Origin of the sequence: Pseudovibrio sp. Alg231-02 (assembly GCF_900143565.1) — a bacterium.
GTDB lineage: Bacteria > Pseudomonadota > Alphaproteobacteria > Rhizobiales > Stappiaceae > Pseudovibrio.
Window position 1 is genome coordinate 57,672 of record NZ_FREX01000008.1, and the last position, 230,686, is coordinate 288,357.

Consider the following 230,686-nt stretch of genomic DNA (forward strand, 5'->3'; position numbering starts at 1 on the left):
CAAGCGCCTGAATCATGCTTCCAAGAACAACGATGTTGAACTTGCTAAGTCCAACATCCTTCTGGTTGGTCCTACCGGATGTGGTAAAACCCATCTGGCACAAACGCTCGCCCGAATTCTGGATGTTCCGTTTACGATGGCTGACGCAACCACGCTGACTGAAGCGGGTTACGTTGGTGAAGACGTTGAAAATATTATTCTGAAGCTGCTTCAGTCCGCAGACTACAATGTTGAGCGTGCGCAGCGCGGTATTGTCTACATCGATGAGGTGGACAAAATTACCCGCAAGGCAGAAAACCCATCCATCACCCGTGACGTTTCTGGTGAAGGTGTTCAGCAGGCACTGCTGAAGATCATGGAAGGGACTGTTGCCTCTGTTCCGCCGCAAGGTGGTCGTAAGCATCCGCAGCAGGAATTCCTGCAGGTAGATACAACAAACATTTTGTTTATCTGCGGTGGTGCATTTGCTGGTCTGGACAAGATCATTTCTGACCGTGGTCGCAAAACCTCTATCGGCTTTGCTGCTTCTGTGCTTGCACCTGAAGATCGCAAGACCGGTGAGTTGTTCTCTGAGCTTGAGCCTGAAGATCTGCTGAAGTTTGGTCTTATTCCTGAGTTTGTTGGCCGTTTGCCGGTTATTGCAACTCTTGAAGATCTGGATGAAGACGCTTTGGTGTCCATCTTGAGTGAACCTAAGAATGCGCTTGTTGCGCAGTATCAGCGTTTGTTCGAAATGGAAAACGTAGAGCTGACCTTCCATGAAGACGCTCTGAAGGCAGTTGCCCGACGTGCGATTGAACGAAAGACCGGTGCTCGCGGACTGCGTTCTATTCTGGAAGCAATTCTGCTGGAAACCATGTACGAGCTTCCTGGCCTTAAGGGTGTGAAGGAAGTTGTGATTTCCGGTGAGGTGGTCGACGGCGATGCGCGTCCTTTGTACATTTACGAGGATCGTGCGGAGAATTCAGCAACCAGCGCGTAAGGCGATGGGGACTGATGAGCCAGTAGGCTTCGCTCACGGGTATTGAGTTTAATTTGGGCGGTAACTTCTTGAAAAAAGTGCCGCCCATTTTTTGTCTCATGTGTCTAGCATGATGATGCGTATGAGTGTTCTGCGTAAACGCGAACCAAGACCGGGAAGGATGGTGTTCCAGCTTAAGTGTGAGGACGATCAAACGGTGTTATACGCTCCTGATAACAGGAAAAAAGCTTATAATATCAACAGATCGCTGAAAGACTTGGAAGCGGAGTGCTTGACACTTGGAGGCGGTGTCTCCACCTAATAGGTCTAGTTCGCAGCTTGGCGAATTTGTTTGTGCCCGTTTTGGGGCGAGTGAATTCGGCCCTCGAAATTCTACGAGTGCCCTAAGGGCCTTAGTCGATTTTTATGTTGCGCTTTTTCGTAGCTTTCGTTGGAAAGCTGCAATTTGAAAGGAATAGAGATGGCTGACAATGAAATGCGCCCGGAAGAAGAGACAGAAAACTCTGTTTTTCCTGTTCTCCCACTGCGCAACATCGTCGTATTCCCTCATATGATCGTGCCGCTGTTTGTAGGGCGCGAGAAATCGATCCGTGCTCTGGAAGAGGTGATGGAGTCTGACAAGCAGATTTTGCTTGCGACCCAGATGAACGAGGCGGATGACGATCCGGATACCGATCAGATTTACAAAGTCGGTACCCTTGCAACAGTTTTGCAGCTGCTGAAGCTGCCAGATAACACCGTAAAAGTTTTGGTTGAAGGTGGAGCACGTGCCGAAATCGGCAAGTTCACTGATCGCGAAGACCTTTATGAAGCAGAAGCCGTTATTCTTGATGAAGCTGGCGGTGACGAGGTTGAGGTCGAGGCTCTTGGCCGTTCAGTGATTTCCGAGTTCGAGAACTACGTGAAGCTGAACAAAAAGGTGTCTCCTGAGGTTCTCGGCGCTGTTAATCAGATTGACGACTTCTCGAAGCTTGCTGATACCATTGCATCCCACCTTGCTGTGAAGATCCAGGACAAGCAGGAACTGCTTGGCACTGTGGCTGTCACCGACCGCCTTGAGAAGGTGCTGGGCATGATGGAGAGCGAGATCTCCGTTCTGCAGGTGGAAAAGCGCATCCGCTCCCGCGTGAAGCGCCAGATGGAGAAAACCCAGCGCGAGTACTATTTGAATGAGCAGATGAAGGCCATTCAGAAAGAACTCGGCGATGGTGAAGATGGCCGTGATGAACTTGCTGAGCTGGAAGAGCGCGTTGCGAAGACGAAGCTGTCCAAGGAAGCTCGCGAGAAGGCGAATGCTGAGCTGAAGAAGCTCAAGCAGATGAGCCCGATGTCTGCGGAAGCGACTGTGGTTCGCAACTACCTTGACTGGCTGATCGGCATTCCGTGGAGCAGGAAGTCCAAGGTTAAGCATGACCTGACGCTTGCCGAGAAGGTTCTGGATACCGATCACTTTGGCCTTGAGAAGGTCAAGGAACGCATTGTGGAGTACCTTGCAGTGCAGAAGCGCGCGAATAAGCTGCGCGGCCCTATCCTGTGTCTTGTTGGCCCTCCAGGCGTTGGTAAAACGTCTCTTGGTAAATCTATCGCGAAAGCAACCGGACGTGAATTTGTACGCATGTCTCTTGGTGGCGTGCGTGATGAGGCTGAAATTCGCGGTCACCGCCGCACTTACATCGGCTCCATGCCGGGTAAAGTCATTCAGTCCATGAAGAAAGCGAAGAAGTCTAACCCGCTGTTCCTGCTCGATGAGATCGACAAGATGGGTATGGATTTCCGTGGCGATCCGTCTTCCGCTCTGCTTGAGGTTCTTGACCCTGAGCAGAACGGTAGCTTCATGGATCACTACCTCGAAGTGGAATACGACCTGTCCGACGTCATGTTTGTGACCACAGCCAATACGCTGAACATTCCGGGTCCACTGATGGACCGTATGGAGGTCATCCGTATTGCTGGTTACACTGAAGATGAGAAGATCGAGATCTGCCGTCGTCACCTGTTGCCAAAGGCTGTGAAGAACCACGGTCTGAAGGATGGTGAGTTCGAAGTGTCTGACGGCGCTTTGCAGAAGACCATCCGTCTTTACACCCGTGAAGCTGGTGTGCGTAACCTTGAGCGTGAGATGAGCACTCTGGCCCGTAAGGCTGTGAAGGACATTCTGGTCAACGACAAGAAGACCATCAAAGTGGATGAAGAGCTGATTGAGGAATACCTCGGTGTGCCTCGCTTCCGCTTCGGTCAGGTTGAAGATGAAGATCAGGTTGGTGTTGTCACCGGTCTGGCATGGACTGAAGTGGGCGGCGAGTTGCTGACCATTGAAGGTGTCATGATGCCAGGTAAGGGCAAGATGACCGTAACCGGCAACCTGCGCGATGTGATGAAAGAGTCCATCTCGGCTGCTGCCTCTTACGTTCGTTCCCGTTCAGAAGACTTCGGCATTGAGCCTCCGCTCTTCGAAAAGCGCGAACTGCATGTTCACGTTCCAGAAGGAGCTACTCCAAAGGATGGTCCATCTGCTGGTATCGCCATGGCGACAACTGTTATCTCCGTGATGACCGGTATTCCGGTTCGTCGTGATGTGGCGATGACAGGTGAGATCACACTGCGTGGCCGCGTGCTGCCAATCGGTGGTCTGAAAGAGAAGCTTCTGGCTGCTCTTCGTGGTGGCATCAAGAAGGTTCTGATCCCAGCGGATAACGCGAAGGATCTGGCTGATATTCCTGACAATGTGAAGAATGAATTGGAAATTATTCCAGTCGCTCGCATGGACGAAGTGCTTGAACATGCTCTTGTTCGTATGCCTGAAGCCATCGAATGGAGCGAAGAGGAAGAAAAGTCCAGCTCTGAAGCACTGGTCAAAGATGACAAGGGTTCAGGGGTCGTCGCACACTGAACCAGAGCGTCTGCTTGTGGATACAAAAGCCTCGGACAAGTTCCGGGGCTTTTTTTGGTTGATACTACACAGAAAATGGCCGTTTTCTGCGGTTCGCGGCTTGATTTGAACGCAATTTCGCACGAATGTCCGATTCAGGAGTGCAGCGCGAATCTAAAGCATTCCCCACGTTATTTTAGAAAGGGACTGTCATGAACAAGAATGATCTGATCGGGGCCGTTGCGGAAAAAACTGGCTTGACCAAAGCACAGGCAGGCGAAGCAGTAGAAGCATCTTTCGAAGCAATCACTGAAACCCTGAAGAGCGGCGATGAAGTTCGGATCATCGGATTTGGCAACTTTTCCGTTTCCGCTCGTGCGGCAACTGAAGGCCGTAATCCACGCACAGGCGAAACCATTCAGATTCCGGCTTCCAAGACGCCGAAATTTAAAGCTGGTAAAGGCCTGAAGGACGCGGTCAACGCCTAATTGGGCTTGTTCGTTTTGGGTTTAAAAGCCCCTGTTGTTCATTGGAGCGGCAGGGGCTTTTTTTATGCGCTCATTTCTTATGGGTTGCCGGTTTTTTACTGTGACGACAAGCCTTTGTTTAATCAGGTAATTCACAGGATGGATGGCAGCTCCAAGTTTTTTGCTGGTAATGTCGTTTTTTTCAATCTCAGGCCTTGCCAAGGGTAGGGAGGGCGGCTAAACAGCTCCCCACGCCACACGGCGTACCACCCTGCGGGGGCGATTAGCTCAGTTGGTAGAGCGCTTCGTTTACACCGAAGATGTCGGGAGTTCGAGTCTCTCATCGCCCACCATTCTCTTTTTGAGGATGTTCAACGCTCCAGGATGGGCGATTAGCTCAGTTGGTAGAGCGCTTCGTTTACACCGAAGATGTCGGGAGTTCGAGTCTCTCATCGCCCACCATTCCTCTTTGAGGATTTCAAGTCTCCCGGAGATCCGCGGAGGCTTTTTTGTTGTTTAATCTCCTGAAAATTACCGAGGATGGCGCTGTTAAGCTTAAGGCGGCGTTTCGGCAATTGGTTTCTCAAGGCTGTAGGGCAGGGTGCTAATCTGAGCGAAAACCAAAGGGCGATCTCAGGATCTTATAGCTAAGCTTGCTGTAATAGCCTGTGGAGCTTATTCGCTTAGCGTGCTCTCGTTTCGTCAACTTTTTGAGAGCTGCTTTGCACTTAAATGAGTGAAATCCTGGTGTTCGGTTGGAAACAATCGTGTAGGACCTGCTCAAGAGCCGTTATTGCGCTGCTAAGTGTGCCGTAGATAACAGCTTGCATGACTGAGATCGTTTTTAACTCCGCGTGGCAATCAAGTATAACTACGTGGAGGCATGCGCCGTATGAGTGGTTCAAGTCATAAGCACCCTATCTGTCCGCCACTTGTGTGGCACACTCTGGTCACCATCCTTCTGGCAGGCATCGTTGCAGATGTAAGCTGGGAGATCTGGGCGCGCTATATCACGCCGTTCTGGGTTGGTGGTCCACTACAGCCAGCTGCACTTGTGCAGTCGGTCTTTGGTTTCAGAAGCCTTTTCTGGGCTGAAGTCATCCACGCCGTCGTTGGCGTCGTCTTTTATCCTATCGGATACCTCTATATTGCTCGTCCGCTGGCACGTGTGATCATTCCGCCGCTGCCATGGTGGGTTGTTGGTCTTTGCTATGGCGTTGGTCTTTGGGTGTTCGCGCTTTACATCATGGCGCACATCTTTGCTGGTCTTCCTCCGTTCCTCGGCTTCATTCAGCTGACATGGGCGTCTCTGGTTGGTCACATGATCTTTGGCTTCATGACCGCCCTGATCGTGCGCATTCGCCACGGTTGGTAACGGCAGTTTTAAGCTGAACTAAGAAAAGGCTCTGATGTGAAATATCAGAGCCTTTTTTGTGTCTAAGCCAGTTTTAGCTTCAAGGATGTTGTCAGAAGGTCAAGTCTTTGGTTTTCTCGGTCGTTGCACCGAAGATATCTGTCTTCTTATGGAGGGCGGACTGGATTGGTTTGGCTGAATAAAGCACAATATCCAATCTACTCGCCGGATCTTTATCGTCAATCTCGATTGCATAGAGGTAAGAGCATGACTTCGCTGCGGCTAAAAGTTGCTGCACTTCCCGTGGTGTCTTCAGTGTTGACAGAGCCAGAGATGAAGGGCTTTGCTGATAGTTTGTGAGACAGTGCGCTGAGCTTGCCTGGATCATGTTGTTTTGATTGATGAGGTTTGGATAAGCAGAGGCTATTCTATGTTCAATTTCTTTCCGCGGAACAGGTTCAATAAAATGAACGGAACGCTGGATTGCATAGACAGATCCGTCAATTGAACCGACGGTGATCTGATCTTTCAAACTTTTTGTTGTGCGGGTACAGCTCACAGTGCCAGTTTTAATCTGGCAGTTGGAATAGCCTTTCTTTGTCAGATTTTCTGCTGTTCCGGCAAATGGAGCGCCTGTGGTCATCCCGTGAATGCTTGGCATTTTTCCAGCGGTCTTCACTGAATCCTTTTTTCTTGCTTCTTTCGCAGACTGTTCAGTTTTCTGGGGCTGTTTTTTCGAGTTGAGGTTCGAAGTTTTTTCAACCAGAGCAGCAATCTCTACGTTAGTTAGTTTTCCTGTGGCGGGATGATTGAGGGAGGTTTGGAAGCGGGAGATCGCATTGCGTGTTTTTTTGCCAGGAATGCCATCGGGTTTCCCTGCGTTATATCCAAGACTATTCAAACGAACCTGAATACCACGAGTTTGAGGTGAACCGACCTTGCGTTGGTTTTGGGATGGCTTGCGTGTTTGGGTCTGTGCGGGTTGGTGACGGGGAGTGACCTGAGGGATTACAACGTGCGGCACTTCTATATAAACGTCCTCTACATAGATTTCGTCTACGTAGATATCCTCCTCATAGAAGTCATCGTAGTCGTCGACATAGATATCTCCGTTGTCATCAACATAGAGGTCTGGTTCGTCTATATAGACCTCCTCTATATAGACCTCCTCCACGTAGACGTCATCGCTGATCGCTTCATCTGCCACAATTGCGCCCGCAACGCCGAGGCCAAGACCGAGCAGAAAATCTTCCTCACTAGCGCTTGACTGCGTGGTCAGCAGGCACAAGCTTGTTGTCGTAGCCAGTAGAAATTTTGTGGCAGTTTTCATCGCAGAATCCCTCATTGTTCTTGGTAAGGCATGCTTTGCTTTGCAGCTGCATGATTTGGTTTTCAGTTTTTGTCTTAAGTGTTTGTGATCGCGTTGGGTGTGCCGCAAGTGACTCGAATATTGGCAGAGCAGTGAATGCGTAGTGAGTGCTGCAGGAGGAGGGTCAATCCAAACGCAAGAAACTCCCCGATGGGCTGATTTGACACGCAATTGTGAAATCAGATCTTGAGGAGTTTCTAATGCTGTTGCGCAGAGGGCCGACTTTTCCTGTTTGTGGAACTTTTGAAAGGCCTACAAAAGGAGGCGCTTGCTGGCTGCTTCTGGTTTGGTTTGGAACATGCTGGTCTTCCACCGTTCTTTGGCCTTATGACCGCCCTGATCGTACGCAATCGCCATGACTGGTGAGCTTCTTAAAGCTTTGACGCAAAATAAAAGGCAGCTTCCCTGAGGAGGCTGCCTTTTATTTTTAGCTTGTGCTGTGTCTATTAGAAAGTCAGGTCTTGTGCTGGCTTTGAGGAAATCTGGAACGCGCCCTTACGGTTTTCAATCGCATCCTTAATTGGCTTGCTGCTGTAAAACACGAGGCGTATGCCACTCACAGTGTCTTCTCCAAAGACCTCCAGGCTGTGGTAGTCATTGCAGTTGTCTGACAGCTGGCGCAGCGCTTCTGCGTTGGATGGTTTCTCCAGAGCCTGCTTCAGGAGCTCGCCGCTGTTGTTGACATAAGTAATGCGACAGGTTTTATCCTGTGTGGCAGTCATATTCTCAAAATGCGTGAGCACCGGGTAGGCATCCAGCAGCTTGCCCATGATTGCAGCGCGGGGAGCCGGGTTTTTGAAGCTGACTTCACGTTGCAGGCCGTAGATGTTTTCATCTTGAGTAAGCACACTTACGGTTTCAGAGAGTGTGTCTTTCTCCAGTGAACACACAGTCTTCGTTTCATCCACTACGCACCCCTGGTATCCGACTTTTTCCAGCAGGCCTTGCACGTCATGCTCAAAGCGCTCAACGGTCAGACCGTGAATTGACGGAAGGTTGGCTGGGTCAAGAGCGAGGCGTTTGGAGGAGGTCACTGCGACTTGTGTTTCGTTCTTTGATGACACGTTCGGAGTGACATTCACGACCTGGGCGTTGTTGGTTGTGTTTGCGCCGGGCGTAACAGGTATTGTGATGTTGATTTGCTGTGATGGAGCGGCTGTTGCAACTGGTGCTGCTATCACCGGCGCTGGGGCAACGACCGCCACAGGTGCTGGTGTGGAGGCTGCGACAGGTGTTGGTGCTGCTGGCTGTTGTGGTGTTGTCAGTTCATAGAGCTTGGCAATTTGTCTGTTATCGAGCTTACCATTTGCATAAGCACCGATGGAAATTTGGAATTGGCGTATGGCGTTGCGTGTGCGGCGGCCTGATACGCCGTCTGGTGTGCCCACATCAAAGCCCAGCATGCTCAGGCGTAACTGGATGTCCTGTGTCTCAGCTGAAAAACTACTTCTTTTCCGTGTTGTTCGTTTCTGCGTCTGAGCTGGCGCGTTCTTTTTGGCACCGTTTACAATAGCGCTACCAATAATGCCTGCACCGAGGCCGAAGATGAAATCCTCGGAGCCTGCACGGGCGGTGGTGGTGCTGATTGCTAAAGAGAGGCAGAGAGCAGAAGTAAGCTTAGTCATTTTGCGCATTTTGTTGCCTTGCACACTTATAAAATCAAAAGAAAGACGGGAAAGATCCGCTTGCAGCAAATTTATCTCAAACTCTAAAAAATGTAAGTTGAAATAAATTAATTATTTCACCCCTAGGTTGAGATTTTTAAATGCTGATATTTTTGAGTATGCGGGTAAATTCGATGCCTATCTGATGTTTCTTGTAAGCCTTCCATGAATGTACTTCATGCGAGAAGGTTTGTTTCAGGCAATGATTTAAGGTGTTGGCACTCTGAAGAGGCACTGAAGCAAACCCCTGGAGACTTGTTGATGCACAAAAAAAGCAGCTTCCCTGAAGAGGCTGCCTTCTTTGTCTGGTAGCTCTTGAATTGCCTTGATGGTTCAGGATTGAGCTACTTCACACCCCAGATGGTCAGTTTGACCTGTTGGTTTTCGCCGATGAGGGCTACGACGAAGTTTGCGTTGTAGTTCTGAATGGGGCGAAACTCAGCGATGGCGACGTCGTAGTATTTGCCGTTGATGCGGCCTGAGGTGTCTTTGTCATAGGTGGTGCCAGCGTGATCCCATAGGTGGACCTCCATTCGCTGTTTGCCGCGGTTTTTCGGGTTTCTTTTGCAGAAGGTGTCAAAGCCCAGGTGGCTGCTGACCAGATAGTTGCCATTGCCGATCACTTCTACGGCGACTTCCTTTGCGACGCCTCCGCTGCCCTGAAACTCACGCTCAGCCCTTCGGCGGAGGTACTGGGTGCCGTCGGTTCCAATATCCCATTCGATTAGCTTGCCACGCCCATGGGGTTCTTTATGAATGGTCTGGCCCAAACATTTATGCCCTGTTTTGAACTCACTGGGGCCTTTGCTTGTTGATAGGGTGATCCATCGGCCATTCGGAGTGCCATCGGCAGCAGTAATTGCGGCTTTCTGAATTTGGCCCATGCTTACAAGTGTTGGTCCGCGTTCGATCACAGATGCGTTCTGGCGTTTGCGCAGTCGAGTAACTCGCAGTTTTCCATCACCATCGCGGAAGGCGAGGAGATTTGCGGTTCCGTCACTCATGGTGAGTTGGTCGGCGGAGCCGGCAAAATTATATATGCCGCGACGGTCGAGTGCTTTTTCAGTCGGGATGTCTTCTGCTTGCTTCACTTTGAAGGCTTGTGCAAACAAGGTGCCGTTCTTTCGTTGAGCGACGACCATGGCAGCTGAGCCAGAGCTTGCAGAGGTTACTTCTGTAACTTCCGGGCCGGAGCGAAAACCACGATATGTGATTTCCCCGTTTCCTGTGATCTTCCAGAGAATGACCCTGAGCTTGTTGCCTCCATCAATGACGGGCGTGATGAAATGGGTGTCGTCGATCTTTGCGACGGAAACACTGCGCGCTTTGCCTCGATTGACCAGATCTACTGGTGTTGTGACATTGGACTGCCATGTAGAGATAACGAGATTATCTGCTGAGTCTGATGCGACGAGGATGTATCCAAGAGATCCGTTAGCATCATAGCTTGCCGCCTCAATTTCTTTGGCGAGAAACGGAAAGGTATAGGATGTCTTTTCATACGAGACGTGAGGTTTGAATTCTTCGAGTTTATGCAGTGAGGCTGAAGTGGCTGATGTTGCGCACAGACACAGTGCAGCCAGCAGAGCCAGCGCTTTTACTTTGAACATTCTGGAGCTCCCAAAAGGACAAATTTGCGGGTGAGCAGAAATGAATTTTTGAGGCTACTTTAACTGTGTATGTAGCAGGAATAATCTCTCACTTGTGGGGAGTTAATCCTGACGAGGGAGATTGGGGGGCATTTGCTGTATTGGCCCCAAATGGTCTGAGGCCAATACAAAGGCATAGGCTGATCAGAACTTTAGCTCATCCGCGGCTTCGGATTTGGTTTGGAAAATGCCGGTTTGCTCTTCCTCTGCGAGTTGGATGGGGTGACCGTCGTAGAGGGTGATGCGCATGGACTTGAGGTTGCGGGTGCCTTCTAGCTCAATGGCGTAGAAGTTGCGGCAGTTTTCGGTAAGTGTCAGAAGCGTTTCAGGGTCGGATGGATTGGCCTCTGCAGGTGCTAATAAACTAGCCCCATCGCCACTGTGGTGCTCCAGGCAGGTTTTGGAGCTGGACGTTGCCATCTTTTTGAAGCGGGTGAGGTTGGGGTAGGCCTCTGCCAGTTTGGTTAGGACTGCAGATCTTGGGGCGGCAGTCTTGAAGCTCACAGTGCGGCTCAGTCCGTAGATGATGTTTCCAACCTTACTGACGCTGACGGTTTCCTCAAGGTTCTTGGTTGCTTTCTTGCAGATGGTCAGTCCGGTTGTCTCCACGCACTCCTCATAGCCTTCTGTCTTTAGAAAGCCCGCAGTTTCGTCACTGCGCATGCCAGTGATCAGACCGTAAATGTTGGGTGGATTTTTGGGGTCCAGCGCAAGCTTGTTTTCTTTTGGGATTCTGACTGTTGCTTTTTCCGCCTCCGAATACCCGCCAGGATTAGATTGGGGCAGAGGTGGTTGAGCTGGTGTTGGTTGCGCCTGATCGATCTGGGTTTTCTGATAGCGTTTCTTTTGCGTGCGGGTGTAAAGCTCTTCCAGTTGAGACTGTGTAAGCCGCCCGGTTGCCACGTAACCAAGGGTGCTTTGAAATCTGCCTATTGCGCGCAAGGTGCGTTTACCAGCTACACCATCTGGAAAACCGGCGTTGTAGCCAAGCAGATTGAGGCGATACTGGACGTCTTTCAGCTGAATGCGACTGAGAGCCACTGTTTGCTGGGTTGCGATGCGGGGAATGCTGCGCGCCTGCTGGGATTGAGCGGTGACGACATGTGGGGTTGGTTGTTGAGTTGCATCGATGATCGTGTTTCCGATCGCTCTTACACCGAGCCCGATGATGAAGTCCCCTGTATCAGCCTGAGTGGGTGAGGGGATTGCGACAGCTGTTGTTGCTACGAGAGCAAGCGCTTTGAAAAATGTGCCCATAAAACCGGTCCTTGAAATGAATTGGACTGTCGACTTTTTTGTATTTTGATTGAGATGATTGTTCCTGACTTTATCGCAGGAGCCGCCCCGCGCTAAGTAGAATTACGAGATTTGACTTTTTTGAGGCGGTTTTCGAATTTTCATTGATGGCGAATAAGATTTTTTTCAGGGCTAGCCAAAAAGTCCTTGAGTCCAGAAGGGGATAAAATGGGTGATATGCAGTCTTGTTTTCCACATCTGAACGCATTTCGAGGCCAATTTTCACAGTGAAAACAAGTTATTCAGGAAAAACTCGCAAAGTCGATCCAACTTCGCTTGACTTGGACCCGCCCCCGCCGTAAATCAGCGCCACCAACAACGACACAACGTTGCTGACCCAAGCGGGTGTAGCTCAGTTGGTTAGAGTGCCGGCCTGTCACGCCGGAGGTCGCGGGTTCGAGTCCCGTCACTCGCGCCACTTTTCCTTAGGAGAAGCGGCGCAGGAAAGCAAAGTGTTGTTGAAGGTAGTTTGGATTGAGCGGGTGTAGCTCAGTTGGTTAGAGTGCCGGCCTGTCACGCCGGAGGTCGCGGGTTCGAGTCCCGTCACTCGCGCCACTTCCCTTGGGAAGAGGTGTTCAGTCCAAGCAAACTGTTATAGCTGCGGGTGTAGCTCAGTTGGTTAGAGTGCCGGCCTGTCACGCCGGAGGTCGCGGGTTCGAGTCCCGTCACTCGCGCCACTTCTCTTTGAGAAGTAGCTGCTATAACAAACACATAAATGAGAGTTGCGGGTGTAGCTCAGTTGGTTAGAGTGCCGGCCTGTCACGCCGGAGGTCGCGGGTTCGAGTCCCGTCACTCGCGCCACTTTCATTTACTACGAAAAGCACGGTGTTCGCTTTAAATAGCGCACCGTGCTTTCGTGTATTCTGGCTCATCTTCTCTGAGCTTTATTGCATTATCTGCCCATGTCTTTTGCCAAAGCTTTGCTGTCTTATAATTAGGGTAGGGGAGCTGTCTTAAATCGCGGATTTAGCGGACAAGTTTTTGCGGGCAGGGACTTAAAGTGTAGCAAGTAGTGCAGGCCCATGGGTATTGCCCCGCGACTCTTCAATTGAGACATTTTGACTATTTACGCAGAACTACGCAGGAAAATGCACCAATTTTATTGTCCGATTTTAAGTCTTGAGTAGTTTTCCCAAGCAATTGTTAGAAAACGTCATTTTTCTATTTTAATATGAGTATTGTACTCATAATATATATCTCTAGGTTTTTAGCGGCTTTTTAGTGCCCGCCTCTCGAGAATGTGATCTTCTCGCGGCGTAAGGCACTCTTTCCGACCCGATTTACTCCGTTGTAAGGTCTTGCGCAGATGGTGGGGCTAAGCTAATCGTGCGTTGCGGTGCGACTAGATACACCGGATCCTAGGGTGTCCTTCCAAATCTTACGCCCTACTTTCTGCCGTGTGTGCAGTGCACCAAGAGTTTTATTGGTCGCATGACCTGTTACGTCCAGGGACGGATATACAAATGGAAGACCTCCTCAGGGAGTACATCCCGATTGTCGTCTTTATCGGTGTTGCCCTCGTTATTGGCCTCGCGCTTCTCATTGCCCCGTTTATCGTAGCTTTCAAGAATCCAGATTCTGAGAAGCTCTCCGCTTACGAGTGCGGCTTTAATGCCTTTGATGACGCGCGTATGAAATTCGACATCCGGTTTTATCTGGTATCGATCCTCTTCATCATCTTTGATCTCGAAGTTGCTTTCCTCTTCCCATGGGCTGTTGCTTATGGCGGACTGGGCTGGTTTGGCTTCGTTTCCATGATGATCTTCCTGGGCGTGCTCACGATTGGGTTCATCTATGAATGGAAGAAGGGAGCGCTGGAATGGGATTGATCTCTGACGGCTCCAAGCCTCTTGTCTCTGAAGCTCCAAAAGGGATCATTGATCCCAACACAGGCCGCCCGGTGGGCGAAAATGATCCGTTCTTCATGAATGTGAACAACGAGCTTTCTGACAAAGGTTTTCTGGTTACTTCCAGTGAAAGTCTGATTCAGTGGGCACGTACCGGTTCGCTCATGTGGATGACGTTTGGTCTTGCTTGTTGTGCAGTGGAAATGATGCAGATGTCGATGCCGCGTTATGACGCAGAGCGTTTCGGCTTTGCTCCTCGTGGCTCCCCACGTCAGTCTGACGTGATGATTGTTGCAGGAACACTGACCAACAAAATGGCACCTGCGCTGCGTAAGGTTTACGACCAGATGCCAGAGCCTCGCTATGTGATCTCCATGGGATCATGTGCAAATGGCGGCGGTTACTACCACTATTCCTATTCTGTTGTACGCGGATGTGACCGGGTTGTTCCGGTTGATATCTATGTGCCGGGTTGTCCTCCAACTGCTGAAGCGCTGCTTTATGGTGTGCTGCTGCTGCAGAAGAAGATCCGCCGTACGGGTACGATTGAAAGATAAATTACAGGTCGTGCACTTTCGTGGTGCGCGGCCTTATCGACATTGCTGGCATGGGGTTCCTTGCCATTTGTGAGATGTCCAACCTATAGGAAACAAGGTAATGGACGAGACGCTTAGCGAACTCGGTGAATTTATCGAGCTAACGCTTGGAGACAAAGTTAAGGGCTGGTCGGTTGCTTATGGCGATCTGGCCCTTAATGTGTCCCATGATCAGATTATCAATGTTTTGCGTTTCCTGCGCGATGACGCGCGGTGCGGCTTTGTAGCATTGGTTGATATTTGCGGTGTGGACTGGCCAGCTCGGGAAAAACGTTTCGACGTTGTGTACCACCTGCTTTCCCCCGTTCAGAACTTGCGCGTTCGCGTGAAGGTTCAGACAGATGAGGCCACTCCGGTTCCTTCTGTTATCTCCATTTTCAAGGGTGCTGAATGGTTTGAACGTGAAGCCTACGATATGTACGGCATTCTGTTCACCGGTAACCCGGATCTGCGGCGCTTGCTGACTGACTACGGTTTTGACGGTTTCCCGCTTCGCAAGGATTTTCCTCTGACAGGTTATGTAGAGGTTCGTTATGACGACACCAAGAAGCGTGTTGTTTATGAGCCTGTGCAGCTTACTCAGGAATTCCGTAGTTTTGATTTCCTCTCACCATGGGAAGGTACTGACTATGTGCTTCCTGGTGATGAAAAAGCATCGAACTGAGGCACGGGTAGAGAATGGCTGAGGCTCAGGTACGAAACTTTAATATTAACTTTGGTCCGCAGCACCCTGCGGCGCACGGTGTGCTTCGTCTGGTTCTTGAACTGGACGGTGAGGTGGTCACTCGCGTTGATCCGCACATCGGTCTGCTGCACCGGGGTACTGAAAAACTGATCGAGCACAAGACCTATCTTCAGGCTGTGCCTTACTTCGACCGGTTGGACTATGTAGCACCAATGAATCAGGAGCATGCTTTTGCTCTTGCAGTTGAACGCTTGCTGGGCATTGAAGTGCCAAAGCGCGGTCAGCTGATCCGTGTGCTTTACTCTGAAATTGGACGTTTGCTGTCACACCTTTTGAACGTGACCACGCAGGCGATGGATGTTGGTGCATTGACACCGCCGCTGTGGGGCTTTGAGCCTCGCGAAGAGCTTATGGCGTTTTATGAGCGCGGTTGTGGTGCTCGTATGCACGCGGCTTATGTGCGTCCGGGCGGCGTGCATCAGGATCTTCCTGCTCAGTTGCTTGAGGATATGTGGAACTGGTGTGATCCGTTCCTCAAAACCCTTGACGACATTGAAGGCCTTCTGACTGACAACCGTATCTTCAAACAGCGTAACGTTGATATCGGCGTTGTTGATCTTGATGAAGCCTGGGCTATGGGCTTCTCCGGTGTGATGGTTCGTGGTTCCGGTGCGAAGTGGGATTTGCGCAAGTCGCAGCCTTACGAGTGCTACGATGAGATGGAATTCGACATTGCAATCGGTAAGAACGGTGACTGTTACGACCGTTACCTGATCCGCATGTTTGAGATGCACCAGTCTGTTCGCATCATTAAGCAGTGTCTGGAGATGCTGGGTAAGGAAACTGGCCCTGTTTCTTCTGCCGATGGTAAAGTGGTTCCACCAAAGCGTGGTGAAATGAAGCGCTCCATGGAAGCTCTGATCCATCACTTCAAGCTTTACACCGAGGGTTATAAAGTCCCTGAAGGCGAGATTTATGCAGCCGTTGAGGCGCCAAAAGGCGAATTCGGCGTGTATCTCGTTTCTGATGGAACCAATAAGCCTTACCGCTGCAAGATCAAGGCTCCTGGCTTTGCTCACCTGCAGGCGTTGGATTACCTGTGCCGCGGCCATATGTTGGCTGACGTTGCCGCTGTCATCGGTTCCATCGATATCGTATTTGGGGAGATTGACCGGTAATGTCAGTGCGTCGTCTTCATCACGAACAGCCAGAGTCTTTTGAGTTCTCTCCAGAAAATCTGGAATGGGCGAATAAGGTTATCGCGCGTTACCCAGAAGGGCGTCAGGCTTCTGCTGTCGTACCAATTCTGTGGCGTGCGCAAGAGCAGGTTGGTTGGGTGACCGAGCCAGCGATCCGTGCGATCTCTGAAATGCTCGATATGCCTCGCATCCGTGTTCTGGAAGTGGCTACCTTCTACACCATGTTCCAGCTGCAGCCGGTCGGTAAAAAAGCACACATTCAGGTGTGTGGTACGACCCCTTGTCAGCTGCGTGGTTCTGAAGAGCTTATCAAAGTTTGTAAAAGCAAGATCTCTGAGACCCCTCATACCCTTTCCGAAGATGGAAACTTCTCCTGGGAAGAGGTTGAGTGCCTTGGTGCTTGTGTAAACGCGCCGATGGTGCAGATCTTCAAAGACTTCTATGAGGATCTGGATGTTGAGAAGTTTGAAAAGCTTCTTGATGACATTGCAGGCGGAAAGCCGGTTCTGCCGGGCCCTCAGGGTGTTGACCGTATATTCGCGGCGCCAGAGGGTGGTCCAACCACATTGCTGAACATTGAGGACACCACAAAGGGTGCACCTCAGGAAGCTATCGTTGTTGACGGTTCCGATGCAGCGTCACGGCACCATGCAGGTGCTGCTCTGAATACTGGCGGTGCTGGTTATACTGGTGTTCCTCGTCCAGCTGAGGCTGGTGTTGCGGAGTTCTTGGAGAGCCACCGCAAAGCTCAGGAAGCCAAAGCGAAAGGTGAGGGGTAAGCGATGCTGAACGATTCCGATCGTATCTTCACCAATATCTATGGTCTGCATGACTGGGGGCTCGAAGGAGCTCGTCAGCGCGGGTCATGGTCTGGTACCAAAGACATTATTGACAAAGGTCGCAGCTGGATCATTGACGAAATGAAGACTTCCGGTCTTCGTGGTCGTGGTGGTGCGGGCTTTCCGACTGGCCTGAAGTGGTCCTTCATGCCGAAGGAAAGCGATGGTCGTCCAGCCTATCTCGTGGTCAATGCAGATGAGTCCGAGCCGGGCACCTGTAAAGACCGTGAAATCATGCGTCACGATCCTCACCATCTGGTTGAGGGTTGCTTGCTTGCTGGTTTCGCGATGGGTGCTATTGCGGCGTACATTTACGTGCGCGGCGAGTTCATTCGTGAACGTGAGCGCCTGCAGGCTGCGATTGATCAGGCATATGATGCTGGCCTGATCGGCAAGAACAACAAGAACGGCTACGACTTTGATATCTACGTGCACCACGGTGCAGGGGCTTACATCTGCGGTGAAGAAACTGCACTGCTGGAAAGTCTTGAAGGTAAAAAAGGTCAGCCGCGTCTGAAGCCTCCGTTCCCTGCGAACATGGGTATCTATGGCTGCCCAACCACAGTGAACAACGTGGAATCCATTGCTGTTGCTCCGACCATCTTGCGTCGCGGTGGTGCATGGTTCTCCGGTATTGGCCGCGAAAACAACGCTGGTACAAAGCTGTTCTGTGTTTCCGGACACGTGAACAAACCTTGTACTGTTGAAGAGTCCATGGGGATTCCGTTCAAAGAGCTGATTGAAAAGCACTGCGGTGGCATCCGCGGCGGCTGGGACAATCTGCTGGCGGTTATTCCGGGTGGTTCCTCTGTTCCTTGTGTGAAGGGCGAAGAGATCCGCGACGCCAAGATGGACTTTGACGGTCTGCGCGAAGTTGGCTCTTCTCTGGGTACAGCTGCTGTGATCGTGATGGACAACTCCACGGACATCATCAAAGCGATTGCCCGTCTGTCCTACTTCTACAAACATGAGAGCTGCGGTCAGTGTACGCCGTGCCGTGAAGGTACGGGCTGGATGTGGCGCGTGATGGAGCGGATGGTCAAGGGCGAGAGCTCTTATGAAGAAATCGACATGCTGTTCAAAGTAACTAAGCAGGTGGAAGGTCATACGATCTGCGCGCTTGGTGATGCGGCTGCATGGCCTATTCAGGGTTTGATCAAAAACTTCCGCCCTGTGATTGAAGATCGGATCGATCAATACGTTGCTACGCAGCGCACACCGACCGACAAGATTGCAGCGGAGTAGGGGATATGAAGATCAGCAATGAGAAAAAACGTCTGAATGTGAGCGAAAGCGACCTTTCCGGTTCTTTGTTTGTGGATTGCAATCTGTCTGGTTGTTCTTTCACGAATGTGAACCTGTCCGGTGGCCGCATCAAGGACGTTAATCTCTCAGGTTGGTCTATCCTTGATGCAAACCTTTCTGGTTGGTCAGTCGAGAAAGTCAATCTTTCTGGGCTGATCCTTGAAAATGCCAATCTGGCTGGCGCTAAACTCAAAAGCTGCCGGCTGGAGGGCATGACCATCGATGGAATTGAAGTGACTGAGCTTCTTAAAGCTTATCGGGCTAAAGAAGCTAAGGGTGAGGATGCCAACGCATGACCAAGCTTGTCGTCGACGGCAAAGAAATTGAAGTTCCTGCGGAATATACCGTTATGCAGGCCTGTGAAGAGGCCGGCGCGGAAATTCCTCGGTTCTGTTTTCATGACCGGCTTTCAGTAGCCGGCAACTGCCGCATGTGCCTTGTAGAAGTAAAAGGCGGACCGCCAAAGCCGGTTGCCTCTTGTGCAATGGGCGTGCGCGATCTGCGTCCGGGACCAGAAGGCCAGCCACCAGAGATTTTTACAAAATCTCCTATGGTGAAAAAAGCGCGAGAAGGTGTGATGGAGTTTCTCCTGATCAACCACCCGCTGGACTGCCCTATCTGTGACCAAGGCGGTGAGTGTGATCTTCAGGATCAGGCCATGGCTTACGGTGTAGATAGTTCCCGTTATGCGGAAAACAAGCGCGCAGTTGAAAATAAATATGTCGGTCCGCTTGTGAAGACGATCATGACACGCTGCATTCACTGCACGCGCTGTGTTCGCTTTACGACCGAGGTTGCCGGTGTTTCTGAGCTGGGCCTGATTGGCCGAGGTGAAGATGCCGAGATTACCACTTATCTTGAAGAAGCGCTTTCCTCCGAGCTGCAGGGCAACGTGATTGACCTTTGCCCGGTTGGTGCTCTGACTTCCCGTCCATACGAGTTCAATGCTCGTCCATGGGAACTGGTGAAGACAGAAAGCGTCGACGTGATGGACGCTCTTGGCTCTGCTATCCGTGTGGATACACGCGGTAAAGAAGTCATGCGCATCATGCCTCGCCTCAATGAAGAGGTGAACGAGGAATGGATCTCCGATAAAACCCGCTTCATCTGGGACGGTCTGAAGACACAACGTCTGGATCGCCCGTATGTGAAGCAGGGGGGCAAGCTGGCTCCTGCGAGCTGGACTGACGCTCTGAATGCGGTTGCGGCCAAGGTGAAAGCGGTTGGTGGTTCTAAAACTGCTGCAATTGCTGGTGACCTTGCAACTGTTGAAGAGATGTTCGCTCTGAAGGCTTTGATGGAGAGTGTTGGTTCCGCCAACATGGATTGCCGTCAGGATGGTGCACAGCTTGATCCATCGCTTGGCCGGACAACCTATCTGTTTAACTCTTCCGTGGAAGGTATTGAAGACGCTGATGTAATTCTTCTCGTGGGTGCTAATCCACGTGTTGAAGCGCCTGTTCTCAATGCTCGCATCCGCAAGGTGTGGCGTCATAGCGGTGCAAAAGTTGGTCTGATTGGCCAGCCTGCAGACCTGACTTATGATGTGGATTACCTCGGTGCTGGTCCGGACACTCTGGCGGATCTTGCTTCTGGCAAGAATGCATTTGCAGAGGTCCTGAAGAACGCGAAGAATCCAATGATTATCGTTGGTGAAGGCGCGATTGCCCGTGAAGACGGTGCAGCTGTGCTGGCTGCTGCTGCCAAGCTTGCTGAAAGCGTTGGTGCTGTGAGCGATGAGTGGAACGGCTTTAACGTTCTGCACACTGCTGCCAGCCGCGTTGGTGGTTTGGATATCGGACTTGTTCCGGGTGAGGGCGGTCTGGATACTGGCGGTATTCAAGACGCAGCTGCCAAAGGCGACCTTGATGTTGTGTTCCTGCTTGGCGCAGATGAACTGGACATGTCTTCCTTTGGTGATGCGTTTGTTGTTTACATCGGTACCCACGGTGACCGTGGTGCACACCGCGCTGACGTTATTCTGCCAGGCGCTGCTTACACCGAAAAACCAGGGACCTTTGTGAACCTGGAAGGCCGTGTACAGCTGGCAAACCGTGCTGCATTCCCTCCTGGTGATGCACGTGAGGACTGGGCAATCATTCGTGCGCTTTCCGGTGCACTTGGTAAGCCACTTTCCTTCAACAGCTTTGCGCAGTTGCGCGGTGCTGTTGTTGAGGCAGTTCCTCATATGGCGAATGTAAATTGCATCGCGACCGGTGTTGCTTCGGATGTTTCCAAGCTTGCCGCACGCGGTGGTGACATGAATGGTGCCGGTTTCGCACAGGCATTCAATGATTTTTATCTAACCAACCCGATTGCCCGAGCTTCAGCGGTGATGGCCGAGTGTTCCGCACTTGCCATGCAGCGCCGAGCTGAGGCGGCGGAATAAGGGGACGGTGAGCATGGAAGCTTTTTTCTGGGATTATGGCTGGCCGCTGATCATCATGCTCTTCCAGAGCGTGTTGTTGATGGTCGTGCTGCTGCTGATCGTTGCTTACATTCTATACGCTGACCGTAAGATCTGGGCTGCTGTCCAGATCCGTCGTGGTCCTAACGTTGTTGGCCCCTGGGGCTTGCTGCAGAGTTTTGCGGATCTTTTGAAATTCGTTTTGAAAGAGCCAGTGATCCCATCGGGATCTGATAAGTTCCTGTTTTTGTTTGCGCCGCTGATTACAGTGGTTCTGTCACTCGCTGCATGGGTGGTTATGCCTGTTGCAGATGGCTGGGTGATTGCAAACATCAACGTGGGTATTTTGTATGTGTTCGCGATCAGCTCCCTTGGAGTTTACGGCGTGATCATCGGTGGTTGGGCTTCCAACTCCAAATACCCGTTCCTGTCAGCTCTACGTTCTGCGGCTCAGATGGTTTCTTACGAAGTGTCTATCGGCTTCGTGATCGTGACTGTTCTGCTTTGCGTTGGTTCGTTGAACCTGACCGAGATCGTTTATGCGCAGCAGGCTCGCGGGCTTGCTCACGTGCTGGGCGTTCCATGGTTGTCTATTTTGAACTGGTACTGGTTGCCGCTGTTCCCGATGTTCGTGGTGTTCTTTGTTTCCGCACTTGCTGAAACAAACCGTCCGCCATTCGATCTGGCAGAGGCGGAATCTGAACTGGTTGCAGGCTTCATGGTTGAATACGGCTCTACCCCTTACATGATGTTCATGTTGGGTGAGTATGTGGCGATCTCCTTGATGTGTGGTCTGATGACCATCCTGTTCATGGGTGGCTGGTTGCCTCCATTGGATATCGCACCATTCACATGGGTGCCTGGTATCGTCTGGTTCCTGCTCAAGTGTCTGTTGGTGTTCTTCTTCATCTCCATGGCCAAAGCAATGGTCCCTCGGTACCGCTATGACCAGCTGATGCGCCTGGGTTGGAAAGTCTTCCTGCCGCTGTCACTGGCAATGGTGTTCATCGTGGCCTTCGTGCTGATGTTCATGGGCTGGACCCCGCCAGTGGGTGGGTTCGGAGCATGATTTCCATCGCCGGGTTAATCGGCGGTGTCATGGGAATTTACCTTGGATGGCTGAACTACCGTCTCCTTCTTGGATTTATGGAGGCAGCCATCAACAAAGGAAAAGAGCGCAACCCAGCTGAAAAAGGTTGGGTTGAGCTGGCGGAACCGACGATCCGCAAAGTCATTTTTACCCTGACGATAATCGGGATTCCGATTATCGGATATCTCGCCGGAGCTAGTATTGCTCCTTAATTCGAGAGGAAAGGGTAACGAGAACCTAGTATGACTTCTTGGAAGTGCCCCTAGGTTCTCTTGGATTGTAATCGATCTTCCATGCCGGTGGCATGTTCGATCAAGAAAGGGCTGTAAAGGCTATGGGACTGGGACAGGCCGCAAAGTCGTTGCTTTTGAAGGAGTTCGTATCGGCGTTTTTTCTTGCCATGCGTTATTTCTTCAAGCCAAAGCCGACGATTAACTATCCCTTTGAGAAGGGTGCTGTAAGCCCGCGTTTTCGCGGTGAACACGCCTTGCGCCGGTATCCGAATGGAGAAGAGCGCTGCATTGCTTGTAAGCTGTGTGAAGCGATCTGCCCTGCGCAGGCCATTACGATTGAAGCTGGACCTCGTCGTAATGACGGGACACGCCGTACCACTCGCTACGATATTGACATGACCAAGTGCATTTACTGCGGGTTCTGTCAGGAAGCGTGTCCGGTGGATGCGATCGTGGAAGGCCCGAACTTTGAATTTGCGACCGAGACGCGGGAAGAGCTGTTCTACGACAAGGACAAGCTGCTTGCGAATGGGGAGCGTTGGGAGCGTGAGATCGCTCGCAATATCGAATTGGATGCTCCGTACCGTTAAGGTAACGGGAGTGGATTGTGTCCGGTTGGGGCTTTGCACTGACCGGGCGAGACAATAGGACAAAGGCAACCTAAAAATGGTTTTGCAGGCCCTGTTTTTCTATCTGTTTGCCGCACTTGCGGTGGCCTCTGCCTTCATGGTGATTGCTTCTCGCAATCCGGTTCACTCAGTGCTGTTCCTCATCCTGTGCTTCTTTAATGCAGCCGGGTTGTTTGTACTGATTGGTGCCGAGTATCTGGCGATGCTTCTGGTTGTTGTCTACGTGGGTGCGGTCATGGTGCTGTTCCTGTTCGTGGTCATGATGCTGGATGTTGACTTTGCCGAAATGCGTCAGGGGTTCTTGCAGTACTTGCCAATCGGCGCGCTGATTGGTGCAATTCTGCTGGCTGAACTTTTGATGGTTGCCAGTGGCTGGTACATCGCTCCTGGCATGTTAGGTGAAGGGTCCGCCCCGACACCTCCTGTTGAGCAGACACAAAATATCGCCGCTATCGGTGAGTTGCTTTACACCCGCTACATTTACTGGTTCCAGGTTTCTGGTCTGGTGCTGCTGGTTGCAATGATCGGTGCGATTGTATTGACCCTCCGCCATAAGCCGGGCGTACGCCGTCAGAACATCTCTGAGCAGGTTGCCCGTCGTCCTGAAACTTCGATCGAAGTGGTCAAAGTTGAAAGAGGCAAGGGGTTGTAAGACGCGTTTGTAACGGGTCTTCATCATTAATTCGTGCCGGAGAAAAGGCCTTCCTCTTGAGGGTTCCTTCTCCGGAATTTGAATAGAACACGGGGAGCACTGAGAGGCGCCCATGGAAATTGGCATAGCGCACTATCTCGGGGTCGCAGCGATCCTATTCACCATCGGGATCTTTGGCATCTTTCTCAACCGAAAGAACGTCATCGTGATCCTGATGTCTATCGAGCTCTTATTGCTCGCAGTTAATATCAACCTGGTGGCATTTTCCTACTTCATGCAGGACATGGTTGGTCAGATCTTTGCGCTCCTGGTTCTTACCGTTGCAGCAGCAGAGGCGGCCATTGGTCTTGCTATTCTGGTTGTTTACTTCCGTAACCGCGGCTCTATTGCCGTGGAAGACATCAATATGATGAAAGGCTGAGGGGCGGATGTTTTCAGCAATCGTTTTTCTGCCGTTGCTTGGCTTCCTGATTGTCGGAATGTTCGGCAATCGGCTTGGGGTCAAAGCCAGCGAGTACATCACCAGCGGCTTCATGATTGTCGCAGCCCTTTTGTCATGGGTGGTGTTTTTTCAATACGGCCTTGGGTCGGAGAGCACGCAGATTGTGACAATTTTCCGCTGGATCACCTCTGGGGATCTATCGGTTAACTGGACAATTCGTGTTGATACACTCACCGCAGTGATGCTGGTGGTTGTGAACTCCGTTTCCTGTCTGGTTCACATTTACTCTATCGGGTACATGCACCACGATCCGCATCGTCCGCGGTTCTTTGCATACTTGTCCTTCTTTACCTTCTCAATGTTGGCACTGGTCACCTCTGATGACTTGCTGCAAATGTTCTTTGGTTGGGAAGGCGTTGGTCTGGCATCCTATCTGTTGATCGGGTTCTGGTACAAGAAACCTTCTGCCAATGCGGCTGCGATGAAAGCATTCATCGTCAACCGTGTGGGTGACTTTGGTTTCGCTCTGGGTATCTTCGGTGTTTTCTACCTGTACGGTTCCATCGACTTCGCAACGATTTTCAGCAGCGGTCCTTCTCTTCTTGAGAATAAAGAGCCTGTTCTGAACTTCCTTGGTTATGAGTTGATGCCTGAAGCGGCGCTGACAGTTGTCTGTCTGCTGCTCTTCATGGGTGCCATGGGTAAATCAGCTCAGTTTCTGCTTCACACCTGGTTGCCGGATGCGATGGAAGGCCCAACGCCTGTTTCCGCGCTGATCCACGCAGCGACCATGGTGACGGCTGGTGTGTTCATGGTTGCGCGTCTTGCGCCAATCTTTGAACTTGCGCCAACGGCTCTGACTGTTGTGACCTTCTTTGGTGCGACGACTGCCTTCTTTGCAGCGACCATTGGCTGTGTGCAGAACGATATCAAGCGCGTGATTGCCTATTCCACCTGTTCTCAGTTGGGTTATATGTTCGTGGCGCTGGGTGTTGGTGCGTTCGGTGTTGGTATCTTCCACCTGTTCACACACGCGTTCTTTAAAGCGCTGCTGTTCTTATGCGCTGGCTCCGTCATTCACTCTGTGTCTGACGAGCAGGACATGCGTAAGATGGGTGGTCTGCGTAAGCACATTCCATGGACCTACTGGACCATGATGATTGGTACGCTGGCACTGACTGGTTTCGGTATTCCGTTTACCTACATCGGTACAGCTGGCTTCATCTCCAAAGATGCGATCATTGAAGCTGCTTATGTTGGTCACAACATGTTTGCGTCCTATGCCTTCTGGGCAACGGTACTTGCAGCTGCGCTGACCAGTTTCTACAGCTGGCGTCTGGTGTTCATGACCTTCCACGGCAAGACCCGCGCTTCTGTTGATGTGATGAAACACATCCATGAGAGCCCATGGGTTATGCTTGTACCGCTGCTGTTGCTTGCACTTGGTGCTGCTTTTGCCGGTATGGTGTTCAAGGATGCCTTTATTGGTGCTGACTATCTCAGCTTCTGGAAGAATGTTTTTGGCGGTACGAACAGTGAGCTCGCAGTCATTGAAGAAATGCATCACGTCCATTGGCTCGTGAAGCTTTCCCCATGGCTTGCAATGGCTGGCGGTTTCATCATCGCTTACCTCTTCTACATCGCTAAACCAGATATGCCGAAGGCTCTGGCAGAGCGTCATAAGCCTCTGTACCTGTTCCTCCTGAACAAGTGGTACTTCGATGAGCTTTATGACTTCCTGTTCGTAAAACCTTCCCTGGCTCTTGGCCGCTTCCTGTGGAAGCGCGGTGACGGCACTGTGATTGACGGACTTGGTCCTGACGGTGTTGCCTCACGCGTTCAGCAGGTTACCGGTTGGGTTGTTCGCCTGCAGTCTGGCTACATCTATCACTACGCATTCGCCATGTTGATCGGGGTTGCCTTCTTCGTGACCCTGGCCATGTTCTCCGGTGGGGGAGTTCATTAATGAACGACTGGTCCATCCTTTCCATCACAACATTTCTCCCACTGGTCGGTGTGTTCTTCATCCTGCTGGTGCGGGGAGATGACCCAGATGCGAAAACGAATATTCGGCGTGTTGCGCTGATTACGACGAGTTTCACATTTATCGTCTCTTTGTTCATCTGGGGCGGGTTCACCAACGAGAACCCTGGCTTCCAGATGGTGGAGAAGCACAACTGGTTTGGTGATACCTTCACCTACCACATGGGCGTTGACGGCATTTCCATGCTGTTCGTGATCCTGACTACTTTCCTTATGCCGCTGTGTATTCTGGCGAGCTGGGAAAGCATTCAGACCCGCGTCAAGGAATACATGATCGCTTTCCTTGTACTGGAAACACTGATGATCGGTGTGTTCTGTTCGCTGGATCTGGTTCTGTTCTACGTGTTCTTTGAAGCTGGCCTTATTCCGATGTTCCTGATCATCGGTGTTTGGGGTGGTCCGCGCCGCGTTTATGCAAGCTACAAGTTCTTCCTGTACACCTTGCTCGGCTCCGTGCTGATGCTGGCGGCTATCATGGCCATGTACTGGCAGGCTGGTACACTGGATATTCCAACTCTTCTTAACGAGAGCGAATTCCCGGCAGCGATGCAGACGTGGTTGTGGCTGGCCTTCTTCGCAAGCTTTGCAGTGAAGATGCCAATGTGGCCTGTTCACACCTGGTTGCCAGATGCTCACGTGGAAGCACCGACGGCTGGTTCTGTTGTTCTGGCTGCGATCCTGCTGAAGATGGGTGGCTATGGGTTCCTTCGGTTCTCACTACCAATGTTCCCAATCGCCAGTGATATGTTCGCACCGTTCATCTTTACACTGTCTGTCGTTGCGATCATCTACACCTCTCTGGTGGCGCTGGCTCAGGAAGACATCAAGAAGCTGATTGCCTACTCATCCGTTGCTCACATGGGCTTCGTGACCATGGGTATCTTCTCTGCCAACGCGCAGGGTATTGAAGGCGCGATCTTCATGATGCTGGCTCACGGTCTGATCTCTGGCGCACTGTTCCTGTGTGTTGGTGTGATTTATGACCGGATGCACACCCGTCAGATTACGGCTTATGGTGGTCTCGTGAACAACATGCCTCGTTATGCGGTGGCGTTCATGATCTTCACCATGGCAAACGTTGGTCTGCCAGGTACCGCCGGCTTTGTGGGTGAGTTCCTGACTATGATTGGTGTGTTCCAGGTAAATACGTGGGTGGCGTTCTTCGCTGCGACTGGTGTGATCCTGTCTGCTGCTTACGCTTTGTTCCTTTACCGCCGCGTCGTGTTTGGTGCGTTGGAGAAGGAAAGCCTCAAGTCCATGCTGGACCTGACAGGCCGTGAGAAGCTGATCCTCGCTCCGCTGATCATTTTAACTATCTTCTTCGGGTTCTACCCAGCAGCAGTGCTGGATGTGACGTCTGCGTCCGTTGGTGCCCTTATCGAAAACTACAATGCCGCGCTTGATGCAGGGGGTCTTGCCCATGCAGCCGCTGCAGTGTCTAGCCATTAACAGGGGACCGTGCACTCATGAATGCTGAGCTTCTAGCTATTCCTGATCTAATGCCGGTATTGCCCGAGATCCTTCTGGTTCTCGGCGCAATGGTCCTGCTGATGGTTGGAGCTTTTGGTGGAGAGAAATCCACTCCGCTGGTAACTGGTATCTGCGTTGCGTTGCTCACTGTTGCGGGTCTGATCCTGCTGGTGAGCCCGCATTACGGCACAACATTTGACGGCGCATTCGTACAGGACGCGTTCTCCCAGTATATGAAAATACTGGTGCTGATCGGGTCCGGCTTTGCGATTGCGATGTCCGTTGCTTACGCACGTTCTCAGAACTTTGACCGCTTTGAATACCCGATCCTTATCGTGATCGCGACCGTTGGTATGATGCTGATGCTTTCAGCCAACGATCTGATCTCCATGTATCTGGGTGTTGAGCTGCAGTCTCTGGCGCTTTACGTGGTGGCTGCGATTAACCGTGACTCTGTTCGTTCAACAGAGGCTGGCCTGAAGTACTTCGTCCTTGGCGCGTTGTCTTCCGGTATGCTGCTTTACGGTATGTCCTTCATCTACGGCTTTACTGGCCACACTGACTTTACTGGCATCGCGGCGGCTCTGACAGACGATCGTGCATCCCTTGGTCTGGTGTTCGGTATCGTGTTCATGCTGGCAGGTATTGCCTTCAAGATCTCTGCGGTTCCATTCCATATGTGGACCCCGGACGTTTATGAGGGTGCACCAACACCGGTTACTGCGTTCTTTGCTGCAGCACCTAAGATTGCTGCGTTCGGTATGCTGATCCGTGTGCTGGTTGAGCCTTTGGGCAATGTGACTACGGACTGGCAGCAGATCGTTGTGTTCATCGCTATCGCGTCCATGGGTCTTGGTGCCTTTGCTGCGATTGGTCAGAAGAACATCAAACGTCTGATGGCATACTCTTCCATTGGTAACATGGGTTACGCTCTGGTTGGTCTGGCAGCTGGTACTGAAGCTGGTGTCCACGGTCTGATCGTGTTCATGACTGCCTATCTTGCGATGACACTGGGTGCGTTTGCTTGCATCCTGTCCATGCGCCGCAAGGAAGGCATGGTTGAAGAGATCTCCGATCTTGCAGGTCTTTCCAAGACCAACCTGCCAATGGCAGTGTTGCTTGCAGTGATCATGTTCTCTCTGACCGGTCTGCCACCACTTATCGGCTTCTTTGGTAAGTTCTACGTGTTCATCGCTGCGATGGATGCAGGTCTTGCTCCATTGGTCGTGATTGGTCTGGTGACCAGCGTTGTGGCTGCTTACTATTACCTGCGTGTGATCAAGGTCATGTTCTTTGATGATGCGACTGGCGAGTTCCTGCCAATGTCCGGTGAAATGAAAATTGTGCTTGGTCTTTCCAGCGCAGTTGTCGGACTGTTCTTCATCATGCCGGAACCAATTATGAATGCGGCTGCCAATGCGGCTGGCGTTCTGTTCTAGTTTCCTATGATGAACCTTGGACAATTAAAAGACGAAGGCCCGGTGCGATCTGCACCGGGCTTTTGTTTTGAGTACTACGACCAGATCGGATCCACCAATACTCACGGCCTGCACAAGGCACGGGAAGGGCATCCAGGTAATCTGTGGGTCCGCTCCGATATTCAACTGAGCGGGCGCGGACGTCGTGGACGGGCGTGGACTTCGGAGACCGGCAATCTGTTTGCCTCAGTGTTGCTGCGGGTGGGTGTACAGAACGAGAAGATCGTTCAGCTGCCCTTTGTGGCTGCTCTTGCTCTTGGAGAGGCTATTGAACGGGCAACAGGTGCGCACAATCTGGTGCAGCTGAAGTGGCCGAATGATGTGCTCATCGACGGACAAAAAGTCTCTGGCATATTGCTTGAGAGCGAAAGTGGGCCTAATGGTGAGCTGTGCCTTGTGTGCGGTTTTGGCGTCAACGTGTCTCATCACCCAGATTTGGGTGATTATGCTGTTACAGATTTACGCAGCATGGGATACATGTGTGAGCCGCAACAGGTCTTTGACGCACTTGCGCAAAGTTTTGCACGATGGCTGGAAACGTGGAAAGCTGCCAGTGGGTTTGAAGAGATCAGATCTGCATGGCTGCGACGCGCCGTGGGGCGCGGGAAACCGATCCGTGTCCGCCTGAGCAATGAAGAGTTTTCCGGTGTCTTTATGGACATCGACCAAATGGGTCGCCTGATCGTCAAGATGGATCATGGTGGCGAGCGGCTGGTGACAGCCGGAGATGTTTTCTTTTCCTGAAGACGTGCAAAGCGTGTTCTGCTGGCTTTTTGAATACCAAGGCCACACGTCTGTCAGGACATAGAGCAAGTTGCGTTCATTAGCATTCACGCATCTCGCTCTTAGTTCTTTTGTTTGAGCGAATTCCTGTTGCTTGATTGGTCCCAATCAAACGGAACGCGCTCTAGAGTTTATACGCATATTCTCATTCCGAGAACCGGAACCATTTATTGGGGATATGCTTTGAAGGAGTCTTAGATGTCGAGCACTCAAGAGCTCGTATTCCTGCCTTTGGGCGGTGTTGGTGAAATTGGAATGAACCTTGGTCTTTATGGATATGGACCTGAGGACGACCGTCGCTGGCTGATTGTTGATTTTGGTGTCTCATTTGCCGGACCGGAATTGCCGGGTGTCGACCTTGTTCTGCCAGATATTCGTTTTCTGGAAGAAGAGCGGTCTCGCATTGATGGCATCGTCATTACGCATGCTCATGAAGACCATTACGGCGCATTGTCCTACCTCTGGAAGCGCTTGGAACTGCCGGTCTACGCGACCGAGTTCACTGCTCGCCTTCTGGAAGCCAAGCTGATTGGCGATGGTGCGGATTATGAAATTCCGGTGACCGTTGTTAATCAGGGAGATCGTTTCAAAGCCGGTATCTTTGATATTGAGATGGTGACCATGACCCACTCGATCCCGGAGCCGTGTGCTCTGGCTATTCGTGTTGGCGGTCAGCTGGTGTTGCATTCCGGTGACTGGAAGATCGATCTGACACCGGGCATTGGCAAGGCGATCGACCTTCAGCGTTTGCGTGAACTGGGAGATGAAGGCGTTGATGTCTTTGTCTGTGACAGCACCAATGCAGTCCGTGACGGGGTCAGCCCGAGTGAAGCGGATGTTAAGGAAGAGCTGACACGGATTATCAAAGAGGCACCGAACCGCGTTGCTGTGACCACGTTTGCCTCCAACGTTGCGCGTATGCGCGCGGTTGCAGAAGCGGCAATGGCGGCAGAGCGTGAGATTGTTGTGATTGGCAGGAGTATGCAGCGCACCGTCGAGATCGCGCGTGATCTGGGCTATCTTGATGGATTGGCGCCATTCCGTGATGAAGAGACCTATGGATCTTTGCCGCGTGATAAGGTTGTTGCTCTTTGCACTGGTTCGCAAGGCGAAGCGCGCGCTGCGATGGCCCGTATTGCAGGTGATCAGCACCGCCAGGTCGCGCTGTCTGCTGGTGATATGGTTATCTTCTCCAGTCGGACCATTCCAGGCAATGAGAAGGCTGTTTCCAATATCATCAACCAGCTGACCCACGAAGGGTTGAAGGTGGTGACAGATCGTGATGCGCTGGTGCACGTGTCTGGTCATCCGCGTCGTGGTGAGCTGGATCAGGTTTACAATCTTGTGCGCCCGAAGAAAGTTTTGCCGGTTCACGGTGAGCCGCTGCACCTGCAGTGTCATAAGGACTTTGCGATCAGTAAAGGCGTGAAGGACGTTAAGATCATCCGTGATGGCGACATGGTGCGCCTACATCCGGGTGGGCTTGAGGTCATTGATGAAGCACCTGCCGGTATTCTGGTTCGCGATGGTCATTTGATTGCAGCTCCTGAGGAAACTGGTGTTCAGGAACGGCGCAAGCTTTCTTATGGTGGCTGCGTGACGGTTTCGCTGATCGTGGATGGCCGTGGTGAGTTGCTTGGCGATATCGATGTGGTTCTGTTCGGGATGCCGGATGAGACTGAGAACGGGACACCGTTTGAGGATGCCGTTCGTGATGCTGTTTATGGAGCTGTGATTTCCATTCCAAAGAGCCGCCGCCGTGATGTGGAACTGGTGCGTGAAGCTGCCAGACGGGCGGGGCGTTATGCAGTTGTAGAGCATTGGGGCAAGAAGCCTCTTTGTAAAGCATTGGTGCAACGCGTCTGATCCTCAGACACATTTTTCGAGATAATCAAAGACCGCAAATGAGCATATCATCTGCGGCCTTTGACTTTTGATCCAATGGACTTTGTGAATGAAATCTGTTCCTTAGAACTCATAGGCGTTCATCTGCAGATAGGTGCTGTGCTCTGACATTTTGTTTGGGCAGCTTCTTGTCATTTGATTGTGTGCAATCGAATGGAACGCGCTCTAGAACAAAGAGTTATTGGGAGGACCGTCATGATTGGACGATTGAACCACGTCGCGATTGCCGTGTTGGATATGGAAGAAGGCCTGAAGGTGTATCGTGATGCACTCGGCGGCATTGCCTCAGAAAAAGTGGCACAGCCGGATCATGGTGTTTCGACCGTGTTTATCGAGCTTCCAAACACGAAGATCGAACTGCTGGAGCCGCTTGGCGAGAATTCTCCGATCTCCAAGTTTCTGGAGCGTAACACGCAAGGTGGTATCCATCACATCTGTTATGAAGTTGATGACATTCTTGCAGCGCGCGATCAGCTGGTTGCTAACGGAGCCCGGATTCTGGGTGATGGTGAGCCGAAGATTGGTGCACATGGCAAGCCGGTGTTGTTCTTGCACCCAAAAGACTTCCTTGGAACATTGACCGAGTTGGAACAGGCTTAAGTTTGCCTTGAAAGACTTGTGGTTTGAGGAAACTGGAAGGCTTTCGGTTCGGGCCTAATTCTTGTAGGTAAAAACCTGTAGTGCGCTGGTTGCTTTGTGATACAACAGTAAGGTGACCAGCTGCAGAAGAAACAAGAACGTTCCAGGAGCACATTTATGGCTACGCCGCTACTCGTTGCACTCTACTTTATGATGTGGTGGATTTTGTTCCTAGCCATTTTACCGTTTGGTGTTCGCACTCAGGCGGAAGAGGGCGAAGTTGTTCCGGGAACGACTGAAAGCGCGCCCAAAAATCCTCAGATGCTGAAGAAGGTGATCATCAACACGATTGTAACGACAATTGTGTTCGTTGCCTTCTATTGGTTCCTTGAGTCCGGCCTTGGCGCGCATCTGTTTCCACTTGTTGATCAATTAATGGGCAATGCTCCTTCCTGATTTTGGTTTTACACATCAATTGTGTGGCGTAAAATCAGCGAGTTACAGAGCAAATCCATCAAGTGTCAAAAAAAGCGATTCTCTGGAATCGCTTTTTTTGCGTTTAGAGGGGTGTTGTTAGAGAGACACTTGTCCCTGCTGTATTCAGACTCTGGTGAGTATGCTGATATGAGTAAACTGAATGCGGTATTCATAGAATATCATGGAGTGAAACGGCAGAAATTGGCGAAAAAAAAGCAAGGCCGAAGCCTTGCTGTTAGAACGAGTTCCGCGTCTAAATGTTCTCTTTGCACTTGCGTAGAGTGCCGGCTGCAACCAAACGGGCGCCCGAGAACCTTCCTCCCAAGACTAAAGATCGCGATACCTTGCAACACCGCTTAAGGGTGTTGTTTTTGTTGTTGAACAGACACTAACGTAATCACATTAGTTTGTCATCATTTTGTATCAATTCGCCGCAATTTTTTGCTTGCCTAAAATTTTAGCTATAATTTTTCGGAGATTCCGTGAGTTGAACCCAAAGGTGTAGGCAAAAAGCTGCGTGTATGGGGAAATATGTCTTAGAAAATTGGCATATAACCATGTTGGCAGTTACAACAGGCGTTCTGCTTGCTAAGAAGACATAGAAATGATGTTTGGTGGTGAGCCAGAGCTTGCGTGCCTTTAAACCTGAAGAGTTAAACTAATGCGTTTGTCCCGATATTTCCTGCCTATTTTGAAGGAAACTCCGAAAGAAGCCGAGATCGTATCGCACCGCCTGATGTTGCGTGCGGGTATGGTCCGTCAGCAGTCAGCCGGGATTTATGCATGGCTGCCGCTTGGCCACCGTGTGCTCAACAAGATTCAGCGTATTGTTGAAGAAGAGCAGAACCGCTCCGGTGCTGTCCAGCTGCTTATGCCAACCATTCAGCCTGCTGACCTGTGGCGCGAAAGTGGCCGCTATGATGCGTACGGCAAAGAAATGCTGCGCATTGAAGACCGTCATGAACGGGAAATGCTCTTTGGCCCAACCAATGAAGAGATGATCACTGACATCTTCCGCAGCTATGTGCGCTCCTACAAGGACCTGCCGCTGAACCTTTATCACATACAGTGGAAGTTCCGCGATGAAGTGCGTCCTCGTTTCGGCGTGATGCGCGGTCGTGAGTTCCTGATGAAGGATGCTTATTCCTTCGACCTGGACAAAGAGCGGGCAACAGAAGCCTACCGCCGCATGTTTGTCGCTTATTTGCGCACCTTTGCCCGCATGGGTCTGACTGCAATTCCTATGAAGGCGGACACTGGCCCAATCGGCGGCGACCTGTCTCACGAGTTCATCGTGCTGGCGTCTACCGGTGAGAGCGAAGTGTTCCTTGATAAGGATATTCTTGGCCTGCCAACTCCGGCGGAAGATATTGATTTCAATGGTGACCTTTCCGGCATTATTGAGCAGTGGACCACGCCTTACGCTGCAACTGATGAGATGCATGACGAAGCTGCCTTTGAGGCTGTTGCAGAAGACAAAAAGGTTTCTGCACGCGGTATTGAAGTTGGCCACATCTTCTACTTCGGCACCAAATACTCCGAGCCTATGGGCGCGAAAGTGATGACTGCTGAAGGCAAGGAACAGCCTGTTCACATGGGTTCCTACGGCATTGGTGTGTCCCGCCTGCTGGGCGCGATCATTGAAGCATGCCATGATGATGATGGCATTGTCTGGCCAAAAGAAGTTGCGCCGTTCCATGTTGGTTTGATCAACATGAAGGTTGGTTCTGAGTGCGATGAAGTTTGTGAGAGCGTTTACGCGGAGCTGGAAAAGGCGGGCGTTGAGGTTCTTTATGATGACCGCAAGACCAGTGCAGGCCAGAAATTTGCAAGCATGGATCTGATTGGTCTGCCATATCAGCTGGTTGTTGGCCCACGTGGTCTGAAGACTGGTGAAGTGGAAGTCAAAGACCGTGCAACTGGTGATCGCGAAATGTTGACCCCGGAAGCGGCTGTCAACAAACTGATTTCTGCCTTAAAAGGCTGATATCAGCGAAGCTTGGGGTAACTCAGCAGCTTCAATGGTATGCTAGGTGCCGGCGGCCTTTCTGCTGCCGGGCCTTTTTGCCAGAGCTTATGGCACTTGCTCTTCATGCTCCCTATATTCCACGGGGTAGTTGAACAGGCGGAAACGGAGAATAGTCTAGTATGACGGCAGAGATTCAGGCGGCTCATCCCGGAAAGAACCGGTGGTTTGCACCCTTTGAGTGGATGCTGGCAGGGCGTTATCTGCGCTCCAGACGCAAAGAAACTTTCATTTCAATTATTGCCGGTCTGTCCTTTTTGGGCATCACTTTGGGCGTTGCAACTCTGATTATCGTTATGGCGGTGATGAACGGGTTCCGTACGGAGCTGCTGACCAAAATTCTTGGCATCAACGGACACGTGCTCGTGCAGCCCATCGATAGCCCGCTCAATGACTATGAGGCGACCTCGGTCAAGCTGGCTGGCATCGACGGTGTTGATTTTGCTATGCCGTTTGTTGAAGGGCAGGCGATGATCTCCGGACCAAGCGCTGATCTGGGCGCTTTGTTCCGCGGTGTTCATAAGGCTGATCTTGATAAACTGGATCTGGTGTCCGGGAACGTTCTGCTTGGAACGCTGGATGGGTTTGATGATGGTGAAGGTGTTGCCATTGGCTCTCGTCTTGCGCGTCAGCTGGGTGTGACTGTTGGTGATACGGTTCGCGTGATTACGCCGCGTGGCAGCATCACGCCGATGGGGATGACCCCGCGCGTGAAGGGCTATCCGGTCTCTGCGATCTTCCAGATTGGCATGAGCGAATATGATGGTACGATTGCCTTCATGCCGTTTAATGAAGCACAGCTGTACTTCAATAAAGAAGGTCTGGCGACGGGCATTGAGGTCTATGCTGATGACCCGGATGCTGTTGGTCCGCTGCGACCTGTCATTGAAGAAGAGGCTGGACGGCCTGTGTTCGTTTCTGACTGGCGCCAGCGCAATATGACGTTCTTCTCAGCGCTTGAGGTTGAGCGTAACGTGATGTTCCTGATCCTCACGCTGATTGTTCTTGTTGCGGCTTTGAATATCATTTCCGGCATGACCATGCTTGTGAAAGATAAGGGCCGTGATATCGCCGTGCTGCGTACGATGGGTGCAACTCGCGGCGCGGTGATGCGGATCTTCATCATCACGGGGGCCAGCATTGGAACCATTGGTACGTTTGCCGGGTTTATTTTGGGTACTGTGGTGTGCTGGAACATTGAGAGCATTCGCCAGGGGATTTCCTGGTTGACCTCGACCGAGCTGTTCTCGCCTGAGCTTTACTTCCTTTCAAAGCTGCCGGCTGAAATGAATCCAAGTGAGACGACCAGTGTTGTTATTATGGCTTTGGTCTTGAGCCTGCTTGCTACGATTTACCCTGCCTGGCGCGCAGCCCGGCTCGATCCTGTTGAGGCTTTGCGCTACGAATGATGAATAAACCAACAAAACCGGTTTCTGGTGTTTCGCTTAAGGGTGAGGAACGCGTTCCTGTTCTGAGTTTGAAGAATGTTGTCCGCGGTTATGTTGAGGGCAACAGCAAACTGGAAATTCTGAAGGGCGCTGACCTTAACCTCTATGAAGGGGAAATGGTTGCGCTCGTGGCGCCCTCCGGCGCAGGTAAGTCTACGCTGATGCATCTGGCTGGCCTTTTGGAAATGCCGCAGAGCGGTGAGGTGCTGATTGGCGGGCGGGAATGTTCCAAGCTCAATGATGATGCGCGCACAGCCATTCGGCGGACTGAGGTGGGCTTTGTCTACCAGTTCCATCAGTTGCTGCCTGAATTTACTGCGCTGGAAAACATTGCGTTGCCGCAGATGATTTGCGGACTGAAACGTCAGGATGCAGAAGAGCGCGCGCGCCAGCTGCTCTCTTATATGCGTTTATCTGAGCGGGAAACTCATCGTCCGGCTGAGCTTTCCGGTGGTGAGCAGCAGCGTGTTGCGATTGCGCGTGCGGTTGCCAATGCACCGCGTGTTCTGTTGGCGGATGAGCCAACGGGGAACCTTGATCCGAACACCTCGCAGTATGTGTTTGAGGCACTGACTGCGCTGGTTCGTGCCTCCGGTGTGGCGGCCTTGCTGGCAACCCACAATCTGGAAATTGCAAAACAGATGGACCGACGGATTACACTGCGCGAAGGCAAGGTGGTCGAGCTTCCTTAAATTGGAAACGAGAGTGCGTTCCATTGAGAATCAAATGCCAGCGACCTGTTCGCTGGCATTTTTGTTTTTGGGAGATGTTCTTGTTTTGATGCCTGTTGTTCTCTCTGTCTGAGTGCTCAAGCAAGGCTGGTGTTCCGCGATACTTACCTGCGGCGTTAACGCTGATTGATTCAGCAACTTGTTGAGTTGCTGAGGGAAATACCTTGCTGTGTTTGAGTGGTGATGTTGGAGGAGGAATGCGTATACCACTCATTAACTATGAGTTTGACCCAGCCAAATTAAGGGTTGAAAGAATGAGAACATTGATAGAACATAACGAATACAAATAGGGTTCAAAATAAGGGTGTTTGTTATGTCATTTGTACTTCGTGAAGCAGCAGCATTCGGTTCTATCGTTCTTTTTGCAAGCAGTTGCCTGATGTGGGGTGATGCGCTGACCCGGATGCTTCCTTAGAAAATACTGAGGAAGAGAGGTTGGGAAACTCGGGATAACCGGTGGTGCGATTTGCCAGGCAATTGCATTTTGCTTTTGGGTCCTCCAAATGAGGTGCTACTGTCGCACATACCTTGCGAACCAAAAGGCTCCAGATGTCATCTCCAGGTTTCGTCCATCTCCGTGTTCACTCGGCTTATTCATTGCTGGAAGGAGCTCTCCCAATTGGAAAGCTGCTTGATCTGGCTTCCAAGGATGAACAACCGGCGCTGGCCATTACTGACAGCGGGAACTTGTTTGGTGCGCTTGAGTTTTCTGAAAAAGCTTTTGGCGCGGGTATACAGCCTGTCATTGGTTGTCAGATATCGGTGACCTTTGACGATCAGCCTGACGCGGTGGGAGATGAAGCCGTCAGTGATCTGGTTTTTCTTGCCGTGAATGAAGGGGGCTATGAGAACCTCATGGATCTTGTATCAAGAGCCTTTCTTGATACAGAGCCGGGGCTCAAAGCCAATGTTCCTCTTTCACGTGTGTTGGGTAAATCCGATGGCTTGATTGTTCTGAGCGGTGCGAGTGATGGCCCGATTAACTCGCAACTGCGAGAGGGGCATGTTGATCTTGCCAAGTCTCGCCTAGAGGTTTTGCAGTCCACATTTGGCGATCGTCTTTATGTGGAACTGCAGCGCCACAATATGAAAGGCGAGGAAGATGTTGAGCCTGCGCTCCTGAACCTTGCCTATGATCTGAATATTCCAATTGTTGCGACCAACGAGGCTTATTTCCCTAATCCGGATGATTATGAAGCGCATGATGCCCTGATCGCGATTTCCGAAGGTCGTGTTCTTGTCGAGACGGATCGCCGTCAGCTGACGCCGGATCATTGCTTCAAAACCCGTGAGCAGATGATGGAGCTGTTCTCCGATCTTCCGGAGGCGCTTGAGAACTCCGTGGCGATTGCGCGGCGCTGCCATTACCGGCCTTTGAAGCGAGATCCTATTCTGCCACGCTTTGCTGGTGCGGATGCTGATGCTGGCGAAGCGGAGCGTGCCGAGGCGGAAGAGCTGACGCGGCAGGCGAAGGAAGGCTTGCAGGCGCGTCTCGATCTGCATGGGCTGGCACCTGACCTTGAAGAGAAAGATTACTGGGACCGTCTGGATTATGAGCTTGGCATCATTATCCGTATGAAGTTTCCTGGATACTTCCTGATCGTTGCGGACTTTATCAAGTGGGCGAAGAATGAGGACATTCCTGTGGGACCGGGGCGTGGTTCCGGTGCGGGGTCGCTTGTTGCCTGGTCACTGACCATCACCGATCTTGACCCAATGCGGTTCTCGTTGCTGTTCGAGCGCTTCCTGAATCCGGACCGCGTGTCCATGCCGGATTTCGACATCGACTTTTGTCAGAACCGTCGTGAAGAAGTGATCCGTTATGTGCAGCGCAAGTATGGCCGCGAGCAGGTGGCACAGATCATCACCTATGGAACGCTGCAGGCCAAGGCGGTGCTGCGCGACGTGGGCCGTGTTCTGCAAATGCCATATGGTCAGGTGGACCGCCTAAGTAAACTGGTGCCCGGCAACCCGGCCAATCCGTGCACATTGCCAGAGGCCTTGGAGCAGGAGCCGCGGCTGCGTGAAGCAGCCAAGCAGGAAGAGGTTGTCGATCGCCTTTTGAAGATGGCGCAGAAGCTGGAAGGACTTTATCGTCACGCGTCTACCCACGCGGCGGGTGTGGTGATTGGGGACCGTCCGCTGGAGCAGCTGGTACCGCTTTACCGAGATCCTCGTTCTGACATGCCTGTTGCTCAGTTCAACATGAAATGGGTTGAAGCGGCCGGTCTGGTCAAGTTTGACTTTTTGGGTCTGAAAACGCTGACAGTGATTGATACTGCGGTTTCGCACATCAAGAAGCGCGGTATTGAAGTTAAGATCGATGAAATACCGATTGATGACCCCGCGACCTATAAGCTTCTGGCTGCTGGTGAGACGGTTGGTGTGTTCCAGCTGGAAAGTCAGGGCATGCGCCGCGCCATTGCTGGTATGCGGCCTGACCGGTTTGAGGATATCATTGCTCTGGTGGCGCTCTATCGCCCGGGCCCAATGGACAATATCCCGATCTACAACGCGGTAAAACATGGCGAGCAGGAGCCTGATTATCTCCACCCGTTGCTGGAGCCAATCCTGACCGAGACAAACGGCATTATCGTTTATCAGGAACAGGTGATGCAGATTGCTCAGGTGCTGTCTGGTTACTCTCTTGGTGAAGCGGATTTGCTGCGCCGTGCGATGGGTAAGAAGATCGCGGCTGAAATGGAGATCCAGCGCGCCCGCTTTGTTGAGGGGGCGGTTGAGCAGAAGGTCGATAAAAATCAGGCCGGGATGATCTACGATCTGGTGGCCAAGTTCGCGAACTACGGTTTTAACAAATCCCACGCGGCTGCTTATGCGCTTGTGGCCTATCAAACTGCATGGCTGAAAGCGAATTATCCGGTTGAGTTCCTCGCCGGCATCATGACGCTTGATCTGGGTAATACGGACAAGTTGAGTGACTTCCGTCAGGAAGCGGTGCGTATGGGTATCGAGGTCGTGCCACCCTCCGTCAATAAATCCGGTGTGCATTTTGGCGTGCTTGACGGCAAGATCGTTTACGCTATGGGTGCGATCAAAGGTGTGGGCGAGCAGGCGGTTGAACACATTGTTGATGTGCGTGGAGATGAACCGTTTAAGGATCTGGGTGACTTTGCAACGCGTATCAGTCCGAAGGTTCTTAATAAGCGCACGATCGAGAATCTCATCGCTGCTGGCGCATTTGACGAACTTAATCCAAACCGTGCGCAGTTGCTTGACGGTCTGGATCGCATCATCGGGATGGCACAGCGGACGGAAGAGAATAAGACATCTGGTCAAAATGATTTCTTTGGCGGAGACAATGCGCCAGAGCCTTTGATCCTCAATCCGACAGACCCTTGGCTGCCATCCGAGCGGCTGCAAAAAGAATATGCGGCGGTCGGCTTTTACATTTCAGCCCATCCGCTCGATGAGTATCGCGAGCTGTTCACCAAGTTGCGTGTGCAGCTTTGGAAAGATTTTGAGCGCTCTGTGAAGGCTGGGTCTTCCGCAGGGCGTCTTGCAGGCACTGTGACAGCAAAGCAGGAGCGCAAGACCCGTACCGGCAACCAGATGGGCATCGTTCGTATTTCTGATCCGACCGGGCAGTATGAAGCGGTGATGTTCTCTGAGACGCTGAACCAATGCCGCGATTTGCTGGAGCCGGGGCAATCTGTTGTGCTGCTGGTGCAGGCAGATATGCGTGATGAGGAAGTCAGTGTTCGCATTTCACAGGTAGAGCCGCTGGAGAAAGTGGCGGGCAGGGTGCATCGAACCCTGCGAATTTTCCTCGGATCCAGTGAACCGATCCAGAGTTTGCAGCGCCAACTCCGCCGCGGCGGTGATGGTGAAGTGAGCTGCGTTGTGCTGCTGGATAACGGTCAGCGCGAAGTGGAGGTCAAACTCCCCGGAAACTATCAGCTTTCACCGCAACTGTCTGGTGCGTTGAAAACCCTACCGGGCGTGATGGACGTCCAGATGTCCTAGGATGCTTCGGTATATGCAAAAAAAGAACCCCGCGGAAGATGTTCGGCGGGGTTTTCTATTTTAGAGCATGTTGCGTTTATTGGTGTTCATGCCAGTTGCTCCGATACTAAAAGATTTTCTGTATGACCTGTTCAGCGCAGGAGTAACCGAGGTTTCTGGCGAAGCGGTCTACACTCTTTTGTCCTTTCTCAGCCAGATCAGTTAAATCGGCATGATCAGTAACGTTGCAGGTTGAGGCAGCGAGGATTTTGCCATCCTTGGCGGAAACCAGGAGTGCGCGTCCGCGGTAGCGGTAAGCGAGATTTGCGAACCAGCCTGCGCCCTGCATTTCTGACTGATAGGTGACAGTTGATACATCCAAGTAATAACCAGAGTAACCGGTTTCTCTGGCGAGCTTTGTGAGAGCTTTTGCGCGTTTCTCCTCGCTGATGGTCGGTTTGCTATATGGGCCCTTGATCGTGCCCTTAAAGCGGAACTTGTGGGTGCTCTGCAGATATTTGGTCAACCGGTCGCGCATGGCGGTTTGTGGATCGTGCTTCGCTGCGGGAATGGAGGCCATCTCGCCATAGGCGCCAGAGGCTGCATTCATGGCTGTGGTCACAACAATACCCAGCAGACCATGCTGGATGCCATGGGTGTTGATGTGACCTTCTCTCACATGTCGGTTTTTGATGGGCTTTACTGAGGATTTGGAGATCGTCTTTGCATCAATGTCCGAGAGCTTGACGGTTTTGGCGCAGCCACTCAATGTCAAAGCCACAAGTGCTGCTACTATCAGTTTGTTTGGTGCCATTTTAAAATGTGTCCGAATTGAGTCGTTTTGTTGATGTTTTGTTAACTATAACTTTTCGGAATTACTAATATGTAATGCGCATACCCACAGTTTGGTTTGGTGTCTGGTTGCTGTGGTGGAGATGATAAAATTTGTAGTTGTGCAAACAGGGCTGGAGAGTATCTGTTTTACTAATTCGGGCCTATGTGTTGATCTTAATCCTTGAGTGCTTGATCTTCTTGAAAAGGGGTTCTATAAGCGCCCCATCCCGCACGCAGGGCGGGGTTTGTCCTTGTGGCGAGCTCCATCCGGTTAGAGAGTTGCACGGTTGTGCTGCCCTGCGGAGGATTAAACCGGAAAACTAAGGAGAATAAAGGCATGGCTTTGCCTGATTTTACTATGCGTCAGCTTCTTGAAGCAGGCGTCCACTTTGGTCACCAGAAGCACCGCTGGAACCCAAAGATGAACAACTACATCTTCGGTGTTCGCAACAACATTCACATTCTTGATCTTGGTCAGACAGTTCCGCTTCTGCACCAGGCTCTTAAAGCTGTGTCTGACACTGTTGCTGCTGGTGGTCGCGTGCTTTTGGTTGGTACCAAGCGCCAGGCTCAGGAAGCTGTTGCAGAAGCTGCTCGCAACTCTGCTCAGTACTACGTAAACGCTCGTTGGCTCGGCGGCATGCTGACCAACTGGAAGACGATCTCTCAGTCCATCCAGCGTCTGCGTAAAGTTGAAGAACTGCTCGACGGTGGTGATGCAAACCGCATGACCAAAAAAGAGCGTCTGTTCCTTGACCGTGAGCGTCAGAAGCTTGAGCGCAACCTTGGTGGTATTAAAGACATGGGCGGTATTCCCGACCTGATCTTTGTTATCGACACCAACCGCGAAGCTAACGCAATTCAGGAAGCTCGTCGTCTGGGCATTCCGGTTGCTGCGATCCTGGATTCCAACTGTGATCCAGATGGCATTACTTACCCTGTACCGGGTAACGATGATGCTGGTCGTGCAATTACTCTTTACACAGACCTGATCGCACGCGCTGCTATTGACGGCATCGCACGCGCATCCGGTTCTATGGGTATCGATCTCGGCGAATCTGAAGAACTCCTTGAAGAGCCTGTTCTTGCTGAAGAAGCTGCTCCTGCAGCTGAAGCTGACAAGAGCGAAGGCTAAGGTTTTCTCTCGGGAAGCGCATTTATGCGCTTCCCCTCCAGTTTTTATGTGATTTTTCGTCTGTTTTACTGCGAAGGGTCACGGTCGCTATGCGATAAATCGGATGAATCCGCAGGGAAGTCGGCTTCCTCTGATTTTTTTATGACACACTCCCGTCCATGAGGCGTACGATGAGCATTACCGCTGCTATGGTAAAAGAGCTCCGCGAAACAAGCGGTGCTGGCATGATGGATTGTAAAGCTGCCCTGAAAGAAACAGGCGGTGATATGGAAGCAGCTGTTGACTGGCTGCGTACCAAAGGCCTTGCAAAGGCTGCTAAGAAGGCTGGCCGTGTTGCGGCTGAAGGTCTTGTCGCAGTTGCTGCAGATGGCAACAAAGCTGTTGTTGTTGAGGTTAACTCCGAAACAGACTTCGTTGCTCGTAACGAAAACTTCCAGAAGCTGGTTCGCGATATCGCTGCAACCGCGCTTACTGTTGATGGTGACGTTGAGAAGCTTGCTGCAGCACCTTACCCAGGTTCTGATAAGAGCGTTGAAGGCGAGCTGAAGGAAGCTGTTGGCACCATCGGTGAAAACATGACCCTTCGTCGTTCTGCTGGTCTGTCTGTTTCTGAAGGTGTTGTTGCTTCTTACATGCACAACGCTGCTGGCGACGGCCTTGGCAAAATCGGTGTTCTGGTTGCTCTTGAATCTGCAGGTGATGCAGACAAGCTGGCAGCTTTGGGTAAACAGATTGCAATGCACGTTGCAGCGACCAACCCAATGGCACTGAACACTGACGAGCTGGACGCGGACGCTGTTGAGCGTGAGCGCACTGTTTACATGGAACAGGCTCGTGAGTCTGGTAAGCCTGAAAGCATCATCGAGAAGATGGTTGAAGGTCGCCTGCGTAAGTTCTATGAAGAAGTTACACTGGTTAAGCAGTCTTTCGTTATCAACCCTGATCTGACTGTAGAGAAGGCCGTTGAAGAAACAGCTAAAGAAATCGGTTCTCCAATCAAACTCACCGGCTTTGTTCGCATCGCCCTTGGTGAAGGTATTGAAAAAGAAGAATCAGACTTCGCAGCTGAAGTTGCTGCTGCTGCTGGTAACTAATTTATTGAGGGCGTCGACTCAGTCGACGCCCTCTTTGTATCTGGATGCATGAAAAGAGGTTTACTATGTCTGAGGGTGTTCGCTGGAAACGAGTTCTTCTGAAACTTTCAGGGGAAGCGCTGATGGGCGACCAGGACTTTGGTATCGATCCAAAGGTGGTTGAACGGGTAGCAGCGGAAATTTCAGAGGCTGTAAATCTGGGTGCCCAGTTCGGCATTGTTGTTGGTGGCGGTAACATCTTCCGCGGTGTGGCTCTGGCAGCCAAAGGCGCAAACCGTGTTACCGGCGACCATATGGGTATGCTGGCAACCATTATGAATTCGCTCACGCTTGCCGATGCGCTTCGTCAGCGCGGTATTCAGGCGCGTGTGCTTTCCGCTGTTCCGGTGCCGTCGATTTGTGAGAGCTTTACTCAGCGCGGCGCAGAGCGTTACATGGAAGACGGGGACGTTATTCTGTTTGCCGGTGGTACGGGCAATCCGTTCTTTACCACTGATTCTGGTGCGGCACTGCGTGCGGCAGAGATGCAGTGTGATGTGTTCCTCAAGGGTACCAGTGTTGATGGCGTTTATGACGCTGATCCTAAGCTTAAGCCTGATGCAAAGCGTTTTGACACGCTTACACCGGGGGAAGTTCTTGAAAAGAACCTTAAAGTCATGGATGCGACCGCGATTGCACTTGCCCGGGACAACTCTATTCCTGTAGTTGTCTTTTCCATCAAGACCTCCAGCGCGCTTGTTAATGTGCTGCGCGGGCAGGGGCTGTTTACGGTCATTGAAGACTAACAGACACCAGCTGGTGTCTTAACTGTCGGATTTTGACCCGGGCCGGTTTTTAGTTTTGGAATGCCGGTCCGTTAAAATGATAGGTGAAAGAGGAAATTATGTCAGAGCTGGACTATGACGATCTTGACCGCCGCATGAATGGTGCGATCACAGCTTTGAAGCATGAATTTGCTGGTCTTCGTACTGGTCGTGCTTCTGCAAGTATGCTGGACACAATCACTGTGGAGGCTTATGGCGCTCCAATGCCGATCAACCAGGTCGCGACAGTCAGTGTTCCAGAGCCGCGCATGATTTCTGTTCAGGTCTGGGATCGTTCCATGATGCAGGCCACTGAAAAAGCTATCCGTGAATCCAGCCTTGGTCTGAACCCGGTTGTGGATGGCATGGTGCTGCGTTTGCCAATTCCTGAGCTTAATGAAGAGCGTCGTCAAGAACTTGTCAAAGTTGCGCATAAATTTGCCGAGCAAGCGAAGATCGCTGCACGTCATGTTCGCCGCGATGGCATGGAAACCATCAAAAAGCTCGAAAAAGCTGGTGAGATGGGGGAAGACGATGCGCGGTCAGCTTCTGACAGGGTTCAGAAGATGACTGACGACATTATTGGTGAAGTTGATTCTGTACTTGCCAAAAAAGAACAGGAAATCAAGCAGGTTTAATCCTGTTTGCAAGCGGGGGCTATATGGCGGCGAGCGTTGAATTTGAGGCGGTTGATGCAAATTCCGAAATCGGACTTTTGAGTGTGCCTCGTCACGTCGCCATCATTATGGATGGTAATGGCCGTTGGGCAACTCGCCGGGGCCTTCCGCGCACTGAAGGGCATCGGCGCGGTGTGAAAACACTGCGCGAAGCCGTTAAACACGCACAAAAGCGCGGGATCTCCTACCTGACGCTTTTTAGCTTTTCTTCTGAGAACTGGGCGCGCCCGCAACAGGAAGTTTCTTTCCTGCTGGCCTTGCTGCGCCGGTTTGTACGCGATGACATTAAGGAACTCACCAAGACTAATGTGAGGGTTCGTGTCATCGGGTCCAAAGAAAATCTCGATAAATCTATGCTGACCCTGCTTAATGATGCGGAACGAGAGACCGCTCATTGTACCGGGCTGGTGCTGGTTATTGCTTTTAACTACGGAGCGCGGGACGAGTTTGTCCGAGCTGCACGGCAACTGGCGCAGCGCGTGGAAGCTGGTGAGTTGAGAGCTGCTGACATTGGGGAGGATGATGTCAGCACTTGTCTGGATACCCGTGATATTCCGGATCCAGACCTCATAGTCCGCACAGGGGGAGAGCAGAGACTTTCCAACTTCCTGTTGTGGCAGGCTGCTTATGCCGAATTTTATTTTGCTCCGACGCCCTGGCCTGAGTTTAACTCTGATGCTTTTGATGATGCTTTGCTGGCGTTCTCTAACCGTGACCGGCGGTATGGGGGTTTGAGCTCTGACGCGACTGGGACGTAATGCCTGACAAAAACAATCAGAACAATTCTGAAGGCGCTTCCGGAGGAATTATCCGGCGCGTGCTAAATGCAAATCCTGATTTGCTGGTACGCGCTCTTTCTGCAGTTATTCTTGCTCCTGTCGCGCTGGCGCTGACATGGGCAGGTGGCTTCTGGTTTGCTGGCCTCGTGCTTGTTGGCATGCTGATTGTTTACTGGGAATGGTACAAGATCATTTTGCAAAACACTCAGCGACCTGTTGTGCTGCTGGGCTATCTGTTTCTCCTCTTCATTGGCTTTAGTTACTTTCAGGCGCAACCGCTCTGGATTGCCGGAGCGCTGATTGCTGGCGCCGCGGTACTTTACGGTGCTGGCGGTTTTGACCGGACGGCGCGCTGGGTGAGTGAGGGCTACGTTTACGCTGGCCTGACCTTTGTCTCATTGCTTGCGCTGCGGGAAGGGGATGAAGGGCTTTTCTTCATCATCTATCTCTTCCTTGTGGTCTGGGGAACCGATATTGCGGCCTATGTGTGTGGTCGCAGCTTTGGCGGACCTAAGCTTTGGCCTGCTGTTTCTCCAAACAAAACCTGGAGCGGTGCTATTGGTGGCGTGGTTTTTTCTTCGCTTTTAGGAATGGGCTTTGTTGCTGTTGCAGGTGGTTCTCAGCTGGTCTGGGCTTTGGGGCTTGCTGTTGTTCTTTCTGCAGTCTCTCAGCTTGGAGACCTGTTTGAAAGCTCCATGAAGCGCCGCTTTAAGGTGAAAGACTCCAGTCGCCTTATTCCCGGGCATGGTGGGCTGCTTGATCGCGTTGATGGCCTTGTCGCTGCCGCTGTGTTTGCTTATGTGGTTGGTGTAGTGTTTGGCGGTCAGCTGTTCGATCCAAATGCAGGGTTGATGCTGTTTGCATCCTGATACTGCTGATTTTTGTGCTTCGCCCACGGTTCTGTTGATTTGCAAGGGTTGTTGATATGACAAAATCTCTCAGTGTGTTGGGAGCAACCGGATCGGTTGGAGCCAGTACGCTCAAAGTTATTGCGCACAGCCCTGAGCGTTATGACGTCAATGCACTTGTTGCAGGCCGCAATGTTGATGCGCTTGCGAAGGCGTGCCGGGAGACTGGCGCAAAGCGTGCGGTCATTGGTGATGCCTCCAAATACGAAGATCTTAAAGCGGCACTCGCCGGTACTGGCGTTGAGGTTTCTGCTGGTCGTGAGGCTGTGCTGGAGGCGGCTAGCCAGAAGGTGGATGTGCTGGTTTCTGCTATGGTGGGAGCCGCAGGGCTGGAGCCGACCATTGAGGGGATCAAGGCAGGCAGCAATATCGCTCTTGCCAACAAAGAAACCATGGTGTGTGCAGGCACGATTGTGTGTGAGCTGGCTGAAAAGCATGGCTCCAAACTGCTGCCGATGGATTCAGAGCATAATGCTATTTTTCAGGTGTTTGATCAGGATGACCCCAAAGCTGTCGACAAAGTGATTGTCACAGCTTCCGGTGGACCATTCCGAACATCGACACTGGATGAGATGCGTGTTGCGACGCCTGAGGTGGCGCTGAAGCATCCAAACTGGTCCATGGGGCGGCGGATTACCATTGATAGTGCTTCGATGGTGAACAAAGGTCTTGAGCTGATTGAAGCCTATCATCTGTTCCCTATTACCGCTGATCAGCTGGATGTGGTTGTCCATCCACAATCAATTGTCCATGGCATGGTTAGATATTGTGATGGGTCATTATTGGCCCATATGGCGGTTCCGGACATGTGCGGGCCAATTGCTCATTGTCTGGCATACCCAACCCGAAAGACGGCTCCGGTTGCGGATCTTGATCTGGGGATGATTGGGCGTCTGGACTTTGAAAAGCCTGATTTTGAGCGTTTTCCTGCGCTGTCACTTGCACGTAAAGTGATGGAACTTGGCGATGGGGCAGGGACGATTTTTAACGCAGCTGACGAAGTGGCGGTGGAAGCCTTCCTTGGACGGAAGATCGGCTTCCTCCAGATCCCAGAGCTTCTTGAGGATGTTCTGAATCGGCTTCATACGCAAAATATGCTAGATTGTTCAGATCAGCTGGAGGAGATTCTTCAGTTGGATCAGGTAGCGCGTCGAGTTGCAAACGAAGTTATTGGGAAGATGGCCGCCTAATCCGGCGCTTCCTTTAAAAAATAAGGTAAGGCTGTTCGCATGGACGTTCTGAGTTCAGTTCTTGGTGGTTCGCTCGGAGTCATCATTCCCTTCTTGGCTGTGCTTACTGTGGTTGTTTTCTTCCATGAGCTAGGGCATTTCCTCGTCGCGCGTTGGTGCGGGGTGAAGGTTCTTGCATTCTCAGTCGGGTTTGGACCGGAACTGTTGGGTCGCAATGACAAGCATGGGACGCGCTGGAAGGTCTGTGCCATTCCGCTGGGTGGCTATGTGAAGTTCTCAGGTGATGAGAATGCTGCAAGCGTGCCAGACCGTGATGAGCAAGCCAAAATGGATGAGGAGATGCGCCGGACTGCGTTCTTCGCGAAGAACCCGTGGCAGCGCTCCGCAATTGTGGCCGCAGGGCCTATTGCCAATTTTATCCTCGCTATTCTTATCTTTGCAGGAATGTTTGGATTTTTAGGAAAATTTGAAACATTGCCACGTGTGGATCAGGTGCGACCTGGTAGTGCGGCTGAAATGGCCGGCATTTTGCCAGGGGATTTGATCCTCTCGATTGATGGCAATCCAGTAGAAAGTTTCAATGATGTGCAGCGGGTCGTGACGGCGAGTGCGGGCGTTCCGATGCAGATCGATGTGGAGCGCGGGGATGCTGTCGAGCGCCTTACTGCAACGCCAGAACTACAGGAAATCAGTGATGGTTTTGGGAATACGCAGAAGGTTGGAATTCTTGGAATTCAGCGAAATACTTCTCAGGAAGATATCATAGTCAAGCGTTTTGGCCCGGTGGAAGCCGTGGGTGAAGGGGTAAAAGAGACATGGTACATTCTTGATAGGACATTAGGTTATATTGGCGGTCTTTTCCTCGGTAAAGAAGATCCGGACCAACTAGGTGGTCCGATTCGCGTAGCGCAAATTTCCGGGCAAGTTGCGACCCATGGTATTTTACCGCTAATTAACCTTACCGCAGTTTTGTCAATTTCTATTGGTTTACTCAACCTTATGCCTGTTCCCATGCTGGATGGCGGGCATCTGCTGTACTACATCATCGAGATCGTAAGGGGTAAGCCGTTGAGTGAAAAACTGCAGGATTTCGGGTTCCGGATAGGAATCACTCTGGTTCTGCTTCTAATGGTTTTTGCGACCTGGAATGATCTGCGGTCGATAATCGGCTCTTAGGTAAGTTGCGTAACCAAAGGTTGGGCAAAGGATTGGGCAAATTGCATTAAATCCAGTTGTGTCGCCTTGCTTTACTCTGAAAACCTTGTACAAAGTTCCTAGGTGTTTCAGATTCTATCCATTACCCTGAGGCGCATTAGTGATCTGAGGATCAGGGGACTAATGCAACTTTAGGCTGAAAATAAAAGGCATAGCAGTTCTATGCAGTCATTTAAGAACCTGTCACGTGTGTCGCTTTTGGCAATGGCCGTCGCAGCTACTAGTACAGTTGCTCCGGTTGGGGTTCCGTTTATCGGAACAGGGGTTGCTGAGGCCGCGGTGGTTAACAAGATTGTCGTTAACGGTGCAACGCGCATCGAAAGCGAAACAGTTCGCAACTACCTGACTATCCGTCCAGGGAAATCGTTTTCTGCAATTGATATCGACGAGAGCCTGACCACGCTTTATGCGACCGGTCTGTTTGCTGATGTTTCCATCGAGCAACGCGGCGGCACTCTTGTTGTTGATGTTAAAGAAAATCCAGTTATCGGCAAAATCTCCTTTGAGGGTAACAAGCGACTGAAAGACGAAGCTCTGCAATCAGTCGTTCGTTCTTCTGAGCGGTCCATGCTGACACGTGCGCGTGTTCAGTCTGATGCTCAGAACCTTCTGGAAGCTTATCGTCGCTCCGGTCGCTATCGTGCGTCTGTTGAGCCGAAGATTATTGAGCGCGCTAATAACCGTGTGGATCTGGTTTTTGAAATCGAAGAAGGGGATAAGACGGGTGTTGCCCGTATTTCCTTCATCGGTAACCAAGCCTTCTCCGACGGCTACCTGCGTGAGCAGATCCAGACCCGCGAAAGTGGCTTCCTCGGCTGGTTGCGTACAACTGATGTTTATGATCCTGATCGTCTCGATGTAGATGAAGAATCTTTGCGTCAGTTCTACTACCAGAAGGGTTACGCTGACTTCCGCGTTGTTTCTGCTGTTGCAGATCTGGACCGTGAGCAAAACATCTTCTACGTGACGTTCACTGTTGATGAAGGTGAGCAGTACGAGTTCGGTGATATCGAAATCGATACCTCCTTGTCTGCTGTTGACCCAGAGGCGATGCGCCAGTATCTGCGCACTCAGTCTGGTGATACCTACAACTCTTTAGAAGTTGAAAAGACGCTTGAAGCTCTGACGCTGGAAGTTTCCAAGGCAGGCTATGCGTTTGCTCAGGTTCGCCCTCGTGGTGAGCGTGATTATGAGAACAAGACAGTCTCGATCACTTATTTGATCGAAGAAGGTCCACGCGTTTATGTTGAGCGTATCAACGTTCGTGGTAACGACCGTACACGTGAGTACGTGATCCGCCGCGAATTCGATCTCGCTGAAGGTGATGCTTACAACCGTATCCTTCTGGATAAGGCTGAGCGTCGTCTGCGCAACACGCGTTACTTCCAGAATGTGCGTATTACGCGTCAGCAGGGTAGTGCTCCTGACCGTGTGATCATCAACGTGGATGTTGAAGAGCAGCCAACCGGTGAAGTTTCATTCGGTGTGGGTTACTCCACCTCTGACGGTGTGATTGGTGATATCTCCATCACCGAGCGCAACTTCCTTGGTCGCGGTCAGTACGTTAAAGCTGCTGTTGGTGGTGGTACCGATAACCAGAAGTATGAGTTCAAATTCGTTGAGCCGTTCTTCATGGGGCGTCGTATCTCCGCAGGTCTGGATGTATACCGCCGCGTATACGATCAGAACAGCTCCCGTGCTTATGAAGAGCAGACAACTGGTGGTGCGATTAACTTCGGCCTTCCGCTTCGCGAAGACGAACTGACGCTTAACCTGTTCTACAAGCTCTACCAGCGCGATCTGACACGTAGTGACTCTACTGGCATTAGCGATTGTGAGCCTGGTGTGTCTTTGGGTGTCTGTGACTCCCTTGGGCAGTACACGACTTCACTTGCGGGCTTCTCGCTCGTCTACAATACTCTGGACAACAACCTGAACCCACGTGACGGTTATGTTGCTTCCTACGAGCAGGAAGTTGCGGGTCTCGGCGGAGAGTCTCAGTATGTTCGTGGTCAGTTTAAGGGTAGCGCATTTGAAGAGCTCTACGCTGAATGGGGTCTTGTTGGTTTTGTGAAGGGTTCTGCCGGTTACATCGAATCTATCGGTAACCGTCTGCGCGTGACTGATCAGTTCCAGGGTTCACCTGACAGAATTCGTGGTTTTGCAACCAACGGTTATGGTCCTCGTGATGAAAACGGTGGCGATGCCTTGGGTGGTAAATACTACGTTGCAGGTACCGTTGAAGGTCAGTTCCCATTCCCAGTCTTCCCTGAAGAACTTGGATTGTCGGGCGCAGTCTTCGCTGATGCGGGTTCTCTCTGGGGTGTGGATAGCGAACTGTCTTCTGTAATCGGAAGCGGTATCCAGTCTGAAGACTTCGATCTTCGTGCTTCTGTTGGTGTTGGGGTGTTGTGGCAGTCGCCGTTTGGGCCGCTGCGTGCTGACTTTGCTTGGCCTGTGCTCAAAAACGATGTTGATGAAACGCAGGTATTCAAGCTCAGTGGTGGTACACGCTTCTGATCTAGTGAAAATTTGATTATAATCGGTCGCCGATACCCTCGGCGGCCGTTTTTTTGTAGGATCCTATGACAGAACCATCAAATCAATCTGAAGTTAGCCCGGTTTTCTTCCCTGAAGCTCGATCAATAACAGTGAAACAAGTAGCTGAATGGGCTGGGGCGGAGATTGTTCGTGGTGATAGTGAGCTTGCCATTACTGGTGTTGCTCCTCTGGATGAAGGCGTACCCGGAACGCTTGTGTTCATCGATAATCCGAAATATCTGGATCAGCTTGAGAGCACGAAGGCAACAGCTTGTCTCGTGAGCAAAAAGCATGTCGACAAGGTGCCTGACGGCGTTGTGCCTTTGCTCGCCAAGGAACCGTACCGCTCACTGGCGAAAGTTCTGGCAGAGCTTTACCCAACCGCAATGCGGCCACTTCCGGTAACCAGCGAGACGTCTGTCAGTCCGCGGGCTTTTGTTGATGAGAGCGCGCAGCTGGGTGAAGGTGTTGTTGTTGAGGTTGGTGCTGTCATTGGCGCGCATGTGGTGATTGGGGCTGGATCTCGTGTTGGTCCCAATGCAGTGATCGCTGCCAATTGTCAGCTGGGCGAGAACTGCTCCATTGGAGCAAATTCCAGTTTGCAGCACGCAGTGCTTGGTGATCGTGTCATTATTCACCCAAACGTTAGCATAGGGCAGGATGGCTTTGGGTTTGCGATGGGGCCAGGTGGACATATCAAGGTTCCCCAGCTGGGCCGAGTTGTGCTAGGAAATGATGTTGAAATTGGCGCTGGCTCCTGTATAGACCGCGGTGCAAACCGTGATACGACTGTGGGTGATGGAACCAAGATTGATAATCAGGTTCAGGTTGGTCACAACGTTAATATCGGAAAGCATTGCGTCATTGTTTCTCAGGTAGGGATTTCTGGAAGTTCCAGCCTTGAGGATTATGTGGTTCTTGGCGGGCAGACCGGTGTTTCCGGGCACGTTCGCATTGGAATGGGCGCGCAAGTTGCTGGCGTAAGTGCTGTACACGACGATCTGGCGCCAGGTGGGCGTTATGGTGGTGTACCGGCACGGCCGATCCGTGAGTGGTTCAAGGAAATGACGGCGCTTCGCCGCCTGACCGCTCAAGGCGGCAAGAAATAACAGATTAGACCCGGGATCTGATCCCGATAGTTAACTAGATTGGCTGGTGAATGAGGAGGGCGTGTCCTCAGATGCTCCAAGTGAGACATATGCCAGTCAAACCGATATTGCTGAGGCATTATTATGAGTGATGTAGAGACCAGAACACTTGAAAGCGCTGATATCATGCGGGTTATGGAGCTTTTGCCCCATCGTTATCCGTTTTTGATGATTGACCGTATCGTTGATATGGACGGCGACAACTCAGGTGTTGGTATTAAGAATGTAACCATCAATGAGCCACATTTTCAGGGGCATTTTCCAAGCCAGCCTGTAATGCCAGGTGTGTTGCTTATCGAAGCGATGGCTCAGACTGCTGGTGCGCTTTGCGTCCATGGTCGTGAAAAGAAAGATGTGCCTTCTCTGGTTTACTTCATGACCATTGATAAGTGTAAGTTCCGCAAGCCTGTGGTTCCTGGTGATCAGGTGCACTTTCATGTGAAAAAAGTTCGTAACCGCGCGACCATCTGGAAGTTTGAAGGTGTTGCAATGGTAGACGGGCAGAAGGTTGCTGAAGCGGAAATCAGCGCAATGCTTGTCGATTCTGACGAGGCGAATTGAGGTCATTGATGCAACAGATTCATCCCACCGCGATTATCGAGGATGGGGCCGTACTTGGAGAGAATGTCAAGATCGGTCCTTACTGCATGGTGGGTCCCAAGGTAACCCTTGGCGATGATGTAGAGCTTGTTTCCCATGTGGTGATCGCTGGACGGACAACGATCGGCGCCCGGTCGAAGGTCTACCCGTTTGCCAGCTTGGGGCATCAGCCGCAGGATCTGAAGTTTTCCGGCGAAGATACGCTACTGGAAATCGGCGAAGACAATCAGATCCGCGAGCACTCCACTATGAACCCTGGCACTGCCGGCGGTGGTGGTGTGACGCGTGTTGGGAATGGCGGCCTGTTCATGATGGGTACTCATGTCGGGCATGACTGCATTGTGGGCAATAACGTTATTTTGGCCAACAACGCGACGCTTGCCGGGCATGTTGAGGTTGAAGATCATGTGATCTTTGGCGGACTGTCTGCTGTGCGTCAGTGGTGCCGTGTGGGTGCTCACTCCATCATTGGCGGTCTGACTGGTGTTGAGTTTGATGTGATCCCTTATGGGTCTGTGATTGGTGATCGTGCACGTCTTGCAGGGCTGAACCTGATTGGTTTGAAGCGCCGCAACTTTTCTCGCGAAGAAATCCACGCCCTGCGCGGTGCGTATAAGGAGGTCTTCAACAGTGAAGAGGGTACGTTGCGTGCTCGTGCAGACATTGCGCGGACAAAGTACGCTGAATTTGAAGGTGTGCAGACGATGACGTCGTTCATGCTTGAAGATGAAAAGCGCCGCTTCTGTACGCCGCGCAACACCGGTGAATAAGGGTCTGTTTTGAATTCATGGTGAAACAGGCACCTATTGCTGTGATTGCTGGCGGTGGCGATTTGCCCGGTCTGGTCATTCGGTCTGCTATGGAACAAGGTCGCGATGTGGTGACCATCGCAATCAAGGGGGAGGCAGATGCCTCCCTTTCTGCGTTTAATCCCGTTGAACTTGGCTGGGGGCAGATCGGCAAACTGTTCTCAACGCTGAAATCTAACGGCGTTCAGGATGTGGTGTTGATCGGTGCTGTGCGGAAGCGGCCTGATTTCACATCAATCCTTGGTGATTTTGGGACGATTTGGCGTTTGCCGCGTATCATCAAGGCTGTTGTTGGCGGTGATGATCATTTGCTGGTGAAGGTAGCCGGAATATTTGAACGAGAGGGATTGCACGTGGTTGGTGCTCATGAAGTTGCTCCGGGGCTGGTTGCTAGCCCAGGCCACGTGGCAGGGCCGAAGCCGGATGCTAAGGCTCTGAGTGATATGAAGCTTGCCATTGAGGCGGTGGATGCTGTGGGCCGATTGGATATCGGGCAGGGTGCTGTTGCTGTGGGTGCACGTGTTGTTGCTGTTGAGGGCGCTGAAGGCACTGACGCCATGCTTGAGCGTGTTGCTGGGTTGCGTGCCAATGGCCGTGTCCGGTCCAAAGGGGCTGCAGGTGTGCTTGTAAAGTGTTCTAAGCCTCAGCAGGACCTTCGTCTCGATATGCCGGGGATTGGGCCGCAAACCATCAAGAAGGCGGCTGAGGCGCAGCTGAAAGGCGTGTGTGTTGAGGCTGGGCGTGTGCTGGTTGCGCATCGTGATGAGGTTGAGCGCCTTTGCGATGAGCTGGGTGTTTTCCTTTATGGCTGCGCACGTGATGAAGATTTTGAATCTGGTGAGCGCTAAGGTATGAGCGATTTGGAAGCTGTCAAACCCTTCAAGGTTTTCTTTGTTGTTGGTGAAGAGTCTGGTGATCAGCTCGGCGCGGAAGTCATAAAAGCTCTGCGGGCTTCGATTGGTGATCGTCTACAAGCCTGTGGTCTGGGCGGTGAGCGCATGGCGACTCAAGGTGTGCAGTCGATCTTTCCGCTGCATGATATTGCTGTGATGGGCATTACGGCGGTGCTGGAACGTTTGCCGACAATTATTCGCCGTGTACATCAAACCGTTGATGCGGTTATTGCCGAGCAACCTGATTTGCTGCTGATCATCGACTCTCCGGATTTCACTCACAATGTGGCAAAGCGCGTGCGCAAAAAAGCGCCTCATATCCGAGTGGTGGACTATGTGAGCCCGTCTGTGTGGGCGTGGCGTCCGGGACGTGCGAAGAAGATGGCGGCATATGTGGATCAGCTGCTTGCTCTGTTGCCGTTTGAGCCTGAGGCTCACAAGCGCCTTGGTGGACCGCCCTGTGATTATGTGGGGCATCCGTTGATTGAGCGGCTTGCTGATTTGCGGCCGGCTCCGGGGGAGCGCGCAGAACTCGGTGCAGGCAGAAAGCAGTTGGTGGTGCTTCCGGGCTCCCGAACCAGCGAGGTTTCGCGGTTGCTGGAGCCGTTTGGCGAAGCAGTCGCTTTGATTTGTGCGCAAGATCCGAATGTGGATGTGATCATTCCAGCAGTGCCTCATCAGGAGCAGCGCATTCGCGATGGTGTGGCTTCCTGGAAGGTGCAGCCGCGTATTGTGACGGGTGAAGCGGAAAAGTTTGCGGCTTTGCGACAGGCAAATGCAGCGCTTGCGGCCAGCGGTACTGTGTCTTTGGAGCTGGCGATTGCTGGTGTGCCTATGGTTATAGCTTACAAGCTGGACTGGTTCTTCCGCCGCCTGAAGCAGATCAACCGGTTCGTCAAGATTGTTGCGGTGGACACCATTGTGCTGCCCAACCTTGTGCTTGGGGATCACAGCATCAAGGAATATATTGAGGACGAAGCGGACCCTGAAGTGCTCAGTCAGGCCGTACTTGCGCTGCTGTCTGATAGTCCAGAGCGGCGGGCGCAGCTGGACGCGTTCTCTCGTATTGATGAAAAGATGCGTTTGCCTGAAGGCGAAAGTCAGGCAGGCAAGGCTGCCCGGATTATTCTGGAAACGGCTGGAGTTTCAGCTTAGGTGCTTTTGAAAGTGATTCACTAAATGGGTGTAGCTCTTTGAAAACCAAGAGTCATTTGGTGTTATGCTTAAAGTGACGCTTTAAGCTGTAAGTTTAAAGGCCTGAAGAGATCTTCAGGCCTTTTTGTATGATGTTAGTTGTCCAATACCTTGATGTGCAGTGTTCCGCGGCAGGTGCCGTCGGAGAAAACGCCGGACGCTTCCTGAGTGCCGACCAGACCTGTTGCAGCGAGTTCCACGTCAACAGGTGTTTTGGTTTCATCTCCCGGGAAAATGATCTCGTACTCGTTCTCGATTGAGAAGATGCCCCCGCTGACGCTGCCACCAATGGCGATGACCAGAATGTCGTGGCCTTTGTCCGTGCCGCGTTTAAGCGTGTCATTGGTGGAGTCCGGGTGATCCTTGGTTGTGAAACCTTCACCGTAGCGCTTTTCGCAGGTTCCATCATCTGGACTGCCGTCTGTCATGGAGAGATTGGAGAAGGTGATTGTTTTATCGCCGGGCCCCAGCCTTTGTGCGACGGCCAGAGCAGCGGTGCTGGTGATGGCTAGTGCCGTGAAGGCGATTGTGGTCAGGAGCAGTGTTTTCATTGTTCTATCCGTCCCGTATCGTTGGGTGGTATGACGCGGTGTTGTATCATTTAAGTTGTGTTTTCTTCAGCAGTGTCATCACTGTTGAGCCGCGACACGTCCCGTCAGAGAAGACCCCAGTCGCTTGCGTTTCGCCTGTGATCCCTGTTGCCATCAGCTGAAAGTTGACAGGTTTGCTTTGTATGTCCTGCGGGAAGGTGATGATGTATTCATTCTCCACTGAGTACAGGCCACTTTCCAAGCTGCCGCCTATATGGATCATTTTGATCTCATGCCCCTCATAGGTGATGAAATTGCGGTGCTCTGCGAGGGAGCCTGGATGATTCTTAACCGTGAAGCCATTGGCATATCTTTTCGCGCAGATCCCGTTGTCCGGACTTCCGTCCACCAGTTACAGGTCGGTGAATGCGGAAAACTTGTCGCCGCGCCCCAATCGCAGGCTCATCGCGTCTGCGCTGATGCTTGTGAGCGTCAGGGCTGTCAGGGATATGACTGTGCAAAGGGCGGCTTTCATCGGGCTCGGGTCCTACTGCTGGGCCGATTGAATGGTGACCTTGCCGCGGCACGTGCCATCCGAGAACACGCCTGAGGCTGTTCCGCTGCCAATCAGGCCGGTTGCGAACATCTTCACATCAATTGTTTCTTTGTGCTCGTCATTGGGGAAGATGATCTCGTATTCATTTTCGATGGACAGGATGCCATCCCCAATGGTGCCTCCGGTGGAGGAGATGATGATGTCGTGGCCTTCTGTCGTCGTCTTTTGAGCGTTTGGTGAAGACGTGTCGGGATGGTCTGCGGTTTTGTAACCTGTTCCGTAGCGTTTTGCGCAGGTGCCGTCGTCAGGCGTGCCGTCTGCCAATGTCAGCTCGGAGAATGTGACGGATTCATTGTCACTGCCCAGACTGTGATCGTCTGCCAGGGCCGTGCTGCTGACATAGGCAATTGCGCCAAGGCTTGCTGCTGCACAGAGATATTTCTTCATGGGTGCCACCACTTGTTATTTTTCAGGCTTAAAACCGCTCAAAGAGTAGTCCTGCTGCGTTAACGTAGATGTTTTTGCTGAGCTTCGATTTTCTTTAGGATGAAGAATGAGTTTTGGGGATGCTGCTGGATTTAGCCAGTTTCTAATGCACTACGCATAAACATCCGTGAAAACTGAAGATTTACGCAGTGCAGGGGCTGGAAAATCCAGGGCTTATGATAGGCTATGCTCTTCATTGCATTGATGCATCGTGGGTTTTCGCCTGTCGTGTTTGTTTTGAGAATGAGTGTGCAGGTCAGCTACAGATTTTGAGGTTTTTATGAAAGTCAGAGACGCGGTTCTGGTCGATGCTGAAGAAATCAGCGTTTTTTTGCAGGAACTTGCTGCGTTAGGAAAGCGCAGTTTGCCGAGTGATGAGACCTATGTGATCTCTCAGTACATTGCTCATGCAGATAATATCCGCTGTTCTGTGGTTGAAGATGTGGACGGGACCCTGCTTGGGCTGCAGATCCTGAAACGGGCATCAGAGGGCAACACTTATGGTGTGACGCCGGGTTGGGGCATGATCGGCACCCATGTGCGCCCGAGTGCAGGGCGCCGCGGTGTCGGGCGGGCCTTGTTTGCTGCAACGCTTGATGCTGCCAGACAAGCCGGGCTTGAGAAGATTGATGCCACGATTGGTGCCTCCAACCCGGAGGGGCTGGGTTATTATGAGGCGGTTGGCTTTCGCACCTATAAGACCAACGAGAGTTCTGTCAGTAAATGTTTTGAGCTGACTGAGGCAACTGCGCCTGTCCAGAAATGATCATTTGACGCCGACGACAGAGAACCTCCCGGAGCAGATGCCATCTGAGAAGACGCCGGTGAAGATTTTGGAGTTCACGAAGCCGGTTATGAACTGGGTGTTCTCGACTTCTTCGCCCGGATCATTGGGGAAGGTGATGAGGACTTGCGAGTGTTCGGCATAAATGCCGTCACCGCGCAGTTCACTGCGGGCATAAAGGGAGAATTTGTGCCCTTTGTCGCTGACAAACTGTCCGCGCCGTCCGTTTGGATCGGGGTAGACAGTGTATCCGTTGCCATAGCGCTCTTTACAGAACTCAACACCAACTGCATCTGTCAGGACTGTCAGGTTCTGGATGGCGATCTGCCGTGATACAGACAGGCGTTTCAGGTCTGTGAAGGGATTGCCCCGGTTGTCGCGGTGGGTGATCTGAGCGTTAGCTTGCCCCAGCATCCCAATGGTGAGGATGAGAGCTACACCGGACTGTTTCAGTTTTGTAAGGCGCATGTCTACTCCCATTTCAAACCTGCTGTGCCTGACCTCTCGTCCCGGATCTGTCGAGGACAGGACTGAGGCTTGTTGCTGCACAGAAAATCTTCTTCATGGGGAGCTTCCACTCGTTGCTGTTCAGGCCTCACGACCCGCAAAGAATAGTCCTGCTGCGTTAATGTAAATGCTCTGGGTTCAATTTGATTTTCTTTAGGATGAAGAATGTGTTTCGTGTGACTGTCCGGATTTAGTCAATTTCTCGAAGCAGCGTTTTGCGGGATCATTTGGCGGCTACGACGGAGAAGTGCCCGGTACAGACGCCATCAGAGAAGACGCCGCTGAACATCTTGGAGTTGACGAAGCCGGTGATGAAGGCAGTCACCTCGACCTCTACGTCTGGGGCATTGTGGAAGGTGATCAGCAGTTTTGAGTGTTCTGCATAAATGCCATCCTGACGCCACTCACTGCGATCGTAGAGGGAGACTTTGTCGTTCATCTTGCTGATAAACTGCCCTTGTTTCCCGTTTCGGTCAGGAAAAATGGTGCCGCCTTTGCCATAACGTCCCTCGCAAAACTCAATTCCCACGGCATCAGTCAGGACTGTCAGGTTGTCAATTAAGACTTGCCGTGTTGGAAGCGCGCGCTTCATGTCGGAAAATGGATTGGCCTTATTGACGCGATTGACGATCTGACTGCTGGCTGGCCCCAGCATTCCAAAGGTGATGAGGAGGACAACACCGGACTGCTTCAGCTTTTTAACTCGCATGCTTTCTCTCGTTTTAAACCTGTTGCGTCCCATCTTTTATGCCTGAACGGTCAGGATTGGTGCGGCTGCGAAATGCTGTTGGACGATGAGCCTGATGTGCCCTTTGCTCCGAACCATTTCGGTTTGGGGAACCTCTCAGAATATCTGTCTCTGTCTCTGTCTGTGTCAGTTCAACGGAACGGTGGTGAGCGGGCTTTACTGCAGTTTCAGCGGGCCAACAAAGACCTTGCCGGTGCATGTGCCGTCTGTGAATACGCCGCTGTAATGGTCTCCGCCAATCAGGCCGGTTACGAACTGAGTGACCTCGATCTCTTCCTCTTTATTGCCGGGAAACGTCATCATGAATCTGTCGTGCTCTGCAAAAATGCCGTGTCCCAGGATCTCGTTTGTATCGACCAGCGTTACCGTGTGCCCCTTATCGCTGATGTAGGTGCGCTTGGGGGCTTCCTTGGAGGGGGAGACTGTGTACCCGTCACCATAACGCTCAACGCAGATGGAATTGTCTGATGTGCCGTCCTGCATGCTCAGGTTTGAAAAGACAACGTCCCTGGAGGCTTGTGTCGTGTCGGTGTTTGCTAAGGAATAGCTTGCCAGACCAGCAGAGAGGAGCGTGAAAGCTGCAAAAACAGGGAGGGGGGCAAGACGCATCAATACATCCTTTTCTGATGCCAGTGGCAGTGCTGGGCACTTGGTCAAACATCAAGGATAGGGATGTGGTGAGGCATGAACAGGATTAAGCCGCCTCATGGTTTGCGTGTGTTGAACGCAATGGGCGCTATTCAAATAAAAAAGGAGGCAAAATGCCTCCTTTTTCTAAAGTCTGTCTATCAGCTCAAGCAGCTTTGCTACACTTCCCGAAAACCGGTATCCGTTTTTCGGAGAATGTTTTTAGCGGCGCTGGTCGATTGGCTGATAATCACGCTCGGAATAGCCGGTGTACAGCTGGCGTGGACGACCGATACGCTGGGAAGGATCTTCAATCATTTCCTTCCACTGTGCGATCCAACCTACTGTACGAGCCAGTGCGAAGAGCACGGTGAACATGGTGGTTGGGAAGCCCAGAGCACGCAGGGTGATGCCGGAGTAGAAGTCAATGTTTGGATAAAGCTTCTTCTCAACGAAGTAAGGATCGGTGAGAGCAACTTTTTCCAGTTCCATTGCCACTTCAAGAAGCGGATCGTCCTGGTGGCCCAGCTCTGCAAGCACTTCATGACAGGTTTTCTGCATGATGCGCGCGCGTGGGTCGTAGTTTTTGTAGACGCGGTGACCGAAGCCCATGAGGCGGAACGGATCATTCTTGTCTTTTGCACGTGCTACATACTCAGGAATACGGTCAACAGAACCGATTTCGGAGAGCATGTTCAGAGCTGCCTCATTCGCACCGCCATGAGATGGACCCCACAGACATGCAATACCAGCTGCAATACATGCAAATGGGTTTGCGCCTGAAGAACCAGCAAGACGTACGGTGGATGTGGAAGCATTCTGCTCGTGGTCAGCGTGCAGGATGAAGATACGGTCCATGGCACGTGCCAGAACCGGATTTACTTTATATTCCTCACATGGAACTGCGAAGCACATGTGCAGGAAGTTGGATGCGTAGTCCAGATCGTTTCTTGGGTAAACGAATGGCTGGCCAACGTGGTATTTGTAGGCCATTGCAGCAATGGTCGGCATCTTTGCGATCATGCGCAGGGATGCAACCATGCGCAGGTGTGGATCAGAGATGTCGGTGCTGTCATGATAGAAGGAAGAGAGAGCTCCAACGGTACCGGTCATGACTGCCATTGGGTGGGCGTCACGACGATAACCCTTGAAGAAAGAGCTCATCTGATCATGGATCATGGTGTGGTAGGTTACACGATGAACAAAATCGTCCTTCTCTGCGCGTGTTGGCAGTTCGCCGTACAGCAGCAGATAGCAGCTTTCCAAAAAGTCGCCGTGTTCGGCGAGCTGTTCAATCGGGTAACCGCGGTAAAGCAGAACGCCTGCGTCACCGTCGATGTAAGTGATCTTGGATTCGCATGAGGCAGTTGATGTGAAACCAGGGTCCAGTGTGAAGTGATCAGTTTGCTTATAAAGCGAACCGATGTCCAGAACATCAGGGCCCATGGAGCCAGAGTGGACGTTAAAGTCCCAGCTGTTGTCTCCAATAGTCAGTTTCGCTGTTTTGTCGCTCATATCAGGCAACCCCCATTTTGTATCTCCTCATGCGACTTGCTTCATTTGTGTACAAATGAATACACTGCATGATCTGACGTTTCCGCCCGGAGGAGAGTGTTGTCGTGGAACTGCCTATATCATTTGCCGCGATGGGGCAAGCGCCCGCAACCAATGCTTTTAGCTATAAGTGTAACTACCGCTACGAATGACTAGTATTTGCAGCGGTAGTTTCTTTTAGAATTCAGCGAATTAAGCTGAAAGATCACGAATGCGTGCGCAAGATTCGTCTTTTCCGAGCACTTTGAGCACGTCAAAGATGCCTGGGGATGTGCCACGACCAGTGAGTGCAGCGCGCAATGGCTGAGCAACTTTGCCGAGTTTCAGCTCTTCTGCTTCAGCCACTGCCTTAACGGCAGTCTCGGTGCTTTCCACGGTCCACTCGTCCAGTGCTTCCAGAGCAACCAGAACCTTGCCAAGAACAGCACGTGCCTCGTCAGAGAGGATCTTTTCAGCCTTTGCATCCAGATCCAGCGGACGCTGAACCCAGAGGTAACGTGCAGATTCCTGCAGTTCGACAAGGGTCTTTGCGCGCTCTTTCAGGCCAGGCAGAGCTTCAACCAGTTTGTCCTGGTTTCCGTCGCCTGCAATCCACGCCATGACGTCTGCGCCGCCTTCCACGTCCATCAGATAGGTGAGGAAGTGGCCGAGCAGCTCCTCATCGCTTTCTGAGCGCATGTAGTGAGCGTTCAGGTTTTCCAGCTTCTTGAAGTCGAAACGGGACGGGGATTTGCCTACAGCGTCCAGACCGAACCACTCGATCATCTGATCGGTAGAGAAGATCTCGTCATCGCCGTGGGACCAGCCGAGGCGTGCCAGATAGTTGCGCATGGCGGATGGCAGGTAGCCCATAGCCCGGTACGCTTCTGCACCTACTGCGCCGTGGCGCTTGGAGAGCTTTGCGCCATCTGGTCCATAGATCAGCGGAATGTGCGCCATGACCGGGACATCCCAGTTCAGGGCCTTATAGATCAGGGACTGGCGTGCTGCGTTGGTCAGGTGGTCATCGCCACGAACGATGTGGGTGATGCCCATGTCATGATCGTCTACCACAACAGCCAGCATGTAGGTTGGGTTGCCATCAGAACGCACGAGGATCAGGTCGTCCAGATCCTTGTTGGCGAACTTGACGGTGCCCTGAACCTGATCTTCCACGATGGTGTCACCTTCGAGCGGCGCTTTCAGGCGAATGGCTGGGGCGATGCCTTCTGGTGCTTCAGAAGGGTCACGATCACGCCAGGTGCCGTCATAACGCGGCGGGCGACCTTCTGCGCGGGCCTTCTCGCGCATCTCGTTCACTTCTTCCGGAGAGCAGTAGCAGTAGTACGCAGTGCTGTCCTTGACCATCTGCTCAGCAACTTCGCGGTGGCGGTCAACGCGGCCATACTGGGAGATCGGCTCGCCGTCCCAGTCCATGCCCAGCCAGGACAGACCGTCCAGCAGCGCATCTACGGCTTCCTCGGTGGAGCGGGAGCGATCGGTGTCTTCAATGCGCAGCAGCATTTTACCGCCGCTGTGTTTTGCCAGAAGCCAGTTGAACAGGGCTGTACGGGCGCCGCCAATATGCAGGTAGCCAGTAGGAGAAGGCGCAAAGCGCGTCACAACAGGTTTAGTCATAGGTGTTCCGGAAAAGTTTCAAGTTACTTCGAATAGTTTGGGGTAATTACGGCGGGGCGCCGTACCTCTGCGGGCTGTGTACCATAGCATTGAAAAGTTCCCAAGTGGCAGAAAGGGACTTAAGGGTGCGCGAGGGGCAATCATCCTCAGACAAGACGCAATCTGGTGGCTGTGCTCCCAGAATAGGTGAGCTTTGCCTTGAGGAGGATAAGTTTTCTTCTGCACCGTTTGAGACCGATACGGCGCTTGCTGGGCGAGCCACACAGCAACGCACAAAAACGCAAACCAACGCAAAAAACGCACATAGCAACGCAAGCACGCGTTTTGCTGAAGAAAAACAGCGCCTTAGGCTTTGTGAAGTGGTCCAAAAGACACGTAAGCTGCTGGGTTTCGTGCTGAGGCCGGATTGGTCAGCTGTCATGACTTATGCCCGCTCTGCGCTCGTGCAGGATTGGAACAAGGGGCATGGCATCCTCTGGTATGCGCTTTGCCATCTGGCTGGTGTGCTGGTTTATTTCTCACTCCCCGCGGAGCCTTATAGTGTTTTAAGCGGAACTTCTTTTATCTTATTGGGATTATTTGCTTTTCGCCGTTGGAGAGCTGGGCGATTGACGGTTGGGCTGACTGCGCTTTTGTTCTTTACTGCCGGGTTCTTCCTTGCTGATTTGCGCGTGGAGTATGCGCGCGGTGACCCGCTGGAGCGGCCGGTTACACGCAAAGTAGAGGGTGTGGTTGCTGGGGTAAAGCATTCTGGCAAAGGGGCTTACTCCGTCATTTTTGCAGATGTGACAACACTTTCGCAGAAGGGCGTAACTCCTCTTTCTTATCGCATCCGGATCAGCATCAAGGGGATGAAAGAGGCACCCGTGATGGGGGACAGGATGCAGCTGAAGGCTCGGTTGTTGCCACCGGGAGGTGCGGTGCGCCCCGGTGGGTATGACTTTGCCCGCACTGCGTTTTTCAGTGGGATTGGTGCGGTTGGCTACGCACTTTCCAAGCCGGTTGTTGTGGCACCCGTAGAGGGCGCAAGTTTTCTGCGAGGGATAGAGCGTGTGCGCAGTGGGATAGCGCAGCGGATCCGGCGGGTGTTGGATAACAGCGCGGAAAGTGCGTTTGCTGTTGCGCTTCTGGTGGGCAAGCGAGACTACCTTGCCACTGCTGACAAGGATGCGTTACGCAACGCCGGACTTGCTCATGTGCTTGCTATTTCCGGTATGCATATGGGTCTTGTGACTTCTCTGGTCTTCCTTGGTGCCCGCCTGATCCTATCCCTCAGCCAGTCGCTTGCGCTGAAAGGACATATTCACGTTTATGCCAGCGTGGCAGCACTGATTGCGGCGATTGTTTATCTTGGTTTGTCAGGAGCTTCTGTCGCAACGCAGCGAGCTTTTTTGATGGCGGCGATGATTTTATGCGCGGGTCTGCTTGGTCGGCGGGCCTTCAGTTTGCGTGGTCTGGCGCTGGCTTGCCTTGTTCTTTTAAGCCTGAGGCCGGAGGAGATTCTGGCTCCCGGGTTTCAGATGTCCTTCATTGCAGTGCTCGCCTTGCTCTCAGCCTATATGATTGGGAAGGATTGGTTGCTCGGTGATCGCGATAATTTGCGAAGGAGTAATGCCTCATGGTTTCAAAAGGTTAGTCGTGTAAGTTTAAAGTGGATTCTAGCTTGTGCGTTGACCTCGTTGATTGCAGGTGCTGCTACGGGGCCAGTTGCGGCGATGCATTTTGAGCAGGTTGCGCCTTATGGGGTTCTGGGGAATATCCTTGCTATGCCATTGGTGACTTTTGTGGTTATGCCCCTTGGGTTGTTGAGCCTGCTGGCGATCCCGTTTGGTGCGGATGCGTTCTTTCTGCAAGGGATGGAGGCTGGGTTGGCACTGGTGCTGAAAGCTGCCTACTGGGTGAGCTCACTCAGTGAGGGGCTGACCAGTCTCGGGGTTGCCAGCGCTCCAGGGTATCTGCTTGTGATCTTTGCTATTGTCGTGCTGTGTGTGATGCCGCTGCGCCTGAAATGGCTTTCACTTCCGGCATTTACGGTGAGTGTCCTGATGTTTGCCGGTGGCAAGGCGCCTGATCTGATGATTGCGGATGCGGGCAAGCACATTGCTTATTATGGGCAGGATGGTGCGTTTCGACTGACGTCCTCACGTATGTCGTTTGCTGCTGACAGCCTGTTGCGTGCTGGTGGAGTTTCGGCGGGTTCGTTCAAGCAACACAAGGTGAGGGCTTCAGATCGGTCCTGTGATGAGCGCGGCTGTGTGATTGAGATATTCCCTCAGCAGCCTGCAGAGGGAGGGAGGATAAGCTCTGCGCCGATCCTGTTGGCACAGTCTAAAGTAGCTGAAGTTTTGGAGGCTGACTGCCGTCTTGCCACCATCGTCATCACACAGGCTCAGGCGCCTCCGGCTTGCCGGGCTGAGCTGGTTATTGACCAGAAGATTTTCGGAGAGCGCGGTTCAGCTTACATCTGGCTTTCTGCTGGTGCTGAGGGCGGGGAAAGAATAAAAAAAGTGCGCTGGGCATATGATGCTCAGCGCAGACCTTGGAATCCAAAATTGCCTCAGGCAACCAATGATTTAATAGCGGCGGAAGAGCGCAATCATCTTGCCTTGAACGTGGACGCGGCCCGGGCCGAAGATGCGAGTTTCGTAGGCGGGGTTGGCCGCTTCCAACGCGACTGAGGCGCCTTTTTTGCGCAGGCGCTTCAAGGTTGCTTCTTCTTCATCAATCAGTGCCACAACGATTTCGCCGTTATCAGCCGTGTCACCACGTTTGATCAACACGGTATCCCCATCGAAGATGCCGGCATCGATCATGGAATCGCCTTTGACTTCCAGCGCATAATGCTCGCCACGCCCCATCAGATCAGCAGGCATTGCGATGGTATGGCTTTGTGTCTGGATTGCTTCGATTGGGACGCCTGCAGCAATGCGGCCCATGACCGGGATTTCCAGGGTCGGCACTTCGTCTGGTGATGTGGCGCGTGGTGGGGTTGCGACTTTCTTGCTTAGGGAGCCCTCAATCACCTCTGGCGCAAAGCCTTTTTCCTTGGCGGCAGGCTTCAGGCCCGGAGAAATGGAGTCTGGCAGTTTGAGGATTTCAAGTGCACGAGCTCTGTTCGGCAAGCGGCGAATGAAGCCGCGCTCTTCCAGAGCTGTGATCAGCCGGTGAATGCCGGATTTGGAACGGAGGTCCAGCGCGTCCTTCATCTCATCGAAGGAAGGCGGAACACCGGCTTCCTTCAAGCGTTGATGGATGAACATCAAAAGCTCGTGTTGCTTCTGTGTAAGCATCTTTTATCCCCGTTCGCTCCTAAGGCGCTGATTGAAAGTGAGCGGCCATTCCTGACCAATCGCGGTTTTGTAATTCCAAGAAGCTGAAAGACTTCAACTTCTGCGATTGGAAGGACAAAACACGAACGTACTCTACCTGTTCTCATTGTGTTCTGCAATGGGTTTGTTGAGGTTAAGCCCTGCTAGAACTGGGGGATTTGGTTTCTGGTGGGTGAGTGGGCAGAGGTTGCCCACTCCTGATGACTGGATTTAGCGTAGCTTGAGCAGGTCCACTTTTTCACCTGCCTTTGCAGCTGGTGCGTGTGGTGGGCGAATGATCAGGGCATCTGCTTTTGTCAGCAAGGCAAGCATGGAAGAGTCTTGTTTGCCAAACGGCGTTGCTATCAGATCTCCGTGCTCGTCTGTGTCCAGGCTGGCGCGCAGGTAATCCTGACGCATATCATTTGCAGGCAAATCAGCTGCCAATGTGGCTTTGGTAACGCCTTGATTTGTCACAGAGACCGTGCGGCCTAACATCTTATCCAGAAGCGGGCCAAGGAAGAGGAGTGCACATACAAGGCTGGAGACTGGATTGCCAGGAAGGCCGAGGACTTTCATGGGGCCAAGGGCACCGGCCATGAGGGGCTTGCCCGGGCGCATGGCGATGCGCCAAAAGCCCAGCTCCATGCCTTCAGCGCCCAGCACGTCCTGAATGAGATCGTGGTCGCCAACAGAGGCACCGCCGAGTGTCACCAGTACATCGGCTTTCGCTTCAATGGCCTGCTTCACGCGTGCTGCAATTTCCTCAGGCTGATCTGGGGCAATGCCCAGCATCATTGGCGTTCCGCCACAGTTTCTGACGAATTCTGCGATGCCGACCTGATTGGACGCTATGATTTGATTCGGGCCCGGTACCTGGCCTGGCTCGACGAGTTCGTCACCATTTGCGAGGATCGCAACAACTGGCTTTTTGCGTACTGGCAGGGTTGCGTGGTTCATGGCGCCTGCAAGAGACAATTCACGGAAGCCGAGTGGGGCACCTGCCTTCAGGAGGGTCTGGCCTTCTTTGAAGTCGAGGCCTGCTGGGCGGATGAACTTACCAACAGAAACGGCTTCCTCGCAAAACAGGTTATCCCCGTCACGGCGGGCGTTTTCCTGCATTAAAATCGCGTCAACGCCTGCTGGAACAGGTGCACCTGTAAAGATGCGCAGAGCTTCTCCGGCTTGCAGCGTGCCATCGAAGTTATGCCCGGCAGCAACTTCTCCAATGACCTTCAAAGCAGTCTCTGGATCGACCGTATCAGCAGCTTTGACAGCATATCCATCCATCGCTGAGGCGGAAAATGGAGGCTGCGTTCTCGTTGCAGCAACATCTTCTGCCAGAATGCGTTCTCCGGCTTCAAGTAGTGGAAGCTGCTCGGTGCCGGTCTGCTTCACATCTTTCAGGAGGCGGTCCAGCGCTTCTTCAATACTGATCAAGCTCATTGGGAGTTATCCTCCTCAGCCAAATAGTGACCGGACTTGCCGCCCTTCTTCTCCAGCAACCGGATTTCACCGATCTCCATAGAACGGTCCACGGCTTTTGCCATGTCGTAAATTGTCAGGCAGGCAACGGAGGCGGCTGTAAGTGCTTCCATCTCGATGCCTGTCTGGCCGGATACTTTTGCGAAGACTTCGATCTCAATTCCTGGCAGTTCAGGATTGGGTGTGAAGTCCACCTGAACCTTGGAAAGCGCCAGAGGATGGCACAACGGGATCAGCTCGTGAGTTCTCTTGGCCGCCATGATGCCAGCAATGCGTGCCGTTGCGAGCACGTCGCCTTTCTTGGCGTTGCCTGAAAGGATCATGTCCAGAGTCTCAGGCTGCATTTTTACCTGACCGCCTGCACGGGCAATGCGTGAGGTAACCTCTTTCTCCGAAATGTCGACCATATGAGCCGCACCGCTGTCATCTAAGTGAGTGAGTTTTGGAGAAAGTTCTGACATTGTCTTGCCTCTGGACACAGTTTGTTCAGGTGTCTGCTTTTGCCAAGCAGTTGATTTTTAGCGTTTAAGCAAAGCTTTGGTTGCGGTTTCCACATCTTCCTGACGCATCAGGCTTTCGCCGATGAGGAAGGTGGAGATGCCGGAGTTTTCCATTCGGGAGAGGTCTTCCGGAGTGAACAGGCCGCTCTCGCCAACGATGATCCGATCTTGCGGGATCAGTGGTGCGAGCCGCTCGCTGGTTTCCAGAGATGTCTCGAAGGTTTTTAAATTGCGATTGTTGATGCCAACAAGCGGAGAGGAGAGCTTCAGTGCGCGTTCCAACTCAGCTTCGTCATGAACTTCGATAAGCGCATCCATGCCCAGTTCAAATGCGGCGTCTTCCAACTCTTTGGCCAGTTGGTCGTCAACAGCTGCCATAATGATCAAAATACAGTCAGCGCCCCATGCGCGTGCTTCATGAACCTGATAGGTGTCATAAAGGAAATCTTTGCGCAGAACTGGCAGAGAGACTTCAGCGCGAGCTGCTACAAGAAAATCTGGTTTGCCCTGAAAGGATGGTGTGTCCGTCAATACGGACAAGCATGCTGCCCCACCGTTTTCATAGGCTTTGGCGAGTGCGGGCGGGTTGAAGTCAGCGCGGATCAATCCCTTGGATGGACTTGCTTTTTTAACCTCTGCGATCAGGGCGTATTCACCGTTCGCATGCTTGGCTTTCAAAGCATCTGCAAAGCCGCGTGTTGGTGTTGCTGCTTTAATCGCCTCATTCAGATCAGCCAATGAAGTTTGCGCTTTGGCAGCAGCAATTTCTTCACGTTTGTAAGCTTCGATTTTCTTAAGGATATCTGACATGGGATCCGTGATCTTAGAGTTTCATATTGGCAGCTGTTGCAGCGTCGGAGGCTTCAACAAGTTTGTCCAGTCGGGAAAGGGCTGCACCTTGGTCAATCGCATGCGCAGCCATCTGGACACCCTCAGCGAGGGTGGAGACCTTATCTGCGACGATAAGGGAGGCCGCTGAATTGAGTAGGACGATATCCCTGTAAGCGTTTTTTGCTCCTTGCAGCACTTCGCGCAGTGCCTGAGCATTTTCTTTTGGATCGCCGCCTTTCAGATCTTCTGTCTTTGCAAGCGGCAAGCCCGCATCTTCAGGAGACACTGTGAAGGTGTTGATGTTTCCGTTCTTCAGTTCGGCGACAAAGGTGGTTCCGGTGGTGGTGATTTCGTCCATTCCATCGGAGCCGTTGACGATCCAGGCTTTTTCGGTGCCCATTTCCTGAAGGGTGTTGGCGAGTGGTTCAACCCATTGCTGTGCGAATACGCCTGTCATCTGGCGCTTTGCGCCTGCTGGATTGGCGAGCGGGCCTAGCAGGTTGAAGATTGTTCTGGTGCCCAGCTCAATGCGGGCCGGGCCGACATGGCGCATGGCCTTATGGTGGTTTGGCGCAAACATGAAGCCGATACCGGCCTCATGAATGCAATGGCTGATGCCGTTCGCATCCAGATCCAGATTGATGCCAAGCTCGGCAAGCGCTTCTGCAGAGCCGGATTTGGAGGACAGGGACCGGTTGCCATGTTTAGCAACAGTCACGCCACAGCCTGCCACAACAATGGCTGTGCAGGTTGAAATGTTATAGGAGCCGGATGCGTCGCCACCTGTGCCAACAATGTCGATAGCGTGATCTGGTGCTTTCACCGGGATCATTTTGGCGCGCATGGTTTCTACAGCTGCGGAAATTTCGTCGATGGTTTCGCCGCGCAAGCGCAAGGCCATGAGGAAGCCGCCGATCTGTGCGGGAGTTGCAGCGCCTGACATGATGATCTCGAAGGCCTGGCGGGCCTGAGATCGGTCCAACGTGTTTCCGTCAGCGACAATTCCAATGAGATTTTTCAAATTGCTCACGGCGAAAACCCCCTCAATCTCTCAGGTAATTCCTTAGCATACACAAGGGCTAACTATTAGATAGCTTTCGGAGGGCTGTCTAGGAGATAAACAAAAGCCCGCCACACTTATAAGTGTGGCGGGCTTGTTTTCGACAAGGATTTGTCTACTGACGATCCAGTCCGGTCAGCTGGTTGAAGACTGCCTGATTTACTCGGACACCTTCTGTTTGCTCCAGCTGAGAGATGAACTGGTTGAGCAAGGAGCTTTCCAGCGCACCTGTTAGCTGAGTGTCAATGCGCTGCACGTTTTCAGATTCTGTCATGAAGGCTGGAGACGTCGTGTCGGTGAGGACAAGAAGAATGCGGTCTTCGTTGTTGCCAGGAACCTGAGAGGCGGTGCCTTTTGGTCCGGAAAATGCTGCAGTTACAGCAGAGCCGGAAAGCTCCGCGATGCCGCCGTTGCGGGTGAACGGAGCGGATGTAGCTGTTGTCAGACCTTCGGCCGTTGCGACTTCGGAAAGAGGCTTTCCTGCTTCGACTTCTGCGATCAAGGCTTGAGCTTTTTCTTCCAGTAGCTCTGCCGTGCGGTTGGCAGTCCAGTCAGCAGTCACGGCTTCTTTCACTTCAGAGAGTTCTCTGTCGCGGGAAGGGGTGACATTTTTCACTTCGTACCACAGGTGACCTGTACGGCCGATTTCCAGTGGATCATTTTCAACGCCAACATCGGTAGAAAAGACTGCTGTGGTCAGTGCGCTTGCTTGTGGAAGATCAACAGTTTCGCCCGCTTCGTTTTTGCCGGAAGCGTCAAATGAAGGTGTGTTGATCAGAGCCAGATCAAAGCGCTCAGCGATTTCTTCAAAGGTGCTGCCGCCTGCGCGTGCGTCTTCGACTTCGTTGAAGAGGTCTTCTACTTCATCGGCTGCGTTTGCCTGAGCAACGACACCGCGTAGTTCATCTTTAACGTCTTCCAGAGGCTGTACTGCAGCTGCCTTGACCTCTTTGGCAAAGAGGACCGCGTTGGTGAACTGGCCTTCAACCACGTTGCTTGCCTGACCTTCTTTGAGAGCAAAAGCTGCATCTGCAATTTTTTGGTCAAGGAAGCCGGATTTGTTCATGAGGCCGAGATCGACGTCTTTTTCGGTCAGATCGCGTTCATTCATGAGGTCTTCAAAAGTCTTGCCGGACTCCATCTCAACAACAGCGGCTTCTGCTTCCTGTTTGGTTGGGAAGGAAATCTGGAAGATACGGCGCTGTTCCTGAGACTGATAGCGGTTTTTGGTACGCTCATATTCCTGAGCGAGTTCCGCTTCAGTCACATTTTCCGGCTTTGCAATCTTGTCTGCTGTCAGCTCTATCAAAGTGGCACTGCGGTATTCAGGTGCTTTGTAGTTGCCTTTGTTCTCTTCAAAGAACGTAGCGAGTTCTTCGTCAGTCGGAGCTGGAACATTTGTCAGAGAGCTTTGTGGCAGCACGAGGTACTCAACAGTGCGCTCTTCCATTGCGTATTTGTCGAAGGCTTCGAGTATTGCTTTAGGCACAACGATGCCGCCGATAACAGCTTCTGCAAGCTGCTGACGCTCTGCGACGAGCTGTTGCTGCATCACGAATTCGTCTTCGCTTATGCCCAAGTTATAAAGTACCTGGCTCAGGCGATTACGATCGTAGCCATTTACACCCTGAAATGCTGGGGTTTCCTGAATTGTTTTGACAATAGCTTCATCAGATACACCGATGCGCAGCTGTGATGCTTCATAATCAAGCGCAGCTTCGGCGATGAGGCGGCCCAGAACCTGAGCTGGTACGCCAAATGCAGCGGCCTGTTCCTGAGTGACAGGCTGGCCGACGCGGCGTGACAGCTGGTCGAGCTCGCGTGAATAAGCTCGTTGGAAATCCTGAGCCGAAATTTCTTTGTCGCCAACTGAGGCAACAGATGTGGAGCCGATTCCAGTAAAGACGTCAGCGATCCCCCAAACTGCAAAGCTGAGGACCAGAAGGCCGATCAGGATCTTTGCAAACCAGGAACCTACGCTATTACGCAGCGCGTCGAGCATAATTTTATCCGTTCTCTTGTTGAAGGCGAGGGACAGTCTCCCCGCGCACACATGCAAGGCCGCCGGATAATAGTGTTCCTTTCGCCCTGGGGCAAGTTTACACGCCATAAAGGCTGTGAGATTCGGCAGGAGATACGAAGTTCATCGTACTAGCGGTAATCCGCTATGGGACTTAAGTGTTTTTTCTGCTAGTGAGCACACATTCCATTTGGGAATTTGGAATTCATATTTGGGGAACGGATCAAATGACTAATCGGCCACTTGTTGCTGGTAACTGGAAAATGAATGGCACCAAGGCTTCAGCTGCAGAGCTGGAAGCTATGGGCGCGGGATACGACTCAGCACTTGCCGAAAATGTAGAGCTTCTGATTTGTCCACCTGCATTGCTGGTTGCGCAGTTGGCTTCCCAAGACAAAATTGCGATTGGCGCACAAAACTGCCACGCAAATGAGAGCGGTGCGCATACTGGCGATATTTCTGCGGAAATGATCCGTGATGCTGGCGGCAAGTTTGTGATTGTTGGTCACTCCGAGCGACGCGAAGATCACGGCGAATCTGATGCGGATGTTTGTGAGAAGGCTGAAGCTGCTTACCGCGCTGACCTTATTGCTATTGTTTGTGTTGGTGAAGTTGAGAGCGAGCGCCGCGCAGGCACAACACTTGACGTGGTTACCAAACAGGTTCTGGGTTCAGTGCCAGCAGGCGCAACTGCCGAAAACACTGTAATTGCTTATGAGCCAGTTTGGGCGATTGGCACTGGATTGACGCCAACTCCAGCAGACGTTGCTGAGGTTCACGCTTCTATTCGAGCGACTCTCATCAAGCAGTTTGGTGGTGATGTTGGCGGTAAAATGCGCATCCTTTATGGTGGCTCTGTTAAGCCTACCAATGCAAAAGAGCTGCTTGCGGTTGAAAACGTTGACGGTGCTCTGGTTGGCGGCGCAAGCCTGAAAGCTACGGATTTCCTTGGAATTGCCGAAGCTTATCGCGGCTAATAATAGCCGGTTTTTTATAATATTCTTAGCAGTCCACCAATTTGCTGCGCCTTTAGGGTAGAAAGGCGCAGCAAATTCGGTTAGAAGGCCGACTAACGAATTCATTAAACCTACGGATACCTATGGAAACCGTTCTGATTGTTATCCACCTGATGGTCGTCGTGGCGCTGGTAGCACTGGTTCTACTACAGCGCTCTGAAGGCGGCGCATTGGGTATTGGCGGCGGTGGCGGCGGTGGTGTGATGAGCAGCCGCGGCACAGCTAATGTGCTGACTCGCGGTACTGCGATTCTTGCTGTCTGCTTCTTTGCTACTTCACTCGCTCTTTCTCTGTTGGCTCGTTATGACGAGCGTCCAGGCTCTTTGCTTGATCAGGTTCCTGCCGGTTCAGCAACACAGGGTACAGAAGGGGGCGCTGGCAATGGTCTTCTTGACCAGCTTCAGCAGCAAAGTCAGCCAGCTGGCCCGCAGGTTCCACCTGCTCAGTAATCTGCTGTAAAGCAGAAACAGTTGAAATATACGTCTGACGGCACCGCACGCTTGTGCAGTGTCCGTCATTCGTGCGTTCAGACATAACTCAATTATCCAGGGTATTGGATTATCAGGCACCCACCAAGGCGTGCTTCCCTATTTGATAAATTCCACCCTTTCAAACGTGGTAGCGATCCATGGCACGGTACATATTCATCACCGGTGGTGTTGTTTCTTCTCTTGGGAAGGGACTTGCCTCCGCAGCTCTTGGTGCGGCTTTACAGGCGCGCGGATATAAGGTTCGGCTCCGTAAACTCGATCCTTATTTGAACGTTGATCCGGGTACCATGAGCCCTTACCAGCATGGTGAGTGTTATGTGACCGATGATGGCGCAGAGACCGATCTGGATCTTGGCCACTACGAGCGTTTCACGGGTCGTCCGGCAAATAAGCAGGACAACATTACCACTGGTCGCATTTATCAGGACATTATTGCGAAGGAACGCCGCGGTGATTACCTTGGCGGTACCGTGCAGGTGATTCCTCATGTGACTGACGCGATCAAGAACTTCGTTCTCGATGGCAACGAAGGCTACGACTTCGTGCTTTGTGAGATTGGTGGCACCGTTGGTGACATCGAAGGTCTGCCGTTCTTTGAAGCTATTCGCCAGCTGGGCAATGACTTGCCACGCGGACAAGCCGTTTACATCCACCTGACACTGCTGCCTTACATCGCAAGTGCTGGTGAAATGAAGACCAAGCCGACACAGCACTCTGTTAAAGAGCTGCGTTCTATCGGTATTCAGCCAGACATTCTTATGGTGCGATGTGACCGTCAGATCCCTGAGAATGAGCGCCGTAAGCTTTCTCAGTTCTGTAACGTGCGCGAAGAAGCTGTTATTCCGGCATATGATGCGAAGAGCATTTATGAAGTGCCGCTGGCCTATCACAAGGAAGGTCTTGATGAGCAGGTTCTGGATGCATTTGGCATCACAGGTGCTCCGGCTCCAGATCTTTCCCGTTGGGAGAGCATCGTAAACTCTCTGTTCAATCCAGAGGGTGAAGTCACCATTGCTATTGTTGGCAAGTACACCGTTCTCAAAGACGCATATAAGTCCTTGATTGAAGCGCTTGTGCATGGTGGAATTTCGAATGGTGTGAAGGTCAATCTTGAGTGGATTGAATCTGAAACATTTGAAAAAGAAGACCCAAGCGAGTTCCTTGCCAATGTGAATGGTATTCTCGTTCCTGGTGGTTTTGGTGAGCGCGGTTCTGAAGGCAAGATTGCTGCTGCACATTATGCGCGCGTGAACAACATTCCTTACTTCGGTATCTGTTTTGGTATGCAGATGGCTGTTGTTGAAGCTGCGCGTAACCTTGCGGGTATTGCTGATGCGAGCTCCACCGAGTTTGGCCCAGCCAAAGAGCCAGTTGTTGGCCTGATGACTGAGTGGACACGCGGTAACGAGAAAGAACAGCGTCAGGCAGAAGGTGATCTGGGCGGTACCATGCGTCTTGGTGCGTATGATGCAGTTCTGAAAGCTGACAGTAAGATTGCTGCGATCTACGATTCCACTGAGATCTCCGAGCGTCACCGTCATCGTTATGAAGTGAACATCGGGTACCGTGATAAGCTTGAAGAGGCTGGTCTGATTTTTGCCGGCACCTCTCCAGATGGTGTTTTGCCTGAAACGGTAGAAATTGATAACCATCCTTGGTTCATTGGTGTTCAGTATCACCCAGAGCTGAAATCACGCCCGTTTGAGCCGCATCCGCTGTTCTCCTCCTTTGTAGGTGCTGCGCGCGATAATAGCCGTCTGGTTTAATCTGCTGTTTTGGGGGAAACACTTTGACCAAGGGAATCGACCACATTGTACTTGCTGTAAACTCTTTGCAGGATGCAGCAGGGCTTTGGGAACAGCTCGGATTTAAGGTGACGCCAATTGCGCGTCATCCTTGGGGCACGGAAAATCGCCTCGTTCAGCTGAACGGCAGTTTTCTTGAGGTTTTGGTGATTGGCGAAGGTGCTGAGCTGTCAGAACCAAGTGAAGGTGTTTTCTCCTTTGGCGCGTTCAATCGCGACTTCCTGCTGAAGGGAGAAGGTGCTTCCATGTTCGTCATGGACAGCACGAGTGCGGCGGACGACCGTAAAGCATACGCTGCTGCTGGTCTTCCTGAGTACGCGCCATTTTCCTTCGAGCGGATTGCTGTTTCTCCAGAAGGTGAAGAGCGTCAGGTTGCCTTTGATCTGACGTTCACGACAGATCCACTCAGTGCGGAACTTGGCTTTTTTACCTGCCATAACAAATTTCCGGAAAACTTCTGGAAGGCAGAGTATCAATCCCATCCGAACACTGTACGCGATCTGAGTGAAGTCATTTTTGTTGCAAATGACCCTGCAGACCATCATGAATTCCTGAAGGCGTTTATTGGTGAGCGCACTGCACGGCTCTCCAGTCTTGGTGTTGAGATTGAAACGTCTCGCGGGGTGGTCAAAGTTCTTTCCCCAAGCGCTTATGAGAGCCTTTATGGGGTTCAAGCTCCAGCTAACAGGGCAGGCCTTAAACTGGCGGCCCTAGGCTTTTCTGCTGCGAATCTGGAGAGCTTTGGGGAATATGCTGAAGCACTTGGTGGACGCAAATCCGGTGATTTCTGGGTGATTGAGCCAGAACGAATGGCCGGTGTTGCCGTGATCTGCAGCTGAACCTATTTAAACCCCGAGGCTATCGCTTTCGAGGTTTTTCTTTGTACTGAGCCTAGTGAGTTATGCAGTGACAACGAGTGGTGCCTGATTTTCATCCACGATCAGCTCCAGTTGAGCTGGTGGAGATGAAAACTCCATTACCTGCACCATGTTGTGGTTTGTTCCAGCTCCATCCTGATCAAAACTCAGAACGCCTCCTGATAGCTGGAAGTAGTCTCCCACATTTTGCTGCGTGACTTGTTCTGATCCGATCAATTCTGTCACATCCAGCCGATCAGCATCATCTCCAGATGAATCATAGTCAGTGATGAGATCTGCAATTGTGAGATTGGAGAGATCCAGCACGAATGTATCGCTGTCTGCTCCACCTTCAAGTGTGTCCCTGCCACCCATTCCCGCAATCTTGTCTCGCCCTTCCATGCCGGAGATATGATCGTCACCATCAAGCCCTTTGATGAGCTCGCTGGTTTGAGTTCCCGTTAGCACATCATTCCCGGATGTGCCGAGTATGGGTGGTGCTGCCTGCTTGATGGAAATGAGATGGCTATCCGTATCTGTATCGCCATCCCCATCTTCAACTGAAATGAAAAACTGCAATGTTTGGTTTTGGGGGAAGTCCAGCCCTGTGTTGGCTGTAAACTCCCATGTGCCGTCTGAATGGATGGTGAGTTCACCTTGCTGAGTAAACAGTGTGGTTTGTGTGTTTGGGGCCAGATTGACGATGTGTTGGTCGTTTACGTCTGTGTAGACGGTCACTTGAGCGTATCCATCAGCGCCAGAGCTGAGGGAGAATGTATCGCTGATTGTCTCTCCCTCGGTGACGACGTTCTGTGTGTCTGAGATGTCGATGTCTGGATTGTCATCTTTGATTGAGATGTTGGTGATGCCTAGAGCCGTGCTGCCATCTGTATCCGTTGCGACAATGGGAACACCCAATATTGTGAAATCGCTGGTTCCGTTGGTCACATGCGGAAAATCTGCAAGCAGTGTGGCAGTTACTTGAACTGAACCCGTGGATCCAGCTGCAATGGATGAGCCTGTCAGGGCCAACTGAATAATGTTTTGACCATTGATTGAGCCTGTGAGTGTCTGTTTATCAGCTGAAAGGGCCCAGTTGATGGAATTGACGACTGCGCCACTGTCGTCACGGACCTCAATATTGGATGTGTCTCCAATCGTGAAGCTGACAATATTGTCAGAGCCAGCTGTGAAACTCAGGGTATCGCTTTGTGTTTCTGCCGTGCTTGCTGGGTTTGAGCCAATCACATCGCCCGTCGGCTCATTGTTGCCGATCTGATCTCCCAAAGCGCTCTCATCAAGACTTAATGCGATAATGTCGCCACCGAAGGGATTTGTGCCGTCGGTGATTGTGATGGTCTGTGTGTCAGTTGTTGTGTCTCCATCAGCATCCGTTGCGGTGATGGTGAAGGTTTGTGCTTGTGGATCATCGTTGTCCAGATTGGTCGCAGCTTCAAAGGAGTAGGTGCCATCCGGATTGACGGTGAGCGTACCTTTGGGCAGCATGAACATGGCAGATGTGTTGCCGGAAAGAGAAATAGTCTGGTCTACTTCTCCGGGTACTGAGACGGTGATGTGTGTGACGCCATCGGCACCTGGATTGAGCGACCACGCGCTATTGAGCGTGTTGCCCTCTGCGATCGAGCCTGGCGTGTCTGCGATGTCCAGTTGTGGCGTGTCGTCAATGATGTTGACCTGAATGTCGGCGGTGACTGTGTCTCCGTCATGATCTGAAGCGTTTATGGTGATGCCGTTGATCTTGATGGGATTTCCGCTGGCATCATGGGGAAAGGCATCTGTCAGTGTGGCTGTGACCTGTACGGAGGCTTGCTGACCTGCTGGGATAGCTGAAGCATCCAGTGCCAGAATGATTGCAGGCGTGCCGTTGATTGAGCCGATAAGTTGACCATTTGAGACTGCCCAGCTGACGTTAAGAGCTGCATCCCCATTAGTGATGGTGATGCCTGAAGGATCACCAAATGCGAATGTGGTGAGGTTGTCTGATCCTGCCGTGAAGGTGAGGATACTGGAGATGTCTGTCTCAGTTATGCTGGTTGGATCTGAGCCTGTAATGTTGCCTGTTGCCAGATCATTTTGATCCTGCGTTGTATCAAGAGCTGCTTCGTTGACCACGAGGATCAGATCCACCGCTTCACCGGGCAGATTGTCTGGCGGTGTCGGTGAGGCTCCGTCGGTAATCGTGATGGTCTGTGTGTCAGTTGTTGTATCACCATCAGTATCCGTTGCGGTGATGGTGAAGGATTGCTGCTGCGGATCATCGTTATCTAGATTGGTAGCAGCCTCAAAGGAGTAGGTGCCATCTGGATTGACGGTGAGCGTCCCTTTGGGCAGCGTGAAGGTGGCAGGTGTGTTACCGGAAAGTGAGATGGTCTGGTCGGCTTCTCCGTGCACTGAGACAGTGATCTGTGTGACGCCATCGGCACCGGGGCTAAGCGACCACGTGCCGTTGAGTGTGTTGCCTTCTGCGACTGAGGCTGGCGTGTCTGCTATGTCCAGTTGTGGCGTGTCGTCAATGATGTTGACCTGAATGTCGGCTGTGACTGTGTCTCCGTCATGATCTGAGGCGTTTATGGTGATGCCGTTGATCTTGATGGGATTTCCGCTTGCATCATGGGGAAAGGCATCCGTCAGTGTGGCTGTGATCTGTACGGAGCCTTGCTGCCCTGCTGGGATGGCTGAAGCATCCAGTGCCAGAATGATTGCAGGCGTGCCGTTGATCGAGCCAATAAGTTGACCATTTGAGACTGCCCAGCTGACGTTAAGAGCTGCATCTCCATTGGTGATTATAATGCCTGAGGGATCACCAAATGCGAATGTGGTGAGGTTGTCTGATCCTGCCGTGAAGGTGAGGATACTGGAGATGTCTGTCTCAGTTGTGCTGGTTGGATCAGAGCCTGTGGTGCTGCCAACAGCCAGATCATTTTGATCCTGCGTTGTATCAATGGTTGCTTCGTTGACCGTGAGGATCAGGTCCACCGCTTCACCGGGCAAATTGTCTGGTGGAGTTGGGTTTGTGCCGTCGGTGATTGTGATGGTCTGTGTGTCAGTTGTTGTATCTCCGTCAGTATCTGTTGCGGTGATGGTGAAGGTTTGCAGCTGCGGATCATCGTTGTCGAGATTGGTCGTAGCTTCAAAGGAGTAGGTACCATCCGGATTGACGGTGAGCGTACCTTTGGGCAGCGTGAATATGGCAGATGTGTTGCCGGAAAGAGAAATAGTCTGGTCGACTTCTCCAGGGACTGAGACAGTGATCTGTGTGACGCCATCAGCGCCCGGGTTGAGTGACCACGTGCCGTTTAAAGTGTTGCCCTCTGCGACTGAGGCTGGTGTGTCTGTGATATCAATCAAAGGTGCATCATCGATGATGTTGATGGTGATGTCACCAGTTGCCTGATTGCCTTCTTCATTGGTCACGCGGACTTTCAGGAGATCCTGCGGCGTGTTGTTGCTGTGATCACCTGATGTGTTGAGTGTGTAGGCCCAGCTGTAGGTTCCATCTGGATTAATTGTGATTGTGTAGGTGCCGTGGGGCGTGGTGATCTGACCGCCGCTGGTGACATCTATCCAGATATTTTGTGAGGGATCGCAAACCTCGAGTGTCTGGAGCGGGGAAGAGCCACTCTGGATATTCATCGGTCCGGCTGTTTGCGTGATGGTCTGTCCAGCTTCGGTGCCAGACGCGAGGCCGGATTCGTATACATCATCAGTGTTGCCTGCGAAAAAAGCAGGTGTAACTCGCGGATCGGATAGGTCTGGCGTGGATGTGGTTTGTTGGTCAGGTTCGAATGCGCCATCTCCTAAATCACGTTCTAAAACCTCTTTATCGCGCTCTGAGGGCAACAGGAGCGGTGTGATTGGAAAAGCCGGCTGGACGACGATTGAGATTGGTTCGAAATCATTTCCGCTGCCAATGAGCTCATCGTTGGCAGGTAACGGAGACTGAGGCTCATTGTTGCCGCTTGAGGGTTCAGAGGCGCTTAATGCACCTGATGAGGTCTCTGGACCTGCACTTGGTTCTGCGTTTCGCGCAGCTGCAAATGCTGTTTGAATTTCCTGCGCGGTGAGGAGTTGATTTTCAATCTCTATAGAAGGTGGATTGTTGCTGTGACCTTCAATGATCAGACGTGTGCCATCTGACAAGGTGATTTCGGTGGTGCCATTGGCGGTCTGGATGTCTGCAAGCTCCAGGCCTGATGGCAGCAGCAGAATTTCTCTGACAGGATCCCATTCTATCTCATTAAGAAGCAGGCTCATGCCACGTGGTTGGTCATCTAACGGCGTTTCTGACGTTGTTTCAATGTTATCAGGAAGTTCGATGATAAGCTGGCTGATGTTTGGTGCTGTTGAACCGGCCTCTTGTTGAGACCTATTCTCCAACTCTGGCACCTGTTCAGGTGATGTTTGATTGGTTGGAAGCGCTTGAGGTTCACCGGTTCTGGTATTCGGCATGCAAGGCTCCCTTTGCAAACTGGAACAGGACGTTAGCGCGCCTTTTCTGAGTGAGAAGACAACGTCTCGCTGAAATTGTGCTGCCGAATTCTAAATCAAATGGAGTTCAAATTTATATATACATTATACAATACGCATAACTGACAATATTAGAGGCCGCGTCTGTTGAGTTGATGTTGCTATTACTTTTTGAGTTATTGATATTTATTACACTTAATTGCGTGAGGAATGACATTATATTAAAATAAAGTAAATTAAAGCTTCAGTTGCCCGGTTGTCTCAAGTATTGCGTAGAGGGCGTGTGTATGAAGTTGTTTGCGCCACTTATTCTTGGCGTTGCTGCCGTTGGCTTGTTGAGCGGAGCAGGCCACGCGATGTCTCTCAGAGATGCAGTTAACCTTACTGTCTATAGCAATCCTGAAATTGGAGAAGCGGTTTTTGACCGCAATGCGATTGGCTTTGAGCTGAAACAAGCTAAAGGCGAATGGTTGCCGCGTCTTGATCTTGAGTTTCGCGGGGGGGCGGAATGGGCTGATCGCAGTTTTACCCGTCAGCGGGATCAGTTCTTTTATGGCCCTTATGAAGTGAGAGCGACAGGTCGGCAAAAGCTTTTTGATGGATTTGCGACGACCTATGAGATTGAGCGTCAGAGAGCTCGTCTGGATGCCACGTCTTTCAGAGTTTGGGAGCGGTCTGAGTTCATCGGTCTGAGTGCGGTGCGTGCCTATGTGGAAGTTTCCCGTCTTTTTGAAGTGAAACAGTCTGCTCAACGCAATATTGCTTATCACTCCAAAGTGGCCTCGGATATGCGGGCAGGTTTGTCTCGCGGGGTTGTCTCCGTTGCAGACGTTCAACAGGCAAGTGAACGGGTGTTTGCTGCACGGCTTGCATTACAGGAGGTTGTTGAAGAGCTTGAACTTGCTGAAGCCACGTTTATTGAGGTTGTGGGCAAGCCAGTAGGACGCTTGGGGGGCGTCCCCAGTTTTTCACGACGCATTCCTGGTACGCTTCCTGATGTGTTGAATGTAGCACGGCGGAACAATCCACTGATTGCGTTGCGCAAAGCCGATGTAGATGCGGCGAATGCGCAGATTAAGATAGCAGAGGCAGATTATTATCCAAGATTGGATCTGGAGCTTTCCTCGCGTGTTGGTGAAAACCTGAACGGATTTCCCGGCGTCAACAATCAGGCAACAGCGCTGGTTGTCATGCGTTGGAACCTCTTTAATGGCAACATCACGAAGAACAGGCGTGCTGAGCAGGTTGAGCGGGCAGGTGAGGCACGGATGAGAACGGCGCGGGCTTTTCGTGAAGTTGAGCGGGAAACACGTGCTTCCTGGATCCGGCGTGTTGAGCTTTCCAAGCAACTTGCAATTATCAAAAAACAGCTTTCAGCATCACAACAACTTCTCATTTCATATGAAGGCCAGTTCACTGTTGGACAGCGAACTCTGCTGGATGTTTTGGATACACAAAACACAGTCTTTTTTACTGAAGTCTCCGAGATTTCTGCCCGCTATGCGCAAACCTTTGCCAACTACCGATTGCTGGCAGCAATGGGCGGATTGCTGGAATCGTTTGATGTTCAACCTCCTGCCCAAGCTGAAGCGGGCTATCGCAAAGTACGGGATGATGAGGAAACAGAGGGCTGGCTGCCGGGCAAAGTGTTGCCAGGCGTTTCAGCTCAGTGGGCGCGTGGGACACCTGTTGCCATGCCTAAACCGAAACAATGAGGGAGAAGGCTTTGGGCAGACTTAAATTTGCAACGGGCATGAGCGGTCCTACACTCCTCATCTGGGGGGCTGCCATGTCTCTTTCGGTTTGGGCTGGGGATGCTGTCAGCGCGGACCTTGCCGTTGCGACCTCTGATTATTATCGCGGTGGTGTGTGCTACAACTTCAATCTGCGACACCCTGAGGAGCTGCACAGCGAAATTTCTGTTCGGGTACGTGATTATTTTGAGGAGGCAAATACCGTTGTTGTCTCTGCGCAGCACAGTACAATCGTGCAGTTGCGATTTGATTGGGCGTTGGAAACAAGAGACTGGTGTGGAATTGCCATTGGCTACATGAAAGATGCGGTTTGGGATGATGAAGCCGTCAATCGCTGTCTTTGTTTTCGCGAATACATGAGAGAGTACTAAGTCCTCAGGTCATCCATTTCCTTTTGAAAGGATATGGATGACTTTTTCCTTTGGGCCATCAGCGAGAATACGGCCCTTATCCAGAATAATCAGCCTATCGACCAGAGAAAGTGGTGCTGTGCGGTGTGTGGAAATGATCAGCGTTTGCTGCGGGGTGACAGAGGATGAGAGGGCATTGATGAACTGCTGTTCGGTCTGGCCATCCATCATGCCTGTTGGTTCATCCAGATACAGTAGTTTTGGGGTGCCCATGAATGCTCTGGCCAGGATAAGCTTTTGTCTTTGCCCGGATGATAGATCACGGCCACCTTCCTCAATCAATCTGGCAAATCCGTGCGGATGAGCATCGATAAACTCCAATGCTCCGGAAAGCTCACTTGCTTTGACCAGCTCTGCATCTGAGGCTTCAGGGCGACCTAATTTGATGTTGTCTCTGATGGATCCAGAGAAAAGGCTAGCATCCTGCCCGATGTAACATATGGATCTTCGCAGTTCCGTGGGTGCAAATTGCTGATGATCCAAACTGTCGATGGCGTAACTTCCTGACTCTGGAGAATAAAGACCGCTCAATATTCGGCCCAGAGTGGATTTACCAGAACCGACAGGACCGAGTATGGCGATGCGCTCTCCTGCGGAAATGGATAGGTTCAGGTTTTTCAATGTTGGCTCTGCAGCCTGCGGATAGGTGAAGCTCATATTCTTTAGCGAAACCTGAGCGTGATCAATGGTTTTGCTCAGGTGCCTGGAGGCCCACGGTGTTTCTCGTGGTAACTGATTGATGGCGCCCAGTCTTTTGTAAGCGGCTTTGACCTGTTGGAACCGTGCGAGAAAGCTGGAAAGTGTTGCTAGTGGGGCAACAGCTCGTCCCCCAAGGATCACACAGGCGACAATGCCGCCCATGGAGATAAGCTTTTCTGAGAACAGATATGCGCCTGTGACCAGAAGTGCGACTGTGGTGAGTTGCTGCAAAAAGCCCGTTAGGTTTAAAGCCCATGTAGAAAGCGATCTGACTTTGTTTTGTGCTGAGGCTGCTGCGGCTGTGGCACTCTCCCATTTGCCAAGAAGCTGTCCTTCTGCGCGTTGGAGTTTGATTGTCTCCAAGCCGTAGAGACTTTCTACCAGCAGTGCATTTCGCAGCGTAGCATCAGCAACTGTTGCTTCCACGGCTCGTTTGAGAGGGAACTGCATCAGCAGTCCAATTGTGACCACGCTCATGATTGCTGCAAGAAGCGGATAAACCATGGGACCGCCGATATACCAGATCAGGCCTAGGAACATGCCGAGGAAGGCAAGGTCTGTGATGGCAGCGATTGTTGCTGATGTCATGAACTCGCGAATGGTTTCGAACTCACGCATTTCGTTGAGGAAGCCTGCAGTGCTTGCAGGGCGATGCGCCATTTTCAAGTGCATTGCCTGATCAAACAGTTTGGAGGAAATTATCAGATCAGCTCGTTTGCCTGCAAAATAGATTAAGGAAGCACGCAGTGACTTCAACAGAAGGTCAAATAGTAACGCGCCCGCTACGCCAAGAGTGAGAACCCAAAGTGTAGGGAAGGCCGAGTTGGGTAAGACACGGTCATATACGTTCATGGTGAAGAGTGGTGAAGCCAGCGCTAGCAAGTTGATGAAGGCTGCAGCAAGCGCAACGAAAGCGTAGTCTCGTGCAACGGCTCTAATGCCACTGAAAAACCAATGGGAATTGTCTTCCTTAGCTGTTTGCTCCTGTGAACCTTCTGGTTTGTAGAAGGGCTTTGCAACAATGATTTCTCCGCTGCAGAGTGCCTGAAGCTCATCCACCTTAGCCAGAACGGCGCCGCCATCTGCATGCGGGAGGGCGACTGCATAGGATTTTTCATCGTACTTTTCCAGAATGACCAATGCACCACCGGACTTGAGGAGTAAAACTGCAGGAAACAAAAGTGAGGAGAGATCTGTGACTTTCTGATGGAAAGCCTTGGTCGAAAAGCCAGCGCGTTTGAGAGCTTTTTGTAGCAAGTCAGCAGTGAGTTTGCCCTTCTCCAGGGGAAGACCTGCGATGAGGTTTTCTGAATTTGCTGGCATGTTGTGTTGAACCAGCAGAATTTCGAGACATCCCCGCAGTGGATCAATCTCGATTAAATCTGACAGTTGAGCGTTTGATGTAGTGTCCTCTGCAGGTTTTGTGCTTTCAGGTTCCCGTTTTGCTTCTTGATTTTCATCTGGCGTAACAGTCGAAACTGAGGCTTCGATGACTGGGTCACTCTCTTCATGCGTGGAAGATATTTTAGTCGTCGTTGTGTCTTCTTCGTTTACGGAAGGTGGCGTCTTTTCTTTTCTTGTTTTCGGCTTGGCCGTTTTTGTCAGTTCCAACCTGCAATTCTCCGCAATAGATCCCCGTAGTATTCAGAAAAACCAAGGAGAGTTACCTTTGGTAAGGATAACTTGATTCCGGCTGGTCGCGTGCCTCTGGAACTTGTTGGGGAGTTTCTAGGGGGATTATCTTTGCGCCTATTGCATCTGATGGAACGGGTCACAAATTGGATGAGGCTTGGATCTGAAACCACACGGCTTCCGCGTGGTGCTGCGCAGGTGTCAATTGGTTTGGAAAATGCCGTTTTTGCACGCACACGCTTATTAGTCCTGATGATCGGATTGCTTTTGATTTCGTTTGTCCTTTGGGCCGGTTGGGCGCAGCTGGAAGAAGTTACCCGTGGAGATGGACGTATCATTCCATCTGCGAAGATACAGGTTATTCAAAGCCTTGAAGGTGGGATTGTTAAAGAAGTGCTTGTGAAAACGGGTGACCTCGTCAGTAAGGGAGATGTCCTGATCCGCTTGGATGATACGGGTTTTTCTTCCAACCTGGGTGAACTGGTGGCAAAACAACTGGCACTGGAGATCGCTCGTGAACGGTTGGACTTTCAGTCCGTCTGGCCGGAGCGTGGAGAGGAGCTAGCTTATAGCGACCACTATCACGAGAATGCTCAGCAGATTGTTGCTTCGGAGCTGTCTCTTTTTCAGGCCAATCTGGAAGGATTGAAGGGCCAAGTTGCAATCAATCGTTCGCGCGTTGCACAGCGTATGGCGGAACTTGAAGCCTCTGAGAACCAGCGACGGAAGGTTCTTGATTTATTGCGTCTTGCAAATGAAGAAAAAGAGTTGAAAGCGCCGCTTGCTGAAAAGCAGATCATTCCGCGTACAGATATGCTCAAACTTCAGCGTGAGATTGGTGATCTGGAGGGGCAGGTCAACACGCTTCAGGTTACAGCAGGGCGTTTGCAGGCAGCTGTTGAGGAGGCTGAACAGGAAATTGAAGGTGTTTACACCAAGTTCCGGCAGGCAGCCCGCGCAGAGCTGAGCGAGGTGCAGGCTCAGTTGGATATTATTGCAGAAGCTTCCAAAGGGGCTGGTGATAAAGTCGATCGCGCAGATATTCGCGCCCCCATGGATGGCATCGTCAACACGATTGATGTGAGCACAATTGGCGGCGTGGCTTCACCTTCTCAGCAGCTTATGACCATCGTGCCCGTTGAAGATGTTTTGCTTGTTGAGGCAAAGGTGAAACCTCAGGATATCGCCTTTATTCACCAAGGACAGCAGGCGCTTGTTAAGCTCAGTGCTTATGATTTTTCCATTTATGGCGGACTGGATGGGCAAGTTGAGGGAATTTCTGCAGACACTGTTTACGACGAAAATACTCGTGAACAGTTTTACTCCGTAATTATCAAAACGAAACAAACGGAGTTAGAAAGTCGCAACAAGAGTCTTCCCATCCTTCCGGGGATGGTCGCCTCCGTCGATATACTCACTGGAGAAAAGAGTGTGCTTTCTTACATTCTTAAGCCAGTTAATCGTGCACGTGAGGAGGCGCTAAGAGAACGGTAATGCGTTATGGCTCTTCCGGAATACCGGGGCAAGCACCGTAGAAAACGTGGTTTGTTACGACGAAGCTTTGTAGGGATGGTGGTCAAAGCCGCTTTTCTGACTGGCATTGTGGCCAGCATGTCCACTGCGCAAGCTCATAATCTGCGGTTTAGATATCAGAGCAAAGTGCGCCGCCGCCGTCTGTTTTCCCTAATGAGGTTTACGGGGCCAAACGCTATAAAGAAGAGGGAAAGCTATGGGTTGTTTGGTTCGGTTGAAATTAGTGGTGGCAACAGCCAAGCTTTCAGGAAATGGCAGGCCGTACTGCCTGAATGCGACCAACAACTGGCCTCCTTGAAAGAGTGCTTTGCCGGAAATCTGCGGTGTGCAGGCTCCGTTGATTATTGGTCACGCATTGTCCGGGGTGTCGGGAACAATAAATCACTGCGGCAGCTTTCGCTGCTCAACTCTTACATCAATGAAAGTGCCGGATACGATCCTCAGGCGGTTGCCGCTGGGCAGGCGGACGTCTGGCGCGCGCCTTTGCAGTTTCTGGGCTTGCGAGGTGATTGTGAGGACTACGCGATTGCCAAGTATTTCAGTTTGTTAGCGCTGGGCTATGAAGAAACGGATCTGCGAGTTGTTGTGGTGAAGGATAGCAGAAGACAAGTCATACATGCAGTGACCACGGTTCAGTTTCAAGGCGCGTGTTATGTGCTGGATAGTTTAAGGCCAGTTGCGACCAAGGAGATCGACCTGCTTCATTATCAACCATTGGTGTCGATGCAACGGGATCTGCACTTCACACACTTCAGGACGGCAGAGATGCGGCAACGGTTTTGGGCTCAGCACAGGAATGGATAACCGTGCTGAGCGAGGATTTGTCTATGCGTTTAGCAACTCTTTTGAGTTCTCATAGGCAAGGATTGCTCCTGCCAAGTCCTCTAATGCAGCCCCAACTGATTTGAAGAACGTAATCTCGTTTTCACTTGCTCTGCCAATGTTGCCGCCTCTGGTGAGATCGTAAAGATCAGCTTGAACATCCTCAGGCTTCAACGTGCCATTCGCAAGCGGGATGGTCAGGTCTCCGGCTTCTTTCATCGCACCTGCGCGGGTGTCGACAAAAACTCGTGAGCGGGAGATAGCCGTGTCATCTGCTTCGCGCATGTTTGGAGTGAACCCGCCCACAAGGTCAAGATGACAGCCATCAGACAACCATTCACCTTGTATGAGGGATTCATTAGACAGTGTTGCAACGGAAACGATATCAGCCTGCTCAACAGCTTTGGGAAGGGATTGTTCTGCTACAACCTTGATGCCAAGTTTTGCGCTTAGTTCTTGCGCATTGTCCTTGGCCTTATCGAAGTTCCGGCCCCAGAGGGTTACAGTTTCAATCTGTCTTGTTGTGCAATGCGCCTCAATGAGGTTTGCGGAGAGACGACCCGTGCCGACCATTGTCAGGGTCGTTGCGTTTTTGCGAGCAAGGTAATCAGCAGCAAGGGCGGAGGCTGCCGCTGTGCGACGCGCTGTCAGCTCGCCGCCATCAACCAACGCTAACGGTGCACCAGTCTTGCCGTCAGAGAGCAGATAAGTGGCGGAGACTGCAGGAAGACCGGCGTCTGCATTACTTGGAAACACACTCGCGAGTTTTACACCGAAATAGGCACCTGATTGCCAGGCGGGCATGAGCAGTAAAGTGGCATCTGCTTTATCCGGCACGCCCATGGTGTGATGGTGCCGAACAGGCATTTCGCAGCCTTCTTTGAACATTGATCTCAAAGCCTCGACCAGTGGTCGGAAGGGCAGGGCGTTTTTAGTTTGGGTATCGGATAACTGTAACATACCCGTTTCTCCCTTGTAATTTGCGAAAGGATGCGCTGATATCTCACAGGACTAGCGGGCGACGGATGTGTTTGTCACTTGAGTTTTCGAGAGAAACTGGTTGTATGCACAAAAAAGCCCGCCGTTTGTACGGCGGGCTGTCTTTTGGCTCAGCGTGCTGAGTACACGATGTCTTTGATCACATTCGGCGTGATCTTTCCATGCTCACCGATGGCTTTTAAAAAATCGCGGCTCTCGATGATGTGCATGAGCGTGTCGATGTCGTTTTGATCCGTAATGTTGGCATCTGACAGACGAATTGGCATGGCCAGTTGTTGGTAAAACTCTTCGATCGCATCAATCGTCTTCTCAGCCAGATCTTTAGATAGAGGCAGTGAGAACACTGCTGTTCCCATTTGCTCCAGTTTTGCGCGCTTCAGTTCAATCTGACTGCGCAAGAGGCTTGGTTGAATGATGGACAGTGTTTGGGCGTGGTCAATGCCGAAACACGCTGTCAGCTCATGTCCGATCTGGTGTGTTGCCCAATCTTGCGGCACACCACATGAGATGAGGCCATTTAAGCCCTGGTTTGCTGCGTACATCAGATTTGCGCGCCATTCATCAGTATCGCGCTCGGGATAGCTCTTGCCCAGTTGAACGAGCGTTCGCAGCAATGTCTCCGCATATCCATCCTGTACCAATGCGCCGATCGGGAAGGTCAAATATTGCTCGCAGACATGCACGAAGGCATCGATCAACCCGTTCCTGAGTTGGCGTTCTGGCAGTGTTTTCATGGTGTCTGGATCGAGAACCGAGAACACAGGGAAAACAAGAGGAGAGCCGAAAGCGAGTTTTTCACCTGTCGACTTGCGGGTGATGACTGAGTTGCCGTTGGATTCAGAGCCTGTTGCAGGAAGGGTCAATACAGACGCGAGCGGTGTTGCCTTTTGAATGCGATGTTTACCGCTTGGAATGTCCCAGTGATCTCCGTCATAGTGTGCAGCTGCTGCTACAAACTTACAGCCGTCGACAACAGATCCTCCCCCAACTGCGAGGATGAAGTCCAGATCTTGTTCTTTCACCAGCTCTACGGCTTTTTCTAGGGTTTCGAAGTGTGGGTTGGCTTCGATGCCAGAAAATTCAACCACGGTGAAACCTTCAAGCGCGCTTAACGCTTGCTCGTAAACACCGTTCGCTTTGATCGATCCACCACCATAGGCCAACAAAATGCGGCTTCCAGTCGGGATCTGATCCCTAATTTCCGATATTTTCCCTTGACCAAACAAAAGTTTAGTTGGGTTTTGATAATTGAATTTCATTTGATTGCCCGGACAATTGAATTGTGCATACCGAACTTAATGCACTTTTCTCGGGTTTGAAGGGTCGAAGTGAAACTAATTCACTTAAATGATTTGTTGAGTGATGAAAGAGGTTCGGAATTAAGCAAAGGTGCTGCTAGTTCACTTAGAACTAGGGAAATTGCGGTTCCAACCTTCCATCCTCATTAATGTAATTGAAAATGCTTAGTGACTAATCCGAGCTTTAAATGAAGTTGCTTGTGGCTTGGATTAATGACCAGCACCAGGCGGTTGACACTGTCGCTGTATGAGTTGGAAGTAATACACTACTGATTTACTAACTTCATATGGTCTTTGAAGTTCTAATGGGCAACGCATGGCTCAGATCTATGCGATCAAACAGATCAGTGTGACAGAACAAACCTTTATCGCTGTAAGGAGTACAGCAGAATGAGCCTGGATCAGCTCAAGTAATTGAAACGGTTATAGAAAGAGAATAAGCACCCGCGGCGTTTGGTTTGAGATATTGCGCGGGATACTCTGATTTTTGAAGGAAGCAGTACTGAGAAACTTCGGAACCCTTGATGTACGTTGGACTGCACCGACCATGTGCGTAGTCAATACAAGGTTCAGGTTTGCCGTGTTCTGGCGCAGCATAGATCAACGCTGCGGTAATTGCCACGTTGGCGTGCTGACAAAAAACGGCTCTGGCTCAACGATGGATCGTGTTTCCGCCTACGACCGGAATATTGCAAAAATATCTGGTTGTACGACTTCGTACATCATTGAACTGTCGACGGCTGGCCCCTCAGAACGCTCAACATCTTGGATGGACATAGCTGGGAATGTTTGGCTAAATGGAGGAAGTAAAAGTCGAACTCGACCGAGATCATTAATGCTTCGTCAGACGTGTTCATCTTGCTAGTTGTGCCCGCCTATATCAGGGTAGTCTGTGCCCAAGTTCATAGCAAAGGTCGTCAGGAGCTGTTCAAGGCTATTGAGCCTGAATCATTCTGAGAAAACGAGTACTGTGAAAACTTCAGCGGGAGAATGTTGGAAGAAATGCTGAACGGTGAAATCTTTTACTCACTGAGTCAAGCGTGTCCGTCGTCAAATGAAGTGGAACTGATTAGGCTTTTGAATAATGGAGTGCTTGGCCCGTTGTTGTTTTGATGTTATGCCGCTTTTGCGTGGTAGTTCAAGCTGCGATTGAGCAGAGTTTTACGTTTGATCTCACTGCGATGTTGTAAGATGTTGTCGCCCCGTCCCAGATAAGCATCGGCAGGGGTAATGTTGTTCAGGCTCTCGTGGTAGCGATGGTTGTTGTAATGATCAACGAAGGCCTCAACTTGCCGCTCCAGATCCCCTTGCAGGTAATAATTCTCCAGAAGGATGCGGTTCTTCAAAGTCTGATGCCAACGCTCGATTTTGCCCTGTGTCTGCGGGTGATAGGGAGCGCCACGAACATGGGCCATATCCTTGTCCCGGAGCCATTTGGCCAAGTCTGATGAGACATACGAACTGCCATTGTCAGAAAGCAGTCTGGGCTTGTGAATGACTTTAGCGCTCTCACAGCCGGAGGTGTCCAGTGCCTTTTGCAGCGTGGCGGTGACATCCTTGGCCTTCATGCTGGTACACAGTTCCCAGGCGATGATGTAGCGTGAGAAGTCATCGAGTACGGTGGACAGATAGAACCAGCCCCAGCCGATGACCTTCAGATAGGTAAAATCCGTCTGCCAGAGCTGGTTGGGGGCCGTAGTCTTGTCCTTGAACTCGTCTTCGGCCTTGATCACCACATAAGCTGGCGAAGTGATCAGATCCTTGGATTTGAGTAGGCGGTAAACAGAAGCCTCTGACACAAAATACTCTTTTGTGTCAGTGAAGCGTACGGCAAGCTCGCGAGGTGACAGATCCGGTTCCTCCAGAGCCAGCTCAACAATCTGATCGCGAATGGCATCAGGGATGCGGCTCCAAACCTTCGAGGATCGGTGTACACGGTCTTCCAGCGCCTCGACGCCACCCTCAAGGTAGCGGGCATACCAACGGTAGAATGTGGTACGGGGAATGCCAAGGGTTGTCAGAGAGTGTTTGACCGGCAGGTGGGAATTCTCGACCAGACGAATAATCTCGGCTTTCTCATGGGCGGGATACCTCATATGTCGTCCTCCCCATCGTCCAGCATACTTTTTTTAAGAAGCCGGATCTCCAACGCTTGTTGAGCAACAACCTCTTTTAATTCTCGTGATTGTTTACGCAACTCTTTGACTTCGCCCGTATTGGCCTGGCGGGTGGTGTCTCCGGTGAGACGTTTTTTGCCAGCCTCCAGAAATTCCTTGGATCAGCTGTAGTAAAGCCCTTGCGAGATGCCTTCCTGACGACACAGCTCGGCAATGCGGTCTTCGCCACACAATCCTGCAAGCACAATGCGGATCTTCTCTTCTGCAGCGCTGCTAGTCCTTGTGTTTTGCCCCATTCCTTACTCCTGTCGTCGTGATCATGGGCCAAAACACTCCCTTATTCAAATCCGTAAACCTGTTCCATAGGTGCTGACGACAAACACGCAAGACCTGATCACGTCGCTCGCTTATGTGGTGATCAAGGCCGCCGATGAGTTCAAGGATAAGACAACGGTGCCAAACCAGCAGTAGCAAACCTACTTCACATATTTCAAGGTTATCGGCTGGGGTTGGTTTTACCTGTCCACCGTGCTCGATAATTACTCCCGCTACATCATTGCCTGGAAGCTATGCACCACCAGGCCAAGGATGTCACCGAAACCTTGCAACTAGCGCAGGACGCCTCCGGCTGCGAGCAGCCAAAGGTACTGCATCGTCAACGCCTGCTTTCTGATAATGGCAGCTCTTACCTGTCTTCCGATCTGGCTGATTGGCTTGAGGACAAAGGCATGGACCATGTGCACGGCAAGCCCTACCACCCGCAAACACAAGGCAAGATCGAAAGGTGGCATCAGACCATGAAGAACCGCATCCTGCTGGAGAACTACAGAGATGGCTCGGGAAAATTGAACAGGCGATATAAGTGGATTTTCGGTCTGTAATTTGCTCTTATGGCTTTACAGGAGAACCGACTATGGCGCGCCGTCCCAGACGCAATCACACATCTGCCTTCAAATCCAAAGTAGCCTTGGCGGCCATTCGAGGCGAGCAAACCTTGAGTGAACTTGGTTAACACTATGATGTCCACCCGAACCAGATCAAGCAATGGCGGGATCACCTGCTAGAAGGTGCCAGCGATGTCTTCGAGAAGGAAACCAAAGCCGCTGAACCCGCGGCAGTTGATGTCAAAACTCTTCACGCTAAAATCGGGGAGTTGATGCTTGAGAATGATTTTTTAAGCGGGGCGCTCAGAAAGGCCTGCCTGTTGAGCGCAAAGAAATGATCGATCCTAAGCATAAACTCTCCCTGTCCCGGCAGGCGAAAGCTCTGGGCATCTCTCGAGGTTGTTTGTATTACACTGCGAGGCCGACATCTGACAGTGATTTGAAACTGATGCTGCGACTTGACAAATTGCATCTGGATTATCCCTTTGCGGGCAGCCGAATGCTTCAGGGACTTTTGCTTGGCGAGGGATATGAGGTTGGTCGACTTCATGTCTCAACGCTGATGAAGCGGATGAGTATCGAGGCAATTTACCGCCGTCCCAATACATCAAAGCCAGCGCCGGGGCATAAAATCTATCCTTATTTGCTGAGGAAACTGGCTGTCACACGTCCCAATCAGATCTGGGCAATGGACATAACGTACATTCCCATGGCCAAAGGTTTCGTCTACCTGGCTGCGGTTGTAGATTGGTTCTCAAGGCGCGTGTTGTCCTGGCGACTTTCAATCACCCTTGATACAGCTTTCTGTATTGAAGCGGTTGAAGAAGCTATGGCCAGGTACGGTAAACCGGAAATCTTCAATACCGATCAGGGAAGCCAATTTACGTCGCTGACATTCATAAAAATGCTTAAAGATGCTGATGTTGCCATCTCAATGGATGGCAAGGGCGCTTGGCGGGACAATGTCTTTGTTGAGCGACTGTGGCGATCCATCAAATACGAAGAGGTCTATCTGCATGCTTATGGCAATGTCCCAGAGGCAAGAAACGGTATCAGGAGATATCTGGATTTCTACAATTCCAAGCGCCCTCATTCATCGCTTGACCGCAAGACACCGGATCAGGTCTATTTCAACCACCACCCTCAACTGAATATCGCTGCATGAAAGCAGGCCGGGTCCACTTATAAAACAGCACAGAACTGTTCAAACAAACCGAGCCACCTCTCAATGACTTCAAGGAATTCAACGGTGTTGCCTGATAATGCTGTAATGTGTCGAAAGCTTAAGCTCTCTTTACATCCTTAAGAGAAGGCAGTGAGCGTGTGGATTCGCTGCGTTTGAATTCCTAACTAAGCCAACGACAGGTGGACAAAAAGTGATATTCTTAGTTGGTGCATTGCGCAATGTGATTGATGTCAAGAGAAGTTACCTCAGCTTTGCGTTTGTTTGCGTTAGGCGCACTGAAAATATGTTGCTAGGTGGATTCAACTGGTCGCGGCAACACACTGTGATAACTTCTCAGCTGGAGTTTGATATTGCAAGGTCTTGCGTGGTCGTTCGTTGAGTTGTCTTGCGATTGCATCAAGTTCAGGCTGCGTGTGTACAGATAAGTCAGTGCCTCGGGGCAAATACTGCCGCAGCAAGCGGTTCGTGTTTTCGTTTGATCCGCGTTGCCACGGTGAATGTGGGTCGCAGAAGTATACAGCAACATCCGTTACTAATGTCAGGCTTAGATGATCTGCCATCTCCTTGCATCGATCCCAAGTCAAAGATTTGTAAAGCTCTTTTGGCAATTTGTGGGTATGTTTGATCAACCCGGAAATAACACTGCTCGTGTCTTTGTTGGCAACCTTGATTAACATGACATAGCGTGTTTGCCGCTCAACAAGAGTGGCGATATAGCTATTCTTGGATCCTCCGATCAGATCTCCTTCCCAATGCCCCGGTATTGCACGGTCTTCGACGCAAGCGGGCCTTTTACTGATCGAAACAGCATCCTTAATTTGGCCTAGCCTTTTTCGTTTGAGGCTTGCGTGTTTGGACCGGCGTATCGTGCGTTTAGCACGCAGATGGTCCAGCAGTTCTTTCTTCAATACGCCSCGAGCCTGTATGTAAAGGCTTYGATATATCGTCTCGTGGGACACCTGCTTGTTTACATCTCCTGGAAAGCTACGTTTGAGCCAGCCGGCAATCTGTTCTGGAGACCACTTGCTGCGCAGCTTCACCGATACTGCATGGCTCAAAGAAGGATGGCAAGCCAGTTTGCATGTCTTGGGCCGTAGAGCGCGGTCCCAGGCAGCTTGATCCGCCGCTACCGCGCGATAAGCGACCTGACCACCATTTCGCTGCACCTCGCGACTGATCGTAGACGGAGTGCGGCTCAAYTGGCGGGCTATAGATCGTAAAGATGCGTTGATGCTGAGACCACGCGATATCTCTTCACGCTCTTTCAAACTCAGCGCCAGCTTACCACGATGCCGATCAGAAGGGCGGATGCCTCCGGTCGGAGAAATAACAGAAAACACAGAGGAGGACTGCCGGTCGAACACACGGCCAATCGAACTCATCGTTTCTCCCCGCTGCCATCGATCCCAAATCTGTGCTCATTGTGCGGCAGAATAGTAAATACGGCGGCGATACGTCATGTCGAACACTCCATCTTTATTCAAAGATTAAAGTGTTGCATCCACCTGTTGAGACCTCCCTATGACTGTCCAGCTAGTGAAATTAATGAAGAGTGCTGCGTAGCCTGTCCTATTCCTAATAGAATATGCCAGAGGACGTGCTTGCGTGTGTGTTATGCCTGCGAAATTTCTGGTAGCCAACAGTTTGTGAGATGAGAGTTTTGCCTCATATTGTTCGTTCATGTATGTGCGAATGAGTAAGGGAATTTATGAAAATAATGTTCTTGATATGTTCTCTTTGTTGAGAGATAATCGGGCCGTGATGGCAGAGTTTAAGAGTTTTTTTCCGCTTCAAGTCAGCCGGGTTCATGAAGTATGTGGAGCCGGAGCGACAGCATTTGCAGCGATGGCCTGCGGGCAAGCTGATATGAGAGTGTTGTGGCTTCAGACTGGTTGGCAAATTGAGCAACTCAATCCAGCAGGTTTAGCAGCTTTTATGTCTCCCAAGAATCTCGTTTTGGTTGAGGTTGAGAACCACAATGATTTACTCGCATGTACAGAAGATGGCTTGCGTTCTGGCGCTGTGGATCTAGTAATTTCTGTGGCCACTCAAAAGCTCGATCTGACTGCAGGCAGGCGTTTGCAGTTGGCAGCTGAGCAAGGTGGCTCTACCGGGATTCTCATTATACCTGAAGGGGCTGGGAGCAATGCGACACAAACTCGTTGGCACTGCTCTCCTATATTCAAGGGAAACCATATATCCGATAAGAACTTGACTCTTCAACACTGGCAGCTCATTAAGAACAAAATAGGAACATTGAGTGGTTGGAAGGTGTATTGGGATGCCAAGGCGCATCGTGTCATTGTGGTTTCCGAGGATGGCCAGTGATCGTATTTTACGCTCACATCCCACATCTGCGCCTTTTGCTGTAACCTCTCATGAAGAAAGTACAGAGCGATTATACTGTTTAAACAGCAGAGCGATGCAATTGGGGCTGGCTTCAGGTATGGGGCTTTCAGATGCTAAGGCGTTATGCCCTGATTTGCTGACACGCTCAGCAGACCGGTATGCTGATGACAGGTTCTTAAAGCTGTTGGCGCGATGGGCTGATCGGTATTGCCCATGGGTCGGTTTCGATGGAAACGATGGCTTGTTGCTTGATGTCACTGGCTCAACTCATTTCTTCAGCAGTGAAGCTGAACTTCTCGCGGATATTCATGACCGGCTCCAGAGTTATCAACTCAATGTTCGCTCTGGGTTGGCTGGCACAATTGGTGGGGCTTGGGCTGTTTCTCATTTCGGTAGAGGCGTTGTCCCTAATGGACAACTCAAGGCAGCTTTAGGCCCTTTACCTGCTGCTGCATTAAGGCTGGATGAGGCAACCTGTGCGACACTGCAGCGCCTTGGTCTACGTACTATCGGTGACCTTCTGGTAACACCGCGGGCCACGCTAGGTCGACGCTTTGGTTTGCCATTGATGCGCCGTATCGACCAAGCGTTTGGTGATCAGCCAGAACAAATCAATGCTATGGCTCCAGATACCTCTTATGCTGCCCGGCTAAATTTTCCTGATCCTATCGGTCTTTATGATGATGTGATGGCTGCTCTTGAGCGATTGCTGCAACGCATCTGTGATAAGCTAAAAAGCCAAGAGATGGGCACCCGGGTGTTGCTTATGACCTGTCAGCGTGTTGATCAGGCCAGCGTGCAGGTAGAATTGCGACTTGCTCGGCCCATGCGTGAGGGGACGAGCATTCTGCCGCTGTTTGAGAGAAGTGTGCGAGAGTTAGATGCAGGATTTGGTATCGATCAGATACGGTTGGAAGCTTTGGCTGTTGAGGCTTTGCCATTAAAGCAACTGGAAACCGGCAATGCTCAGTCAAAGAAAAATGATGTGCTGAGTGATCTGATTACGCGGCTCGGGAGTCGCATTGGTCTGGAAAAGATTAAGCGTTTTCAGCCAGCAGATAGCCATATTCCTGAGCGTAGTTTCATTGTATCGCCTGCAGCCTATTGTGAACCTGAGGGGCAGTGGAAAGAACAGAATTTGCGTCCTTTACAACTGTTTTCTCCAGAGCTTGTTGAAGGCCATGAAAAGAAGCCGCCTAACGTATTCAGCTGGCGGCGCATGCGTTTTTCGGTTGCCGCCGCAACAGGACCAGAACGTATTTGCCCAGAGTGGTGGTTGGACGATCCCAATTGGCGATCCGGTGTAAGAGACTATTGGCGTGTGGAAACCGAACAAGGCCGACGCCTCTGGATGTTTTTCACGCCACTAAATCCAGCGTGGTTCGTGCAAGGAGAGTTTGCATGAGCTACGCTGAATTGTGTGTTACCTCCAACTTCACGTTTCTTACCGGAGCCTCCCATCCTGAGGAACTGGTGGTTCGAGCTGCCAGTCTGGGGCTTTCGGCGATTGCTATAACAGATCGAAATTCTCTGGCTGGAGTTGTACGTGCTTATTCAGCGCTTAAGGAACTTGCTCGCAAAAGAGACGAGGCCCTGGCTGTCCGTTCCTGCCATCGTACTGATCCAAACAGTAGACAAGAAATTCTGGAAGGTGCTGACGACCTACGAGAACCTATTATGTCTCTGCCGCGTTTGCTGGTGGGGTGTCGCCTGGTTTTGGAGGACAGCCCTGTTGATTGGATTGCTTTACCGCAAGACCACTCTGCTTATGCTCGCTTGTCCCGGCTTCTTACCAAAGGAAAAAGGCGCACTGAAAAAGGTGAATGCCAGTTATTCTTAAAAGATCTTCTGGAAGGGGCTTGTGGTCTAATGTTGATCGCTTTGCCTCAAGAGGCGATCGATAGGCTTCAAGTTCGAGAGCATATTCAACAGGCGGCGCATACTTATCCTTCTCATGTCTTCTTAGGGGCTGTGCCACAGTATGATGGGAATGATCAAGCTTACTTCGATGCTTGCGCGAAATTGGCTCTGCGTCTTGCAACACCAATGGTAGCTGTTGGTGATGTGCTTATGCATCATGGACGTCGCCGGCAACTGGCTGATGTTCTGACCTGTATTCGTGAGGGGGTGACCATAGACAAGATTGGTCGCCGTGCTCTGCCTAATAGTGAACGCCGCCTCAAGACACCATTGGAGATGGCTCAGCTGTTTCGTGCGTACCCAGCTGCGGTCAAAAGAACGCAGGAGATTGCTAATCGCTGCTCTTTTTGCTTATCCCAACTGTCCTATGAATACCCACAGGAAGGAAGTGAGAGCGAAACGGCTCAACAGCGGTTGGAGCGGCTTACCCTTGAAGGCATTAAACGCAGATATCCCAAGGGAGAGACTGAGCGTGTTCGTTCTCTTGTTGAAAAAGAGTTGGCTCTTGTCTCTAAGCTTAAGTTTGCTGCTTATTTTCTGACGGTGCACGACATTGTCACCTTTGCCCGCTCTCAAGGCATTTTATGTCAAGGTCGAGGGTCTGCCGCCAATTCCATTATCTGCTATGCGCTTGGTGTTACTGATGTGGCTCCAGAAACCATTTCTATGGTGTTTGAACGTTTTATCTCGGAGCATCGCGGAGAGCCACCAGACATTGATGTAGACTTTGAGCATGAGCGCCGTGAAGAAGTTATTCAGCACATTTACCAGAAGTATGGTCGCCATCGCGCAGGTTTGTGCGCGACCGTCATTCATTTCCGATCTCGTGCTGCCATCCGCGAGGTTGGGAAGGTTATGGGCTTGTCGCAGGATCTGCTTGCAAACTTAGCAGGGCAGATGTGGGGTTCTTCTGATCAAGGTGTACCCGAAGAACGACTAAAAGAACTCGGCCTGTCTGGGTCAGATCATCGCCTTGCTCTTACCATTCGCCTCACAAAAGAGATTATTGGTTTTCCTCGTCATTTGTCTCAGCATGTAGGTGGCTTTGTGATTACCCAAGGTCGGCTCGATGAGTTATGCCCTATCGAGAATGCATCTATGGAAGACCGCACAGTCATTGAATGGGATAAGGATGATATTGATGCATTATGCATCCTGAAAGTCGATGTGTTGAGCCTTGGTATGCTCACTTGCATCCGCAAGTGCTTCGCTTTGATTGAAGAAAAAGAAGGGCGCCAACTCACAATTGACAGTGTGCCACAGGAAGATAAGCCAACCTACGATATGCTTTGTGTTGCAGATGCACTGGGTGTTTTTCAGGTTGAAAGTCGTGCTCAGATGAATTTTTTGCCGCGTATGAAGCCACGCACCTTTTATGATCTGGTGATTGAGGTTGCCATTGTGCGTCCCGGCCCGATCCAAGGTGGTATGGTGCACCCCTATATTAAGCGACGACAAGGTCTGGAAAAAGTCTCGTTTCCTTCAACAGAATTAGAAGGCGTTTTGGGGAAAACACTTGGAGTGCCTCTCTTTCAGGAACAAGCTATGCGGATTGCGGAAGTTGCAGCAGGATTTTCTGCTGAAGAAGCAGATCGCTTGCGGCGCTCACTTGCGACTTTCAGGCGTATGGGGACCATCAGTTCTTTCAAGACCCGTTTTGTTAATGGCATGTTGGAGCGTGGCTATGAGTTAGAGTTTGCAGAGCGATGTTTTTCTCAGATTGAAGGGTTCGGTAATTACGGCTTTCCTGAGAGCCATGCTGCTGCTTTTGGTATGCTTGCTTATGTTTCTGCCTGGCTTAAATGCCATTATCCAGCTGCTTTTGCCTGTGCGCTCCTTAATTCTCAACCTATGGGATTCTATGCTCCAGCTCAGATTATAAGAGATGCCCGAGAGCATGATGTGGAGGTGAGGCCTATTTGTGCCAACCGTAGCCAGTGGGATAATACATTGGAGCGGCGTAGTGACGGGCAACTGGCCATTCAACTTGGTTTTCGTCAGATCAAGGGTTTTAATGAAGAAGATGCTCTTTGGCTGGTAGCTGCACGTGGCAATGGCTATCCAGATCCACAAAGCATTTGGCAGCGTGCTCATGTGATCCCGGCAGCACTTGAGAAGCTGGCAGAGGCAGATGCTTTTGTTAGCATGGGGCTCAATCGTCGTGATGCTCTTTGGCAAGTAAAGGCCATTAAAGGTACCACACCGTTACCTCTGTTTAATGACCCCTTTGATGGAGAGGCGATCTTTGAACCAGATGTGAACTTGCCTGTTATGCATTTGGGGGAAGAGGTAGTGGAAGACTATCTTTCAACACGACTGTCATTGCGAGCGCATCCGATGGAACTGCTACGTCCGGAAATACCCGGACTTACAACACATGCTGCCTTGCAGAAAGCTTCTCTGGATCGAACAAGTGTTTGCGGTGTTGTTGTTACACGTCAGCGTCCCGGAACGGCGTCTGGAGTTATTTTTGTGACGCTTGAAGACGAAACTGGGGTTTGTAATGTAGTGGTTTGGCCGAAGGTTTATCAAAAATTCCGAAGAGAAGTCATTTCTGGTCGCTTGCTCTACGTTACAGGTTACCTGCAACGAGAGGGGATTGTCGTGCATCTCATCGCGCAGGAAATCAGTGACTATTCAGACCGCTTATCCTTGCTGGGGCATCCGCTGGACGAAGTTATCGGCCAAACATTACCAGCAGCCGATGACGCCCCACGTCGACCTCTCATCCCAAACAGCGCCACACGAGCTCGCCACCCACGAGAACAAGCAAAGAGACTCTTCCCGAGCCGGGATTTTCATTAGAATGAGAAACAGCCCAAGCTTAGTCTGTGTGTGGAAACTGGAAACTACCCAATTGGTGCTCTGCAAAACTTGGATTGTTTGGTTGATCCAACTTATTCGGAAAAATTCGCGTGCATGGTGAGAATTGATATGAGTTGCGGCGTAAAAATGTGACTTCCAGAACCGGTGGAATTGCATAACCGCCAACAATGCGCAATGCTGTGTTGTTATTCCCGTGAACATGAACAGCTTGATGTGTCTGAAAAATTTTATTCAATGCTTCCAAAGCAGTTCTAAACCAAAATAGCTTATATACTTTATGTAAATCGTGAAACTCAACCAGTATCTGTGAGAACTTCTGTAATTCGTTTGTCTCTAGATCTGCAAAAACCTCCCACTCGTCACCCTCTATGTCTATTTTCAGCAAAATGTCATTTGCATTCTGATGCCCATTTTTCTTTATCTCATCTCGTAAGCAGGTCATGTGCTTGTTGGTCTGAAATGAAGCAGTTATACCTTTCTTAAAATAATTAAACTGCTTATGCTGGCAAGGTAGCCCAGTAATTGTATGGTCATATTGATAAATTTTAAGACCCTTATGCGCCATCTCTAAATCCCAAGAGACATCACGGTTGATACCCAAGGAATACGCAATTTTCTCTTCTGATCGTGGAGGCACCATGACATAGCCTCCATCAAAGGTGCGTCCAACTCGAGCTAACTCATGCCCGGCAACATCCATGGGACTTAGCCGAGAAAAGAGAGTTTCAACCATCTCCTGCGCGGCCTTTGACATCTCAGGCTTTTCAAGTGGTCGTGCTTTCTTTCCTTCAACTGCAGACATTCTTTTTTCTAGTTGAAGTAGCCGTTTACTTAGTTGCGCTATCTCTTGTTGCTTACTGTCTATTTCTGATCGCTCTGTAGTTAAGGTCTCTTTCAATGACATATTATAAGCTTTCATTTGATTTTAAAGTTATCATAAGAGCGTTGCATCGAGATGCACTAAGAACTGTGCCTGCACATTCAGTATAAAAATTAATAAAGGTGTATATTGCTGTGTGCTGGTAGAACGCAATTCTTCACGTAATTTTGTTCCCTTTGAGGGCTATGGCGGTATCTTCCAGTAGCTTCTAGGAGGCTCAGTCCCTCACGGATGATGTGTTTGGATTTGTTAAAGTCAAAACCCACCAAGGATAACTCCTCAAGCTTTGTCTGACGGAGAAACTCAAGCCAAATGATTCCGGAAGTAGGCTCTGCTGAGAGCTTTTTCTGCAATTTCTTTGTATAGAAACTCGGTAATCGTTCTACTTTGTGGTCTAGAATAAATTTTGATGACAGGTGATGTAAACTTGGGTGAGGTGCGACATTGTGAGTATTAAAAATTGGCGCAAAGAATAGTTGTCTTGAACGATCTGCCGTTGAACATGACCAGATGTCTGATTTTGTGCCAATCGCTGAGATTGCGGTATATTCCTCTAAAATATGATTTGGTGTTTTAGGATCTAAGACGGTGTAATCTTCTGATTGACTAGAACGGGCATCAGTAAATATTCCGTAAATGTACTTTTTGCATGTGGAATCAATAGTCATACCTTTCTTAACGATGTAGGGACACCCAAGGTTCATTCTTATAACAATATCGTGACTATCGATAAATTCAGCTGCATTGCTCTCGAGTAACTTTCCAGCATTTCCGACAAGGCACACACGTTTTCCTGTCAACATGTCCGCTTGGAAGTGCGGCATAAACAAACCTTTCGAGCGGTTAACGGCTTCATGGTAATAGTTTTTTTGGATGACTTTCTTTGCTTTTTTTAAAGGCTTATTAGTTTTCCTAACAACATCAGCAAAAGACAATCCCAAAAGCTTGGATTTCTTGAACTCAACTTTTTTTGCTCGCGATGCCGCTAGTTTTTTCTCATCTTGATAGTAGTTGTAGACTGGGTTCTCAACTACTCGAGTAGCTTCGGTGCCCGCAAGTGTATTATAAAGATGAGTTTCATCAAGTTTAAAGCTTGTATGATAGAGGAACCATGAAAGGAAATGATCGTATCGCTTGATACGTGAGACATCATCTTCAGAGATAGCACGTTGATAGGACGGAATGAGGACTTTACTGGATACTGTTGTGACTGCTTGATCGTAGATAGCTCTACCGAAAGCAATAACAGGTTTCCCCAATAACATTGCTTCTAGACCGACACCACTATTAATGACAGCTACACATTTGGATTTTGCCAGTACGTCGTGAATATGTCCGACATTAGAAAAGAGCAGATGCTTGCTTCGCCATTTTTTCCTTGCTGTGTCGTAAAAATCGCTAAGATCCAGAGGGTGCTTTCGAAATAATACTTTAAGGCTCTGACTCTCAGCAAGTTTTGCCATATCTTCAATGAAGTTTTCTAATGTACAACTGGCGTGTAGAGTCAGAGCTTCATCATCAGGAATCTGAAGGACAGCAAGAATATCAAAATCTGGTATTGATTGATGTTTTTGGTTCTTTTGCGGAGCTTTGGTTTTTTTTTCAGCTTTTAGTTCAGCTTTAAATTTCTCTAGTCGTGGTTCAATAGAGAAGTCTAAAAAATCATCTGAACTTGCCCAATCTGCGGAAGGGCCCCAACCAGTAGAAGAACAAGTAAATATCTCTGGTAGATACTCCTGCATATAGAAAGTAGCATTATCAACTGGAAGTTGATTGTGCGTTTTGTGGGGAATGTAAAGCCGATCGACAAAATGGAGTCGGTCCACTAGCTCCTGAGTTATCTCCCATTGAGCTACAGGTAAGATTCTGGCAGAATTTTCAGGTTGTGCCGACAGAGAAATAAGGCGTGCCATTGCGCGCCATCCAATCCGACCCGGACGAGATAATCGGGAAACACGAATTGAAAAACTATTATCGTCTAATGGCTGCTTAGTGCCGATATCCTGTAGTGGAAATAGCACCAGGTTCTTTGGTTTGCTCTTGGTGCACTCGATCTTACTTTTCAGGCCGGTAAGTTGCTTTAGTTCACCTTGGACATGATCAATTGGACGGCGCAAAATATATGAGTTTCTGCGTAATGACTTATCGCGATAATATTCAGGAATACACCCAGTCTTAATTTTGTTGTTTTCTTTAAGGATAGCTTTCTTGATAAGGCCCACTTCAGAAACGTCTGTTTGTATGTTGGCTGGAGCAATGTGATTTTTCATGAACTCCAGAAGGCGGTAAGTTTTAGGAGAGTGTTTTAACCAAAGAGGTTGAGGGTAGGCAATACGATGTCCGTCTTCTTTAAGGCGGATGGTATGCACCGCCAAATCGCAGTTTTGTAGGACAACAGGCAATAATGTCAGATCTTCAACAACAGTAAAATCGACTCTTAAAATCAATAGGGCGTGGTTTGATCGACCAGCCAGCCAGCTTGCAGCCTCATAGAGGGCTGCTGTATTGGTGGTAGAAACATAATCTGAAGTAAATTCAAATTTGTAAATTGTTGTGGCAAAGAGTTGTTGGCTTACCTGTTGTAAAAGCTCAGTAGCTTCTTCATCACCATCTGAAATTCCAATCACAACACGAAGGCCTGGAGAGCATGCCTCGCAACTGAGTAAAAACTGTTCACCAGTTGCGAGAAATTCCTTCCCGCTACAAACAATCAATATCTGCCAAAAGCTATGGTCTGACTTATCGAAACCAAGGCGTTGAATAGAATGAGTCACAGATAGCTCCTGGATGTGTCGTGAGCATTTAAGCCACGTCACTTCTTTTGAAAATTTTATTTAGAAAAACTTTGTTTCAGAAAACGAGGAAGTTTACGTGTAAAGGATAGAGTATCCCGCTCTTTACTGCGTCCCTCAATTTTTCGGCCCCCTTTGAGGTGATCAACATATTTACCTAACGCGCTTTTTATAAAAATATGTCCTGTTTGCCATCTACTTCCGAGCTCCTTAAAAGTTGCTCTCTTAGCCTGCTCCATTTCCTGAACGATTTCCCAAAAAATGTAGCTGTCGTGATTTTCTTTGAATGTAAGGAATTCACCAGAGAGATAAATCTGCTCAAATCTGTTGGCAAAATTCAAGATCTCAGGATGATTTAGATTGTACCCTACCCAACCACATTCTGGATATCCGCGTCGATTGAGGTAGGCGGCGAGTTGCCTCGCGTTGGGTGCCATTTTATCAAGAAACTTTTCTGGTATTACAGTGTGCGTAACAGTGTCAGCATCCAGCCAAATAAGTTGGTCGAAGGTGCCATGGCAGCGACGAATCGCATCTGTCACTGCAAAGACTTTGTTCGAAAAGCGATAAGCATCCCAACGAAAGTTATTCGTTTGCTCTGGAACAATTGGATTGGTGCCGTTGGCAAAAGGGTTATCGTTATAAGAAGATTTAAATTGCTGTAGCTTTGGTAGAGCTACCAAAGGATCTACCAACTGTAATCTTGGCTCTGAGAAGCTAACGGAAGTCTTTTCAGGGTAAACTAGCATTGAGACTGTGTCTGGCCACTTCATTAGGAAGCTTTCGATACACCGTTTTCCATATTGCTGATACCCAGCTTCGTGAAATGTAGTAACGACACAATGTTTCATGATTATCTTTAGGCTGGAACTGGTTTGGACTTTTCAATCTGCTGTGCAGAAAGCATTCGTGATTTATAGCGCTCCCAATCTTGAGAATAATCGCAGTGTTTGAACTCCTCAAAATAAGGGCCTCCAATTGTGTAATGCACAATGGCGGCATTCGGGTCAAAATCATAAACACCAACTAGATGATTCCACTCTAGCGGAAGTGGACCGATCTGATCATCATTTGCAAGCCATTTGAATTGGTGAAGCTCTAAACCACTTCGCGTGTTAACGTATTCAGGAGTAAGTGATTTGCATTGTGCATTGTTGAACAGCATGACGCTGGACCAATTTTTCTTTGCATATTTGCTCTGAAGATTTCCTAAGAATTTGATGCCTTCTTCCGGTTCATAATCATGTTTGCAGCACATAACTGCATACCGATCGTCGCGAAGTGCCCATAGCTCTGCAATGTCTTTACGAAATATCATGTCGCAATCCATAAACAAGCTCCATCCCTCGTAGTCCGAGAGATAAGGTGTAAGAAAACGACTGAATGAAAATTCAGTTGATTGAAGAGGATGTGTTTCGCGATTAAAAATTTCTCTTAATGAGGATTTCTCAATCGGGCATATTTGAACTGGGATTGATGCGGTATCAATTATGCTTTGACAAAGTGTATGGTAGGCAATGATCTCACGGCTATCATAGCCGATGAAGATACGAGGTATAGACATTTTAAAAGCCTCAAAGTGGCGTGCCAGAGATTCTTGGCTTGGTATGAAAATAATATGAATACTTCATCTTAGAAGTTAAATGTCAAGATATAATAGTGTTAATTTGATTTGTTGTCAGTTTGAGAGGGTGGGGTTTGTTTTAGGTTGGTGCAAATTTATGCTCTGCGCAATAGTTATTTATTATATCATTGTTTTTATTGTGAGAATAGTAAATGATATAATTTTTATGTTGTTTGAGGTTGTTGATGATCGCCAAATAATTAAATTTATTTAGGTGGCTATTAAATCTCCAGTCGCTTTTCAAATGTTTAGGATGGCTGGTAATTACCTTGAAGGGGCATGAACATTAACTGCGGTCTAACTTGCCGACCTAATTATGATTGGCCACACTTTGTCGAACTGCGCAAACGAAAGTGCGCCCTTTACTTAGGAAGCTGTGTGTGTCGAGTTGAGGGAAACTAACTTTTGGGTGAGTAGCCAGTTTTTGAAGAGGGTGGTTGCTGGGGTGGCGGGTTTGGATTTGAGGTGGGTGAGCCAGTATTTGCCGGTTGTGACTTCGAAGGGGAATGGTCTGACGAGGCGACCTTCTGAAATTCTGCGCTTGAACATGTCATGGGGCAGAAGGGCGATGCCTAAACCTGCTTCAACCATGTCGGCCATGGCGAGGGATGAATCGAAGACTGGGCCTGTGATTTTCGGGCAGGCTGTCGCTGCGCGTTGGAACCATAACTCCCATTCATCTGAACGGTAGGACCGGAAGAGCGTGTGATTGGTGAGGTCCTGAGGGGTTTTGAGAGAGAGGCCGATATCTGGTGAACACAATGGGGTTAAAGGTGTGGTCAGCAATGGTGTTGCTTGCAGGCCCGGCCAGAGGCCTTCACCAAATCGTATTGCGATATCAAGGCCTTCTTTGGTGATGTCGACGCGGTTGTTGTTGGTGAACAGTCGCAGCTTCACACCGGGATGTTTTTGCTGAAAGTCCGGCAGGCACTCGATGAGGTAACCAGTTGCAAAGGTGGTCACGACGCCGACATTGAGGGTTTCCTGATAGCGACCATCAAGGAAACGGTCGAGGATATTTCCGATCCTGTCGAAGCTTTGGGTGAGGATGGGGTGTAAGGCTGTGCCTTCATCGGTGAGGATCAGACCTTTCGGGGTGCGGTGGAAAAGAGGTGTTCCCAGTAGCTCTTCCAGAGCGATAAGTTGATGACTTACAGCGGCTTGTGTGACTCTCAGCTCGATCGCAGCGCGGGTAAAACTGCCTTGCCGGGCGGCGACTTCGAAGGCGCGGAGGGCGTTGAGGGGGATGTTTGGTCGGTCCATGCCTATTAGTTTTTCTAATATTTGTGTCGAGAATTAGTCGTTTGTGGCTCTATCTAAAAGTGTTTAGGTCTGAGGATGCATCTTATTATACCGGTGCCCACCACATGAAATTTCTAGCTTAAGCGCTGGTTTTAGCGAATTTATGCTGCTGAGTGTTCTGCTTTGCGGCAGGGGATAGGCAGTACCTGTTTCATGAAATTTATTTGTTGATGGGGCCGCTGCTCACCATGAAAGGAATTGGAGAATGTTGCGTTTTTTAGAGGAAAGCTGCGTCCCTATGAGACGGTTTGCATGTGCGTTGGCCTTCACGTTGAGCTTGCCTTTGGTCAGTGAGGCTGGGCCACTGATGGACACAGTCAGTCAGTTGGAGACTGAGGTTGGAGGGCGCATTGGTGTGGTGTTGCGCCATACCGGATCTGACTGGGCCGTTGAGCATCGGGCGGACGAGCGGTTTCCCATGGCCAGCACGTTTAAGGCATTGCTCTGCGGAGCCGTTTTAAGCAGTGTTGATCGCGGTAAAGAGAACCTTGGTGATCTTGTCACTTACAAAGCAACCGAGCTTGTCTCTTATTCTCCTGTTACGGAGAACCATGTGGCTTCAGGAATGAGTGTTGGCCAGCTGTGTGAAGCGACGGTCACCATGAGCGATAACAGTGCTGCAAACTTGCTTTTGAAACGCGTTGATGGGCCGGAAGGGCTGACCAGATTCTTACGTGGGCTTGGTGATCGGGTGACGCGTCTGGACCGGAATGAGCCAGCTATGAACGAAGCCAAGCGCGGAGATCCCCGTGATACTACTTCGCCTTCTGCTGTGCTCAAAACATTAGACAGGCTGCTGTTTGAGGATGTGTTGCTTCCATCTTCCCGTGCACAGCTGCAGCAGTGGATGGTGGATGACAAGGTGGCTGATGAGTTGATCCGAAAGCATCTGCCGAAGGGCTGGCGCATAGCAGACAAGAGCGGTGCTGGTCACAATGGTTCGCGGGGGATTATCGGTGTTATCTGGCCGGAAACGGGGAAGCCATATCTTGCAGCAGCCTATATGACGGGCAGTGATGCGAGTTTTAAGCAGCGCAATGCGGTGATCGCTGAGATTGGGAAGGCGATGATTGAGGAGATTAAACAGCGCTGATCAGCTGTTTGTCTGTCCGTGGTGAAAAACGGGGCATGGTGTGATGCCCCGTTTCCGGGTCAGTGTTTTGGGCCGTCTGTGGTGATCATCCAGTTGGACAGGGTCTTGTCCATGTTCTTCATACGGTGGCGGAGCAGTTCGCGGGTCATACGTGCCAGTGTTTGAGCATGCTCTGGCTTTTGCGCCAGATTTTCCATTTCACCTTTGCCCTTAGCATCAAACAGCATGGGGGGCAGATCAGCTGCAAACTCCACAAGTGTGAAACGCTCATCGCGCAAGATGCTCAAGCAGGAGTTGTCCAGTTTGGTTCCAAGCTGTTGCTGCCAGAGTGTTGGTTCCAAAGGATCAGCGAAGTCCAGCTCTGACATAGAGACCGTGCGCCAGTCCTCAGGGGTTTCACCTTTAAGGAACGGGAGCAGGGACTTGCCATCCACGGAGCCAGGAACATCCTGCCCGACCCATTCCAGAATGGTCGGCATGATATCGATGGACTCGGTGATCTTTGAGACCTGCGTTCCGTGCTCTCCCTCTGGCATGCGGATGATGAGAGGGGTGTGGTAGGCCGCATCATAAACGGTCATTTTCCCCCAGCTGTGATGGTCGCCCAGCATTTCGCCATGGTCAGCTGTGATTATCACCATGGTATCGTCGTACTGTCCTGTGTCTTTGAGGAACTGCACAACACGGCCTACATGGTGATCCACTTCTGTGGCTAGCCCGAGATAGATTGCGCGCAGGGTACGGATGTTCTCGTCTGTTGGTTCCAGATCTGGGAAGCCCTCAACAAAGCTGGCTGCGCTGTTGTTTTGCATGACCGGGGTGAAGAACGGATGTTGGGCTTGCTCGTCTTCCGCGCTTTCCAGTCGCTCTGGGAGCGGCAGGTTTTGCGGATCGTACATGTCGTTATACGGGGCAGGGGCGACGAGCGGAGGGTGCGGACGAATGTAGGTAAGATGCGCGAACCAGCTTTGCTGACTGTAGGCTGGCATTGTCTTGAGGAAGGCATCTGTTAGAAACGCCGTGTCGCTGTCTTCAGCTGCATAAAGCGCGGGATCGTTGAGGCGTGGGGCTTTGCCTTCCGGTGAGATGGGCTTGTAGACGTCCCAGTACTTCTCAAATTTATACCCCTGGTTCATGAGGTGAGACTGCCATGGATAGGACATATCCATGCGCATCTCCGTTATCTCATGGAAGCCGTTCATCGGGTATTCGTAGGTTCTGACTGCCGGGTCGTTCGGATGGAAGGCACGGGGATCCTGTGAGGTGTCCGTGTATCCAAACAGCATGGGCAGATAGCCCGCCTTGCGCATTTGCATTGCGATGTTGGGCGTGTCGTGCCTCAGCGGTGTGCCATTGCGCACGGAGCGATGGTTCATGGCGTATTGCCCTGTCAGCAATGACGCTCTGGACGGGCCGCAGGGATTGGTGACGGAGAAGTGGCGTGTAAAGGTGACGCTGTCTTCCATGAACGCGCGCAGGTTTGGCAGGTTTACGTGTTTGCCAAGTTCACCGAACACACAGTCCGCGCGCAGCTGGTCGATGATGATAAAAAGCACATTGCGTTTGTTTTGCATGTTCCTGATCCCCCAAAGCCACAGGTGTGGCGCAGTCCGACAGACCGTTACTCCGGCAATATGAAAGAGAGATGTAACTGTGGTCGTTTGCCAGCAAATAATCCACAGCTACACACAAATTCCAACATAAATCGACATATGTGTTGGAATTTGACTGTAGTTGTGGAGTAAGGCAGTCACAGAACGTGATTATCAGCGTAAACGTGAGGGGCAGATGTCTCATAGCCACCGCGAACTGGAACTGTTGGAAGTTCTAAATCGACTTGGCGGATCGGCACGCAATGCTGATCTAGCAAAGGCACTGGATGTTTCTGAAGAAACTGTGCGCCGGACGGTGAAGTCTTTGTCGATTACTTCAGACCTTGAGCGAGTGCGCGGCGGGGCCTATCTGGCGAGCTCGCAAAACGACCCAAGCTTCTTTCGCCGTATTTCGCAGCGCACCAATGAAAAACGGCTGATCGCCGCTGTTGTGTGTGATGTGATTGAAGATGGCATGACCGTCTATCTGGATGTTGGCTCCACCACGGCATATGTGGCGGAAGACCTGAGATTGCGCAGGAACCTGACGGTGGTTACAAACTCCATTGGTGTTGCGCAGACACTGGTGAATGTGAATGGCAACCGTGTGCATTTGCTTGGTGGTGAAATGCAGGTCAATGATCGGGGAACCTTTGGTCACGACACCTATTGTCAGGTACAGCGGTTCGCGCTTGATATGGCCATCTTCAGCCTTGATGCGGTCTCTGCCAGCAAGGGGTTTCTCTATCAAAGCAGTGTTGAATCCCAACTGAGTGCTGCCATTGCAGAGAAGGCGGATCGGGTGCTGGTTGCGTTTGATCATGGCAAGCTGAGTGAGACAGCGCCGTATGTGGGACCGGACCCACGACAGGTGGATTATGCGGTGACCGACAGCCCACTTGAAGAACCGTTTGTGACTGCCTTTGCGGACTGGGGCATTCAAAGCTTCATAGCCTCCCGAAAAAGCTGAGTTGAAACACGACTACTCGCCTGTGATTTGCTTAAAGCTGCACGCAGGTAACCAGATGCAGAAATCGAAAACCTTCGAAATTACAGCATTTTAAAAGATAGATAAAACAAGATGGAAGCCGGATTTCTGGTGTTGCGAGGTCAGTCGCAGCTTGGATGATGGAGCTTTGCAAAAGCTGCTGGGCAGGCTTCCGCACTACGAATGGTTTTGATTGATGAGCCTATCCATCATAATGATAATCCTTGCAGCAGCACTGCTGCATGCGATCTGGAATGCGATTGTTAAAACAGCAGGTGACCGCACACTCACCCTCGGACTTGTGGCGTTCGGCCATGTGATCCCAGCGGGTGTGATGATCATGATCCTGCCTTTGCCAGCACCTGAGAGTTTTGGCTACGTGGCGCTCTCCACCTGCATTCACTTTGTCTACTATTACACGCTGGGGCAGGCATACCGTCATGGGGACCTGAGTGTGGTCTATCCCATTGCACGCGGTATTGTCCCGGCGCTGGTCTCCTTATGGGCGATGCTGTTTGTGGGCGAAGTACTGCCGTTTTGGGCGTGGTTTGGCATTGGCTTGATCGGGTTTGGTATTCAGATGTCCAGCTGGTCTGCCTTGCGGCAAGGTGTTGGCGGCGCGGCGCTTGGGTTTGCGGTTGCCACAGGTGTTTGTATCTCCGCTTACTCGCTGGTTGACGGTGTTGGTGTCCGGCTTTCTGGCAACACGCTGAGTTACTGGGCGTGGGGTGCGTTTTTGCAGGTCTTTATCGCAGCCTTCATTGGTGTGCGGCGGTGGTCTGTTTTGCCAAGTCTTTCCAGGAGAACATGGGCGCTGGGCCTGACGGGCGGTCTTGTCTCCATGATTGCTTATGGTCTGGTGCTTTATGCTAAAAACTTTGCACCGCTGGGCGCTGTCTCAGCCTTGCGCGAAACCTCCGTCATCTTTGCCGCCTTAATCGGTTTTGTCGTCCTGGGTGAAGGCAACTGGGTGCGCCGCATGCTGGCCGCCATATTCATGGTCGCTGGTGTAAGCTTCATTGGTATGAACGTCTGATTGCAGAGTTTATCCAAACTGCGCCGTGTTCTTGACGTTCCGCGTTATCGTTCTTGCTCTGAATATGCTAGTTCATTTCAGAGCTAAGAAAAAACATCTAAGGGATTGCTTGTAGGAGGATATGAGCAATCTCGAGCGGTATCTGCCTGACAAGACTGGTGCTTGCTGATGGATGGTGTTGCGGGAACGTTTGCGAGGATAACCCATGATCGACAAGCTGGAGATGTTTATTGCGTTGGCGCGTGAGAAGCATTTTGGGAAGGCGGCGGACGAGTGTGGTGTGACGCAACCGACGCTTTCGGCCAACATCAAGCATCTTGAAGAACAGCTTGACGCTCTTTTGGTTCTGCGTGGCTCGCGTTTTCAGGGGCTGACGCCAGAAGGGGAGCGGGTGCTGGAATGGGCCCGCAAGCTTGTGGCTGATACGCGGACCATGAAGCAGGAGCTGAAGGCGGTCAGTGATGGTCAATCGGGTACACTGCGGATTGCCTCTATTCCCACAGCTCTGACGTATGTTCCTGAACTCACCACATGCTTTAGCGAGGAAAACCCGGGCGTTGATTTTGCGGTGTTCTCGCGTCCGTCCTCTGAGATACTGGCGCAGCTGGAAAATCTGGAAATTGATGTGGGGCTGACCTATCTGGACAACGAGCCTTTGGGGCGGGTTTTGCAAATCCCGCTTTATCGGGAGCGCTACTGTTTTGTGGTGGCTGAAGGTGGGCCACTTTCTGGCCGCGAGCATGCCACGCTGGAGGATGTGAGCAGGGTCCCGTTGTGCTTGCTGACCAGTGACATGCAATGCCGGCGTATCATCAACAATATCCTGCATGATGTTGATGTGGTGGCAAAGCCTGTGCTGCAGTCAGATTCCATCATGTGCCTGCTGGCGCATGTGCGTACCGGGCGGTGGGGGACGATTATCCCGCAGGCCGTGGCGCAGACAATTGCCTCCGATCATCTGGAGATTATCCCGATCTCTGATCCTTATGCCAGTATTATGGTTGGATTGATTGCGACGCAGCGTGAGCCTCGTGCGCCGCTTTTGGACATTTTTTTGAAGAGAATTACTAGAATTTCGCAGGGCAAAGAGCTCTCTACGTGATTTCCTTGATAGGGATGTGCAATCGCCCAACGGATATATCATATTGATTGCCTGCGACATATTGTGCCAACACGAAGCATTGACGTGCGAGGAGGGAGGATTTTATGGCCTTGCAGACGCAATCGCAGGATATAGAAAAAGAAACGGCCGCGATTATTGATGTCCACGAACATCAGGAAGGGCCGCTCCTGCCAATCCTGCACGATGTGCAGGGGAAATTTGGTTATGTTCCCGAGGATGCGCTTTTAAAGATCGCAGATCGGTTGAACCTGAGCCGTGCTGAAGTGCACGGCACAATGAGTTTTTACCCCGACTTTCGTACAGAACCTGCCGGACGCCATGTGTTGAAGGTTTGCCGTGCAGAAGCCTGCCAGTCGATGGGCGGCGAAAAGCTTGCAGATGATATTCAAAGAGACCTTGGCATCAAGTGGCACGAAACCACGCCTGATGGGAAGGTGACACTGGAGCCGGTCTATTGCCTTGGCCTGTGCTCGTGTGCACCAGCTGCCATGATGGATGGCAACCTGCATGGCCGCCTTGATGAAGACGCTGTGCTGAAGCTTGTTGAGGAGGTGAAGTGATGGGGGCTGTCCTTTACGTTCCTTGCGACGCTGCTGCTTTGGCGGTTGGCGCTGACCGTGTTGCTGAGACGCTGGCGGATGAGCTGCGCACGCGCGGTGTGGATGCGACAATCATCCGTAACGGATCTCGCGGTATGCACTGGCTGGAGCCGCTGGTTGAGATTGAAACCGAGCAGGGCCGGATAGCCTATGGTCCGGTGAAGCCATCTGATGTGGCCGGACTGCTGGATGGTGGTGACCATCCTTTGTGTCATGGTTTGACCGAAGAGATACCTTATCTGAAGCGTCAGACGCGTTTGACGTTCTCCCGCTGTGGTATCACTGATCCGCTTTCTCTTGAACATTACGAGATGCATCACGGTTTTCTTGGCCTGAAGCGTGCGCTTGAGATGACGCCTGCGGAGATTGTGCAGGACGTGACAGACAGTGGTCTGCGTGGCCGTGGTGGTGCTGGTTTTCCGACAGGTATCAAATGGAACACTGTGCTGAAGGCGCAAGGTGCGCAGAAGTATATCGTCTGTAATGCAGATGAGGGTGACAGTGGCACGTTCTCTGACCGGATGATCATGGAGGGCGATCCGTTCGTTCTCATCGAAGGCATGGCCATTGCCGGTATCGCGGTGGGAGCGACCAAGGGATACATCTACACCCGCTCTGAATACCCGCATGCGGTTGCTATTATGCAGGACGCGATCAAGATTGCGCGCAAAGCCGGTATTCTCGGAGCTTCCGTGATGGGCTCTGATCATGCATTCGATATGGAAGTGCGCGAAGGGGCTGGTGCTTATGTGTGCGGCGAGGAGACCTCGCTGCTCAACAGCCTTGAAGGCAAACGCGGTATCGTGCGGGCGAAACCTCCGCTTCCTGCGATTGAGGGTCTGTTTGGCTGTCCGACTGTGGTCAACAACGTGATGTCGCTGGCGTCTGTGCCAATCATCATGGATCGCGGCGCACGGTTCTACCGCGATTATGGTGTTGGCTATTCCCACGGGACTATTCCGATCCAGTTGACTGGCAACATCAAGAACAGCGGGTTGTTTGAGACGGCTTTCGGACTGACACTGAATGAGCTGATTTACGATATCGGCGGTGGCACCTTGAGTGGCCGTCCGGTGAAGGCTGTTCAGGTTGGCGGTCCGCTGGGGGCTTATTTCCCGCCGTCTTTGTTTGACACGATCTTTGATTATGAGGCGTTTATTGAGCGTAATGGCATGATTGGCCATGCGGGGATCGTGGTGTTTGATGATACGGTCGATATGCTCAAGCAGGCACGCTTTGCCATGGAGTTCTGCGCCATTGAGAGCTGCGGCAAGTGTACGCCGTGCCGTATTGGGTCTGTGCGCGGTGTGGAAGTGCTGGACCGGATTGCTGAAGGGGATCAGCCGGAGCAGCAAGTGGAGTTGCTCACTGACCTTTGCGATACGATGAAAATGGGCTCGCTGTGTGCTCTTGGCGGGTTTGCACCTTATCCTGTGATGAGTTCTCTGACGCATTTTCCGCAGGATTTTCATGTAAAGCCATTAACAGACGCGGCGGAGTGAACCCATGACCCTGATTAAAGAAACAGACTTTGGTACTCCTCAATCGACCGCTGAAAAGACTGTCACTATCAACGTTGATGGTTTTGATGTGAGCGTGCCTGAAGGAACCTCTGTGATGCGGGCTTCCATGGAAGCTGGTATTCAGGTTCCCAAATTGTGCGCGACGGATATGGTTGATGCCTTTGGCTCCTGCCGCCTGTGTCTGGTGGAAATTGAAGGGCGACGCGGAACGCCTGCCTCCTGTACCACGCTGGTGGAAGAGGGGATGCAGGTTCGCACCCAGACAGATCGTCTTAAAGGCCTGCGCCGTGGTGTGATGGAGCTTTACATCTCTGATCACCCGCTGGACTGTTTAACCTGCGCTGCCAATGGTGACTGTGAGCTGCAGGATATGGCCGGAGCGGTTGGTCTGCGCGATGTGCGCTATGGCGCTGATGCGCAGAACCACTTTAAAATGCGTGATGGCGGCGGTGAGGTGAATGCCTGCTGGAAGCCAAAAGACGAGAGCAATCCTTATTTCACCTATGACCCTGCCAAGTGCATTGTCTGCTCGCGCTGTGTGCGGGCCTGCGAAGAGGTGCAGGGAACTTTTGCGCTGACCATTACCGGTCGTGGCTTTGACTCTCGCGTGACAGCGGGGATGTCTGAAAGTTTCCTCGATTCTGAGTGTGTGTCCTGCGGTGCCTGTGTGCAGGCGTGTCCGACAGGGACGCTTCAGGAAAAGTCTGTTATCGATATCGGACAGCCGGAACGTTCTGTGGTGACGACCTGCGCTTACTGTGGTGTCGGCTGTTCATTTAAGGCAGAGATGCGCGGTGATGAGCTGGTGCGCATGGTGCCGTATAAGGATGGCAAGGCGAACCGTGGTCATTCCTGCGTGAAAGGCCGCTTTGCTTATGGCTATGCGGCGCATCAGGACCGTATCCTCAACCCGATGGTTCGTGAGAGCGTTGATCTGCCATGGCGGGAAGTTTCCTGGGATGAAGCCCTGAGCTTTGCAGCGAACAAGATGAAGGGCATTCAGCAGCAGTACGGCAAAGAGTCTGTTGGAGTGATCACGTCCTCTCGCTGTACCAATGAAGAGACTTTCCTTGTTCAGAAGCTGACACGAGCCGTGTTTGAGAACAACAACACGGACACTTGCGCACGCGTATGTCATTCACCAACCGGTTATGGCCTTGGTCAGACGTTTGGCACCTCTGCGGGGACGCAGGACTTTGACAGTGTTGAGCATTCCGATGTGGTGCTGGTGATCGGGGCAAACCCGACGGACGGGCATCCGGTGTTTGGCTCTCGTTTGAAGAAGCGCTTGCGTCAGGGTGCAAAGCTGATCGTGATTGATCCGCGCCGGACTGATCTGGTGAAGTCTCCGCATATCAAGGCCTCGCACCATCTGGCGCTGCGTCCGGGAACGAACGTTGCCATTGTGACTGCGATGGCGCATGTGATCGTGACTGAAGGCTTGTTCGATGAGGCCTTCATTCGTGAACGCTGTGATATGGATGAGTTTCAGGATTACGTTGAGTTCGTATCCAACCCAGCCAACAGCCCTGAAGCTGCTGAGTTGCTGACGGGTGTTCCTGCTGAGGAAGTGCGCGGTGCAGCACGACTTTATGCGCGCGGCGGGAATGGTGCGATCTATTACGGTCTTGGTGTAACGGAACACAGTCAGGGGTCCACGACTGTTATCGGCATCGCCAACCTTGCTATGCTGACTGGTAACATCGGCAAGAAAGGCGTTGGTGTTAACCCGCTGCGTGGTCAGAACAACGTGCAGGGCTCCTGTGATATGGGGTCGTTTCCGCATGAACTGCCGGGCTATCGCCATGTGAAGAATGCTGATGCGCGTGATATCTATGAGCAGATCTGGGGTGTGACCATCTCTGACGAGCCGGGCTTGCGTATTCCGAACATGCTGGATGCGGCTGTTGAGGGAACGTTCAAAGGCATCTATGTGCAGGGTGAGGACATCTTGCAGTCTGATCCTGATACCAAGCACGTTGCTGCAGGTCTTGCTGCCATGGAATGTGTGATCGTTCATGACCTGTTTTTGAATGAGACCGCGAACTATGCGCATGTGTTCCTGCCTGGTTCCACCTTCCTTGAGAAGGATGGCACCTTCACCAACGCTGAGCGGCGTATCAACCGTGTGCGCAAAGTGATGGCACCGCGCAATGGCTATGCGGATTGGGAAGTGACCCAGTTGCTTGCAAATGCCATGGGGGCGAACTGGACCTATACGCATCCTTCTCAGATTATGGAGGAGATTGCGGCAACCACTCCAAGCTTTGCCAATGTGACTTACGACCTTCTGGAGGAGCAGGGCTCAGTTCAGTGGCCTTGTAATGAGGAAATGCCGGAAGGCACGCCAACCATGCATCTGGATGGGTTTGTTCGTGGCAAAGGCCGTTTCATTCGGACCGATTATGTTGCGACGGATGAGAAAACCGGTCCACGCTTCCCGCTGCTTTTGACTACGGGCCGTATTCTGAGCCAGTACAATGTTGGCGCTCAGACACGGCGTACAGACAATGTGGTCTGGCATGAGGAAGACGTGCTGGAGATCCATCCGCATGATGCAGAAGTGCGCGGCATTAAAGATGGTGACTGGCTCAAGCTAATGAGCCGTTCTGGTGAAACCAGCTTGCGGGCGAATGTGACGGATCGTGTTTCAACGGGTGTTGTTTACACCACGTTCCACCATCCGGCGACACAGGCAAACGTGGTGACGACCGACTATTCTGATTGGGCGACGAACTGTCCGGAATACAAGGTGACGGCTGTTCAGGTTTCTCTTTCCAACGGTCAGACAGACTGGCAGGAAGAGTATCAGGAGCATGCTGTTCGGTCTCGCCGGATTGAAGCTGCGGAATAAGTGTATTTGACGCTGGGCTGCATGAGTATTTTCTGATTTTAGGGATGCTTGTGCAGTCTGCGCGCAATGGAACTGAGAGTTTAAAAGGGAGGAGAGCTCGGGTATGGCACCAGAAAAGCTCACCTACATGGCAAACCAGATCGCTGGTTTCTTCAAGCATAAGCCGCATGAAGAGGCGGTTGCAGGTATTGCCGATCACATTAATGATTTTTGGGAGCCGCGGATGCGGCTGCAACTGTTTGATATTGTGAAGGATGGCGGAGAGGGGCTTAATCCGCTGGTTTTGGAAGCAGAACCTTCCATCCGCAGGCCTGCGAAGTAAGGCATTTCTTGTTTCTTGAATGAGCGCTGTACGCTGCCGGGTATCCGCCAGTATGCAGCGCTCTTCTCGTTTTGGTGCCTATTTCATCTTTTCCATGAAGGCGAGCACAGCTTCCAGATGTTCGGGCTCATTGTGGCTCATACCCTGAAAACACGCGGACAGGTCGAGGAAGTCTTTTAGCTCAGTGCGCTGGGCCATCTTCAGCAGGCGCTTGGTGAGGCGCGTGGCCTTTGGGGGCTGAGAGGCGAACTGCTGAGCCATCTTGCTGGCTTCTGTCATGAGGTCGTCTGGCTCGTACACATCCAACACAAGGCCGTATTCCTTGGCTTGCTGGGCATTGATAACACGTCCTGACAGGGTAAGCTCTGCCGCGCGCTGGTAGCCGATCAAGCGCTGCATGAACCATGCGCCGCCATCGCCGGGGATGATGCCAAGGTTCAGGAAGGTCTCTCCGAACTTGGCTTTGGTGGAAGCCAGGCGGATGTCGCACATGTTGGCAAGGTCAAAGCCCGCTCCGATGGCAGGGCCGTTGACGGCTGCAATGATAGGCACTTCTACATTTTGCAGGGCGAGAGGAATGCGCTGGATGCCGCGCCTGTAGTGGTTCTCCACCTCAGCCACATTGCCAGCGAAGTCACCGCCGCGTTCTGCCATATCTTTGATGTTGCCACCTGAGGAAAAAGCTGAGCCTGCACCCGTCAGAAGTAGGACTGAGACATCAGGGCAGATGTTGACCCATTCCGCCGTTGTCACGATGTCGTCAATCAGCGCAGAGCCGGTGAGGGCGTTGCGCAGGTCATGGCGGTTCATGGTGAGTGTGGCAACGCGGTTTTCAAGCGTGAGCGTTGCGTCCGTAAGTTGTGGCAGATCTGTCATGGCGTGTTTTCCCTCCAGAAAGTTGTTTTGTTGCAACCGATACTAGAGGGAAAACTGATGGGAATAGAGCTAGCTATTGGTTGAGCAGCTCAGGTTCCTGATGCTTAAGTTGGGAGTAGTCTTCCAGCAAATCCTTGCGGAATGTGTAGTCTTCGCGCGCTTGATCAATCACAGCCGTATCCAGCTCAAAGCTCTCAAAATGCTCGTTGGTTTGAGGGAAGATTGTGCGCGGTGTGTTCTCATCTGTCCAGGGAGGACAGAACGTGGAATTACCGAAGTTCTCGCCAGCGCGATTGAGGCTGAGGAAGAAGATCTGACTTTCCAGAGCGCGGGTGACCACAAAGTCGTGCCAGCTGAAGAAGCTCTCATCCCGGGCATACGCGCCGCTGTGCAGGATAAGGTCAACGCCGTGTTGCAGAGCCAGTGCGCGGCTGAGTTCAGGGATGCGGATATCGTAGCAGATGATTGGCGCAACCTTTATGCCCTTTACAGAAAACGAGAAAAGGTGGTCGCCTTTCTCGAAGTATTCCTTCTCCATAGATGCGCCATACTGGCAAATGTGGAGCTTATCGTAGCAGCCAATGACAGCTCCGTCCGGCCCGACAGCGACCTGAGAGATCTTATAGTGATCCTCTTCTTTGCGCGGCATGCCGAAGACGATTGTGGTGTTGTGCTGTTTTGCCAAAGCGCCAAATGCTTTGACAGAGGGGCCGTTCAGGTCTTCTGCCAGCACGCCGAGTTCAGCGAAGGCATCTCTGGAGTAATCAACGGTCGAAAGCTCAGGTAGAACAACCAGATCATGTGGCTTTGCAGTGAGTTGCTGATGCAACTTGGCGGTCACGGATCGCACGTGTGCGTCTCGCTGGTCTGCTGTGGTCATCGCAGGAATGTTGATCTGACCGGCAAGGAGACTGAGCTTTGTCATAGGGTATTCCGAGTTCTTATTGGTTTATTGGTCTGGCCAGTATTCGCCGAGTTCATTGCGGCAGCGTTCCAGCCTTGTGATGTTGTCGATGACGACCTGCCCGCTATCTGCCACCAATAAGCCAAGGATCATTTCCAGAAGGGCCGCAGTGGCGACGTAACTTTCAAAGAAATGCGGGCTTTGAACAGGTGTGAGCAGGAGGTCGGTTGAATAAGTGGCAAGTGGGGATGTTCTGGTGTCGGTGATGCCGACGACCGTTGCACCCACTTCATACGCCCGTTTTGCAACGAGCACAGTGTCTGCAGCGCATGGGTTCAGGGAGATTGCGACGACAACGTCATCGGCGTTGATGTACTCAACCTGATCTGCGATTTCGCCATTCTTGCGATTGATGAGCCGCCAGTTGCGAAAGCACATGGAGGCAACATAGTGCAGGTAATTTGCGAGTGAGTGAGATGCATGCATACCAACAACAACCACGTTCCGGGCGGTGGCCAGTGACGAGACGATTTGTTGGAGATGATCCCGGTCGACGGTGTCGAACAAATGCTTCAGATTGCCAAGAGCTGCGCTTTTGAAGCTTTGCAAAGAGGCTTCAATATCCGAGGTTCCATGTGTGGCCTGTAGCTCTCCGGCTCGGGATGGGTAGTTGGAGGAAAAATCCTCGAACCCGCCGCGATAGACATCACGCAGGGCATTGTAGGTTCCAAACTCAAGAGATTTTGCAAGTCTGTTCATGGTGGGAGGAGGGACGTCTGCACGGGCTGCAACCTGACGCATGGACAGGGTGGCAACATCACTTGGATATTCCAAGACATAAGCCGCGCTCTTTTTGAGCTGCTTGCTTAGATTTGGATAGGCTTTCGTGAGTTGATCAACCGTCTCCTGATAGCTTTTCGTCATAGTTTCCCCTCCCAAACGAATCATTGTTTTAAATTTTTTGGTGCAAATGGATCAAATGTATCAGCCACTCAAAATTCTCGATTTTTGCGTGTAGCGTTTCTGCATCTTCGATGTTCCTCTCGATTTTCGACCGATATTAAATTGATATATCAGTGTCTTTTTTTGATGCAGAAAATTGCTGCTGCCATTTGGTTTGCCTAAAACCCTATAATTTGAAGAGCTTTCCGCCCAAAATTTCTTCAAATTCAGTAGATATGACTAGTTCATAAGGTGACAAATGGTCAATAGTGAAAAAAATATGGATCATTTGAATTATATCTAGTATGTTTCCCGAGTTAGTAAAAGTATGCATGTGAAACGCACTGCGCTTTATTGCCAGTTCTTCGCATCTATTCGGCACAAGGGGATAAGCACTTACAGGGACATCACTCATCAAGAGCAATGAAAGATGTTTCTGATCGCGGCCCCTGAGCTGTAGCAATCTAAAAATCTTGAGTGACACGATTTGACGCAAGTCGCCTGTGTTGTGAGAGGCATAATCGGCCATCCGGGAGCCAATGATAAGCAATAGATGCGTATCTGGATGGTTATTAGGGAGACAAGAATGAACAAACCTAGCCTTAAAACTGTATCAAAGGGTTTCCGTCGCGTATTGAGCGTAGGTGCGGCAAGTGCAATTGCTTTGACACTGGCGTCCTCCGTATACGCTGCTGATCTGCGTCTGAAAATCGCTGGTACGGTACCTGTCGATCACGAAGGCACCAAAATGCTGAAGCAGATCGAAAAGGAAATTGAGGCTGCTGATGTTGGCCTGAAAGTTTCTGTCTTCCCTGCAAGCCAGCTCGGTTCCGGTGAGTCTCTGGTTGAAGACACCATCCGCGGTAACGTGGACTTTGTGATGGCGTTCATCTACTCCCACAAAGATCCTGTGCTCGACATCATGTCCATGCCATACCTGTTCACCAGCTGGGATGATCTGGAAAACGTGATGTTGAACCCAGATTCTGAGTACAACAAGATCATCAATGAGCGTCTTGAAAACCTCGGTCTGAAGCTGTTCAACCACAACCCAGAAGGTTTTGTTGGTGTTGTTGCGAACAAAAAGCCTGAAGACTACGCAGGCTTTGGCGACAAAGGCATGAACATCCGTGTCTGGTCTTCTGCTGTTGTTAAAGACATGGCTGAAACTCTGGGCTACAACACCACCACGATGGCTTGGGGTGATATGTTCCCTGCAATGCAGTCCGGTATTGTTGACGGCACCTTGTGCTGCACCAAGCAGGCTGCTTACACCATCTTCGCAAAGTCCAATGTTGGTAAGTACTTCGTAGAGTACAATGCGATCTCTGAAATCAACTCTTTCTATGGTTCTCTGAAAACCTGGAATAAGATGAATGATGAGCAGAAAGCTGTTGTGAAAGCTGCGTTTGATAAAGCTTCCAAGCAGTACTTCCAGTTCAACAAAGAGAACGATGCGAACTTCAAGCAGAAACTCGTAGAGTCCGGTTATGAAGTCCTGAGCTTCACCCCTGAGCAGGAAAAAGTTCTTGCTGAGCGTGTTCGTGAAAAAGTTTGGCCTGCAATGGCTGAAGTTGTTGGTCAGGACACCATTGACCGTCTGAAGAAAGACTTCCAATAAGCCCTTCTCTTCAAGGCCGGCGCATACCCTGCGCCGGCCTTTTCTATGACTTATTTGGTTTCAAGAAACGAAGGGCAAATATCAGATGAGTATTCTGACGAGCGAACTTCCAAGGCCAGTGGCTAAACCGCTGAACGGCGTCATTAAACTGATGAACTTCATGATTACAGCCGGCGGTGTAATCATGGCGCTCACATTTTTTATGGTTGTGATTGTCCGTTATGGTTTTGGTGGCAACCTTTTTGCCTATGAAGAATGGCTGATGACCATCAGTTTCTGGATGTTCTTCATGGCTGCTGCTGTCGCCTCAGCACGCAAAGAGCATGTCAACGCAGACGTGCTTGGCTTTCTGATCAAAAACCCACGCATCATCTGGTGGCGTGAGGTGGCTGTAGAAATCATTGAAATTGGCGTTTTGAGTGCGGTCACGTATTGGGGCTGGCTCATGCTTGAGGAAGAACTTGCCTCCTACCCAATGTGGCAGACAACCGTTGCGCTGAAGATTCCATTTTTTGCGCCTCGATTAGCTATTTTCCTGGGCTTCCTGTTCATGACCATGTTCGCCGTGCTGCACTTTTATCTGCTGCTGCGAAACGGTCCTAAATGGCCGGAACGGGAACCCCGCGAAATTGCGGAAAACGTACACCCTGAAGAAGAACCAATAAAAGCTCAAGGGGCAGCGCAATGATTATTGTTGGGTCAATTGCCATTCTATGCGGCCTTTTGCTGCTTGGTGTAAGCGTACACTTAGCATTTGGCGCAATTCTTATTTTCCTTGCCTATATGGGCGGCCATGATGTTGCTGGTTATCTGCCAACCGGCCATTGGAAAATGAACAATGTGGTTCTGCTGGCTATTCCGCTGTTCATCATTGCTGGCGGTATTATGGAAAAAGGGCGTATCGCTGCGCCTCTTGTCAGCGTGGCGGAGCTGTTTGTCGGGCACATCAAAGGTGGTTTGTCTGCTGCAACTGTGCTTGCGTCCGGTGTATTCGGTTCAATTTCCGGAAGTGCAAACGCGACACTGACTTGCATTGGTGGCATCATGATGCCGCATCTGCGCAAAGCCAACTATCCTGAAGGCCAGTCAGCTGCGCTGATCGTTAGCGCTGCACCTCTTGGATTGTTGATCCCGCCAAGTGCCTCTCACATCTTGTATGCTTGGGTTGCACAGCAGTCCGTGCTGCGTGCATTCCTTTCCACCGTCATTCCCGGTTTGATCCTCATTACGCTGTTGATCATCGTAAACCAAGTGATGCTGCGCAAGCATAAAGACATCAATCTGGAAAAGCGTCCAGATGACTTCAATTACGAGTTCAAGCGTCGCGGCCTGAAAGCGTTTCCTGCATTGATGATGCCTGTCATCATCCTCGGCGGGATCTATGGTGGCATCATGACACCAACGGAAGCCGCTGGCGTTGCTGTTGTTTATGCGATCCCTGTTGCGATCTACGTTTACCGTGGCCTGACCTGGAAAACCTTCCGTGAAACCATTTTGAACTCAGGCATCACCATTGGTGTGGTGATGGCGATGATCTTCATGGTGTTGATCGTGAGCCGCTTCCTGATTTTTGAAGACATCCCAGCGATTGCAGAGGAATTTGTCTACTCCGTCTCTGAAGATCCAATCATGATTTTACTGATGGTGAATCTGGTGATGATCATCATCGGTATGTTGATGGATGATATCTCCGGTATCCTGCTCTCAACGCCGCTGCTGCTTCCAATCGTGCAGGGCGTTGGTATGGATCCGATCCACTTTGCGGCTGTTTTGGGTGTGAACCTGGGCATGGCGAACATTACGCCACCGACTGCTCCACTGCTGTATCTGGGATCCAAGGTGACGGATACCTCGGTTGACAAGATGCTGAAGCCGACGCTGATGTTCATCTTCTTTGCATGGTTGCCAACACTGGTGCTGACCACGTTCATTCCGCAGCTGGCTCTGTACATTCCAAACCTGCTGCTGAACTAAGCGTTTTGCAAAATGATGCAGATTTTAAAGAGGCGGATGTCGAAGCATCCGCCTCTTTTTTGTGAGGGAGCCCCTGAGTTTTAAGGGGATCTTGAGCTTGAGAACGAAGGCTATGGGTGAGGGGAAACTAAAAGAATCAGTATTCGGTTTTTGGGTCTTATAGTTAACATGTGGGAACTGTTGGATTTCTCAGAGTCCACTTGCGTAAATAAAATTCAATGACAGGTGGTATTTTAGAGAGTGTGAATGAATATCTGTAAAATTTTATCTTTCTATATATACTCAGTACTTTTTTAGGCTGAATACAGTTGACTCGTTTTCTTTGTAATTCTCTTTTTCTCGAGGTGTTTCGCTAATTTCGTTGTAATGCGTTTTGCATAATTTGCTTTAGTATTTGATTGTTCTTGTGTTTATCTATGTATTTGCTTTGGTTTAGTTTGTTTGTGTCTGGGTGATATCTTGAGATTTTGGGGTACCATTTATACTATGAAAAAATATATTGATAAAAATCTCTACACGTGATTTTACTCTGTTAGATTTTCTTTTTGTTTTTCCCATGGCCGGAAAATCAGGGGCGCTGTAATGATGAAATTCTGCTGCCTTTGGTTGTTTGAGGTAAACGCCGTTCATGGAAAAGTCATTGGGGTGTAGGCAATGCTTTTTCGAGGTACTTCTGTTGCACTGTTGATGTGCGCGTTGGGAGTGACGTCAGCTCATTCTGCGTCTTTACGAGATGCTGTTGAAACCGCCGTTCTCACTAATCCAGACATTGTAGAGTCCGCTGCAAACAGAAGGGCGCGTGATCAGGAATTGCGTGCTTCTCAAAGTGCGTTCATGCCGAAGTTGAGTGTGAATGCTTCTTTTGGTGCGGAGCGCTTGCGCAGGGCACAATCCAACACCACTGAGCAATGGCGTGCAGCCAAGCAGGTGAGTGTTGAAGCTGAGCAGCTGTTGTTTGATGGCTTCGGCTCAGTGAATGAGATTTACCGCCAGAGCGCCCGTGTTGATGGTGCTGCTCTGCGTGTTCTGGAACGCTCTGAAGCGATCGCACTTGATGCTGTTGAAGCCTATGTCGATGTTGTGCGCCATCAGAAGATTCTGAACAAGTCCAAAGAGAATACTGCTCTTCACCAGCGTCTCGCACGTGAAGTGAAAGAACGTTACGATGGCGGTGAAACTGGTGCCGCTGATCTTGCTCAGGTGCAGGAACGCGTTGCCGCCACTGGCATGATTACAGCAAGCGTGCGCAAGTCATTGCTGGATGCAATGGCGAAGTATCGCCGCGTCGTTGGTGTTGCTCCAAGCAATCTGGGTGCTGTTTCTGCTGCAAACTCAGCTGCTGCAAAGAGTTTGTCTTCTGCACTTGCAATGTCTCGTCAGAGCAATCCGTTGATCTTGTCGGCTGAGGCTGACACGGATGCTGCTGGTTTTGCGATTGAGCAGAGCAACTCCTCCTTCATGCCACGGGTTACTCTGAATGGTTCTGCCAATTTCGGAGATGACCTGAATGGTTATGAAGGGCGTAGTGATGACTACCGCATCATGGTTCGCCTGAGATGGAACCTTTACAATGGCGGTTATGACAGTGCGATGCGTGGTCGTGCGGTTGAGCAGCATGCAGAAGCACAGGCACGTGTTGACCGTATGCGCCGCGAAACTGATGAAGCTGTTGAGCAGGCATGGGCGTCTGTTCAAACAACACGCGAGCGCATCTCCGCTCTGCGTCAGACCGTTTCTGCCAACCAGCGTGTTGTGAGCGGTTACCGTCAGGAATACAACATTGGTCAGCGCTCATTGCTAGATGTGCTGAACGCTGAAAACGCGTTGTTTAACAGCCGCATCGATCTGATCTCTGCAGAGTATATTCTGAAGTTCTCTACCTATCAGCTGCAAGGTACCACTGGTAACCTGCTGGCGATGTTCAACATCACTCCACCAGCTGAATCAAGAGCCGACCGCCGCGGGAACACATCGATCTTCCCTCAAGCTGCGGGTTTCCAGATTGAACCACTTCGTTAATGGTGTAATCTGCACGCATAGCCGAAATTTTCTTCAGGAAGGGAGCCTTTGCGGCTCCCTTTTGTCGTTAAGAATGATGAGACTGTAAATGACCGTCGAGACTGAAAACTCAGCTGAAGTGAGCATCAAAGATCCGCTTGTCGAGGCGATCAAGTACATCGCCAGAAGCTACGGTAACTACGCAACCGACTCTGTTATTTTGGCTGGGTTACCTTACGATGGTCAGCGGCTTTCCATCAAACTGATTGAGCGAGCATCTTCTAATTGCGGAATGAGGGCGGTCACAGTCAGGAAAAAAGCTGGAACAATACCTGCGATCTCATTGCCTGCAATTCTTGTGTTTGAAGATGGAAGCCTTCGTATTTTGAAGGAGCTAAATGAGAGCACGGGTCACGCTTCGATTGTTGATGCGGAGAGGCCAGAGGAGCAGCAAATTCTCTCAATTGCAGCTCTTGAGAAGCTATATAGCGGACATGGCATCTTCTTTAAGCCCGTCAATATGACTTCTGAGACTAACGGTATGGGGTCTGGCAGGGACGGGCACTGGTTCTGGAGCGTTATTGCAGGCTTTTGGAAGGATTATATCCACGTTGCTATTGCTGCGCTGGTCATCAATAGTCTGGCGCTGGCCTCACCGCTTTTCATCATGAATGTTTACGACCGTGTGCTGCCAAACTTTGCTATTCCAACACTATGGGCGCTTGCGGCGGGGGTGCTTCTTGCTCTGGTGTTTGATGGAATTTTGAAGACCGCGCGCAGCTCTATCATAAACATGACAGGTAAACAGGCAGATCTTGCTATCGCATCGCGAATTTTTTCGCATGCGCTCGGGCTTGATCTGGAGAACCGCCCGGGATCGACCGGCCAGTTTGCTAATCACATCAAAGAGTTTGAGACTGTTCGTGAGTTTTTCACGTCCTCCTCCTTGGTGGCATTGATTGATATGTGTTTCATCGGCCTGTTCATCATGGTGCTTTTCCTGATTGTTGGACCGATTGCTTATGTGCCGCTTGCTGCTGTTCCGGTGGTTATTCTGATCAACTTGCTTGTTCAGCCTGCGCTTGCTGGTTCTGTTGATCAGGCCACAAAAGAAAGTGCGATGCGCCATTCCGTGTTGGTGGAAAGTATTGCAAATATCGATACCATCCGAGCTTTGAATGCTGAGAGCTCTATGCAGATCAAGTGGGAGCGATCTGTTGCCTCCAGTGCAGCGGCTATTTTGAAGGGGCGTTACTGGTCCACATTGGCTCAGTCGCTGACAGGCTTTGCGCAGGCTCTGGTGTCCATCTGTATCGTTGTCTGGGGTGTTTATCTGGTCAATGACGGGGCGGTGAATATGGGTGGTCTGATTGCTGCGATGATGCTTTCAGGGCGTGTTCTTGCGCCTTTGTCATCCATTGCGGGTACGCTGACACGACTGCGTCAGACCATGCATTCCTACAAGATGTTGTCTGGTCTGATGGAGTTGCCTGCGGAGCGCAGACCAAACCGGACTTATGTGAACAGCCGCATCACGTCTGGTGCGATTTCCTTCCAAAATGTGTCGTTTCGCTATCCTGAGGCTGCTGAAGACTCCTTGCGCAATGTGAGCTTTGAAGTTCGGCCTGGAGAGACCATCGGGCTTATTGGCCGCGTGGGTGCTGGTAAATCGACAGTGGGGCGTTTGTTATCCGGGCTTTATACGCCCTCAGATGGTGCAATTCTGGTCGATAAGATTGATACGCGGCAGTACGATCCTGCGGATCTGCGCGATGGTGTCGGGTTCTTGTCACAGGACAACGTGTTGTTTAGTGGCAGCTTGCGAGAGAACATCGTTGTTGGGCGGCCTCAGGCTTCCAACGAAGATATCTATCGTGCAGCTCATATTGCAGGTGTTGAGGATTTTGTTGCGACACATCCTCATGGGTTTGACATGCAGGTGGGAGAGGGTGGTCGTTTGCTCTCTGGCGGGCAGAAGCAAAGCGTTGCGCTTGCCAGAATGTTGCTGCGCCAACCGCGTCTGTTGTTTTTAGATGAGCCGTCCAGTCATCTTGATACAGCGTCAGAGCGCCGGTTGCTGGAGCGCCTGCGGGAATACAACTCGCCTGATACGACGATGATCATTAGCACACATCGAACTTCCTTATTGCAGCTTACAGACCGTTTGGTTGCCCTTGATAAGGGGCAGCTTGTGGCAGATGGACCACGGGATTTTGTGATTGAGAAGCTACGTACCCTTGGTGCGACGCGGAACGAAGAGCGCCAGCGTAGCGCGGAGGGTGTGTGAGATGAAGAACTGGGATTACGCAACCGATATCCGTGCAAGTTTGCAGACCCGACCTCCCCGTGCTGCCACGCGTGTCATTCTGATTGTCTTTGTGGCTTTGGCTGCCGGGATCACATGGGCCTCTCAAGCCGAGCTTGAAGAGGTTACACGTGGTGAGGGACGGGTTGTGCCGTCCAGCCAGATCCAGATTGTACAGGCGCCTGAAAAGGGCATTGTAAAGTCTCTTCTCGTGAAAGAGGGACAGATCGTTCAAAAGGGGGACGTTGTTGTCCGGGTGGATGATACAGGCTTTTCTTCGCAGCTAGGTGAGCTTCAGCAGCGCCAGTGGAGCCTTTTGGCACGTGCTGAGAGGTTGATGGCGGAAGCAAGTGGTGTGCCTCTGGAGCTTTCTGGTGAGCTTACAACCAATGCGCCGGGTCACACGTTTGAAGAAGAGCAGGTCTATCTGGCGCGTAACCTGCAGCTCACAAGTGAAATCTCCCTTTTGAAAAATCAGCGATTGCAGAGAGAGCAAGAGCTGGAAGAGTTGCTTGCTGAGAAACGTAAAACCGTTGTCACCATGGAAACGCTGGCGCGTGAAGTGGAGATTAATGAGCGTCTCTTCAAGCGCAAGGTGCTTCCTGAGATCGAGTTCCTGCGTCTTAAGCGCCAGCTTGATGAAGCGCAGGGCAGTCTGGAGGTGTTGAATGCCTCTATTCGGCGTGTCACGTCAGCCGGACAGGAAGCGGAAGAGCGCATTGCAAATGCAAAGACAGTGTTTCACGCCAAAGCGCGTCAGGAACTGGCGGCTGCGCGGGCTGAACTTGCGGTAATAAATGAGACTATTAAGGCGGCCAGAGACAAGGTTCAGCGGACGGATCTTGAGGCCCCTGTCTACGGTGTGGTTAATCAATTGAATATATCCACAATCGGGGCTGTGGTGCAGCCTGGAGAGCCTTTAGTCGAGATTGTTCCGCTGGAAGATACGCTTCTGATTGAAGCGCAGATCAGTCCTCAGGACGTGGCATTTCTTAGGCCAGGTCAAGAGGTTACGGTCAAAATCACTGCCTACGACTATTCCATTTATGGAGGTCTGAAAGGCAAGCTGGAAAGGATCGCTGCGGACTCCACCAAGGACGAGCAGGGTAATCGATTTTTTAAAGTCAACGTCAGAACAGATAAAAACTATCTTGGGACGGAAACGGATCCTTTACCAATAATACCAGGAATGGTGGCCTCAATTGATGTTTTAACCGGTTTTAAAACCGTGTTGGATTATATCCTTAAGCCTATAAACAAAGTGCGTTCGGAAGCACTTCGCGAGAGATAATTCCGAACGCCTGACAAGGGGCGTCAGGATGTTTTGTAATAGGTTTTGGACTGCCGGCAGACGCCGTGCGGTAACGAAGGATTATTGCGTCTTCAAAGCTGCAGTTCTCGGATTTGCCGGTATTGCGCTCGGATTTTCTCAATTTGTTTCCGCGGCTGCTGCATTGGAGCCGCAAACTCCACATTTTCCAATTGATCTTGCTTCTGTTGCTACTCCTGAGCCGGTTCTTGTTGCCAAGGCACGTATGCCCGTTCCAATGGCCAAGCCTGAGTTGCCTGCCATTGAAACAGCATCTGCGCATGGTTCTAATGCTGTGTTGAGTACTCCCACACGTAATCTGCAGCGTATCGTTCGTTCTACTGCCGGAACTTCCATCGACAGGCGCTGGAACATCATTACAACTCAGATGGACCGGATTACAGATACTTCTAAGTGTTTGAATAGCAGTGATAAATGCGAAGTAAGCGTTTTAAATACCTGGGGCAACCTGATTAAAGCTGCGCGCAAGCTTCCGCGTCACAAGCAGCTTTCCTATGTAAATCGTGGGATCAACGCACTCATCAGCTATCAAAGTGACCAGCAGGTTTGGGGGCGAAGTGATTATTGGGCCTCACCAATTGAAACGCTGAGTCAGCGCAGAGGGGACTGTGAGGACTATGCTGTCTTAAAGTACTGGACTTTAAGGGAACTGGGTATTCCTGCTGAGGATATGAAGGTGGTTGCAGTCTATGACACCAAGATCGGCCAGTATCATGCAATCCTCAATCTCTCCTACAAAGGTGGAGAGTATGTCCTTGATAACCGCTTTGGCCGGGTTGCACTCAAGCAGGACACCAAAAACTATAAATGGGTGCATGTGGCCGGTAGTGGCCAGCAGCTTCCGCAAAAGGTGAAGTTTACATCTCTTGCAGCAATGACACGCACGTTTAATTAGAACTGCGAATCTACTTTTTAAAAATCTATTCAGAGCGCGTTGCAAGGGGCAAAGAACGCGCTCTTTTTTTTGTTTGAAAATGCCCTTCTTTCCTGAGCTTTACTCTCCAGAAAACAGCATTTCCCGTTAATAACTTCGCCACCCTGTATAGGGAGCGATGTTTAACAAAAAGTAAAATACTCAATAAAATTTAATCAAATTAAAACCTTTGTCGCAGAAACGCGCGAATTAAGGGTGTTGCTGGACTGTGACGGAATTAACGATGTTAAAAATTCCTTAAGGAAATGATTTGACTTTTATCATGATTGGCAAAATTATCGGCGCAATTGCTAAAATTTTATTAAAACTGTTTATGCGTCGGGTTTGCTAAAATGTCAGAGCGTCAAGCGTCTACTACGATCACAGCCACTAACACTTCCCAGGCAGCTGTTCCTTCACAAGTGCTGAAGATTGGGATTGCCACCCAAGGCCAGTCGGAGGTTCTTGTTCGGCAGCCGGGGCAGTTGGTTGATTTCAGCCAGATGCTGGAAGTGCCAGTTAGTCTCTTCCGCTACGGTGAGAGCTTGCAAATCCTGTTTTCTGATGGCGGCACGCTTCTTGTCGAAGGGTTCTTTGCCGGAGATCAGACGGATGGGACGTTGATCCTGAGTGAAACCCAGACGCTGACAATTGAAGAATTTGGTGCGCTTGTCGAAATCTTGCCGGTTGATACGCTCCAAACCGCTGCAGGTGACGGGACGCCAATTGCCGATCAGCTGGAAGATCCAAACAGTTCAGGACAAGATTTTGATGACAACCCTGATGGCGGTCCACTGGGGCCGGGTCTGAATGTCAATGATCTCCTGAGACCAGAAGACAATGCCGGAGCTGCGGCTGCGGCAGATGATTCCGAACAGGACGTTGATGATGTGCCTGTGGCTGGCATTGCGGAAGTTGGCGCGCTTGATGAAACTGATTGGGCTGATGCTGGCAAAGGGCCACTATCCTTCACAGGCAACCTGAATGTCGACTTTGGTCTGGACGGTGTGAGCGAGCGTTCGTTGGCGTTCCAACTTGATGCCGGCGTGCCTGTTGACCGAGCTGGGACCCCAATCCGCCTGACTGCTGACGGGCAGCCGCTGACTTATGAAGTACAGGACCTTATTGCGGATGCTGCCAATGAGATTGGTGCGGGCAGCCAGCTGCTTATTGCCAAGCTGCCTAATGGCGAATTGGTTTTTGAGGTTCTGCTGAACACTTTCCCGGAAACCGGTGAATTTACTTTTACACTCCATGGCAATCTGGATCATCTGGAAGCAGATGTGAAAGACATTCTGGAGTTGGAATTTGGTTTCCAGGCGTTTGATGCTGATGGAGATTCCGCAGACTCGTTCCTGATTGTAAATGTTGCTGATGACCTGCCGGAGATTGGGGCACCCACAACAGGTACTGTTGATGAAGATGGCATCCCGGATATCGGTAACGGTAATGACACCGCAGATGGTGATGCCCCAGCAACCTCTCATAAAGTTACTGCCTCTCTCGATATCGATTGGGGTGCGGATGATGCCGACAGTGATGAAGGTGGTATTGGGGATCGTTCAGTCAAGTTTGACGGAACTCCAATAACTTCTCAGGTCCTGACATCTGATGGTGTTGCACTTGTTTACACTCTGAGTGAGGGGGATACTGTTCTTACAGCGACGAAAGAGGGCAGTGAGGATGCGGTCTTCCAAGTAACTTTGTCAGATGATGGGTCTGGTTCTTATAGCTTCGAGCTTCTTGATAATCTGGATCATTTTGTTGCTGGTACTGAAGATGATATCGAACTGATCTTCGGTTTTGTCGCAACTGACAGTGATGGCGATACAGTAAGTTCCAGCTTTACTGTTAATGTTGATGATGACATGGCGGAGATCACGTCTCTTGAGCTGAACAGGTTCGTTCAGGTTGATGAGAGTGCTGGTCTGGATAATGACGACACGACTGATCCAGCAGTTACAGCCCTGTTTGATGGTGTTGCTAATCCGGGTTCTGATGAGGACATGGCTCCTCAGTTCGCCCGTGATAACGTGGTGGACTTTGCCTATGATGACGGTGCTGATGGCGCGACCCATAAGGTAACGCTGAGTATTGATGATGCAGCCTCAGGTCTTCAGACCACAGCTGGCGCTGACATTCTGCTTTATCTGGAAAACGGTCTTGTTGTTGGCCGCGTTGGTGGCGAAACTGGCGATGCGGTGTTTGCAATCTCCATTGATGAAGACGGTGAAGTCAGCCTTGCGCAGTACCAGTCCATCAAGCAGCTTGATACAGACAGCCATGATGAGTTCGTCAACTTGGACGGTAAGATCTCTGCTGTTCTGACAGTCACCGATGGTGATGGCGATGTGACCAGCCAGAGCGTTGAAATTGGTGAGAAGATCCGGTTTGGTGATGATGGGCCGACGATCACGTCTCTTGAGCTGAACAAGTTCGTTCAGGTTGATGAGAGTACGGGGCTGGATAATGACGACACCACTGAACCAGCTGTTGCTGCCCGGTTTGATGGTGTTTCCGGCAAAGGTTCTGATGAGGATATGGCTCCTCAGTTCGCCCGCGATAACGTGATGGACTTTGCCTATGATGACGGCGCTGATGGCGCGACCCATAAGGTGACGCTGAGCATCGCTGTTGATGGTATGTCCTCAGGTCTTCAGACCACAGCTGGCGCTGACATTCTGCTTTATCTGGAAAACGGTCTTGTTGTTGGCCGCGTTGGTGGCGAAACCGGCGATGCGGTGTTTGCAATCTCCATTGACGACGACGGTGAAGTCAGCCTTGCGCAGTACCAGTCCATCAAGCAGCTTGATACAGACAGCCATGATGAGTTCGTCAACTTGGACGGCAAGATCTCAGCCGTTCTGACAGTCACTGATGGTGATGGCGATGTGACCAGCCAGAGCATTGAAATTGGTGAGAAGATCCGGTTTGGTGATGATGGGCCAACGATCACGTCTCTTGAGCTGAACAAGTTCGTTCAGGTTGATGAGAGTGCTGGTCTGGATAACGATGACACCACTGATCCTGCAGCTACAGCCCTGTTTGATGGTGTTTCCGGCAAAGGTTCTGATGAGGATATGGTTCCTCAGTTCGCCCGCGATAACGTGGTGGACTTTGCCTATGATGATGGTGCTGATGGCGCGACCCATAAGGTAACGCTGAGCATTGATGATGCAGCCTCAGGTCTTCAGACCACAGCGGGCGCTGACATTCTGCTTTATCTGGAAGGTGGTTTTGTTGTTGGCCGCGTTGGTGGCGAAACCGGCGATGCGGTGTTTGCAATCTCCATTGATGACGACGGTGAAGTCAGCCTTGCGCAGTACCAGTCCATCAAGCAGCTTGATACAGACAGCCATGATGAGTTCGTCAACTTGGACGGCAAGATCTCAGCCGTTCTGACAGTCACTGATGGTGATGGCGATGTGACCAGCCAGAGCATTGAAATTGGTGAGAAGATCCGGTTTGGTGATGATGGGCCAAGCGTAACCAATCAGCAGCAGGATGTGACTGTTGATGAAGATGACATCGACACGATCCTGTCAACGGGTACGAGCCCTGATTACTGGGGCCTTGAAGCTGATGGCAACTGGACTGAATTCCTGAGTGGTTCTGCGATTGCAGCCGGAGATCTTCAGAACACTGTTGACTTTGGTGCTGATGGGGATGCTGGCGCTGGCTCGTTCACCTTTGTTGGAGATGCAGCGCAGCAGCTGAGCGACCTTGGTTTGTCTTCTGACGGCGATGYGGTTCAGTTCCAGCATGCGCAGCTRAGTGCGACTATCACATYGATGGTTGGTGTTGCTGGTGGCCGTCCGGTTATTGGGCTGCTTCTGAATACCGAGACTGGTGAGTTTGCTGTGTTGCAAGCTGATCAGCTGCACCATGTGACTGGTAATGGTGAGAACACTGCCCTTCAGCTTCTCAATGGTGATGAGCTTGCTGCCATCGACTTTGGTTCTGTGATTGTTGCGACAGATGGAGATGGGGACACTGTTGCTCTGGATGGCAAGCTGGATGTGACGGTTGTTGATGATATCCCAGCGCCAGAACTTTGGGTTGATGATCATATTCGCATTGACGAGACCGAGGGTGATCACAGTGACAATGTTCCGCCGAAGTGGCGCATTCGCAAGCTGTTTAAAGATGTTGACGAAAAGGGCAGTGATCCTGATCTGAGCGGTCCAATCTACGCGCGGAATGATGTTCTTGATTTCCATAAGAATGTTGGTGCTGATGAGCGCGGCGGTCATGAGCTGGTATTTCGCATTGATAACGCAGATTCTGGCCTGACCACGACTGAAGGTTTGGCGATCACGCTTCATCTGGAAGATGGTCAGATTGTTGGTCGTGTACCAGACGGAGATGCTGCGTTTGCAATCCACTTGCATCAAAACGGTAAGGTCTCAATGGTTCAGTACATGTCCATTGAGCACCCGGACACCGGATCTTCTGATGAACATGTCTCGCTTGATGGCAAGGTGAGTGCAATCCTGACTGTCACCGATGAAGATGGCGATGCGGTTTCAACTGAGATCTCTGTCGGCAATCTTCTGACGTTTGATGATGATGGACCACGTGTGACTAATCAGCAGCAGGATGTGACTGTTGATGAGGACGACATCGCAACGATCCTGTCAACGGGTACGAGCCCAGATTACTGGGGCCTTGAAGCTGATGGCAACTGGACTGAATTCCTGAGTGGTTCTGCGATTGCAGCCGGAGATCTTCAGAACACTGTTGACTTTGGTGCTGATGGGGATGCTGGCGCTGGCTCGTTCACCTTTGTTGGAGATGCAGCGCAGCAGCTGAGCGACCTTGGTTTGTCTTCTGACGGCGATGCGGTTCAGTTCCAGCATGCGCAGCTGAGTGCGACTATCACATTGATGGTTGGTGTTGCTGGTGGCCGTCCGGTTATTGGGCTGCTTCTGAATACCGAGACTGGTGAGTTTGCTGTGTTGCAAGCTGATCAGCTGGACCATGTGACTGGTAATGGTGAGAACACTGCCCTTCAGCTTCTCAATGGTGATGAGCTTGCTGCCATCGACTTTGGCTCTGTGATTATTGCGACAGATGGAGACGGGGACACCGTTGCTCTGGATGGCAAGCTGGATGTAACCGTTGTTGATGACATCCCAGCGCCAGAACTTTGGGTAGATGATCATATTCGCATTGACGAGACCGAGGGTGATCACAGTGATAATGTTCCGCCGAAGTGGCGCATTCGCAAGCTGTTTAAAGATGTTGACGACAAGGGCAGTGATCCTGATCTGAGTGGTCCAATCTACGCGCGGAATGATGTTCTTGATTTCCATAAGAATGTTGGTGCTGATGAGCGCGGCAATTATGAGCTGGTCTTCCGCATTGATAATGCAGATTCTGGTCTAGCCACGACTGAAGGCTTGGCGATCACGCTTCATCTGGAAGACGGTCAGATTGTTGGCCGCGTACCAGACGGAGATGCTGCGTTTGCAATCCACTTGCATCAAAACGGCAAGGTCTCAATGGTTCAGTACATGTCCATTGAGCATCCGGACACCGGATCTTCTGATGAACATGTCTCGCTTGATGGCAAGGTGAGCGCAATCCTGACTGTCACCGATGAAGATGGTGATGCGGTTTCAACTGAGATCTCTGTCGGCAATCTTCTGACGTTTGATGATGATGGACCTCGGGTGACCAATCAGCAGCAGGATGTGACTGTTGATGAGGATGACATCGACACGATCCTGTCAACGGGTACGAGCCCTGATTACTGGGGCCTTGAAGCTGATGGCAACTGGACTGAATTCCTGAGTGGTTCTGCGATTGCAGCCGGAGACCTTCAGAACACTGTTGACTTTGGTGCTGATGGTGACGCTGGCGCCGGTTCGTTTACCTTTGTTGGAGATGCAGCGCAGCAGCTGAGCGACCTTGGTTTGTCTTCTGACGGCGATGTGGTTCAGTTCCAGCATGCGCAGCTGAGTGCGACTATTACATTGATGGTTGGTGTTGCTGGTGGCCGTCCGGTTATTGGGCTGCTTCTGAATACCGAGACTGGTGAGTTTGCTGTGTTGCAAGCTGATCAGCTGGACCATGTGACCGGTGATGGCGAGAACACTGCCCTTCAGCTTCTCAATGGTGATGAGCTTGCAGCCATCGACTTTGGTTCTGTGATCATTGCGACAGATGGAGACGGGGACACCGTTGCCCTGGATGGCAAGCTGGATGTAACCGTTGTTGATGACATCCCAGCGCCAGAACTTTGGATTGATGATCATATTCGCATTGACGAGACCCAAGGGCCGCATAGTGACAATATTCCACCTTGGATCGGTTCTGATACATTCAAAGATGTTACGAATACGGGTAGCGATTTTGATCTGAATGGCCCCATCTATGCTCGAAATGACGTCCTGGACGGGTCCTTGAATGTAGGAGCTGATGAAGCCGGCAGCTACGAAGTCACTCTCGAAATTGCCAGTGATGGTATTTCATCTGGTCTGTTTACGACTGAAGGTGATGAAATCTTTCTCTCTGAAGAGAATGGGATGATTGTTGGTCGTCTTGCGGGGGGGAATGGCCGCCCTGAGGGACTAGCCGTTTTTGCTATCCATGTGCATCAAAATGGTGATGTGTCTATGGTTCAGTACATGTCTATCAAGCATCTAGATACGACGTCTTCTGATGAGTATGTGTCACTTGATGGCAAGGTGACAGCAGTTTTGACTGTTACGGATGAAGATGGCGATGTGGTTTCCACGCAAGTGCAGATTGGTGAGCATCTGACGTTTGATGATGACGGCCCGTACATTCACGACTTCACCGTAACTGGTGAAACTGTAGAGCTGGATGAGACTGCAGGACAGCAGCTTGATGAAGTTGTTGCTGCCCCAGATTCTGATATCCGTGCTTTGTTTGCTTCACTGGATAGTCAGGCTGCAAATGATCCGGACATGGAGACAATTTACGCTCACAATGTGAATTTGGTTGAAGCCAATATTTATATTGGGGCGGATGGAGTTGATGCACCGGAAGTCACCCTGGAAATTGCTGCTCAAGGCACAGATTCTGGTTTGCAAACGACAGATGGCTCTCAAATCAACCTTTATACTGAGGGAGATTTGATTGTTGGTCGTGCGGGTAATGCCAATGCTGCTGTTGTCTTTGCTGTCTCGATTGATGAGTACGGTAGCCTGAGTGTTGTTCAATACGCATCTTTGAAACATGTTCAGAACGAGAACGACCATACGCTGGACTTGGCAGGCAAAATCTCTGCTGTTTTGACCTTAACTGATGGAGATGGGGATACAGACACCGCATCTGTCGATATTGGTGACAAGATCATCTTCCATGATGATGAGCCCACTGCCACGGGAGCTGGTTCGAAGATCACAGTAAGCGAGGCTGATGATTTTGGCGTGGCGACTTCCGGCATGCTTCAGTTTGAAGGTGGCTCAGATGGAGCTACCGTAACTGCTGCACGGATCGTTGATGATCAAGGATATGCACGCCGTATTGATCTGGAAGAACCTAAAGGCCAACGCAGTGACTTCCTGACTGTTGGCGGAGAGAAGGTCGTTCTTTCCAGCACGACAGCACCAGATGGTGTGATCACCATTGAAGGGGCCACTGAAACTGGCGGTGCTACCGCATTTACTGTGATTGTCCAGCCTGATGGGGCCTATGAATTTACTCAGCACCTTGGGTTTGATCACCCAGATGTTGGTGAGGCTGGTAGTGACGATCGTATTGATCTGCGATTGCGTTTCACTGTCACAGATGGGGATGGTGACACATCAACTGCGACAGCTGTAATCTCTGTCGAAGATGATGAAGTTGCCCTTACAGGCGCGTCTCAAACAGCAACAGCGGATGAAGATGATATTGTCAACTTGAACTCTGGCGTGCTGGGAAATGCTCCTCGCGATGGGGATTTGGATGGCTCGACGACAGGTGAGAATGACAACAACGGACCAGCTTACCTGACTGATAATGTCAGTGCTCTTGTCGATTTGGGCAATGATGGCGGCGCGTTTGATATCTCAGCTGATGCGGTTGTGAGTTTAACACAGATGGCTCTCACTTCAGGTGGTGAAACGCTGTCCTATGTGGTGATTGGTGACAAGATTGTCGGCTACGTCGAAACTGATGGCAACATAGAGTACAGTTTCCAGAATGATCGCCCAGTGTTCTCGCTGGACCTGACATCTGACAGTGGTGATGTAGTCTTCAAGCTGTTTGATCAACTGGATCATGTTGCTGGCAATGGTGAGAATAATGTTCAGCAACCTCTAGTGATCGACTTTGGATCTGTGATTGTTGCGGTTGATGGCGATGGTGACAGCGTTAATCTTGCTGGAAAATTCTCTATCAAGATTGTTGATGACGTGCCTATCATCGATAGCAGCTCTTATGAGACAAACCTTGTTGTCAACGGTTCCTTTGAAGAGCCGGATATTGGCTCTTCTGGACATAAAGCCATCGATACAATGTCTGGCTGGATGTCAACCAATGGAACTAAATTTGAGCTGCATTCCGACAGCTTCAGCCCATCATCTGATGGGGATCAGTATCTGGAACTAGATAAGGATGGAGACGATTCTGGTAAAGTTGATGGTATCTACCAGAATATCCAGACGGAAGCGAATACACAGTATGAGTTGACGTTTGACCTTGCTGATCGGGCTGGTAATGGTCCAACCAGTGATGTGAGGGTGCTTTGGAATGGTGTTGAGGTTGGTGAGTATTCAACCAACAGCACTAATTGGACAACCATCACTCTCAATGTGGTCGGAACTGGTCAGCCCGATGGTGACCGTCTTGAGTTCGTTGAACTGATGACGCCTGACCAAAACAACGGCCTTGGCACCTATCTGGATGACATTCAGCTTCACAAAGTTGGGCTTGTAGTTGATGAGGCAGACCTTGCTAGCGGGAATGCAGAAGTCTCTGGCAGCCTGCACATCAATTGGGGGACTGATGATGCCGACAGTGATGTTGCTTCTCCTGTGCATGGTTCCGATCGCAGCGTTTCCTTTGTCAATGTTACAGATGGGGAGCAGGCGAAGACTGGCGGCAACATAGCACTTGAAGCAGCAGGTGCTCCTGTCTTGCTCCAAGCGTTTGGTGCAGTCCTGATTGGCTACACCGGTACGGCTCCTGCGGATGCCAATGATCTGAGCAATGCAGTCTTCAAAGTGACATTGTCTGATGATGGTTCAGGTGCGTATACATTTGAACTGCTTGGACAGCTGGATCATGAAGGCGATGAAGCAGAAGATCTTTCTTTGTCCTTCGATTTTGAGGCGAAGGATAGTGACGGCGATAGCGTTTCTGGCGACTTTACCGTCAACATCCTTGACGATGTGCCAGCTGGTGCCGCTGATAATGTGATTGGCTTTGAAGATGTTGCATTCGATATCAATGTTCTGAGCAATGATGCTGTTGGGGCTGATAAAGACGCAACAGTTCTGCTTGAAAACGCTGGGGTTACTGTTGAGGGCGGCAGTGTTGTTGTAAACTCTGATGGTACTGTGAGGTACTCACCTGTTGCCGACTTCAACGGGCTGGATAGCTTTAGCTACCGTATTGAAGATGCTGATGGTGATGTTTCTGATGTGATCACTGTGACAGTTGGTGTCACTCCAGTGAATGATCGTCCAGTCCTCACTGTTACAAATGTTCAGTCCAATTTTGCAGAAAACGGGGTCGGAGCGGTTGCAGAATTTAGTGCCTTTGATGTTGATGGCGATGCGCTGACATACTCCTTGACGGGTGAAGATGCTCATTTGTTCGAAATCAGAGGCAGTGAAGTTTACTTTAAAGCTGCACCTGATTTCGAGAACCCGTTGGATGTGGACGCTGATCAAGACTATAATTTCAACATCGTTGCGAGTGATGGAACTGAAGATGCGAGCGAAGACGTTGAAGTGTCTGTGACAAATCAGGCTGCTGAACTTAATCTGTTCTTCAAGCCAGGTAGTTCGGACAAGCTCAAAGTCAGAGATGATTTTGAGGAGCACAACGGTTCCTACGATTATGGTCATGGACATAGCAACGGTGTTGTTACTTGGACTGGAGCATGGTCTGAGAACGGAAACCTTGATGGGGATTCCGATTATGGAGATGTTTATGTTCCGCAGCAGGGCGGAGCGATCTCCGGTCATCTTTACTTCCCGCACTGGACGCCAAATGGTGAGGGATCCATTTCCAGATCGGTTGATCTGACGAATGGAGAAAATCTAAAGTTGGAGGTTTCAGTTGGGAACCATCTGGAGTTCGGTGATGATCAGTTTGATCTCTTGATTGAATGGGATGGCGGAAGCGCTCGTATCCCAATGTTTGATCAATCGACGCAAAGCAGAAGCGAAGTCATTACGATTGACATAAGCAATCTGCCTAGTTGGAACCCTTCTGAAACTACGATCACTTTTGAAGTGTCTGGTATGGAAGGAACGGATGATTATGCCCGAGTTCTCGATGTGAAGATCACTGGAGACAATGTTATTGATCCTACGACCGAGCATGACATTGACTTTACTCTTGGTGGGGAAGGCGTTGCGATTGCTGATATGCTTGGCGTTAATGATGCCGATAATGACACTTCCAACGATCAACTCTCCAGTGCAGTCATAACGCTAAAGAGTTATCAGCAGGGTGATGCTCTGAGTTATCTCCCTCAGGGAGCGTTCTCTGGTATTTCTGCCACGACTGCAGTTGTTGGTGGCAATCTGGTTCTGACCCTCTCTGGAGATGCAAGTTACGCAGCATATGTTGCGGCGATCAAATCCATTGAATTCAACACCTCTTCAGACATTGATACGAGAACTATTGAAATGGTTGTCAGCAATGGCTCTGAAGAAAGTGGTGTTGCAACCACAACGGTCAATGTGATTGAGAATACGGATAATCCAAACACCATCGTTGTCGATTATAATGAGCCTGCTTATTCTCAGAACAAGTATTACGAGAATGATCCAGACAAGAACTCAGGGTGGCATTATCGCTTAAATGGTACCGATCAGAACGACAGAATTGAAGGGCAGGGTAACTGGCATAATGATCTGTCTGGTGGTGATGGCAATGATCTTTTGATTGGGGATGATTGGCATCCGTCAAGTAGCCGCAACTATTCTGATACGTTCAATGGTGGTGCGGGTTATGACCGGATGACCAGCGGTAGTGAAGATGATCTTGATGCATTCATCTTCGACGTTCTGGATGGAAGCTTTGATACAATCACCGACTTTGATGGTACGGCTCAGGGGGAAACAGATCAAAATGTTGATCGCCTCGATATTTCGGATCTCCTGAACAAGGCTTTCGGAGACGATGAAGTTGATGCTGCAGAAGCTGGACAGTACGTGAAGGTCCAGGAAAATGGTTCTGGAAGTGATGTGCTTGTTGATGTGGATGGGGCTGCCAATGGCGAGAACTGGTCGAAGATCGCTCACCTTGATAACATCAGCAATACAGACACCATTAAAGTGGTGCTGGATGATGATGGCTCTTACAGTCAAGTAGACGTTGTGGCCTAAGAAAAAGCCGGGTCTCATATGAGACCCGGCTTTTCGTATGTTTGTACAGTAAGTGCTCTACTGTTTGTTGAGCGATGGCTTACTGCCTCGCGTTTGCTTCGCGGACGACCCAGGCTGTCTGATCGCCATATATCGCGACAGAGTATCCTTCATACTCACGGATCAAAGCACCCAGCTCGCCGACAGCAAGGAGGCGGCTACTTTGGTCGATGGACTGGCCGATTTTGTAGCGTTTGTTTTCGCTGTTCAAAACATAACGCTCGCCGATCAGGCTCGCTCCGGTGACAGTCAGAGACGGAGATGAAAGGTCCCGCGTCAGGAAGCTGATGAAACCAGGGTTTCGCAAGCTCTCTCTGATGAAGTTGGAGTAGGGGATCAAATCAATGTTGTTGCTTTTTTCTGATTTGATCAGGCAGTCGCGTGTTGCAGCTGGATTGACTGCAGCTTCCAGAATGTAGCGCTGGCGTTCCTCTGGAAACGTTGTGAGAGCGAGGCTTTCGCTGCTGCTCAGGATATCGAGCCACAGTACAGTCACAGGGATCTGTGAGACTGGTACTGAAAGATTTTCAGAGCAGAGAGGACCCTCAGAGGGCGGCGTTATAAGCAAGGGCAGGAAGTTCTTTTTTAGCTCTTCAGGTATCACGCCTTTGGCCTTAGCGGATTCCATCCAAGCAAGGAACACGACTTCAGCCGCTTCGTTAAGCTCAGGATCGTCCAGAGCGACGTTTTGGAACCGGGCATCTGCTTTACTTTGAGAGATTACGCCCTGTTGCTTTTCGCTTTTAGCTTCCAGCTTTCCGTTTGTCGTCTGCTGGCCTGCATCTGTTTCTTCTAACACTGTCGGCTGACTGGTTGGTGACGTTGATGCTTGAGCGGATGCAATGCCGATGCTGCTTAGTAAACGTTCCGTTGCTTTTTGAAGCGGCGTTGCGGGTGCTTCAGGGCCAGTTTTGGGTTGTCCTGCCGCATTGCTTTTGGCGAGGCGGCTGGAAGATTTTTGATTTGGTTGGCTAGCTACAAAACCGTCTTGTTGTTTGATTGCCCGCGCCAGTTCCAATACTTTGGTTTGGCGCTCTTCGACCGGTTCATTCGTGAGTGGATCAACAGCAGCAAGCAGGGGTTCAATACCGCCATCAAAGTTGGCTTTGAGATCTACGACCTGTCCGTTTTCTTGTACCAACTTGACGAGAGAACGCAGTGGAATAAACGTAGCGTACTGCCTGGAGTATGAGCGTAAGAAGCCAGACCAGCGATCAATGTCCTGGCTTGCTATGATACCGCTGACTTCAAGAGTTTCATCGTCGAGACGGAAGATGATGGTGTCATCAATCAAGGCACGCTTGGCCAGCTTGCGCACATCCAGAAGATAATCATCTGCAGTTTTGATGTTTGATGTTACGCCGGAGATGCCATTCAACCCGCGTAGGTCCGCGATTAGCTGGTCAGCACTTGTTTTATCGAGAACAGAACCGCTCAGGGTTAACTCTCCGTCATCCGCAAGTGCGAAGCTTACGTTGGATCCGCGAGATTGCAGATAACCGGCAATATCTTTTTTTAGTGTTTCGATGACGCGAACGCGCAAGCGGACAGGTACTTCAGTGCGTTCTACGGCTTCTGTGATTGCTCGGCGCTGAACAGGTTCGCTGACATAGCCTGTCAGATAAATCTGATCGTCAACGTCCTGGCGCAGGCTTAGTCTTTCTGCGAAGGGGAGGTCTGCCAGAGCGATACGCACTGCTTCAATGCCTCCATTGGGGAGGGCACTTGCTGTGCGAGGAGATATTTTGCCTGAGCCAACGAGGTAAAAACCACCAAGCACGACGGCGCTTGCAACTGTTGCAAAAGCTATGCGCTTGCGATGTTTTGCAATTGGAGCGAATATCGCGTCAACGTGCTTTGCATTCTCGCCAAGGATTGAGTTTGCAGCAGAGTTCTCTGCTGTTTGCTCGTCATCTTCATGGGGAGCATTCAGTGCTTTGCTTAGTGTTGCCCATTGAGCGTTTTTGGCGCCAAGTGCAATTTTGATGACACCAATGCTGATGACATCAAGAGGCTCAATCTCGACCCATTCGTCATTGCCACTACTTAGAGAGACACCGTTTTCTGTCCGGACATCTCCTGCCTTTGCAGAGATTTCGATTTTGTTGTCTTGCAGGCGTAGCTGCATATGGCTTGCGGCAACGCTCAGATCTGCCAGTTGCAAATCGTCGTTTCTGTCCGAACCAAGTGTATACTCACCCGGCTCGAGCATGACTTCCGCGCCAGCCTGTTGGCCTACAAGAATTTTGAGGATGAGTTTACCCATTCGGCGTCCCACCTAAACAAGCGCTGGAGTTCGCCATATTGACTATTTGCCAAAAGCGAACTGGAAAATGCCATGGATTGTCAGGGTTCGGGAAGACCGAACCTGTCTCATGGACCTGAATATACAAAGGCTCTCTTCCACACTCGCTTTGGCAACCGGAAGAGAGCCTTTTAAAAAGGTTTAGGCAATGTTACGTGCGCAGGCTTTAACCATATCGGCGTGCGCCTTCACCATGCTGGTTCGTGTCTGACCCATGGTGGTATAAGTGTTCACGAGCAGCTGCAAAGTGAACATTTTTTCAGTTTCAGCCAAGTTGGAGTTTTGCGCTTCAATGATCTTGTCATTGATCTTGTCCATCTCGGTCTGGAAGCGGACGCTGATGTCGAGCGCATTCATGCCCGCTTTGTTAGCCAGTGCTTCGGGAGCTGCTGACGTGTAGGACGCTGTAATGCCTTGAGTAAAAGACGTCATGTTGACTCTCCTAATGTTTGCGCGGCTCTAACACTGGACTGGAAACTTGCGCAGGACGTCCTGAGCAGCAGTGATGCCGTTTATCACTGTTTGAATACGTTGGTAGTCAGCCTCAGTTTGAGGCTCCTCGGATTTTTCACGTACCCAAGAGGAAAGAGCGTCCAATTTCTTTTCGAGTTTTCGAGCATGTTCTGAACCTTGCTGACTTTTTAAAGTCTCTTCCAGATCGGTGACATACATCTCGTTATTGGTGTTCTCGTCTTGCACGCGTTAGTCCTTTGTTTCAACGCTTCCAGCTTTTTTAAAAATTTGACTCATTATTGAGCAAGTTCCGCTCTAGCATTGTCCTATTCAGCACAGTGATAGAACGATCCTTAATTTTTATGATGCCAGCGCGCTCCCACTCTTTCAGGCGGCGGTTGATATTGCTGCGTGTTCCGCGCGCCATTGCACCCAGGTCACTCTGTGTAACGATTGCGCCAGAGATCACAGACTTGTCTTTTGGGTTATCGCCCGCAGGTGTGCCGATCGACTCAAGCAAGCTTAACAACGCATGAGCCAGGCGAGCCGAGAGGCTTGGCAGTGACAAGCAGCGTGTCGATTCGATGTAGGAGCGATAGTGTTTCGCTACGACTACAGCCAGTGCGCGACAGATCTCGGCACTCTGCTCGTTGATGACATGAAATGCAGAGCGTCTGATTTTGTGAACGACTACGTTTCCTAACGCGCAAGCTGTATCTGCGTGAACAGATCGCTGAAAGACACCTAATTCGCCGAAGCTTTGGCCTGCTGTGATGATGGCATAAAGGAAGGTAGATCCATCTTCGCGCAAGTGACTTAAGCGAACATGTCCACTCTCAATGATGTAAAGAAATTCAGCATCATCTTCCTGAAGATAGATGTTCTCGCCGTTTGAGTAGGTTTGGCGAATTGCTGATTGCTCTAAAGATGCACATAATTCATCATTCAGCTCTTGAAACAATGCTGCGTTTTCTTTCCAGCTGCTTTCACCTGAGGATGAGGTGCCAGTATTATGAGCTCTTGATGCGCCTCTACCCAGGCTTGCATCATATACTGCCTTTTCCATAGAAATGTACCGTGTCCTCTTACTTAAATAAGTGCAGCTATTTTAGAGGATGAAGATATACTGGTCTCCGCAGAGCAAATATACTTCGTCTTTTTCTTATTATACTCTACCAATATTCCACCCCAATCTCACTCGTACACAATTGCGAAGAATTGTGCTTCAGAACACGGACAAAACTATAATTAAGACAGCTAATAAGCGAGTCAAGTCTGGCTGTCATCATCTAACTTATATTTTAATGGATATTGACTGTATCCCTCGGGATTGTGATTTTAAGTGCGAAAAAGTCACGATTTCCCTCCGTAATGTGAACAAGTGTGAGTCATTATAAGATTGAAACTGGTGTATACCTGCATGCACTGATTGTAGTTTTTATAGTGAACTCAATTCACCTATCAGATAATCGACCGTTTGCTCGAGTTTTGCAGGGCTAAGTTGTCCTGCTTCGTATAAAACCGCCAGATGTAACGTTCCATCTTTAGATTTCCCTGTATGCAGATTGGTTCCAATTTCAGGTTTGAAGCCAGCTCGGCTCAAAAGAGCTTCATTTGCTGAATTCTGGTCACCCGTTGTGGTTTGACCAAGGCTGACAACGACGCTGTTGCCACCTTCGACAGGGGTAAACGTCAGTTCACCGGATTGTGAAAGGAGGTAAGACAGACTTCCATCCATCTGCGGAGAAAAGGGGATCTTCATATTGTTTGCGAACGCTTCCAGGCTTGACTGGATGGCACTTGAAAACTGCATTCAATCCTCTCCTTTGTTCTTCCTTGGTTTCATGTTGCAGCAGCTATTTTATTAGCGATGACGGGTCAGTGAACAGTAGCTGACGCAGCGCTGACCTGAGCGAAGTTATCAACCGGCGTAGCGTCAGTTGCTGTTTGATATTGCTCTTCTTCCAGGATCGTCAGCTGCTCTGACAGTACCAGTAATGTTTCGAGTTGCTGATTGCGGATGTTTTCGTTTGTGAGGATGGTGTCAGGAACCTCACGGTGCAATGCAAGCAGGTTGTTTGTGTAGTTCAACGATGCGCTGGCCCCAGCAGGAGCGAGTGGTGCAACAAGACTTTGTGCGTCAGCAGGTGATGTGACTGCTTTGCCCAGATAATGGAACAGTGAGCTTGCCAGCTTCTCCGTGCCCAGCTCTTCCACAACACGTGTGAACTCTGAGAAGCTGCGACCTGTCAGTTTGGTTGCGACATGCACACCCTCATAGACGGTTCGCAGGCTCTTTAGTTTGCCGAGCTCGGTCAGGACCGCTTCCAGATGAGCAGGCTCATCTTGTGTGTCTGCAATTTCCAGGCCCTGACTTGCGGCGGTTGTAAACAGGTCCACAACATCATCAAAAGAGGTGAGGGGTGAGCTTTCATTGCCGTTTACGTCGTGATGCATTGAATGTGTGCGTGCGATCAGGTCATTGAACTTATCGAAGATGATTCCGAAGTTCGCTTCACTACGCAGCATGTCGCGGTATTGCTCACGGATGACTGCAGGATCTGTTCCCAAATCCTCGGCTTTGTCGTGGGCAAGTTCCGCGACTGCAAAGCCTGCGCGCACGTCACGACCAGTCTCACCGCTTTCCATATATTCGCGGGCATTGAGCAGAGCTCCCAAAAGAGCATCATTTGCTCCTGTGGTCTCAAAGTGCTCGATGGCGATCTGCAGGGCGGCATACTGGTGAGTTACGTCACCGTCAAACTGCTGCAGGAATGCGAATACGTCCTGAGGAGTGAGCTGTCCTGAGCCTTCACCGTTGGTGCTTTGGTTGTGCTGGTAATCCTGTAACCGCTGAACCAAACCTTGCAGCTTATCCTGAGAGGGCATGTCAGGCAGCTTATCGTAATAGTCGGCAATCCGTGTGATTGCTTCTATGTTAGCGCCTTGCCCTTGCCGGATTGAGCGGCTTTCCAGTGATCTTTTGTCGAGGCGTGAGGATACGGCCTGGCCAAGCTCTTCAGCGGCGTCCGTCAGTTTAGATGGATTGTTGAGCTGCATGACGCGCTCAGCGCGGCGCTGCCCTGTGGCTTCCGCAACCAGTGGAGCGCCAACTGGCGACTCAGCGTTGTGAGTGGCAATCGTTGATCTTAAGACCTCTAAGCTCATTGAAAAGTCCTCCGCTGATACTACGAATAAGAATATGTCATTTTCATACTTCTTTTAGCGAAATTGCTTTGTGTCGGGCGACACAAGTGGGCTCACCCATTTTGCTAATTCTGTCATTGCTAAATTTCGATTTTGAAGGTGTGTCGTTCGGAACAGCGGTGCCCCGGTCTGCCCGTTTATAGAGGGCGTATAGTGTTTTGATGGGAATGTTGTATGGCGAAGACCGGATCCAGCAAGGAAGAGTTGCTTCCCCAGTTCACTGTAAGTGGTGATGCAGGCGCGTTGAGTGCCTATTTGGATGATGCATTAAGCCTTTGTAACGCTGATAAGAACTGGCCTTCAGAAAATGAATGGCAAGATGTGTCTTACCAGATGGTTGCGAGCTTGCAGGAGTTGCTTGATCTTCCTGCCGTTCAGAAAGATCCGGTCGCGCTGAGCTTGATTAACGGGCTGCTTGCTTCGAAGAGCTTTGATGGCTTTTTGCAGGGGTATGACGCGATTGCTGAGCATTTCACGAAGCGATTGAAAGACAACGAAAATAATAGCGGTGCTGCGCGGTCTCAGTTTGCGAAGCCCCAAAAGAATGCGGGTCGTACTCGCCTTATTTTGTGATGTGAGGAGATGAAAATGATTAATGGTGTTGGCTCAGGCTCATCTACTACTGTAGACCCAGATACTCTTGCTCCTCCAAAAGATGACGATACGGCTAAAGCTGCCTCCGGTGGTGCTGGTGATGGTGCGCAGGAAAGAGCGGCGCAGCAAGGTCCCGCGCTGCAGGCTGCAGAAACGCAGACCAGTGTTTGGGATAGTTTCTTATCCAACCTGCCGGAAGCCGATCCTGATTTTGAGAATCCCTTGTTGTCGATTCCAGGGACGACGAACTACGCGACCGACCCGAGTAAGTATAATGCTTATGTGGCCAGTGTTTTGGTAGATCCGGCTGATACTGTTGCTGATGAAGACTTGCCTGCGAACTATAGCAATCCGTCACCGCATGAATTTGTCTCCTGGCATCCGGCCGTTCAGCTGCGTTATTTGCGCGATAATTTCACTGAGGCGCAGATTCAGTCAGGAAATACAGTCATTGGTACAGGGTCCAATCAGGTTGGTGTAATTCGCTCCGATGATAAACGCAGTGTGACCATCGTGAATGAGTTGACAAAATCTCGTATTTTCCAGCTCTCGAAGACGGAGCAGGAGCGACTGGCAAACAACTCCATCTTTAAGACCAGAATTGCGCCGCTGTTGGATCTGCTGCCAAATGCAGATACAGACCTTGCTGCCAGCCGCGCTGTGATTACGGCCCAGATCGACAAAGAGATTAATGACGTTAAGAACAAGACGTTGACTAACAAAACTTCAAGCTCTGACCGTGATAAGTTCAATGAGGACAAGCAAGCCTACGTCAAGCAGTTGGAAATGCTGAGAGATAATGTTCCTAATACCGGAATTTATGCTCGTTCAGATCTGGCTACCGAAATGCAGGAAATTGTGAAGCGTTTTGAGCGGGCGCATGCTTATTTTGATGTGAAGACACCAAATCTGGCTAATCCAGCGCGGAACTCGAGAGATGTTCTAACGCCAGATAATAATGCCTCGATCAACCGTGGTTATGCTGTTTTTATCGAGCAAGAGCAGCGTATTCTGGCAATCAAGCAAGCTGAGCAGCAGATGTTATCTGCTGGTGGTATCACAAACTCAGATGGTACAATTTCCCGGTTGGATTTGCCGACGCTGGTGGCGCTCATTCAGAATCAGGCCAGTTTGAAACAGCAGGCGATCATTACAATGAGAACAGAGCAGCTGACCCAGCTCAACCAGTTGTCTCAGGCCTATGCGGAAATGCAGCGTATTGTGAACGAAGCACTGAAGAAGTTCAATGATACCGGAAAGGACGCGGATAAAGAAAAGCACTCTCTTTCTGTGTCTTTTGATAATCCTAGCCAGTTCAGTACTGCTGTTGCGTATATGTTTGAAGACTTCGCTTCGGGTAAGCCGCACCCTGTTGAGAAGGAATTCAATATTACCCGGCCAACGCATGACATGATTAACAATAGTAACGGAAGCAAGAACTCCTTTAAGCGGACGCAGTGGGAGCGCTTCTCAACGCAGTTGAGTGATGCGGTTACGCTTCTGAACCCTCAGTTGCTGACCAATGACATCAATCAGGATAACCGTGAACAGAACCGTTCGTACGAGCAGGCGACTGGTACTGTGCGCCGTAGTTTTGATCTGAATATTCAGATTGCGCGTGGCTTCTCTTAAAAGCTTTTTTTTGTGATGGCAGCTCTGGCATGTAAGTCAGGGCTGCGTTTTATTTTGACTGGGTACGGGATTCGGAATGCGGGTTGCATCGATTACAATTGGCGTGAATGAGGTTTCCAACTGGAAGGTTGAAGACCAGGTTCAATTGCCAGAGGGCAAAAAGCTTGCTCCTGTATTTTTGCCAGAAGTGCGGCCCTTAAATGAGGTCTTGTACCGTCCGACACTGGATGAGCGCTTACCTTCTCTTTTGTTGCCGGATTTATCTGAAACAGACATTCTTTTGCCGACTGAGTTGAGCGAAATGCGCAAGGAGCTTCAGCGTTTGTTTGCTGCGGCAGCTTTGCGTGAGCAGGGAGAACGGCAGCGTGTTCTAAAAGGTGTTGCAGACCTGTTGATGGGTGATGTGTTGCTTGATGAAGACCTGCAGGCAGCCCTTGCCATGTTGTTGCAAGGGTAAATTTGATGACAGCGCTCAACAGTCGGCAGCGAGACTTTCTTCTTCTCAGTATCTACATCATGACGCAAAACTGCAAATATGCAGAGGCGCTCACCATGGTGCAGGGTATGATGGTGATGGAGGATCATTCCAAAGACGTGCTTCTGGCTCGCACGGTTCTGCTTTTCCTTCTCAACCGATTTGACCTTGCGCTCGAAAGTCTGCGGGAGTTGGACCTGCTGGATCCACTTGAGCAGTTTGGTAAGTATACGCGTAGTGATGAGCAGTCCATGCGTCATTACATTCGTGCGCGTTGCCTTTATACGCTCCATGATGCTGATAAGGCTAAGGATGCGATTGATATCTATCTTGGCAACCGCCGGCAGAAACTCTCCCAATAACTCCAGATTGTGATCGAAGGGGAGGGTTTGCTTCCTCCTCTTATGCAGACTGAGCTGCCTTTTGTTGGTGGCAGATCAGCCTGTTGGCTGTGCTCACATGTTCGTGATGCATAAAAAATCACTGCACAATGCGTATTGCCTATTCTTGTGTTCTGTTTGGCACAGAACACCTTCTGATTGCGCTTTATTGTTTTCTTAAATGCTGAATTAGTCAGAGATAAAGAAAGGGCGCCATGTCACTTCTCGATATGCCCAAACAGTCACCAGAGCTCTTTGCTGAGACGATTAAAGAGATCGCTGAGCCGCTCGTTGAGCATCTTGATTCACTGGGTTTCAAGGATGAAAAATTCTACCAGTTGATGAAGCAGGGTGTCTCCATATCCGAGATGCTGGGTTTGTCAGAGGAGGAGCTCGCAGCTGTCTATGAGATGGCTCGCCGGAACATCTCTGTCGGTCAGGTCGAGAAGGCGAAGTCGCTCTTTATTATGCTGGTGCAGATTGCTCCGATGGAAGAGCAGTACACCTATGGCCTCGCGATGACCTATCAGATTCAGGGCGACGTTCGCATGGCCGTGAAGCTCTATCTGCATTTCATCAGTATGGATGCGACCAACCCGCAGGGGTATCTGCGTCTTGGTGAATGTCTGCTGGCTGCAAAGGAATACCAGGAAGCTGGTGACGCGTTTGAAGCCGCACTGCGCATGTTTGATGATCCCGTCAAAAATTATGACGACAAGAAGTATGCGCAAACCATGATGAAAAGCGCACGCCAAAAACTGGTCTGACAATAGTTTTGATCTCAATTATTTAAGCATGGAGAATAGATATGGAGCTTCCTAAAGGTCTGGGCCTTGGTCTGAATAGCAACAGTCTGGGCGATATTTTTGATACGACCTCTGAAATGGCTGGCAAAGCTGGTGATGTAAAAGGTGCAGGTAAGATTGGGCCGGGAGCACTTGCATCTGTTGGTGGTACGCCGATGATTGCGACCATTGCGTTTGCGCAGCACATTACACGCCTTTCAAACAGCCTTACTCAGGTTGGTCCTGAAACTCCGCTGACTACTTCCAGCTTCCAGGATATTGAAGTGCTTGTTGCGTCCGTTTTGGACAAAATGCAGGGCACTCAGGAAGCGGTTGAGAAGAACAAAGTGGGTCTTACCCAAGCGAAACAGAAGGGTGCTTTGCAGGATAAGGCGATCAAGCTTGAAGAGTCTATCCGCAAGCAGGAAGAAGCTGAGAAGAAGCAAAAAGGTCTCAGCATCTGGCAGAAGATCTCTCTGGCATTTCAGTGGGTTGCTGCGGCGATTTCCATTGTGGCCGGCACAATTCTGGCGGTTATTCCAGGACTGCAGGTTGTCGGGGCGTTTATGATTGCTGCCGGGGTGGTGCAGCTTGCCATGGCCATTGATGCCACGGTGCAGGCCGCGACTGGCCAAAGTATCGCCGGACACATTGCAGTGGCCGCTGGTGCGGATGAAGAAACCGTCATGAAGGTTGATATTGCCATGAAAGTGGTTGCAGCCGTTGTTGGTATCACTCTGGCTGCTGCGTCCTTCTTTATTCCGGGTGCTCAGGCAGGCAGTGTTGGCGCGATGATCCAGGCGATCTCTTCCATTACTTCCGCGATCATTCAGATCGGTAGTAGTGCCGGTGCGATTGCAGCGGGTGCTGTTTCTTACACAGCTAGCCAGGATGTTGCGCAGTCCAAGGAACTGCAAGCAGATGCCGCTGACCTTGATGCGTTTATCCAGTTGCTCAGTCAGATCATCGATCAGCTGCTCTCCATTCTGACCAAGGCAGGCGAACAGTTCGCTGATGCGTTGGATGGAACCGTGAGTTCCATGAATGAGCGTGCCGATACGCTGGGTAGAACAAAGTTTGCAGGTTAAAAGGAGGTATTTATGTCAGCAACCGTAGGTGCCAGTTACAATCGTGATTATCTGCCGCCCAGTTTCTTTCAGGACGGCAAACTTGCCGTTTCTGAAGAGCGGGCAACGGAGTTCCAGCAGAGCGTAGAAGCGCGTCTGGCAACTTTGCCACCAGAGCATCACGGAACATTCCTGTCACTCGTGTCTTTGCCGCAGTTTGCTGCAAGCGCGAATTTTGACAAGGCGACAACGGACGAGGCGCTGGGTCGTCTGGAAGCGGCGACTGTTGCAATCGGTTCTCTCGACAAGGTCGACAGTACAGGCAATCTGTCTCGTCTGATTGCACAGGCTCTTTACAAGTCTGCTGTCAATCAGCGCAATAACGAGCTCGAGTCCCGTTTGATTGCACGTGAGACTGTGAAGACGCAGATGCACGCTCAGGCCGGGAAGAGCCGCGATGCAGCTGAAGAGACCCGTACAGGTGCGATTATCAGTCTTGTTGTGACTGTTGTTTCTTCTGCTGTTTCCATCGTGATGTCTGCTGTTGCGATTGGTAGTGCTGCAAAAGGCTTGGGTGCGGCGAAGAACTCTGCGAATGCCAACTCGCAGGCTGGCAAGATGGATGCGAAAGCAGCTGATGTTGCGCCGGGCAAGGGTGGCAAGCTGAATGATTTTTATTCGCAGCGTGCCGGTGATTACCGTGCGCAAGCGAAAGGTTTTGATGCTGTCGCAAGTGCATCCGGATCTCGTGCACAGTCCATCGCGACGATTGGTGGTGTTGCCAACACTTTGGGTAACACGACCTCTCAGGGTGCGAGTGCGTTCACTCAGGCAAACGCAAAAGAAGATGAAGCGATTTCTCAGGAGCTGGCAGCAGCTGCTGAAGAGGTTCGTAAGGAAAATGATCAGGCTGAATCTATCCAGAAAGCTCTGGACGATATCATCCGTGCGATCATTCAGTTCCTGAAAGAATCTCGCGAAATCGAAAACGAACGGGCAGCTGCGATTACTCGCGGTTAAGCCACAAAAGCAGGTGTGCGTTTATTACCCTCAACGCACACCTGTTTTTTCGCGTTTAGCGACTGATTGCTGATCTTGCGCATGTCAGAGAGGATTTCTCGTGTTCTCCTTAAACTTTTCAGGGTGCTTGGATAAACTCTGGCGAAAGCTGGGATTAGGTGCACCGATTTTCTCCGAGCAGAACACCGCTTCGATGAATGTTGATGGTGTTCAACTCGTGTTTTCTGATGCCCTTGATGGGGGTGGTATTGAAGTCACGACGGTTATTGGCTCACTGAGTGAAACGGTGGGAACCAGAGGCCGACAGATTGAAGATATCCTGCATTTAAATCTGGCCTGCCTGTCGCAGTTCAGAACGCTGGCGGTTTTACGCAAGACTGATGATGGCGCAGAAGAGCTTGTGCTTTCGGTGAGCTTTCGCGGCTACACAGAGCTGGAGAAGCTGACCGGGCTGGTTGAGGAGCTCTTGTCTGTTGTGAGCCTTTATCAGCCGTTGGTTTCAGCGGACCCAAGTGGTTATCAAGGCAATCCGTTGCTGGGTGCTGCGCAAACCTCTCTTTCTGATGAGCTGGATGGTGCCATGGTGTTTCACCTTTAATGCTGCGCTGCCGCTCCCAAACTTTCTTATTTTCTTAAGCCGTAAAGAGGCACGATATGACTGAGCTCGTTTCAGAACTGGGCAACTCTCCAGAACAAGACATCAAGGCAATCGCAAAAGGCGCAATTGGCCGTAGTCTGGGGCTTACGAAAGATGACATCAATCCAGGTCTGGTGATGGCCAAGGGCTTGATGGATACAGGGCGGACTGAGAAGGCGCTGGAGATCTACACTGGGCTTGTTCTGCTTGAGCCGATCAATGTGGATGTGCAGCTTGGGCTGGCGAACTGTGCAGTGCAGTTGCAGCAGTACACGCTTGCTGTGCAGGCAGCTTCCGCTGCAATGGTGCTCGACCCGACCAATCCGCGTCCATACTACTTTTCTGGTGTTGCTTGTCTTGCTTTGGGTCACATTACCGAGGCTAAGGAAGACCTTGAAGACACTTTGACATATGCCAAGGACCGCAAGGATGCCGAGATCCATCAGGCGGCTCAAAAGCTATTGACCGGGCTGAACAACGCCTGAGTTCAACTTACTGCACTTTCTGAACTTTGAGGCCGGGGATAAACGATGCCACTCGCACCTGTTACAGACAATACTCCGGCTTCTGCCGCCTCCGAAGATCAATCGGGAGAAGTAGATGTCAATCTTGATGCTGTTTTTCGTGCGCTCGGTGGTGGGCAAGTAAGTGCGCAGGCTATTCTTGAGGCTATCAAGTCCCGGCAGGGGCTCTCTGCTGTTTTGAAGGCTGATGGCAAGCTGGAGAAGGTTCTTTATCAGTTTGCCTATCAGGCTCTGCACCTGCAGCAAAAAGCATCTGCAAAGGAGCAGTTTGAAGTTCTCTGTCTGCTTAATCCAAACAATGTTGAGTATTGGCTTGGGTTGGCGTTGAGCCATGCAGACTGGCCACTTGGCGGGGGGGACGTCAAGAGATCGCTTCGCAAAGCAAAGCTGCTTGATGAGGCACATCCAGCCGTCGCCCTCAGGCTTGCTGAGCATTGTTTGTGGTCACGAGAGCTGGATGAGGCGACTGTGGAACTGGTGCGCTTTTATCAGCTGATGAAGGTGCGGCCTGTTCCTGAGCTCATCGAATATTCTAAGCGGCTTGCGTTTGCATTGGAGGCGCAGAAAAAATCTGCTGCACGAGACAGTGATGTGTCATGATTGCGACTTCCGGTTATCTACATCTGCCCTATGATCTGGGTGAGGATGAGAACGGAGTTGTTGAGCTTGCTGGTCCGATACAGGCAGAGAAATTCTCCAAGATTTCCGGTGATATAGGGATCCTGTATCGCGAGCTGTCGTTTACGGCTGGCTTGCTGACATCTGCGCGAAAGGTCGAGAGTGTTAAGCCGCTTGGTGCTGGCAGGATGTCTGTGGATCGCCAGATTGCGTTGCAGTATGGGACCGAACTGGCGCGGACCAGAGTACTCTCTCAAGACCATCGCTTTGAGTATGAACAACGGGCGACCCGGACGGTCAATCGCCTGAAGGAAGCTGATCATCTGTATCTCAAATACAGTGCGCAGTTTGATCTGTCTCGCTGGTTTGCCTACGAGAAGCCCAGCCTGACGTTTTCTGACGAGAACCGCATCGGGCTAACAACCTTTGAGGTGGCCTCTTACTCGCCTGCCGATTTGCATGAGTTGATTGCGAAGATCGAGAATCGGTATCATTTGCTGCAACGCCTTTATACGCAGCTTCCTCGGTTGAATGAGCATAAGCGGCGGCCTGGTTATGCTTATGCTTTCATGCTTCTCACAGACGGTGTCCTATCTGCCCTCAAAGCGGCCCTTGCGAAGCGGACTGCTGGCTCTGGGGACGACAGTTCTTCCTAAGGCGGTCTTTAGGTGTCAATCCTACAGCTTGCTTAGGTGCTGACCTCATTCTTCGTTTTTGATCAGAAGGATGCTGCAGGTGTTGTACGTTCAGCACACACATGGAAGTAACCATTTTTTCACTCCGTAATTGTCCCAATAATGTCCATAAGAGGGCGGGTTCTGTGTTTTAAGGCACAACACGACCTCTGGGTTATCTGCGAGATATAGGGAGAGATAATTCAAGGAGTCTGAGATGACTGCAGTTACGCCAATTGGTTCTTCATCTGTATCCAATGCCATTGATAACAGTGCACAGATTGTTCGCCCGGCCGCGAACAAGAGTGTTGAGTCTATTCCGTCTGCCAGTCAGCTCCTCTCAGTCGGGGTGTCGGCAGCGTTTGGTTTGCAGCCACCTCCAGACAGCGGAAATCTGGAAGTGATGGTCGGGCAGGTTGTTGCCCGGTTTGAGGAAATCCAAACCTCGCTGAAAGAGCAAAATCTGATCGGGCAATCTGAGAAGGTGCGTTCTGCACGCTCTGAGCTGCTACAGGCGCTTGCTTTGCAGGAAGATATTGCAGCTGACATTGAGGCTTTGGACTTGCAGCAGCAGGAACAGGAAGGCCAGTTGTCTGATCTGCAGACCAGCCTTACCTCCAAGCAAGATGAACTGGCAAATCTTCCAGCAACTGTGCCAAGCGATCCAGATGATCCAGATAGCGAACTCGTTCAGGATCCTAAAGAAGTTGCCCGTTTGAATGGTGAGATTGCTCAGATCAATACCTCGATCAGTGAGGTGGAGACTGCGCTTGCTGATACCGTCCAGCAGCTGGACGTCAAACTTGAAGACCTGAGTGAAAGTGATGCGGTGCAATCTTTGCTCCGCACTGCGCTTGAGGAAATGGCTGGTGCACCGAAGACTGGTGAGATGGACGAACACGGCCAGTCTACGCTGGAAGGTGCTTTGTCGGATGCTGCCAGCAAGCTGAACGGGACTAAGCCTGAGTTTGATGAGCGTCACACCATTATTGAAGAACTGCGCGAGGAAGTGCGTGTGTTTGCTGAGGATCGTGTGAAGGATGAGAAGGCTTTGATGACGCTTCTCGAAGCTGAGTATGCCCTACGTTTGGTTGGTTATGTGTCCAGCTCAATCTCCAAATCACTTTCTGTGGCGGAGCAGTCCGTTACTGGTCAGGATACTTCGGATACGACCGGCAGACTTCAGCTGCTTTTAGATAACGGCCGCGTTTAACGTAATCGAATAAAGTTCGGGCAGCACAAGTGCGATAGCCCCGGGTTCGTTTAGCCCCGGGGATCGTGTTGGGCGCTTGTGCTGAACGCATAGGTTTGAAATGATTGGTGCTAAACTAAGTTCAATGCTGCGCAAGACAGCAGGGGTACTTTCTATTTCATTGATCCTGTTGGGGTGTACCACAACCCAGCCAGCTGATCAGGAATGGGATAACACAGCCCCACCAGCGGGGTTGTCTGACCAGCTTCAGCGGTTCTTTTCAGAAGAGAACCAGCGCGAAAACCATCTTGCCCTTTCAGGCCAACCAAGATTGGCATCCAATACGCGTGGCGTGTTGGGCCGTGCGATCAACACCCGTTGGGTGAACAGTGAAAATGCGGAAAAAGGCAGACCCGGCGCGGCTTTCTACTTCAATGATGAAGAAGCTAAGGTTTTGCTGGCAGATTCCCGGCTGAATAACGCCAACCGGCAGGAAATCCGCGTTGCGCAATCCAGTGATGCCAAGGCGACCTCTGATGTGGTTCGCCTGAACTTCCGTGGTGAAACTCTGGAATATTTCATTCAGCAAACGTTGGGTGGGATTTTGCAGGTCAACTATGTGATTGATGAGCCGCTGGAAGGTGCTGTCACGTTCCAGACGGAAAAACCAATTGCCAAAGACCAGATGCTATCATTGGTTCGTGTGCTTCTGGGCCGCAATGGTTATATTCTTAAGCTCATTGACCAGATCTTCCATATTGGCCGTCCTGAAACCATTCAGGCGATTGAACAGTTTTCTGGTGTTGGATCTGCGGGCGATCTGAAGCTTCGGATCTTGCCTGTTCGCTCAGCTTCCCCAGGTGATGCGGCGAAGGTTTTGCAGGCTATCCTGCCAGCTGGTGCTTCTGCCGTTGCAGTTGAGGGATCGAACAAGATTGCGGTTCGGGCGCGACCAGAAGATATTGGTGCGGCTGAAGAGTTGGTGAACAGCCTTTACAATCGCGATAATGACAAAACGATTGTGTCTGTGTTGCGCCTGCAGCAAAGCTCAGCAAGTCAGGTTGCCAAGCAGATCACCACACTGTTTCAGCAGCTTTATCCAAACCAGGTCAATTCTCCGCTGACCGTTATTCCGCTTGAGGCGCAGCAGTCTTTGCTTGTGGCTGTGCAGAGCCGCGAGATGTTGCAGCGCGTGCGCCGGATTACGAAGGAAGTAGATTATAATCTTCTGGATACGCCTAAGGTGCGGATCATCTCGCTGAAGTATTTGCCTGCAAATGAAATTGCAACGCAGCTCACGCAGATCCTTGCGGGTGAAGGGGGCAGTGGTTCTGTTGCTCCGCCGGCTAATGAGCAGAAGCAAAAAGCTCAGAATAATGGCTCTTCTGCCCGCAAGTTCCCGGTTTCTGCTACTGGTGTTTCCGTAAATCCAGGTGGAGATTCAATCAACAACCGCTTTAACAACGCGAATAAGTTGTTTGACGATATTGCTGAGACGCGCGGTGCTAAAGTTGCCGTTGCCAAGAAGGTAGGCATCGTTGCTGATAGCCGGAACAATGCGTTGCTGGTGAATTCAACCTATAAAGAATTCAAACATATCCGTGATGTCGTGCAAGCACTTGATCTTCCGCTCTCTCAGGTGGTGATTGAGGCGACAATTGCTGAGGTGAACATTAATGACAACCTTTCCTATGGGGTCCAATGGTACCTGAGTAAAGGTAATTTTGCGGGTGGTGTTGGTACAGTCGCAGAAGGGGCCTCTCGTCCAGCTAGCGCTGGTGGTGCTCTTTCCCTCAATACTGTTGGGGTTGATGTGGTGTTGAAGGCGCTTCAAAACATCACCAAGGTGAAGGTGATCTCGTCTCCTTATCTGACTGTTCTGGACGGTCGTAAAGCGCGTCTTGTGATTGGCGATCAGGTGCCGTTTGCGTCTCGCAGTCAATCTTCCAGTAATGATGGCAACGTGACTGTGACCAATGAGGTGGATGTAAAAGACACCGGTATTGTTTTGCAGGTTGAGCCGAATATTCGTTCCAACAACTCCGTTCTGCTGCAGATTCAGCAGGAGGTGAGTAATGTGGTGCAAAACAAGACTGAATCATCGCTGACGCCGACCATTGCAACAAGAACCATCAACTCGGATATTGTTGTTGAATCCGGACGGACCATTTTGCTGGGTGGTCTTATTCAGGAGCGCAAAGAAAAGGGGGAGTCTGGTGTGCCGATCCTGCGCAAGATCCCAGTGTTTGGCGAGCTCTTTAAGGACAATACAACGAATGACACAAAGCGAACTGAGCTGTTGGTGATGATTACACCGCGTGTTGTTCGCAAGCAGTCTGAACTGCAGAACATTACGCAAAAACTGCGCCGTGAGCTGTCTTCTTTCTAAGCTGCTTTGAGCTGACAGATGTGTCCCCTGGAATGCTTCGGTGTTCTGGGGGATTTCTTTTTTAAGTTGTAGGATGGTGAGAGAAATTCATTCTTTCCGTATCTGCTAGGCTTTTGAATAATAAATGAAAAATAATGCGGATTGAGATTACATCTTATTCAAACTGTATCGTTTAGCACTTTGTGTTTCTTCGTTTTCTGGCAGTGTTGTCTGCAAGAAAGTAAGGAAGCGGAGTACCCCAATGCTCGATAAATTGCTCAATGATGCATGCCAGATATTAGGCGTGAAACCACAAGAAGATGAACAGGATCCATCTATTCGTGTTGTTGACCTTGATGCATTCTCATTGAAATTTAAGCTGGTTACAGACAGCGATCGTATCTGTGTTTCTGCGCGTTTGTGTGAGTTGACGGCGGTACAGAGAGACCGGATCCTAGAGTTGGTTCTCGTTTACAACACGCAGAGCTTCCAGTCAGGCGGTATGCGTCTGGTGCTGATCGAAAACGATGCGCTGGTCATGCATAATGACCTTCGTGCTGTTGCCTGGGATGCTCAAAAACTTGCCAAGTTTGTGTTGGCATTTGCTGATGTTTCGGCTGGCTGGCTGAAGATTGTTCGTGAAATGGGCGGGTTGGCTGAAAGTGCAGCTGACGATGATGAGCATGACCTGTTTGAACCAGCTTCCCTGATAAGCCTCTAAAAATCCTAGCTCTTTCCATGGGGCTTAAACGTTTCTTTCTCCAAAAATTGAAGACAGTATCCTGTGACTGATCCTGAGGAGGGTGGTTTGGCGGCTGTCGGTATCTAGCGGGCCACAATGACTGAAATCCTCTTTTCTCAAAATGATCGTTACACCAATGTGGTCGCACGCCTTGAGGCTGCTATTTCGGGCAAGTCGGTTCAGGATGCCCGTGTGAGCCTGACCCGAAGTGCGAGCAAAAATGGTGAGGTGCTTTACAAGGCCACAGTCTCTCGTGAAAACGGGGACGGGCTTAGTGAAAAAGTGCTTGGACTTTGCCGCGCTGTGACGCGCCACACCCGTTTCCTTCAGCATAAAGCAGATCGACCAGAGCAGAAGGTCTCCAACTGGAATGTGTTTTATCAGTTGTTGAGGAATGAGGCTGCGCAGAGCCTCTATGAAGATTCCGTGGATCAACGTCAGGACCTGTTTGATGAGGCCATCAGCTATATCTCCCAGTTTGTTTATGAGGAAGAGAAGAACAACCCAAAGGGGCTGAAATTCTCCTCCCTCAAGACACTGAGTTCCTATTTGAAGAACCAGGGGGCTGTGACTGTTCTGCCCGAGAACTTTAAGGAAGAGCCAAAGGCGACCGTTGGTGTTTCCAGTGCGTTGCTGATGTCGTCTCTGGGCTTTCAGCTGGCGGGTAATCAGATGCGATATGTCAGTGATGATGACTTCCGATTTTCTTATGCCGGGTTGGGGCGGCGTAATCTGGACGATTATCTGGAGCAACAGCCTTCATCGCCGACGAATAGTAACGACAGCACGCATGGCGACATCCCTCATCACGGAGAAGGTGTTTGTCCAACGGAAGGTGTTCAGCTGCCTGCAGAGGTGCCGCATGATGATCAGCCTGCGTTTGAGTCCAGCTTCAACAGCATGAATGAGGCTTCAGCCACTGAACTATCCCTCCAGCAATCGCGTGAGTTGCTTGATGAGAAGGGTGAAGTGGAGACGGGTGGACCTGATGAGGATGAAGCTGTGCGCGAGAAAGCCTATAGCCGCGACAAGCTGAAGACCAAGGCTGCCAAGATTACACCGGTTGGTGAAGAGAGTGACGTTGCCGATGATGGCGGGCACGAAATTCGTGTTGAGGATGCGTTTGCTGGTGTTGAAGATGATGCCGCTGAACGCGAAGTACAGGAAGCCAAAGTCGCAGAACGCCGGATTAAAGTGCTGTCGTTTGATCGGGATTACCAGACGAAAAACTCACATGCAATTCGCACGGTTCGCAGTGCTTCAGCTGCGCCAACACAATAACAACAAAACTGGAATGATGCTTTATGATTGACCTTGTTCTTCCTTCAAGGCCAACACTTAACGATCTGCTGAATGCACTTCTCAGTAGTGAACACGATCTGAAAATTCGAAAGTCTGATCTTGTTATTCCTCCGCTGAAAAAGGCACGGGGGCGAACTGAAGATGAGCTTGTCTTTCAAACCAAGCTGGTGAAACCGCGTGCTTTCAGTCTCTCTCAGCCTCTCTGGAAAATGGTAGGAAAGCTTGGTGTCAGAGGCAGGTTTTTGACTGCAAAAGCAGAGGCATTTGAGCAGCAAGTGCATGATGTTGAAGATGCCGGGACCTGGTATGATTTTGAAGTCCTGATTGAAAACCAGATCAAAGCGCATGATTGCGATGTATTTGAGTACATGATGGCAATCATTCAGCAGGCGTTTGGTGATAGAGGGCCTTCAGAAGCTGCTTTGAGTTTTGGTGAGCTCACACGCATTAATGCCATCGTCATGGATGTACTTCCATCGGCTCCGGTCTTTTCCATTGCAGCGAAGATATTTGATGACGCGGAGGAGAAGATTGAGCTTGGGTTGGCGTACCTCGTGCGGACCAGTGGCTGCGTTCAGGACGAAACATCTGATGAGGTTCTGGCTGAAATTATGATCAAAACGTTCGGATCTGCAGATAGGGAGAGTATCTCGGCTTCTAACGATCAGATGCGCAGCTTTAATGAGCAAATGCGGGTCTGGGAAGAGCTTGAGATGAGAGCAATTGCCCGTCAGATGGCGGTTGCTTAACTCTCACCCTTCATACGTCATCTATTTCTGAGAGGCCGGTTCTGAATGGATCGGCCTTTGTGCTGTTTGACACTTAACGCTAAGTTATTGAGATAACGAGGAATAACCAAATCGTGTTTTGATGTTTTTTCTGCAGGAAACATCGTTGGCTGTGACCAACGACACTCAGCTGTATGTCTCAAACGTGCATTCTAAGCTCAAGAATTTACAGGTAACGAGCCGTTCGAGGCTTATGGAATGCGGAGGCAATAATGACCGGAGTTAGCTTCTCCAGTAGTAGCCAATTATCTGATGTTTTGGCGCAGATTGATCACCCGGCGAACAGGGAGTTCGTTAAAGAAAATGCGCAGGTTCGCGTTACTGGTGGTGACGTCATAGATGGTGAAACCATCTACAGTGCAGAGACAAAAGACGGAAGTAGTAAGGTTTCCAAAGCAAGTTTGGCCAAGCTGACTGGTGGCAAACTGTTTGGGAATGCTTTGCAAACCCACGACAAAAAGCTGAACAACTGGCATGTCTTTTCACAGTTGGCAAAGAATGAGATCTCTGCAGGTTTGGATAAAGGTGGGCTTCAAAACCATCAAGCGAAGACGGATGATATTCTGACGGAGGCCTTCGAGAAGGTTAAAAACAACCCAACATATCACAGCAATGACGTGCGTTTTGGAGCACTGCAAGAATTGAGCACGACGATCAAGTCTTTGGTTGCAGATGCTCTTTCTGATGCGAGTACCTATGAGCAGATTTCCGTGAACAGTGGGCCTGGTCATTTCATTGATACTGATGGTTCGCTTGTTCTGCCTAACTCACTTTACGGCTCAGCTTACTCTGATGTGTCGGGTGACGGATATAGCTTGCTTGGCGGGGAAGGTGTGCCTGACGAAGAAGAGTATGCAACTGTTCGCTTTGAAGGCGATCTGAATAAGCCAGAGCTTGGGGATCAGCAGTATGCTGCTGTAAACAAGCGTGGTGGTGATAAAGAAGGTGCGCCGATCCTTAGGCATTACACGCCAAATCAGTTGCGAGAAGCCGCAGCAAATGAGCGTAGGGAAGCTGCTGGCGTTCTGGCTGATATCGATCATCAGGTCATCGAGAATGAGAATCCATACAACAAGCTAAACTTCAACACTGGACCGTTGGCAGAGCCGGGCAGTTTCCTGCTTGATGAGACTTACGCGACTATCGATCAGTCTCAGGCCGATTCTCGCTGGGGAGAGAAGGTGAGCACTGTGAACAATGAACCGCTCTACGTAAATTCAGGGGTGGAGAGTGCTGTAGAGAACAGCAGTGAGTATTCTGATGTGCTTCTTGGTGATGATCAGGCGATCTACGGAAATCTAACGAGGGACGGAAGACCGGCTCCATTGCCCAAGCCAGCAGCTGGTGACATTTCACCAGTTCCGCCAAAGCGGGATGCCTCTCTTCAATAATCGTTAGGTTTGAATAGCGAAATCTATTCGATCAACTGACAACAAGAATTCGTATGCGGCTTGCTCTTTGAATGTAGCAGGTCGCATGCAAGCTTTGGAGTGAGGGTGGAATGAACGCAGAAGATTTTGATAGTGAAACCGTAAAGGTGCTCGCGGAGCTTGGTTTTATTGCTGTCTCCTATGGTCTTGCAGAACATGCTGACTCCATTTTCAAAGCATTCCAGGTGATGCGACCGGATCAGGAGGCAGGGCCTCTGGGCCGAAGCCTTGCTGCAATGACGCGCGGCAATGTAGATGAAGCCTTGCTCTGTCTGGAAAACGCACCGCCGACAGATACCATCCAGACCTATCGCGGACTGGCGTTGCTGCGTAAGGGCGAGATTGATACGGCCTGCGAAATCCTGAGCGAAGTTTGTGAGATGGCAGCTGGTACGCCGTGCGCGGAAATTGCTGCGCAGGCTCTGTCCTCCAGAGACGAACTTGCCAATCCAGTAAGCGCGATGATGTCCCGTTAAGGGGCGTTCCGGCTCAGTTTACCTTAGTTTCAGTAATACGTGAGGAGCATTCATGGCAACAGTATTGGACAGCGCACTCACCTCTCAACTGCAGCAGGCGCTGCAGGGTGGAGCCCCGTCCGCCGGTGGTTCAACAGGCGATGTTACCGGTCTTGAGGACCAGTTCCAGACAGCACTCAATGCTGCCGGGGGCGTGCAACCGCCTGTGGCCGGGCAAATCGTAAATGGCAATGTGGTCATTGGCGGAGTGGAGCAAGTTAATGCTGCCCAGAACGTGGCAGCTGTTTCATCACCAACACAAATTGCTTCCGTCAATCCGACGGACAGTAACTTCGTTATTGACGGGTTGGCCAAGGTCAGGGGTGTTTTTGCCGAGACCAGTTCCAACATCAATGCAATTTCTGAAGGTGGCAAACTCAGTCACTTTGACAAGCTGATCAACATGCAGATCGAAGTGGCGAACTACTCTTTGCTGGTTGATGTGAGCTCGAAAATTGCAGGCAAAACCACGCAAGGCTTGGACGCTTTGATGCGTTGATTAAGACTGCGCATTCAGTAGGTATAGTGAAAGTCTAAATGAATATTCGGCGTTTTATTACAATTGTGGGCATGGTGATTGGTTTGGCCGCCTGCAACACAGATCTTTACACCAACCTTTCTGAGCAGGAGGCAAACACCATGCTCAGCCTGCTGCTGGAAAATGGTGTGTCTGCTCAGAAAGTTGGTCTGGGAGATGGTCTTGTCACCTTGCAGGTGGATGACGACGATATTCAGCGTGCCGTCACAATTTTGAATGCGAATGGTTTGCCGAAACGTACGCGTGACACGCTCGGTCAGGTCTTCCAGAAATCCGGCATTATCTCCTCGCCATTTGAGGAGCGTATTCGCTTTATCTACGCGTTGAGTGAGGAAGTGGCTGAGACCATTACCGAGATCGATGGTATTGTTTCTGCCCGCGTTCACATCGTTTTGCCGGAAAAAGCGGATCTTGGCGAAGAGGTGAAGCCATCTTCTGCTGCGATCTTCATCAAGCATCGCCCGGAGTTCGATATTGAATTTCTGATCCCTCAGATCAAGCGCTTGGTCAGTAATGCGATTGAGGGTGTTGAATACGCCAGCGTTTCTGTTGCGCTTGTTCCTGCACGTGAGCTGAAACCATTCTCACAGCGCTCAGCGCAAGAGTATGAGGCCGTGTTCCCGGGCTTGCGCATTGCACGCGATGACGCCGGTATGTTCTGGCAGATCCTTGGCGCCGTGGGCGTCGTGCTGCTGCTGTTGATTGGTGGCGTTGGCTATTTGCTGTTCAAGCAGATCAGCTCCGGCGGCAAAAAAGCCAAGGGTGGAGACGGCGACGAGCTTCTGCCTGAAGAACTTGCTTAGTAGCAGGGGACTGGCATGATGACAGGCACTCCACATCACTCCGCAGTCTGGCCGCTTCAGGCCAGACTTGCTGCGTCTTTACTGAACCCTCTTTCCTTTGCGCATGATGACCATCTGACAGCTGCTGGCCTTGAGTTGAACGTGCTGCGTGGTCTGGCTGGGCAGGAAGATTTTCAGAGGCCTTTGAATACGCATGTCTCGCAAAAGCTTGGGCTTACTGCGCTTGCTGCTGATGTGGCGGTCACGCCAACTCTGGCAGTCTCAGAGCAGGCCCGGCTTGCACTGATGTTGTGCAGTTTGGGTGCTGAAGACTTTGGCGGCGTTATGCGCATCATCGCAATTGCCAGACTTCATGAGATGATCGGGCGCCTTGTGCTGAAGAAGGATTGCCAGCGTATGGAAGCTCTGTTTGGTGAAGAGGTTTTTGATATCGCCATTCGCGATGTGGCGTTCTTCTTCAGTTCGCTTGGCTATGAAAGCGAGAATGATGAGGCATTCGATCTTCTATGCCGCGGAAGTGATGAAGAGGCTTTGCAGGCGCTGACACTTGTTGGCGCAGAGGGCATTCTGGCTTTCGTCAATGCTGTTGATGCGAAACTTGAGCCGCTTGTTCGTCTTCGCTTTTCCAATGAACTCAACGAAAAACTTAGCGCTCGTTTGCTGGTGATGCGAGCAGAGCAGCAAGAGCATTTTGTCCAGTATTTGCGTCGGAGATTGCCACAATGGCGAGCATTTATAGACTGAAAGAGCTGGGCGCAAACCTGACGCCAGGCACGCACATCATTAAGGAAGCTGAATTTGCTTCCATTGAAACGGCTGACCAGATCATTGCAAATGCGCAGCGCAAGGCAGAGGAAATTCTGCAGGATGCGACGCGCGTTTATGAGGAACAGCAAAAGCAGGGCTATGAAGATGGTGTGCGTAAAGCTCAGTCTGAAGCCTGTGAACGCATCCTTGGTGAGCAAGAACTGCTCGACACGCGCTTGCGTGAAGTGGAGCATGATGTTGTTACGGTGACCATCACGCTGCTGCGTCGTTTGCTGGATGAGTTTGATGATGCTGAGCGCGTTCGCCTGATGGCCCGCAGTATGCTGAAATCACTACGCGCTGAAAAGCGTGTGCGGTTGCATGTTGCTCCGGAAATGTACTCCCAAGCGGTGGCCATGAGTGGTGCGATCACTGATGGTTTCAAGCAGGTCGAGTTTCTTGAGATTGTCGAGGATGGCGACTTGCAGGGGGCTCACATTGTACTGGACGCACCTGTTGGCCGCGTTGATGGCAACTTGCAGGTTCGGCTGGAGGAAATTGAAGAGATCCTGCGACGCACCTCATCTGCTCAAGTACCCTCCAAGCGATCTTCGGAGGTGTAATGGCATCTCTCATTGAACCTGCTGAGCATGTTGAGGACCGTCGCAAGCAGATTGGGTCCGGGGTGCCGCGGCTTGGTCGTGCGCTTGTCAAAGCTGCCACGGATGTTGATCCTTATCCGCTGACAGGCCGTGTCCGTAAAGTGGTGGGTACACTCATCCATGCAGTGGTGCCAAAGGTGGAAATTGGCGAAATTGCTGAGCTTTACACGCGCTCAACAGGTCGCAAACTTATGGCAGAAGTGGTTGGGTTTCATGATGATGAAGCGCTGCTGTCTCCCATTGGCGAGCTTTATGGCGTAGGGCCGGACACTGAGGTTCGCCCGACTGGGCATGTGCAATCTGTTCCTGTTGGTGATGGGTTGCTTGGCCGGGTTCTGGATGGCATGGGCAACTTTATTGATGGGCTGGACCGGGAGTTTACGCCTGCAACGCATTATCCGGTCAACCAGGAACCGCCGGATCCTATGCAGCGCCGGATTATCGACAAACCGCTGCCAATGGGTGTGCGTGCCATTGATGGCATGCTGACCACCGGCGAAGGCCAGCGCATGGGCATTTTTGCCTCTGCTGGTGGTGGTAAGTCCACGTTGATGGCGATGTTGGTGAAGGGCGCCGCTGTTGATGTGACCGTGCTGGCGCTGATTGGTGAACGTGGCCGAGAGGTGCGCGAATTCATCGAGCATGATCTTGGTCCTGAGGGGATGAAGAAGTCCGTTGTGGTTGTAGCCACTTCTGACAAGAGTTCCCTGGAACGTTCGAAAGCAGCGTTTGTTGCAACCTCGATTGCTGAGTACTTTCGCGACCAGGGCAAGCGCGTGCTGTTGCTGATGGATTCTGTGACCCGCTTTGCACGTGCGCAGCGTGAGATTGGCCTTGCTGTTGGTGAGCCGCCGACCCGCCGTGGTTTCCCGCCTTCTGTTTTTGCCACGCTGCCGCGCCTGATGGAGCGTGCAGGGATGAATGATAAAGGCTCGATCACTGCGTTCTATACAGTCCTGATGGAAGGCGATGATATGAACGAGCCGGTTTCGGATGAGACCCGCTCCATTCTGGATGGGCATATTGTGCTGTCGCGCAAGCTGGCAGCGGGCAACCATTATCCTGCCATTGATATTCTGAATTCCAAGAGCCGCGTGATGACAGCGGTTACCACGCCTGAACATCGCGAGATGTCCGGCAAGGTGAATTCGTTGCTGGCGAAGTATGAAGAGGTTGAGCTTCTGGTGCAGATTGGTGAGTACCAGAAGGGGGCTGATGCTGAGGCTGATCTGGCGATTGCTAAGAACAAGCCGATCAAAGAATTTCTGCAGCAGCGTACTGATGAGTTCAATGGCTTTGATGAGGCCTTGAGCAAATTGAAGAGCACTGTTGCGTGATCAACCAAATCAAAAAACTTCATCTCGTCAAAACACTTAAGGAGCAGAAAGCTCAACGGACGCTCAACGCTGAGCTGGAGAAAGTTCGGCGTGCCAAAGAGCAGCTGGAGCACAAGCGGCAAGTTGCGGCAGATGAACGTGCCGCGCTGCCAGCCAAGCAGGATGCGCTTTATCTGGAGATCATCAAGAAGGTCATTTCAACGGATGATCTCGATAAAGTGAAAGAGCAGGCACAGATCCTTGAAAGTGCGGTCAAAAAGCTGGAGGACGCAGCTGAACGCGCGGCCTATGTTTATGATCGTGCGCTTAAAAATGCGGATGCTGCCCGTCTTGAGTATCAAAAAGCACTTCGCATCAAAGATAAGTATGGAAAGGTTGCGGATGATCTTCGGGTAGAAACCAATGCCTTAATGGAGGCTGCGGAGGAGCAGGAGATCGAGGAGCAGTTTTCCGGGCGAAGGCAAGTGGAATTATGAAAGTTTCTCAGGGTTCGCAGCCACTTGAGCAGCAGCAAAATCTTGAAAATATACGTGGTAAGCAACCTCGTGAGCATGGCAAAACGTCTGGCAAGCAGCAGGGCAACAAATTTTCCGAGGGGTTGAACCGGCAGGATGTCAGCTTGTTTCAGGAACAATTGCGCAGCGCTGAAGGCAAGTCTGTTCCGGTTCATGGAAAGGGTGCTTTTCAGGAGGAGGGCGAAGGTTCCGAGCAGGGCCAGACTGACCCGCTTGACTTGAGCCATGCCCGGTTGCTGGCCGCGTCTGATCCCGCTGAAGCCCGCAGTATTTCTGTTTCCAATCCGTCCGAGCTGTTCAGCTCCGTGCGTCAGGCGAGTACTGAAGCACGTGTCGATAAGGCGATGAGCGCGATTGCAAACCAGATTGAACAGGCTATGCGCACAGAGGCCATGGCAGACAAAAGCGATGGGCGCGTCTTGAGCCTGACCCTTGATGCCAACCGGTTTGGCCTTGCCGGGCTGAAAGTTATGACAACACAAGGCGGTCTGGCTGTTGTGCTGGAGCGCGTGAGTGGTGACCGGGTTGCTGGTGAAGTTCAGGCCGCAGCGCAGGGGCTCATGCGCACTTTGCAGCAGCGGTTTCCTGACCGGAAAATCCGCATTCTTGATCGACTGGAACAGCAGGAGATCGAAAGTGTTGATGCTGGTTCGTCTTCAATGGGAGGTCTGTCCTCCATCTTTGCGGGGAACAGCACGAGCTCATGACATCCTTGAATTATCAATCCAAAACAGACCCGTTGGCCTACTGGAACGCAGCTTTGAGCTATGCGGAGCAGGACATTACGGTTGAGAGCACGCACACGCTGAATTTTCAGGTGAGTGAAGCGCCTTCCGCTTTTGCGCAAGGGAGTGTGCTGCGCAGTGCATCTGGTGCAACAGCTCTGCTGGTGCTTGAGGACTTTCCGTTTGCTGCACAACTGAATGTGCCGCTCGCTTATGCGGATGTTCTTGAGCTGGAAGACGGACTTCGCAATGCTCTGGTTGAAGGCATTGTTTCTAACTTGCGCAATGAATTACCCGCTGATTTTACGAAGATCCAGAGTGAGCTGCCGTTGCAGGCTGTATCTGCCTTATTGCCAGCGCTCGAACTGGAGCAACTGAGCTGGTTTGCTGTCCGGTATGGCGAAATTGGCGGTGCTCCTGTGCTGGCCAAAGTTGGCGTGCGGCCTGACGCGCTCTCCGGTTTTCTTGGAGAATTGCCACTGACCGCGCAACCTGCATGGCGCGCGGTGCGTGAACAGTTGAATACCTCCATCTGCCTGACGCTGTGTGAAGCGCCGTTGCCAACCGCTGAGGTTTCCAGTCTGTGCATTGGGGATCTGGTGGTGCTGGATGCGCCTGCGCTGGGGCAACGGATCACCGTGGATGGACCGCTGAGCCGGCATCATCTGGTGTTGGTTGAGCAGGGATGGGGCTGCGAACGAATTGAGAGTGTGAACGGTATGAGTGAGCTAGCCGAAGAAGCGAATGCAGAGCAGGTGAGTGGTGCTGAGGAGATCGGCTCCATTGATCTGTCGCAGATGACAGTACCTGTGCGGTTTGAAGTTGATGAGCGCGAGATCTCTATTGCCGAGCTGGAAAGCTGGGCGGCGGGATCGTTGGTGAACATTGATGTGCCTGCGCTCAATGAAGAGACACCGGTTTATGTGCGAGCTGCGGGCAAGCGCATTGCCAAGGGGCATCTGGTGCAGATTGATGAGCGGGTCGCACTGCGCATTTCCAAAACTGACCGGGGCACCGGCCTTTAAAACTGCTTTCGGTCACGCCAAAGCCTAACATAACCAGAGGTGCCCAAAGGCGCCCAATCTGAGATTTGCTGATGACGTCTGATCCATTCTCGCTCATATTAGTGCTTGTGGTTGTGGCCCTTGTTCCGTTTCTGGCCATTGTCGCCACATCCTTTATCAAGCTTTCGGTGGTGCTGCTGCTGGTGCGTAACGCGCTTGGCGTGCAGCAGATTCCGCCTAATATGGCGTTGAATGCACTGGCCATCATTTTGTCTGGCTACATCATGCTGCCGGTCTTTTTGCAGACATTTGAGATCGTAGAGCAAGGAAACCTCTCCATCACCACGGTGGAGGAGATGAAGACCACCTTTGTTGCTGCCAAGGGGCCGCTTGAAGATTTTCTCGCCAAGCATGCGGACAGCAAGGAAAAGGCGTTCTTCCTTGAGGCGTCCCGCCAGTTGTGGCCTGCTGATATTTCCGCAAGCATGACAGAGGACAGCATTGCAATCTTGCTGCCGGCCTATACCGTTTCGCAGTTGCGTGAGGCGTTTGAGATCGGGTTCCTGCTGTATCTGCCGTTCCTTGCGATTGACCTTGTTGTTTCCAACATCCTGCTTGCCATGGGCATGATGATGGTGTCGCCGCTGACGATTTCCCTGCCGTTTAAACTGTTCCTGTTTGTGGCGGTGGATGGGTGGTCGCGTTTGATCCTCGGTCTCATCAAGACCTACGTTTAGTCGGAAATGTGAGAGGAGTAGCTTATGTCCCCTGAAGACGCCGTCTACCGCATTTCCGAGGCGATGATCCTTGTGATGATGCTGTCTTTGCCGCCAATCATTGTTGCCTCGCTTGTCGGGCTTGCCGTGTCGCTGTTGCAGGCTTTGACGCAGATGCAGGAGCAGACAATCCAGTTTGGGGTCAAGCTGATCGCCGTGGCGCTGACGCTGTTTATGATGTCCAGCTTCCTTGGCTCGGAGACCATTGGCTTTACGCAGGCCTTGTTTGATGATTTCCCGACATTGGTCAGGTAACGCCAATGAACCTGCTTGCGGAGATCACCACAGTCCATCGTGATGCATTTCTTGTTTTGTTGCTGACGTTTCCGCGTATTTTTGCGGTGTTTGCAACATCACAGATCTTCAATGCCACGTTGATGTCGCGCATGGCGCGTAATGTGGTTGTGATGGTGATTGCGATCCCGCTGTACCCTTATAACCTGCAGTACGTGGACGGATTTTCGCCAACCGGATCGATGTTTGTTGTCTACTTCTTCAAGGAGTATGCCATCGGGTTTCTGATTGGCTATACGATCTCTTGTCTGCTTTGGGCTGTCCAGTCTGCTGGGACATTGATTGACAACCAGCGCGGTGCTGCGGTTGCCTCCAGTATTGATCCGATGTTGGGGAACGAGAGCTCGCCCGTCGGGGATTTGTTCTCCCGTGCGTTCATTCTCTATCTCTTCCTGACGCCAGGGTTCTTCTTCATCCTGACACTGGTTTATAACTCCTACATGATCTTTCCGGTGACAGAGTTTATTCCTGTTCTGCCAGAGGATTTCCCGGAGCTGATCCTGTCGATCTTCGACAATGCGATGCGCCTGATGTTTGTTATGGCTGCGCCATTGGTGATCCTGATGTTCCTTGCAGAGTTTGCACTGGCGATTATCAGCCGGTTTGATCCGCAGATTCAGGTGTTCATTCTTGCCATGCCGATCAAGAGTGGCGTGGCCGTCATTCTGCTGACGTTCTATCTGTCATTCTTGCTGCCAGAAGCGGCTGAGCACCAGATTGAGCTGAAGCTGTTTACGGACGAGATCTTCGGGATCTTTGAAAAAGGCAAGGATATCTATCAGGATCAAAAGCTTGAGGTCCGTCCATGAGTGGGCAGAGTGCTGGCGAAAAAACCGAACTTCCCACCCCCAAACGAGAACGTGAATCTCGTGAAAAAGGGCAGGTGGCCAAGAGTACCGAGGTGACGACCACCATCTCGCTGTTTGCGGTGATTGCTTATCTCTGGTTTGCGTGGGACCGCAATTTCTCCAAGCTGGTTGGCCTGATGGATGACATGGCCAGTCTGGCGACACGGCGAGACTTTTCTTCCTCCGCCGGAGAAGGGGTGTTTGGTGTTTTTTCGACCTTTATGGACATTGTGCTGCCGCTGATTGGTGTTGCCATTGCGGCGGGCATCTTTGGCAACTTTGTGCAGTTTGGCTTTCTCTGGGCCGTTGACAGCATCATGCCCAAGCTGAGCAAGATCAGTCTGGCTGAAGGGTTTAAGCGCATCTTTTCCATGAAGCAGGTGGTGCAGGTTCTCAAGTCCATCCTGAAGATCGCCTTGCTCAGCACCATGCTCTACTTCACAGTGAAGTACGCAATTGGCGCTTACATCAACTCGCTCTCCTGCGGCATTCCCTGCATTGCTAATATCAGTGGTGCGATTATGAAACTGATCCTCGGGATCTCGTTTCTGGCCTTTGTTGGCGTGGCGATCCTTGATTTCATGTTTCAGAAGCACACCCATATCAAGAGCCTGAAGATGACGAAGGAAGAGGTGAAGCGGGAACATAAGGAGTCCGAGGGCAGTCCTGAAATTAAAGGGCAGCGTAAGCGGATTTCTCAGGAAATTCTCATGAGCGACAACCTTGAGAATACCCGCAAAGCCAGTGCTGTTGTGGTGAACCCGACGCACTACGCGGTTGCCATTTCCTATCGCCCGGATGAGGTTGCTGTACCATTGGTGGTGGCAAAAGGGCTTGATCTGACCGCGCTTAAGATGCGTACAGAAGCTGAAGCGGCAGGTGTGCCAATTTTTGCCAATGTTAAGCTTGCCCGTATGTTGCATGCGGAAGTGGAGATTGAAGAGCTCATTCCGCAAGACATGTTTGCAGCTGTTGCCGAAATTCTCGTCTGGATCGATAAGAACAAAGACATTCTTTACAACGGCCCGCTTGAGCGCGGTGTGATCGATCTTGAGCATGAGAAGAAGAGCGGTGATGAGCCGCTGAACTAAAGCAGTTCGCATTTAGGCTGAAACACCTGTACTGCTTTAGCCTTTGTTTTTGCGTATCTCCAAAAACTGGTTTCCACTTTTCGGCGATACGCTGTCGTTTCATCAATGTTCCGAGAAACGCCCTAAGTCCTACATTTCCTCGTCTTTCTGTCTTGAATAATCCAGCTTGCAGTTGTGTGAGAATCGTGTTTCATTTGTAATTGTATTGTAATGCAATTGTAATTCAAGTGAGGGCAAGATGTTTTATAGGCTCAATAAGCGGGACGTGGTCTCGGGTTTTATCACCAGTTTGTTCGTTTTGGTTTTCTTGTTTTTTGTGCAAGCCTCTCTTGCGCAATCGCCTCATCAAAGGGTTGGCCCCATCAGTGAGCCGCTTGGTGAACTGAATATGCAGATTTGGCGGGTTCCGGTTGAGTTGGAAGACGGCAATATGACGATCACTTTGGATGCGACCACCTTCAAGCCGGATGGAGAAGGGCCTTTTCCTCTGGCGGTGTTTACTCATGGGGCGGCTCGGAGTGCTCCACGTGATGGTCCCTATGATTTCCGTCCTGACGCTGCAATCAGGTGGTTTCTTGCGCGAGGATATGCAGTTGCTGTTGTTATTCGCAGAGGCTACGGACGTTCAGAGGGGCAGCGTTCTGTTGTTGAGGATGGGGATTCAGACGGTTTCATTAAGGTCCTTGAGGAGCGCGTTCATGATATCAATAGTTCAGTGCGTTACTTTCAGGATCAGCCGTTTGTGGTTGCTGATCATGTTGTCCTTCTCGGATTTTCTGCAGGTGGGAACAGCGTATTAGCCACGTCTCGGAAGGCTCCAAATGGTGTTCGCGGTGTCATCGCTTTCGCACCGGGGGCAGTGGCAATAGATGATTATAGTGCGCGGGATTTAGAACAGGCAGAACAAGGTTTCAGGATGTTTGGGGCTGGGACAACGCTACCAACACTCTGGGTTTATGCGGAGAACGAAGAGTACTATAGCCCGATGTTGGCCAGGTCATTTTTTGAGGCCTACACATCAGAAAGTGATGCAAAGCAAGAGCTTGCCATTTTGCCGCTTGAGGGCGAGAACGGTCATGATCTCTTCCTGAGGGATGAGGGGCCTAAAGTCTGGGGCCCGGTTGTTGCTCCGTTTCTTGAGCGGTTGATGCCTTAAAGCAGTTCGCATTTAAATTGAAATACCTGAACTGCTTTAGTCTTTGTTTTTGCATATCTTTATCCGAAAACCGGTTTCCACTTTTCAGAGATACGCTGTCGTTCGTCGCGTTTGCATCAAAAACTTATTCCCCCTGGTTCCGCCAGCCCTAAGATTATCTCGTGTCCACGTACACGGGCAGCTGGCGGAGCGACCGTCAGCTCGGCGTGGGCTGGGCGGGGCTACCGGAAGACATAACGCATCCTCCGGCGGGTCCGTTGAAACACCCCTTGAAAGTCTTTAGTGCAGGGACCAAGCGGAAGCTGGTCACCCGATGGGCGTCTACACTGGCAGCTGCAGCTGTCAGGGACAAGTCAAACTGTCCTTTACAGCAACTGCCCAGAAAGGTGTATTCGAAGCAAAGCCTTGTGTTTTGTGAGACCTCACGTTGATGGGTAGGCACCTGCTCCCAATGCCTTTCGGTGGAGACCTTGTTTCATACAAAAACGCCCGGGCAAGGCGACAGCCAATGCCGAAGAAACTAACTTATATACAATGCGCAGGTATTGCCTGCTCGCCTTGCCCCTCCCGTTTCTCGGGATTTTAGCTTCACCACTGCATGAGAGGCCATGCGGTGCCATTGGTGTTTGTATGGCGGGTTGCTGAGACTTGGGTTGGATTAGTACAAAAATGGATGCTCCACCTTCATGTGAATTTAAAGTGTCCCCGCGAGAATTGCTGGGTAACTTTTCGGAGAATGAGAATGGGTGTTGAGCACGAAAAATGGGCGACTGATGTTTTGAAACACATTGGTGTTAACCCGGAAATCCCAGCTCAGGTAATTGATGAAGAGCCGGTTGGGACTGGTGATCAACCAGACGGCAATGAACAGCCGGAGCTGAAAGCCGGTTCTCAGGACCAGGTGGAAGCTGTCGGTCAGGACCACGTTAAGAGTGAGGAAAAGGCCGAGGAAAAAGAGGCCGATGGCGTCCACGAACAGGTTAAAGATGACGTTACGGAGCCTGAAAAAACAGCTGCTCAAGAAAAAGTGGAAGCAGAAGTTCAGGAGCCGTCTAAGCCTGAAGACGTTCCTGCCGTTGATGGTGATGCCTCCAAGCCAGATCTGATCCTGCCGGAAGATGGAAGTTTGAAAGAGGCTGCGGATATCATGGCGATAGCTGAGCGAGAAGTTGGATGCGGGGAAGGGGAAATCAAATTCACCGGCTTCAGTTCGTGCATCGGCGTTACCGTGCGAGACGGCACCAAGGTAAAAGGCGTGCACCTTGCCCTGATTAAAGAAGATGGCAAACCATTCAACAAAGATGATGCAGCAAAAGTGCTTACGTCTTTAGGGACCTACTCAGAAGCAATGATTTTTGGCCAGATTGTATTTTGGAAAAATCCTGCAAACCAGGTTGCCGATGCCTTTAAGGTTCTGGAGGAGGGACTAAAAGCTGGAGCGACCAAAGAGGATGGTTATAAGGATTTTCAGTTTGATGACGGGGAGTACGGTGCTGAGATCACCGAGGACGATGATTTCTTCCCAACATTTTAAGAACAGGTGGAACCCGATGACCCGAAGTTGGGGCTTCTGATTATGGTTATTCGGGTTCCACCTTACTGCCCGGGCAAAGGGCAGGTTTTACGCGGTATTCGGGGATCAGGCTGGTAGGGTGCCAACCTTGCCGCGTAAACTGATTTTCTCTAATGGCTGGATGTTGGCGTTTGGCGCCAGTTCCTGGAAGGACAACACAGCCAGATCGGCATAGTCGCGCTCGATCACTTTTCTGAAGAAACGGCGGATATCCATTGGGACCAGAATGACCGGAGCGATGCCGTTGTGTGCCAGATTATCGCCAATGGCGCTGCGCATGACGGTGATGAGCTGGCGGTGTGTATCCGGCGAAAGCGCCAGATAGGAGGCGCCGCTGGTTTGTCTGATAGCACCGCGCACTTCATCCTCGATGTCCTTATCGATGAGGTATGCCGGAATGATGTGCTGACCTGCAGAGTATTTGTGCGTGATGTAACGGCTCAATGCCATGCGGATATGCTCCGTCAGCATGAGTGGATCTTTTTCCTTCTGGCCCCATTCCACGATGGCCTGCAGGATCGTGCGCATATCACGGATGGAGATGTCCTCACGCACCAGACGCTTGAGAACATCGGCCAACGAGATGAGAGGGACGGCGCGGTTTACTTCGCGCACCAGCTCGTCAAAGTCGCCTTCCATGTGCTTGAGCAGGAACATGCATTCCTGAATGCCGAGGAACTCTGCGGCGTGCTGTTTGAGCACATGAGCCAAATGCAGACTGAGCATGCCGGTCAGTGTCAGAGTTTGAATGCCAGCGCGCGTTGCTTGTTCAAAGTGCCTGTTGTTCACCCAGAAAGACGGGGTGTTTGGCAGGAAGCTGTCGCCTTCCTCGTAAGGAATGTTGAACATAGCGAGGTTTGGCGGTGTTTCGCGGGCAATGAAATAGCCGGACCGTGCTGCGCCACGGGCAACAGGGACTTCGTTGACGAGGATACGGTACTCGCCTTCCGGCAGGCTCTCGTTGAGGCGCAGTTTGATGCCGGGGAAGGGGACACCGAGATCGAAATAAAGCGCTTTGCGCACTTTTGCGACTTCTCTGTCGAGCTTCTTCGGGTTGAGTGTGGACCTGACTGAAGACGAGATATCGACAATGAGTGGAACGGTGATCGTAATGGCCAGATCCTGAGCGGCTTCCACTTCGGTCGCCATGTCCTCATCAGGCATCATCATAGCTTCACCTTCAGGCGCTATGGCGGGCGCAAAGGCTGAGAGCTGCTGCGAATCCTTTCTAGCGGACTGAGATTTCGTCTTTCGCATGGAGAAGAAAGAAACAGAGCCGAAGATTGCTGCAAGGAGCAAGAAGATGAACGTTGGGAAGCCAGGAATAAGCGCAAAGCCGACCATGATTGTCGCTGCAATCATGAGGGCCCTTGGTTCACTGTTCAACTGTTTGGCGATGTCAGATCCAAGGTCGCTGGAATCCTCGGTGCTTACACGGGTGACCATGAACCCAGCTGTGATGGAGATGAACAGAGCCGGGATCTGAGCAACCAGACCATCACCGATGGTCAAAATGGTGTAACGATCCAGAGCATCAACGGCGCTCATGCCATGCTGGGAGGTGCCGATAATGACGCCACCGATGATGTTAACCGCGGTGATGATCAGGCCCGCAATCGCATCGCCCTTCACGAACTTCATGGCGCCGTCCATGGAACCGTAAAGCTGGCTTTCTTTTTCCAGCTTGGTGCGGCGGCGCTTGGCTTCATCCAGTTCGATCTGGCCAGCACGCATGTCGGAGTCGATCGACATCTGCTTGCCGGGCATTGCATCAAGGGAGAAACGGGCGGAGACTTCTGCCACGCGTTCGGAGCCCTTGGTGATCACCAGAAAGTTCACGATGGTCAGGATCAGGAAGATAACGATACCGACGACCAGATTGCCCTGGACAACGAAGTTGCCGAAGGTGTCGATGATTTCGCCAGCGTCAGCTTTGAGCAGGATCAGACGGGTCGTCGTGATGGACAGTGACAAGCGAAAGAGGGTCGTGAGAAGCAGGATAGAGGGAAAGGCCGAGAGGGCCACAACATCTTTCAGGTAGAGCGCAGCCATCAGCAAGATTGCCGCAAGGCTCAGGTTGATTGCAATAAGCGTATCCACGAGAACCGTCGGTAACGGAAGGATCATCATGAATACGATTGCGATCAAAAGAAATGCCAGGAGAACATCATTTCTCCCTGACAACATTTGAAAGATTTTTTGCACGTCCTGCTCCTGATTTCAGCCTGCTCTTGCTTTCAGGCCAATTCACCTTTCGCTTCTAACAATTGGAAAAAGCCACAGGTGTGCCGCAGCAAACACTTGAGTAAAAATTTAAAAGAAGATTTGGAGTTATCCTTGCTCGTAAACGCTTATCAGGCGGGTAAAATGATTTCGCCGGTGTTTTCGGTCAAGGAGATCTGCGGTCCGGGTGTGGTCTCAATCATGAGATTGAGTTTGCCAGCTTCGCTCAAAAAGTCTTTGAGTGTGGTGTAGAGTTTGTTTCTATCCAGATTGTTGGTGTACTCGGTTTTGATCAATGCGAGATCACCGTCCTTCTCAACAAGGCCAACACGGTAATTGTTTTCCGCCTGTTGTTCCCCTGAGTAGCGTAGGGCGTTAAGATAAGTATCCCTTCGGGCTTCTGGCGCAGGGCTCCCTAAAATGGTGGAGATATGAAGGATATTATTGTCTTCATCACTTTCCAGGATGATCAGGAAATCTTCTAGTAGAACAGTCCAGGTTTTGGCTTCTGCGTACTCTGATATCTCCAAGGCTTCCAGAAGCGGTCCGACTTCAACCATCAAGTCGTGAATGATTTTGAAGTTGCCCATTCAGCTGTCCCTAACTCTACTGATTTATCTGGGATATTCTGTAGGGCCGGTCTCGAGGGTGTGTTGTGCTGTTTGATACAAACTACAATCATCTGAAGAAGAAATTTGCAGGCTGCATGCAATGTTTATTGGCGACGACTTATGATGAAGTTTTCAAACAGATGACTCGGCTCAGTTTTGAACTGTGAAATTGCTTAAGTCACTATGCGGAATTGGGTTTTACTTATTGCTTGACAATATAGTCTGATGAATATCTCATTGCCTTAATAATATTATAATGAAAAATCTTTTTGGGGGAGGGGTTGTTTTGTCTAAAGGTAATTTATTGAAATCTAGTCTGGTTGCACTTCTGCTTTCCGGTGGTGTTCTCTCTGCGGAAGCTGAGGTTATCAAGATCGGATACATTGATCCGCTATCAGGTCCGTTTGGGAGTACGGGTGATGCTGGGGTGAAGCACTTCCGCTATGCGGCTGAAGAAATTAATGCCGCTGGTGGTATGGGCGGCATGCAGGTGGAAGTGGTTGCTTTTGATAATAAAATCAATCCGAAAGAGAGCCTTGTTCAACTGCAGAAGGCGATTGATCAGGGTGTTCGCTTTATTGCGCAGGGGAACGGGTCGAGCGTTGCGAATGCTTTGACTGATGCGATTGCTAAGCACAACAAGCGTAATCCGGGAGAAGAGGTTCTTTTCCTCAACTATGCGGCGGTTGATCCTGCATTGACCAACAAGAAATGCAATTACTGGCATTTCCGATTTGATGCCCATGTGGACATGAAAATGGCGGGTCTGACTGATTGGCTGCGGGATCAGAAAGACATCAAGTCTGCTTATATTCTGGCGCAGGATTATTCTTACGGGCGAGCGTTTACAGCAGCTGCAAAGTCCATGATTGAGGAGAAACGTCCGGACATCAAGATTGTTGGTGCAGAGCTTCATCCGATTGGCAAGGTTAAAGATTTCACGCCCTACGTGCAGAAAATGATGAGCGCGAAGGCAGATGTTGTGTTTACGGGAAACTGGGGAACAGACATGACGCTGCTGGTGAAAGCGGCTAATGCGTCCGGTCATACAGTGCCGTATCTGACGTTCTATGGCGGCGGTCTGGGGGCTCCGACTGCGATGGGGAAGAGTGCTGTTGGGTTGGTGAAACAGATCACTGAGTTCCACGAGAACATCGAGGCCTCTGAAAAGCAGATGGCTCGGGTGGATGATTTTGAGAAAACCAACAATCTCGATTACTATTACGAGCGGGTTTTCACCTTGATGAACATGCTTGATAAGGCCGTTGATGCGGTTGGGTCAGTGGATGTGCCCAAGGTTGCAGCTGAGCTGGAAGGGATGACTTATGAGACGCCGTATGGAGAGGTGACCATGCGGGCGGATGACCACCAGCTGATGCAACCGCTTTATATCTCAACGTTTTCTGAGGGTGTGGCTCGTGATGTGGAGAATACCGGTTACGGGTTCAAAACAGATATCACCATTCCGGCAGCGGCGACTGAAACTCCGACGACGTGCAGGATGCGTCGTCCTTCCTAACGATCTTACTTGAACAATGGCATGCTCGGGCAATTGGGCTTGAGCATGCTCTTTTCTTTTGAGGGATGTTATGGAGACGGTTGTTTTTGCTCTGCTCAACGGGCTGATCTATGGCTTGTTGCTGTTCATGCTGTCCAGCGGATTGACGTTGATTTTCAGTATGATGGGCGTTCTCAATATGGCTCATGCAAGCTTTTACATGCTGGGTGCCTATTTTGCTTTTACTCTTGGCCAGCACACCGGCTTCTGGTTTGCGTTATTTCTGGCGCCGATTTGCGTTGGAGCAGCTGGAGCCTGCGTTGAAAAGTGGGGCCTGCGCAAAGTGCATGCCAGGGGGCATGTGGCTGAGCTGCTTTTCACATTCGGGCTGGCTTATGTGATTGAGGAGCTGGTGAAGATTGTCTGGGGTAAGTTTGCTGTTGCCTATGAGATTCCGCCGGAGCTCAATTATTCGCTCTTTGAACTGTTTGGTTCTCAGTATCCGGCGTATCGCATTTTCATGTTGGCTGTGTCCATCGCGATGCTGGCGGGGCTTTGGTACCTGTTGAAGCGAACGCGGATCGGGCTGATCATTCAGGCGTCGCTGACACATCCGCATATGGTGTCTCATCTGGGGCATAACGTGCCACGGATCTTTATGCTGGTGTTTGCGGCAGGCTGTGCGCTGGCGGGATTGGCCGGGGTGATAGGCGGCAACTATCTGGTGACCGAGCCATCCATGGCGTTTTCGATCGGACCGATTGTTTTTGTGGTTGTTGTGGTCGGTGGTATGGGCAGTCTGGAAGGGGCGTTTATTGCCAGTTTGCTGATTGGCTTTCTTCAGACCTTTGCCATCTCAATCGATAGCAGTTTTGCTGAAATTTTTTCGTTTGCCGGATTGAGCGCTGATGGCGATATCGGACGTATTACCATTGCGTCTTTGGCTCCCATGCTGCCGTTCCTTCTTCTGGTGCTGATGTTGATGCTGCGTCCGCGTGGGCTGATGGGGGAGCGTGAGTTTTGACCGACTACAGTCTTGACCGGGTGCCTGATCTGGCACCGAGTGCACGCTACAAATTTGCGACACGGGTTCTGCCGCTGTTGTTGCTCGCTCTGATCCTGTTGAGCATTCCGCTGTTTGAGCCGTCCAGAACGTGGCTATCGCTGTTCAACGCGATTGGCATCAACATGGTTTTTGCGCTGTCCTACAACATGTTGCTGGGGCAGGCGGGGATGCTTTCGTTTGGCCATGCGGTCTACTTTGGCCTTGGTGGTTATGCGGCTATGCACGGAATGAATGCGATTGAGAACGCAAGTTATGATGGTGGTGTCTGGGCAGCCTTTCCCATGTTTGCCCTGCCACTGGTGGGGTTTGCGGGAGGAGCGCTGGCGGGCGCAGTGATTGGCTGGCCGTCCTGCCGGCGGGCGGGAGTGCCGTTTGCCATGATCTCGCTTGGCATTGCAGAGCTTGTTGCGGCTGCCGGTTTCATGTTTATCAGCGTCTTCGGTGGCGAGGAAGGTATCACTGGCGATCGCATGAATGGTGTTGAGCTGTTTGGGTTGTCTCTTGGGCCTTTGGGCGAAGTGTACTGGTTCATTGCGTTCTGGACCTTTTTAGGCACCGCGCTGATGTATGCCTTCACCAGAACACCGCTTGGCAAGTTGGCGCAGGCAGTGCGGGATAATCCAGAGCGGGTGCAGTTTGTGGGTTATAACCCCAACCGTGTGCGTTATCTGGTGTTCATCGCCGCTGGCGGTTTTGCCGGGCTGGCGGGCGGCATGTCTGCGGTGAACTATGAGATATTTACGCCGGAAAGCCTGAGTGTAGTGCCGTCAGGTCTGGTGCTGCTGATGGCGTTCATTGGCGGGGCGCGGTACTTTGCAGGGCCTATTCTTGGAGCTGTGGTGCTGACTTATATGCAGTCCAATCTCTCAGATTATTCAGAGGCGTGGCTGCTTTATCTGGGGCTGCTGTTTATCGGGATGATCCTGTTTGCACCGGGCGGTCTTGCTGGGCTGTTGCTGAGCGGGACTGCAGCCTTAAAGCATTCTTTGAGTGGTAAGGGGGTGTTGCGGGCTGGAGCGTTTGTGACTTCGGCCCTGATGGTTGCAGCTGGTGTTATTGTGCTGGTTGAGTTGGCAGTGCGGCATTCCAATGGGTTTGGAGAGGCTTTCGAAACGTTTGGTTTCCATCTGGCTCCTGACCAGATGATGCCGTGGGCAGTTGGTTTGATACTTGCCGGTGTTGGCATAGGCTCGCTCAAAGTGCTTTCCAGACAGGGAGGTGTAGGCTCATGAATGCTCCAGCCTTACAACTGACGGACCTTCGCAAAAGCTTTGGTCCGGCGAAAATTATCGAAGGGGTTTCGCTGGAGATTGCCCGGGGTGAGCGACACGCGATCATCGGCCCCAACGGGGCTGGCAAGTCCACCTTGTTCAACCTCATCTCTGGTCTGTTTCCACCAAGTTCAGGGAAGATCAGTCTGGGTGGACAGCAGATCGCTGGTCTTAAACCTCATCAGATCAATCGGCTTGGATTGTCTCGGAGTTTTCAGGTCTCCAACATTTTTACTAATATGTCGGTGCGTGAGAATGTGCGCTGCGGAGTATTGTGGTCGCTTGGATATGGGCACAGCTTTTGGCGGAACATTGGTAACCTGAAGGAGGTTCAGCGGAAGACTGCTGAAGTGCTGGAGAAGGTGGGGTTGACGGACAAGGCTGATGTGCCAGCTGTGCTGCTGACCTATGCGGACCAACGCACACTGGAGATTGCCATCACCATTGCAGGCGGGGCAGATGTAATCTTGCTGGATGAGCCAACAGCAGGCATGAGCCATTCTGAAACCGACAGGGCGATCAAGCTCATTGAGATGGCGACGGAAGGGAAGACGCTCCTGATCGTGGAGCATGACATGGGCGTCGTGTTCGGGCTTTCTGACCGGATTTCAGTGCTTGTTTATGGTGAGATCATCGCAACCGGAACGCCAGAGGAAATTCGCGGTAATGCGCGTGTGCGAGAGGCGTATCTGGGGGATGAGGCAGATTTTGCGGAGAAGAGTGCATGAGCAGGGTTGCTGCAAGTGAAATGCTGAAAGTTCGCGATCTGCATGCTTTTTATGGCAAGAGCCATGTGCTGCGCGGCGTGAATATGGATGTGCCCAAGGGCAGCGTGACGGCGCTGCTGGGGCGCAATGGTGTCGGGCGTTCCACCACAGCCAAGGCGATTATGGGCGAGGTGGCACCGAAAGGAGGTATCTGGTTCAAAGGTGAGACTATCGCCGGCCTGCCGAGCCATAGCATTGCGTGCAAGGGGCTTGGGTATGTGCCGGAGAACCGGGATGTCTTCCCTTTGATGAGTGTGCGGGACAATCTTCTTCTTGGTATCAAGGATATACGTAAGCCGGGCAGGTGGAGCATTGAGCAGATGCTGGATATGTTCCCAAACCTCAAATCACGTGCTGATACGGCAGCTGGTGTGCTTTCTGGCGGCGAAAAGCAGATGCTCACGATCTGCCGGACGCTGATGGGAGATCCTGATCTGATCATCATTGATGAACCGACCGAAGGGCTTGCACCCAAGATTGTGACGCAAGTTGGGGAGCTGATTGCGGAGATTGCGCGAGCCGGTGTTTCGATCTTGCTGGTGGAGCAGAAGCTTTCCATCGCGCTGAAGATTGCCCAACAGGTTTATGTGATGGGGCATGGGGAGATTGTTTATCACGGGACACCAGAGGAGTTTCGAGCGCGGGATGATATCCGGCGGGAATGGCTGGAAGTGTGAGCAGTGTTTTTCTTGGAGAAGTGCTGCAGGATGCCTTGCTGGTGTTTTTTGAGTTGGATGATGTGTGTTAGGCAAGGGATGTAAATGATCGGGGTGGGGTTTTAGCGTTGAGCGGACATGAAGAAAAAGACCGGCGGTTTGCGACAACGCTGGCGCGAGGGCTGCAGGTTTTACGGGCGTTCCGGGCTTCTGATGACGGGCTTGGCAACCAGGAAATCTCTCAGCGTACTGGCATTCCCAAATCCACTGTTTCCCGTTTGACCTTCACCCTTCAGCAGCTTGGTTATCTCAGCCATGCGCGTCGTCATGATCGGTATCGGTTTGGTCCGGCAGCGCTGGCGCTGGGCAATATTGCCAGTGCCTCTGTTTCCTTCATTGAAGCGGCAAATCCGATGATGCAGCAACTGGCTGATGAGACGGGTACGCTTGCTTTGCTGGCAGTGCTTGATGAAAACAAGATGCTGTTGACCAAGACGTGGCGCCCGCAAGGCGCTCCTGCCATCTGGCTGGAAGTGGGGCACCGCATTCCGGTTACTGGATCATCCTCTGGACATGCTTATCTGGCCAGCGTAACGGACCATGAGTTTGCTCAGGTTTGCGAGCGTGTACAGGGGCGGGATGAGAACATTTCTGTTGAGATACTGGAGATTGCACGGGCTGCAGGGTACTCTCAGCTGTTGGCCCAAGGCTTTGTAATTGTTGATGAAGATAAGCGTTATGCTGAGAACATCAATGCGGTCTCAACCGGTTTCCGGTCTCATGATTTTGGCGAGCCGGTTGCGATCAGCTGCGGGGCAACACCGGACATGCTGAGCTATAATCGCATGCAAAATGAAGTTGGGCCGAAACTGCGGGACCGCGTGAAAGAGTTGGAACGGGCGCTGGGCTTGCCCTCGGTTCTGGTCAATCGGGGCTAAGCTTGTAGCGAGCGGAAAGCTCTCATTATCGTTAGAGCTGTTTGCTAGAAATTCTGCATATTGGAATTATGGATTACATATTGAAATAATCTGGATGCGCGATACTCTGATCTCATGATGGGGATGAGTTGAGCGATGCGTTCTGGATCCTCCCGACAGTTATGTCCAGTGAAGCAGGGAGGGCGGCATATGGACTTGAACTATTCAGCTGAAGAGTTGGCATTTCGTGATGAGGTGCGGTCGTTTTTAAACAAGGACCTTTCGCAGACGCTCTCGGAAAAGGTCAGATTGGGAAAGCGCCTTTCCAAGACGGATCATAAAGAGTGGCATGCCACGCTGAACAAGCAGGGATGGCTGGCGAACAACTGGCCGGTGGAGCATGGTGGGACTGGTTGGAATGCAGTCTACCGGCACATCTTTGAGGAAGAGCTTTGCCTTGCCCATGCGCCGCGGACGATCCCTTTCGGGCTTTCCATGCTGGCGCCAGTGCTTTTGAAGTTTGGCAGTCCGGCGCAGAAAGATCACTTTTTGCCGCGGATTCTGGATGGTACGGACTGGTGGTGTCAGGGCTATTCTGAACCGCAGGCGGGTTCTGATCTCGCCTCCTTGAAGACCCGTGCTGTGCGGGATGGGGACCATTATGTTGTCAACGGTCAGAAAACCTGGACTACACTGGGTCAATATGCGGACTGGATCTTCTGTCTTGTGCGTACGGACCAGGACGTGAAGCCTCAGGAAGGTATTTCGTTTCTCTTGATTGATATGAAGACACCGGGTGTCACTGTTCGGCCTATTACGTTGATTGACGGTGGGCAGGAAGTGAATGAGGTGTTCTTTGAGGATGTGAGGGTGCCAGTTGCCAACCTTGTTGGAGAGGAGAACAAGGGCTGGACCTATGCCAAGTATCTGCTGACCCATGAGCGTACCAATATTGCAGGCGTTGGCTTTTCGACAGCGGCTCTTGTTCATTTGAAGGAGATTTGTGCCAAGCAGATGTCTGGTGGCAAGCCACTGCTGGAGAACCCGTATTTTGCCGGAAGGGTTGCGCAGATTGAGATTGATCTGATGGCGATGGCGACAACGAACCTGCGCATGATCGCCAAAGCGGCGGCAGGGCAGGCGCCGGGAGCGGAGAGTTCCATGCTGAAGATCAAGGGAACTGAAATCCGACAGGCGATCAATGATCTGACACGGCGAGCGATTGGGCGTTACGCTATGCCGTTTGTGTCTGAGGCGATGGATAGCGGCGCGAACGTGCAAGGTGTTGGGCCGGAATATGCCGCCGCAGCGAGCCCGGGTTACTTTAATAACCGTAAGCTTTCCATCTTCGGTGGGTCCAACGAGATCCAGCGCAACATCATCAGTAAAGCTATTCTCGGCCTTTAGGAGCGTTCCATGGATTTCAATCATAGTGACGAACGGCGGATGCTTCAGGATACTCTGCATCGCTACCTTTCAGATAACTACGATGCCTCGCAACGGGCTAACTCTGTTGGGCATGCGCAGGGTTTTTCGGAGAAAATCTGGAGTGACTTTGCTAAACTAGGTGTGATTGGGGCGCTGTTCGCAGAAGAGTATGGGGGCTTTGGAGGCAGCGGCTTTGATATTGCAGTCGTGTTTGAGGAGTTGGGTCGGTTTGCTTGCGTGGAGCCTTTGATGGCCTCTGGCGTTATGTCTGGACAGTTGTTGGGCGAGCTTGGGACAGAGGAGCAGAAGTCGCTGATCGGGGATGTGATTGACGGGAAGCTCAAGATCGTTCCAGCATTGGAAGAGCCTCAGTCGCGTTATGATCTGGATGCTGTGGAGACAACTGCAAAGCGGGTAGAGGATGGCTATCGGCTCAATGGCACCAAGTCGGTGGTGATTGGTGGGCCAAGTGCGGACAAGCTGATTGTGAGCGCTCGTGGTGCCGATGGGCTGCAGCTTTTTCTGATAGATGTCGATGCTTCAGGCGTGGAGCGGTACTCCTATCCCAATCTGGACGGTTACCACGCCAGCGACATTGCTCTGGTGAATGTAGTTGTGCCTGCTTCAGCGTGTTTGGGGGCTTCGGAGGCTGTCCTTTCTGCTCTGGAGGCAGCACGCGCTGCAGGCGTGATCGCGCTGTGTGCCGAGGCCGTTGGCGCGATGGAAGCCGCAAAGGATCTGACCGTTGAGTATCTGCGCGTGCGGACGCAGTTTGGCCGTGCGCTGGGCAAGTTTCAGGCGCTTCAGCATCGTATGTCGACGGTTCTGATTGAGATCGAACAGGCCCGCTCTGCACTGATCAATGTGGCGGGGCACCTTTCTGCTGAACCTTTCCAGCGAGATAAGCATGTGAGTGCAGCTAAGAATTTGATTGGCCGTGTGGCGCAACTGGTTTGCGAAGAAACCATTCAGTTGCATGGCGGTATTGGCATGACCGAGGAGTATGCTTTGGGACATTATGCCAAGCGTTTGATGATGATCGATCATCAACTCGGCGATGTAGACTACCATCTGGAGCGTTTTGTTGGAGCTATGCAGAGGGAATCTGCGCGAGAGGCAATGTCATGAAGCGTGCTTCTCTTGTCAGCGTTGAGCGCAAGGCGGATCGTCTGATCGTCATGAACTGTAACTCTTCTCGTCGCAATGCGCTTTCGCCAGAATACTACGATGGGCTTTCGCAGGCGTTGGATCTCGCCAATCAGGAAAAAGAGATCCGTAGCGTTATCCTGATGGGAGAAGGCGGTTATTTCTGTGCGGGTGGCGATCTGAACACGTTGGTTAAGCGCCGCGAGATGACGGTTCTTGAGCGAAATAATAATATTGAAAAACTCCATAATCTAGTTCGAAAAATAAGAGACTGCGCCAAACCGGTGATTGCGGCGGTTGATGGAGGGGCTGCCGGGGCCGGTGTGTCTTTGGCTCTGGCTTGTGACTTCCTGGTAGCAGAGCGGCAGTCTCAGTTTACGCTGGCTTATGTGAAGGTTGGACTGGTGCCGGATGGAGGGGCTACCGCTTCATTGTCCCGGCTTATTCCCCGTCAGCTGGTCTTGGAGATGTGTTTGCTGGGACAACCTGTTTCGGCTGAACGGCTCTATCAGTTAGGGGTGGTCAATGTGCTTAGCGATAAGCCTGCTTTGGCAGAAGCGCACCTGATAGCTGATCGAATAGCGCAAGGTCCAACAAGGGCACAGGGGGCGATCAAGCGATTGGTATCAGCTGCTGATCACAACAGCTATGACGATCAAATGGATCTGGAGCGGGATACAATGGCAGAGGCTCTGGGACATGATGAAGCGCAGGAAGGGGTTAATGCGTTTCTGGAACGACGATCTCCAAATTATGCTTAGGTGCAGCGCCTTAATCAGGTGAAGCCCGAGTGAAACGTCTGGAATGGTGCATTTTGAGCAAGTCGATCAGTCAATTGAGAAACCTGGGTCCGAAGACCGAATATATGCTGTCTGAGGTTGATGTTTGCAGTGAAGATGATCTGCGTGAGCTTGGAGCTGTGCAAGCTTATCAACGGCTGAAATTTCGGTTTGGTCGGGGTGTCTCCATCCTCGCGCTTTATGCCATGGAGGCAGGCCTGAGAGATTGTGACTGGCGGGATCTTTCAGCTGAAGACAAGAAAGAACTGAAGGCCCGAGTTGCGCAGGCTGATTGATCTGCTTTGAAGGAGCCTTGAACGGATATCATCAAGGTCCAGACAGGGCGTTATGGATGCCGGCGGTGGCATAGGCTACGAGCAATGTTTTCATTTCAGCAATGCCGGAGGTGTGATCCTCTTCTGCCATTGCATCAACACGCCAGGCTGAGGTGCACAGAGCGATTTGTGAAGAGATGGAAAAGACGAAGGTTGCGGAGACTTTCCTAAGGTCGGCAGTGGGATAGAGCTTGGCGATTTCTGAAAGAAATACTTTTGCTGTTGGGTCAAAGCAAGCTTGTGAGATTACGCTCCAGCGTTCTTCTGCAGAGACCATTGCGACCAGACGTGCGTAGGCAAGCCAGCCGGGGCCGCTGTTTTCTGCCTTGTCCAGATAAGGGTAGAAGAAACTCTCCAGAATGCCTTTCAGGGTGATGACTTGTTCTGACGCTTTCAGCTGTTCCAGTGCATCAAGGCGGAGACGGGCGAGTTCTTCGGCGCGGCGTTCGACTGTTTTAAAGAACAGGTCTTCCTTCGTGCCGAAGTGGTGGTTTACGAGGCCCAGTTTTACCCCTGCTTTTTGGGCAATGTCCCTGATGGACGCGGCGTCATAACTGCGAAAGGCAAACAGGTGTTCTGCAGCGTCGAGAATCTTTTGCCGCGTCTCCAGAGAGCTTTTTGAAGGGGCTCTTTGTCTTTGTTTTTCCTGCGAAATCTTCTTAATCATAAAAAGAGCTTGCCTTATTTTGTACGACTGTTCAATCTAATTGTAGTTCTTAGGGGGGACGAACAGTGAATATTTCAAAGGAGAGCTATGCCTTAATTGGGGCAGGGCCGATGGGGCTCGCCACGGCCAAGACACTTATTGAGCAGGGAATAGATTTTCAGGGTTTTGAGTTACACAGCGATGTGGGCGGGCTTTGGGATATTGATGGGCCGAAGTCGACCATGTACGAGTCTGCGCATCTGATTTCATCCAAGAAAATGACCGAGTTTACAGATTTTCCGATGAATGATCACATTGCTGAGTATCCCGGTCACCGCGAACTAAAGACCTACTTTCAGGAGTTTGCCGAAAAGTTCGATTTGAAGCGGCGCTATCGTTTTGGAGCAGAAGTGACCCGCATTGCGCCGTTGGGAGGTGACGGTGAGGGATGGACGGTCAGCTGGAGAGATCAGGACGGAGATCATTCAGCTGAGTTTGCCGGAGTGCTGATCGCCAATGGCACGCTTTCTGAACCCAATATGCCAGAGTTTGCGGGAGAGTTTTCTGGCGACCTCATTCATTCGTGCCACTACAAGAGTGCGCAGCAGTTCGCCGGCAAACGGGTGCTGATTGTCGGGGCGGGCAATTCAGGTTGTGACATAGCGGTGGATGCGATCCATCATGGGGTACAGTGCGATATATCCATGCGTCGTGGCTATTACTTTGTTCCCAAATATGTTTTCGGGAAACCGGCAGACACGATGGGTGGGGCGGTGAAGTTGCCGCTCTGGTTGAAGCGGCGAGTGGATCAAACATTGCTGAAATGGTTTGTTGGTGATCCGCAGGCCTATGGGTTTCCCAAACCAGACTACGAGCTTTATGAGAGCCATCCGGTGGTGAACTCGCTTATTCTCTATCATGCCGGTCACGGGGATATTGGCATTCGAGCAGATATCAAGGAACTGGATGGGCATACAGTTCGGTTTCGTGATGGTGAAGAGGCTGAGTATGATCTCATCGTCACCGCGACTGGCTATAAGCTGCATTATCCTTTTATCGACAAAGAGCTTTTGAACTGGCAGGGCAAAGCGCCGCATCTGTTTTTGAATTGCATGCATCCAGAACGGAATGATCTGTTTGTAATGGGCATGATTGAAGCAACCGGTCTGGGTTGGCAGGGGCGCCATGATCAGGCGGAACTGGTTGCACGTTATCTGAGAGGCCTCAGGGACGGAAGTATGACAGCTGAGGCAATCAAAGCTGAGAAAGCCAAGGGATTTGAGCGTGAGACCGGGGGGATGAACTACCTCAAGCTGGCGCGGATGGCCTACTACGTGGACAAACAGAGTTATCGCTCTGCACTGAACAAGCGCACACAGGCGTTGAAGAGGGAAATGGCATGAGTGACATTGACCTTGTTGTTCTCAACTTCAGTTCCGGTTCTCTGACCCTGCTCAATGGTATTCTGGGTGTTGTGATGTTCTCAATCGCGCTGGATCTTTGTCCTGCGGATTTTAAGCGACTGACACTGTCGCCAAAGCCTGTGGTGATTGGGCTGTGCTCTCAATTTCTGGTCTTGCCGAGCCTCACATTTCTGCTTGTTCTGATCGTTCAGCCCCGACCTTCGATTGCTTTGGGGCTTATTCTGGTGGCGGCGTGTCCGGGTGGTAATATCTCAAACTTCATCACTCATCGTGCAGGAGGTAATGCAGCGCTATCGGTTTCCATGACGGCTTTTGCCACGGTGGGAGCAATTGTTGCGACACCCTTTAATATCGCATTTTGGGGTAGTCTTTACGGCCCCACGCGCGCGATATTGCAAGAGACGCATATCGATAAGCTGTCAGTTGCAATTACTGTTTGCTTTATGTTGGTGTTGCCATTGTTTCTTGGCATCATGCTCAACCGCATCAAGCCACAGCTGGCTGCCAAAATACGGCAACCACTGCGCATGGCGTCCATGGGGATTTTTATCGGTTTCATCTTCATCGCGCTGTTTGCCAACTGGTCGTTTTTTCTTGCCTATGTGGGTGCTGTGGCCTCTCTCGTGATTGTCCATAATGGGCTGGCTTTAGCGGCGGGGTATACTCTGGCGAGCGTTGCTGGTGTGTCTGCTTATGACCGGCGGGCCATTACGATTGAAACTGGCATCCAAAATTCCGGTCTGGGGCTGGTGTTGATCTTCGGCTTTTTTGGTGGGCTTGGCGGCATGTCTGTTGTGGCGGCTGCCTGGGGGATTTGGCATGCGATCAGCGGACTGGTGCTTGCCAGTTTTATGGCGCGCAAAGCAGTCAAGCTTCCCGCGGAGGCGACGTCATGACCAAGCTTCTTATTACCGGTGCTGCCGGAGGTGTCGGACAAGCATTTCTGAGGCAATTGGCGGGCACGGAGCAGGAGGTTGTTGCGACTGATATTCGTGAGCCGAGTGGCCTCCCAGCAAATGCCCGGTTCAGAACGCTGGATGTGACTACAGACAGGGTGTCAGCATTGATTGAGGACGAGCGGCCCGATGTGATCGTGCATCTGGCTTCCATCGTCACACCATCTGCTGAATCCACGCGAGATATCGAATATCTGGTTGATGTGGTTGGTACTCAGTCCGTGATTGATGCTGCGATTAAGACCGGAGTGAAGCGCCTTGTGGTGACATCTTCCGGGGCAGCCTATGGGTACCATGCGGACAACCCTATGCCGTTGCATGAGGATGATCGCATTCGCGGCAATACTGAGTTCGCCTACTCTTATCATAAGCGTCTGGTCGAAGCCGCTTTGGCTCAGGCGCGTGCGGAGGCACCGCAACTGGAGCAGGTTGTGCTGCGGGTTGGGACGGTTCTTGGTGCGGGTATGAACAACCAGATCACCGCATTGTTTCATAAACCGAAGCTGCTTGGTGTGGCAGGATCAGATAGTGCGTTTGTGTTTATCTGGACGGAGGATCTTGCGCGCATTTTGTTATTGGCTGCGACAGAGGCTCCCGAGGGAACATACAACGTCGCGGGCGATGGAGCGTTGTCGATGCAGCAGCTTGGACAGGTGCTCAATAAGCCTGTCCTTAAGTTGCCGTCCTGGTTGTTGAAACTCGTTTTAGGTGTGGCGAAGCCTCTGCGGCTCTCCCGGTATGGGCCGGAGCAGGTTCGGTTTTTGCAATACCGTCCGGTTTTGGCCAATGAACGGTTGAAATCAGTGTTTGGCTATACTCCCGAGAAGACGAGTGCAGAAGTGTTTGAACACTGGCGGGTATCTGTGGGGCTTTGATGAAAACAGCGGTTATTACAGGCGGTGCTGGTGGTTTAGGGCAGGCACTTGCAACCCGGTTGCAGCGCGAGAGCTGGCATACGGTTTTGCTGGATTTGCCTGGTCCGGGAGTGGATGGGTTGCCACAGAATGAGCAACAGAGCATCTATGCCTGCGATTTGACCGATGGGGGTGCAGTTGAGCAAGTTGCTCAACAAGTTTTGGCAGAGCACACCAGTATTGATCTGGTGGTTTACAATGCAGGTATTACGCATATCGGATGGTTTGCTGATATGGGCCTTGAGGCGCATCGAAAGGTGCTGGATGTCAATTACTTTGGAGCAGTGCATACGGCGCGGGCGTTTTTGAAAGCAGTAAGAGCATCTAAGGGATGTCATCTGGCAATCTCGTCTGTTGCTGGGTTCTCTCCTTTGATCAAACGGACGGCTTATGCGGCCAGCAAGCATGCGTTGGAAGGCTTTTTTGGCTCGTTGCGGTCTGAAGAGAAGTCTTATGGCGTTCATACGTTGATTGCAGCGCCTTCGTTTGTAGCAACCAATGTTGGACGGTCGGAGACGCAAGAGAACGGTTTGGCCCGTCCGGGCTCGTCAACAGATGGCGTTGATTATATGAGCGCGGAACGGGCGGCGGATATCATCTACAAAGCGTATGTGCGCAAGACGGAGATGAAGCCGGTTGGCCGCGTTGCCAGTTTGGCGTGGTGGCTCAACCGGTTATCACCCAAAGCCTATCAGCTGCTGATGGAGCGCAACATCAAGGAACCTTCCTAGGTTTGATGAAATGTCAGACCTTCCTGGCGTAGGTCTGGCATTCAAATCCAGTAATGGTGGTTGCAAACACGTCGTATTCAGCTTTCCGGCTGATGCCGTACATGCGATGAAACTCTGCTGTGCTCATCTGCTCAGCCGTTTTGCTTTGCGCCCATGTTTGGATTGCTGTCTCCCAGTTTCCTGTCAGGTGATCATATTGGGTGAGGTCCGCTTCCACGGTGATTGGAGTGCCGGGATCGCTTCGGTTTTCAAGACCGTGATGAATGCCTTCGAGGATCGCTGAGACAACCAGATATGGGTTGGCATCAGCACCGGAAACGCGATGCTCCAGCCTTGCGCCTTTGCCATGTGTAGCCGGTACACGGATCGCCGCGGCTCGGTGGTCATACCCCCAGCAACAGGTGATTGGGGCATAAGAACCCGGCTGCAAGCGGCGGTAGGAGTTGGCGTGTGGAGCAAACAGGATTTGCATGTCCAGCATGGTGTCCAGCAGGCCCCCTACGGCGTTGCGCAAGGCCGGGTTTGCTTCCTCTGTGCTGCCGCTGAAGATGTTGGTGCCTTCAGTATCCAGTAGGCTGGTGTGGATATGGAAGCCGCTGCCAGTCTCTTCTGCGTAGGGTTTTGACATGAACGTGACATCCATGCCGTGTTTGCGGGCAATATGGCGGACAACGCGCTTGAACAGCAGGCAGTGATCCGCAGCTTCCACTGCGCTTGGTACGTGCAGCAGGTTGATCTCAAACTGTCCGTGACCAAACTCAGAGGTAGTGGTGTCTGCAGGAATATCCTGAATTTTACAGGCTTGGTTGATCTCCATGAGGATCGGTTCGAATTGAGCCATGATGTCCAGATCATAGATCTGTGAGGCTTTGAGACGCTGGTTGGTGCCGGGAATGTAGGGAGGGAGTGGTAAGCCAGCTGGACCGGATTCCATGTCGACGAAGTAGAACTCCAGCTCTGTAGCGACAACAGGTGTCAGGCCCTTGTTCTGGAACTTCTTCTCAACGGTTTCAAGAACATATCTTGGATCCAGTGGGGTTGGCTTCTGGTCCTTAATCTCGAAAAGAGTGACGAGCACTTGCGCGGTCGGCACTTTGGCCCATGGCACGCGCTTCAGCGTTCCTGGAACTGGGATGCATATGCCATCCGGGTCTCCGCGCTCAATGGCAAGGCCTGTTGCCGGCACATCAACGCCCCACACGTCCAGTGCGACGGTGGACAAGGGCAAACGAACACCACCTTCGGCCAGTTTATCCAGCATTTCTGCTGGCAACCATTTGCCTCGGAGCGGGCCACAAAAGCCAGCATAGAGGACCTCGATCTTTTCGAGGTCTGGGTGTTGTTTCAGGAAGGCGTCGGCTTCAATTCGAAACTGTTCCAATTGCGGCTGTACTGCTGTCAGGGTTGGCATGCGAACTCTTCTGGTCGTGATCTGATGTGTTGTTTTATCTGGTGTTCTGATTGAACTGGCTGGCATAGATGCAAAGTAAATCCAAAGCTAAAGTGGCTCCAGCCAGCGCTGTAATTTCTGCGTGGTCGTAGGCAGGTGCGACCTCTACAAGGTCCATGCCTTTCAGGTTTATGCCAGCGAGACCACGCAGGATCTCACGTGTCTCTCCGGTATTCAGGCCGCCAACGACAGGTGTTCCTGTTCCCGGTGCAAAAGCAGGGTCGAGGCAATCGATGTCGAAGCTGATGTAGCTGGCACTTTTTCCAACCACGTTGTGAATGCGTTCAATCGTTGCCTCTGCCCCGTTATTACGGACCCAGTCCGCCGTAATTGTGGTGAGGCCCTGTGTGTTCTCGTTGTTGGTTCTGATACCAACTTGTATCGATGTCTGCGGGTTGATGAGACCATCTTTTACCGCTCTGTAGAACATGGTGCCATGGTCAATACGGCTGGAGTTGTCAGTCCATGTGTCGCTGTGTGCATCAAACTGGATGAGGGAGAGTGGTCCGTGTTTTCTTGCGTGCGCTTTTAGCATGGGATAGGTGCAGAAATGATCTCCACCCAGCATGAGTGTTGCCGTACCTGCGTCTAAAATGGCAGAGGCCTGCTGTTCCAGTTCTTCCGGTACGCTCATGGGGTAGCCGGGATCGAAGATGAAATCGCCGTAGTCGACAACAGCAAGGCGGTCGAACGGGTCGAAGGACCAGCCCCATGCGTGGTCCCAGGCCAATATGGAGGAAGCTTGCCTGATTGCTCTTGGACCGAAGCGACATCCCGGCCTGTTGCTGACGGACGTGTCAAAGGGGATGCCACAGACAGCGACATCTATCCCCTTAAGGTTCTTGGTGAATTTACGGCGCATGAAACTGAGCGCTCCGGCATAGCTGGATTCGGCTATGGTCCCATAAGGGGTGGAGCGGGTGTAGGCCAGATCGCCTTTTGAGTATTCATCCAGCGAGGATGGGTGTTTTGTATCAGACACGTACACTTCCTCGATCAATTTGAGCTTATCGCCAGCCGTTCTTCTTTCATGCGCTTGACCTGTGCTTGTTTTGTGACCAGCGAAGCGGTGACCACGCCAACAGCGACAACAGAAATGAGAATGGATGACAGGGCATTGATTTCTGGTGAAACGCCAACGCGGACCTGAGAATAGATCTTCATGGGCAGGGTGGTAGCGCCAGGACCTGAAGCAAAGGAGGCAATGACCAGATCATCCAGAGAAAGCGTGAAGGCCAGCAGCCATGCTGCCAAAATTGCGGGAAAGATGATGGGCAGTGTCACCTGCATGAAGGCGGAAAAACGGGTGCACCCCAGATCAAGGGCAGCTTCTTCCAGACTACGTTCGAACGTCACCAGACGGGCAGAGACGACGACGGCGGCGTAGCACATGGAGAAGGTTATATGTGCCAGTGTAACTGTCCAGAATCCTCGGGTGAAATCTAGCGAGACGAACAGCAGGAGCAGTGACAGGCCCGTGATGACCTCTGGCATGACCATTGGTGCGTAGATCATACCTGTGAAGAGCGTTTTGCCGTGGAATGGTCCAGCGCGATTGAGAACAAGTGCGGCCATGGTGCCGAGCACAGTCGCGACAGATGCAGAGATGAAGCCAACACGGAGTGTGACCCATGCGGCATTGATGAAACTCTCATTGAAGAAGACTGATTGATACCACTTGGTGGAGAAGCCAGCCCAAACGGTGACCAATCTGGATTCGTTGAAAGAATAGATCATCAGCAAGATGATCGGCAGGTAGAGGAATGCAAAGCCGAGTGTGAGCGTTGTTGTGTTGAACCAGTTGAAGCGGGTCATTGGCTGGCCTCCGCTTGTTTTTCCTGCTGTTTCTGGAACAGGATGATGGGTAGGATCAACATAAGCAGCAGCAGAATTGCGACGGCGGATGCGACTGGCCAGTCTCTGTTGGAGAAGAACTCCACCCAGAGTGTTTTGCCGATCATGATAGTGCTGGACCCTCCCAGAATGTCTGGAATGACAAACTCACCGACAGCAGGGATAAAGACGAGGAAACAGCCCGCCCAAACTCCTGATAATGACAGGGGTAGGGTAATGACCCAAAAGGCTTTGAGAGGCGAACACCCCAGATCTGTTGCAGCTTCCAGCAGGGAGATATCGAGTTTTTCCAGAACTGCATAGAGTGGCAAGACCATGAAAGGCAGGTAGGAATAAACGATGCCAATGTAGATGGCAGTGTCGGTGTTGAGGATCATCAAGGGTTCGTCAATGATGCCTGTCCAGAGCAGGAAGTAGTTGAGGAAGCCTTCTTTTTTGAGAATGCCGATCCATGCATAAACGCGGATGAGAAAGCTGGTCCAGAAGGGCAGGATCACCAGCATCAGGAGGGTCGCACGCCACTCTTTTGGGGCTTTGGCCATGGCATAGGCGATAGGATAGCCGATTGCCAAAGTGAGCAGCGTTGAGATGGATGCGATCCTGAGACTGCTCAGGTATGAGTTCAGGTAGAGTGTATCTTCCGTTAGCCAGACATAGTTCTCCAGATCAAACGCCTGAAGCATGGCGAGCAGACCTTGCCAACCCTCTGATATGTCGAAGTTTGGAAAGTATGGCGGGCGCGCCAGTATGACATCGGACAAGGAGATCTTCAGTACAATGACGAAGGGTGCGAGGAAGAAGATCAGCAACCAGATATACGGGATCGCTATGAGCAATTTGCGCCCCCAGCCTGAACTCGGACTGGATGTCTCCTGTATTTCTTCTGAGGGGGAGGTGATATCTGCAACTGCCATCGCTCACCTCACGCGTCCAGAAAGACGCCAGCGCCTTTCTCCCAATAGACATAGACGGTGTCCTCCCATGTGATTGGGCGGTCGGCGAGGTGTTCCCTGTTGGAGACCTGTGCTTTCAAAATGGAGCCATTTGAGGCTTTGACGTGATAAGTTGAGATGTTGCCAGTGTAGCCGATGTCCCAGACTTCGCCCTTAATGCAGTTGTCAGCGTTTGCTGGCTTGTCTTTAGAGATGCGGAGTTTTTCAGGGCGAACTGCGATCCAGGTGGTCGTTCCTGCTTGAGGACGGAGCTTGGTTGAGATCGCCAAAGGTATTTCACCTTCAGCCCATGCCAGGCTTGCTGTTTCGCCAGTGGTGACATCTATCTGGCCTTCAATGATGTTAACATCGCCAAGGAAATCAGCAGAATAGCGGGAATTGGGATACTCGTAGATTTCAGCTGGTGTTGCGACCTGAACGATTTTGCCGTGGTCCATCACGGCGATGCGGCTCGCGACTGTCATAGCCTCTTCCTGATCATGAGTGACGATGACGAAGGTGAGGCCAAGCTGCTCCTGAATATTCATCAGCTCAAACTGGGTCTGCTCGCGCAGCTTCCTGTCTAACGCACCGAGCGGTTCGTCAAGCAGCAGGAGTTTAGGCTTCTTGGCGAGGGAACGAGCAAGAGCAACGCGCTGCTTTTGACCGCCAGAAAGCTGGTGTGGTTTGCGCTTGGCAAATGGTTCCAGCTGAACCAGAGATAGCATTTCTTCAACACGCCGCTTGATCTCAACCTTTGCGGTCTTTTCCTGTTTGAGGCCGAAGCCGATGTTCTGTTCCACTGTCATATGCGGGAAGAGGGCGTAGGACTGGAACATCATGTTGACGGGCCGTTTGTGTGGCGGTGCCTTTTGCAGATTGTTCTGACCGAGCATGATGTTGCCAGAGGTGGGATATTCAAACCCTGCCAGCATGCGCATCATAGTCGTCTTACCGCAGCCGGACGGGCCGAGAAGGGCGAAGAACTCGCGCTCATAGATGTTGAGCGTTAAGTCCTCAATGGCAGTGAAGTCGCCAAACTTCTTCGTGACGTTTTCAAAGCGCACCAAAGGTTCCTGAGCTGGATCCTCCCAAGGTGCGAATTTGCAGACTGGCTGAGTGTTTACCAGAGTTTCCATCGTGGCCCGCTCCACCCTCTGTTGTTGTCCTGCTTCCAAAGAAACATGGAAGGCGTGCGGACAACTTGAGTTGCCCGCTGCTGCCGATGATTACTGGCCCGACTTCACTGCGGTCCAGGCACGGGTCACAATCCGCTGAATTTTTGGTGCGTAAGGCGTTGTGACGTAAAGCTTTTCCATGGTTGCTTCATCTGGATATACGGCGGAATCTTCTAAAACTTCCTGATCCAGATGCTCGTGTGAGGCTTTGTTGCCGTTGGCGTAGACCACGTAGTTGGAAGCCTTTGCGATGACATCCGGGCGCATGATGTAATCGAGGAACATATGTGCTTCCTTAGAGTTGGTTGCATCTGTCGGGATTGCCATTTGATCAAACCACATCAGCGCACCTTCCTTTGGAATGATGTAGTTGATGGTGACGCCGTTGTCGGCTTCTGCTGCTCTGTCGCGGGCCTGAAAGACGTCACCAGACCAACCGATAGCTAAGCAGATATCGCCGTTTGCGAGGGCGTTGATGTATTCGGAACTGTGAAACTTCTGGACGTATGGACGGATGGTTTTGAGGAGTGCAGCAGCTTTTTCAATATCTGCCTTGTTGTGACTGTCTGGGTTTAGCCCGAGGTGGTTGAGCGCTGCGGGGATGAGCTCTGTTGGCGCGTCCAGTATATGAATGCCGCAATCCCGAAACTTGGCGAGTATTTCCGGATTGAAGATGATTTCCCAACTGTCGACCGGTTTGCCGTCCAGACGTTTAGCAGCGGCCTCTACATTGTAGCCGATGCCAGTGGTGCCCCACATGTAGTTGATGGAATAAGCGTTGCCCGGATCATAAATGGAGGTTCTGTTGGAGACGAGCGACCACATGTTCTTCAGGTTCGGGAGGGCGTCTTTATCCAGCTTTTGGAAGACGCCGGCTTGAATTTGCCGGGAGAGGAAGCTGCCTGTTGGAACAACAATATCGTACCCTGTGGTGCCTGCGAGCAGCTTGGTTTCCAAAACCTCGTTTGAATCGAAAACGTCGTAATTGACCTTGATACCGGTTTCAGCTTCGAAATCTTTCAGAACGCTTTCGTCGATGTAATCAGACCAATTGTAAACGTTGATGGTGCCTTCTGCGTGCGCTGCGCTGGCTGCACATGCAACCATTATTGCGGTCGCCATTGTGCCCGTCAGTCTGGACTTGAAGTTTGAACTCATTTCATCTTCCCCCCTCAAATTTTTGCACAGCGTTGGTGCTGGCGTGTCTGGATCCGGCCGTCTCCGTTGTTCTTAATTGTGTGCCTGTTTTGAAAGATGACCACAGAATTCTCAGCTAGGCAATAGTTTGTGATCAAATTATCTTTGCAGCTGGTTCGGGTGCTTCTATAGTTCCTTCATGAGTAAGATGACTTTACAAAGCGCTGTTGTTCCTGATGTGGGGATCCCTGTTCATGAGCAAGTTTACCGCCAATTGAGAGAACGGATCCTGTTTGGTGGTTTTCTGCCGGGCAAGGCTGTGACCCTGCGCGGGCTGGCTGAGGAACTGGGTGTGAGTGCGATGCCTGTTCGTGAGGCTGTGCGACGTCTCATTGCAGAAAACGCATTGGAATTACACGGCAATAGGCGTGTTTCTATCCCAGATGTTTGCGAAGATATAATCGATGAAATCTGGTCAGCTCGGCGGTTATTGGAAGTTGAGCTGGCATCCAAAGCTCTGGTGTATTTGAAAGACGAAGATATTCAGGTTCTCCAAGGCATTGATGATCAGATTGATGTCGCTCTGGAAACTGGCGATGTGGAAGGGTACATGCGCGGAAACTACGAGTTTCACTTTTATCTTTACTCAAAAAGCCGATCTGAAATTCTTATCAAGCTTGTCAAAAATCTATGGGTTCAGTTTGGTCCATTTATGCGCCTGGTCTATGGGCGGTCTGGTACTGCGAATCTGGATGACCAGCATAAACAGGCATTGGAAGCGCTGAAAATGCATGATCAGACTGCTTTAAAGGTTGCCTTGGAAGAGGATATTGCACAGGGCATGGGGTTTATCAGAGAGTCTCTCAGTCTTGCTGAGAAGGTTTGACGATCTGCTGTTTTCTCTGGCTGAGTTCATAGAGCCGCATGCTTTGATGGGTTAGACTGGAGGCATAGGCAGGTAGTGTCTTTATTGAAGTAAAGATTGACTCTCCTGCATTTGTGATCACAAAATAATGGGGAGTTTACTTCTATTGCCCGGTTTGCAGGGCGTGCCTCTTTTCGGAAGGACTGACCCCATGGACTATATTGCTAATCTTCCGCCCACTCATGTTCTGCAAGAAAAGGATGCTGCCCACCATCTGCATCCGTTTACAGATACCAAGTCCCTCAACGCTAAGGGGACACGTGTGATTACGCGGGCTGATGGTGTTTATCTTTGGGATTCTGAGGGCAACAAGATCCTGGATGGAATGGCGGGGCTTTGGTGCGTGAATGTGGGGTATGGCCGCAAAGAGATTATCGAAGCGGTTCACCGGCAGATGCAACAACTGCCTTATTACAATACGTTTTTCCAGAGTTCTCATCCGCCTGCGATTGCCCTTGCTGAAAGGATCTCTAATCTGGCGCCGGATCATCTGGACCATGTATTTTTTGCGGGCTCAGGCTCTGAAGCCAATGACACCGTCGTTCGAATGGTACGCCATTACTGGGCCAGTGAAGGCAAACCGACCAAGAAGACGATCATCTCCCGTCATAATGCTTATCACGGCTCTACCATGGCCGGTGCGAGCTTGGGCGGTATGAGTGCGATGCACGCGCAAGGTGGGCTGCCTATCCCTGACATCACTCACATCAACCAGCCTTACTGGTATGGTGAAGGTGGGGACCTGGATCCTGCCGAGTTTGGCCTGATGCGCGCGCGTGAGCTTGAGGCTGAGATTGATCGTCTTGGCGAAGACAATGTGGCAGCCTTCATCGGGGAGCCTATTCAGGGGGCAGGCGGTGTTGTTATTCCGCCGGAGACCTATTGGCCAGAGATTCAGCGTATCTGCCGTGAACGCAACATCCTGCTGATTGCTGATGAGGTGATTTGCGGGTTTGGGCGTACGGGGAACTGGTTTGGCTCACAGACTTTCAACTTCAAGCCGGATCTGATGCCGATTGCCAAGGGGCTTTCCTCTGGTTATCTGCCGATTGGTGCGGTTGTGGTGAGTGAGAAGGTTGCCAAGGGCTTTATTGAGCATGGCGGCGAGTTCTATCACGGATTTACTTACTCTGCGCATCCTGCAGCTTGCGCAGCAGCACTTGCGAACCTTGATATCATTGAAAATGAGCGACTGCCTGAAAAGGTTGCGAATGATACAGGGCCGTATCTGGCTGAAAAGTGGAAAGCTCTCGGCGAGCATCCGCTGGTCGGCGAGGCGCGTATTTGTGGCTTGGTTGGTGCTTTGGAACTTTCACCGGATAAGGCGCGTCGTGCTCGGTTTGAAGCTGAAAAAGGCACTGTTGGGACGATCTGCCGAGATCATTGCTTTGAGAGTGGCTTGGTGATGCGCCACGTTGGCGACAGTATGATCATCTCGCCGCCACTTGTGATTTCGCGCAGTGAGGTGGATGAGTTGATTGAGAAAGCGCATCGTGCGTTGGATCTGACGGCTGCTGATGTTACTGCCCAAGGCATCAACTAGGTTTTGAGGAGGCTCAGGCTCGATTGAGTTTGCACCGCATATTTCAAGAGGATGCATATGGAGAGCAATCGGTCGCCGAGAATTTCTGGCATCGTTCGCTCTCTCCTCAGGCGCTTGGTGCGCCGCTTTCCGATGAACAGTCCTGTGAAGTTGCTGTTGTTGGAGGTGGATACGCAGGGCTGTCTGCAGCGTTGAAACTTGCGCAGCAGGGTGTCGATGTTGCGGTGCTGGATGCTCAACATATTGGATGGGGGGCTTCTGGTCGCAATGGTGGTTTTTGCTGTCTGGGCGGGACGATTGCAGATGATGCTGACTTGATTGATCGCTATGGGGAAGCGGATGCACGGCGGTATTTTTATGCAGAGCGTGCAGCCATTGATCTGGTTGCAGAGCTGTTAGAGCAGAACTCGATTGATGCTGATGTTGTTTCCAAAGGAGAAACGGTTCTTGCACACAAAGCTCGGCGTGTTGATCAGCTGAAAGATACAGCTGCAGACATACAAAAGCGCTATGGGATCAGCTGCACCTTTCATGACAAAGATGAACTTGCAGAGCTTGGGATGACGGCCTCTGGGCTTTCTTCTGGGCTGACAATTCCAATCGGGTTTGCGCTGCATCCTTACAAATATGCGCGTGGTCTTGCTAAGGCTGTGAAGGCGCAAGGAGGCCGGTTTTATGAACAGACCTCTGTGCTCGGCATTACTCCTGCTGCAGATGGGCAGTATGTCCTGAAAGCAAGAACTGGCCAGTTGCGTGCGCAAAAAATACTTTTGGCGACCAATGGCTATTCCTCTGAAAATATGCCGGAGTGGATGGCTGGAAAATATCTTCCGATACAATCTAACATTTTGATGTCGCGCGTTCTTTCTGATGAGGAGTTGAAGCGTCAGGGGTGGTTCTCTAGTCAGATGGCCTATGACACCCGGACTTTGCTGCATTACTTCCGTCTGCTCCCGGACAGGCGAATGCTCTTTGGTATGCGGGGAAGCGTAAGTGCTACGCCACATGCGCGAAAGCGTATGCGCACAGCTACACGGCGTGACTTTGAGCGGATGTTTCCTGAATGGGCGAAAGTTGAAACGCCAGATTTCTGGTCTGGTCTTGCCTGTTTGACCCATAAACTCGTGCCATTTGCAGGTGCGGTTCCCAATACGCAGGGGCTTTACGCTGCTTTTGGTTATCATGGGAATGGCGTTGCTATGGCCACTTATGCCGGGCAGCTGGTGGCAGCTGAGATCCTGGGTGAGGCAACAAAAATGCCTTACCCAAGTTTTATGAAGCTGGCGCCGACAGAGTTTCCTTTCAGGGCTATGCGCCGCCACCTGCTTGCTCTCAGCTACACCTGGTTTGAGTTGAAGGACAGATTACTCTGAGGTTTCCTGCATCTCACTCTGCAGTTGGTTGGCAACCATGGAGTAAAGTCTGCCGCTTTGCTTGATGGTGCGTTTCTGGGTTTCAAAATCAACGTGGATCAGGCCAAAGCGCGGGAGATACCCTTCGGCCCATTCGAAGTTGTCCATGAGTGTCCAACAGAAATATCCTTTTAGTGGTATTCCATCTTCAATCGCTCTGGCTGCCTGCTTCAGATGGGACAGAACGTAGGTGCTGCGATCCCAATCCCGAATGCTTCCATCTGTTTCCAGAGTATCGGAGAAGGCGGCTCCGTTTTCGGTTATGAAGAGCTGTTTCGGAGCATAGTTGGTGTTTACATACTGCAGAATGTCATAGAGGCACTCGGGATGAACTTCCCAGCCCATCTGGGTGTATTGGCCTTCTGGTAGGTGGCGCTTGAAGTTGACTGGTGCGAACTCGGTGCCATTCTTGATGATAGATCTGCGGTAGATGTTGATGCCGAGGTAATCCAGAGGTTGGGCAATCTCCTGAAGGTCTGTCACCTCAATATGAGGAAGGACAGTCTTGTATGTCTCAAGCATGTCATCTGGATATTGACCTTTAAAGATGGCATCCAGATACCAGCGGTTCTGACAGCCTTCAAAGCGTCGAGCTGCATCAATATCTGTAATGGCGTCGCTGGCTGGGGTGACTGGATTCAAATCCAGAACAATGCCGATTTGAGCGTCAGGTACGTTCTTGCGGATGATTGGAACAGCTCTGCCATGAGCCAGGAGGGCGTGGTGACTTGCCGCCAGTGCTGCTTTTGCGCCGCCGCCGAGGCCGGGTGCGTCCTCCTTCAATCCATAGCCCCACCATGTGAAGGTGAAGAGCTCGTTGAATGTGGTCCAGTGTTTGATTTTAGAGCCAAGTCGTTTCGTGGTGATATCGACGTAATTGATATAGTCGTCTACCAGCCCTCTACGCAGCCAGCCGTCGCCTTCTTCTTGCAGGGCAAGCGGTAAGTCCCAATGGTACAGGGTTGCGTAGGGTGTGATGCCGGCTTTCAGCAGTAAGTCGGTCAGGCGCTCATAGAAGGCCAGGCCCTCTTCATTGATCGGCCCACGGCCATTGGGAAGGATGCGCGACCAGCAGATGGAGAAGCGATAGGCCGTGAGACCGAGCTCTTTCATCAAGGCGATGTCTTCTTCCAGCCGGTGGTAATGATCACAGGCTATGTCGCCGTTGGTACCGTCTGCAATATTGCCGGGAATGTGGGTGAAGTGATCCCATACAGTAGGGCCGCGACCGCCTTCGTTGACGGCACCTTCAATTTGATAAGACGCAGTTGCGGCTCCCAGAACCATGTCTTTTGGGAACTTGATTGAGTTTGCCAGCTGTTGGAGATGCTGCAGTTTACTAGTGTGATTTGCGCTCATAACGTCTCTCAATTGATTTGATTATGCTGGCAGCGCCCAGAGTGAGGACGACATAAAGAATTGCAGCGGAGTTGAATGGGGCAAATGGCAGGAAGCTGCTCGCCTGAAACTCTCTCATACGCTGTGTAACGTCGCGAACAGAGAGGATCGACAGCAGAGAGGTGTCCTTCAACATGGCGATGAACTCATTGCCAAGTGGCGGGATCACAATGGACAAAGCTTGTGGGAGCACGACAAAGCGGGCGACTTTCCAACGGCTTAGGCCCAAACTCCGTGCGGCTTCAATCTGTCCTTTGGGGACGGCTAAAATGCCGGCCCGGAAAATTTCGGCCATGTAGGCGGAATAGCCAATGGAGATGGCGACGATGCCGCGGGTCATGTTGGGCAGATTGATTATGCCGTCTGATGCACTTTTGAGGGCTCCGCTGAGAGGGAGACCTACATAGAGGATGATCACCAACATTGGGATGCCGCGGACGGTGTCTATGAAGAACTCTGCCGCAATGGCGAGTGGGTGTTCGTTGCGATAAAAGGAGCAGCTCACCAGCAGCATGGTGAAGAAGCCAAGCACGCCAAACGTGATGGCGGGATACTTGCTCTCATCCGGCAAGAAGGATGTCTGCCAGAGGAGATTTGCATTTGTTGGAACGGCTTCAGTTGGAATGAAAGCTGCCGATACACGTTCGTTCTTTTCAACGGTGACCAGCGCATGGCTTGGGTCCTTCACACTGCGGATGTCGATACTGGTGTGATCTGCGCCATCATATTCGCCAAAGCGGATTTGGTCGGTGATTGACTGCGGGGTGCCTTTGATGATGGCAACGCGGCCTTCCAAGGTTCCGATCAGGCTGTAGGACTGCTGCGGTTGCAGGGCGAAGACAGCGCAGAGACCGAAGAAGATGAGAGCGGCAACGGCGTAGAAGAGGTTGGTATGCTTCTTCTTTTCCAGGCTTTGCAGACCTGCCCAGATGAGGCCTAAGACCATTGAGGCAAAGTAAGCAAAGAATGCTGCGCGGAGGGTGACCATCAAACCGGCAGCGAACCCTGCGTGGGCGACAAAGAGAATGTAAAAAGCACCGAGTAAGTTGGTCAGGAGCAGCAGGGGCAGCGTGTATCTGCTTATGGAAACAAACGCTTGCTTTGATTTACTGAAGTAATGAAACAGTAGGATGCCAAGTGAAGCAATCAGGTAAATGAAGGCGGCTTTGGAGAAAATGCCAAGCACTAAGTTTTGAGCTTCTGGTGTGAGTTGGCGTGGTCTGACTGCTTTTTGGATGAGGTCAGATGTGTAGGGATCAACACTGTTGGCGATGACAGAGTCAACAAAGACTGACAGGTCTATGGTGTTGGTTGCGATTAGCGCCAGAAGGGCAAAATAGATAATGAATGCAGAGTTTTGGCCAAGTTTGTTGGCTTTGCTTGGCTCGGTGCCTTTCAGCAGGGAGTAGGCAAGCCAAAAACCTGCGGTGAAGATGACCAGCAGGCACAGGAAGCCTGCAAACAATGTACTTGCGTTTTCTCCGATGCCGACGATTGCGAAGATCGAGCGCTTGTAGTTGTTGGTTGAGACAAACAGGTAGATTATGAAGGGCATGGTAGCAATGAGGATGACATTGCTGGGCCGCAGTGTTTTTAAGACATTCACGGGATTCCTCCACTCACATCAATGACTTGATGCGTTCCGTGGATCGCTTCAAAATATTGGGAGAGCGGGCTGCTCACATTGAACAGTCCCGCCCGGAGGTTTAGGCATGGTGCCTAAAAGAGATTAGTTCTCAACACCCCAGTATTTGGCAGTGAGGGCATCCCATGTGCCGTCTGCTTTGATTTGCTCAAGGCCTTCGTTGATGGCGTCGACCATTGGTGAGCCTTTTTGGAAGACGATGCCGAGCGGGTCAGATTCCAGTCCTTTGATCGCGGCTGTCAGTTCGCCAGCAAACTCCTGCTCGTAGGCATGGGCGGAGGTGCCGTCGATGATCACGCCGTCTACGTCAGCGTTCTGAAGGGCGAGAATGGCGGCTGCGAATGTGTCGTAAAGGCGTGTGTTCTCACGTGTAACGAGTTTTTCGGCCAGCTGAGCGTTGGTGGTTCCGGTCTGTGCGGCCAGTGTTTTACCACCGCTCTGGAACCCTTCAAGAGATGTGCCTTCGTCTTCTACACGCAGCAGGATAGCTTGGCTGACGACAAGGTAAGGCTCTGAAAAGTCCATGGTTTTCTTGCGCTCATCGGTGATGGACACGCCTGAGACAACAACGTCAAACTCACCTTGGACAAGTGCGGCGAAGATACCGTCCCAGGCGGTTGTTACGAACTCGGCCTTGCAGTTAATCTTCGCGCAGATGGCATCCATGATATCTACATCAAAGCCAACGATTTCACCGGTTCTCTCATCAACGGTTTCCATTGGCGGGTAGGTGGTATCAGAGCCAACTTTGAGAACTTTCCCTTCCAGATCAGCGGCTTGTGCGCTCGCTATCACCATGGTGCCAAGAACAGATGCGGCAATAATTTCACGTAACATATTATGCTCTCCTCATAATTTTGCTTGGCTCAGCCAGAGCGCTGGGCCGTGTGCGTCTGAAGCCTAAGGTTTCAGGCGGTCGTCCTGCCGTTCGATCAGTTGTGGCATGACCATTCTTTGGAGGTCTTGTGCCGGCTCTCCCTCTATGCGGCGAATGATGAACTCGCCGAGAGCCTTGCTGGTTTCTTCAATGGGCAGGAAATATGTCGTGATTGGTGGGGTGAAGTATGCACTGACATTGATGTCGTCGGTGGCGTTCACAATCGCATCCTTGCCGAACTTTATGCCCAGTTCGTAAAAGGCGGAGAGCACGCCGAGTGCGCTGGCTTCGTTGGCGCAAATATAGGCTGTTGGTTTTTTGTCGTGATTATACAGGGCCTTAACGGTCGCTTTGCCGAACTCCGGTGTAAGCGGGCCTGTTGCGATGAATTCAGTTTGGACGTCTATCCCCGCGTCTTGCAGGGCGCGGATGTAGCCGCGTTGGCGTTGTTTGGAGTACATCAGCTCGTCTGGCGGGTTGATGGAGACGATGTTGGCGTGGCCGAGCTGGATGAGGCGGGTGGTGGCTTTTTGGGACATTTCCTGCGAGTTCGCATCCACATAGGAATAGGGAGTGAAGTGCTCACTCATGCCGTATGTGACGAAGGGAAAGTCCTTTTCCAGCATATAACTGATGCGGGCGTCATCGGGGCGGGTGCCTGAAATGATGATGCCGTCGGCCAAACGCTGTTCTACAATATTTCGAATTTCCTGAAAACTGCTGGCAAAATCATCAACCGGATAGATCGCCGCTCGGTACATGGTGCCGCGCAGAGCGCCCATTATGCCATTGAGAATATTAGTATATTCGACACCTTCCCACTCATGGCTGCCAGTGGTGGGAGTGGTCATGACGACGGCGACAGAGTAAGTGCGACCGGTGCGCAGGCGGAGGCCGTCGAGGTTGCGGACGTAGCCGATTTCCTCGGCGATCTGGCGAACGCGCTGTTTGGTCTTGTCCTTGACTGAAGAGCAATCCTTCAATGCTCTTGAGACGGTACCAACCGACAGTTCTGCTTTTTGAGCGATGGTTTTGATTGTTGCGCGTGCCACGAAATGAAATCCGACAGATTGGGCTCTTCCAGACTCAGAAGAGCAATAATTGAAACGTTTGTATTTTAGGGATCAAAATTTATTTCTGTCAAGAATGGCTAAAAATATAGATTTTTTCGAATGATTTGTAATTTTATAATTACGCAAAGAATACGTTTTAATTTTTGCGTTGCAATGTGCGTTGCTATGTAAAATTTGCGCTGAAAGGGTAGGAGGATACGTTCATCGGTATTTCATTGAGGCGCGCATATGTGCTGCGACTGCAAGTGGTGTTGAGGGAAGATGAAGGCGGGGATAAAAGGGAGAGTTAAGGGGGATAAGGGCCACAGCGTGTGTGACCCTTTTTGTTTGATTTAAGGTGCGCCGCCGATGCGCATAACGGCTGCTGCACCGCACTTGTTACCGTCGTGTAGGCAGGTCTTGATGTCTGCACCGCGGAGCCATGAGCTCAGGAAACCAGCGTTGAAGGCATCTCCGGCGCCTGTTGTATCGACAACAGGGACGGGGTTTGCAGCAACGGTGATCTCGCCGTCCTTAGTGATGGCGGTTGCGCCTGCCTTACCCTTTTTGACGACTGTGAGTGTCGGGCAGTTGGCTGGCTCTTTCAGGTAGCCCAAATGCTCTGCTTCCATCTCGTTTGGCAGAAACAGATCCACTTGCGCGATGAGGTTCTGAACGTTGCCATTTAAGAGGCAGTTCTGATCCCATGAGCAATCCAAAGAAACCGTCATGCCTGCGGCTTTGGCGATCTCCAGAAGTTCCGGAAGTTCCTGCAGCGTTGCCAGCTCTCCAATGTGGAGGTGTCTGGCTTTTGATGTGCTGAACGCGTCCAGCATGTCTCTTGGGACTGCGGTACCATTGCGCTTTGTCAGGAAGGCGCGGTCTTCCTGACAACCGATGACGGCTGTTACCTGAGCACCGTTTGCGGTGTTGAATGGCGACAGGCTCAGGTCAACGCCGCTGCGCTGCATCTTGTCTAAAATCGCAGAGCCAAACGGGCCGCCTGGCATGGAGGCCAGAAGGGTCGTTTTGTGGCCCAATGCGGAAAGGTTGGCAGCGGTGATGAAACCGCCGCCTCCGGGTTCAACTGCCAGTTCTTCGGCGTAGGTTTCTTCGCCTAGTCTTGGCAGTTCGGTGAGCCCAGTAAAGATGAGGTCGCAATAAACTCGTCCCGCACAGACGATTGCCCCATCGGTTTGTTTTGAGATCACCGGATAGCCTCCCCGGTGTGTGCATCAAACAAGTGAATGGCTTCAGGTGCTGCATGCAGGTTGACGGTGTCGCCAACGGCAGGCGGTGTTCTGCCGGAGGCTTTGGCGATGACTTCCTTTTCGCCCACTTTTACATAGGCGAGGGTGTCTGTGCCGAGTGGCTCGATCACGGAAACCTCGCCGGAAAAGAGGCCTTCGCCTTCCTGAACCAGCAGGGCATCCGGGCGCAAGCCAACGGCGACCTGCTGATTTTCACTGAGCTTGGTGGTTGGCACCTGAACTGAGGTGCCATTGTCCAGAGCGATCGTTTCTCCCTTCACAATGCCATTCAGCATGTTCATGGAAGGGGCACCGATGAACTGAGCTACAAAGATGTTTGCAGGTTCATAGAAGACTTCGAATGGTGTGCCGACCTGCTGGATGTGACCGTCTTTCATGATCACGATACGGTCTGCCATGGTCATGGCTTCGACCTGATCGTGTGTCACGAAGATGATGGTGTTTCCAACGCGCTGGTGAAGCTTTTTGATCTCCAGTCGCATCTGGGTGCGTAGCTGTGCGTCTAGATTGGATAGAGGCTCGTCAAACAGGAAAGCAGCTGGATCACGCACCATGGCGCGGCCAATGGCGACGCGCTGGCGTTGTCCGCCGGAAAGCTGGTTCGGCTTTCTGTCGAGCAGGTCCGTCAGTTCCAGAATGCCGGAGACTTCATTGATACGCGCGTCCTTCTCGTCCTTGGAGAGTTTGGAGGTGCGCAACCCGAAGCCGATGTTCTTTCGCACTGTCATATGCGGATAGATCGCGTAGTTCTGGAAGACCATGGCGATGTTGCGTTCTTTGGGTTCCATGTCGTTGACCACATCACCGCCGATGCGGATGTCGCCTGCGGAAATTTCCTCCAGACCTGCGATCATGCGCAGGGTGGTGGATTTGCCACAACCGGACGGGCCAACCAGAACAACGAACTCACCGGACTGGATGTCCAGATTGATGCCATGCAGGACCTGAGTGTCCCCGTAGGACTTAACGAGATTGTTTAGGGATACGGTGGTCAATCGATCACTCCTGCACTAGTTTTGCAAAAGCAGCGCTGCGCACTAAAGTGGCCTGCACGCTTTGATCTGCAAATGATTTGTTTTTGGCTCTCAGGGCTTTGGCGGACTGCTTGTAAGTTTCCAAAGCAGCATCCAATGCACTTGGAGCAGGCCCGCCGGGGCGGGTGCGAATAGCAACGAAATTCTCAGCACTGACAGCATGCATGAACTGGTCTTCGCTCATGTTGGATACCTTTTGAGCATGTGCCTCAAAGGCCTTGCCAAATGGGTCAAAACCATCACGCAGTGGCTTTTGCTCTGCGATCACTGCCTTGGCTGTGTCTGCTGCAATCTCATGGGCCTGACGGAAGGAGAGACCTTCCTCACGCACCAGTGTATCCGCCAGTTCTGTGATGGTGATGCAGGAGGCGTTCGTGTTTTTCGCAACGCGCTCTTCGTTGATGGAGCTTGCTGCGATCAGTGCTGCAAAAAGATCCAGCACACGACTGCCGCTTTCAAAGGCGGCATACCCTGCTTGCTGCACTTCACCCTCACTGTCGTTCATGTCAGTGAACGGAGTGTTGTGCATGGTGCCGACGATTGCATCGCACCTGCCAACTGTGACCGATGCCAGATGGCGCAGGTGCTCGATTGGCACTGGATTACGCTTTTGCGGCATGATGGAAGAGATCTGCACCAAGCTGTTTGGCACGTAGAGCTGTCCTACCTCAAAGGCGCTCCAGAACTGCATGTCCTGAATGACACGGCCCAGATGCAGGAACATGAGTTTCATGGCCGAGTAGAGGCCCGTCACGTAATCTACTGAGGCAATGCAACCATAGGAGTTGAGCAGAGGCTCGCTGAAGCCAAGCAGCTGCGCCATACGCTCCCGATTGATTGGGAAGCCGGAGGTGGTGATGGCCGCTGCGCCCATTGGGCAGTGATCAATGCCAGCTCTTGCCAGATTCAATCGCTCCAGATCACGCAGCAGCACTTCCAGCGCGGCGGACAGATAATGTCCGAAGGTGGATGGTTGTGCCGGTTGCCCATGGGTGTAGGCAACAATGAGCGTTTCTTTCTCAATCTCAGCTTTCTTGATCAGCACATCACACAGATGCAGAGCTTGCTGGGTGAGGGCATCACAACGTTTTGCCAGCGCCAGCTTGAAGACCGTGTGGTCCATGTCATTGCGCGAGCGGGCTGTGTGCAGCATGCCAGCGATGTCAGGGCCCAGCCGTTTTTTCAGCTCAGCTTCAACGAGGAAGAAATAGTCCTCGTATTCGCCTGTGTATTCCGGATCAGCGTCAGCCAGGTCCTTTTCGATCTCAAGCAATGCATTGGCGATTTGCTTGCCGGTTTCAACTGGAACAATCCCAGTCTCGCATAGCATCACCAAATGGGCCTGATTGATCTGAGTGATCGAGGCGACATGATGTGCTTTGACCCCTTCAAAGAGTGGTGCGAGCACCGTGTCTTTGTAGACAGGATGGGGGAATTTGGAACTGTCGATCATCCTTTGAGCCCTGCCATTACTACGCCGCGAATGATATAGCGCTGGAATACCAGGAATACGATCAGGGTCGGGATGGTTGAAATTGCTGCGCCTGTCATGATCAGTTCCCACTCCACCTGCGCTTCTACTGAGAAGGTGGTGAGGCCAACGGGCAGGGTGTACATTTCCTGACTGTTGGTGACGATGAGTGGCCAGATGAAGGCTGTCCAGTTGCCGAGGAACACGAAGATTGCCAGAGCTGCCAAAGCTGGGCGTACCAGCGGCATGGCCACGGTCCACCAGATCTGCAGTTCGTTGAGGCCATCAATGCGCGCAGCTTCCAGGAAGTCGTCCGGCACAGTTTCAAAGAATTGTTTCATAAGGAAGGTGCCAAAGGCTGTCATGAGACCCGGGAACATGATGCCCCAGTAGGTGTCGAGCCAACCGAACGCAGAGCTCATCAGGTACCACGGAATAACCAGCATTTCGGTTGGGATCATCAAGGTCGACAGGATGGCGATGAAGATGATGTAGCGGCCCGGGAAGGTGTACTTGCACAGGACGTAACCGACGAGGCTGTCGAATAGCACGTTACAGATGGTGGTGATGGTTGCGATAAGCAAAGAGTTGGTGAACCAGCCGAAGAAGCGGCCATCTTCCAGAACATAGGTGTAGTTCTCGATGGTTGGCTCTTCCGGGATGAGGTTCAGGTTGTAGACCTCAAACGGGTATTTGAATGAGGTGGACAACATGAAGACGATTGGCATGATCATAGCGATGCCGCCTGCAAACAGCAGGAGCCAACGGATGAACTGCGCCTGACTGCGTTTTCTGCGGGCAGAATTGCGCAGGGCCGAGGCCTTCTTGCTTGTGTCTAGAGTATCTGAGAAAGCCATATTACTTATCCCTCATGACGCGCAGTTGCAGCAGGCTGACGACAAGCAAAACGGTGAACAGAACAACTGTTTGTGCTGCCGCATACCCCATGTCAAAAGAGTTGAAGGCCGTGTCATAGATCATCAGAACCAACGGCTTGGTGGAGTTGAGCGGGCCGCCGGGATCATTCGTGGTCATGTTGAAGACCTGATCGAAGATGCGCAGGAAGCCAATGGAGGAGAAGACAACCAGGAAGACGATGGTTGGCTTGAGAAGAGGAATGGTGATCTCGGTTAGCGTTTCCCACGCAGAAATGCCATCAATGCGGGCTGCTTCATAATAGGTTTGCGGAATAGCGCGCAGACCAGCCATGAAGATGATGACCTGAAAGCCCAGTCCTGCCCAGATGGCCGGTGCCAGAATGGATGGCAGTGCAAAGGTGGTTGAGTTCAGGAACGGGATCTGCGGGATGCCGAAGGTGGCCAGCGTGTTATTGAAGACGCCGATTGGAACCGGCTGGTAGAACCAGCGCCAGACCCACGCCATTGCGACCGCACTGGTCATGAATGGCAGGAAGTACAATGCCCGGATCGTGCCATGCATGAAGCGTAGTTTGTCGAGATGGAACGCGATTACGAAGGCAAGGAGCAGGGAGCTTGGTGTTCCCAAAATCAAATAGAGGAAGGTGTTGCCGAACACTTTCCAGAATGTGGGATCACTGAACAGCTTTACATAATTGTCGAACCCGGTCCAATTGCGGGAGCCGAGCAGGTTCCATTCCTGAAAAGAGAGCAGAATAGCGTTCGCTGTTGGATAGAAGCGCACGACTACATAAAAAACGATTGGGATGGCAAGTAGCCCCCACGCCCAGACGATCTGCTTTTGCGAGATCGAGAGCCTCTTATAAATCCCCAAAACCGCCCCCTGGTTATAGCCGGAATTGCAGCAGTTCGCTCAGAATATGAGTCATGAGACTGCTCTAACTATTTGTTTTAAGGTGTTTTATGGCTCTGCTAAAGGAGCCTTTGCCCTACATGCTGTCTTGATGGTGTGGGGGCAAGGTGGAGCCCCCACACACATACGTTTTGATAGACCGTCGCGTGATGCTTAGTTGTAGTAGTCGTCGAGGATCTTCTGCTCTTCGCCTGCTGCCTGAGCAAGAGAGCCATCTACAGACTGATCTTGAAGACGCATACGTCCAACCATGTCCATCAGAGCCTGACGTTGACCACTTTCGTTGGCGAAGATTGTTGTCTTCGCATAGCCGAGGCCTTTGATGAATGGGCCGTAGACTTCGTGGTTGGCATTGGCTTCTGTCATCGCTGCAGATGGTTTTGCAGGAAGTTCGCCAACGGTGTTGAGCCAGACTTGCATGGCCTCATCGGAGGTGACGTATTTCATAAACTTGACGGCAGCATCGTACTTCTCATCGGTGGCTTTGGACGTGATGCCGTTCACCCAGTAAGACGAGTAGTTGGAATGGGTGCCATCAGCTGCGGCTGGCAGCTCTGCAACGCCCCACTTGAGGCCGCGGACTTTGTTGAGTGCACCGATGCGGAAGGAGCCGTCGATGTGCATACCTGCGCGGCCTGCTTTAAAGGCGGCCTGTGGCTCATCCATGAAGCCTGCTGCGGTCACTTTGTGAGTGAACTCAAGATCGGAGTAGTACTTCAGAGCGGCTTTGCCAGCATCTGTGTTGTAGTTCACTTTCTTGTAATTATCCATGTATGGATCGCCGCCGAACTGGCGGATAAGCACTTCGCGGAACCAGTGGTGGTCCTGTGCGTTCATGCCTGTGGTGATGCCAACGGTGGACAGGTTGCCTGCGCCGTCTTTCTGGGTGAGTTTCTTTGCGGTTTCAACCAGTTCGTCCAGTGTCTTTGGCGGGCCGTCGATGCCAGCTTTGTCGAACAGGCGCTTGTTGTAGAACAGAGCCAGTGAGCGCACTGCGGTTGGCAGGGCCATGTACTGATCGCCGCGCTTCATGGCCTGAACCATTGGGAAGAACTCAGCCTCAATTTCAGCTGGCGGGAAAACGTCGTTTGGAAGTGGCTGAATGAGTTGTGCGTTTACGTAGTCGTTCAACCAGCCGTAAAACAGCTGTACCACATCCGGGCCCTGACCTGCAGGGATCGCTGCTGCCACTTTCGTACGGTAATCCGCATACGGGAAGTGGGTCATTTTCACGGTGATGTCTGGGTTTGCCTTCTCGAAGTTTTCGATCAGGGTTTCCATTGCTTTCACACGTGGCTCAAAGAAATATTGCCAGTACTCAATTTCAACTGCTTGCGCGCTGCCTGCTGCATACATTGCGCAAGCCGCGGTGGTTGCCCCCAGCATCCACTTTTTCAACTGCTTCATAAGACCCTCTCCTAAGTCCTAAAGTCGGAGCTGCCCTCTATTCCTCGCCCCGGCTTCTTTTGATAAATTGCGAAAAGAAATGTTCTTCTCTTAATATTTCACAATGCTGAACAGATTTAATTCAATTGAGTTGAGTATTCAAGTGTTTTGATTTAATGGATAGATATGCATCGAAAAACACCACTTAAAATCATTGGCTCCAACGCCGAAAGAACTCGACTTCACAATAGGAAAGTCGTTCTCGGGCACTTACGTTCTCATGGCAAACTGGGGCGAGCAGAACTTGCGCGCCTGACCGGTTTGTCCACACAGGCAATGAGTAACATTATAGCTGAATTGGAGAGCGAAGCTCTGATTCTTGCGGGTGAGCGGCAAACAAAAGGGCGTGGTTTGCCTGCGGTGCAATACACTTTAAATCCGGCGGGTGCTGTTGCGCTGGGGGTGGAGGTTCGCCCCAACGCGATCTTGTGCGCGCTGGTGAATTTTCTTGGCGATACGCTTTACACCAAGCGCATACATATCGAGAGCAGTGAGCCTGCTGTGGTTTTGCCAACCGTTAAGGCGGCCTGCGATGAGGCTCTTTCATCCATTGGCAAGAACGCACCGCCTGTTTTGGGTGCGGGAATCGTTATGCCAGGTCCGTTTGGCCGTGTGGGATTGACCGGAGCAGGGAAGGCCGAGCTGGTTGGCTGGGACGATAAAGATCCGCAGGTGCTGTTTGAAGATGTGCTTCAGGTGCCTGTGCGCGTGGAAAATGATGCGACGGCGGCGGCGATTGCAGAGCAGACAACTGGCTCTGCTACGGATCTGCAATCCTTCTGTTTTGTTTATTTTGGCACTGGTCTGGGGCTTGGGGTGATCTCCAATGGCGAGATCTTGCGCGGTGCGTTTGGCAACGCGGGTGAGCTGGGGCACGTTGTTGTGGAGCGGGGCGGGCGACTTTGCTCCTGTGGCAATCGCGGATGCCTTGAAACCTACACCAGCCGTATGGCGGCCAGTGAGTTTTTGCAAAAGCGCGGCAAGTCTGCCGAGAGCCAGAAGGACCTTTCTGATCTGCTGGCCGTGAATGACCCTGATCTGGATGAGTGGATCTGTGAAGCGGCTGACCCGTTGGCGCAGGCCATTGGAACGCTTGAGAACCTGTTTGATCCGGAGGCCGTTATTCTGGGTGGCGCCATGCCGCCAGAGTTGCTTGAGCGGTTGATTGCTCAACTGAACCTGATTGATGCGACGGTTTCCGTTCGCGCTGACCGGACTTTGCCGCGTGTCGTGCGTGGAGCATCTGGTTGGATGACTGCGGCTCTTGGAGCGGCAGCGCTGATTATACACGACACCTATATTCCAAGTATTTCGAAGGTAGCCTGAGGGGACACGATGCCACTTTCAGAACAAGAACGTATTGCCGAGCACAAACAAAGTGTGCGGATGGTGAACCTTTGGCGGGCGCTGCAGCCGCTCAAGTCAACGGTTTCCTTTATGAATACGGGAGCTCATCCAGATGATGAGATTTCTGAGATGCTGGCAGCGATCGGTCTTCGAGATGGCATTGCCTTGTCTTATGCCTGCGCCAACCGCGGTGAGGGCGGGCAAAATGATATTGGCACCGAGGCGACCGAGAACCTTGGTGTATTGCGCACCGCTGAAATGGAAAAAGCCTGTGATGTGCTGAACATGCGCATGTACTGGCTTTCGGAAAATGCTGAGGACAGCGTTTTTGACTTCGGGTTTTCAAAAAGTGGTGTTGAGACGCTTGGCAAGTGGGGGCATCAACGGACGCTGAAACGGTTTGTTGAAATCATCCGGCAAGAGCGGCCAGACATCATCAGCCCGACTTTCCTGAATATTCCCGGCCAGCATGGTCACCACCGCGCCATGACACAGGCTGCGTTTGAGGTGATGAAAGCGGCGGCTGATCCAGAGTTTCCTGATGTTGATCTGCCGTGCTGGACCGTCAAGAAGCTCTACCTGCCAGCATGGTCCGGGGCTGGCGGGGCGTATGATGATGAAGTTCCACCACCACCTGCGACGCTGGAGTTTGATGGCTACGGTGAAGAGGAAGTCACCGGCTGGAGCTGGGCACAGATTGGGGAACAGTCTCGTGCGTTCCATAAAACACAAGGTATGGGGCGCTGGCAGGCTTACGACAAAAGCAACGTGTGGCCGCTGCATCTGGCGGAGAGCACGGTTGGAACAGAAGAGCTGTCTTTATCCGACAATCTTCCGAAAGACCTTTCCGAGCTTGCTGCGTTTGCAGGAGCTCCGACGCTTTCAGCGTTGCTGGATAAAGCACATGATCATTGTCTGGATGCGATTGAGGCCTTCCCGAACCGTGCGATGATTGGGGCGGCTGCGGCGCAGGCGCTGAAATTGTTGCGCAAAGCGATGGGTGAGTGCCCTGAGGCCGCCCGTGATGAAGTTCTGCACCGTTTGGAGCGCAAGGAGTTGCAGCTTGCAAAGGTGCTTGAGCTAGCAGAGGGCATTGTTGCCTCAGTGCGGTTGTCTCAAGACCAGCTGAAGCGTGGTGAGAGCGTCGAGGTTGCGTTTGAGTGTAACCGTGAAGCCGTAAGCTTTGAGCTGGATCTGCCGAAGGGCTGGGTGCAGCAAGACGGCTGCGTCCAAGTTGGATCTGAAGCAGACACCAGTGATCCGTATCCTGCTGTTTATTGTCCAGATGCGGTTCAGGCGCCCTGTGCAAAGCTTCAGTTTACTTCTCACGGTGTGGCGGTTGAAACGCGGCTGCTGTTTGAGGTGGAGCCGATTGTGCTTCCTTCTCATGTGGTCACATTGGATGACACGGGTTTCGTGCTCAACAACACGCTGGAAAACCGGTCCTTGAGCATTCCGGTGGGTGGGAATGCCGAGAGTTTGAGTCTTGATGTGCCTGAAGGATGGACGGCACAGTTTGATGATGGTGTTTTCCAGATTGCTCTGCCGGATGATGTTGCCAATGGGATTTATGAGTTGCCGATCCTGCAGGGGGGCGAGCAGGCTTACACCGTTCATGTTGTGTCTTATCCGCATGTGAGCCAGCGTGTTCGGGTTACTCCGGCGACGGTTCGGATCTGTGTTGTCGAGGCGCGTCTTGATGCAAAGCGTGTTGGTTATGTCGGGAGCGGTAATGACCGTGTTGCCAAATGGCTTGGTGACATTGGCGTTGAACTGGTTGATTTGCCCGTTGGTGAGTTGAGTGCCAAGCGGCTGCAAGGGCTGGATTGCCTTGTTGTTGGTATCTTCGCATTTCGTAACCGACAGGACCTGCATGATGTGATTGAGGATATTCATGCGTGGGTGAAAGCAGGCGGGCGCCTGATTACACTCTATCACCGTCCATGGGATCGTTGGGATGCAGAAAAGCTTCCGCTTCAGCCGCTTGAGATTGGATCACCGAGCCTGCGTTGGCGGGTGACGGATGAAGATGCCGAGGTGCGCTATCTGAACCCGCAGCATGCCTTGCTCAACCAGCCTAATGAGATTGGCAAGAGCGATTGGGCGAACTGGCACAAGGAGCGCGGGCTCTACTTTGCGAAGAGCTGGAATGCTGCCTATGAACCGCTGCTGGAGATGGCGGACCCTGATGAAGCGCCTCACCAAGGCATTTTGCTTGCGGGTGACTTTGGGCAGGGGCAACACATTCACACCTCGCTTATCCTACATCACCAGATGGAAAAGCTGGTGCCGGGGGCTTTTCGCCTGATGGCCAATCTCGTCTCGAGTGGAGCTGAAGAGGCGAGTGTCTCTCAAAGCGCTGAGGCCTTTGAGGCCAGCTAGTTGATCTGATTGAGGCGCTGCAAAACAGCGCCTCTTTTCTTACGAGCGGTTACTAGTCCAGTGTCCGCTTGAACCTCTTGAGGGCCAGCATCAGGAGCAGGCCGACGAACAGGAAGAGGGTGTAAACGCTTGCAGATACCTCGCTCCATTCCGCGCCTTTCAGCAAGATCGCGCGAACAACGCGCAGGAAATGAGTGAGCGGGAAGATCTCGCCCAGTGTTTGCGCCCATTCCGGCATGCCCGCGTAGGGGAACATGAAGCCGGAGAGCAGTAGGGATGGCAGGAAGAAGAAGAACGTCATCTGCATGGCCTGCATTTGCGTGCGGGCGACTGTTGAAATGAAGTAACCCAGCAGAACCAATGTCAGCACAAAAACCAGTATAGCGCCGATGAGTAGCAGCAGCCCGCCTTCAAACGGGATGTTGAAGAGCAGGCGGCCTGCACTCAACACTACGGCGACCTGAACCGCCCCCACGCCCAGATAGGGCAGGACTTTGCCACACATGATCTCAAAAGGAGATGCGGGCATGGCCAGAAGGTTTTCCATGGTGCCGCGTTCTGTTTCTCTCGTCAGGGCGATGCTTGTCATCATCACCAGCGTCAGCTGAAGAATGACGCCCAGCAGGCCGGGGACGATGTTGTACTGGGTGATGCCTTCCGGATTGTATTTGCGATGAATGATGGTGCTGGACTTCAAAAGATCCTGCTTCAGACTAGGATTCTTCTGTTTGATGGATGCAACGGCTTTTTCGATGATTGCCGGGGCAGAGGCGACCGCAGCGCCGGACGCTGCCGGGTCTGTGGCGTCTGCTTCAATCAGTGCGTTGGGCGTTCCTGCTTCTGCCTGCTTGGCGAAATCGCTCGGGAACGTCACCACAAACGTGACTTTGCCGCGCCGGAGCAGGCTGCGGGCTTCTGACGGTGAGACATTCACATCAGTGAACTTGAAGTACTGAGAGTTTTCAAGGGCTGTGACGGCAGCGCGAGAGTATGGATCATTTGCCATTGAGACCAGAGCCGTGGGGAGGCCGCGCGGGTCATTGTTGATGGCGTAGCCAAACAGCACGAGCTGAAGCAGGGGAATGCCGAGCATCATGGCAAAGGTGATACGGTCGCGGCGCATCTGGATGAACTCTTTGATGAGCATGGCAAAGAGCCGCTGAAGGGAGAATACTCTGCTCATTGCATGTTGTCCGTGCTGTCACTCATGAACTTGATGAAGACATCCTCCAGATTGGTTTCTGATTGTTCGATCTGGATGTCTTCGTGTTGCTCCAGTGGTTTGAGCGCGCGTTTCAATGCCTGAAGGTCTGTTCCTGTCACGTGCAATGAGTTGCCGAACGGTGCGACCTGCTGCACGCCTTTGTTTTTCTGAAGCCTAGGAATGAAACGTTCAAGGTTGGGGCCGGTGAGTGTGTATGTGTACAGTCCTGCATCTGCGATGACATCATGCAGGGAGCCGTCGGCTAAAAGTTCGCCATATGAGATGTAGGTGATGCGATGGCAGCGCTCGGCCTCGTCCATGTAGTGGGTGGAGACAAGAACAGTCATGCCATCAGCTGCAAGGCGGTGGATCTCCTCCCAAAAATCGCGACGGGCCTTTGGGTCTACACCTGCGGTGGGTTCATCCAACAGCAGGAGCTTCGGTTTGTGCATTGTACAGGCCGCCAGAGCGAGGCGCTGTTTCCATCCGCCAGAGAGTTCGCCTGCCAACTGGTTGCGGCGGGAGAGCAGGCCGAGCTTTTCCAGTGTTGCGGTTGTGTGCTGCTTCACTGGTTTGAGGTTGTAAAGCCGCGCGACAAAGCTCAGGTTTTCCTCGATGGTCAGATCTTCGTAGAACGAGAACTTCTGCGTCATGTAGCCGACCTGGCTTTTGATCAGCAGACGGTCCTTGATCAGATCGTACCCAAGCACCTGTCCGTTGCCTTCGTCTGGCTTCAGGAGCCCACACATCATCCGGATGCTGGTGGTTTTGCCCGAGCCATTGGGACCAAGGAAGCCGACAATCTCACCCGGTTTGACTTTGAGCGAGACATTGTTGACGACCAGCTTGTCGCCAAAGCGTTTGGTCAGGCCTTTGACTTCAATTGCGTTCATTGCAAGCTGTCCAGATCAACGTCAAAAATCTGACCGGGTCTCAACGGAGAATGCTTCGTGATTGGCTTTGCCTGCACCTCATAAACCAGCTTCTCGCGTGTCTCTAAAGAGTAGATGACTGGTGGGGTGAATTCCGGGCCTTCTGCAATGTGGGTGATCTGCAAGGCTTGCAGGGTGGCGCAGCCGGAGCATCTGGCGTTGAACCGGGTACCAACTTCCAGCTGTGCGTATTGCTCTTCGGGCACGAAGAAATGAAGCTTGATGGAATTGACGGGCAAAAGGCTGGCAACCGGCGCTGTTGGGCCTGCCATTTCACCAGAGTGTAGGAACACGTCTGTGACCTTGGCATCTTCCGGAGCGTAGATCTTCCGCTTCTCCAGCAACCACTCGGCCAGATCAACTTTTGCCTTTGCCATCTCATATTGACTCTCGGCGGCAGCGATCTGATCTTCACGTGCTGGCAGCTTGGCAACGGAGAGCTGGGCTTGCAGCTCTGTTATGCGGGCTTGCGCAACGAGCAGGGCGGTCTCTGCTTCATCAAACTGTGCTTGAGAGATGACTTTACGCCCGAGAAGGCCCTGATATCTGTCGTAGACGTTTTGCGAATGTTTGGCCTGTGCCTGTGCTGAGCGCAGGGTGGCGTTTAAAACGTCGATCTCCTCAGGGCGCTTGCCAAGCTTAAGGTCATTGAGTGAGGCGAGTGTCTGTTGCAGTTGAGCCTTGGCTTCAGCCAGCTTCATGTTGGCATCGGAGGATTCCAATATGGCTATGAGCTGGCCTTTCTTGACCCGTTCTCCTTCTTCGACCTGTACATCAGTAATTTCGGAGAGTTCCACTGGCGCCAGCTTGAGGTACTCGCCTTCAACATAACCAGCGGTCAGGTTTGGTTCCGGCGCGCAAAAGGCAAGCCAGCTTGCCACAACAGGAAGGGCACAGACATTAAGCATGGTTCGAGCCTTTCGACAGCTCATCCAGCAAGGCGTTGATTGAGCGGTGGAGGATAGATTTGATCTGTGCCAGCTCATCCGGGCCGACGGCTTGCCAGCCCATGCGCTTAAGCACCAGCGGACGGGCCAGACGGATGTAAAGCAGCTGGCCGATCATGGCGAAGATTGCGAGCTTCAGTTCATCAGAAGCGACATGCTGGCCAGTTGCGCGGCTGAAGAGCACGGTGACACGGTCCATCAGCGGCTCAAAGATCAAGTGGTAAAGCGTGTCCACTTCCTCTGGTGAGTGCAACACCTCCTTGAGCATAAAGCCAATTACCAGTTCAGCGCGCTTGTTTGTTTGGGTGAAGGTGATCATGCGGTCGATCATCTCCAGAATCTTAGTGCGCGCCTCTTCAGGTGACAGATGCTCGATGTCAGAGAGCTTTCGGTTCAGCACAACAGACATCACATCGCCAATCGACATGGCAATGAAGTTGATGCATGCCCGCTTCAACCCGGCCTTGCCATCGAAGTGATAGGCAATGGAAGCAATGTTGGCCTTTGCTGTTTGCGCGATAGAGCGCGTGGACGTGCCGGCATATCCCTCACGACCGAAGTGGTAGAGAGCAGATTCAATAAGGTCGCGTTTTGTTTTGGCCGATGGGGTGTCAGATGCCAGAACTTCACGCAGTTCATTTGGGGTGGGGGAGTTAGTCATAACGACACCTATTTTTTAATCAATCGTTTGATTGAAAATCTACGCCTGTTTCAGAATTTTGTAAAGTGCGCATCCAGAAATTCGTATTGATGGGAAATTGGGGGTGAGATTGGGACTTTTGTAGTTTCTACACAGGGTATTTTCTATTTCCACAGCTACAGTTGCTACTTGCTCTTGAATTTCAGGTGGTTCGTGGTATCTACCCGCTCATGGACACGTGGCCGAGTGGTCGAAGGCGCTCCCCTGCTAAGGGAGTAGGCCCGGAAGGGTCTCGAGGGTTCGAATCCCTCCGTGTCCGCCATCTTCCCTTTTTTGAAAATACGAATAGATACGCTTAATCAATGGATTGAAGCGTGTTGAGCAAAGTGATTTGACACTGGTGGACTGAGCTACTTAACAAATTACATAACACTGCATGTAGGATGGGTAGAATATGGCTCATACGATCAGTCGTGGAATGTACTCTTTTGTGAAGCGTGTTCCCAAAAGATATGCGTCTGTCGATCCGCGTTCACGCATCCAGCTCTCCCTTAAAACCGAAAGCCCTGATGTGGCACAAAGGAAGTCTCTCATTATTGAGGAAAGGCTTGTTGCGTACTGGGAGGCTTTGCTCGCAGAGGATCATGAGGGGGCAAAGGCTCACTATGAGGCTGCAGTCAATTTTGCAGAAGTGCAGGGGTATACCTAATTCCGAGCTGGTCACCAAGTTTAGCGATATCTGGAGCGATGACCATCGCGGCGACAGCATCGCCAGCACGCTTGTGATTTGTAAGAGCGTCAGCGCTCAGCATCATAGAACGGTGTATCCGCATGGATATCCGACAGTGACATCTTTGGTTCGGGCTAAACGCGTTTTAGACCCTCGAACTGATGAGGTCGCCTTTAGCAGGAACCTTGCGCTTCACCGTCTTGATCTCTTGCTATCTCCCTATGGAGGAGCTTTGAAGCCTGAGCGGATTAATCTTGAGAGTTGGGCTAGTGCTGCTGCTGTCGCTGATGAGCAGGTCACCAACTTCCAAGGGGATCAAGAGCCTCGATATCATGGTGGCTTCAGTGGCCGGGAGAACAATGACCCCACTGAGGTTGCAAGGCTGATTGATGAAGCGGGTGAACTGCTGCTTTATGTTGACCCGCAAGGCAAGGTGGCGGTGCATGCCGGGGAGTGGGTAGAGCCTGACATTCACTTGAAAACAGCAGACATCAAGGAAGTGACCTTCCTGTCAAACCGGAATCCAAACTCGAATGTGAAATCTGTTCGGGGCCTTTGGACCAATCCAGAGCTGAACTATACCGAGGATGATGCGGTCATCTGGGGTGATCCATATGTGGATGAGAACGACCCCAGGTCGCGAACCGTTGATAACGAATGCATCCAAAGCCACAACCATATGCGGCGCAAACAGAAGCTAAAATACATTCGTGCAACAGCTCCGCGTGTGCGGATTGTGTGCGACTACTTTGCATCTGAGAACCTGCCGTTTCGACGCTTTATCAAGATCACAGAACCGCCTCATCTGGTGGATGCCAATCTGGAACTTATTGGAACTCCGATCTTGGATCTCAACAATTTTACCCACCAGTTCGAGGCAATCGTTGTTCCTAATAGCCTTTACGATTTTGAACCTGAGGAGGAGGGCGAAAAGGGTGATCCTCCTCAACGCATTGGCTCCTCTGCATTGCCGATTGTCACCAGCTTTACGATTGCATTTGAGCAGCAGGGGCAAAGCTTGGTTGCTGAGGCGAGCTTCTCGCGTAACTCCGAGGCTCTCACCTATGAGCTGGAGTATATGAAAACCAGCGGCGGCGCTGCCAAGTACGCGCAAGCAAACGATGGTGAAGAAACCATCGAGACAGAAAGCTTGACTGCTGGTGTGGAATATCGGTTCCGCATGCGAACCCGTTCGGTCTTTGGGCAAAATAGCAGCTGGTCCAATCCGGTTGTGCTTCAGGCCTCTACCTAATCTCTTTTCAACACTTGGAGTTGGCTATGAACTTCCTGATTAAGGAATTGGTTTGGCGCGGCCATGACACGCTGGGGCTTGATAGTACTGATCCGTATGAGCCAGATAAAGATCAGATTATAGCCTATATGGGGCAACTTGAGATTGCCGCTATGATTGGTGCAGTTCTAGTGAAAACCAAGGCTGAGCTGGATGCGATCACCAACAAAGAAGATTACACCCCTGCCATGGTTGGTGCAGATCCAGATCAAAACAAAAGCGGATATTATCAATGGTTGGGTGGTACCTGGAACTATGTGCGCGACCTTGCTGACAGTATCACGAGACTGGTTGATATCGATGGGACGGGTAATGCGATCAGGGCGAAACTTCGATTGGGTGTCAGCCTCTCGGCAGTTGAGTTTGCAGTCTTCGTTCCCATTGCAAACAACTCAGGCGCCGTGACCATCAAGGTTGATGATGTGCTGTTGCCAATTCGAAATGGCCTCGGCAATGAACTCGACCCTGATGACCTGCAGAAGGGCTATCCGGCTATGCTCACAGTGATTGAGGGGCAGGAGGGTTATGTTCTCCTTAATCCGGCAAATGTCGAAGCAGTGGTTCTTGCGGCCAAGACCGCATCCATAGCAGCTCGTAATCAGGCACAAACAGCTCAAGGCAAAGCAGAGGACGCTTTGAACCAACTGGAAGTTGCGGTTGAGCAAGCTTCTGATTTGGCGTTTAAGCGCTTCAATAAGCTCTATCTAGGGTCATTTGACGACGATCCGGACACTGATAATGAGGGCAATGAGCTGGCAGATGGAGCGCTGTATTTCAAATCGCCAGATAAGAAGTTGAAAGTCTATTCTGATGTTAATGGATGGGTGCTTGCAACTCCAGACACAAGTGACTTTCTCCATAAAGCGAACAACCTGAGTGACCTTCCAGACAAATCTGCTGCGCGTTCAAATCTGAGGCTAGGAGCGTTGGCGGTTTTAGACAAAATCACCAACACCCAAATAGCCCTTAAGACAATTTACGGAAGCAGACTTGCCGATAACGCTGTCACCGATCAGAAGCTCAATTCTGCAAAACTGAATACGCTTGCAGCTGTTCCGAGGATTATTGCCGCTGCGAAGGTGGATACAAACGGTGATGTGCTTTGGGCAAGCAATCTGACCTGCAGCCGTACTAGTGTAGGTGGTTACGAATACGAGTTCGTACAAGCGCTCCCATCCAGCAAAGCAGGTAAATACACCGTCTTAACGACGGCAGATGAAAGCGGGCACATACCTCGAACCACTGCGAAAACAAAAGATGGCTTTAAGACTGGATTTGTGACACGGCGAACGACCACACCTTATCCATTTGTCGGCTCAAGCACAGGTCACGATATGGTTGTGATTGGTGTTTGGTAGGGCATTGCAAGCGAACTCAACTGAAAGCCGGCTCCCCTGGGGAGCCTTTTTTGTGAGGTGATCATGGGAGGGGTACCAGACTTGGAATCTCAAGAAATGCTGTTGGAACTTGGATTCAATCCAGGCAAGCCCGATGGTGATTGGGGCAGACTTTCAGAACATGCCTATCAGAGTTGGCTAGGCTTCAAGATTAAAGCGGTCAAAAGTGGCGAGCCGCCATGGCTTATTGAGGCGCGACGATTGTTGGGAACCAAGGAAATATCAGGACCGAAGCACAATCCAAGGATTATGGGTTGGGCGAGTAAGTTGGGTATCTCCTACCAGACTGATGAAACCCCTTGGTGTGGTCTGTTTGTCGCCCATTGCATGAGCCTTGTTTCTGATCGCCTGCCTATCAATCTTCTAGGGTCTCGCCAATGGGCGAAATACGGCAGACGGTTAGATAAAGGGGTGCCTGGCTCTATTCTTGTCTTCTGGCGCGGTAGCCCTCGCGGTTGGAAAGGGCACGTTGGTTTCTACGTTTCTGAGAGTGCCGGCCACTATCATGTGCTTGGTGGCAATCAGTCCAATGCAGTCACAACTGCAAAGCTTTCAAAGCGGCGGTTCTTAGATATCCGGTGGCCGGAAAGCTATCCAGTGAAAGGAGAGCGAGTGTTGGCACAGCGCGAAGGTGCTGTCTCGATCAACGAAGCTTGAGGTTGCTTCAGTTAGAACTTCTTTTCTGGCTAGCTAGTGGATAAACTCACAAGCTTGGTTGCACAGGAACTCGTGAAATTTCTTCGTGAGTTTGGTCGCGTTGGAACACTCTCTTGATTGAGTACCGGAAGTGCAAAGCCTGACGAGACAACTAAAACTACACGATCAAATTGCGAAAGAAAGAGGTGCTTGTGATGGCGATGCAAGAGCAAACGCTTTCGGGTTGGCGTCTTGGAAAAGAGATCCCAGTAGGGCTTATGTTTACTGTGATACTGCAGTTTATTGGTTTTGTCTGGTGGGCGGCAAGCGTCAACGAACGAGTGACTGCATTGGAGCGCTACGCTTCGCAAAGTAGCGCTATGGTTGAGCGTGTTACACGGGTTGAGACATTGGTTGAGAGCGTTGAAAAGCGGTTGGAAAATATCGAAAGGAAACTAGATCGCATTGCCGATA

General features: G+C 51.3%; 191 protein-coding genes, 7 tRNA genes and 3 pseudogenes (2 of these 201 only partly in view). 136 read left to right on the forward strand and 65 right to left on the reverse strand.

Annotated elements, in window-relative coordinates; genetic code table 11:
* From clpX to DHN43_RS19535, 6 genes are all read left to right on the forward strand, one after another.
* Nucleotides 1-982 carry the 3' portion of an ATP-dependent Clp protease ATP-binding subunit ClpX gene (gene clpX, locus DHN43_RS19500; protein ID WP_057461785.1) on the forward strand. Its footprint begins 284 nt before the window's first position, so 982 of the gene's 1,266 nt are visible here — the last part of the coding sequence; the start codon falls outside the window, past its left edge; its stop codon occupies nucleotides 980-982.
* Nucleotides 983-1,442: 460 nt separating this feature from the next.
* A complete protein-coding gene (gene lon, locus DHN43_RS19510) occupies nucleotides 1,443-3,872 on the forward strand; it encodes an endopeptidase La (protein WP_063289030.1) in 2,430 nt (809 codons plus the stop codon).
* Between the two features lie 191 nt (nucleotides 3,873-4,063).
* Nucleotides 4,064-4,339, forward strand: a complete 276-nt coding sequence (locus tag DHN43_RS19515; protein ID WP_008546789.1) for an HU family DNA-binding protein — start codon at nucleotides 4,064-4,066, stop codon at nucleotides 4,337-4,339.
* Between the two features lie 256 nt (nucleotides 4,340-4,595).
* Nucleotides 4,596-4,671 (forward strand) — tRNA-Val (locus tag DHN43_RS19525).
* A 33-nt stretch (nucleotides 4,672-4,704) separates the two neighbouring features.
* Nucleotides 4,705-4,780: transfer RNA gene (locus DHN43_RS19530), tRNA-Val, on the forward strand.
* A 430-nt stretch (nucleotides 4,781-5,210) separates the two neighbouring features.
* The gene (locus tag DHN43_RS19535; RefSeq protein ID WP_057461782.1) at nucleotides 5,211-5,693 is read left to right on the forward strand and encodes a hypothetical protein; all 483 of its coding nucleotides are present in this window, start codon (nucleotides 5,211-5,213) and stop codon (nucleotides 5,691-5,693) included.
* 91 nt (nucleotides 5,694-5,784) lie between these two features.
* On the opposite strand, the gene DHN43_RS19540 is transcribed toward DHN43_RS19535, so the two are convergent.
* From DHN43_RS19540 to DHN43_RS19555, 4 genes are all read right to left on the reverse strand, one after another.
* A complete protein-coding gene (locus DHN43_RS19540; RefSeq protein WP_159096942.1) occupies nucleotides 5,785-7,002 on the reverse strand; it encodes a peptidoglycan-binding domain-containing protein in 1,218 nt (405 codons plus the stop codon).
* A gap of 485 nt (nucleotides 7,003-7,487) precedes the next feature.
* On the reverse strand, nucleotides 7,488-8,666 hold the full coding sequence (locus tag DHN43_RS19545; protein ID WP_159096944.1) for a peptidoglycan-binding domain-containing protein: 1,179 nt from the start codon (nucleotides 8,664-8,666) through the stop codon (nucleotides 7,488-7,490).
* A 383-nt stretch (nucleotides 8,667-9,049) separates the two neighbouring features.
* Entirely contained in the window at nucleotides 9,050-10,315 is a 1,266-nt protein-coding gene (locus DHN43_RS19550; RefSeq protein ID WP_108819755.1) for a hypothetical protein, read from the reverse strand.
* Nucleotides 10,316-10,498: 183 nt separating this feature from the next.
* Nucleotides 10,499-11,611 (reverse strand): peptidoglycan-binding domain-containing protein, encoded by a 1,113-nt coding sequence (locus DHN43_RS19555; protein ID WP_108819756.1) that lies wholly within the window; start codon nucleotides 11,609-11,611, stop codon nucleotides 10,499-10,501.
* Nucleotides 11,612-11,991: 380 nt separating this feature from the next.
* Between DHN43_RS19555 and DHN43_RS19560 the strand changes: the two genes are divergently transcribed.
* The 28 genes from DHN43_RS19560 to dnaE all read left to right on the forward strand — a co-directional run bounded on the left by DHN43_RS19560 (nucleotide 11,992) and on the right by dnaE (nucleotide 40,498).
* Nucleotides 11,992-12,068, forward strand: a tRNA-Asp gene (locus tag DHN43_RS19560).
* Nucleotides 12,069-12,128: 60 nt separating this feature from the next.
* A tRNA-Asp gene (locus DHN43_RS19565) sits at nucleotides 12,129-12,205 on the forward strand.
* 45 nt (nucleotides 12,206-12,250) lie between these two features.
* Nucleotides 12,251-12,327, forward strand: a tRNA-Asp gene (locus DHN43_RS19570).
* Nucleotides 12,328-12,374: 47 nt separating this feature from the next.
* Nucleotides 12,375-12,451 (forward strand) — tRNA-Asp (locus DHN43_RS19575).
* Between the two features lie 662 nt (nucleotides 12,452-13,113).
* A complete protein-coding gene (locus DHN43_RS19580; protein ID WP_057465615.1) occupies nucleotides 13,114-13,479 on the forward strand; it encodes an NADH-quinone oxidoreductase subunit A in 366 nt (121 codons plus the stop codon).
* Nucleotides 13,470-14,054 (forward strand): NuoB/complex I 20 kDa subunit family protein, encoded by a 585-nt coding sequence (locus tag DHN43_RS19585; protein ID WP_057465614.1) that lies wholly within the window; start codon nucleotides 13,470-13,472, stop codon nucleotides 14,052-14,054. Before DHN43_RS19580 ends, DHN43_RS19585 begins: the two co-directional genes overlap by 10 nt.
* A gap of 100 nt (nucleotides 14,055-14,154) precedes the next feature.
* Nucleotides 14,155-14,757 carry an NADH-quinone oxidoreductase subunit C gene (locus DHN43_RS19590; protein ID WP_057465613.1) on the forward strand — a complete coding sequence of 201 codons (603 nt, stop codon included), beginning with the start codon at nucleotides 14,155-14,157 and terminating at the stop codon, nucleotides 14,755-14,757.
* A gap of 14 nt (nucleotides 14,758-14,771) precedes the next feature.
* Complete coding sequence (locus tag DHN43_RS19595) at nucleotides 14,772-15,956, forward strand: NADH-quinone oxidoreductase subunit D (protein ID WP_063292452.1); 1,185 nt, start codon at nucleotides 14,772-14,774, stop codon at nucleotides 15,954-15,956.
* Complete coding sequence (gene nuoE, locus DHN43_RS19600) at nucleotides 15,956-16,756, forward strand: NADH-quinone oxidoreductase subunit NuoE (RefSeq protein ID WP_057465611.1); 801 nt, start codon at nucleotides 15,956-15,958, stop codon at nucleotides 16,754-16,756. Before DHN43_RS19595 ends, nuoE begins: the two co-directional genes overlap by 1 nt.
* Before the next feature lie 3 nt (nucleotides 16,757-16,759).
* Nucleotides 16,760-18,061 (forward strand): NADH-quinone oxidoreductase subunit NuoF, encoded by a 1,302-nt coding sequence (nuoF, locus tag DHN43_RS19605; protein ID WP_063289021.1) that lies wholly within the window; start codon nucleotides 16,760-16,762, stop codon nucleotides 18,059-18,061.
* A 5-nt stretch (nucleotides 18,062-18,066) separates the two neighbouring features.
* A complete protein-coding gene (locus tag DHN43_RS19610) occupies nucleotides 18,067-18,417 on the forward strand; it encodes a pentapeptide repeat-containing protein (protein ID WP_108819757.1) in 351 nt (116 codons plus the stop codon).
* Nucleotides 18,414-20,510: an NADH-quinone oxidoreductase subunit NuoG gene (nuoG, locus tag DHN43_RS19615; protein ID WP_108819758.1), complete on the forward strand. Its 2,097-nt coding sequence runs from the start codon at nucleotides 18,414-18,416 to the stop codon at nucleotides 20,508-20,510. The genes DHN43_RS19610 and nuoG overlap by 4 nt, the downstream gene beginning before the upstream one ends.
* A gap of 13 nt (nucleotides 20,511-20,523) precedes the next feature.
* The gene (nuoH, locus tag DHN43_RS19620) at nucleotides 20,524-21,597 is read left to right on the forward strand and encodes an NADH-quinone oxidoreductase subunit NuoH (protein WP_057465607.1); all 1,074 of its coding nucleotides are present in this window, start codon (nucleotides 20,524-20,526) and stop codon (nucleotides 21,595-21,597) included.
* A complete protein-coding gene (locus DHN43_RS19625) occupies nucleotides 21,594-21,830 on the forward strand; it encodes a hypothetical protein (RefSeq protein ID WP_057465606.1) in 237 nt (78 codons plus the stop codon). The genes nuoH and DHN43_RS19625 overlap by 4 nt, the downstream gene beginning before the upstream one ends.
* Nucleotides 21,831-21,952: 122 nt before the next feature.
* On the forward strand, nucleotides 21,953-22,441 hold the full coding sequence (gene nuoI / locus DHN43_RS19630; RefSeq protein WP_057465605.1) for an NADH-quinone oxidoreductase subunit NuoI: 489 nt from the start codon (nucleotides 21,953-21,955) through the stop codon (nucleotides 22,439-22,441).
* 76 nt (nucleotides 22,442-22,517) lie between these two features.
* Nucleotides 22,518-23,132, forward strand: a complete 615-nt coding sequence (locus DHN43_RS19635; protein WP_057465604.1) for an NADH-quinone oxidoreductase subunit J — start codon at nucleotides 22,518-22,520, stop codon at nucleotides 23,130-23,132.
* 112 nt (nucleotides 23,133-23,244) lie between these two features.
* Complete coding sequence (nuoK, locus tag DHN43_RS19640) at nucleotides 23,245-23,553, forward strand: NADH-quinone oxidoreductase subunit NuoK (protein ID WP_057465603.1); 309 nt, start codon at nucleotides 23,245-23,247, stop codon at nucleotides 23,551-23,553.
* A 7-nt stretch (nucleotides 23,554-23,560) separates the two neighbouring features.
* Complete coding sequence (nuoL, locus tag DHN43_RS19645) at nucleotides 23,561-25,540, forward strand: NADH-quinone oxidoreductase subunit L (protein ID WP_057465602.1); 1,980 nt, start codon at nucleotides 23,561-23,563, stop codon at nucleotides 25,538-25,540.
* On the forward strand, nucleotides 25,540-27,066 hold the full coding sequence (locus DHN43_RS19650; protein ID WP_057465601.1) for an NADH-quinone oxidoreductase subunit M: 1,527 nt from the start codon (nucleotides 25,540-25,542) through the stop codon (nucleotides 27,064-27,066). The genes nuoL and DHN43_RS19650 overlap by 1 nt, the downstream gene beginning before the upstream one ends.
* Before the next feature lie 17 nt (nucleotides 27,067-27,083).
* The gene (gene nuoN / locus DHN43_RS19655; RefSeq protein WP_057465600.1) at nucleotides 27,084-28,526 is read left to right on the forward strand and encodes an NADH-quinone oxidoreductase subunit NuoN; all 1,443 of its coding nucleotides are present in this window, start codon (nucleotides 27,084-27,086) and stop codon (nucleotides 28,524-28,526) included.
* 42 nt (nucleotides 28,527-28,568) lie between these two features.
* The gene (locus DHN43_RS19660; protein ID WP_208860436.1) at nucleotides 28,569-29,309 is read left to right on the forward strand and encodes a biotin--[acetyl-CoA-carboxylase] ligase; all 741 of its coding nucleotides are present in this window, start codon (nucleotides 28,569-28,571) and stop codon (nucleotides 29,307-29,309) included.
* Between the two features lie 237 nt (nucleotides 29,310-29,546).
* Nucleotides 29,547-31,214 (forward strand): ribonuclease J, encoded by a 1,668-nt coding sequence (locus DHN43_RS19665; RefSeq protein WP_108819759.1) that lies wholly within the window; start codon nucleotides 29,547-29,549, stop codon nucleotides 31,212-31,214.
* Between the two features lie 234 nt (nucleotides 31,215-31,448).
* Complete coding sequence (gene mce, locus DHN43_RS19670) at nucleotides 31,449-31,853, forward strand: methylmalonyl-CoA epimerase (protein WP_057465598.1); 405 nt, start codon at nucleotides 31,449-31,451, stop codon at nucleotides 31,851-31,853.
* 156 nt (nucleotides 31,854-32,009) lie between these two features.
* Entirely contained in the window at nucleotides 32,010-32,288 is a 279-nt protein-coding gene (locus tag DHN43_RS19675) for a DUF1467 family protein (RefSeq protein ID WP_057465597.1), read from the forward strand.
* Between the two features lie 682 nt (nucleotides 32,289-32,970).
* Nucleotides 32,971-34,296 carry a proline--tRNA ligase gene (gene proS, locus DHN43_RS19680; RefSeq protein WP_057465596.1) on the forward strand — a complete coding sequence of 442 codons (1,326 nt, stop codon included), beginning with the start codon at nucleotides 32,971-32,973 and terminating at the stop codon, nucleotides 34,294-34,296.
* A 224-nt stretch (nucleotides 34,297-34,520) separates the two neighbouring features.
* Nucleotides 34,521-35,744, forward strand: a complete 1,224-nt coding sequence (locus DHN43_RS19690; protein ID WP_082597131.1) for a lipoprotein-releasing ABC transporter permease subunit — start codon at nucleotides 34,521-34,523, stop codon at nucleotides 35,742-35,744.
* Nucleotides 35,744-36,475 (forward strand): ABC transporter ATP-binding protein, encoded by a 732-nt coding sequence (locus DHN43_RS19695; RefSeq protein ID WP_208995529.1) that lies wholly within the window; start codon nucleotides 35,744-35,746, stop codon nucleotides 36,473-36,475. The genes DHN43_RS19690 and DHN43_RS19695 overlap by 1 nt, the downstream gene beginning before the upstream one ends.
* 588 nt (nucleotides 36,476-37,063) lie before the next feature.
* The gene (gene dnaE, locus DHN43_RS19700; protein ID WP_108819761.1) at nucleotides 37,064-40,498 is read left to right on the forward strand and encodes a DNA polymerase III subunit alpha; all 3,435 of its coding nucleotides are present in this window, start codon (nucleotides 37,064-37,066) and stop codon (nucleotides 40,496-40,498) included.
* 106 nt (nucleotides 40,499-40,604) lie between these two features.
* Here the strand turns inward: dnaE and DHN43_RS19705 are convergent, their stop codons facing one another.
* Nucleotides 40,605-41,291, reverse strand: a complete 687-nt coding sequence (locus DHN43_RS19705) for a hypothetical protein (protein WP_108819762.1) — start codon at nucleotides 41,289-41,291, stop codon at nucleotides 40,605-40,607.
* Between the two features lie 357 nt (nucleotides 41,292-41,648).
* Between DHN43_RS19705 and rpsB the strand changes: the two genes are divergently transcribed.
* The 14 genes from rpsB (at nucleotide 41,649) to lpxB (ending at nucleotide 56,258) form a co-directional block, all read left to right on the forward strand.
* The gene (gene rpsB / locus DHN43_RS19710; RefSeq protein ID WP_057465538.1) at nucleotides 41,649-42,446 is read left to right on the forward strand and encodes a 30S ribosomal protein S2; all 798 of its coding nucleotides are present in this window, start codon (nucleotides 41,649-41,651) and stop codon (nucleotides 42,444-42,446) included.
* 170 nt (nucleotides 42,447-42,616) lie between these two features.
* A complete protein-coding gene (gene tsf, locus DHN43_RS19715) occupies nucleotides 42,617-43,540 on the forward strand; it encodes a translation elongation factor Ts (RefSeq protein ID WP_063289013.1) in 924 nt (307 codons plus the stop codon).
* A gap of 65 nt (nucleotides 43,541-43,605) precedes the next feature.
* Nucleotides 43,606-44,325, forward strand: coding sequence for a UMP kinase (gene pyrH / locus DHN43_RS19720; RefSeq protein ID WP_057465535.1), 720 nt, complete (start codon nucleotides 43,606-43,608; stop codon nucleotides 44,323-44,325).
* Nucleotides 44,326-44,423: 98 nt separating this feature from the next.
* Complete coding sequence (gene frr / locus DHN43_RS19725) at nucleotides 44,424-44,981, forward strand: ribosome recycling factor (protein WP_057465533.1); 558 nt, start codon at nucleotides 44,424-44,426, stop codon at nucleotides 44,979-44,981.
* 23 nt (nucleotides 44,982-45,004) lie between these two features.
* Nucleotides 45,005-45,778, forward strand: a complete 774-nt coding sequence (locus DHN43_RS19730; protein ID WP_063289012.1) for an isoprenyl transferase — start codon at nucleotides 45,005-45,007, stop codon at nucleotides 45,776-45,778.
* A complete protein-coding gene (locus DHN43_RS19735; protein ID WP_108819763.1) occupies nucleotides 45,778-46,668 on the forward strand; it encodes a phosphatidate cytidylyltransferase in 891 nt (296 codons plus the stop codon). The genes DHN43_RS19730 and DHN43_RS19735 overlap by 1 nt, the downstream gene beginning before the upstream one ends.
* 56 nt (nucleotides 46,669-46,724) lie before the next feature.
* Nucleotides 46,725-47,897: a 1-deoxy-D-xylulose-5-phosphate reductoisomerase gene (gene dxr, locus DHN43_RS19740; RefSeq protein ID WP_108819764.1), complete on the forward strand. Its 1,173-nt coding sequence runs from the start codon at nucleotides 46,725-46,727 to the stop codon at nucleotides 47,895-47,897.
* 39 nt (nucleotides 47,898-47,936) lie between these two features.
* Nucleotides 47,937-49,073, forward strand: a complete 1,137-nt coding sequence (rseP, locus tag DHN43_RS19745) for an RIP metalloprotease RseP (RefSeq protein WP_063292464.1) — start codon at nucleotides 47,937-47,939, stop codon at nucleotides 49,071-49,073.
* 201 nt (nucleotides 49,074-49,274) lie between these two features.
* The gene (bamA, locus tag DHN43_RS19750) at nucleotides 49,275-51,632 is read left to right on the forward strand and encodes an outer membrane protein assembly factor BamA (protein ID WP_108819765.1); all 2,358 of its coding nucleotides are present in this window, start codon (nucleotides 49,275-49,277) and stop codon (nucleotides 51,630-51,632) included.
* Nucleotides 51,633-51,697: 65 nt separating this feature from the next.
* Complete coding sequence (lpxD, locus tag DHN43_RS19755) at nucleotides 51,698-52,762, forward strand: UDP-3-O-(3-hydroxymyristoyl)glucosamine N-acyltransferase (protein WP_063307603.1); 1,065 nt, start codon at nucleotides 51,698-51,700, stop codon at nucleotides 52,760-52,762.
* 123 nt (nucleotides 52,763-52,885) lie between these two features.
* The gene (gene fabZ / locus DHN43_RS19760) at nucleotides 52,886-53,362 is read left to right on the forward strand and encodes a 3-hydroxyacyl-ACP dehydratase FabZ (protein WP_063289006.1); all 477 of its coding nucleotides are present in this window, start codon (nucleotides 52,886-52,888) and stop codon (nucleotides 53,360-53,362) included.
* Nucleotides 53,363-53,370: 8 nt separating this feature from the next.
* Nucleotides 53,371-54,171 (forward strand): acyl-ACP--UDP-N-acetylglucosamine O-acyltransferase, encoded by an 801-nt coding sequence (gene lpxA / locus DHN43_RS19765; RefSeq protein ID WP_057465522.1) that lies wholly within the window; start codon nucleotides 53,371-53,373, stop codon nucleotides 54,169-54,171.
* 17 nt (nucleotides 54,172-54,188) lie between these two features.
* Nucleotides 54,189-55,058, forward strand: coding sequence for an LpxI family protein (locus DHN43_RS19770; RefSeq protein ID WP_108819766.1), 870 nt, complete (start codon nucleotides 54,189-54,191; stop codon nucleotides 55,056-55,058).
* A 3-nt stretch (nucleotides 55,059-55,061) separates the two neighbouring features.
* On the forward strand, nucleotides 55,062-56,258 hold the full coding sequence (lpxB, locus tag DHN43_RS19775) for a lipid-A-disaccharide synthase (protein ID WP_108819767.1): 1,197 nt from the start codon (nucleotides 55,062-55,064) through the stop codon (nucleotides 56,256-56,258).
* A 134-nt stretch (nucleotides 56,259-56,392) separates the two neighbouring features.
* Here the strand turns inward: lpxB and DHN43_RS19780 are convergent, their stop codons facing one another.
* The 4 genes from DHN43_RS19780 to DHN43_RS19790 all read right to left on the reverse strand — a co-directional run bounded on the left by DHN43_RS19780 (nucleotide 56,393) and on the right by DHN43_RS19790 (nucleotide 57,830).
* Nucleotides 56,393-56,848, reverse strand: a complete 456-nt coding sequence (locus DHN43_RS19780) for a hypothetical protein (RefSeq protein WP_108819768.1) — start codon at nucleotides 56,846-56,848, stop codon at nucleotides 56,393-56,395.
* Between the two features lie 46 nt (nucleotides 56,849-56,894).
* Nucleotides 56,895-57,110 (reverse strand): hypothetical protein, encoded by a 216-nt coding sequence (locus tag DHN43_RS27305; protein WP_208995514.1) that lies wholly within the window; start codon nucleotides 57,108-57,110, stop codon nucleotides 56,895-56,897.
* Between the two features lie 129 nt (nucleotides 57,111-57,239).
* Nucleotides 57,240-57,362, reverse strand: coding sequence for a hypothetical protein (locus DHN43_RS27545; protein ID WP_256387188.1), 123 nt, complete (start codon nucleotides 57,360-57,362; stop codon nucleotides 57,240-57,242).
* Between the two features lie 12 nt (nucleotides 57,363-57,374).
* Nucleotides 57,375-57,830, reverse strand: coding sequence for a hypothetical protein (locus DHN43_RS19790; protein WP_063307600.1), 456 nt, complete (start codon nucleotides 57,828-57,830; stop codon nucleotides 57,375-57,377).
* A gap of 319 nt (nucleotides 57,831-58,149) precedes the next feature.
* Here DHN43_RS19790 and DHN43_RS19800 point away from each other — a divergent pair, with 319 nt between their 5' ends.
* On the forward strand, nucleotides 58,150-58,635 hold the full coding sequence (locus DHN43_RS19800) for a GNAT family N-acetyltransferase (RefSeq protein ID WP_108819769.1): 486 nt from the start codon (nucleotides 58,150-58,152) through the stop codon (nucleotides 58,633-58,635).
* Here the strand turns inward: DHN43_RS19800 and DHN43_RS19805 are convergent, their stop codons facing one another.
* The 5 genes from DHN43_RS19805 to gltX all read right to left on the reverse strand — a co-directional run bounded on the left by DHN43_RS19805 (nucleotide 58,636) and on the right by gltX (nucleotide 63,706).
* The gene (locus DHN43_RS19805) at nucleotides 58,636-59,121 is read right to left on the reverse strand and encodes a hypothetical protein (RefSeq protein ID WP_108819770.1); all 486 of its coding nucleotides are present in this window, start codon (nucleotides 59,119-59,121) and stop codon (nucleotides 58,636-58,638) included.
* 262 nt (nucleotides 59,122-59,383) lie between these two features.
* Nucleotides 59,384-59,869: a hypothetical protein gene (locus DHN43_RS19810; protein ID WP_108819864.1), complete on the reverse strand. Its 486-nt coding sequence runs from the start codon at nucleotides 59,867-59,869 to the stop codon at nucleotides 59,384-59,386.
* A 195-nt stretch (nucleotides 59,870-60,064) separates the two neighbouring features.
* Complete coding sequence (locus tag DHN43_RS19815) at nucleotides 60,065-60,517, reverse strand: hypothetical protein (RefSeq protein ID WP_063305280.1); 453 nt, start codon at nucleotides 60,515-60,517, stop codon at nucleotides 60,065-60,067.
* A gap of 240 nt (nucleotides 60,518-60,757) precedes the next feature.
* Nucleotides 60,758-62,050, reverse strand: coding sequence for a citrate synthase (gene gltA, locus DHN43_RS19820; protein WP_057465514.1), 1,293 nt, complete (start codon nucleotides 62,048-62,050; stop codon nucleotides 60,758-60,760).
* Between the two features lie 231 nt (nucleotides 62,051-62,281).
* Entirely contained in the window at nucleotides 62,282-63,706 is a 1,425-nt protein-coding gene (gltX, locus tag DHN43_RS19825) for a glutamate--tRNA ligase (RefSeq protein WP_108819771.1), read from the reverse strand.
* Between the two features lie 125 nt (nucleotides 63,707-63,831).
* Here gltX and DHN43_RS19830 point away from each other — a divergent pair, with 125 nt between their 5' ends.
* Complete coding sequence (locus tag DHN43_RS19830) at nucleotides 63,832-66,384, forward strand: ComEC/Rec2 family competence protein (RefSeq protein ID WP_108819772.1); 2,553 nt, start codon at nucleotides 63,832-63,834, stop codon at nucleotides 66,382-66,384.
* Here DHN43_RS19830 and lexA read toward each other — a convergent pair.
* The 6 genes from lexA to DHN43_RS19860 form a co-directional block, all read right to left on the reverse strand.
* Complete coding sequence (lexA, locus tag DHN43_RS19835) at nucleotides 66,280-66,996, reverse strand: transcriptional repressor LexA (RefSeq protein ID WP_108819773.1); 717 nt, start codon at nucleotides 66,994-66,996, stop codon at nucleotides 66,280-66,282. The two genes, DHN43_RS19830 and lexA, sit on opposite strands and share 105 nt — an antisense overlap.
* Before the next feature lie 249 nt (nucleotides 66,997-67,245).
* On the reverse strand, nucleotides 67,246-68,460 hold the full coding sequence (locus DHN43_RS19840; RefSeq protein WP_108819774.1) for a molybdopterin molybdotransferase MoeA: 1,215 nt from the start codon (nucleotides 68,458-68,460) through the stop codon (nucleotides 67,246-67,248).
* Nucleotides 68,457-68,960 (reverse strand): cyclic pyranopterin monophosphate synthase MoaC, encoded by a 504-nt coding sequence (gene moaC / locus DHN43_RS19845; RefSeq protein WP_057465509.1) that lies wholly within the window; start codon nucleotides 68,958-68,960, stop codon nucleotides 68,457-68,459. Before moaC ends, DHN43_RS19840 begins: the two co-directional genes overlap by 4 nt.
* A 57-nt stretch (nucleotides 68,961-69,017) precedes the next feature.
* Nucleotides 69,018-69,809 carry an indole-3-glycerol phosphate synthase TrpC gene (gene trpC, locus DHN43_RS19850; protein ID WP_108819775.1) on the reverse strand — a complete coding sequence of 264 codons (792 nt, stop codon included), beginning with the start codon at nucleotides 69,807-69,809 and terminating at the stop codon, nucleotides 69,018-69,020.
* Between the two features lie 13 nt (nucleotides 69,810-69,822).
* The gene (gene trpD / locus DHN43_RS19855; protein WP_108819776.1) at nucleotides 69,823-70,860 is read right to left on the reverse strand and encodes an anthranilate phosphoribosyltransferase; all 1,038 of its coding nucleotides are present in this window, start codon (nucleotides 70,858-70,860) and stop codon (nucleotides 69,823-69,825) included.
* A 145-nt stretch (nucleotides 70,861-71,005) separates the two neighbouring features.
* Nucleotides 71,006-72,892, reverse strand: a complete 1,887-nt coding sequence (locus tag DHN43_RS19860; protein WP_108819777.1) for a SurA N-terminal domain-containing protein — start codon at nucleotides 72,890-72,892, stop codon at nucleotides 71,006-71,008.
* A gap of 245 nt (nucleotides 72,893-73,137) precedes the next feature.
* On the opposite strand from DHN43_RS19860, the gene tpiA reads away from it, so the two are divergent.
* The 4 genes from tpiA (at nucleotide 73,138) to DHN43_RS19880 (ending at nucleotide 77,061) form a co-directional block, all read left to right on the forward strand.
* Nucleotides 73,138-73,887, forward strand: a complete 750-nt coding sequence (tpiA, locus tag DHN43_RS19865) for a triose-phosphate isomerase (protein ID WP_063318995.1) — start codon at nucleotides 73,138-73,140, stop codon at nucleotides 73,885-73,887.
* 122 nt (nucleotides 73,888-74,009) lie between these two features.
* On the forward strand, nucleotides 74,010-74,375 hold the full coding sequence (gene secG / locus DHN43_RS19870) for a preprotein translocase subunit SecG (protein ID WP_108819778.1): 366 nt from the start codon (nucleotides 74,010-74,012) through the stop codon (nucleotides 74,373-74,375).
* Nucleotides 74,376-74,554: 179 nt separating this feature from the next.
* Complete coding sequence (locus DHN43_RS19875; RefSeq protein WP_057465503.1) at nucleotides 74,555-76,183, forward strand: CTP synthase; 1,629 nt, start codon at nucleotides 74,555-74,557, stop codon at nucleotides 76,181-76,183.
* Between the two features lie 23 nt (nucleotides 76,184-76,206).
* Nucleotides 76,207-77,061, forward strand: a complete 855-nt coding sequence (locus DHN43_RS19880) for a VOC family protein (protein ID WP_208995515.1) — start codon at nucleotides 76,207-76,209, stop codon at nucleotides 77,059-77,061.
* A gap of 60 nt (nucleotides 77,062-77,121) precedes the next feature.
* Here DHN43_RS19880 and DHN43_RS19885 read toward each other — a convergent pair whose 3' ends face one another.
* On the reverse strand, nucleotides 77,122-81,549 hold the full coding sequence (locus DHN43_RS19885) for a type I secretion protein (protein ID WP_159096946.1): 4,428 nt from the start codon (nucleotides 81,547-81,549) through the stop codon (nucleotides 77,122-77,124).
* Nucleotides 81,550-81,854: 305 nt separating this feature from the next.
* Here DHN43_RS19885 and DHN43_RS19890 point away from each other — a divergent pair, with 305 nt between their 5' ends.
* Both DHN43_RS19890 and DHN43_RS19895 read left to right on the forward strand, forming a co-directional pair.
* Complete coding sequence (locus DHN43_RS19890; protein ID WP_108819779.1) at nucleotides 81,855-83,282, forward strand: TolC family outer membrane protein; 1,428 nt, start codon at nucleotides 81,855-81,857, stop codon at nucleotides 83,280-83,282.
* An 11-nt stretch (nucleotides 83,283-83,293) separates the two neighbouring features.
* Entirely contained in the window at nucleotides 83,294-83,692 is a 399-nt protein-coding gene (locus tag DHN43_RS19895) for a hypothetical protein (protein WP_208995516.1), read from the forward strand.
* A 9-nt stretch (nucleotides 83,693-83,701) separates the two neighbouring features.
* On the opposite strand, the gene DHN43_RS19900 is transcribed toward DHN43_RS19895, so the two are convergent.
* Nucleotides 83,702-86,041, reverse strand: coding sequence for a type I secretion system permease/ATPase (locus DHN43_RS19900; RefSeq protein WP_108819780.1), 2,340 nt, complete (start codon nucleotides 86,039-86,041; stop codon nucleotides 83,702-83,704).
* A gap of 171 nt (nucleotides 86,042-86,212) precedes the next feature.
* Between DHN43_RS19900 and DHN43_RS19905 the strand changes: the two genes are divergently transcribed.
* Nucleotides 86,213-87,556 carry an HlyD family type I secretion periplasmic adaptor subunit gene (locus DHN43_RS19905; protein ID WP_208995517.1) on the forward strand — a complete coding sequence of 448 codons (1,344 nt, stop codon included), beginning with the start codon at nucleotides 86,213-86,215 and terminating at the stop codon, nucleotides 87,554-87,556.
* Nucleotides 87,557-87,562: 6 nt separating this feature from the next.
* Complete coding sequence (locus DHN43_RS19910) at nucleotides 87,563-88,399, forward strand: transglutaminase-like cysteine peptidase (RefSeq protein ID WP_208995518.1); 837 nt, start codon at nucleotides 87,563-87,565, stop codon at nucleotides 88,397-88,399.
* Nucleotides 88,400-88,420: 21 nt separating this feature from the next.
* Here the strand turns inward: DHN43_RS19910 and DHN43_RS19915 are convergent, their stop codons facing one another.
* From DHN43_RS19915 to DHN43_RS19925, 3 genes and pseudogenes are all read right to left on the reverse strand, one after another.
* A complete protein-coding gene (locus DHN43_RS19915; RefSeq protein WP_108819782.1) occupies nucleotides 88,421-89,377 on the reverse strand; it encodes an ornithine cyclodeaminase family protein in 957 nt (318 codons plus the stop codon).
* 149 nt (nucleotides 89,378-89,526) lie between these two features.
* Nucleotides 89,527-90,675: an iron-containing alcohol dehydrogenase gene (locus DHN43_RS19920; protein ID WP_108819783.1), complete on the reverse strand. Its 1,149-nt coding sequence runs from the start codon at nucleotides 90,673-90,675 to the stop codon at nucleotides 89,527-89,529.
* Nucleotides 90,676-91,829: 1,154 nt separating this feature from the next.
* Nucleotides 91,830-93,127: pseudogene (locus DHN43_RS19925) on the reverse strand (IS3 family transposase).
* An 88-nt stretch (nucleotides 93,128-93,215) separates the two neighbouring features.
* On the opposite strand from DHN43_RS19925, the pseudogene DHN43_RS19930 reads away from it, so the two are divergent.
* Together DHN43_RS19930 and DHN43_RS19935 are read left to right on the forward strand one after the other, a co-directional pair.
* Nucleotides 93,216-93,658, forward strand: a pseudogene (locus DHN43_RS19930) (transposase); the annotation flags it as partial.
* Nucleotides 93,659-93,744: 86 nt separating this feature from the next.
* A pseudogene (locus DHN43_RS19935) lies at nucleotides 93,745-94,880 on the forward strand (IS3 family transposase).
* A gap of 320 nt (nucleotides 94,881-95,200) precedes the next feature.
* Here DHN43_RS19935 and DHN43_RS19940 read toward each other — a convergent pair.
* Nucleotides 95,201-96,313 (reverse strand): IS30 family transposase, encoded by a 1,113-nt coding sequence (locus tag DHN43_RS19940; protein ID WP_244306854.1) that lies wholly within the window; start codon nucleotides 96,311-96,313, stop codon nucleotides 95,201-95,203.
* A 280-nt stretch (nucleotides 96,314-96,593) separates the two neighbouring features.
* On the opposite strand from DHN43_RS19940, the gene DHN43_RS19945 reads away from it, so the two are divergent.
* From DHN43_RS19945 to DHN43_RS19955, 3 genes are read left to right on the forward strand one after another with little or no spacing between them, the layout of a single operon-like run.
* On the forward strand, nucleotides 96,594-97,229 hold the full coding sequence (locus tag DHN43_RS19945; protein ID WP_208995519.1) for an ImuA family protein: 636 nt from the start codon (nucleotides 96,594-96,596) through the stop codon (nucleotides 97,227-97,229).
* Complete coding sequence (locus tag DHN43_RS19950) at nucleotides 97,219-98,655, forward strand: Y-family DNA polymerase (protein ID WP_244306849.1); 1,437 nt, start codon at nucleotides 97,219-97,221, stop codon at nucleotides 98,653-98,655. Before DHN43_RS19945 ends, DHN43_RS19950 begins: the two co-directional genes overlap by 11 nt.
* Nucleotides 98,652-101,975, forward strand: a complete 3,324-nt coding sequence (locus DHN43_RS19955) for an error-prone DNA polymerase (RefSeq protein ID WP_108819785.1) — start codon at nucleotides 98,652-98,654, stop codon at nucleotides 101,973-101,975. Before DHN43_RS19950 ends, DHN43_RS19955 begins: the two co-directional genes overlap by 4 nt.
* 19 nt (nucleotides 101,976-101,994) lie before the next feature.
* On the opposite strand, the gene DHN43_RS19960 is transcribed toward DHN43_RS19955, so the two are convergent.
* The 5 genes from DHN43_RS19960 to DHN43_RS19980 all read right to left on the reverse strand — a co-directional run bounded on the left by DHN43_RS19960 (nucleotide 101,995) and on the right by DHN43_RS19980 (nucleotide 108,555).
* Nucleotides 101,995-102,798 (reverse strand): FkbM family methyltransferase, encoded by an 804-nt coding sequence (locus tag DHN43_RS19960; RefSeq protein ID WP_159096948.1) that lies wholly within the window; start codon nucleotides 102,796-102,798, stop codon nucleotides 101,995-101,997.
* 191 nt (nucleotides 102,799-102,989) lie between these two features.
* A complete protein-coding gene (locus DHN43_RS19965; protein WP_159096950.1) occupies nucleotides 102,990-105,650 on the reverse strand; it encodes a glycosyltransferase family 29 protein in 2,661 nt (886 codons plus the stop codon).
* Nucleotides 105,651-105,706: 56 nt separating this feature from the next.
* Complete coding sequence (locus tag DHN43_RS19970; RefSeq protein ID WP_199914842.1) at nucleotides 105,707-106,441, reverse strand: hypothetical protein; 735 nt, start codon at nucleotides 106,439-106,441, stop codon at nucleotides 105,707-105,709.
* Between the two features lie 86 nt (nucleotides 106,442-106,527).
* Nucleotides 106,528-107,232 (reverse strand): glycosyltransferase, encoded by a 705-nt coding sequence (locus DHN43_RS19975; protein ID WP_108819788.1) that lies wholly within the window; start codon nucleotides 107,230-107,232, stop codon nucleotides 106,528-106,530.
* A 426-nt stretch (nucleotides 107,233-107,658) separates the two neighbouring features.
* On the reverse strand, nucleotides 107,659-108,555 hold the full coding sequence (locus DHN43_RS19980) for a LysR family transcriptional regulator (RefSeq protein ID WP_108819789.1): 897 nt from the start codon (nucleotides 108,553-108,555) through the stop codon (nucleotides 107,659-107,661).
* 277 nt (nucleotides 108,556-108,832) lie between these two features.
* Between DHN43_RS19980 and blaPSV the strand changes: the two genes are divergently transcribed.
* Nucleotides 108,833-109,687, forward strand: coding sequence for a PSV family class A beta-lactamase (gene blaPSV, locus DHN43_RS19985; RefSeq protein ID WP_208995520.1), 855 nt, complete (start codon nucleotides 108,833-108,835; stop codon nucleotides 109,685-109,687).
* A gap of 59 nt (nucleotides 109,688-109,746) precedes the next feature.
* Here the strand turns inward: blaPSV and DHN43_RS19990 are convergent, their stop codons facing one another.
* Nucleotides 109,747-111,261: an alkaline phosphatase family protein gene (locus DHN43_RS19990; protein ID WP_108819791.1), complete on the reverse strand. Its 1,515-nt coding sequence runs from the start codon at nucleotides 111,259-111,261 to the stop codon at nucleotides 109,747-109,749.
* 214 nt (nucleotides 111,262-111,475) lie between these two features.
* Here DHN43_RS19990 and DHN43_RS19995 point away from each other — a divergent pair, with 214 nt between their 5' ends.
* From DHN43_RS19995 to DHN43_RS20025, 7 genes are all read left to right on the forward strand, one after another.
* Nucleotides 111,476-112,249 (forward strand): DeoR/GlpR family DNA-binding transcription regulator, encoded by a 774-nt coding sequence (locus DHN43_RS19995; RefSeq protein ID WP_108819792.1) that lies wholly within the window; start codon nucleotides 111,476-111,478, stop codon nucleotides 112,247-112,249.
* Nucleotides 112,250-112,463: 214 nt separating this feature from the next.
* Nucleotides 112,464-113,303 carry an EamA family transporter gene (locus DHN43_RS20000; protein ID WP_193757850.1) on the forward strand — a complete coding sequence of 280 codons (840 nt, stop codon included), beginning with the start codon at nucleotides 112,464-112,466 and terminating at the stop codon, nucleotides 113,301-113,303.
* 205 nt (nucleotides 113,304-113,508) lie between these two features.
* Nucleotides 113,509-114,405 carry a LysR family transcriptional regulator gene (locus DHN43_RS20005; RefSeq protein ID WP_108819793.1) on the forward strand — a complete coding sequence of 299 codons (897 nt, stop codon included), beginning with the start codon at nucleotides 113,509-113,511 and terminating at the stop codon, nucleotides 114,403-114,405.
* A 104-nt stretch (nucleotides 114,406-114,509) separates the two neighbouring features.
* Nucleotides 114,510-114,986, forward strand: coding sequence for a formate dehydrogenase subunit gamma (locus DHN43_RS20010; protein WP_063297700.1), 477 nt, complete (start codon nucleotides 114,510-114,512; stop codon nucleotides 114,984-114,986).
* Complete coding sequence (locus DHN43_RS20015; RefSeq protein ID WP_108819794.1) at nucleotides 114,986-116,527, forward strand: formate dehydrogenase beta subunit; 1,542 nt, start codon at nucleotides 114,986-114,988, stop codon at nucleotides 116,525-116,527. The genes DHN43_RS20010 and DHN43_RS20015 overlap by 1 nt, the downstream gene beginning before the upstream one ends.
* A gap of 4 nt (nucleotides 116,528-116,531) precedes the next feature.
* Nucleotides 116,532-119,402, forward strand: a complete 2,871-nt coding sequence (fdhF, locus tag DHN43_RS20020) for a formate dehydrogenase subunit alpha (RefSeq protein ID WP_108819795.1) — start codon at nucleotides 116,532-116,534, stop codon at nucleotides 119,400-119,402.
* A gap of 103 nt (nucleotides 119,403-119,505) precedes the next feature.
* Complete coding sequence (locus tag DHN43_RS20025; RefSeq protein WP_057463687.1) at nucleotides 119,506-119,724, forward strand: formate dehydrogenase subunit delta; 219 nt, start codon at nucleotides 119,506-119,508, stop codon at nucleotides 119,722-119,724.
* 78 nt (nucleotides 119,725-119,802) lie between these two features.
* Here the strand turns inward: DHN43_RS20025 and DHN43_RS20030 are convergent, their stop codons facing one another.
* The 3 genes from DHN43_RS20030 to DHN43_RS20040 form a co-directional block, all read right to left on the reverse strand.
* Nucleotides 119,803-120,600, reverse strand: coding sequence for an enoyl-CoA hydratase-related protein (locus DHN43_RS20030; RefSeq protein WP_108819796.1), 798 nt, complete (start codon nucleotides 120,598-120,600; stop codon nucleotides 119,803-119,805).
* A 73-nt stretch (nucleotides 120,601-120,673) separates the two neighbouring features.
* Nucleotides 120,674-121,525: a carbon-nitrogen hydrolase family protein gene (locus DHN43_RS20035; RefSeq protein WP_108819797.1), complete on the reverse strand. Its 852-nt coding sequence runs from the start codon at nucleotides 121,523-121,525 to the stop codon at nucleotides 120,674-120,676.
* Nucleotides 121,526-121,549: 24 nt separating this feature from the next.
* A complete protein-coding gene (locus DHN43_RS20040; RefSeq protein WP_057463690.1) occupies nucleotides 121,550-122,428 on the reverse strand; it encodes a MurR/RpiR family transcriptional regulator in 879 nt (292 codons plus the stop codon).
* Nucleotides 122,429-123,032: 604 nt separating this feature from the next.
* On the opposite strand from DHN43_RS20040, the gene dctP reads away from it, so the two are divergent.
* The 3 genes from dctP (at nucleotide 123,033) to DHN43_RS20060 (ending at nucleotide 126,041) form a co-directional block, all read left to right on the forward strand.
* On the forward strand, nucleotides 123,033-124,067 hold the full coding sequence (dctP, locus tag DHN43_RS20050) for a TRAP transporter substrate-binding protein DctP (protein ID WP_063289337.1): 1,035 nt from the start codon (nucleotides 123,033-123,035) through the stop codon (nucleotides 124,065-124,067).
* An 85-nt stretch (nucleotides 124,068-124,152) separates the two neighbouring features.
* Entirely contained in the window at nucleotides 124,153-124,755 is a 603-nt protein-coding gene (locus DHN43_RS20055; protein WP_057463692.1) for a TRAP transporter small permease, read from the forward strand.
* Nucleotides 124,752-126,041, forward strand: coding sequence for a TRAP transporter large permease (locus DHN43_RS20060; protein WP_063290604.1), 1,290 nt, complete (start codon nucleotides 124,752-124,754; stop codon nucleotides 126,039-126,041). The genes DHN43_RS20055 and DHN43_RS20060 overlap by 4 nt, the downstream gene beginning before the upstream one ends.
* Nucleotides 126,042-126,473: 432 nt before the next feature.
* Here DHN43_RS20060 and DHN43_RS27095 read toward each other — a convergent pair whose 3' ends face one another.
* Complete coding sequence (locus tag DHN43_RS27095; protein ID WP_152986719.1) at nucleotides 126,474-126,671, reverse strand: hypothetical protein; 198 nt, start codon at nucleotides 126,669-126,671, stop codon at nucleotides 126,474-126,476.
* 24 nt (nucleotides 126,672-126,695) lie between these two features.
* Here DHN43_RS27095 and DHN43_RS20065 point away from each other — a divergent pair, with 24 nt between their 5' ends.
* The 5 genes from DHN43_RS20065 (at nucleotide 126,696) to DHN43_RS20085 (ending at nucleotide 144,106) form a co-directional block, all read left to right on the forward strand.
* Nucleotides 126,696-128,060 carry a TolC family outer membrane protein gene (locus DHN43_RS20065; RefSeq protein ID WP_108819798.1) on the forward strand — a complete coding sequence of 455 codons (1,365 nt, stop codon included), beginning with the start codon at nucleotides 126,696-126,698 and terminating at the stop codon, nucleotides 128,058-128,060.
* An 88-nt stretch (nucleotides 128,061-128,148) separates the two neighbouring features.
* Complete coding sequence (locus tag DHN43_RS20070) at nucleotides 128,149-130,326, forward strand: type I secretion system permease/ATPase (RefSeq protein WP_108819799.1); 2,178 nt, start codon at nucleotides 128,149-128,151, stop codon at nucleotides 130,324-130,326.
* A gap of 1 nt (nucleotide 130,327) precedes the next feature.
* Nucleotides 130,328-131,635 carry an HlyD family type I secretion periplasmic adaptor subunit gene (locus tag DHN43_RS20075; protein ID WP_063289332.1) on the forward strand — a complete coding sequence of 436 codons (1,308 nt, stop codon included), beginning with the start codon at nucleotides 130,328-130,330 and terminating at the stop codon, nucleotides 131,633-131,635.
* A 28-nt stretch (nucleotides 131,636-131,663) separates the two neighbouring features.
* Nucleotides 131,664-132,569, forward strand: coding sequence for a transglutaminase-like cysteine peptidase (locus DHN43_RS20080; protein WP_108819800.1), 906 nt, complete (start codon nucleotides 131,664-131,666; stop codon nucleotides 132,567-132,569).
* Nucleotides 132,570-132,940: 371 nt separating this feature from the next.
* Nucleotides 132,941-144,106: a DUF5801 repeats-in-toxin domain-containing protein gene (locus DHN43_RS20085; RefSeq protein ID WP_108819801.1), complete on the forward strand. Its 11,166-nt coding sequence runs from the start codon at nucleotides 132,941-132,943 to the stop codon at nucleotides 144,104-144,106.
* A gap of 79 nt (nucleotides 144,107-144,185) precedes the next feature.
* Here the strand turns inward: DHN43_RS20085 and DHN43_RS20090 are convergent, their stop codons facing one another.
* The 6 genes from DHN43_RS20090 to DHN43_RS20115 all read right to left on the reverse strand — a co-directional run bounded on the left by DHN43_RS20090 (nucleotide 144,186) and on the right by DHN43_RS20115 (nucleotide 150,071).
* Nucleotides 144,186-146,411, reverse strand: coding sequence for an FHA domain-containing protein (locus DHN43_RS20090; protein ID WP_108819802.1), 2,226 nt, complete (start codon nucleotides 146,409-146,411; stop codon nucleotides 144,186-144,188).
* A gap of 180 nt (nucleotides 146,412-146,591) precedes the next feature.
* Nucleotides 146,592-146,882: a hypothetical protein gene (locus DHN43_RS20095; RefSeq protein ID WP_063290611.1), complete on the reverse strand. Its 291-nt coding sequence runs from the start codon at nucleotides 146,880-146,882 to the stop codon at nucleotides 146,592-146,594.
* Between the two features lie 27 nt (nucleotides 146,883-146,909).
* Nucleotides 146,910-147,149, reverse strand: coding sequence for an EscE/YscE/SsaE family type III secretion system needle protein co-chaperone (locus DHN43_RS20100; protein ID WP_063307796.1), 240 nt, complete (start codon nucleotides 147,147-147,149; stop codon nucleotides 146,910-146,912).
* Nucleotides 147,150-147,183: 34 nt separating this feature from the next.
* Nucleotides 147,184-147,969, reverse strand: a complete 786-nt coding sequence (locus DHN43_RS20105; protein WP_057463702.1) for a Crp/Fnr family transcriptional regulator — start codon at nucleotides 147,967-147,969, stop codon at nucleotides 147,184-147,186.
* A gap of 372 nt (nucleotides 147,970-148,341) precedes the next feature.
* On the reverse strand, nucleotides 148,342-148,716 hold the full coding sequence (locus tag DHN43_RS20110; RefSeq protein WP_108819803.1) for a hypothetical protein: 375 nt from the start codon (nucleotides 148,714-148,716) through the stop codon (nucleotides 148,342-148,344).
* 65 nt (nucleotides 148,717-148,781) lie between these two features.
* On the reverse strand, nucleotides 148,782-150,071 hold the full coding sequence (locus tag DHN43_RS20115) for an HrpJ domain-containing protein (RefSeq protein ID WP_108819804.1): 1,290 nt from the start codon (nucleotides 150,069-150,071) through the stop codon (nucleotides 148,782-148,784).
* 213 nt (nucleotides 150,072-150,284) lie between these two features.
* On the opposite strand from DHN43_RS20115, the gene DHN43_RS20120 reads away from it, so the two are divergent.
* From DHN43_RS20120 to DHN43_RS20275, 32 genes are all read left to right on the forward strand, one after another.
* The gene (locus DHN43_RS20120) at nucleotides 150,285-150,683 is read left to right on the forward strand and encodes a hypothetical protein (RefSeq protein ID WP_063319224.1); all 399 of its coding nucleotides are present in this window, start codon (nucleotides 150,285-150,287) and stop codon (nucleotides 150,681-150,683) included.
* Between the two features lie 15 nt (nucleotides 150,684-150,698).
* The gene (locus DHN43_RS20125; protein WP_208995521.1) at nucleotides 150,699-152,336 is read left to right on the forward strand and encodes a hypothetical protein; all 1,638 of its coding nucleotides are present in this window, start codon (nucleotides 150,699-150,701) and stop codon (nucleotides 152,334-152,336) included.
* Between the two features lie 76 nt (nucleotides 152,337-152,412).
* The gene (locus tag DHN43_RS20130) at nucleotides 152,413-152,793 is read left to right on the forward strand and encodes a hypothetical protein (protein ID WP_063290616.1); all 381 of its coding nucleotides are present in this window, start codon (nucleotides 152,413-152,415) and stop codon (nucleotides 152,791-152,793) included.
* Between the two features lie 5 nt (nucleotides 152,794-152,798).
* Entirely contained in the window at nucleotides 152,799-153,173 is a 375-nt protein-coding gene (locus tag DHN43_RS20135) for a hypothetical protein (RefSeq protein ID WP_057463707.1), read from the forward strand.
* A gap of 233 nt (nucleotides 153,174-153,406) precedes the next feature.
* Entirely contained in the window at nucleotides 153,407-153,958 is a 552-nt protein-coding gene (locus DHN43_RS20140; protein ID WP_063289322.1) for a hypothetical protein, read from the forward strand.
* Nucleotides 153,959-153,999: 41 nt separating this feature from the next.
* The gene (locus tag DHN43_RS20145) at nucleotides 154,000-155,064 is read left to right on the forward strand and encodes a hypothetical protein (protein ID WP_063290617.1); all 1,065 of its coding nucleotides are present in this window, start codon (nucleotides 154,000-154,002) and stop codon (nucleotides 155,062-155,064) included.
* Between the two features lie 12 nt (nucleotides 155,065-155,076).
* Nucleotides 155,077-156,063 carry a hypothetical protein gene (locus tag DHN43_RS20150; protein ID WP_063289320.1) on the forward strand — a complete coding sequence of 329 codons (987 nt, stop codon included), beginning with the start codon at nucleotides 155,077-155,079 and terminating at the stop codon, nucleotides 156,061-156,063.
* 100 nt (nucleotides 156,064-156,163) lie between these two features.
* Nucleotides 156,164-156,661 carry a type III secretion system chaperone gene (locus DHN43_RS20155; RefSeq protein WP_208995522.1) on the forward strand — a complete coding sequence of 166 codons (498 nt, stop codon included), beginning with the start codon at nucleotides 156,164-156,166 and terminating at the stop codon, nucleotides 156,659-156,661.
* A 56-nt stretch (nucleotides 156,662-156,717) separates the two neighbouring features.
* Nucleotides 156,718-157,185: a tetratricopeptide repeat protein gene (locus tag DHN43_RS20160; protein ID WP_057463711.1), complete on the forward strand. Its 468-nt coding sequence runs from the start codon at nucleotides 156,718-156,720 to the stop codon at nucleotides 157,183-157,185.
* A gap of 45 nt (nucleotides 157,186-157,230) precedes the next feature.
* Nucleotides 157,231-157,824 carry a hypothetical protein gene (locus tag DHN43_RS20165; protein ID WP_108819807.1) on the forward strand — a complete coding sequence of 198 codons (594 nt, stop codon included), beginning with the start codon at nucleotides 157,231-157,233 and terminating at the stop codon, nucleotides 157,822-157,824.
* Nucleotides 157,821-158,498, forward strand: coding sequence for a hypothetical protein (locus DHN43_RS20170; protein ID WP_108819808.1), 678 nt, complete (start codon nucleotides 157,821-157,823; stop codon nucleotides 158,496-158,498). The genes DHN43_RS20165 and DHN43_RS20170 overlap by 4 nt, the downstream gene beginning before the upstream one ends.
* Nucleotides 158,499-158,733: 235 nt before the next feature.
* Nucleotides 158,734-159,729 (forward strand): hypothetical protein, encoded by a 996-nt coding sequence (locus tag DHN43_RS20175; protein WP_108819809.1) that lies wholly within the window; start codon nucleotides 158,734-158,736, stop codon nucleotides 159,727-159,729.
* 100 nt (nucleotides 159,730-159,829) lie between these two features.
* On the forward strand, nucleotides 159,830-162,097 hold the full coding sequence (gspD, locus tag DHN43_RS20180) for a type II secretion system secretin GspD (RefSeq protein ID WP_208988423.1): 2,268 nt from the start codon (nucleotides 159,830-159,832) through the stop codon (nucleotides 162,095-162,097).
* Nucleotides 162,098-162,338: 241 nt separating this feature from the next.
* The gene (locus tag DHN43_RS20185; RefSeq protein WP_057463715.1) at nucleotides 162,339-162,797 is read left to right on the forward strand and encodes a type III secretion system chaperone; all 459 of its coding nucleotides are present in this window, start codon (nucleotides 162,339-162,341) and stop codon (nucleotides 162,795-162,797) included.
* A gap of 117 nt (nucleotides 162,798-162,914) precedes the next feature.
* On the forward strand, nucleotides 162,915-164,099 hold the full coding sequence (locus DHN43_RS20190) for a hypothetical protein (RefSeq protein ID WP_108819810.1): 1,185 nt from the start codon (nucleotides 162,915-162,917) through the stop codon (nucleotides 164,097-164,099).
* Between the two features lie 23 nt (nucleotides 164,100-164,122).
* Nucleotides 164,123-164,869, forward strand: a complete 747-nt coding sequence (locus tag DHN43_RS20195) for a hypothetical protein (protein ID WP_108819811.1) — start codon at nucleotides 164,123-164,125, stop codon at nucleotides 164,867-164,869.
* Nucleotides 164,870-165,120: 251 nt separating this feature from the next.
* Nucleotides 165,121-166,299 (forward strand): hypothetical protein, encoded by a 1,179-nt coding sequence (locus tag DHN43_RS20200; RefSeq protein ID WP_108819812.1) that lies wholly within the window; start codon nucleotides 165,121-165,123, stop codon nucleotides 166,297-166,299.
* Nucleotides 166,300-166,409: 110 nt separating this feature from the next.
* Nucleotides 166,410-166,814: a hypothetical protein gene (locus DHN43_RS20205; protein WP_108819813.1), complete on the forward strand. Its 405-nt coding sequence runs from the start codon at nucleotides 166,410-166,412 to the stop codon at nucleotides 166,812-166,814.
* A gap of 52 nt (nucleotides 166,815-166,866) precedes the next feature.
* Entirely contained in the window at nucleotides 166,867-167,352 is a 486-nt protein-coding gene (locus DHN43_RS20210; protein WP_108819814.1) for a hypothetical protein, read from the forward strand.
* A 38-nt stretch (nucleotides 167,353-167,390) separates the two neighbouring features.
* Entirely contained in the window at nucleotides 167,391-168,194 is an 804-nt protein-coding gene (gene sctJ / locus DHN43_RS20215; RefSeq protein WP_108819815.1) for a type III secretion system inner membrane ring lipoprotein SctJ, read from the forward strand.
* A gap of 15 nt (nucleotides 168,195-168,209) precedes the next feature.
* Nucleotides 168,210-168,938: a hypothetical protein gene (locus tag DHN43_RS20220; RefSeq protein ID WP_108819816.1), complete on the forward strand. Its 729-nt coding sequence runs from the start codon at nucleotides 168,210-168,212 to the stop codon at nucleotides 168,936-168,938.
* Nucleotides 168,917-169,564, forward strand: a complete 648-nt coding sequence (gene sctL / locus DHN43_RS20225) for a type III secretion system stator protein SctL (RefSeq protein WP_108819817.1) — start codon at nucleotides 168,917-168,919, stop codon at nucleotides 169,562-169,564. Before DHN43_RS20220 ends, sctL begins: the two co-directional genes overlap by 22 nt.
* On the forward strand, nucleotides 169,564-170,940 hold the full coding sequence (sctN, locus tag DHN43_RS20230) for a type III secretion system ATPase SctN (protein WP_108819818.1): 1,377 nt from the start codon (nucleotides 169,564-169,566) through the stop codon (nucleotides 170,938-170,940). Before sctL ends, sctN begins: the two co-directional genes overlap by 1 nt.
* Complete coding sequence (gene sctO, locus DHN43_RS20235; protein WP_063289307.1) at nucleotides 170,937-171,416, forward strand: type III secretion system stalk subunit SctO; 480 nt, start codon at nucleotides 170,937-170,939, stop codon at nucleotides 171,414-171,416. The genes sctN and sctO overlap by 4 nt, the downstream gene beginning before the upstream one ends.
* On the forward strand, nucleotides 171,413-172,162 hold the full coding sequence (locus tag DHN43_RS20240; RefSeq protein WP_108819819.1) for a hypothetical protein: 750 nt from the start codon (nucleotides 171,413-171,415) through the stop codon (nucleotides 172,160-172,162). Before sctO ends, DHN43_RS20240 begins: the two co-directional genes overlap by 4 nt.
* On the forward strand, nucleotides 172,159-173,205 hold the full coding sequence (locus tag DHN43_RS20245) for a FliM/FliN family flagellar motor switch protein (protein WP_108819820.1): 1,047 nt from the start codon (nucleotides 172,159-172,161) through the stop codon (nucleotides 173,203-173,205). The genes DHN43_RS20240 and DHN43_RS20245 overlap by 4 nt, the downstream gene beginning before the upstream one ends.
* A 71-nt stretch (nucleotides 173,206-173,276) precedes the next feature.
* On the forward strand, nucleotides 173,277-173,921 hold the full coding sequence (gene sctR, locus DHN43_RS20250) for a type III secretion system export apparatus subunit SctR (RefSeq protein WP_057463727.1): 645 nt from the start codon (nucleotides 173,277-173,279) through the stop codon (nucleotides 173,919-173,921).
* 24 nt (nucleotides 173,922-173,945) lie between these two features.
* Nucleotides 173,946-174,215: a type III secretion system export apparatus subunit SctS gene (sctS, locus tag DHN43_RS20255; RefSeq protein WP_008546860.1), complete on the forward strand. Its 270-nt coding sequence runs from the start codon at nucleotides 173,946-173,948 to the stop codon at nucleotides 174,213-174,215.
* 5 nt (nucleotides 174,216-174,220) lie between these two features.
* Nucleotides 174,221-175,063, forward strand: coding sequence for a type III secretion system export apparatus subunit SctT (gene sctT, locus DHN43_RS20260; RefSeq protein WP_057463728.1), 843 nt, complete (start codon nucleotides 174,221-174,223; stop codon nucleotides 175,061-175,063).
* Nucleotides 175,060-176,193 (forward strand): type III secretion system export apparatus subunit SctU, encoded by a 1,134-nt coding sequence (gene sctU / locus DHN43_RS20265; protein WP_057463729.1) that lies wholly within the window; start codon nucleotides 175,060-175,062, stop codon nucleotides 176,191-176,193. The genes sctT and sctU overlap by 4 nt, the downstream gene beginning before the upstream one ends.
* 388 nt (nucleotides 176,194-176,581) lie before the next feature.
* Nucleotides 176,582-177,349: an alpha/beta hydrolase family protein gene (locus DHN43_RS20270; RefSeq protein ID WP_208995523.1), complete on the forward strand. Its 768-nt coding sequence runs from the start codon at nucleotides 176,582-176,584 to the stop codon at nucleotides 177,347-177,349.
* Between the two features lie 742 nt (nucleotides 177,350-178,091).
* Nucleotides 178,092-178,883, forward strand: a complete 792-nt coding sequence (locus DHN43_RS20275) for a hypothetical protein (protein ID WP_108819822.1) — start codon at nucleotides 178,092-178,094, stop codon at nucleotides 178,881-178,883.
* 105 nt (nucleotides 178,884-178,988) lie between these two features.
* On the opposite strand, the gene sctV is transcribed toward DHN43_RS20275, so the two are convergent.
* Both sctV and DHN43_RS20285 read right to left on the reverse strand, forming a co-directional pair.
* Nucleotides 178,989-181,127 (reverse strand): type III secretion system export apparatus subunit SctV, encoded by a 2,139-nt coding sequence (gene sctV, locus DHN43_RS20280; protein WP_057464013.1) that lies wholly within the window; start codon nucleotides 181,125-181,127, stop codon nucleotides 178,989-178,991.
* A gap of 149 nt (nucleotides 181,128-181,276) precedes the next feature.
* The gene (locus DHN43_RS20285; protein WP_063307778.1) at nucleotides 181,277-181,735 is read right to left on the reverse strand and encodes a type III secretion system chaperone; all 459 of its coding nucleotides are present in this window, start codon (nucleotides 181,733-181,735) and stop codon (nucleotides 181,277-181,279) included.
* A gap of 307 nt (nucleotides 181,736-182,042) precedes the next feature.
* On the opposite strand from DHN43_RS20285, the gene DHN43_RS20290 reads away from it, so the two are divergent.
* The 10 genes from DHN43_RS20290 (at nucleotide 182,043) to DHN43_RS20335 (ending at nucleotide 191,580) form a co-directional block, all read left to right on the forward strand.
* On the forward strand, nucleotides 182,043-183,275 hold the full coding sequence (locus DHN43_RS20290; RefSeq protein WP_108819823.1) for a branched-chain amino acid ABC transporter substrate-binding protein: 1,233 nt from the start codon (nucleotides 182,043-182,045) through the stop codon (nucleotides 183,273-183,275).
* Nucleotides 183,276-183,345: 70 nt separating this feature from the next.
* On the forward strand, nucleotides 183,346-184,278 hold the full coding sequence (locus tag DHN43_RS20295; RefSeq protein WP_063311704.1) for a branched-chain amino acid ABC transporter permease: 933 nt from the start codon (nucleotides 183,346-183,348) through the stop codon (nucleotides 184,276-184,278).
* The gene (locus DHN43_RS20300) at nucleotides 184,275-185,552 is read left to right on the forward strand and encodes a branched-chain amino acid ABC transporter permease (protein ID WP_108819824.1); all 1,278 of its coding nucleotides are present in this window, start codon (nucleotides 184,275-184,277) and stop codon (nucleotides 185,550-185,552) included. The genes DHN43_RS20295 and DHN43_RS20300 overlap by 4 nt, the downstream gene beginning before the upstream one ends.
* Nucleotides 185,549-186,319, forward strand: coding sequence for an ABC transporter ATP-binding protein (locus DHN43_RS20305; protein ID WP_108819825.1), 771 nt, complete (start codon nucleotides 185,549-185,551; stop codon nucleotides 186,317-186,319). Before DHN43_RS20300 ends, DHN43_RS20305 begins: the two co-directional genes overlap by 4 nt.
* A 20-nt stretch (nucleotides 186,320-186,339) precedes the next feature.
* Entirely contained in the window at nucleotides 186,340-187,035 is a 696-nt protein-coding gene (locus tag DHN43_RS20310; protein ID WP_108819869.1) for an ABC transporter ATP-binding protein, read from the forward strand.
* 107 nt (nucleotides 187,036-187,142) lie between these two features.
* Entirely contained in the window at nucleotides 187,143-187,952 is an 810-nt protein-coding gene (locus DHN43_RS20315) for an IclR family transcriptional regulator (protein ID WP_108819826.1), read from the forward strand.
* Between the two features lie 189 nt (nucleotides 187,953-188,141).
* Nucleotides 188,142-189,338 (forward strand): acyl-CoA dehydrogenase family protein, encoded by a 1,197-nt coding sequence (locus DHN43_RS20320; RefSeq protein ID WP_108819827.1) that lies wholly within the window; start codon nucleotides 188,142-188,144, stop codon nucleotides 189,336-189,338.
* Between the two features lie 9 nt (nucleotides 189,339-189,347).
* Complete coding sequence (locus tag DHN43_RS20325) at nucleotides 189,348-190,487, forward strand: acyl-CoA dehydrogenase family protein (protein WP_108819828.1); 1,140 nt, start codon at nucleotides 189,348-189,350, stop codon at nucleotides 190,485-190,487.
* On the forward strand, nucleotides 190,484-191,266 hold the full coding sequence (locus DHN43_RS20330) for an oxepin-CoA hydrolase, alternative type (protein ID WP_108819829.1): 783 nt from the start codon (nucleotides 190,484-190,486) through the stop codon (nucleotides 191,264-191,266). Before DHN43_RS20325 ends, DHN43_RS20330 begins: the two co-directional genes overlap by 4 nt.
* A gap of 29 nt (nucleotides 191,267-191,295) precedes the next feature.
* Nucleotides 191,296-191,580, forward strand: a complete 285-nt coding sequence (locus tag DHN43_RS20335) for a TfoX/Sxy family protein (protein WP_159096951.1) — start codon at nucleotides 191,296-191,298, stop codon at nucleotides 191,578-191,580.
* 31 nt (nucleotides 191,581-191,611) lie between these two features.
* On the opposite strand, the gene DHN43_RS20340 is transcribed toward DHN43_RS20335, so the two are convergent.
* Nucleotides 191,612-192,286 carry a TetR/AcrR family transcriptional regulator gene (locus DHN43_RS20340; protein ID WP_063319167.1) on the reverse strand — a complete coding sequence of 225 codons (675 nt, stop codon included), beginning with the start codon at nucleotides 192,284-192,286 and terminating at the stop codon, nucleotides 191,612-191,614.
* 65 nt (nucleotides 192,287-192,351) lie between these two features.
* Here DHN43_RS20340 and DHN43_RS20345 point away from each other — a divergent pair, with 65 nt between their 5' ends.
* Genes DHN43_RS20345 through DHN43_RS20360 form a run of 4 tightly spaced genes read left to right on the forward strand, consistent with a single transcriptional unit; the run spans nucleotide 192,352 to nucleotide 196,290 of the window.
* On the forward strand, nucleotides 192,352-193,668 hold the full coding sequence (locus DHN43_RS20345; RefSeq protein ID WP_108819831.1) for a flavin-containing monooxygenase: 1,317 nt from the start codon (nucleotides 192,352-192,354) through the stop codon (nucleotides 193,666-193,668).
* Nucleotides 193,665-194,585: a bile acid:sodium symporter family protein gene (locus tag DHN43_RS20350; RefSeq protein WP_063301844.1), complete on the forward strand. Its 921-nt coding sequence runs from the start codon at nucleotides 193,665-193,667 to the stop codon at nucleotides 194,583-194,585. Before DHN43_RS20345 ends, DHN43_RS20350 begins: the two co-directional genes overlap by 4 nt.
* Nucleotides 194,582-195,520, forward strand: a complete 939-nt coding sequence (locus DHN43_RS20355) for an SDR family oxidoreductase (protein WP_108819832.1) — start codon at nucleotides 194,582-194,584, stop codon at nucleotides 195,518-195,520. The genes DHN43_RS20350 and DHN43_RS20355 overlap by 4 nt, the downstream gene beginning before the upstream one ends.
* Complete coding sequence (locus DHN43_RS20360) at nucleotides 195,520-196,290, forward strand: SDR family NAD(P)-dependent oxidoreductase (RefSeq protein ID WP_108819833.1); 771 nt, start codon at nucleotides 195,520-195,522, stop codon at nucleotides 196,288-196,290. Before DHN43_RS20355 ends, DHN43_RS20360 begins: the two co-directional genes overlap by 1 nt.
* A gap of 13 nt (nucleotides 196,291-196,303) precedes the next feature.
* On the opposite strand, the gene DHN43_RS20365 is transcribed toward DHN43_RS20360, so the two are convergent.
* The 6 genes from DHN43_RS20365 to DHN43_RS20390 all read right to left on the reverse strand — a co-directional run bounded on the left by DHN43_RS20365 (nucleotide 196,304) and on the right by DHN43_RS20390 (nucleotide 202,862).
* Nucleotides 196,304-197,701, reverse strand: coding sequence for a glutamine synthetase family protein (locus DHN43_RS20365; RefSeq protein ID WP_108819834.1), 1,398 nt, complete (start codon nucleotides 197,699-197,701; stop codon nucleotides 196,304-196,306).
* Between the two features lie 34 nt (nucleotides 197,702-197,735).
* Nucleotides 197,736-198,722 (reverse strand): agmatinase, encoded by a 987-nt coding sequence (gene speB, locus DHN43_RS20370; RefSeq protein WP_108819870.1) that lies wholly within the window; start codon nucleotides 198,720-198,722, stop codon nucleotides 197,736-197,738.
* 14 nt (nucleotides 198,723-198,736) lie between these two features.
* Nucleotides 198,737-199,555 carry an ABC transporter permease gene (locus tag DHN43_RS20375; RefSeq protein WP_108819835.1) on the reverse strand — a complete coding sequence of 273 codons (819 nt, stop codon included), beginning with the start codon at nucleotides 199,553-199,555 and terminating at the stop codon, nucleotides 198,737-198,739.
* Nucleotides 199,552-200,508, reverse strand: coding sequence for an ABC transporter permease subunit (locus DHN43_RS20380; RefSeq protein WP_208995525.1), 957 nt, complete (start codon nucleotides 200,506-200,508; stop codon nucleotides 199,552-199,554). Before DHN43_RS20380 ends, DHN43_RS20375 begins: the two co-directional genes overlap by 4 nt.
* 8 nt (nucleotides 200,509-200,516) lie before the next feature.
* Entirely contained in the window at nucleotides 200,517-201,665 is a 1,149-nt protein-coding gene (locus DHN43_RS20385) for an ABC transporter ATP-binding protein (protein WP_108819836.1), read from the reverse strand.
* Between the two features lie 90 nt (nucleotides 201,666-201,755).
* Nucleotides 201,756-202,862 carry a polyamine ABC transporter substrate-binding protein gene (locus DHN43_RS20390; protein WP_108819837.1) on the reverse strand — a complete coding sequence of 369 codons (1,107 nt, stop codon included), beginning with the start codon at nucleotides 202,860-202,862 and terminating at the stop codon, nucleotides 201,756-201,758.
* A gap of 187 nt (nucleotides 202,863-203,049) precedes the next feature.
* Here DHN43_RS20390 and DHN43_RS20395 point away from each other — a divergent pair, with 187 nt between their 5' ends.
* From DHN43_RS20395 to DHN43_RS20405, 3 genes are all read left to right on the forward strand, one after another.
* The gene (locus DHN43_RS20395; RefSeq protein ID WP_108819838.1) at nucleotides 203,050-203,727 is read left to right on the forward strand and encodes a GntR family transcriptional regulator; all 678 of its coding nucleotides are present in this window, start codon (nucleotides 203,050-203,052) and stop codon (nucleotides 203,725-203,727) included.
* Nucleotides 203,728-203,917: 190 nt separating this feature from the next.
* On the forward strand, nucleotides 203,918-205,309 hold the full coding sequence (locus DHN43_RS20400; RefSeq protein ID WP_108819839.1) for an aspartate aminotransferase family protein: 1,392 nt from the start codon (nucleotides 203,918-203,920) through the stop codon (nucleotides 205,307-205,309).
* A gap of 23 nt (nucleotides 205,310-205,332) precedes the next feature.
* Nucleotides 205,333-206,682, forward strand: a complete 1,350-nt coding sequence (locus DHN43_RS20405) for an NAD(P)/FAD-dependent oxidoreductase (protein ID WP_108819840.1) — start codon at nucleotides 205,333-205,335, stop codon at nucleotides 206,680-206,682.
* Here the strand turns inward: DHN43_RS20405 and DHN43_RS20410 are convergent.
* From DHN43_RS20410 to DHN43_RS20455, 10 genes are all read right to left on the reverse strand, one after another.
* Entirely contained in the window at nucleotides 206,674-208,080 is a 1,407-nt protein-coding gene (locus DHN43_RS20410) for a GH1 family beta-glucosidase (protein ID WP_108819841.1), read from the reverse strand. The genes DHN43_RS20405 and DHN43_RS20410 overlap by 9 nt on opposite strands.
* Nucleotides 208,061-209,725: an amino acid ABC transporter permease gene (locus DHN43_RS20415; RefSeq protein ID WP_108819842.1), complete on the reverse strand. Its 1,665-nt coding sequence runs from the start codon at nucleotides 209,723-209,725 to the stop codon at nucleotides 208,061-208,063. Before DHN43_RS20415 ends, DHN43_RS20410 begins: the two co-directional genes overlap by 20 nt.
* A 123-nt stretch (nucleotides 209,726-209,848) precedes the next feature.
* Nucleotides 209,849-210,601 (reverse strand): basic amino acid ABC transporter substrate-binding protein, encoded by a 753-nt coding sequence (locus DHN43_RS20420; protein WP_108819843.1) that lies wholly within the window; start codon nucleotides 210,599-210,601, stop codon nucleotides 209,849-209,851.
* A gap of 63 nt (nucleotides 210,602-210,664) precedes the next feature.
* Complete coding sequence (locus DHN43_RS20425; RefSeq protein WP_108819844.1) at nucleotides 210,665-211,693, reverse strand: LacI family transcriptional regulator; 1,029 nt, start codon at nucleotides 211,691-211,693, stop codon at nucleotides 210,665-210,667.
* Nucleotides 211,694-212,046: 353 nt separating this feature from the next.
* Nucleotides 212,047-212,904, reverse strand: a complete 858-nt coding sequence (locus DHN43_RS20430; protein WP_108819845.1) for a carbohydrate kinase family protein — start codon at nucleotides 212,902-212,904, stop codon at nucleotides 212,047-212,049.
* Nucleotides 212,901-213,959, reverse strand: coding sequence for an ABC transporter ATP-binding protein (locus DHN43_RS20435; RefSeq protein WP_093523709.1), 1,059 nt, complete (start codon nucleotides 213,957-213,959; stop codon nucleotides 212,901-212,903). The genes DHN43_RS20430 and DHN43_RS20435 overlap by 4 nt, the downstream gene beginning before the upstream one ends.
* A gap of 4 nt (nucleotides 213,960-213,963) precedes the next feature.
* A complete protein-coding gene (gene argH, locus DHN43_RS20440) occupies nucleotides 213,964-215,451 on the reverse strand; it encodes an argininosuccinate lyase (RefSeq protein WP_108819846.1) in 1,488 nt (495 codons plus the stop codon).
* Nucleotides 215,448-216,326 carry a carbohydrate ABC transporter permease gene (locus DHN43_RS20445; protein WP_108819847.1) on the reverse strand — a complete coding sequence of 293 codons (879 nt, stop codon included), beginning with the start codon at nucleotides 216,324-216,326 and terminating at the stop codon, nucleotides 215,448-215,450. The genes argH and DHN43_RS20445 overlap by 4 nt, the downstream gene beginning before the upstream one ends.
* A 1-nt stretch (nucleotide 216,327) precedes the next feature.
* The gene (locus tag DHN43_RS20450; RefSeq protein WP_063289273.1) at nucleotides 216,328-217,221 is read right to left on the reverse strand and encodes a carbohydrate ABC transporter permease; all 894 of its coding nucleotides are present in this window, start codon (nucleotides 217,219-217,221) and stop codon (nucleotides 216,328-216,330) included.
* 192 nt (nucleotides 217,222-217,413) lie between these two features.
* Nucleotides 217,414-218,667 carry an extracellular solute-binding protein gene (locus DHN43_RS20455; protein ID WP_108819848.1) on the reverse strand — a complete coding sequence of 418 codons (1,254 nt, stop codon included), beginning with the start codon at nucleotides 218,665-218,667 and terminating at the stop codon, nucleotides 217,414-217,416.
* A 315-nt stretch (nucleotides 218,668-218,982) separates the two neighbouring features.
* Between DHN43_RS20455 and DHN43_RS20460 the strand changes: the two genes are divergently transcribed.
* Both DHN43_RS20460 and DHN43_RS20465 read left to right on the forward strand, forming a co-directional pair.
* Entirely contained in the window at nucleotides 218,983-220,032 is a 1,050-nt protein-coding gene (locus DHN43_RS20460) for an ROK family protein (RefSeq protein WP_108819849.1), read from the forward strand.
* A 9-nt stretch (nucleotides 220,033-220,041) separates the two neighbouring features.
* Nucleotides 220,042-222,435, forward strand: a complete 2,394-nt coding sequence (locus DHN43_RS20465) for a PIG-L family deacetylase (RefSeq protein ID WP_108819850.1) — start codon at nucleotides 220,042-220,044, stop codon at nucleotides 222,433-222,435.
* A gap of 52 nt (nucleotides 222,436-222,487) precedes the next feature.
* Here the strand turns inward: DHN43_RS20465 and DHN43_RS20470 are convergent, their stop codons facing one another.
* From DHN43_RS20470 to DHN43_RS20485, 4 genes are read right to left on the reverse strand one after another with little or no spacing between them, the layout of a single operon-like run.
* Nucleotides 222,488-223,618 (reverse strand): ABC transporter permease, encoded by a 1,131-nt coding sequence (locus tag DHN43_RS20470; RefSeq protein ID WP_108819851.1) that lies wholly within the window; start codon nucleotides 223,616-223,618, stop codon nucleotides 222,488-222,490.
* Nucleotides 223,615-224,532: an ABC transporter ATP-binding protein gene (locus DHN43_RS20475; protein WP_108819852.1), complete on the reverse strand. Its 918-nt coding sequence runs from the start codon at nucleotides 224,530-224,532 to the stop codon at nucleotides 223,615-223,617. Before DHN43_RS20475 ends, DHN43_RS20470 begins: the two co-directional genes overlap by 4 nt.
* A complete protein-coding gene (locus DHN43_RS20480; protein WP_108819853.1) occupies nucleotides 224,529-225,479 on the reverse strand; it encodes an HlyD family secretion protein in 951 nt (316 codons plus the stop codon). Before DHN43_RS20480 ends, DHN43_RS20475 begins: the two co-directional genes overlap by 4 nt.
* The gene (locus DHN43_RS20485; protein ID WP_108819854.1) at nucleotides 225,472-226,179 is read right to left on the reverse strand and encodes a CerR family C-terminal domain-containing protein; all 708 of its coding nucleotides are present in this window, start codon (nucleotides 226,177-226,179) and stop codon (nucleotides 225,472-225,474) included. Before DHN43_RS20485 ends, DHN43_RS20480 begins: the two co-directional genes overlap by 8 nt.
* A gap of 211 nt (nucleotides 226,180-226,390) precedes the next feature.
* On the opposite strand from DHN43_RS20485, the gene DHN43_RS20490 reads away from it, so the two are divergent.
* From DHN43_RS20490 to DHN43_RS20515, 6 genes are all read left to right on the forward strand, one after another.
* A tRNA-Ser gene (locus DHN43_RS20490) sits at nucleotides 226,391-226,480 on the forward strand.
* A 132-nt stretch (nucleotides 226,481-226,612) separates the two neighbouring features.
* Nucleotides 226,613-226,867 (forward strand): DUF6538 domain-containing protein, encoded by a 255-nt coding sequence (locus DHN43_RS20495; protein WP_159096952.1) that lies wholly within the window; start codon nucleotides 226,613-226,615, stop codon nucleotides 226,865-226,867.
* The gene (locus tag DHN43_RS20500; RefSeq protein WP_159096953.1) at nucleotides 226,842-228,140 is read left to right on the forward strand and encodes a hypothetical protein; all 1,299 of its coding nucleotides are present in this window, start codon (nucleotides 226,842-226,844) and stop codon (nucleotides 228,138-228,140) included. Before DHN43_RS20495 ends, DHN43_RS20500 begins: the two co-directional genes overlap by 26 nt.
* Nucleotides 228,141-228,166: 26 nt before the next feature.
* Nucleotides 228,167-229,537 (forward strand): hypothetical protein, encoded by a 1,371-nt coding sequence (locus DHN43_RS20505; protein ID WP_108819857.1) that lies wholly within the window; start codon nucleotides 228,167-228,169, stop codon nucleotides 229,535-229,537.
* Between the two features lie 81 nt (nucleotides 229,538-229,618).
* A complete protein-coding gene (locus DHN43_RS20510) occupies nucleotides 229,619-230,233 on the forward strand; it encodes an NlpC/P60 family protein (RefSeq protein WP_159096954.1) in 615 nt (204 codons plus the stop codon).
* Nucleotides 230,234-230,427: 194 nt separating this feature from the next.
* Nucleotides 230,428-230,686, forward strand: partial view of a hypothetical protein gene (locus DHN43_RS20515; protein WP_108819859.1) — the 5' portion only. 8 nt of this gene lie beyond the right edge of the window; 259 of the gene's 267 nt are visible here — the first part of the coding sequence; its start codon is at nucleotides 230,428-230,430; its stop codon lies beyond the right edge, outside the window.

Coding starts and splice junctions, on each gene's coding strand:
- DHN43_RS19535 (WP_057461782.1), top strand. CDS start 5,211: ATGAGTGGTTCAAGTCATAAGCACCCTATCTGTCCGCCACTTGTGTGG.
- DHN43_RS20240 (WP_108819819.1), top strand. CDS start 171,413: ATGAAAGTTTCTCAGGGTTCGCAGCCACTTGAGCAGCAGCAAAATCTT.
- DHN43_RS19995 (WP_108819792.1), top strand. CDS start 111,476: ATGTCTCATAGCCACCGCGAACTGGAACTGTTGGAAGTTCTAAATCGA.
- DHN43_RS20095 (WP_063290611.1), bottom strand. CDS start 146,882: ATGACGTCTTTTACTCAAGGCATTACAGCGTCCTACACGTCAGCAGCT.
- sctT (WP_057463728.1), top strand. CDS start 174,221: ATGAACCTGCTTGCGGAGATCACCACAGTCCATCGTGATGCATTTCTT.
- DHN43_RS19955 (WP_108819785.1), top strand. CDS start 98,652: ATGAGCTACGCTGAATTGTGTGTTACCTCCAACTTCACGTTTCTTACC.
- DHN43_RS20485 (WP_108819854.1), bottom strand. CDS start 226,179: ATGACTAACTCCCCCACCCCAAATGAACTGCGTGAAGTTCTGGCATCT.
- DHN43_RS20185 (WP_057463715.1), top strand. CDS start 162,339: ATGCTCGATAAATTGCTCAATGATGCATGCCAGATATTAGGCGTGAAA.
- DHN43_RS20330 (WP_108819829.1), top strand. CDS start 190,484: ATGAAGCGTGCTTCTCTTGTCAGCGTTGAGCGCAAGGCGGATCGTCTG.
- dxr (WP_108819764.1), top strand. CDS start 46,725: ATGACAAAATCTCTCAGTGTGTTGGGAGCAACCGGATCGGTTGGAGCC.
- DHN43_RS20350 (WP_063301844.1), top strand. CDS start 193,665: ATGAGTGACATTGACCTTGTTGTTCTCAACTTCAGTTCCGGTTCTCTG.
- sctU (WP_057463729.1), top strand. CDS start 175,060: ATGAGTGGGCAGAGTGCTGGCGAAAAAACCGAACTTCCCACCCCCAAA.
- DHN43_RS20275 (WP_108819822.1), top strand. CDS start 178,092: ATGGGTGTTGAGCACGAAAAATGGGCGACTGATGTTTTGAAACACATT.
- DHN43_RS20495 (WP_159096952.1), top strand. CDS start 226,613: ATGGCTCATACGATCAGTCGTGGAATGTACTCTTTTGTGAAGCGTGTT.
- DHN43_RS19770 (WP_108819766.1), top strand. CDS start 54,189: ATGGTGAAACAGGCACCTATTGCTGTGATTGCTGGCGGTGGCGATTTG.
- DHN43_RS20360 (WP_108819833.1), top strand. CDS start 195,520: ATGAAAACAGCGGTTATTACAGGCGGTGCTGGTGGTTTAGGGCAGGCA.
- DHN43_RS20165 (WP_108819807.1), top strand. CDS start 157,231: ATGCCACTCGCACCTGTTACAGACAATACTCCGGCTTCTGCCGCCTCC.
- DHN43_RS20000 (WP_193757850.1), top strand. CDS start 112,464: ATGAGCCTATCCATCATAATGATAATCCTTGCAGCAGCACTGCTGCAT.
- tpiA (WP_063318995.1), top strand. CDS start 73,138: ATGACTAATCGGCCACTTGTTGCTGGTAACTGGAAAATGAATGGCACC.
- DHN43_RS20355 (WP_108819832.1), top strand. CDS start 194,582: ATGACCAAGCTTCTTATTACCGGTGCTGCCGGAGGTGTCGGACAAGCA.
- DHN43_RS20065 (WP_108819798.1), top strand. CDS start 126,696: ATGCTTTTTCGAGGTACTTCTGTTGCACTGTTGATGTGCGCGTTGGGA.
- nuoI (WP_057465605.1), top strand. CDS start 21,953: ATGGGACTGGGACAGGCCGCAAAGTCGTTGCTTTTGAAGGAGTTCGTA.
- DHN43_RS19860 (WP_108819777.1), bottom strand. CDS start 72,892: ATGCTCGACGCGCTGCGTAATAGCGTAGGTTCCTGGTTTGCAAAGATC.
- DHN43_RS20475 (WP_108819852.1), bottom strand. CDS start 224,532: ATGAACGCAATTGAAGTCAAAGGCCTGACCAAACGCTTTGGCGACAAG.
- tsf (WP_063289013.1), top strand. CDS start 42,617: ATGAGCATTACCGCTGCTATGGTAAAAGAGCTCCGCGAAACAAGCGGT.
- nuoK (WP_057465603.1), top strand. CDS start 23,245: ATGGAAATTGGCATAGCGCACTATCTCGGGGTCGCAGCGATCCTATTC.
- DHN43_RS20375 (WP_108819835.1), bottom strand. CDS start 199,555: ATGACCCGCTTCAACTGGTTCAACACAACAACGCTCACACTCGGCTTT.
- fdhF (WP_108819795.1), top strand. CDS start 116,532: ATGACCCTGATTAAAGAAACAGACTTTGGTACTCCTCAATCGACCGCT.
- DHN43_RS19915 (WP_108819782.1), bottom strand. CDS start 89,377: ATGTTACAGTTATCCGATACCCAAACTAAAAACGCCCTGCCCTTCCGA.
- DHN43_RS20400 (WP_108819839.1), top strand. CDS start 203,918: ATGGACTATATTGCTAATCTTCCGCCCACTCATGTTCTGCAAGAAAAG.
- DHN43_RS20455 (WP_108819848.1), bottom strand. CDS start 218,667: ATGAAGCAGTTGAAAAAGTGGATGCTGGGGGCAACCACCGCGGCTTGC.
- DHN43_RS20125 (WP_208995521.1), top strand. CDS start 150,699: ATGATTAATGGTGTTGGCTCAGGCTCATCTACTACTGTAGACCCAGAT.
- blaPSV (WP_208995520.1), top strand. CDS start 108,833: ATGAGACGGTTTGCATGTGCGTTGGCCTTCACGTTGAGCTTGCCTTTG.
- DHN43_RS20040 (WP_057463690.1), bottom strand. CDS start 122,428: ATGACGAAAAGCTATCAGGAGACGGTTGATCAACTCACGAAAGCCTAT.
- DHN43_RS20460 (WP_108819849.1), top strand. CDS start 218,983: ATGAGTAACATTATAGCTGAATTGGAGAGCGAAGCTCTGATTCTTGCG.
- lpxD (WP_063307603.1), top strand. CDS start 51,698: ATGACAGAACCATCAAATCAATCTGAAGTTAGCCCGGTTTTCTTCCCT.
- DHN43_RS20390 (WP_108819837.1), bottom strand. CDS start 202,862: ATGAGTTCAAACTTCAAGTCCAGACTGACGGGCACAATGGCGACCGCA.
- lpxA (WP_057465522.1), top strand. CDS start 53,371: ATGCAACAGATTCATCCCACCGCGATTATCGAGGATGGGGCCGTACTT.
- DHN43_RS20445 (WP_108819847.1), bottom strand. CDS start 216,326: ATGGCTTTCTCAGATACTCTAGACACAAGCAAGAAGGCCTCGGCCCTG.
- DHN43_RS19545 (WP_159096944.1), bottom strand. CDS start 8,666: ATGACTAAGCTTACTTCTGCTCTCTGCCTCTCTTTAGCAATCAGCACC.
- lon (WP_063289030.1), top strand. CDS start 1,443: ATGGCTGACAATGAAATGCGCCCGGAAGAAGAGACAGAAAACTCTGTT.
- DHN43_RS20060 (WP_063290604.1), top strand. CDS start 124,752: ATGATTATTGTTGGGTCAATTGCCATTCTATGCGGCCTTTTGCTGCTT.
- DHN43_RS20480 (WP_108819853.1), bottom strand. CDS start 225,479: ATGCTTAATGTCTGTGCCCTTCCTGTTGTGGCAAGCTGGCTTGCCTTT.
- DHN43_RS20505 (WP_108819857.1), top strand. CDS start 228,167: ATGAACTTCCTGATTAAGGAATTGGTTTGGCGCGGCCATGACACGCTG.
- DHN43_RS19840 (WP_108819774.1), bottom strand. CDS start 68,460: ATGAGCTTGATCAGTATTGAAGAAGCGCTGGACCGCCTCCTGAAAGAT.
- DHN43_RS20190 (WP_108819810.1), top strand. CDS start 162,915: ATGACTGAAATCCTCTTTTCTCAAAATGATCGTTACACCAATGTGGTC.
- DHN43_RS20005 (WP_108819793.1), top strand. CDS start 113,509: ATGATCGACAAGCTGGAGATGTTTATTGCGTTGGCGCGTGAGAAGCAT.
- DHN43_RS19515 (WP_008546789.1), top strand. CDS start 4,064: ATGAACAAGAATGATCTGATCGGGGCCGTTGCGGAAAAAACTGGCTTG.
- DHN43_RS19945 (WP_208995519.1), top strand. CDS start 96,594: ATGAGTAAGGGAATTTATGAAAATAATGTTCTTGATATGTTCTCTTTG.
- DHN43_RS19550 (WP_108819755.1), bottom strand. CDS start 10,315: ATGTTCAAAGTAAAAGCGCTGGCTCTGCTGGCTGCACTGTGTCTGTGC.
- DHN43_RS19790 (WP_063307600.1), bottom strand. CDS start 57,830: ATGAAGAAATATCTCTGTGCAGCAGCAAGCCTTGGCGCAATTGCCTAT.
- DHN43_RS20340 (WP_063319167.1), bottom strand. CDS start 192,286: ATGATTAAGAAGATTTCGCAGGAAAAACAAAGACAAAGAGCCCCTTCA.
- DHN43_RS20140 (WP_063289322.1), top strand. CDS start 153,407: ATGTCACTTCTCGATATGCCCAAACAGTCACCAGAGCTCTTTGCTGAG.
- DHN43_RS20080 (WP_108819800.1), top strand. CDS start 131,664: ATGTTTTGTAATAGGTTTTGGACTGCCGGCAGACGCCGTGCGGTAACG.
- DHN43_RS20025 (WP_057463687.1), top strand. CDS start 119,506: ATGGCACCAGAAAAGCTCACCTACATGGCAAACCAGATCGCTGGTTTC.
- DHN43_RS19950 (WP_244306849.1), top strand. CDS start 97,219: ATGGCCAGTGATCGTATTTTACGCTCACATCCCACATCTGCGCCTTTT.
- DHN43_RS19990 (WP_108819791.1), bottom strand. CDS start 111,261: ATGCAAAACAAACGCAATGTGCTTTTTATCATCATCGACCAGCTGCGC.
- DHN43_RS20075 (WP_063289332.1), top strand. CDS start 130,328: ATGAAGAACTGGGATTACGCAACCGATATCCGTGCAAGTTTGCAGACC.
- secG (WP_108819778.1), top strand. CDS start 74,010: ATGGAAACCGTTCTGATTGTTATCCACCTGATGGTCGTCGTGGCGCTG.
- frr (WP_057465533.1), top strand. CDS start 44,424: ATGTCAGAGCTGGACTATGACGATCTTGACCGCCGCATGAATGGTGCG.
- DHN43_RS19675 (WP_057465597.1), top strand. CDS start 32,010: ATGGCTACGCCGCTACTCGTTGCACTCTACTTTATGATGTGGTGGATT.
- DHN43_RS27095 (WP_152986719.1), bottom strand. CDS start 126,671: ATGAACGGCGTTTACCTCAAACAACCAAAGGCAGCAGAATTTCATCAT.
- DHN43_RS19540 (WP_159096942.1), bottom strand. CDS start 7,002: ATGAAAACTGCCACAAAATTTCTACTGGCTACGACAACAAGCTTGTGC.
- gspD (WP_208988423.1), top strand. CDS start 159,830: ATGATTGGTGCTAAACTAAGTTCAATGCTGCGCAAGACAGCAGGGGTA.
- lpxB (WP_108819767.1), top strand. CDS start 55,062: ATGAGCGATTTGGAAGCTGTCAAACCCTTCAAGGTTTTCTTTGTTGTT.
- DHN43_RS27305 (WP_208995514.1), bottom strand. CDS start 57,110: ATGATCCATATAGGCGGCAGCTTGGAAAGTGGCCTGTACTCAGTGGAG.
- trpC (WP_108819775.1), bottom strand. CDS start 69,809: ATGTCAGATATCCTTAAGAAAATCGAAGCTTACAAACGTGAAGAAATT.
- sctN (WP_108819818.1), top strand. CDS start 169,564: ATGGCATCTCTCATTGAACCTGCTGAGCATGTTGAGGACCGTCGCAAG.
- DHN43_RS20305 (WP_108819825.1), top strand. CDS start 185,549: ATGAATGCTCCAGCCTTACAACTGACGGACCTTCGCAAAAGCTTTGGT.
- DHN43_RS20120 (WP_063319224.1), top strand. CDS start 150,285: ATGGCGAAGACCGGATCCAGCAAGGAAGAGTTGCTTCCCCAGTTCACT.
- DHN43_RS20470 (WP_108819851.1), bottom strand. CDS start 223,618: ATGAGCAGAGTATTCTCCCTTCAGCGGCTCTTTGCCATGCTCATCAAA.
- DHN43_RS20465 (WP_108819850.1), top strand. CDS start 220,042: ATGCCACTTTCAGAACAAGAACGTATTGCCGAGCACAAACAAAGTGTG.
- DHN43_RS20220 (WP_108819816.1), top strand. CDS start 168,210: ATGATGACAGGCACTCCACATCACTCCGCAGTCTGGCCGCTTCAGGCC.
- DHN43_RS19980 (WP_108819789.1), bottom strand. CDS start 108,555: ATGGACCGACCAAACATCCCCCTCAACGCCCTCCGCGCCTTCGAAGTC.
- DHN43_RS19970 (WP_199914842.1), bottom strand. CDS start 106,441: ATGAAGTGGCCAGACACAGTCTCAATGCTAGTTTACCCTGAAAAGACT.
- DHN43_RS20410 (WP_108819841.1), bottom strand. CDS start 208,080: ATGAGCGCAAATCACACTAGTAAACTGCAGCATCTCCAACAGCTGGCA.
- DHN43_RS20395 (WP_108819838.1), top strand. CDS start 203,050: ATGACTTTACAAAGCGCTGTTGTTCCTGATGTGGGGATCCCTGTTCAT.
- dctP (WP_063289337.1), top strand. CDS start 123,033: ATGAACAAACCTAGCCTTAAAACTGTATCAAAGGGTTTCCGTCGCGTA.
- DHN43_RS19665 (WP_108819759.1), top strand. CDS start 29,547: ATGTCGAGCACTCAAGAGCTCGTATTCCTGCCTTTGGGCGGTGTTGGT.
- lexA (WP_108819773.1), bottom strand. CDS start 66,996: ATGCTTACACAGAAGCAACACGAGCTTTTGATGTTCATCCATCAACGC.
- gltX (WP_108819771.1), bottom strand. CDS start 63,706: ATGACTAAACCTGTTGTGACGCGCTTTGCGCCTTCTCCTACTGGCTAC.
- DHN43_RS20320 (WP_108819827.1), top strand. CDS start 188,142: ATGGACTTGAACTATTCAGCTGAAGAGTTGGCATTTCGTGATGAGGTG.
- DHN43_RS19690 (WP_082597131.1), top strand. CDS start 34,521: ATGCTGGCAGGGCGTTATCTGCGCTCCAGACGCAAAGAAACTTTCATT.
- DHN43_RS19875 (WP_057465503.1), top strand. CDS start 74,555: ATGGCACGGTACATATTCATCACCGGTGGTGTTGTTTCTTCTCTTGGG.
- DHN43_RS19580 (WP_057465615.1), top strand. CDS start 13,114: ATGGAAGACCTCCTCAGGGAGTACATCCCGATTGTCGTCTTTATCGGT.
- DHN43_RS20295 (WP_063311704.1), top strand. CDS start 183,346: ATGGAGACGGTTGTTTTTGCTCTGCTCAACGGGCTGATCTATGGCTTG.
- DHN43_RS20115 (WP_108819804.1), bottom strand. CDS start 150,071: ATGAGCTTAGAGGTCTTAAGATCAACGATTGCCACTCACAACGCTGAG.
- DHN43_RS19885 (WP_159096946.1), bottom strand. CDS start 81,549: ATGCCGAATACCAGAACCGGTGAACCTCAAGCGCTTCCAACCAATCAA.
- DHN43_RS19910 (WP_208995518.1), top strand. CDS start 87,563: ATGGCTCTTCCGGAATACCGGGGCAAGCACCGTAGAAAACGTGGTTTG.
- DHN43_RS20105 (WP_057463702.1), bottom strand. CDS start 147,969: ATGGAAAAGGCAGTATATGATGCAAGCCTGGGTAGAGGCGCATCAAGA.
- DHN43_RS19585 (WP_057465614.1), top strand. CDS start 13,470: ATGGGATTGATCTCTGACGGCTCCAAGCCTCTTGTCTCTGAAGCTCCA.
- DHN43_RS20145 (WP_063290617.1), top strand. CDS start 154,000: ATGGAGCTTCCTAAAGGTCTGGGCCTTGGTCTGAATAGCAACAGTCTG.
- rpsB (WP_057465538.1), top strand. CDS start 41,649: ATGGCTTTGCCTGATTTTACTATGCGTCAGCTTCTTGAAGCAGGCGTC.
- DHN43_RS20310 (WP_108819869.1), top strand. CDS start 186,340: ATGCTGAAAGTTCGCGATCTGCATGCTTTTTATGGCAAGAGCCATGTG.
- DHN43_RS20270 (WP_208995523.1), top strand. CDS start 176,582: ATGCAGATTTGGCGGGTTCCGGTTGAGTTGGAAGACGGCAATATGACG.
- nuoF (WP_063289021.1), top strand. CDS start 16,760: ATGCTGAACGATTCCGATCGTATCTTCACCAATATCTATGGTCTGCAT.
- sctS (WP_008546860.1), top strand. CDS start 173,946: ATGTCCCCTGAAGACGCCGTCTACCGCATTTCCGAGGCGATGATCCTT.
- DHN43_RS19810 (WP_108819864.1), bottom strand. CDS start 59,869: ATGCGAGTTAAAAAGCTGAAGCAGTCCGGTGTTGTCCTCCTCATCACC.
- DHN43_RS19815 (WP_063305280.1), bottom strand. CDS start 60,517: ATGCGTCTTGCCCCCCTCCCTGTTTTTGCAGCTTTCACGCTCCTCTCT.
- DHN43_RS20210 (WP_108819814.1), top strand. CDS start 166,867: ATGGCAACAGTATTGGACAGCGCACTCACCTCTCAACTGCAGCAGGCG.
- nuoG (WP_108819758.1), top strand. CDS start 18,414: ATGACCAAGCTTGTCGTCGACGGCAAAGAAATTGAAGTTCCTGCGGAA.
- DHN43_RS19635 (WP_057465604.1), top strand. CDS start 22,518: ATGGTTTTGCAGGCCCTGTTTTTCTATCTGTTTGCCGCACTTGCGGTG.
- DHN43_RS19960 (WP_159096948.1), bottom strand. CDS start 102,798: ATGTCTGCAGTTGAAGGAAAGAAAGCACGACCACTTGAAAAGCCTGAG.
- DHN43_RS20110 (WP_108819803.1), bottom strand. CDS start 148,716: ATGCAGTTTTCAAGTGCCATCCAGTCAAGCCTGGAAGCGTTCGCAAAC.
- proS (WP_057465596.1), top strand. CDS start 32,971: ATGCGTTTGTCCCGATATTTCCTGCCTATTTTGAAGGAAACTCCGAAA.
- DHN43_RS19735 (WP_108819763.1), top strand. CDS start 45,778: ATGCCTGACAAAAACAATCAGAACAATTCTGAAGGCGCTTCCGGAGGA.
- DHN43_RS20365 (WP_108819834.1), bottom strand. CDS start 197,701: ATGCCAACCCTGACAGCAGTACAGCCGCAATTGGAACAGTTTCGAATT.
- bamA (WP_108819765.1), top strand. CDS start 49,275: ATGCAGTCATTTAAGAACCTGTCACGTGTGTCGCTTTTGGCAATGGCC.
- sctJ (WP_108819815.1), top strand. CDS start 167,391: ATGAATATTCGGCGTTTTATTACAATTGTGGGCATGGTGATTGGTTTG.
- DHN43_RS19610 (WP_108819757.1), top strand. CDS start 18,067: ATGAAGATCAGCAATGAGAAAAAACGTCTGAATGTGAGCGAAAGCGAC.
- DHN43_RS19800 (WP_108819769.1), top strand. CDS start 58,150: ATGAAAGTCAGAGACGCGGTTCTGGTCGATGCTGAAGAAATCAGCGTT.
- DHN43_RS20030 (WP_108819796.1), bottom strand. CDS start 120,600: ATGACAGATCTGCCACAACTTACGGACGCAACGCTCACGCTTGAAAAC.
- nuoL (WP_057465602.1), top strand. CDS start 23,561: ATGTTTTCAGCAATCGTTTTTCTGCCGTTGCTTGGCTTCCTGATTGTC.
- pyrH (WP_057465535.1), top strand. CDS start 43,606: ATGTCTGAGGGTGTTCGCTGGAAACGAGTTCTTCTGAAACTTTCAGGG.
- DHN43_RS20420 (WP_108819843.1), bottom strand. CDS start 210,601: ATGTTACGTGAAATTATTGCCGCATCTGTTCTTGGCACCATGGTGATA.
- DHN43_RS19650 (WP_057465601.1), top strand. CDS start 25,540: ATGAACGACTGGTCCATCCTTTCCATCACAACATTTCTCCCACTGGTC.
- DHN43_RS20090 (WP_108819802.1), bottom strand. CDS start 146,411: ATGGGTAAACTCATCCTCAAAATTCTTGTAGGCCAACAGGCTGGCGCG.
- DHN43_RS20175 (WP_108819809.1), top strand. CDS start 158,734: ATGACTGCAGTTACGCCAATTGGTTCTTCATCTGTATCCAATGCCATT.
- fabZ (WP_063289006.1), top strand. CDS start 52,886: ATGAGTGATGTAGAGACCAGAACACTTGAAAGCGCTGATATCATGCGG.
- DHN43_RS20285 (WP_063307778.1), bottom strand. CDS start 181,735: ATGGGCAACTTCAAAATCATTCACGACTTGATGGTTGAAGTCGGACCG.
- sctL (WP_108819817.1), top strand. CDS start 168,917: ATGGCGAGCATTTATAGACTGAAAGAGCTGGGCGCAAACCTGACGCCA.
- mce (WP_057465598.1), top strand. CDS start 31,449: ATGATTGGACGATTGAACCACGTCGCGATTGCCGTGTTGGATATGGAA.
- DHN43_RS19705 (WP_108819762.1), bottom strand. CDS start 41,291: ATGGCACCAAACAAACTGATAGTAGCAGCACTTGTGGCTTTGACATTG.
- nuoE (WP_057465611.1), top strand. CDS start 15,956: ATGTCAGTGCGTCGTCTTCATCACGAACAGCCAGAGTCTTTTGAGTTC.
- DHN43_RS20170 (WP_108819808.1), top strand. CDS start 157,821: ATGATTGCGACTTCCGGTTATCTACATCTGCCCTATGATCTGGGTGAG.
- DHN43_RS19595 (WP_063292452.1), top strand. CDS start 14,772: ATGGCTGAGGCTCAGGTACGAAACTTTAATATTAACTTTGGTCCGCAG.
- DHN43_RS20130 (WP_063290616.1), top strand. CDS start 152,413: ATGCGGGTTGCATCGATTACAATTGGCGTGAATGAGGTTTCCAACTGG.
- DHN43_RS20195 (WP_108819811.1), top strand. CDS start 164,123: ATGATTGACCTTGTTCTTCCTTCAAGGCCAACACTTAACGATCTGCTG.
- DHN43_RS20055 (WP_057463692.1), top strand. CDS start 124,153: ATGAGTATTCTGACGAGCGAACTTCCAAGGCCAGTGGCTAAACCGCTG.
- DHN43_RS27545 (WP_256387188.1), bottom strand. CDS start 57,362: ATGAAAGCCGCCCTTTGCACAGTCATATCCCTGACAGCCCTGACGCTC.
- rseP (WP_063292464.1), top strand. CDS start 47,937: ATGGACGTTCTGAGTTCAGTTCTTGGTGGTTCGCTCGGAGTCATCATT.
- sctR (WP_057463727.1), top strand. CDS start 173,277: ATGACGTCTGATCCATTCTCGCTCATATTAGTGCTTGTGGTTGTGGCC.
- DHN43_RS19805 (WP_108819770.1), bottom strand. CDS start 59,121: ATGCGCCTTACAAAACTGAAACAGTCCGGTGTAGCTCTCATCCTCACC.
- DHN43_RS20150 (WP_063289320.1), top strand. CDS start 155,077: ATGTCAGCAACCGTAGGTGCCAGTTACAATCGTGATTATCTGCCGCCC.
- DHN43_RS19905 (WP_208995517.1), top strand. CDS start 86,213: ATGAGGCTTGGATCTGAAACCACACGGCTTCCGCGTGGTGCTGCGCAG.
- DHN43_RS20135 (WP_057463707.1), top strand. CDS start 152,799: ATGACAGCGCTCAACAGTCGGCAGCGAGACTTTCTTCTTCTCAGTATC.
- DHN43_RS19590 (WP_057465613.1), top strand. CDS start 14,155: ATGGACGAGACGCTTAGCGAACTCGGTGAATTTATCGAGCTAACGCTT.
- DHN43_RS19920 (WP_108819783.1), bottom strand. CDS start 90,675: ATGAAATTCAATTATCAAAACCCAACTAAACTTTTGTTTGGTCAAGGG.
- nuoH (WP_057465607.1), top strand. CDS start 20,524: ATGGAAGCTTTTTTCTGGGATTATGGCTGGCCGCTGATCATCATGCTC.
- DHN43_RS20385 (WP_108819836.1), bottom strand. CDS start 201,665: ATGGAAACTCTGGTAAACACTCAGCCAGTCTGCAAATTCGCACCTTGG.
- DHN43_RS20205 (WP_108819813.1), top strand. CDS start 166,410: ATGAACGCAGAAGATTTTGATAGTGAAACCGTAAAGGTGCTCGCGGAG.
- DHN43_RS19625 (WP_057465606.1), top strand. CDS start 21,594: ATGATTTCCATCGCCGGGTTAATCGGCGGTGTCATGGGAATTTACCTT.
- moaC (WP_057465509.1), bottom strand. CDS start 68,960: ATGTCAGAACTTTCTCCAAAACTCACTCACTTAGATGACAGCGGTGCG.
- DHN43_RS20070 (WP_108819799.1), top strand. CDS start 128,149: ATGACCGTCGAGACTGAAAACTCAGCTGAAGTGAGCATCAAAGATCCG.
- DHN43_RS20245 (WP_108819820.1), top strand. CDS start 172,159: ATGACATCCTTGAATTATCAATCCAAAACAGACCCGTTGGCCTACTGG.
- DHN43_RS19890 (WP_108819779.1), top strand. CDS start 81,855: ATGAAGTTGTTTGCGCCACTTATTCTTGGCGTTGCTGCCGTTGGCTTG.
- argH (WP_108819846.1), bottom strand. CDS start 215,451: ATGATCGACAGTTCCAAATTCCCCCATCCTGTCTACAAAGACACGGTG.
- nuoN (WP_057465600.1), top strand. CDS start 27,084: ATGAATGCTGAGCTTCTAGCTATTCCTGATCTAATGCCGGTATTGCCC.
- DHN43_RS19780 (WP_108819768.1), bottom strand. CDS start 56,848: ATGAAAACACTGCTCCTGACCACAATCGCCTTCACGGCACTAGCCATC.
- DHN43_RS19695 (WP_208995529.1), top strand. CDS start 35,744: ATGAATAAACCAACAAAACCGGTTTCTGGTGTTTCGCTTAAGGGTGAG.
- DHN43_RS19555 (WP_108819756.1), bottom strand. CDS start 11,611: ATGGGCACATTTTTCAAAGCGCTTGCTCTCGTAGCAACAACAGCTGTC.
- DHN43_RS20160 (WP_057463711.1), top strand. CDS start 156,718: ATGACTGAGCTCGTTTCAGAACTGGGCAACTCTCCAGAACAAGACATC.
- DHN43_RS20015 (WP_108819794.1), top strand. CDS start 114,986: ATGGGGGCTGTCCTTTACGTTCCTTGCGACGCTGCTGCTTTGGCGGTT.
- DHN43_RS20200 (WP_108819812.1), top strand. CDS start 165,121: ATGACCGGAGTTAGCTTCTCCAGTAGTAGCCAATTATCTGATGTTTTG.
- DHN43_RS19975 (WP_108819788.1), bottom strand. CDS start 107,232: ATGTCTATACCTCGTATCTTCATCGGCTATGATAGCCGTGAGATCATT.
- gltA (WP_057465514.1), bottom strand. CDS start 62,050: ATGAGCGACAAAACAGCGAAACTGACTATTGGAGACAACAGCTGGGAC.
- dnaE (WP_108819761.1), top strand. CDS start 37,064: ATGTCATCTCCAGGTTTCGTCCATCTCCGTGTTCACTCGGCTTATTCA.
- DHN43_RS20325 (WP_108819828.1), top strand. CDS start 189,348: ATGGATTTCAATCATAGTGACGAACGGCGGATGCTTCAGGATACTCTG.
- DHN43_RS19730 (WP_063289012.1), top strand. CDS start 45,005: ATGGCGGCGAGCGTTGAATTTGAGGCGGTTGATGCAAATTCCGAAATC.
- DHN43_RS20380 (WP_208995525.1), bottom strand. CDS start 200,508: ATGGCAGTTGCAGATATCACCTCCCCCTCAGAAGAAATACAGGAGACA.
- DHN43_RS20010 (WP_063297700.1), top strand. CDS start 114,510: ATGGCCTTGCAGACGCAATCGCAGGATATAGAAAAAGAAACGGCCGCG.
- DHN43_RS20035 (WP_108819797.1), bottom strand. CDS start 121,525: ATGACAAAGCTCAGTCTCCTTGCCGGTCAGATCAACATTCCTGCGATG.